The sequence below is a fragment of the Enterococcus sp. DIV1316a genome, assembly GCF_050536915.1.
GTDB lineage: Bacteria > Bacillota > Bacilli > Lactobacillales > Enterococcaceae > Enterococcus > Enterococcus faecalis.
Genome location: NZ_CP172913.1, coordinates 1,899,971 through 2,130,656, shown reverse-complemented (window position 1 = coordinate 2,130,656; position 230,686 = coordinate 1,899,971). Strand labels below are relative to the sequence as shown.

At 37.2% G+C, this 230,686-nt stretch carries 217 protein-coding genes, 1 tRNA gene, 2 pseudogenes, 2 riboswitches and 2 other annotated features (2 of these 224 cut by a window edge); of the genes and pseudogenes, 186 read left to right on the top strand and 34 right to left on the bottom strand.

Annotated features, from left to right (window positions below; translation table 11 throughout):
- The 4 genes in view from IGL56_RS10135 to IGL56_RS10120 are tightly spaced (at most 18 nt apart) and all read left to right on the top strand, a layout consistent with a single transcriptional unit that may run on beyond the window.
- Positions 1 to 713 carry the 3' portion of an ABC transporter ATP-binding protein gene (locus IGL56_RS10135; protein WP_002356508.1) on the top strand. The gene continues 373 nt to the left of window position 1, outside the view, so only the last 713 of its 1,086 coding nucleotides appear in the window; its start codon lies off the left edge, out of view; the stop codon is at positions 711 to 713.
- A gap of 18 nt (positions 714 to 731) precedes the next feature.
- Positions 732 to 1,538 carry an ABC transporter permease gene (locus tag IGL56_RS10130; RefSeq protein ID WP_002356510.1) on the top strand — a complete coding sequence of 269 codons (807 nt, stop codon included), beginning with the start codon at positions 732 to 734 and terminating at the stop codon, positions 1,536 to 1,538.
- Complete coding sequence (locus IGL56_RS10125) at positions 1,538 to 2,374, top strand: ABC transporter permease (RefSeq protein WP_002356512.1); 837 nt, start codon at positions 1,538 to 1,540, stop codon at positions 2,372 to 2,374. The genes IGL56_RS10130 and IGL56_RS10125 overlap by 1 nt, the downstream gene beginning before the upstream one ends.
- A complete protein-coding gene (locus tag IGL56_RS10120) occupies positions 2,371 to 3,444 on the top strand; it encodes an ABC transporter substrate-binding protein (RefSeq protein WP_002356513.1) in 1,074 nt (357 codons plus the stop codon). Before IGL56_RS10125 ends, IGL56_RS10120 begins: the two co-directional genes overlap by 4 nt.
- 971 nt (positions 3,445 to 4,415) lie before the next feature.
- On the opposite strand, the gene IGL56_RS10115 is transcribed toward IGL56_RS10120, so the two are convergent.
- Positions 4,416 to 6,182: a cell division protein gene (locus tag IGL56_RS10115; protein WP_002385718.1), complete on the bottom strand. Its 1,767-nt coding sequence runs from the start codon at positions 6,180 to 6,182 to the stop codon at positions 4,416 to 4,418.
- 1,065 nt (positions 6,183 to 7,247) lie between these two features.
- Here IGL56_RS10115 and IGL56_RS10110 point away from each other — a divergent pair.
- The 5 genes from IGL56_RS10110 (at position 7,248) to IGL56_RS10090 (ending at position 12,744) form a co-directional block, all read left to right on the top strand.
- A complete protein-coding gene (locus IGL56_RS10110) occupies positions 7,248 to 8,540 on the top strand; it encodes a GntP family permease (RefSeq protein ID WP_002359581.1) in 1,293 nt (430 codons plus the stop codon).
- 21 nt (positions 8,541 to 8,561) lie between these two features.
- Complete coding sequence (locus tag IGL56_RS10105; RefSeq protein WP_002356517.1) at positions 8,562 to 9,710, top strand: glycerate kinase; 1,149 nt, start codon at positions 8,562 to 8,564, stop codon at positions 9,708 to 9,710.
- 141 nt (positions 9,711 to 9,851) lie between these two features.
- Entirely contained in the window at positions 9,852 to 10,865 is a 1,014-nt protein-coding gene (locus IGL56_RS10100) for a CdaR family transcriptional regulator (RefSeq protein WP_002356518.1), read from the top strand.
- Between the two features lie 122 nt (positions 10,866 to 10,987).
- Positions 10,988 to 11,890: a diacylglycerol/lipid kinase family protein gene (locus IGL56_RS10095; protein ID WP_002356519.1), complete on the top strand. Its 903-nt coding sequence runs from the start codon at positions 10,988 to 10,990 to the stop codon at positions 11,888 to 11,890.
- A gap of 119 nt (positions 11,891 to 12,009) precedes the next feature.
- On the top strand, positions 12,010 to 12,744 hold the full coding sequence (locus tag IGL56_RS10090; protein ID WP_002384134.1) for a YcjF family protein: 735 nt from the start codon (positions 12,010 to 12,012) through the stop codon (positions 12,742 to 12,744).
- A 283-nt stretch (positions 12,745 to 13,027) separates the two neighbouring features.
- On the opposite strand, the gene IGL56_RS10085 is transcribed toward IGL56_RS10090, so the two are convergent.
- The 4 genes from IGL56_RS10085 to IGL56_RS10070 all read right to left on the bottom strand — a co-directional run bounded on the left by IGL56_RS10085 (position 13,028) and on the right by IGL56_RS10070 (position 18,714).
- Positions 13,028 to 14,737, bottom strand: a complete 1,710-nt coding sequence (locus tag IGL56_RS10085) for an ABC transporter permease/substrate binding protein (protein ID WP_002356521.1) — start codon at positions 14,735 to 14,737, stop codon at positions 13,028 to 13,030.
- On the bottom strand, positions 14,730 to 15,920 hold the full coding sequence (locus IGL56_RS10080) for a quaternary amine ABC transporter ATP-binding protein (protein WP_002388977.1): 1,191 nt from the start codon (positions 15,918 to 15,920) through the stop codon (positions 14,730 to 14,732). The genes IGL56_RS10085 and IGL56_RS10080 overlap by 8 nt, the downstream gene beginning before the upstream one ends.
- A 200-nt stretch (positions 15,921 to 16,120) precedes the next feature.
- Positions 16,121 to 16,753, bottom strand: coding sequence for a GntR family transcriptional regulator (locus IGL56_RS10075; RefSeq protein WP_002356525.1), 633 nt, complete (start codon positions 16,751 to 16,753; stop codon positions 16,121 to 16,123).
- Between the two features lie 14 nt (positions 16,754 to 16,767).
- The gene (locus IGL56_RS10070) at positions 16,768 to 18,714 is read right to left on the bottom strand and encodes an ABC-F family ATP-binding cassette domain-containing protein (protein ID WP_002365037.1); all 1,947 of its coding nucleotides are present in this window, start codon (positions 18,712 to 18,714) and stop codon (positions 16,768 to 16,770) included.
- A gap of 213 nt (positions 18,715 to 18,927) precedes the next feature.
- Here IGL56_RS10070 and IGL56_RS10065 point away from each other — a divergent pair, with 213 nt between their 5' ends.
- Complete coding sequence (locus IGL56_RS10065) at positions 18,928 to 19,578, top strand: redox-sensing transcriptional repressor Rex (protein ID WP_002356528.1); 651 nt, start codon at positions 18,928 to 18,930, stop codon at positions 19,576 to 19,578.
- A gap of 42 nt (positions 19,579 to 19,620) precedes the next feature.
- Here IGL56_RS10065 and IGL56_RS10060 read toward each other — a convergent pair whose 3' ends face one another.
- Both IGL56_RS10060 and IGL56_RS10055 read right to left on the bottom strand, forming a co-directional pair.
- Positions 19,621 to 20,274 carry a CPBP family intramembrane glutamic endopeptidase gene (locus IGL56_RS10060; protein WP_002356529.1) on the bottom strand — a complete coding sequence of 218 codons (654 nt, stop codon included), beginning with the start codon at positions 20,272 to 20,274 and terminating at the stop codon, positions 19,621 to 19,623.
- An 18-nt stretch (positions 20,275 to 20,292) separates the two neighbouring features.
- Positions 20,293 to 20,469 carry a hypothetical protein gene (locus tag IGL56_RS10055; RefSeq protein ID WP_002356530.1) on the bottom strand — a complete coding sequence of 59 codons (177 nt, stop codon included), beginning with the start codon at positions 20,467 to 20,469 and terminating at the stop codon, positions 20,293 to 20,295.
- A 232-nt stretch (positions 20,470 to 20,701) separates the two neighbouring features.
- Here IGL56_RS10055 and groES point away from each other — a divergent pair, with 232 nt between their 5' ends.
- The 28 genes from groES to IGL56_RS09915 all read left to right on the top strand — a co-directional run bounded on the left by groES (position 20,702) and on the right by IGL56_RS09915 (position 46,428).
- Entirely contained in the window at positions 20,702 to 20,986 is a 285-nt protein-coding gene (gene groES, locus IGL56_RS10050) for a co-chaperone GroES (RefSeq protein ID WP_002356531.1), read from the top strand.
- Between the two features lie 57 nt (positions 20,987 to 21,043).
- Positions 21,044 to 22,669: a chaperonin GroEL gene (gene groL / locus IGL56_RS10045; protein ID WP_002362559.1), complete on the top strand. Its 1,626-nt coding sequence runs from the start codon at positions 21,044 to 21,046 to the stop codon at positions 22,667 to 22,669.
- A gap of 302 nt (positions 22,670 to 22,971) precedes the next feature.
- The gene (locus tag IGL56_RS10040; protein WP_002356534.1) at positions 22,972 to 23,691 is read left to right on the top strand and encodes a response regulator transcription factor; all 720 of its coding nucleotides are present in this window, start codon (positions 22,972 to 22,974) and stop codon (positions 23,689 to 23,691) included.
- A gap of 23 nt (positions 23,692 to 23,714) precedes the next feature.
- Positions 23,715 to 24,425 carry a hypothetical protein gene (locus IGL56_RS10035; RefSeq protein ID WP_002356535.1) on the top strand — a complete coding sequence of 237 codons (711 nt, stop codon included), beginning with the start codon at positions 23,715 to 23,717 and terminating at the stop codon, positions 24,423 to 24,425.
- Positions 24,426 to 24,441: 16 nt separating this feature from the next.
- Positions 24,442 to 25,989 carry a glucosaminidase domain-containing protein gene (locus tag IGL56_RS10030; RefSeq protein ID WP_002365033.1) on the top strand — a complete coding sequence of 516 codons (1,548 nt, stop codon included), beginning with the start codon at positions 24,442 to 24,444 and terminating at the stop codon, positions 25,987 to 25,989.
- Positions 25,990 to 26,206: 217 nt separating this feature from the next.
- On the top strand, positions 26,207 to 26,617 hold the full coding sequence (locus IGL56_RS10025; RefSeq protein WP_002356537.1) for a GtrA family protein: 411 nt from the start codon (positions 26,207 to 26,209) through the stop codon (positions 26,615 to 26,617).
- A 77-nt stretch (positions 26,618 to 26,694) separates the two neighbouring features.
- Positions 26,695 to 28,179, top strand: coding sequence for a nicotinate phosphoribosyltransferase (locus IGL56_RS10020; RefSeq protein ID WP_002356538.1), 1,485 nt, complete (start codon positions 26,695 to 26,697; stop codon positions 28,177 to 28,179).
- A gap of 2 nt (positions 28,180 to 28,181) precedes the next feature.
- Complete coding sequence (nadE, locus tag IGL56_RS10015; protein WP_002356540.1) at positions 28,182 to 29,009, top strand: ammonia-dependent NAD(+) synthetase; 828 nt, start codon at positions 28,182 to 28,184, stop codon at positions 29,007 to 29,009.
- A 168-nt stretch (positions 29,010 to 29,177) separates the two neighbouring features.
- Positions 29,178 to 31,007 carry a heavy metal translocating P-type ATPase gene (locus IGL56_RS10010; protein WP_002356542.1) on the top strand — a complete coding sequence of 610 codons (1,830 nt, stop codon included), beginning with the start codon at positions 29,178 to 29,180 and terminating at the stop codon, positions 31,005 to 31,007.
- A 91-nt stretch (positions 31,008 to 31,098) separates the two neighbouring features.
- Complete coding sequence (locus tag IGL56_RS10005; protein ID WP_065813685.1) at positions 31,099 to 31,383, top strand: (4Fe-4S)-binding protein; 285 nt, start codon at positions 31,099 to 31,101, stop codon at positions 31,381 to 31,383.
- A complete protein-coding gene (locus IGL56_RS10000; protein ID WP_002356545.1) occupies positions 31,373 to 31,648 on the top strand; it encodes a GNAT family N-acetyltransferase in 276 nt (91 codons plus the stop codon). The genes IGL56_RS10005 and IGL56_RS10000 overlap by 11 nt, the downstream gene beginning before the upstream one ends.
- 167 nt (positions 31,649 to 31,815) lie before the next feature.
- Positions 31,816 to 32,052 carry a preprotein translocase subunit SecG gene (gene secG, locus IGL56_RS09995; protein ID WP_002356546.1) on the top strand — a complete coding sequence of 79 codons (237 nt, stop codon included), beginning with the start codon at positions 31,816 to 31,818 and terminating at the stop codon, positions 32,050 to 32,052.
- 145 nt (positions 32,053 to 32,197) lie between these two features.
- A complete protein-coding gene (locus IGL56_RS09990; RefSeq protein WP_002384145.1) occupies positions 32,198 to 32,971 on the top strand; it encodes an alpha/beta hydrolase in 774 nt (257 codons plus the stop codon).
- Positions 32,971 to 35,340, top strand: coding sequence for a ribonuclease R (gene rnr / locus IGL56_RS09985; RefSeq protein ID WP_267592562.1), 2,370 nt, complete (start codon positions 32,971 to 32,973; stop codon positions 35,338 to 35,340). The genes IGL56_RS09990 and rnr overlap by 1 nt, the downstream gene beginning before the upstream one ends.
- A 12-nt stretch (positions 35,341 to 35,352) precedes the next feature.
- A complete protein-coding gene (smpB, locus tag IGL56_RS09980; RefSeq protein WP_002356550.1) occupies positions 35,353 to 35,817 on the top strand; it encodes an SsrA-binding protein SmpB in 465 nt (154 codons plus the stop codon).
- Between the two features lie 302 nt (positions 35,818 to 36,119).
- Positions 36,120 to 36,839, top strand: a complete 720-nt coding sequence (gene atpB / locus IGL56_RS09975) for a F0F1 ATP synthase subunit A (RefSeq protein ID WP_002356551.1) — start codon at positions 36,120 to 36,122, stop codon at positions 36,837 to 36,839.
- A 48-nt stretch (positions 36,840 to 36,887) separates the two neighbouring features.
- Positions 36,888 to 37,109: an ATP synthase F0 subunit C gene (atpE, locus tag IGL56_RS09970; protein ID WP_002356552.1), complete on the top strand. Its 222-nt coding sequence runs from the start codon at positions 36,888 to 36,890 to the stop codon at positions 37,107 to 37,109.
- A 137-nt stretch (positions 37,110 to 37,246) separates the two neighbouring features.
- On the top strand, positions 37,247 to 37,777 hold the full coding sequence (gene atpF / locus IGL56_RS09965; RefSeq protein ID WP_002365031.1) for a F0F1 ATP synthase subunit B: 531 nt from the start codon (positions 37,247 to 37,249) through the stop codon (positions 37,775 to 37,777).
- Positions 37,764 to 38,306 carry an ATP synthase F1 subunit delta gene (gene atpH / locus IGL56_RS09960; RefSeq protein WP_002356554.1) on the top strand — a complete coding sequence of 181 codons (543 nt, stop codon included), beginning with the start codon at positions 37,764 to 37,766 and terminating at the stop codon, positions 38,304 to 38,306. Before atpF ends, atpH begins: the two co-directional genes overlap by 14 nt.
- Positions 38,307 to 38,334: 28 nt before the next feature.
- On the top strand, positions 38,335 to 39,891 hold the full coding sequence (atpA, locus tag IGL56_RS09955) for a F0F1 ATP synthase subunit alpha (protein WP_002356555.1): 1,557 nt from the start codon (positions 38,335 to 38,337) through the stop codon (positions 39,889 to 39,891).
- Positions 39,892 to 39,906: 15 nt separating this feature from the next.
- Positions 39,907 to 40,815, top strand: coding sequence for a F0F1 ATP synthase subunit gamma (locus tag IGL56_RS09950; protein ID WP_002356556.1), 909 nt, complete (start codon positions 39,907 to 39,909; stop codon positions 40,813 to 40,815).
- Between the two features lie 81 nt (positions 40,816 to 40,896).
- A complete protein-coding gene (gene atpD, locus IGL56_RS09945) occupies positions 40,897 to 42,303 on the top strand; it encodes a F0F1 ATP synthase subunit beta (RefSeq protein WP_002356558.1) in 1,407 nt (468 codons plus the stop codon).
- Positions 42,304 to 42,319: 16 nt separating this feature from the next.
- The gene (locus IGL56_RS09940) at positions 42,320 to 42,739 is read left to right on the top strand and encodes a F0F1 ATP synthase subunit epsilon (RefSeq protein ID WP_002356559.1); all 420 of its coding nucleotides are present in this window, start codon (positions 42,320 to 42,322) and stop codon (positions 42,737 to 42,739) included.
- Positions 42,740 to 42,927: 188 nt separating this feature from the next.
- Positions 42,928 to 43,164, top strand: coding sequence for a DUF1146 family protein (locus IGL56_RS09935; protein WP_002356560.1), 237 nt, complete (start codon positions 42,928 to 42,930; stop codon positions 43,162 to 43,164).
- A gap of 102 nt (positions 43,165 to 43,266) precedes the next feature.
- Positions 43,267 to 44,568: a UDP-N-acetylglucosamine 1-carboxyvinyltransferase gene (gene murA, locus IGL56_RS09930; protein ID WP_002356562.1), complete on the top strand. Its 1,302-nt coding sequence runs from the start codon at positions 43,267 to 43,269 to the stop codon at positions 44,566 to 44,568.
- 13 nt (positions 44,569 to 44,581) lie between these two features.
- Positions 44,582 to 44,758 (top strand): DNA-directed RNA polymerase subunit beta, encoded by a 177-nt coding sequence (locus tag IGL56_RS09925; RefSeq protein ID WP_002356564.1) that lies wholly within the window; start codon positions 44,582 to 44,584, stop codon positions 44,756 to 44,758.
- Between the two features lie 127 nt (positions 44,759 to 44,885).
- Positions 44,886 to 45,254 (top strand): PTS glucitol/sorbitol transporter subunit IIA, encoded by a 369-nt coding sequence (locus tag IGL56_RS09920; RefSeq protein ID WP_002356567.1) that lies wholly within the window; start codon positions 44,886 to 44,888, stop codon positions 45,252 to 45,254.
- Between the two features lie 4 nt (positions 45,255 to 45,258).
- On the top strand, positions 45,259 to 46,428 hold the full coding sequence (locus IGL56_RS09915; protein ID WP_002381494.1) for an AI-2E family transporter: 1,170 nt from the start codon (positions 45,259 to 45,261) through the stop codon (positions 46,426 to 46,428).
- A gap of 61 nt (positions 46,429 to 46,489) precedes the next feature.
- Here the strand turns inward: IGL56_RS09915 and IGL56_RS09910 are convergent, their stop codons facing one another.
- Complete coding sequence (locus IGL56_RS09910) at positions 46,490 to 47,116, bottom strand: FMN-dependent NADH-azoreductase (RefSeq protein ID WP_002356569.1); 627 nt, start codon at positions 47,114 to 47,116, stop codon at positions 46,490 to 46,492.
- Between the two features lie 301 nt (positions 47,117 to 47,417).
- On the opposite strand from IGL56_RS09910, the gene licT reads away from it, so the two are divergent.
- The 10 genes from licT (at position 47,418) to manA (ending at position 60,180) form a co-directional block, all read left to right on the top strand.
- Complete coding sequence (gene licT / locus IGL56_RS09905) at positions 47,418 to 48,260, top strand: BglG family transcription antiterminator LicT (RefSeq protein ID WP_002356570.1); 843 nt, start codon at positions 47,418 to 47,420, stop codon at positions 48,258 to 48,260.
- A 162-nt stretch (positions 48,261 to 48,422) separates the two neighbouring features.
- Positions 48,423 to 50,303: a beta-glucoside-specific PTS transporter subunit IIABC gene (locus tag IGL56_RS09900; protein ID WP_002378604.1), complete on the top strand. Its 1,881-nt coding sequence runs from the start codon at positions 48,423 to 48,425 to the stop codon at positions 50,301 to 50,303.
- A 24-nt stretch (positions 50,304 to 50,327) separates the two neighbouring features.
- Entirely contained in the window at positions 50,328 to 51,773 is a 1,446-nt protein-coding gene (locus IGL56_RS09895) for a glycoside hydrolase family 1 protein (protein ID WP_002356572.1), read from the top strand.
- Between the two features lie 181 nt (positions 51,774 to 51,954).
- Positions 51,955 to 52,524, top strand: coding sequence for a guanylate kinase (locus tag IGL56_RS09890; RefSeq protein ID WP_002384153.1), 570 nt, complete (start codon positions 51,955 to 51,957; stop codon positions 52,522 to 52,524).
- Positions 52,525 to 52,671: 147 nt separating this feature from the next.
- The gene (locus IGL56_RS09885) at positions 52,672 to 53,349 is read left to right on the top strand and encodes a TetR/AcrR family transcriptional regulator (RefSeq protein ID WP_002356574.1); all 678 of its coding nucleotides are present in this window, start codon (positions 52,672 to 52,674) and stop codon (positions 53,347 to 53,349) included.
- Positions 53,350 to 53,369: 20 nt separating this feature from the next.
- Positions 53,370 to 55,097: an ABC transporter ATP-binding protein gene (locus IGL56_RS09880; RefSeq protein ID WP_002356575.1), complete on the top strand. Its 1,728-nt coding sequence runs from the start codon at positions 53,370 to 53,372 to the stop codon at positions 55,095 to 55,097.
- Positions 55,094 to 56,962, top strand: coding sequence for an ABC transporter ATP-binding protein (locus tag IGL56_RS09875; RefSeq protein ID WP_002356577.1), 1,869 nt, complete (start codon positions 55,094 to 55,096; stop codon positions 56,960 to 56,962). The genes IGL56_RS09880 and IGL56_RS09875 overlap by 4 nt, the downstream gene beginning before the upstream one ends.
- 162 nt (positions 56,963 to 57,124) lie before the next feature.
- The gene (locus tag IGL56_RS09870; RefSeq protein WP_002356578.1) at positions 57,125 to 57,994 is read left to right on the top strand and encodes a VOC family protein; all 870 of its coding nucleotides are present in this window, start codon (positions 57,125 to 57,127) and stop codon (positions 57,992 to 57,994) included.
- A 129-nt stretch (positions 57,995 to 58,123) separates the two neighbouring features.
- The gene (locus IGL56_RS09865) at positions 58,124 to 59,167 is read left to right on the top strand and encodes a serine hydrolase domain-containing protein (protein WP_002385732.1); all 1,044 of its coding nucleotides are present in this window, start codon (positions 58,124 to 58,126) and stop codon (positions 59,165 to 59,167) included.
- A 41-nt stretch (positions 59,168 to 59,208) separates the two neighbouring features.
- A complete protein-coding gene (gene manA / locus IGL56_RS09860) occupies positions 59,209 to 60,180 on the top strand; it encodes a mannose-6-phosphate isomerase, class I (protein WP_002356580.1) in 972 nt (323 codons plus the stop codon).
- A gap of 55 nt (positions 60,181 to 60,235) precedes the next feature.
- Here manA and IGL56_RS09855 read toward each other — a convergent pair whose 3' ends face one another.
- The 5 genes from IGL56_RS09855 to IGL56_RS09835 all read right to left on the bottom strand — a co-directional run bounded on the left by IGL56_RS09855 (position 60,236) and on the right by IGL56_RS09835 (position 64,873).
- A complete protein-coding gene (locus IGL56_RS09855; RefSeq protein WP_002356581.1) occupies positions 60,236 to 60,781 on the bottom strand; it encodes an ECF transporter S component in 546 nt (181 codons plus the stop codon).
- A 2-nt stretch (positions 60,782 to 60,783) separates the two neighbouring features.
- Entirely contained in the window at positions 60,784 to 61,758 is a 975-nt protein-coding gene (locus IGL56_RS09850; protein ID WP_065813686.1) for a nucleoside hydrolase, read from the bottom strand.
- A gap of 77 nt (positions 61,759 to 61,835) precedes the next feature.
- Positions 61,836 to 61,880: riboswitch (PreQ1 riboswitch) on the bottom strand.
- A gap of 114 nt (positions 61,881 to 61,994) precedes the next feature.
- Positions 61,995 to 62,687: a type 1 glutamine amidotransferase gene (locus tag IGL56_RS09845; RefSeq protein ID WP_002356583.1), complete on the bottom strand. Its 693-nt coding sequence runs from the start codon at positions 62,685 to 62,687 to the stop codon at positions 61,995 to 61,997.
- The gene (locus IGL56_RS09840; RefSeq protein ID WP_002356584.1) at positions 62,677 to 64,029 is read right to left on the bottom strand and encodes a Mur ligase family protein; all 1,353 of its coding nucleotides are present in this window, start codon (positions 64,027 to 64,029) and stop codon (positions 62,677 to 62,679) included. The genes IGL56_RS09845 and IGL56_RS09840 overlap by 11 nt, the downstream gene beginning before the upstream one ends.
- A gap of 205 nt (positions 64,030 to 64,234) precedes the next feature.
- The gene (locus IGL56_RS09835) at positions 64,235 to 64,873 is read right to left on the bottom strand and encodes a helix-turn-helix transcriptional regulator (protein ID WP_002381503.1); all 639 of its coding nucleotides are present in this window, start codon (positions 64,871 to 64,873) and stop codon (positions 64,235 to 64,237) included.
- Positions 64,874 to 65,276: 403 nt separating this feature from the next.
- On the opposite strand from IGL56_RS09835, the gene ssnA reads away from it, so the two are divergent.
- The 23 genes from ssnA to nifJ all read left to right on the top strand — a co-directional run bounded on the left by ssnA (position 65,277) and on the right by nifJ (position 93,732).
- Positions 65,277 to 66,611: a putative aminohydrolase SsnA gene (gene ssnA / locus IGL56_RS09830; protein ID WP_002365024.1), complete on the top strand. Its 1,335-nt coding sequence runs from the start codon at positions 65,277 to 65,279 to the stop codon at positions 66,609 to 66,611.
- Positions 66,612 to 66,641: 30 nt separating this feature from the next.
- Positions 66,642 to 69,647, top strand: coding sequence for a putative selenate reductase subunit YgfK (gene ygfK, locus IGL56_RS09825; protein WP_002356587.1), 3,006 nt, complete (start codon positions 66,642 to 66,644; stop codon positions 69,645 to 69,647).
- A gap of 29 nt (positions 69,648 to 69,676) precedes the next feature.
- Positions 69,677 to 71,050, top strand: a complete 1,374-nt coding sequence (hydA, locus tag IGL56_RS09820) for a dihydropyrimidinase (protein WP_002356588.1) — start codon at positions 69,677 to 69,679, stop codon at positions 71,048 to 71,050.
- Between the two features lie 23 nt (positions 71,051 to 71,073).
- Positions 71,074 to 72,267 (top strand): diaminopropionate ammonia-lyase, encoded by a 1,194-nt coding sequence (gene dpaL / locus IGL56_RS09815; RefSeq protein WP_002356589.1) that lies wholly within the window; start codon positions 71,074 to 71,076, stop codon positions 72,265 to 72,267.
- Positions 72,258 to 73,583 carry a YgeY family selenium metabolism-linked hydrolase gene (locus tag IGL56_RS09810; protein WP_025189117.1) on the top strand — a complete coding sequence of 442 codons (1,326 nt, stop codon included), beginning with the start codon at positions 72,258 to 72,260 and terminating at the stop codon, positions 73,581 to 73,583. Before dpaL ends, IGL56_RS09810 begins: the two co-directional genes overlap by 10 nt.
- A gap of 38 nt (positions 73,584 to 73,621) precedes the next feature.
- The gene (gene ygeW / locus IGL56_RS09805) at positions 73,622 to 74,815 is read left to right on the top strand and encodes a knotted carbamoyltransferase YgeW (protein ID WP_002359643.1); all 1,194 of its coding nucleotides are present in this window, start codon (positions 73,622 to 73,624) and stop codon (positions 74,813 to 74,815) included.
- A gap of 240 nt (positions 74,816 to 75,055) precedes the next feature.
- Entirely contained in the window at positions 75,056 to 76,000 is a 945-nt protein-coding gene (gene arcC, locus IGL56_RS09800; RefSeq protein WP_002356592.1) for a carbamate kinase, read from the top strand.
- Between the two features lie 14 nt (positions 76,001 to 76,014).
- Complete coding sequence (locus IGL56_RS09795; RefSeq protein WP_002356593.1) at positions 76,015 to 76,395, top strand: RidA family protein; 381 nt, start codon at positions 76,015 to 76,017, stop codon at positions 76,393 to 76,395.
- Between the two features lie 93 nt (positions 76,396 to 76,488).
- Entirely contained in the window at positions 76,489 to 77,808 is a 1,320-nt protein-coding gene (locus IGL56_RS09790; protein ID WP_002356594.1) for a nucleobase:cation symporter-2 family protein, read from the top strand.
- Between the two features lie 93 nt (positions 77,809 to 77,901).
- Positions 77,902 to 78,261 carry a winged helix-turn-helix domain-containing protein gene (locus IGL56_RS09785; RefSeq protein ID WP_002356595.1) on the top strand — a complete coding sequence of 120 codons (360 nt, stop codon included), beginning with the start codon at positions 77,902 to 77,904 and terminating at the stop codon, positions 78,259 to 78,261.
- Complete coding sequence (locus tag IGL56_RS09780) at positions 78,258 to 79,265, top strand: XdhC family protein (RefSeq protein ID WP_002356596.1); 1,008 nt, start codon at positions 78,258 to 78,260, stop codon at positions 79,263 to 79,265. Before IGL56_RS09785 ends, IGL56_RS09780 begins: the two co-directional genes overlap by 4 nt.
- Before the next feature lie 120 nt (positions 79,266 to 79,385).
- Positions 79,386 to 81,959 carry a selenium-dependent xanthine dehydrogenase gene (gene xdh / locus IGL56_RS09775; protein ID WP_002356597.1) on the top strand — a complete coding sequence of 858 codons (2,574 nt, stop codon included), beginning with the start codon at positions 79,386 to 79,388 and terminating at the stop codon, positions 81,957 to 81,959.
- A gap of 13 nt (positions 81,960 to 81,972) precedes the next feature.
- Positions 81,973 to 82,554 carry a molybdenum cofactor cytidylyltransferase gene (gene mocA, locus IGL56_RS09770; protein ID WP_002356598.1) on the top strand — a complete coding sequence of 194 codons (582 nt, stop codon included), beginning with the start codon at positions 81,973 to 81,975 and terminating at the stop codon, positions 82,552 to 82,554.
- Between the two features lie 13 nt (positions 82,555 to 82,567).
- Complete coding sequence (gene sclA, locus IGL56_RS09765) at positions 82,568 to 83,716, top strand: selenocysteine lyase SclA (RefSeq protein ID WP_002356599.1); 1,149 nt, start codon at positions 82,568 to 82,570, stop codon at positions 83,714 to 83,716.
- A gap of 15 nt (positions 83,717 to 83,731) precedes the next feature.
- Positions 83,732 to 84,754, top strand: coding sequence for a selenide, water dikinase SelD (selD, locus tag IGL56_RS09760; protein WP_002356601.1), 1,023 nt, complete (start codon positions 83,732 to 83,734; stop codon positions 84,752 to 84,754).
- A 15-nt stretch (positions 84,755 to 84,769) separates the two neighbouring features.
- Positions 84,770 to 85,357, top strand: a complete 588-nt coding sequence (yedF, locus tag IGL56_RS09755; protein ID WP_002356602.1) for a sulfurtransferase-like selenium metabolism protein YedF — start codon at positions 84,770 to 84,772, stop codon at positions 85,355 to 85,357.
- Positions 85,358 to 85,377: 20 nt separating this feature from the next.
- Positions 85,378 to 85,635, top strand: coding sequence for a DUF3343 domain-containing protein (locus IGL56_RS09750; RefSeq protein WP_002356603.1), 258 nt, complete (start codon positions 85,378 to 85,380; stop codon positions 85,633 to 85,635).
- Positions 85,623 to 86,378 (top strand): selenium cofactor biosynthesis protein YqeC, encoded by a 756-nt coding sequence (yqeC, locus tag IGL56_RS09745; protein ID WP_002356605.1) that lies wholly within the window; start codon positions 85,623 to 85,625, stop codon positions 86,376 to 86,378. Before IGL56_RS09750 ends, yqeC begins: the two co-directional genes overlap by 13 nt.
- The gene (gene yqeB, locus IGL56_RS09740) at positions 86,342 to 87,172 is read left to right on the top strand and encodes a selenium-dependent molybdenum cofactor biosynthesis protein YqeB (protein ID WP_002356611.1); all 831 of its coding nucleotides are present in this window, start codon (positions 86,342 to 86,344) and stop codon (positions 87,170 to 87,172) included. The genes yqeC and yqeB overlap by 37 nt, the downstream gene beginning before the upstream one ends.
- A 235-nt stretch (positions 87,173 to 87,407) precedes the next feature.
- Positions 87,408 to 87,872, top strand: a complete 465-nt coding sequence (locus IGL56_RS09735) for a flavodoxin (protein ID WP_002382673.1) — start codon at positions 87,408 to 87,410, stop codon at positions 87,870 to 87,872.
- A 37-nt stretch (positions 87,873 to 87,909) separates the two neighbouring features.
- Positions 87,910 to 88,767, top strand: coding sequence for a sulfide/dihydroorotate dehydrogenase-like FAD/NAD-binding protein (locus IGL56_RS09730; protein WP_002365019.1), 858 nt, complete (start codon positions 87,910 to 87,912; stop codon positions 88,765 to 88,767).
- On the top strand, positions 88,760 to 90,178 hold the full coding sequence (gene gltA / locus IGL56_RS09725; RefSeq protein ID WP_002365018.1) for an NADPH-dependent glutamate synthase: 1,419 nt from the start codon (positions 88,760 to 88,762) through the stop codon (positions 90,176 to 90,178). The genes IGL56_RS09730 and gltA overlap by 8 nt, the downstream gene beginning before the upstream one ends.
- A 20-nt stretch (positions 90,179 to 90,198) precedes the next feature.
- The gene (nifJ, locus tag IGL56_RS09720) at positions 90,199 to 93,732 is read left to right on the top strand and encodes a pyruvate:ferredoxin (flavodoxin) oxidoreductase (RefSeq protein WP_002389106.1); all 3,534 of its coding nucleotides are present in this window, start codon (positions 90,199 to 90,201) and stop codon (positions 93,730 to 93,732) included.
- A 36-nt stretch (positions 93,733 to 93,768) separates the two neighbouring features.
- Here nifJ and IGL56_RS09715 read toward each other — a convergent pair whose 3' ends face one another.
- Complete coding sequence (locus IGL56_RS09715) at positions 93,769 to 95,184, bottom strand: Ktr system potassium uptake protein D (protein ID WP_002385738.1); 1,416 nt, start codon at positions 95,182 to 95,184, stop codon at positions 93,769 to 93,771.
- Between the two features lie 369 nt (positions 95,185 to 95,553).
- Between IGL56_RS09715 and IGL56_RS09710 the strand changes: the two genes are divergently transcribed.
- The 8 genes from IGL56_RS09710 (at position 95,554) to IGL56_RS09675 (ending at position 103,311) form a co-directional block, all read left to right on the top strand.
- Positions 95,554 to 97,071 carry a flavocytochrome c gene (locus tag IGL56_RS09710; RefSeq protein WP_002356617.1) on the top strand — a complete coding sequence of 506 codons (1,518 nt, stop codon included), beginning with the start codon at positions 95,554 to 95,556 and terminating at the stop codon, positions 97,069 to 97,071.
- Positions 97,072 to 97,296: 225 nt separating this feature from the next.
- Entirely contained in the window at positions 97,297 to 97,881 is a 585-nt protein-coding gene (locus IGL56_RS09705; protein ID WP_002356618.1) for a thymidine kinase, read from the top strand.
- Between the two features lie 11 nt (positions 97,882 to 97,892).
- Positions 97,893 to 98,966 (top strand): peptide chain release factor 1, encoded by a 1,074-nt coding sequence (prfA, locus tag IGL56_RS09700; RefSeq protein ID WP_002356619.1) that lies wholly within the window; start codon positions 97,893 to 97,895, stop codon positions 98,964 to 98,966.
- Positions 98,959 to 99,792, top strand: a complete 834-nt coding sequence (gene prmC, locus IGL56_RS09695; protein ID WP_429861316.1) for a peptide chain release factor N(5)-glutamine methyltransferase — start codon at positions 98,959 to 98,961, stop codon at positions 99,790 to 99,792. Before prfA ends, prmC begins: the two co-directional genes overlap by 8 nt.
- A 43-nt stretch (positions 99,793 to 99,835) precedes the next feature.
- Positions 99,836 to 100,858 carry an L-threonylcarbamoyladenylate synthase gene (locus tag IGL56_RS09690; protein WP_002356622.1) on the top strand — a complete coding sequence of 341 codons (1,023 nt, stop codon included), beginning with the start codon at positions 99,836 to 99,838 and terminating at the stop codon, positions 100,856 to 100,858.
- A gap of 75 nt (positions 100,859 to 100,933) precedes the next feature.
- A complete protein-coding gene (glyA, locus tag IGL56_RS09685) occupies positions 100,934 to 102,172 on the top strand; it encodes a serine hydroxymethyltransferase (protein WP_002356623.1) in 1,239 nt (412 codons plus the stop codon).
- 131 nt (positions 102,173 to 102,303) lie between these two features.
- On the top strand, positions 102,304 to 102,933 hold the full coding sequence (upp, locus tag IGL56_RS09680) for a uracil phosphoribosyltransferase (protein WP_002356624.1): 630 nt from the start codon (positions 102,304 to 102,306) through the stop codon (positions 102,931 to 102,933).
- 105 nt (positions 102,934 to 103,038) lie between these two features.
- On the top strand, positions 103,039 to 103,311 hold the full coding sequence (locus IGL56_RS09675) for a membrane protein (protein WP_002356625.1): 273 nt from the start codon (positions 103,039 to 103,041) through the stop codon (positions 103,309 to 103,311).
- A gap of 73 nt (positions 103,312 to 103,384) precedes the next feature.
- Here IGL56_RS09675 and IGL56_RS09670 read toward each other — a convergent pair whose 3' ends face one another.
- Positions 103,385 to 103,621 carry a hypothetical protein gene (locus IGL56_RS09670; protein ID WP_002381528.1) on the bottom strand — a complete coding sequence of 79 codons (237 nt, stop codon included), beginning with the start codon at positions 103,619 to 103,621 and terminating at the stop codon, positions 103,385 to 103,387.
- Between the two features lie 158 nt (positions 103,622 to 103,779).
- On the opposite strand from IGL56_RS09670, the gene IGL56_RS09665 reads away from it, so the two are divergent.
- A tRNA-Thr gene (locus tag IGL56_RS09665) sits at positions 103,780 to 103,852 on the top strand.
- Between the two features lie 49 nt (positions 103,853 to 103,901).
- Here IGL56_RS09665 and IGL56_RS09660 read toward each other — a convergent pair.
- Both IGL56_RS09660 and IGL56_RS09655 read right to left on the bottom strand, forming a co-directional pair.
- Entirely contained in the window at positions 103,902 to 104,228 is a 327-nt protein-coding gene (locus IGL56_RS09660) for an AzlD domain-containing protein (RefSeq protein ID WP_002356627.1), read from the bottom strand.
- Positions 104,215 to 104,922 (bottom strand): AzlC family ABC transporter permease, encoded by a 708-nt coding sequence (locus IGL56_RS09655; protein ID WP_002356628.1) that lies wholly within the window; start codon positions 104,920 to 104,922, stop codon positions 104,215 to 104,217. Before IGL56_RS09655 ends, IGL56_RS09660 begins: the two co-directional genes overlap by 14 nt.
- Positions 104,923 to 105,135: 213 nt before the next feature.
- Here IGL56_RS09655 and IGL56_RS09650 point away from each other — a divergent pair, with 213 nt between their 5' ends.
- The 16 genes from IGL56_RS09650 to IGL56_RS09575 all read left to right on the top strand — a co-directional run bounded on the left by IGL56_RS09650 (position 105,136) and on the right by IGL56_RS09575 (position 123,566).
- The gene (locus tag IGL56_RS09650) at positions 105,136 to 105,687 is read left to right on the top strand and encodes a helix-turn-helix domain-containing protein (protein ID WP_002362234.1); all 552 of its coding nucleotides are present in this window, start codon (positions 105,136 to 105,138) and stop codon (positions 105,685 to 105,687) included.
- A 112-nt stretch (positions 105,688 to 105,799) separates the two neighbouring features.
- The gene (locus IGL56_RS09645) at positions 105,800 to 107,131 is read left to right on the top strand and encodes a hypothetical protein (protein ID WP_002356631.1); all 1,332 of its coding nucleotides are present in this window, start codon (positions 105,800 to 105,802) and stop codon (positions 107,129 to 107,131) included.
- A 175-nt stretch (positions 107,132 to 107,306) separates the two neighbouring features.
- Positions 107,307 to 111,614 carry a bacterial Ig-like domain-containing protein gene (locus IGL56_RS09640; RefSeq protein ID WP_010816030.1) on the top strand — a complete coding sequence of 1,436 codons (4,308 nt, stop codon included), beginning with the start codon at positions 107,307 to 107,309 and terminating at the stop codon, positions 111,612 to 111,614.
- Positions 111,615 to 111,812: 198 nt separating this feature from the next.
- Complete coding sequence (locus IGL56_RS09635) at positions 111,813 to 112,514, top strand: bacterial Ig-like domain-containing protein (RefSeq protein WP_002356634.1); 702 nt, start codon at positions 111,813 to 111,815, stop codon at positions 112,512 to 112,514.
- Positions 112,515 to 113,951 carry a helix-turn-helix domain-containing protein gene (locus IGL56_RS09630; protein ID WP_002356635.1) on the top strand — a complete coding sequence of 479 codons (1,437 nt, stop codon included), beginning with the start codon at positions 112,515 to 112,517 and terminating at the stop codon, positions 113,949 to 113,951.
- Between the two features lie 243 nt (positions 113,952 to 114,194).
- Positions 114,195 to 115,382 (top strand): FtsW/RodA/SpoVE family cell cycle protein, encoded by a 1,188-nt coding sequence (locus IGL56_RS09625; RefSeq protein ID WP_002356636.1) that lies wholly within the window; start codon positions 114,195 to 114,197, stop codon positions 115,380 to 115,382.
- A 28-nt stretch (positions 115,383 to 115,410) separates the two neighbouring features.
- Positions 115,411 to 115,770 (top strand): arsenate reductase family protein, encoded by a 360-nt coding sequence (locus IGL56_RS09620; protein ID WP_002356637.1) that lies wholly within the window; start codon positions 115,411 to 115,413, stop codon positions 115,768 to 115,770.
- 5 nt (positions 115,771 to 115,775) lie between these two features.
- Positions 115,776 to 116,090 (top strand): glycine cleavage system protein H, encoded by a 315-nt coding sequence (locus tag IGL56_RS09615; RefSeq protein ID WP_075551716.1) that lies wholly within the window; start codon positions 115,776 to 115,778, stop codon positions 116,088 to 116,090.
- A 53-nt stretch (positions 116,091 to 116,143) separates the two neighbouring features.
- Positions 116,144 to 116,391, top strand: a binding site (T-box leader).
- 113 nt (positions 116,392 to 116,504) lie between these two features.
- The gene (locus IGL56_RS09610; RefSeq protein ID WP_002356639.1) at positions 116,505 to 117,542 is read left to right on the top strand and encodes a methionine ABC transporter ATP-binding protein; all 1,038 of its coding nucleotides are present in this window, start codon (positions 116,505 to 116,507) and stop codon (positions 117,540 to 117,542) included.
- On the top strand, positions 117,535 to 118,221 hold the full coding sequence (locus IGL56_RS09605) for a methionine ABC transporter permease (protein WP_002356640.1): 687 nt from the start codon (positions 117,535 to 117,537) through the stop codon (positions 118,219 to 118,221). The genes IGL56_RS09610 and IGL56_RS09605 overlap by 8 nt, the downstream gene beginning before the upstream one ends.
- A 14-nt stretch (positions 118,222 to 118,235) precedes the next feature.
- Positions 118,236 to 119,054, top strand: coding sequence for a MetQ/NlpA family ABC transporter substrate-binding protein (locus IGL56_RS09600; protein WP_002356641.1), 819 nt, complete (start codon positions 118,236 to 118,238; stop codon positions 119,052 to 119,054).
- A gap of 346 nt (positions 119,055 to 119,400) precedes the next feature.
- On the top strand, positions 119,401 to 120,216 hold the full coding sequence (locus IGL56_RS09595) for an isoprenyl transferase (RefSeq protein WP_002356646.1): 816 nt from the start codon (positions 119,401 to 119,403) through the stop codon (positions 120,214 to 120,216).
- A complete protein-coding gene (locus tag IGL56_RS09590; protein WP_002359680.1) occupies positions 120,213 to 121,013 on the top strand; it encodes a phosphatidate cytidylyltransferase in 801 nt (266 codons plus the stop codon). The genes IGL56_RS09595 and IGL56_RS09590 overlap by 4 nt, the downstream gene beginning before the upstream one ends.
- Positions 121,014 to 121,758: 745 nt before the next feature.
- The gene (locus tag IGL56_RS09585; protein ID WP_002356648.1) at positions 121,759 to 122,409 is read left to right on the top strand and encodes a diphthine--ammonia ligase; all 651 of its coding nucleotides are present in this window, start codon (positions 121,759 to 121,761) and stop codon (positions 122,407 to 122,409) included.
- A gap of 87 nt (positions 122,410 to 122,496) precedes the next feature.
- Entirely contained in the window at positions 122,497 to 122,727 is a 231-nt protein-coding gene (locus IGL56_RS09580) for a hypothetical protein (RefSeq protein WP_010816027.1), read from the top strand.
- A gap of 107 nt (positions 122,728 to 122,834) precedes the next feature.
- Positions 122,835 to 123,566: an HAD family hydrolase gene (locus IGL56_RS09575; protein WP_002385742.1), complete on the top strand. Its 732-nt coding sequence runs from the start codon at positions 122,835 to 122,837 to the stop codon at positions 123,564 to 123,566.
- Between the two features lie 23 nt (positions 123,567 to 123,589).
- On the opposite strand, the gene IGL56_RS09570 is transcribed toward IGL56_RS09575, so the two are convergent.
- The 4 genes from IGL56_RS09570 to IGL56_RS09555 form a co-directional block, all read right to left on the bottom strand.
- The gene (locus tag IGL56_RS09570; RefSeq protein ID WP_002385743.1) at positions 123,590 to 123,817 is read right to left on the bottom strand and encodes an SHOCT domain-containing protein; all 228 of its coding nucleotides are present in this window, start codon (positions 123,815 to 123,817) and stop codon (positions 123,590 to 123,592) included.
- Positions 123,795 to 124,604, bottom strand: coding sequence for a TPM domain-containing protein (locus IGL56_RS09565; RefSeq protein ID WP_002356653.1), 810 nt, complete (start codon positions 124,602 to 124,604; stop codon positions 123,795 to 123,797). Before IGL56_RS09565 ends, IGL56_RS09570 begins: the two co-directional genes overlap by 23 nt.
- Complete coding sequence (locus IGL56_RS09560; RefSeq protein ID WP_002356655.1) at positions 124,601 to 125,746, bottom strand: hypothetical protein; 1,146 nt, start codon at positions 125,744 to 125,746, stop codon at positions 124,601 to 124,603. Before IGL56_RS09560 ends, IGL56_RS09565 begins: the two co-directional genes overlap by 4 nt.
- 103 nt (positions 125,747 to 125,849) lie before the next feature.
- Entirely contained in the window at positions 125,850 to 127,082 is a 1,233-nt protein-coding gene (locus IGL56_RS09555; protein ID WP_002356656.1) for an SPFH domain-containing protein, read from the bottom strand.
- 208 nt (positions 127,083 to 127,290) lie between these two features.
- On the opposite strand from IGL56_RS09555, the gene IGL56_RS09550 reads away from it, so the two are divergent.
- From IGL56_RS09550 to IGL56_RS09520, 7 genes are all read left to right on the top strand, one after another.
- Positions 127,291 to 129,333, top strand: coding sequence for a penicillin-binding transpeptidase domain-containing protein (locus tag IGL56_RS09550; RefSeq protein ID WP_002356658.1), 2,043 nt, complete (start codon positions 127,291 to 127,293; stop codon positions 129,331 to 129,333).
- Between the two features lie 115 nt (positions 129,334 to 129,448).
- A complete protein-coding gene (gene tsaB, locus IGL56_RS09545) occupies positions 129,449 to 130,168 on the top strand; it encodes a tRNA (adenosine(37)-N6)-threonylcarbamoyltransferase complex dimerization subunit type 1 TsaB (RefSeq protein ID WP_002356660.1) in 720 nt (239 codons plus the stop codon).
- On the top strand, positions 130,140 to 130,694 hold the full coding sequence (rimI, locus tag IGL56_RS09540; RefSeq protein WP_002385747.1) for a ribosomal protein S18-alanine N-acetyltransferase: 555 nt from the start codon (positions 130,140 to 130,142) through the stop codon (positions 130,692 to 130,694). Before tsaB ends, rimI (IGL56_RS09540) begins: the two co-directional genes overlap by 29 nt.
- 7 nt (positions 130,695 to 130,701) lie before the next feature.
- Entirely contained in the window at positions 130,702 to 131,166 is a 465-nt protein-coding gene (gene rimI / locus IGL56_RS09535) for a ribosomal protein S18-alanine N-acetyltransferase (protein WP_002356662.1), read from the top strand.
- Entirely contained in the window at positions 131,163 to 132,209 is a 1,047-nt protein-coding gene (gene tsaD, locus IGL56_RS09530) for a tRNA (adenosine(37)-N6)-threonylcarbamoyltransferase complex transferase subunit TsaD (RefSeq protein WP_002356664.1), read from the top strand. The genes rimI (IGL56_RS09535) and tsaD overlap by 4 nt, the downstream gene beginning before the upstream one ends.
- Before the next feature lie 42 nt (positions 132,210 to 132,251).
- Positions 132,252 to 132,455, top strand: a binding site (T-box leader).
- Between the two features lie 71 nt (positions 132,456 to 132,526).
- Positions 132,527 to 134,218, top strand: a complete 1,692-nt coding sequence (argS, locus tag IGL56_RS09525) for an arginine--tRNA ligase (protein WP_002356665.1) — start codon at positions 132,527 to 132,529, stop codon at positions 134,216 to 134,218.
- 155 nt (positions 134,219 to 134,373) lie between these two features.
- Complete coding sequence (locus tag IGL56_RS09520) at positions 134,374 to 134,874, top strand: HD domain-containing protein (RefSeq protein ID WP_002356666.1); 501 nt, start codon at positions 134,374 to 134,376, stop codon at positions 134,872 to 134,874.
- Between the two features lie 81 nt (positions 134,875 to 134,955).
- On the opposite strand, the gene IGL56_RS09515 is transcribed toward IGL56_RS09520, so the two are convergent.
- Complete coding sequence (locus IGL56_RS09515) at positions 134,956 to 135,288, bottom strand: helix-turn-helix domain-containing protein (RefSeq protein WP_002356667.1); 333 nt, start codon at positions 135,286 to 135,288, stop codon at positions 134,956 to 134,958.
- A gap of 97 nt (positions 135,289 to 135,385) precedes the next feature.
- Between IGL56_RS09515 and IGL56_RS09510 the strand changes: the two genes are divergently transcribed.
- The 22 genes and pseudogenes from IGL56_RS09510 to holA all read left to right on the top strand — a co-directional run bounded on the left by IGL56_RS09510 (position 135,386) and on the right by holA (position 162,184).
- A complete protein-coding gene (locus IGL56_RS09510) occupies positions 135,386 to 135,739 on the top strand; it encodes a hypothetical protein (RefSeq protein ID WP_025189115.1) in 354 nt (117 codons plus the stop codon).
- The gene (locus IGL56_RS09505; RefSeq protein ID WP_002356670.1) at positions 135,723 to 139,979 is read left to right on the top strand and encodes an MSCRAMM family protein; all 4,257 of its coding nucleotides are present in this window, start codon (positions 135,723 to 135,725) and stop codon (positions 139,977 to 139,979) included. The genes IGL56_RS09510 and IGL56_RS09505 overlap by 17 nt, the downstream gene beginning before the upstream one ends.
- A 28-nt stretch (positions 139,980 to 140,007) precedes the next feature.
- Positions 140,008 to 140,151, top strand: a complete 144-nt coding sequence (locus IGL56_RS09500) for a hypothetical protein (protein WP_002356674.1) — start codon at positions 140,008 to 140,010, stop codon at positions 140,149 to 140,151.
- Positions 140,148 to 141,398, top strand: a complete 1,251-nt coding sequence (locus tag IGL56_RS09495; protein ID WP_002356675.1) for a glycosyltransferase family 2 protein — start codon at positions 140,148 to 140,150, stop codon at positions 141,396 to 141,398. Before IGL56_RS09500 ends, IGL56_RS09495 begins: the two co-directional genes overlap by 4 nt.
- A gap of 50 nt (positions 141,399 to 141,448) precedes the next feature.
- Positions 141,449 to 141,518, top strand: a riboswitch (Fluoride riboswitch).
- 76 nt (positions 141,519 to 141,594) lie between these two features.
- Entirely contained in the window at positions 141,595 to 142,860 is a 1,266-nt protein-coding gene (locus IGL56_RS09490; RefSeq protein ID WP_002356676.1) for a voltage-gated chloride channel family protein, read from the top strand.
- Between the two features lie 49 nt (positions 142,861 to 142,909).
- Positions 142,910 to 143,188, top strand: coding sequence for a UPF0223 family protein (locus tag IGL56_RS09485; protein ID WP_002356679.1), 279 nt, complete (start codon positions 142,910 to 142,912; stop codon positions 143,186 to 143,188).
- Positions 143,189 to 143,971, top strand: coding sequence for an inositol monophosphatase family protein (locus IGL56_RS09480; protein WP_002356680.1), 783 nt, complete (start codon positions 143,189 to 143,191; stop codon positions 143,969 to 143,971).
- Between the two features lie 220 nt (positions 143,972 to 144,191).
- On the top strand, positions 144,192 to 146,027 hold the full coding sequence (gene typA, locus IGL56_RS09475; protein ID WP_002356682.1) for a translational GTPase TypA: 1,836 nt from the start codon (positions 144,192 to 144,194) through the stop codon (positions 146,025 to 146,027).
- A gap of 317 nt (positions 146,028 to 146,344) precedes the next feature.
- Positions 146,345 to 148,114 carry a DNA helicase RecQ gene (gene recQ / locus IGL56_RS09470; RefSeq protein ID WP_002356683.1) on the top strand — a complete coding sequence of 590 codons (1,770 nt, stop codon included), beginning with the start codon at positions 146,345 to 146,347 and terminating at the stop codon, positions 148,112 to 148,114.
- Positions 148,115 to 148,340: 226 nt separating this feature from the next.
- Entirely contained in the window at positions 148,341 to 148,646 is a 306-nt protein-coding gene (locus tag IGL56_RS09465) for a YlaN family protein (RefSeq protein ID WP_002356684.1), read from the top strand.
- 3 nt (positions 148,647 to 148,649) lie between these two features.
- Positions 148,650 to 149,858, top strand: a complete 1,209-nt coding sequence (locus IGL56_RS09460; protein WP_002356686.1) for an FtsW/RodA/SpoVE family cell cycle protein — start codon at positions 148,650 to 148,652, stop codon at positions 149,856 to 149,858.
- 32 nt (positions 149,859 to 149,890) lie between these two features.
- Positions 149,891 to 153,319: a pyruvate carboxylase gene (locus tag IGL56_RS09455; protein WP_002356687.1), complete on the top strand. Its 3,429-nt coding sequence runs from the start codon at positions 149,891 to 149,893 to the stop codon at positions 153,317 to 153,319.
- Positions 153,320 to 153,335: 16 nt separating this feature from the next.
- Positions 153,336 to 154,460: a CAP-associated domain-containing protein gene (locus IGL56_RS09450; protein WP_002356688.1), complete on the top strand. Its 1,125-nt coding sequence runs from the start codon at positions 153,336 to 153,338 to the stop codon at positions 154,458 to 154,460.
- Positions 154,457 to 154,891 carry a YlbF family regulator gene (locus tag IGL56_RS09445; RefSeq protein ID WP_002356689.1) on the top strand — a complete coding sequence of 145 codons (435 nt, stop codon included), beginning with the start codon at positions 154,457 to 154,459 and terminating at the stop codon, positions 154,889 to 154,891. Before IGL56_RS09450 ends, IGL56_RS09445 begins: the two co-directional genes overlap by 4 nt.
- On the top strand, positions 154,881 to 155,231 hold the full coding sequence (locus IGL56_RS09440) for a YlbG family protein (protein ID WP_002356691.1): 351 nt from the start codon (positions 154,881 to 154,883) through the stop codon (positions 155,229 to 155,231). Before IGL56_RS09445 ends, IGL56_RS09440 begins: the two co-directional genes overlap by 11 nt.
- Positions 155,232 to 155,290: 59 nt before the next feature.
- Positions 155,291 to 155,884, top strand: a complete 594-nt coding sequence (gene rsmD / locus IGL56_RS09435; protein WP_002414371.1) for a 16S rRNA (guanine(966)-N(2))-methyltransferase RsmD — start codon at positions 155,291 to 155,293, stop codon at positions 155,882 to 155,884.
- Between the two features lies 1 nt (position 155,885).
- Positions 155,886 to 156,377 carry a pantetheine-phosphate adenylyltransferase gene (gene coaD / locus IGL56_RS09430; RefSeq protein WP_002356693.1) on the top strand — a complete coding sequence of 164 codons (492 nt, stop codon included), beginning with the start codon at positions 155,886 to 155,888 and terminating at the stop codon, positions 156,375 to 156,377.
- A complete protein-coding gene (locus IGL56_RS09425) occupies positions 156,364 to 157,434 on the top strand; it encodes a SepM family pheromone-processing serine protease (protein WP_002382735.1) in 1,071 nt (356 codons plus the stop codon). Before coaD ends, IGL56_RS09425 begins: the two co-directional genes overlap by 14 nt.
- A 61-nt stretch (positions 157,435 to 157,495) precedes the next feature.
- Positions 157,496 to 158,173: pseudogene (locus tag IGL56_RS09420) on the top strand (helix-hairpin-helix domain-containing protein).
- Positions 158,174 to 158,295: 122 nt separating this feature from the next.
- Entirely contained in the window at positions 158,296 to 158,799 is a 504-nt protein-coding gene (locus IGL56_RS09415; protein ID WP_002356697.1) for a ComE operon protein 2, read from the top strand.
- Between the two features lie 34 nt (positions 158,800 to 158,833).
- A complete protein-coding gene (locus tag IGL56_RS09410) occupies positions 158,834 to 161,098 on the top strand; it encodes a DNA internalization-related competence protein ComEC/Rec2 (RefSeq protein WP_430599876.1) in 2,265 nt (754 codons plus the stop codon).
- Positions 161,099 to 161,155: 57 nt separating this feature from the next.
- Positions 161,156 to 162,184 (top strand): DNA polymerase III subunit delta, encoded by a 1,029-nt coding sequence (holA, locus tag IGL56_RS09405; RefSeq protein ID WP_002362655.1) that lies wholly within the window; start codon positions 161,156 to 161,158, stop codon positions 162,182 to 162,184.
- 51 nt (positions 162,185 to 162,235) lie between these two features.
- Here the strand turns inward: holA and IGL56_RS09400 are convergent, their stop codons facing one another.
- Positions 162,236 to 163,177 carry a 2-dehydropantoate 2-reductase gene (locus IGL56_RS09400; RefSeq protein ID WP_002385757.1) on the bottom strand — a complete coding sequence of 314 codons (942 nt, stop codon included), beginning with the start codon at positions 163,175 to 163,177 and terminating at the stop codon, positions 162,236 to 162,238.
- A gap of 168 nt (positions 163,178 to 163,345) precedes the next feature.
- Here IGL56_RS09400 and IGL56_RS09395 point away from each other — a divergent pair, with 168 nt between their 5' ends.
- A complete protein-coding gene (locus tag IGL56_RS09395; RefSeq protein WP_002385758.1) occupies positions 163,346 to 163,903 on the top strand; it encodes an acyl-CoA thioesterase in 558 nt (185 codons plus the stop codon).
- An 86-nt stretch (positions 163,904 to 163,989) separates the two neighbouring features.
- On the opposite strand, the gene rpsT is transcribed toward IGL56_RS09395, so the two are convergent.
- Positions 163,990 to 164,241 (bottom strand): 30S ribosomal protein S20, encoded by a 252-nt coding sequence (gene rpsT / locus IGL56_RS09390; protein ID WP_002356703.1) that lies wholly within the window; start codon positions 164,239 to 164,241, stop codon positions 163,990 to 163,992.
- 210 nt (positions 164,242 to 164,451) lie between these two features.
- On the opposite strand from rpsT, the gene IGL56_RS09385 reads away from it, so the two are divergent.
- The 3 genes from IGL56_RS09385 to IGL56_RS09375 are packed head-to-tail and all read left to right on the top strand — an operon-like array spanning position 164,452 to position 166,926.
- Entirely contained in the window at positions 164,452 to 165,486 is a 1,035-nt protein-coding gene (locus tag IGL56_RS09385; RefSeq protein ID WP_002356704.1) for an inorganic phosphate transporter, read from the top strand.
- 12 nt (positions 165,487 to 165,498) lie between these two features.
- Entirely contained in the window at positions 165,499 to 166,122 is a 624-nt protein-coding gene (locus tag IGL56_RS09380) for a DUF47 domain-containing protein (RefSeq protein ID WP_002356705.1), read from the top strand.
- 18 nt (positions 166,123 to 166,140) lie between these two features.
- The gene (locus IGL56_RS09375) at positions 166,141 to 166,926 is read left to right on the top strand and encodes a ChbG/HpnK family deacetylase (protein ID WP_002356707.1); all 786 of its coding nucleotides are present in this window, start codon (positions 166,141 to 166,143) and stop codon (positions 166,924 to 166,926) included.
- A 38-nt stretch (positions 166,927 to 166,964) separates the two neighbouring features.
- Here IGL56_RS09375 and IGL56_RS09370 read toward each other — a convergent pair whose 3' ends face one another.
- A complete protein-coding gene (locus tag IGL56_RS09370; protein WP_002356708.1) occupies positions 166,965 to 167,795 on the bottom strand; it encodes an undecaprenyl-diphosphate phosphatase in 831 nt (276 codons plus the stop codon).
- 115 nt (positions 167,796 to 167,910) lie between these two features.
- Between IGL56_RS09370 and IGL56_RS09365 the strand changes: the two genes are divergently transcribed.
- From IGL56_RS09365 to IGL56_RS09345, 5 genes are all read left to right on the top strand, one after another.
- Positions 167,911 to 168,471 (top strand): PTS sugar transporter subunit IIA, encoded by a 561-nt coding sequence (locus tag IGL56_RS09365; protein ID WP_002385759.1) that lies wholly within the window; start codon positions 167,911 to 167,913, stop codon positions 168,469 to 168,471.
- 297 nt (positions 168,472 to 168,768) lie between these two features.
- Positions 168,769 to 169,878: a DUF871 domain-containing protein gene (locus IGL56_RS09360; RefSeq protein WP_002385761.1), complete on the top strand. Its 1,110-nt coding sequence runs from the start codon at positions 168,769 to 168,771 to the stop codon at positions 169,876 to 169,878.
- Positions 169,853 to 170,743, top strand: a complete 891-nt coding sequence (gene murQ / locus IGL56_RS09355) for an N-acetylmuramic acid 6-phosphate etherase (protein WP_002356712.1) — start codon at positions 169,853 to 169,855, stop codon at positions 170,741 to 170,743. The genes IGL56_RS09360 and murQ overlap by 26 nt, the downstream gene beginning before the upstream one ends.
- 22 nt (positions 170,744 to 170,765) lie before the next feature.
- Entirely contained in the window at positions 170,766 to 172,220 is a 1,455-nt protein-coding gene (locus tag IGL56_RS09350) for a PTS transporter subunit EIIC (protein ID WP_065813693.1), read from the top strand.
- A gap of 86 nt (positions 172,221 to 172,306) precedes the next feature.
- Positions 172,307 to 173,155, top strand: coding sequence for a MurR/RpiR family transcriptional regulator (locus tag IGL56_RS09345; protein ID WP_002385762.1), 849 nt, complete (start codon positions 172,307 to 172,309; stop codon positions 173,153 to 173,155).
- Positions 173,156 to 173,210: 55 nt separating this feature from the next.
- Here the strand turns inward: IGL56_RS09345 and IGL56_RS09340 are convergent, their stop codons facing one another.
- Together IGL56_RS09340 and IGL56_RS09335 are read right to left on the bottom strand one after the other, a co-directional pair.
- Positions 173,211 to 173,915, bottom strand: a complete 705-nt coding sequence (locus IGL56_RS09340; protein ID WP_002356715.1) for a histidine phosphatase family protein — start codon at positions 173,913 to 173,915, stop codon at positions 173,211 to 173,213.
- Positions 173,916 to 173,955: 40 nt separating this feature from the next.
- Complete coding sequence (locus IGL56_RS09335; RefSeq protein ID WP_002356716.1) at positions 173,956 to 174,582, bottom strand: MBL fold metallo-hydrolase; 627 nt, start codon at positions 174,580 to 174,582, stop codon at positions 173,956 to 173,958.
- 219 nt (positions 174,583 to 174,801) lie between these two features.
- On the opposite strand from IGL56_RS09335, the gene guaD reads away from it, so the two are divergent.
- The 12 genes from guaD to thrB all read left to right on the top strand — a co-directional run bounded on the left by guaD (position 174,802) and on the right by thrB (position 188,167).
- On the top strand, positions 174,802 to 176,187 hold the full coding sequence (guaD, locus tag IGL56_RS09330) for a guanine deaminase (RefSeq protein WP_002385764.1): 1,386 nt from the start codon (positions 174,802 to 174,804) through the stop codon (positions 176,185 to 176,187).
- A gap of 3 nt (positions 176,188 to 176,190) precedes the next feature.
- Positions 176,191 to 177,522 carry a nucleobase:cation symporter-2 family protein gene (locus tag IGL56_RS09325; RefSeq protein ID WP_002356719.1) on the top strand — a complete coding sequence of 444 codons (1,332 nt, stop codon included), beginning with the start codon at positions 176,191 to 176,193 and terminating at the stop codon, positions 177,520 to 177,522.
- 141 nt (positions 177,523 to 177,663) lie between these two features.
- Positions 177,664 to 178,641 (top strand): GMP reductase, encoded by a 978-nt coding sequence (guaC, locus tag IGL56_RS09320; RefSeq protein WP_002356720.1) that lies wholly within the window; start codon positions 177,664 to 177,666, stop codon positions 178,639 to 178,641.
- 161 nt (positions 178,642 to 178,802) lie between these two features.
- On the top strand, positions 178,803 to 179,135 hold the full coding sequence (locus tag IGL56_RS09315; RefSeq protein WP_002356722.1) for a PadR family transcriptional regulator: 333 nt from the start codon (positions 178,803 to 178,805) through the stop codon (positions 179,133 to 179,135).
- Entirely contained in the window at positions 179,132 to 180,160 is a 1,029-nt protein-coding gene (locus tag IGL56_RS09310; protein WP_002356724.1) for a permease prefix domain 1-containing protein, read from the top strand. The genes IGL56_RS09315 and IGL56_RS09310 overlap by 4 nt, the downstream gene beginning before the upstream one ends.
- Before the next feature lie 134 nt (positions 180,161 to 180,294).
- Positions 180,295 to 181,746, top strand: a complete 1,452-nt coding sequence (locus tag IGL56_RS09305) for a PLP-dependent aminotransferase family protein (protein WP_002356726.1) — start codon at positions 180,295 to 180,297, stop codon at positions 181,744 to 181,746.
- A gap of 120 nt (positions 181,747 to 181,866) precedes the next feature.
- Positions 181,867 to 183,591 (top strand): phospho-sugar mutase, encoded by a 1,725-nt coding sequence (locus IGL56_RS09300; RefSeq protein ID WP_002356727.1) that lies wholly within the window; start codon positions 181,867 to 181,869, stop codon positions 183,589 to 183,591.
- Between the two features lie 106 nt (positions 183,592 to 183,697).
- On the top strand, positions 183,698 to 184,480 hold the full coding sequence (proC, locus tag IGL56_RS09295; RefSeq protein WP_002356728.1) for a pyrroline-5-carboxylate reductase: 783 nt from the start codon (positions 183,698 to 183,700) through the stop codon (positions 184,478 to 184,480).
- A gap of 116 nt (positions 184,481 to 184,596) precedes the next feature.
- Positions 184,597 to 184,905, top strand: coding sequence for an ArsR/SmtB family transcription factor (locus IGL56_RS09290; protein ID WP_002356730.1), 309 nt, complete (start codon positions 184,597 to 184,599; stop codon positions 184,903 to 184,905).
- 51 nt (positions 184,906 to 184,956) lie between these two features.
- The gene (locus IGL56_RS09285; protein ID WP_065813694.1) at positions 184,957 to 186,249 is read left to right on the top strand and encodes a homoserine dehydrogenase; all 1,293 of its coding nucleotides are present in this window, start codon (positions 184,957 to 184,959) and stop codon (positions 186,247 to 186,249) included.
- A 2-nt stretch (positions 186,250 to 186,251) separates the two neighbouring features.
- Positions 186,252 to 187,307 carry a threonine synthase gene (gene thrC / locus IGL56_RS09280; protein ID WP_002356733.1) on the top strand — a complete coding sequence of 352 codons (1,056 nt, stop codon included), beginning with the start codon at positions 186,252 to 186,254 and terminating at the stop codon, positions 187,305 to 187,307.
- On the top strand, positions 187,304 to 188,167 hold the full coding sequence (thrB, locus tag IGL56_RS09275; RefSeq protein WP_002356734.1) for a homoserine kinase: 864 nt from the start codon (positions 187,304 to 187,306) through the stop codon (positions 188,165 to 188,167). The genes thrC and thrB overlap by 4 nt, the downstream gene beginning before the upstream one ends.
- Before the next feature lie 42 nt (positions 188,168 to 188,209).
- On the opposite strand, the gene IGL56_RS09270 is transcribed toward thrB, so the two are convergent.
- Positions 188,210 to 189,067, bottom strand: coding sequence for a pyruvate, water dikinase regulatory protein (locus IGL56_RS09270; protein WP_002382760.1), 858 nt, complete (start codon positions 189,065 to 189,067; stop codon positions 188,210 to 188,212).
- A 98-nt stretch (positions 189,068 to 189,165) separates the two neighbouring features.
- Between IGL56_RS09270 and IGL56_RS09265 the strand changes: the two genes are divergently transcribed.
- The 12 genes from IGL56_RS09265 to IGL56_RS09210 all read left to right on the top strand — a co-directional run bounded on the left by IGL56_RS09265 (position 189,166) and on the right by IGL56_RS09210 (position 200,329).
- On the top strand, positions 189,166 to 189,606 hold the full coding sequence (locus IGL56_RS09265) for a Fur family transcriptional regulator (protein ID WP_002387080.1): 441 nt from the start codon (positions 189,166 to 189,168) through the stop codon (positions 189,604 to 189,606).
- Positions 189,607 to 189,771: 165 nt separating this feature from the next.
- The gene (gene rpsU, locus IGL56_RS09260) at positions 189,772 to 189,948 is read left to right on the top strand and encodes a 30S ribosomal protein S21 (protein ID WP_002356740.1); all 177 of its coding nucleotides are present in this window, start codon (positions 189,772 to 189,774) and stop codon (positions 189,946 to 189,948) included.
- Positions 189,949 to 189,973: 25 nt separating this feature from the next.
- The gene (locus tag IGL56_RS09255; protein WP_002356741.1) at positions 189,974 to 190,423 is read left to right on the top strand and encodes a GatB/YqeY domain-containing protein; all 450 of its coding nucleotides are present in this window, start codon (positions 189,974 to 189,976) and stop codon (positions 190,421 to 190,423) included.
- 242 nt (positions 190,424 to 190,665) lie between these two features.
- Positions 190,666 to 191,580: a PhoH family protein gene (locus IGL56_RS09250; protein WP_369810298.1), complete on the top strand. Its 915-nt coding sequence runs from the start codon at positions 190,666 to 190,668 to the stop codon at positions 191,578 to 191,580.
- Between the two features lie 28 nt (positions 191,581 to 191,608).
- Positions 191,609 to 193,807: an HD family phosphohydrolase gene (locus IGL56_RS09245; protein WP_002356744.1), complete on the top strand. Its 2,199-nt coding sequence runs from the start codon at positions 191,609 to 191,611 to the stop codon at positions 193,805 to 193,807.
- The gene (gene ybeY, locus IGL56_RS09240; RefSeq protein WP_002356745.1) at positions 193,807 to 194,286 is read left to right on the top strand and encodes an rRNA maturation RNase YbeY; all 480 of its coding nucleotides are present in this window, start codon (positions 193,807 to 193,809) and stop codon (positions 194,284 to 194,286) included. Before IGL56_RS09245 ends, ybeY begins: the two co-directional genes overlap by 1 nt.
- A complete protein-coding gene (locus IGL56_RS09235) occupies positions 194,270 to 194,671 on the top strand; it encodes a diacylglycerol kinase family protein (protein WP_002382764.1) in 402 nt (133 codons plus the stop codon). The genes ybeY and IGL56_RS09235 overlap by 17 nt, the downstream gene beginning before the upstream one ends.
- A 13-nt stretch (positions 194,672 to 194,684) precedes the next feature.
- Complete coding sequence (gene era, locus IGL56_RS09230; RefSeq protein ID WP_002359745.1) at positions 194,685 to 195,587, top strand: GTPase Era; 903 nt, start codon at positions 194,685 to 194,687, stop codon at positions 195,585 to 195,587.
- An 82-nt stretch (positions 195,588 to 195,669) separates the two neighbouring features.
- Positions 195,670 to 196,458, top strand: coding sequence for a DNA repair protein RecO (recO, locus tag IGL56_RS09225; protein ID WP_002356748.1), 789 nt, complete (start codon positions 195,670 to 195,672; stop codon positions 196,456 to 196,458).
- A gap of 645 nt (positions 196,459 to 197,103) precedes the next feature.
- Complete coding sequence (gene glyQ / locus IGL56_RS09220) at positions 197,104 to 198,012, top strand: glycine--tRNA ligase subunit alpha (protein WP_002379669.1); 909 nt, start codon at positions 197,104 to 197,106, stop codon at positions 198,010 to 198,012.
- 1 nt (position 198,013) lies between these two features.
- Complete coding sequence (gene glyS / locus IGL56_RS09215; RefSeq protein ID WP_002356751.1) at positions 198,014 to 200,098, top strand: glycine--tRNA ligase subunit beta; 2,085 nt, start codon at positions 198,014 to 198,016, stop codon at positions 200,096 to 200,098.
- Between the two features lie 39 nt (positions 200,099 to 200,137).
- Positions 200,138 to 200,329, top strand: a complete 192-nt coding sequence (locus tag IGL56_RS09210) for a hypothetical protein (protein ID WP_065813695.1) — start codon at positions 200,138 to 200,140, stop codon at positions 200,327 to 200,329.
- A 33-nt stretch (positions 200,330 to 200,362) separates the two neighbouring features.
- On the opposite strand, the gene yidC is transcribed toward IGL56_RS09210, so the two are convergent.
- Both yidC and IGL56_RS09200 read right to left on the bottom strand, forming a co-directional pair.
- Positions 200,363 to 201,295 carry a membrane protein insertase YidC gene (gene yidC / locus IGL56_RS09205; protein WP_002356755.1) on the bottom strand — a complete coding sequence of 311 codons (933 nt, stop codon included), beginning with the start codon at positions 201,293 to 201,295 and terminating at the stop codon, positions 200,363 to 200,365.
- Between the two features lie 166 nt (positions 201,296 to 201,461).
- A complete protein-coding gene (locus tag IGL56_RS09200; RefSeq protein WP_002356756.1) occupies positions 201,462 to 201,737 on the bottom strand; it encodes an acylphosphatase in 276 nt (91 codons plus the stop codon).
- A 106-nt stretch (positions 201,738 to 201,843) separates the two neighbouring features.
- Between IGL56_RS09200 and IGL56_RS09195 the strand changes: the two genes are divergently transcribed.
- The 11 genes from IGL56_RS09195 to sufB all read left to right on the top strand — a co-directional run bounded on the left by IGL56_RS09195 (position 201,844) and on the right by sufB (position 212,117).
- Positions 201,844 to 202,620: a TrmH family RNA methyltransferase gene (locus tag IGL56_RS09195; protein WP_002356757.1), complete on the top strand. Its 777-nt coding sequence runs from the start codon at positions 201,844 to 201,846 to the stop codon at positions 202,618 to 202,620.
- A gap of 19 nt (positions 202,621 to 202,639) precedes the next feature.
- Positions 202,640 to 203,077, top strand: coding sequence for a GNAT family N-acetyltransferase (locus tag IGL56_RS09190; protein WP_002356758.1), 438 nt, complete (start codon positions 202,640 to 202,642; stop codon positions 203,075 to 203,077).
- 183 nt (positions 203,078 to 203,260) lie between these two features.
- Positions 203,261 to 204,046, top strand: coding sequence for a 30S ribosomal protein S2 (rpsB, locus tag IGL56_RS09185; RefSeq protein ID WP_002356759.1), 786 nt, complete (start codon positions 203,261 to 203,263; stop codon positions 204,044 to 204,046).
- 105 nt (positions 204,047 to 204,151) lie between these two features.
- Positions 204,152 to 205,033, top strand: coding sequence for a translation elongation factor Ts (tsf, locus tag IGL56_RS09180; protein WP_002356760.1), 882 nt, complete (start codon positions 204,152 to 204,154; stop codon positions 205,031 to 205,033).
- A gap of 260 nt (positions 205,034 to 205,293) precedes the next feature.
- Complete coding sequence (gene pyrH, locus IGL56_RS09175; protein ID WP_002356761.1) at positions 205,294 to 206,016, top strand: UMP kinase; 723 nt, start codon at positions 205,294 to 205,296, stop codon at positions 206,014 to 206,016.
- Between the two features lie 3 nt (positions 206,017 to 206,019).
- The gene (frr, locus tag IGL56_RS09170; RefSeq protein WP_002356762.1) at positions 206,020 to 206,577 is read left to right on the top strand and encodes a ribosome recycling factor; all 558 of its coding nucleotides are present in this window, start codon (positions 206,020 to 206,022) and stop codon (positions 206,575 to 206,577) included.
- A 369-nt stretch (positions 206,578 to 206,946) separates the two neighbouring features.
- A complete protein-coding gene (gene sufC, locus IGL56_RS09165; protein WP_002356763.1) occupies positions 206,947 to 207,717 on the top strand; it encodes a Fe-S cluster assembly ATPase SufC in 771 nt (256 codons plus the stop codon).
- A 14-nt stretch (positions 207,718 to 207,731) separates the two neighbouring features.
- Complete coding sequence (gene sufD, locus IGL56_RS09160; RefSeq protein WP_002364433.1) at positions 207,732 to 209,018, top strand: Fe-S cluster assembly protein SufD; 1,287 nt, start codon at positions 207,732 to 207,734, stop codon at positions 209,016 to 209,018.
- The gene (locus tag IGL56_RS09155) at positions 209,015 to 210,250 is read left to right on the top strand and encodes a cysteine desulfurase (RefSeq protein WP_430599751.1); all 1,236 of its coding nucleotides are present in this window, start codon (positions 209,015 to 209,017) and stop codon (positions 210,248 to 210,250) included. The genes sufD and IGL56_RS09155 overlap by 4 nt, the downstream gene beginning before the upstream one ends.
- Positions 210,237 to 210,704: a Fe-S cluster assembly sulfur transfer protein SufU gene (gene sufU, locus IGL56_RS09150; protein WP_002356768.1), complete on the top strand. Its 468-nt coding sequence runs from the start codon at positions 210,237 to 210,239 to the stop codon at positions 210,702 to 210,704. Before IGL56_RS09155 ends, sufU begins: the two co-directional genes overlap by 14 nt.
- Before the next feature lie 18 nt (positions 210,705 to 210,722).
- Positions 210,723 to 212,117 (top strand): Fe-S cluster assembly protein SufB, encoded by a 1,395-nt coding sequence (gene sufB, locus IGL56_RS09145; RefSeq protein WP_002356769.1) that lies wholly within the window; start codon positions 210,723 to 210,725, stop codon positions 212,115 to 212,117.
- Positions 212,118 to 212,211: 94 nt separating this feature from the next.
- On the opposite strand, the gene IGL56_RS09140 is transcribed toward sufB, so the two are convergent.
- Positions 212,212 to 213,354: a tyrosine-type recombinase/integrase gene (locus tag IGL56_RS09140; RefSeq protein WP_429861317.1), complete on the bottom strand. Its 1,143-nt coding sequence runs from the start codon at positions 213,352 to 213,354 to the stop codon at positions 212,212 to 212,214.
- 129 nt (positions 213,355 to 213,483) lie between these two features.
- Positions 213,484 to 214,194: a helix-turn-helix transcriptional regulator gene (locus IGL56_RS09135; RefSeq protein ID WP_129235127.1), complete on the bottom strand. Its 711-nt coding sequence runs from the start codon at positions 214,192 to 214,194 to the stop codon at positions 213,484 to 213,486.
- Positions 214,195 to 214,517: 323 nt separating this feature from the next.
- Here IGL56_RS09135 and IGL56_RS09130 point away from each other — a divergent pair, with 323 nt between their 5' ends.
- Together IGL56_RS09130 and IGL56_RS09125 are read left to right on the top strand one after the other, a co-directional pair.
- Positions 214,518 to 214,730: a hypothetical protein gene (locus tag IGL56_RS09130; RefSeq protein WP_430599748.1), complete on the top strand. Its 213-nt coding sequence runs from the start codon at positions 214,518 to 214,520 to the stop codon at positions 214,728 to 214,730.
- 303 nt (positions 214,731 to 215,033) lie between these two features.
- Positions 215,034 to 215,840, top strand: coding sequence for a hypothetical protein (locus IGL56_RS09125; RefSeq protein ID WP_429861319.1), 807 nt, complete (start codon positions 215,034 to 215,036; stop codon positions 215,838 to 215,840).
- Positions 215,841 to 215,914: 74 nt separating this feature from the next.
- On the opposite strand, the gene IGL56_RS09120 is transcribed toward IGL56_RS09125, so the two are convergent.
- Positions 215,915 to 216,253, bottom strand: a complete 339-nt coding sequence (locus IGL56_RS09120; protein ID WP_129235122.1) for a helix-turn-helix domain-containing protein — start codon at positions 216,251 to 216,253, stop codon at positions 215,915 to 215,917.
- A gap of 134 nt (positions 216,254 to 216,387) precedes the next feature.
- Here IGL56_RS09120 and IGL56_RS09115 point away from each other — a divergent pair, with 134 nt between their 5' ends.
- From IGL56_RS09115 to IGL56_RS09080, 8 genes are all read left to right on the top strand, one after another.
- Complete coding sequence (locus tag IGL56_RS09115) at positions 216,388 to 216,621, top strand: helix-turn-helix transcriptional regulator (RefSeq protein WP_129235120.1); 234 nt, start codon at positions 216,388 to 216,390, stop codon at positions 216,619 to 216,621.
- Positions 216,611 to 216,973, top strand: a complete 363-nt coding sequence (locus IGL56_RS09110) for a zinc-ribbon domain-containing protein (RefSeq protein WP_087664859.1) — start codon at positions 216,611 to 216,613, stop codon at positions 216,971 to 216,973. The genes IGL56_RS09115 and IGL56_RS09110 overlap by 11 nt, the downstream gene beginning before the upstream one ends.
- Positions 216,974 to 216,985: 12 nt before the next feature.
- On the top strand, positions 216,986 to 217,486 hold the full coding sequence (locus IGL56_RS09105; protein WP_429861320.1) for a hypothetical protein: 501 nt from the start codon (positions 216,986 to 216,988) through the stop codon (positions 217,484 to 217,486).
- Between the two features lie 4 nt (positions 217,487 to 217,490).
- Positions 217,491 to 218,438 (top strand): DUF4767 domain-containing protein, encoded by a 948-nt coding sequence (locus tag IGL56_RS09100; protein WP_429861321.1) that lies wholly within the window; start codon positions 217,491 to 217,493, stop codon positions 218,436 to 218,438.
- A 524-nt stretch (positions 218,439 to 218,962) separates the two neighbouring features.
- Positions 218,963 to 220,627: a DNA/RNA helicase domain-containing protein gene (locus IGL56_RS09095; RefSeq protein WP_429861322.1), complete on the top strand. Its 1,665-nt coding sequence runs from the start codon at positions 218,963 to 218,965 to the stop codon at positions 220,625 to 220,627.
- Positions 220,628 to 220,639: 12 nt separating this feature from the next.
- The gene (locus IGL56_RS09090) at positions 220,640 to 220,969 is read left to right on the top strand and encodes a nucleotide pyrophosphohydrolase (RefSeq protein ID WP_429861323.1); all 330 of its coding nucleotides are present in this window, start codon (positions 220,640 to 220,642) and stop codon (positions 220,967 to 220,969) included.
- Between the two features lie 2 nt (positions 220,970 to 220,971).
- On the top strand, positions 220,972 to 221,652 hold the full coding sequence (locus tag IGL56_RS09085; protein WP_101698827.1) for a hypothetical protein: 681 nt from the start codon (positions 220,972 to 220,974) through the stop codon (positions 221,650 to 221,652).
- Between the two features lie 201 nt (positions 221,653 to 221,853).
- Positions 221,854 to 223,329, top strand: coding sequence for a hypothetical protein (locus IGL56_RS09080; RefSeq protein ID WP_101698828.1), 1,476 nt, complete (start codon positions 221,854 to 221,856; stop codon positions 223,327 to 223,329).
- An 847-nt stretch (positions 223,330 to 224,176) separates the two neighbouring features.
- On the opposite strand, the gene IGL56_RS09075 is transcribed toward IGL56_RS09080, so the two are convergent.
- On the bottom strand, positions 224,177 to 224,374 hold the full coding sequence (locus IGL56_RS09075; protein WP_225792602.1) for a transposase: 198 nt from the start codon (positions 224,372 to 224,374) through the stop codon (positions 224,177 to 224,179).
- Positions 224,375 to 224,477: 103 nt separating this feature from the next.
- Between IGL56_RS09075 and IGL56_RS09070 the strand changes: the two are divergent.
- The 7 genes and pseudogenes from IGL56_RS09070 to IGL56_RS09040 form a co-directional block, all read left to right on the top strand.
- Positions 224,478 to 224,703: pseudogene (locus IGL56_RS09070) on the top strand (helix-turn-helix domain-containing protein).
- Positions 224,704 to 225,247: 544 nt separating this feature from the next.
- A complete protein-coding gene (locus tag IGL56_RS09065; RefSeq protein WP_002356772.1) occupies positions 225,248 to 226,084 on the top strand; it encodes a hypothetical protein in 837 nt (278 codons plus the stop codon).
- A gap of 58 nt (positions 226,085 to 226,142) precedes the next feature.
- Positions 226,143 to 227,213, top strand: a complete 1,071-nt coding sequence (locus IGL56_RS09060) for a hypothetical protein (protein WP_002381584.1) — start codon at positions 226,143 to 226,145, stop codon at positions 227,211 to 227,213.
- A gap of 27 nt (positions 227,214 to 227,240) precedes the next feature.
- Complete coding sequence (locus IGL56_RS09055; protein WP_002356777.1) at positions 227,241 to 227,609, top strand: ASCH domain-containing protein; 369 nt, start codon at positions 227,241 to 227,243, stop codon at positions 227,607 to 227,609.
- A 12-nt stretch (positions 227,610 to 227,621) separates the two neighbouring features.
- On the top strand, positions 227,622 to 228,134 hold the full coding sequence (locus IGL56_RS09050; RefSeq protein ID WP_002356778.1) for an AAA family ATPase: 513 nt from the start codon (positions 227,622 to 227,624) through the stop codon (positions 228,132 to 228,134).
- A 719-nt stretch (positions 228,135 to 228,853) separates the two neighbouring features.
- Positions 228,854 to 230,122, top strand: a complete 1,269-nt coding sequence (gene rseP / locus IGL56_RS09045) for an RIP metalloprotease RseP (RefSeq protein WP_002356779.1) — start codon at positions 228,854 to 228,856, stop codon at positions 230,120 to 230,122.
- A gap of 71 nt (positions 230,123 to 230,193) precedes the next feature.
- Positions 230,194 to 230,686: the 5' portion of a proline--tRNA ligase gene (locus tag IGL56_RS09040; protein WP_002356780.1), read on the top strand. 1,226 nt of this gene lie beyond the right edge of the window; only the first 493 of its 1,719 coding nucleotides appear in the window; it begins with the start codon at positions 230,194 to 230,196; its stop codon lies beyond the right edge, outside the window.

The following is a 230,686-nucleotide window of genomic DNA, read 5'->3' as shown; positions in this document are numbered from 1 at the left end:
TACCCGGCTACGAAACACGTGAAATTAGTGAAATGTCTGGGGGCCAACGTCAGCGGGTCGCAATTGCACGAGCGATTGTCAATGAGCCAAAAGTATTGCTTTTAGATGAGCCGTTATCCGCTTTAGATTTGAAATTACGTACAGCGATGCAATATGAACTACGTGATTTACAACAACGTTTAGGAATTACTTTTATTTTTGTGACCCATGATCAAGAAGAAGCATTAGCGATGAGCGATGAAATTTTTGTCATGAATAAAGGTCATATCGTGCAAAGTGGCACACCAGTCGATATTTATGATGAACCGATTAATCACTTTGTTGCTGACTTTGTAGGGGAAAGTAATATTGTGGATGGCGTGATGCTGGAAGATAATTTAGTTTCATTTGTGGGCAAAAAGTTTGAATGTGTCGATGGTGGCATGCGGAAAAATGAACCTGTAGAAGTCGTTTTACGTCCAGAAGACTTAACGATTACCACGCTTGAAAAAGGCAAGCTAACCGTAACGGTGGATACACAGTTATTCCGCGGCGTTCATTATGAAATTATTTGTTTTGATGAACAAGGAAACGAATGGATGGTGCATTCCACTCGAAAAGCCAAAGAAGGCGCTCAAGTAGGGCTCTCTTTTGAGCCAGAAGATATTCACGTGATGCGCTTCAATGAATCAGAAGAAGACTTTGATGCCCGTTTAGAAAGTTACGACGAGTAAACGAAAGGGGAAAATAAAATGAAAACAATGCGTCGAATTTATTCGATTCCCTATGTAATGTGGTTACTTTTATTCGTCATTGCGCCAGTGCTAATGATTATTTATCAATCATTTTTCGATATGAATGGCCAGTTTACCTTGGCGAATTACCAAACGTATTTTACATCAGGAACGTATTTAAGTATGACCATTAATTCGGTTTGGTATGCTTTTCTGATTACCATTTTTACGTTATTGGTAAGTTATCCTACGGCTTATTTTTTGACAAAGCTCAAGCATAAACAGTTATGGTTAATGCTCGTTATTTTACCAACGTGGGTGAATTTATTATTAAAAGCTTATGCCTTTATTGGGATTTTCAGTATTCATGGGAGTATCAATCAGTTTATGAGTTTTATGGGTTTGGGTACGCACCAGATTCTGTTTACAGATTTCAGTTTTTTATTTGTCGCAACGTATATTGAAATTCCATTTATGATTATGCCGATTTTTAATGCCTTAGAAGAGATGAATCCTTCATTGATTAGTGCTAGTCGGGACTTAGGAGCTAGCAGTGCGGAAACATTCCGCCGTGTCATTTTTCCTCTCTCCCTAAACGGTGTGAAAAGTGGCGTTCAAGCTGTCTTTATTCCTTCGCTCTCGCTCTTTATGTTAACGCGTTTAATTGGCGGCAATCGGGTGATTACGTTGGGAACGGCGATTGAGGAACACTTCTTAGTAACGCAAAACTGGGGCATGGGTTCAACAATTGGTGTGATTTTAATTGTTGCCATGTTTATTGTGATGTTGCTGACGGGTGAGAAGAAGAAAGGGCGTGGCAAATAATGCAAAAGAAAAAGTTTAAATGGTCTTATGTGTATTTATTCGTTGTCTTTGCGCTACTGTACGCACCAATCTTTTATTTGATTTTTTATTCGTTTAACGACACGCAAACGATGAATCAGTTTACTGGTTTTACGTTAGATAATTATCGGAACGTTTTCGAAGACACACGCTTGTTAACCATTGTTCTGAATACGTTTTTGCTAGCTTTCTTATCGGCTTTAATAGCAACCATCATTGGAACATTTGGCGCGATGGGGATTTATTATACAAAACGTCGTAAAAACCGGAACACGTTGCTTAGCTTTAATAACATTTTACTCGTTTCACCAGATGTTATTATTGGAGCCAGTTTCTTAATTTTCTTCACGGCAGTAGGGTTTATCAGTTTAGGTTTTACAAGTGTGTTATTGTCGCATATTGCCTTTAGTATTCCAATTGTTGTTTTAATGGTTTTACCAAAACTACAAGAGATGAACGATTCTATGGTAGATGCGGCACGGGATTTAGGGGCCAATAATGTTCAAGTGATTAAAAATATTATTTTGCCTTTTTTAGCGCCAGGAATTATTGCTGGCTACTTTATGGCCTTTACTTATTCGTTGGACGATTTTGCCGTAACATTCTTTGTGACAGGCAATGGTTTTTCAACATTATCTGTTGAAATTTATTCACGAGCACGTCAGGGAATTAGTTTAGAAATCAATGCCTTAAGTGCGTTAGTATTCCTATTCTCAATGATTCTAGTTGTCGGTTATTACTTTATCAGTAAAGACAATACGCCAAAACGTTTAAAGAAAATGCGTCGGGAACAAAGTGAGGTGGCCAAGTTAAAATGAAAAAATTACAGTCACTTTTTATTGGAATTATCGCTATTATTGTCATCTTGTTTTTTTGCGTGCGCCAATTGGAGAAAGCAAGTGGCATGGCAGGAGCAGATACCTTGACCATTTACAATTGGGGGGACTATATAGATCCGGCCTTGATTAAGAAATTTGAAAGAGAAACAGGTTATAAAGTCAATTACGAAACCTTTGATTCTAATGAAGCTATGTATACAAAAATTCAGCAAGGTGGTACAGCCTATGATATTGCCATTCCTTCTGAATATATGATTCAAAAAATGATGAAAGCGAAGATGCTTTTACCACTTGATCACAGCAAATTAAAAGGCTTAGAAAACATTGATGCACGCTTTTTAGATCAATCCTTTGATCCCAAAAATAAGTTTTCCGTTCCGTACTTCTGGGGCACGTTGGGGATTATTTATAATGATAAATTTATTGACGGCCGTCAGATCCAACATTGGGATGATTTATGGCGCCCGGAATTAAAAAATAATGTCATGCTGATTGATGGCGCTCGCGAAGTGTTAGGATTATCTTTGAATAGTTTAGGCTATTCGTTAAACAGTAAAAACGACCAACAATTACGTCAGGCTACCGATAAGTTAAACCGATTAACGAACAATGTCAAAGCAATTGTTGCCGATGAAATCAAAATGTACATGGCTAATGAAGAAAGTGCAGTTGCTGTAACTTTCTCTGGTGAAGCTGCTGAAATGCTAGAAAACAATGAACATCTACATTATGTGATTCCCAGTGAAGGCTCTAATCTCTGGTTTGATAACATTGTGATGCCTAAGACAGCCAAAAATAAAGACGGCGCCTATGCATTTATGAACTTTATGTTACGACCAGAAAATGCAGCACAAAATGCAGAATATATTGGTTATTCCACACCAAATAAAGAAGCTAAAAAACTATTACCAAAAGAAGTTGCCGAAGATAAACAATTTTATCCAGATGATGAAACCATCAAACATTTAGAAGTTTACCAAGATTTAGGTCAAGAATACTTAGGAATTTATAACGATCTGTTCTTGGAGTTTAAGATGTATCGGAAATAGGGAGTAAATTCAGTAAGAATGACTTTAAATTGACACAAATGCAGGGGAATAAACTATTATTTTTATTGCTATTTTCCAAAATTTTACCTAAAGCGACGAACATGTCGCTTTTTTGATGTTTTCTATTAGATAATTCTAACTGAAAAGTTTGATATATGTAAGTTGACACCTAAAAGTTAAATCTGAAAGTCTAACTTTTGGGTGTCATTACAATGTAAGATTAAGCATAGATACTTTTTAAGAAAATATCATCATTTGACTTTTGTTTATATCCTGATTATTTAGAAGAATTGAGGCAAACAAAATTAAAAAAATTTTTTAAAGAAAAATACCGATAAAAAAATCTCCAATCAAAAAGTTGTATACTAGTCCCAACAATTGAAACAATTACTGACAACTAAAGAACACTTAGCTAAACTGCTAGTTGAAGCAGCCGAACAAATAGAATAATTCGAAAGTATTCTAGAAATTAATGAACTCTCTGCAGGACTCATTATTGGTGTATTAGGAGACATTTGCGTTTTTCTTCTCACAAATAACTAAACGCTTCTGGCGGTGTCAACACCAGAAGATATCACTATGGAAAACATACCGTCAATGAACACATGGATAAACATGGGAATCCGAAGATATGAAAGAATTTTGTATTTTATTATTATGAACATGATTCGGTAACAAGCAGCGAGCCCCAATCATCTAGTGGGTTATTACTACAAATTAAAAACGCAACCTTCGCCCAAAAAGCATAAGGTTGCGCTCATCACTTGTATCAACAAGCTCTTGAAATGTCTCCACTCGATGGTACGGCATTCAAGTACGTATGATTACTCATACACGGACTCTAACGGCCAATAAGGAATGTATCCTTACCTAATAAGTTATAACATACTTAAATTTCTAATTTATGAGGCTTATTTTGTATACTTTTTCTTGATAAAATAAATGAAAAAAGTACTTGCCTCAGTTTCTCTTTAGTTACCTTTAATATGTTTTTTTAAAAAGTAATAAATAAAAGTAGTTCCTAAACAGATATAAGCTATGATTTGGATATATGATGCAATAACAAAGGCTAGGCTGGGTTTGTAACCAATGGTTAAGGAATTTTTACCAGCTTGGGCAGGCACAATTAAGCTACCAATTTCAGATGTTTTATATTGTTGTTTTGTTAATTTTTGACCGTTGAGCCATACTTCACTATTAGAATAAGCAGTAAGTGGTAATAACATTTGACTTGTTTTATTGCTAGCGTTTATCCAATTAAATTGTAGCTGCCCTTCAGGGGTGACTTGTTTTTTACCTTTAATTTCATTATTTGCTACTTCTTTCCAATAAATATTATAAGGTTTATTTCTGACAATGATGTCAATGTCTTCTTTGTTATGAGTAGGCAAATAATCAGAAAGCGGTTTGATTACTAGCTCGAGTCCATCACCTAAGGCATGTTTGCCATTAAAAGCTTGTTTAAGTTTATTCATATCTTTAATTTTTGTGAGTGTAGAGGTAGTGTCATTAGATAAAGGAGTAGCTGATTGCCATGCCTCTGATTGTGTTAAAAGAGCTTGATTTATTAGCAAACAAGAAAGAACGGCAACAGTGACATAAGTTACACTTATACTGGTATATTTATTTTCTTCTTTTAAAGTTATTCTTTGCAAATAAAGTGTAAAACTTAAAAATAAGAGAACATAAGAAATACTAGCAAAACGTAATGGAAATTGTATTCCTTGAAGCATCTTAAATGTTGTAGGTAAGTCATCCCAAGGTAGCAAACTTGATGAAAGAAGTAGAAAAAAAAGACCGACAAGATTGATCACTTTTTCAGTCAATACTAAGGTTTTCCAATTAAAAATAGTAAAAACAAACATGAAAGTAGCGATCAAAGAAAAAATTAGCCCTAACGATCCCCAATCTTGAACACCAAGTGTAAAACTTGTAGTATAAGGCATCATTCTTTCAATAGGATAAGGCTTTAACAAATGATTGCTTGAGAAAACTTCTAACATACCAATCAAAAGACGAGAGGTTAATAGCATCGTTATTAAAACAGCCAAGATTGCATTAATAAGCATTCTGACTTTCTTTGGTGTTAGTATGAAACCAACAATAAAGAATGGTAGCAAAGCTAGCACTGTAAGTAAAGAAGTAAAAACGTGTAAGTGCATAGTTAGTGCAACCGGAATGGCTAAAATTAAAGGTTGAATCGGTTGAGCTTTATCTTTAATCATTTTTATAGCGGGAATAAAAACCAATGGCAAAATAGCACTAGCCCAGCTGGAAGAAGTTTGTATTAAGCTAAAGGAAGCAATAACATTAGTAGACATGTAGAAAAGTGATAAGCCTACTGCCAGCTTATAAGTTATCTTATTGTAACGAGCTAAGGTAAACATTGATAATCCTGCGAGAGCAAAGCAAAGAAAGCTGGAAATAATTTGAAATCTAAACCAAGTCTTTGAAAAAGCTAATAATAAGCCCATGATGAAAGTGAAGTCAGGTGCATAGACCGTATTAATAATTCGACCAGATTGTTGAAATCCGTAAAGACTTTGGAAATAGTTATAGGTATGATTTTTTTGTTGCATGTAGCTTTCATAAACTTTATTCATAAAAAAGTTGCTGTCGGTCCCTAAAATTATAGAATGACGAAATAACTGAGCTGAGACAATAATGGCAGCTGCCAACAAAATACCAATGATTGAAAATAAAGCAGACCTATTAATTGAAAATTTTTTTAAAAACACATTGATAACTCCTTAATTATATTTTATTTCATTTTATCATAGGATGGAATAAAATAAAATGTTGATTTAATAACTATAATGAGTGAACATGGAAAAAATTTTATTTATTAATAAAATTCAAAAAGTAGACAAAAATACTAATAAAGTAGGATACTCATATTAAAAATTATATTTAATAAAAGTGTTTTGGGTGTTTGTGGCCAGACCGGTAGCTTGGGAGAAAGCGTCATTCTTTGTATGAAAATAAAGGCATATGTGAGTAAAGAAATGTTGGTTAATTTATCAAAAACAATTATATCTATGAATACACAAGTAAATAGATTCTCTAAATTGCTATTATTACTTCTATAGACAGTCAACTATATTTTAATAAGGATAAAAAAACGTAACATAAAGAGTATTTATGAAGCGACGACATTAGAAAATTATAAAAAAAGCTTGTGAGAGCAATGGCTCAGTAAGGGATATAAAACAAATTCAAGTAGTTTTTGGTACACTTGAATAGGAGTAAAATATGAGTTTCTAGGTGAGCAATTGAATATAGAAGATCCCAGAAAAAAAGCCAATCAGCTCATTTGGGATGCAAAATGAATCTTTAGGAAAGCAATGGTATTTGAACAATTTTTTTCAAAAAAGTGTCTGAGCTCAGTTAAAAATATCGATAAAATTAGTTGTGTCATTTTTAAAACTCACGTCATTAATACAAAGCTTCTAGCAATGTATTGACAAGTTTTAAAAAATACGAATAGTCATGTAATGTAGCTTAGTTATCTATAAAACAACAATAGTGGATACTCATTGACATAAGGAATAAACAACAGTTATGTTACATAAATCATAAAAAGATGCGAACAAATAAACAAAAAACGTTAAACCACGATGTTATAAATACTTTGACTTTCTAATTCAAGGATCGCCTCACCATGTACTAATTTTTATTTGTGAGGAAAAGTTTAAACTAGTTTTTTTGTGCATTTGAACAATAAATCCTGTTAAATTTACAATTTTAAAAAGAAAGGACTTTGATAGAATGAAAGCGTAAACAATTTAAGGAGCTGATTTTGAATGCCAGATATTACAATATCTTGGGTTGCTGCAATTTTAGGATTAGTTGTAGCGATAGTATTAATTTTGAAAAAATTTAATCCTGTGTATTCCTTGTTTTTTGGTGCAATTGTTGGTTGTCTTATTGGAGGCGCTTCCCTGTCAGATACAGTCGCTGTTCTATTAAACGGAACACAAAGTATTATGGGAACCGCAATCCGTGTCTTAGCAGCCGGCATGTTGGCGGGTGTGATGATGGAATCTGGTGCGGCAGAATCAATTGCCAACGCCATTGTACAAAAGCTTGGCGAGAAAAAAGCTATTTTATCTTTGGCATTATCCACAATGGTAATTACAGCAGTGGGCGTATTCATTCCTGTTGCAGTGTTGATTGTTGCCCCGATTGCTCTATCTGTTGGGAAAAGTACGGGTATCAGTAAGTTATCATTATTGATTGCCTTATCAGGTGGCGGCAAAGCGGGCAATATTATTTCGCCTAATCCAAATACTATTGCAGCGGCGAACGGCTTTGATTTACCTCTAAGTGACGTTATGATTGCTGGCTTTATTCCAGCCGTATTTGGCTTAATTACAGCTGTTGTTCTTGCAAATATCATGAGAAGCAAAGGATCAATGGTCAAAGAAACGGATCTTGTAGAGGAACAAACAAAAGAATTATTACCTTTGAAAAAGGCGTTGATCGCGCCAGTGTTAGCGATTGTCTTATTATTACTTAATCCGATTGGCGCCGTTTTAAATATTTCTTTCATCAAAAGTTTGAATATTGATGCTCTGTATATTTTGCCGTTCGCCTCAGTTGTTGGGACAATTGCGATTGGGCAAACAAAACAACTGGCCTTTTATGCATCTTCTGGCTTGAAGAGAGTAACCGATACCGTTTTAATTTTAATTGGTGCAGGTGCAATTGCTGGATTAATTTCTGTTTCTGATTTATCAACACAAATTGTCCACTTAATTTCTGTTATGGGAATTTCTGGAACCTTCTTGGCACCGATTTCTGGTATTTTAATGGGCTTAGCAGTTGGTTCAACATCCACAGCGGTTATTTTAGCGACAGGTTCTTTTGGACCAGCGATTTTAGATATGGGCACATCTTCACTTTCAGCAGCAGTCATGGTGCATACTGGTGCAACTGTGATTGATAGTGTTCCTCAAGGCAATTATTTCCATATTACGGCACAAAGTATGAATATGACGATTAAAGAAAGAATTCGAGTGATTCCTTATGAAATGTGTGTCGGTGGGGTAATGACGATTGTTGCAACCATTTTATATGGCTTTATTTTAAACTAGTTGGAAAGTAGGCGCGAAAAGATGACGAAAAAATTTGTTTTGGCTCCAGACTCATTTAAAGAAAGTATGAGTGCAAAAGAAGCCTGTCTGGCAATGGAAAAAGGGATTTTAGCTGTATTTAAAGATGCAGACATTCAACACGTCCCGATGGCAGACGGCGGGGAAGGAACGGTGGATTCCTTAGTGGATGCAACAGGAGGCACAAGAGTACCAGTGCGTGTGGCAGGACCGCTTCCTGATCAAATCGTTGAAACCTATTACGGCTTATTAGGTGACCAAGAAACGGTGGTCATTGAAATGGCGAAAGCCAACGGAATTGAATTGGTTAAAGCAGCAGAACGTAATCCCTTGATCACTTCTACTTATGGTACAGGAGAGATGATTCAACATGCGCTCAATCATGGGGCAAAAAAAATCATTATCGGCATTGGTGGTAGCGTGACAAATGATGGGGGTGCCGGTATGATTCAGGCACTTGGTGCGCGTTTGTTAGACAAGGAAGGGCAAGAATTGACACGTGGCGGTGGTGCATTAGATAAACTGGCGCAGATCGATTTAACACAGTTTGATCAACGTATTTTTGCTACCGAAGTTCTAGTAGCTAGTGATGTGAATAACCCACTAACAGGGCCAACAGGGGCGTCTCATGTCTTTGGTCCGCAAAAAGGTGCGACAGAAGAAATGGTGGCTCAATTAGATAAAAACTTAGCCCATTATGCAGCAATCATCAAAAAAGAGGTCGGCATTGATGTTGAGATGATGCCAGGCGCAGGAGCTGCTGGTGGTTTGGGTGCAGGGTTACTAGCATTCACAAAAGCTCAGTTACGCCCAGGGATTGATATTGTCGTAGAAGTGAATCAATTAGAAGAAAAAATAAAAGCTGCTGATTATGTCTTTACTGGTGAAGGCGGGATGGATTTTCAAACAAAATTCGGCAAAGCCCCTTATGGCGTCTCACGTTTGGCCAAGAAGTATCAAAAACCGGTTTTCGCTTGTGCTGGCTATATCGGCAAAGATGTGGATGTCCTCTATGAAGAAGGGATGACGGCTATTTTTGGAATTTTGGCCAAAGCCGAACCATTGGAAGCAGCATTGAAAAATGGGCCAGTTAACTTAGAAAGAACCGTTGAAAATATTGCTCGTACATTACAGCTGGTGCCTTGTGACTAAGAACTAACCATGGTATCATCAGTAATGAAAGCTGAAATAAAAATGTTCAGTCGTTGATCTGAAGAATTAAGCGTTTGGGACATAAGTCATTGCGGCTTATGTCCCAAACGCTACTCGCTTTTTAGAAAGTTGGCGATAGCAATGTTAAAATTAGACAAAATCCAAGCAAATAAAATTGTTGAAAAGTTGATGGCAGATATTCCTTATAACATCAATATTATGGATGAACGAGGAAAAATTATTGCGAGTGGAGATTCTGCTCGAATTGGGGAGCGCCATCGTGGTGCAGAAAGAGCCATCAATGAACGAAAAAATATTGAAATTTATAAAGATACTTCTTTAGAGAAAAAAGGCACCAATGAACCGATTATTTTGAATGATCACATTTTAGGTGTCGTAGGCATTTCAGGAGAACCAGACGAGGTGCGCAAATTTACCAAGCTTGTGCGCTCGATTGTTCTTTTACTGACAGAAGAATTAAATACACAACAAGAACGCGAAAAAAAGAAGAAACAAAAAAATCAGTTTATCCAGCACTTAATGCATGTTGATTCTGCTTACTCAGAAGCCTTAAAACTTGAAGCGTTGGAACTATATAACCTTCAATTAGATGACCAGAATCATTGTGTACTGACCAAGGACAAGCGCTTATTATCCAGTTATTATCCTGGCCATGAAATATTTGAATGGGAAAATTGTTATCTGGTGATTACTTCTGAACCACCTCAGATAACAAAGCCAGTAACAGAATACCTTGTGATAAGTTCGGAAAAAGCCACGATTCAACAAATGGTCCAAGAGGCACAAAACACGTATTTACTTCTATCGTTTCTTCAATTAGAAAAGGCTAAGTTTTACCAAGCAGAAGATTTTTTCATTCAAGGAATTTTTAATTTTCCTTTTCATATTGAATTGGATTTTTTTGAAACCATCCAGACGATTTATGATGAATACTATGAAACCGTTATTTTTTTCGCCAATCATAACTTAAACATCAATGAAACCTCACAAGTATTACATATCCATCGAAATACATTGAATTACCGTTTGAAACGAATTCATGAATTGACGGGGATGGATCCAAAAGTTTGGCAAGATTTTTGGAAATTGTTCTATTATTTTGCCTATTGCTTTAAAGAACGTTTTGAAAAGTAGTGAGGAGCAGGAATGCTTGTTTGTTAAGCAAGTGTCAGCATATTTTTCGCCAGAATTAAAAATATCTTTTATAATAATTGTAAGGAATCAAACGATTTAGATATCAATGAGGAGTGGTGCCAGTGAAAAAAGCAGTTTTAATTGTTAACCCCAGTTCTGGTGGTGAAAAAGCCAAAGAATTTGAAACGTTAGCAGAAGAAAAATTAAAGCAGTTATTTGATGAAGTTGTAGTGAAACAAACAGAAAAAGGCGGCGATGCAGAACAATTTGCCCGTGAAGCTGCGGAAAGTCACTTCGACAGTGTTTTCGTAATGGGGGGAGATGGAACCGTTAATGAAGGAATTAGCGGGTTGGCAGAACAAGCTTACCGCCCAAAATTTGGCTTTTTTCCTTTAGGAACGGTGAACGATTTAGCGCGAGCCTTGAATTTACCGATGGACCCTGAAGAAGCGATTCAACAATTAGATTTAGAAAAAACCAGTGCTTTAGATGTGGGGAAAATCAATGACGACTACTTTATGAATGTCGTTGCGATTGGGACGATTCCAGAGTCAATTAACGACGTGGACGTTGAACAAAAAACGAAGTTAGGAAAACTCGCTTATTTTATTTCAGGTGCCAAACATTTAGCGAATGCTCAAACGTATCCTTTTCATTTAAGCTTGGATCAAAAAGAACAAACCATTGAAAGTAGTACCGTTTTAGTTGGCTTAACGAATTCAATCGGTGGGTTTGAAACATTATTACCAGAGGCCCAAGTGGATGATGGCAAACTTCATTTAGTTTATTTAAAAGATCAATCATTGTGGGATGCAGTAAAAGCAGTCCCAGATTTGTTAAAAGGAGTCGACCAGTCCACTGATAATTTAGTTTACCTAACCTTTAAAGAAGGAACAATCTCCTTAGAAAACCAAGAAGAATTAACCACTAATGTGGATGGTGATGAAGGAGCTGCTTTGCCAATTACGCTGGAAATTTTACCTAAACACTTGACGGCGTATTGCGGTGAAGAACAAACAAAATAGCTGATTTTTTGAGAAAAGCTAGAACATTTCTATTTGTTTAAAAAACAGATAAGTTCTGGCTTTTCAAATCATCTAAAAGAGAATCAATCAGGGGCTATGCTATACTTTGTTTCTACATATTGATAGATAAGGGAGTTAATGAGATGAGAAGAAAAAAACATAAAAACAAAAAGAAACAAGAACTTTTTGAAGAGATTGAAAAACAAGAATTAGCAGAACAAGAAACTAAGCAATTGAATGAAGAAATCGAAGACCCAGAATTTCGTTCTTTTTTTCAAGATGTCTTGAAAAAATTTCCACAAAAAACATCTACGGCCATAATGAATGCTTTCGCAACTTCTAAAGGTAAAGCAGAACAATTAGTGACGAACAGTCAAACACAACTCGACAAAGTATTTGATGAATTTTTGGCTGGTGTTTCACCTGACGTGAAAAAGAAAAGTCATCAAACGATTCATTTTGCTGCATTGTCAGCAGCAATTATTGGGTTTTCACCAATTCCATTTTCGGATGCTTTTTTACTGGTACCTGTTCAATTAACTATGATGTCACGGCTGCATAAAATTTTTGGTCAGTCTTGGTCTGAAAGCTTAGGGAAAAGTTTAACCAAAGAATTAGTAGTGGTTAGTTTAGGTAAGAGCGCAGTCGGAAATATTCTAAAAGTGATTCCTGTTGTCGGAACTGTGACTGGTGGCATGGTCAATGCTTCAGTTGCAGTAGCAATTACGGAAGCGCTTGGCTGGGTGACCGTCAAAATGTTAAACGATGGTGTTGATATCTTTGATGATGTGATGTCTTTCAAAGGACAATTTTCAACATTATTTAAAGCCATCCAAAATGCTAAAAAGAAATAATCGCTGTATTGATTAACTAGGGTGAGACACATTTAAACTTTTTTAAGTAATTCGTAGCAAATTTCCAAGGTTTTCGTCACAAATTATTCACAGGTTCTCGTTAATATATAAGCATACCAACAAAACACCCAACATAAACACTTTTCATTTTTACTCCTCAAGTAAAAATAACTCCTTTCCACTCAGTCTACCCAACTGAGTGGTTTTTTTTGCGAAAAAAGAGGGCGTTGAACAATTTGTTCAACGTCCTCTTTTAATAGATGGGGAAGTCATTTGTTAAGAATTATTTTTTCCATTCTGCTACTTGGTCTTTATGTGAATCAACCCAATCACGTGCAGCTTCTTGTGGGTCTTTGCCTTCGTTAATTTCTAACATGACAGATTCCATATCCTTAGTTGTCCAATGGAAATTATCTAACACTTTGTAAGCTTCTGGTTGATCTTCTTTTAGGCCTTGGCGAGCCATTGTGTGAATCGCTTCTTCGCCGCCCATAGTGCCTTTTGGATCAGCTAAATATTTTAAATCATATTTTGCAAACATCCAGTGAGGAGACCAGCCAGTAATAACGATGTCTTCGTTGTTTTTAATTGCTTGTCCTAAGGCGACAGTCATGGCACCTGATGAAGAAGTTTCAACAGACCAATCTTTCAAATTAGGATAAGCTTCTTTAGTTTTCTCTGCTGCTGCAACAACACCAGCACCAGGTTCAATTCCAGTAATCTTTTTCCCAGCTTGATCAGATAAATCTTCGATAGAATCAACATCCATATAAGAAGGGACGACAATTCCTAGCTTTGCACCTTTAAGGTTTTCACCAAGGTCGTCTAATTTATCTTTATATTGTTTATATTGCTCTGCGTGAGTTCCTGGCAGCCACGCACCAACCATGGCATCTGTTTCACCTTTAGCTACAGATTCCCACATAATTGCGTTATCTAAAGGGGTCGTTTTAACATCATACCCCATATCTTTTAAGACTTCGGCAACCACATGTGTGGAGGCTACTTCGGTATCCCATTCCACATAAGAAAGGGAAATTTGCTTATCATTTGTTGTTGTAAAAATTGAAGCACCAACTAAGCCAGCGACAATTACAACAACCGCTGCAATAATCCCATATTTTTTCTTTTTAGAGGTGGCACCAGCTGCTTTAGGGGCTGCTTTTTTATTATTTAAATGTTGAGTAAAACGGTCAATGATAATCGCTAAAATAACTAAAGCCACACCATTTACGAAACCGTTCCCGACTTGTGCACGTTGTAAAGCGGAAAGGACGCCACGTCCTAATCCAGGCGCACCAATCATTGAAGCAATAACTACCATTGATAGAGCTAGCATGGTTGTTTGGTTAACACCAGCCATAATCGTGTTTTTGGCTAAAGGTAATTCTAATTTGAATAATTTTTGCCATCCAGTACTACCGTAAGAATCAGCTGCTTCAACAAGTTCATTTGGCACTTGTCGAATTCCTAAGTTCGTAAAGCGAACGGTTGGTGGTAAAGCGAAGATAACAGAGGCGAAGACCCCAGGAACCATACCAATTCCGAAGAATGCAACGGCTGGAATCAAGTAAACGAAACCAGGCATTGTTTGCATGAAGTCCAAAATCGGTGTAATAATACTCTTGGCTTTTTCACTTTTCGCCATTAAAATCCCTAGTGGCACACCAATGATAATGGAAATAACACTAGAAAGTAAAACTAACGTAACGGTACTCATTAAATCGTTCCATAAGTTTTGGTTATAGATAAACATTAAGCCGATAAATGTGAATAAACTTAAGCCAATTTTTTTATTAGAAATAAAGAAAGCAGCAATCGTTAATAGCACAATCAGCACAAGTGGTGGTACGGCTGTTAGTAAGGCAGTAATGTTGTCCATTACACTTTGACCAATTGTTTGTAAAAAGCTGAATAATCCAGCAAATGTTGAAGTTAACCAATCAGTAAAACTTTCAACCCAAGACGCGACAGGTAATTGATACTTATTCATGTTCGTTCACCTCTGTTTCTGCAAGTGCTTCAAGTACGCTACCACGGATGACCACGCCTAATAGTTTGCCGTTATCAGTCACAGCAAGAGGCGTTTGTGCATCATAAATCAGTGGGAAAATATCATTCACTAACATATCTTTGTCGATTGTTTGAATTTCTGGATCCACACATTCTACAAGAGAAGTCCCGTTTTTACGCGCTTCTAAAGCTTTTTCTGCGCGTACCACGCCTTTTAGTTGGCGTTTTTTATCCACGGCAAGTAACATACTCACTTCTTCTTGACGCATCCGTTTTAAAGCAACAGTTGGGCCATCAATTTCAATGTTAGTAGTTAAAGCAGGTACCATAATATTTTGGGCAGTTAAGACTTTTGAACGATCCACATCTTCCACGAAGGTTCGCACATATTCGTTGGCTGGGTTGGTTAAAATTTCTTCTCCAGTCCCAATTTGCATAATTTGACCATCTTTCATCAAAGCAATCCGGTCGCCGATTCGTAAAGCTTCATTCAAATCATGTGTGATAAAGATAATGGTTTTTTTGACATTTTCTTGTAAATCTAATAGTTCGTCTTGCATTTCACGACGAATTAACGGATCAAGAGCAGAGAACGCTTCGTCCATTAATAAAATTTCTGGATCGTTAGCCAAGGCACGAGCAAGGCCGACACGTTGTTGCATCCCACCAGATAATTGACTTGGTAATTGGTCTTTAAAAGCAATTAAGCTAGAATTTTCTAAGGCTTTTTCAGCTTTTGCTTGGCGTTCTTCTTTAGGAACACCACGAATTTCTAAACCATATTCCGTATTTTCTAAGATAGTTCGATGGGGGAAAAGACCAAAGTTTTGGAAAACCATGCTCATTTTATTTCGACGTACTTCACGTAATCCTTCTTTATCTAAAGAAGAAATATCTTGTCCATCAATATAAATATTTCCTGAAGTTGGTTCAATCAAACGATTTAATAAACGAATTAATGTTGATTTCCCACTTCCTGATAACCCCATAATAACGAAAATTTCGCCTTCTTCAACTTCGAAATTTACATCATAAACACCGACTGTGGCACCCGTTTTTTCTAAAATTTCTGTTTTGCTTTTGTTGGCACGAATCATTTCAAGTGCCGGTTTGGTTTTCTTACCAAAGATCTTGGTAAGGTGATTTACTTTTACTTTTGGCAAATCATTGTTCCTCCTCATTAAAAAAAGTGACTACATCAGACTACTATAAAGTTGTCACTTTGTCAAATTAGATGAAAATCTTTCTGAAAATGAAGAAAAACAGTATTTTAACTAGGTTTTATAGTGGTTTTTTATGAAAAATAGAAATAATAAATAAAAAAAGTGACTATTTACCGCAAGATAAGTAGTCACTTTTTTGTTTAAGGATAAAAGAAATTTTGGACACGTTGTAAGGTTGATTCGTCATGTCCAACAAAATAAAGTGTGTCGTTCAACGAAATCTTTGCATATGGACCAGGTGAGACCAAAAGCTCTTCTTTGTGTTTGATAGCGATAATCGTTGCCGAAGTGTTTTGCCAAAAATTCATTTCGCTAATCGTCGCCTCAAGATAAGCAGCTTCTTCTGTTAAAACTAATGAATAAGGATTCATTGGATTGAAAGAATCAAAACGCTTTGTTTGTTCAACAAGAGTATCTAGAATGCTAGAAAAATGAGTAAGTTCTTCTTTTTGTTTCGCTACGCTATCTAGCAATTCTTCTTTAATTTCAGCAATCGTTTGAACGTCTTGATATTGTGTCACAAAGTCCTGCGCTTTTTCTTTTGATGCCACATAGAAGCCGCTGCCGTGTTTGGCTTTAACGATTTCTAAATCAACTAAAACGATAATGGCTTTGCGAGCTGTTTCTGGCGACACTTGGTATTGGTTAGCTAGGGTGGAACGGGCATGGATTTTATCTCCAACATGTAATTTGCCTTCTGCAATTTTTTCCGCAACATCAACGGCGATTTGTTGATATTTGGGCTTCGTTAAACTGATTTTTTTGGAAGCCATAGTGAATCCCTCCGTTAATTGTTATTTTCCATTTCTTCTAATTCTAAACTGAAATTTTCCCATTGCTCAAGTAGTTCATCTTGTTGCTGACGAGCGTCATCTAATTGTTGGTTTAAAGCCAGCAATTCAACATGATTTTCTAGAATGTCTGGTTGACTCATTTGTGCTTCTAATTGTGCAATTGTCGTATCTAACTGAGCAAGATTTTCTTCGACTTGTGTTATTTTTCTTTGCAAAGTACGGAGTAATTTTTGTTGCTCCTTGTTTTGATAAAAGGTATTTTTGGCTGTAACTGGTTCGGGTTTTTTCGCCGCTTCTTCATTAGCTAAGAGGGCAGCGATTTCTTCTTCCTCTTGTTTCTTTTCTAAATAATAATCATAGTCGCCTAAATAAAGTTTGCTGCCTTTTTCAGAAAGCTCAACAACTTTTGTTGCAATTCGATTGATAAAGTAACGGTCATGGGAAACGAAGAGGATGGTTCCTTCATAATCAATCAGCGCATTTTCTAAAACTTCTTTATTATCGATATCCAAGTGGTTGGTTGGCTCATCGAGAATCAAGAAATTGTCACGATCCATCGCTAATTTTGCTAATGCCACACGGGCTTTTTCGCCACCACTTAATAAAGGAATCGTTTTTTCAACATCATCTCCACTGAAGAGAAAGCCGCCTAAAATACTTCGAATCTCTTTTTCAGGTGTGGTTGGGTGTTCATCCCATAATTCCGCTAGGACCGTTTTATTGCCATGTAAATTGGCTTGCTCTTGGTCATAGTAACCTACAGAAACATTGGTGCCAAAAGTTTTACTTCCTTTAATGAAAGGAATGCGGTCAATAATTGATTTCAAGAGAGTGGATTTACCAATTCCGTTCGGTCCGACTAAGGCAATGGCTTCTTTGCGACGAATATCCAAGTGAATAGGTTCGGATAAAATATGTTCTTGGTCGTAACCAATGGCGGCATCTTCGACTTGTAAAACAACATTTCCCGAGACTTTTTCACTATCGAAAAGAAAATGCGCCGATTTTTCATCTCCTTGAGGTCGGTCTAAACGGTCCATTTTTTCTAATACTTTTCGGCGACTTTGTGCACGTTTCGTTGTAGATGCACGAACCAGATTTTTGGCAACGAAATCTTCTAACTTATTGATTTCTTCTTGTTGCTTTTCATACGCTTTCCATTCACTGGCTAATTGTTCTGCTTTTAACTCTAAGTATTTGGAATAGTTTCCTTTGTAGTGAGTCATTTTTTTGCGGCTCAGTTCATAAACTTCATTAACTACCTTATCTAAAAAATAACGATCGTGGGAAACAATCAATAGGGCGCCGGCATAGCTTGGCAAATAAGATTCCAGCCAAGAAAGCGTCTCGATATCTAAGTGGTTTGTAGGCTCGTCCAGAATTAAAATGTCTGGTTTTTGTAAAAGCATTCTTGCTAATGCAAGCCGGGTTTTTTGACCACCAGATAAGGTTTGAATATCTTTCGTGTAAAAGGATTCATCAAAGCCAAAGCCGTGAAGGACTGAGCGAATTTCATTTTCATAGCCGTAGCCATTTTTTTCAGAAAACGTATGTTGCAATTGATCGTACTCTTTTAAAATTCCTTCATAAACGGAAGTGGTTGGCTCCATTTCACTAATTTTGGTTTCTAATTCTCGCATACGCTGTTCCATTTCTAGGATGTCAGCAAAGGCTTTTGTCATTTCTTCCCAAACGGTTTTATCTGATTCTAAACCGGTATTTTGAGCTAAATAACCTAACGTAGCAGTTTTATTTTTGGCAATGGTTCCGCTATCGGGAGCATCAATGCCTGCAATGATTTTTAAAAAAGTCGATTTTCCAGCACCATTACGACCAACTAAGGCAATCCGACTTTTTGTTGCAATTTCTAAATGTATGTTTTCAAACAATGTTTCCGAGCCAAAATGCCGGGCAACTTGATTTGCTTGTAATAAAATCATCAGTAGTCCTCATTTCTAAATTCATTGCCCTTAGTGTAGCATAAAATCTGCTAAAATAGCACGTATCAAAAAATGCTTTGTGAAGGTTTATACCTTTTATCACAAACTTTTGAAGAAAAATGCTATTTTTGAGCCATAGAATTGCTTTTTATTGTGAAAAACTGCTATTATGTTAATGGATAAGATTTAAGTGAAAGTATTGGAGGTCCAATTGTGAAAGATCAAGTTATTCCAAAAGCAACGGCGCGACGCCTTCCTTTATATTATCGCTACTTAAGAATGTTACATGATACAGGAAAAAATAAAGTCTCATCAACTGAATTAAGTGAAGCGGTACAAGTAGACAGTGCGACTATTCGTCGTGACTTTTCATATTTTGGTGAATTAGGTAAACGTGGGTACGGCTATGATGTTGAAAACTTAATGAACTTTTTTGCAAAAACATTGAATGAAGATGAGTTAACCAATGTCGCATTAATCGGGGTTGGTAATTTAGGAAGTGCTTTATTAAAGTACAAATTCCATCAAAGCAACAGTATTCGTGTAAGTTGCGCATTTGATGTGAATGAAGATATTGTGGGACGCATTGTTGACGGTATTCCGGTTTATCCAATGGAAGATATGATGGAACAAATCCGTGTTCAACAAATCGAAGTAGCTATTTTAACTATTCCAGCTCGCAAAGCGCAAGAAGTTGTGAACAAACTTGCCGAAGCAGGGGTTAAAGGAATTCTAAACTTTACGGCTGCGCGTTTAGTAGCGCCACCTGAAGTATTAATTCAAAATGTTGACTTAACCAACGAATTACAAACATTAATTTATTTCTTACATCATGACAACGAATTGATTGACGAAGAAGAATAAGCAAAAGAAAAGGGCCTAGTCGTTTAGACGAAGGCCCTTTTCTTATTGAATTGCACCATTATGCAAAAGTAGTTGAACAATAATCACAATCGTATTCATGCCGCAATGGGCAATAATTGAGGTCCAAATTTTTCCAGTTTGCTTGTACAAAAGAGCAAAGAAAAATCCCATAAAGAAATAAACAAAAAAGTGACCATCGGCATGTGCGAGTGAAAAAATCGCCGAACTAACAGTAGCCGCAATCCAGAAATTTGTAAAAGGCTGGATTAAATGGATAAATGCATAACGAAAGACGAATTCTTCCATAATCGGACCACCGATAGTAGTTGCCAAAATAAATAAAGGATTTGCCAAAATCACCGCCACAATAGCTTGCGTATTTTGAGAAGTAGCTTGTTCTCCTGTGATGGCTACTTCAATGGCAAAAGTAACCCCTTGAATCAGCATGGCAATGAAAATCCCACTAACACCTAGTAAAAAAATAAAAATAGGTGATTTCAAGGTTGCTGTTTCCTCTAAAGGAGAAGGTTCTGTTGTTTTTAAAAAGATGCCAATCATTACAAGGGCGCCAATAATGTAGAGAGCAGTTGTCACATTAATCGCTGCATTGGGGGAAATACCCGAAAAAAGTAACGGCCCGAAGAAAGCGATAATGTATGTGACTAAAATAAATAAACTTGATTTTCTTAAGGTCATGGTTAATCCTTTCTATAATTATTTTTTACGATTATTGCGATATCCTAATAAAAGAAAAACGAATAAGAAAAAGAAAAGAGATTCCCAAAGTGTCGAAACAATTCCTTCTGTGACACTGAAAACAAGATTTCCTAAATTCGCTATCACAAAATAAACGAAGGTTGCTATTAGTGCTGTAAGTAAACGTTGTTTCATTTTATTCGCCTCCAATCGTAGTCAATTTATTTTACCATGAATTAAAGGATTGGAAAAACATTCCATGAAAAAAGAATACGCAATAAAAAATGCGTATCTTATAATTGACAAGAAAAAGAGAGAAAAGACTTGCATTTTTAGAGTGAAATGAGTATTATAAATAGTGTGAGTTAGCACTCTTGTGTATCGAGTGCTAAAATAAGCGAAAACTTTTTATTTGGAGGGATTTATTGTGTTAAAACCATTAGGCGATCGCGTCGTAATTAGAGTCGCGAAAGAAGAAGAAAAAACTGTTGGAGGAATTGTTCTTGCATCCGTTGCAAAAGAAAAACCACAAACAGGTGAAGTTATCGCAGTAGGTGAAGGTCGTGTGCTTGAAAATGGCACAAAAGTTCCGATGGAAGTAAAAATTGGTGACACAGTAATGTTTGAAAAATATTCAGGAACAGAAGTGAAATACGAAGGCGTAGAATACTTAATTGTATCAGCCAAAGACATTATTGCCACTGTTGAATAATAAACAACTTTTACAGAATAATATAATAGAAGAAAAAAATTATGAGGTGAAGAAATCATGGCAAAAGAGATTAAATTTGCAGAAGATGCACGTGCAGCAATGCTACGCGGAGTAGATGTATTAGCAGATACAGTGAAAGTGACATTAGGCCCTAAAGGTCGTAACGTTGTTTTAGAAAAATCATTTGGTTCACCATTGATTACTAACGATGGAGTAACAATTGCTAAGGAAATTGAATTAGAAGATCATTTTGAAAACATGGGCGCAAAATTAGTTTCAGAAGTTGCTTCTAAAACGAATGATATTGCTGGTGACGGAACAACAACAGCGACTGTTTTGACACAAGCCATTGTTCGTGAAGGCTTAAAAAACGTAACTGCTGGAGCTAACCCATTAGGTATTCGCCGTGGGATTGAATTAGCAACAAAAACAGCAGTAGAAGAATTACACAATATTTCATCTGTAGTTGATTCAAAAGAAGCGATTGCACAAGTCGCTGCTGTTTCATCAGGTTCTGAAAAAGTCGGCCAATTAATTGCTGATGCAATGGAAAAAGTTGGTAACGACGGCGTAATTACCATTGAAGAATCAAAAGGGATTGAAACAGAATTAGATGTGGTTGAAGGAATGCAATTCGACCGCGGTTATTTATCTCAATACATGGTTACTGACAACGATAAAATGGAAGCTGTTTTAGAAAATCCATATATCTTAATTACCGACAAAAAAATCTCAAATATTCAAGATATCTTACCTTTATTAGAACAAATTCTACAACAAAGCCGTCCACTATTGATCATTGCGGATGATGTTGATGGGGAAGCTCTACCAACATTAGTATTGAACAAAATCCGTGGTACATTTAATGTTGTCGCAGTAAAAGCGCCAGGATTTGGTGACCGCCGCAAAGCGATGCTTGAAGATATTGCTATTTTAACAGGTGGTACAGTAATCACTGACGACTTAGGGTTAGAGTTAAAAGACACAACTATTGAAAACTTAGGAAATGCTAGCAAAGTAGTTGTCGACAAAGATAACACAACAATTGTTGAAGGTGCTGGTTCAAAAGAAGCCATTGATGCCCGCGTTCATTTAATTAAAAACCAAATCGGCGAAACAACGTCTGATTTTGATCGTGAAAAATTACAAGAACGTTTAGCTAAATTAGCTGGCGGGGTTGCTGTCGTTAAAGTCGGTGCTGCAACTGAAACAGAATTAAAAGAATTAAAATTACGAATTGAAGATGCATTAAACGCAACACGTGCCGCTGTAGAAGAAGGCATGGTTTCTGGTGGTGGTACCGCACTTGTCAATGTAATTGGTAAAGTCGCTGCGCTGGAAGCTGAAGGCGACGTGGCAACAGGGATCAAGATTGTCGTTCGTGCATTAGAAGAACCAATCCGTCAAATCGCTGAAAATGCTGGTTATGAAGGATCAGTGATTGTTGACAAACTAAAAAATGTTGACTTAGGTATCGGATTCAATGCAGCTAACGGTGAATGGGTAAACATGGTTGAAGCCGGTATTGTTGACCCAACAAAAGTAACTCGTTCTGCCTTACAAAATGCAGCTTCTGTGTCAGCTTTATTATTAACAACTGAAGCAGTTGTTGCAGACAAACCAGAACCAGCTGCACCAGCTCCTATGATGGATCCATCAATGGGCATGGGCGGTATGATGTAAAAATAAAAAAATATTCTAAAAGCTTACGATTGAAAAATCGTAAGCTTTTTTTTACATAAAGAATAAATAATCTAAATAATATCTTTGCTTATGGTATTTTCTCAAATATTTACTCATTTAACAAAAAAGATGATAATTTAAAGGCTTCGTTTTAGCTAGACAGCCTTGTTTTTATTCGATAAAATTTAGTAATAACAATCATTTTTTGAAAACTAGTAGTTGGTAATTTTTATTTATTAATAGAATATAAATAAAAATTATTATATTTTGAAGGGGAATATTAGGAAGATTGAGGTGGAAAAATGGAAAAATATACAATTGGTGTCGTTCCTTTGACAATTGAAACAAAAGAATACTGTCAAAATTGGTTTGTTAGTAATCAAGTAGAATGTCAGATCATCCAAGGAACAAATATACTTCTTCATTTGCACCATATTGATGGATTAGTGATTGAAGTTACTGACCACCAGCAAGTAAATACTTGTTGTGAGTTATTAATGACGATTCGCAAGCAGTCAGATTTACCGATTTGGTTATTTTCTCGGACAGAAGTAATTAGTAAAGTCAATCGAATTATTTATTTACAATTAGGTGCAGATGGCGTTTTTGATCATTCTTATGATCGTCAAGAATGCATGTTAAGCATGAGTAATTTATTGCAACGTGTAAAAAGACGTTTTTATCCTAAATTAGCTATTGCAAACGAGGAACAAACAGTTACTAAGAATCTTTCTGAGAGATTGTATTTAATTGCGCCAAATTTGAGTGTTTGCTTGGGAAGTGGAGAAGAAATTCTTTTAACAAAATTGGAATTTTTCACAATAGAGTATTTATACAAACACGCAGGACAAACAATTACATATGAAGAACTCTACAAAAATGTCTGGAAAGATACTGCGAATGAACGAAAATATCGTGTCGCTAATGTGATTTTCCATTTGCGTAAAAAAATTGAACAAGATGTGAACAAACCACAATATATCAAAACAATTCGTTCAAAAGGCTATATGTTAACGGTGTAAAAGGTAAGAAGGGGGAGAAAAAGATGTGGCAATTTTTGACTAAAAACAATGAAGATGAGGAGTATGAGAAGATGCCGGATTTTGAAAATGAACAATCGATGAAAGCACAACCAAAGGTAACAGAGGAAGCAAGCTTTGATGACGAGGTCGTTTATGCAAAAGAGCAAGCTGCAAAAGTAAAGCAGGTCCAGCAACAAGTGCCGACTGAACTGTCAGAAGAGTCATTTTCTTTTGTTGAAAAACTAGAAGAAGAAAATCAATTATATCAGCAATCCATTAAAAAGCTAACGGAGCAATTATTAATGCGAACCAATGAAGTGGAAGCATTACAAAAACAAGTAGTCGAAAAAGATGTGCAACTTAAACAGCTTAAAGAAACGTTAAGTGATAAAGAAGCAACTATCACTTCTTTACAGAAACAATTGTCTGAAGAAAAGATGCAACAGAGACAGACCAGTGAAGAGAATTTAGACACAGCCGTTACGCTTTCTCAAAAAGAAATTGGCGAAGTCTTATTAGAAGCCAAACGTCAAGCAAAAGAAACAATTGCCCAAGCTAACCAACAAGTTGCAACAGTTCATGAAGAGATGGAACAACGTTTAGCAACTTTAACACGCATGAAGCAAGTGGCAAGAGAGTATCAAGCTTATTGTGAACAAATGCTGACAATCAAGAATGAATCAACAGGAACGTACCAACAGATAGAGCAGTTATTAGCAGAAATAAAGAGGTAAATGAAGGAGAAATGCGATGAAAAAAAGAAAGGCAAGATATTTGAAGTTGGTATGTATTGGAATTTTAGGGATTTATGCGGGCGCCAGTTACTACAATTCGGAACCATTAATCGCTCAAGAAGAGACCGAAACGAGGGACGAAAGTCGACAGCTATCGCTGGAAGAAAAAAGAGCGGACCAAGCCAATCAAGACCAAGGAACCCTTACTTCTTCAACGCTGAACGAAACAATAATAAGTTCGTCTGAACAACAAGAAAGTTCAACACAAAATTACAGCAGTGACCATCCAGAAAATAATGTGGAACCATTAGAATCTGAAAATAGTTTACCGCCACAAGAAAAGCCAATTGCTAGTACTAAACCAACCGAATCGTTACAAAGTGAGCAACCAGCGTCTGAAGAGCGTAAAGCACTCACTGAAAAGCCGCCTCATAATCAGGAACCACAAAATTCTACATTAACTGAAAAGACCAAAGAGCCGTTGGTACATTCAGAGATAGACAATAGTCAAGAAAAGGAAAAGCAAGCAGGAATTCAACAACAAGCCGAGGCAAATTTTGTTGTCCAAGAGAATGCTTCTACTTCTGAGTTTATTAGAAAAATCGGTGAAGAAGCACGAGTTATTGGTCAGCAACATGATCTATACGCTTCTGTCATGATAGCTCAAGCTATTTTAGAAAGTGGCTCGGGCAATAGTGCGTTAGCAGCGCCGCCTAATTATAATTTGTTTGGCATTAAAGGCGCTTATCAAGGTCAAAGTGTCAGCTTTCCCACACAAGAAGATGATGGTAAAGGGAAGATGACCACCATTCATGCCGATTTTCGTCAGTATCCATCCTATAAAGAGTCATTAACAGACTATAGTAAATTAATCATCAATGGGCTGGCTGGTAATCCAACGTTTTATCACGGCGTTTTGAAAGCAAACACGACGAATTATCAGCAGGCAACAAAATTTTTAACAGGTCGTTATGCAACGGATACATATTACGATAAAAAATTAAACGCGTTGATTGAAACCTATCAATTAACTGAATACGATCAAGAAAAGAAGAAACCAGTAGTGACTAATTTGGCAGAAGAAAAGAAACCTTCGTTTGATAAGGAAGCAGTCAAAGAACAGCTAAAAAAAGAAGCAGTCATCTATGAAGTAAGCAAAGGAGATTCTCTCGCCACCATTAGCCAGACGTTTGGTGTGTCAGCAACAGCCATTTTAAAACAAAATTCAAAGACTCAAGAAATGTTTTATATTGGCCAAAAAATCACGATTCCTCAGCATACAGCGGCGACTTCTCTAGAACCGAAAGAACAAGCGTTACTTCAATCACTAATAATCAGTAAATCGGTGACTAATGCTTTGAAGACAGCAGAGCAATCAAATGGTAAAGCGAATGACTCAAAAACAGAGTCTACTGAGTATTATGAAGTAAAAAGAGGAGAGACACTCGCAAAAATTGCTAAAAAAACGGGCTATTCCTTAACCGCCCTCAAGCAGACAAATGACTTAACGTATTCTGTATTAACCGAAGGACAAACGATAGCACTTCCTAAGCTAAAGGACTAATGCTGATTTAACTTATTGGTTGATGGAGTCATATATTATTAGACGAAGAGAAGAGGAGAAGTTCATCCATGGATGAACTTCTCCTCTTCTCTTACTATGTTTTTCATAAATACTTAATAAATAGTAAAATTAGCAAGAGAATTGTGTCTTTACACAAAATAGATAGGTTTTCTTGCCGAAGTTTGATAAAATGATTAGTTGAAAGGATGCGTGAAAATTGAAAGAATTATTTCGTAAATACCGAGAAGTACTGGCTTATTTATTTTTTGGTGGTGCAACGACTGTCGTCAACTTAGTTGTATTTTTTGTTTGTCAAAATGTGTTAGGGCTGGATTACAAGATAAGTAACACAATTAGTTGGTTTTTATCTGTTCTATTTGCCTTTTTCACGAATAAATATTGGGTATTCGCAAGTAAGCATGAAAGCATAGCTGGTTTTTTTAAAGAAATGGGCTTATTTTATTGGTACCGAATTTTATCTTTTGTGGCTGATATGGGTTTAATGATTCTCCTAATTGATGGCATTCATTTTTCATCGTTTTGGGCGAAAATGATTACACAAGTTGTAGTAGTGATTTTAAATTATTTCTTCAGTAAATTTTTCATTTTTAAAGAAAAAGAGGTCTAAGCAGATTTTAGGCTAAAAAAAATTTTTTTGTTATAATATAAACAAGTTTTTAATACAAAGAATAGAGGTAGAAAACGATGGACTATACATATGCAGATGATAGTTTGACATTGCATACAGATATGTATCAAATCAATATGATGCAAACGTACTGGGAATTAGGGAGAGCAGATTTACATGCTGTTTTTGAATGTTACTTTAGAGAGATGCCCTTTAATCATGGCTACGCAATTTTTGCAGGCTTAGAACGTTTGGTCAATTATCTCGAAAATTTAACGTTCACAGAATCTGATATTGCATATCTCCGAGAAGTTGAAGAATATCCAGAAGATTTCTTGACGTATTTAGCAAATTTTGAATTTAAATGTACTGTACGCTCTGCTTTAGAAGGGGATTTGGTTTTTAATAACGAACCGTTAATTCAAATTGAAGGTCCTTTGGCACAATGTCAATTGGTAGAAACTGCCTTGCTAAATATGGTGAATTTCCAAACATTAATTGCGACAAAAGCGGCTCGAATTAAATCCGTGATAGGCGATGATCCTTTATTGGAATTTGGAACACGCCGGGCACAAGAATTAGATGCTGCCATTTGGGGCACAAGAGCCGCCTATATTGGTGGGGCGGACGCGACAAGTAATGTTCGTGCTGGTAAAATTTTTGGTATTCCGGTTAGTGGGACTCATGCCCATTCATTGGTTCAGTCGTATGGAAATGATTATGAAGCATTCATGGCGTATGCCAAAACACATCGGGATTGCGTTTTCCTTGTTGATACGTATGATACTTTGAAAGCGGGAGTGCCAAGCGCAATTCGAGTAGCTCGAGAAATGGGGGATAAAATTAATTTCCTAGGCGTGCGGATTGATAGTGGCGATATGGCTTATATTTCTAAACGAGTTCGTGAACAACTGGACGAAGCAGGCTTTACTGAAGCAAAAATTTATGCATCGAACGATTTAGATGAAAATACGATTTTGAATCTAAAAATGCAAAAATCAAAAATTGATGTATGGGGCGTGGGTACCAAGCTGATTACCGCCTATGATCAACCGGCTTTAGGAGCGGTGTTTAAATTAGTTTCAATTGAAGGTGAAGATGGTCAAATGAAAGATACCATTAAACTATCTAGCAATGCTGAAAAAGTGACAACACCAGGAAAAAAACAAGTCTGGCGCATTACACGTAAATCTGATAAAAAGTCAGAAGGGGACTATGTGACACTTTGGAACGAAGATCCTCGCCAAGAAGAAGAAATTTATATGTTCCATCCCGTTCATACCTTTATTAATAAGTATGTCCGTGATTTTGAAGCACGGCCAGTACTCCAAGATATTTTCGTTGAAGGAAAACGTGTGTATGAATTACCAACTTTAGATGAAATTAAACAATATGCAAAAGAAAATTTAGATTCACTTTGGGAAGAATACAAGCGGGACTTGAATCCGCAGAAATATCCAGTGGACCTTTCAACAGATTGTTGGAACCACAAAATGAATTTATTGGAAAAAGTGCGTAAAGACGTTAAACATTTAACGGAAACGGTGAATAAGGAGGCTTAGAAATGACAACACTTCAAGAAAAAATCATTCAAGAGTTAGGTGTTTTACCGACAATTGATCCAAAAGAAGAAGTTCGTAAAAGTATTGATTTTCTGAAAGCTTATTTAACTAAACATCCTTTTTTAAAAACCTTTGTCTTGGGAATTAGTGGCGGACAAGATTCAACATTAGCTGGGCGCTTAGCACAATTAGCGATGACTGAAATGCGCGAAGAAACAGGAGATATGTCGTATCAATTTATTGCGATTCGCCTTCCCTATGGTGAGCAAGCAGATGAAGCTGATGCACAAGCCGCGCTAGCCTTTATCCAGCCAGATGTTTCTTTACGAGTGGATATTAAACCAGCAGTGGATGCAATGGTTGGTTCGCTAGAAAACGCTGGCGTTCAAATTAGCGATTTTAATAAAGGGAACATGAAAGCACGTCAACGTATGATTACACAATATGCAGTAGCTGGCGAAAATGCTGGCGCAGTAATTGGCACAGACCACGCAGCCGAAAATGTGACAGCTTTCTTCACCAAATATGGCGATGGCGGAGCGGATATTTTACCGTTATTTCGTTTAAATAAGCGCCAAGGAAAAGCTTTGCTGAAAGAACTTGGGGCACCAGAAGCCTTGTATCTAAAAATACCAACAGCTGATCTAGAAGATGACAAACCGTTAGTTGCAGATGAAGTTGCCTTAGGTGTCACGTATGATGCCATTGATGACTATTTGGAAGGCAAAAAAGTCTCGGAAACAGATCAACAAACAATTGAAAACTGGTATAAAAAAGGACAACACAAACGGCATTTACCCATTACAATTTTTGATGATTTTTGGAAATAAAAACACAGACCATCGGCGAATGAACGATGGTCTGTGTTTTTTTTACATAACTACTTTTCAGAAAGTAAACGTTGCTACAGCAACTATCCTATGATAATGAAAGTCGTTTTCATTTAGGCGTTTTCACTTTCTTTTTCAAAACAGAAAAGGTACGCTCAATAATGTAAAGTGAATGATGGGAGAGAAAAAGAGATGAAGCATGTAACAAAATTGGGGATTACAATTATAACAGGAGTTTTGGCATTATTATTTGAATTTATTTTACATCAGCCGAATTGGGCGTATGGTATTATTTTAATAACAGGTTCTGTAATGGCGTTAATGATGTTCTGGGAAATGATTCAAACCTTACGTGAAGGAAAATATGGTGTCGATATTTTAGCGATTACCGCTATCGTTGCAACCTTAGCTGTGGGAGAATACTGGGCCAGTTTGATGATTTTAATTATGTTGACTGGTGGTGATTCATTAGAAGACTATGCTGCTGGAAAAGCTAACCAAGAGCTGAAGTCATTATTGGATAACTCGCCACAAAAAGCTCATCGCTTGAATGGCGAAAATTTAGAAGATGTTTCTGTTGAGGAAATCAATGTTGGCGATGAATTAGTAGTAAAACCAGGGGAACTAGTTCCAGTTGATGGCTTGGTAAAAACCGGGACATCAACAGTCGATGAATCTTCATTAACAGGAGAATCAAAACCAATTGAAAAAAATCCTGGGGATGAATTAATGTCGGGTTCCGTGAATGGTGATGGCTCTTTGAAAATGGTTGCTGAAAAAACTGTAGCAGACAGTCAATATCAAACAATTGTGAACTTAGTGAAAGAATCTGCGGCACGTCCAGCTCATTTTGTACGTTTAGCAGACCGCTATGCGGTACCTTTTACACTAGTTGCCTACTTAATTGCAGGTGTTGCTTGGTTTGTTTCAAAAAGTCCGACACGTTTTGCGGAAGTCTTAGTGGTTGCTTCGCCGTGTCCTTTAATTCTATCTGCCCCAATTGCTTTAGTGGCAGGGATGGGTCGTTCAAGTCGTCATGGGGTCGTTATTAAATCGGGAACGATGGTCGAAAAATTAGCTTCTGCAAAAACGATTGCGTTTGATAAAACAGGCACGATTACGCAAGGACAACTTTCTGTTGATCAAGTCCAACCAATCAATGCTGAAATAACTGCTGCTGAATTAGTGGGATTGGCAGCAAGCGTGGAACAAGAATCAAGTCATATTTTAGCTAGATCAATTGTTGCTTATGCCAGAAAGCAAGATGTCCCATTAAAAAATATTACAGATCTAGCGGAAGTTTCTGGTGCTGGCGTGAAGGCATTTGTGGATGGTGCTGAGATACGGGTAGGTAAAAAGAATTTTGTGACACAAGAGTCTCAAGCAACTGAAAAAATTGATAAAACGACTATTCATATTTCACGTAATGGCACATATTTAGGCCGAATTACTTTTACAGACACAGTACGACCAGAAGCAAAAGAGACTATGGAAAAATTACACCAATTACATCTTCAACGAATTTTAATGCTGACGGGGGATCAAGAATCCGTCGCAGAAACGATTGCTGCAGAAGTAGGAATTACCGAAGTACATGGGGAATGTTTACCACAAGATAAGTTAACTATTCTAAAAGAATTGCCCAAAGAAAACCATCCAGTCATCATGGTAGGGGATGGTGTAAATGATGCACCTTCGCTTGCTGCTGCAGACGTAGGTATTGCTATGGGCGCTCATGGAGCTACTGCGGCTAGTGAAACTGCTGACGTTGTTATTTTAAAAGATGACTTAAGTAAAGTCAGCCAAGCGGTCGAAATTGCCCAAGATACCATGAAAATTGCCAAACAATCTGTATTAATCGGAATTTTTATCTGCGTTTTACTAATGCTAATTGCTAGTACCGGGATCATTCCGGCGCTAATCGGGGCTATGCTACAAGAAGTCGTGGACACTGTGTCAATCTTATCTGCTTTGCGTGCTCGTCGAATTGGCAAGTAAGGTGGAACAATTAATTGCCTGAATGTCCAGCTTAGTGGTAAAATAAAGGTACGTTTTTAATATTAATAAGTTACAGGGGAGAGATTGTGCAATGAAAGGAAACCAAATAGATGGGCAACCAGTCACGGAAGAACAACTATTAAAAGAAGGCTACCGTAAATATACGGGGGAAGGAATTGATATCTTTTATAATAAAGATATTTGTAAACATATTGGTAATTGTGTTCGCGGAAATCCAGAAGTCTTTGAAGTTGGTCGGAAACCATGGATTATTCCAGATAACGGAAGTGTTGAAAATGACATGATTGTGGTAGATTCATGTCCAAGTGGTGCTCTAAAATATATTCGGAAAGCAGGGAACGAATATGCAAATTAAAGAAGAAAACAATCGTTTTGCTCTATATAACGATGAAAACCAAGAAATTGGTGAAATGACTTGGTCAGATGCTGGCGAAAGCATGATGATTATTGATCATACGTTTGTTGATCCAACTTATCGTGGACAAAAATTAGCTGAAAAACTTGTTTTAGCAGGTGTTGAAAAAGCGAGAAAAGAGCATAAAAAAATTATTCCGCTATGTCCATTTGCCAAAAAAGAATTTGATACTAAACCTGAATACGGAGACGTATTGAGAAAATAAAGAAGAAACTAGCAACAGCCGCAAGTAGAAATCTGATTCCTACTTGCGGCTGTTGTTATTAGAGACAAATAAGGAAAGACATTAAATTTCACTGGTGTTTACAGATAAAATATGCTACATTAAAGTAGATGAATTTCGCATATTTGTATAAAAAGGAGAATTAACGCATGTATAATCTAATCTTAACGTTGGTCATCATTTTATCTGTTTTAATCGTCATTACTGTTATGATGCAACCAAGCAAACAAAACAGTGCAGCAAGTGCCTTCACTGGCGGTGCAGATAAATTATTTGGGAAGCAAAAAGCGCGCGGTTTTGAAGCTGTTATGCAACGCTCAACAGCAGTTCTTGGCGCAATTTGGATGATTTTATTATTTGTTTTGGCGTTCTTATCTTCAAAATAAGTACGTAATCTTTTAAAATGACAAGTTTAGAACAGAGAGATGAGTGCGGACACTTATTTTTCTGTTCTTTTTCTTTCTGAAAAAGTCTTTGAAACTTATCATTTCGGAAGGTTTTCTTTTGAGAATATGATAGAATGAAGCTGAGGTGAGCGAAGTGGCAAAAAAAATCAATTTACCGAAGCCGTTATTTTCAGAAAAAGGAAAACGGGCGGTCCTTTTATTACATGCTTATTCTGGCAGCAGTAATGATGTACGGATGTTAAGCAGACGTTTAGAAAAAGAAAATTATACTGTCTATTCGCCTAATTTTTCAGGACATGGCACGCTAGTTCCTGAAGATATTTTAGATCAAACAACGGAACAATGGTGGCAAGATACACAAGAAGCAGTCGCTTTTTTGAGAGAAAGAGGCTACCAAGAAATTGCCATTTTTGGTTTATCAATGGGCGGGATTTTCAGTATGCATGCATTAACGGAACAATTAACAGGATTAATTGGTGGTGGATTTTTCTGTTCACCGATCTACCCTGTCGAAAATAAAGTCCCAGAAAATTTCGTATTATACGCAGAAAACGTGATGAAAATCGCAGAAGTTCCTGCAGAGGAACAACAAAGCCGGTTGCAATCGATTGAGCAACGAGTCAAACAACAATTAGGAGCGATTGAAACAATTGCTAGTCAGACGGCAGACAAACTAAACAAAATCCACGCACCTCTTTTCTTAGCGCAAGCTGGCAAAGATGAAATGATTGAGCCAATGGGCGTCTATCAAACGGCCCAAGCGCTAACACAAGCACGTGTGACCTTACAATGGTACCCAAATAGCGGACATGTCATTACGGTGAGTGGAGAACACAAACAATTAGAGCAAGATGTGGTGCAATTTTTAGCAACACTACCTTGGAATGAGGAGAAATAATGACAAAACAAACAATTAAAGAGCAAATTTTACATTTCATGGAAAGCCAAAAAAAGAAAAGCTTTTCAATGGAAGAAATTGCACAAGGCTTGAATTTAGAAAAAAGTTCAGATTTTAAAATTTTAGTGCAAACCATTGCACAAATGGAACGAGAAAAGTCAGTTAGTTTCAACAAAAAAGGCAAAGTCCTGTTACCAATGAAAGACTTATTAATAGAAGGAACGTTTCGTGCAAATGAACGAGGCTTTGGTTTCGTGACCATCGATCCTGAAGAACCAGATGTTTACATTCCTAAAGAGGCAACGAACTTTGCAATGGATGGAGATACGGTTTTAATCGACGTGATCCAACATGCGGATCCTTTTTCAGATCGCGGCGCAGAAGGTAAAGTCAAAGAAATTAAAGAGCGAACAGTGAGCCAAGTTGTCGGAGAATTTGTGGCATATAGTGAAGAAGAAATGGCAGAAATGGGACTGTATGGCTACATGATTCCCAAAGATAAGAAATTGAATCAGTATACTGTATCAATTGCACCTGAAGGGATTAAGCCAGTAGATGGTAGCATTGTCATTGCTGAAATTACCTATTATCCAGATCAAGAATATCCAACGAGTATGGAAGGACTAGTCAAACAAGTGATTGGTCATAAAAATGATCCAGGAATGGATATTTTATCAATCGTGGTGGCTCATGGAATTCCCACAGCATTTCCTGATGAAGTTTTGGCTGAAGCGGACCAAGTACCAGAAACTATTGCAGAAAGCGATTTAGTCGGTCGTCGGGATTTACGTGATCAGTTGATTGTGACGATTGATGGAGAAGATGCGAAAGATTTAGATGATGCAGTAACGGTACAAAAGTTAGCAAATGGCAATTTCTTTTTAGGGGTGCATATTGCAGATGTTTCTTATTATGTAACTGAAGGAAGCCAATTGGATATGGAAGCGTATGAACGCGGCACAAGTGTCTATTTGACAGACCGTGTTGTGCCAATGATTCCGCAGCGATTATCAAATGGTATTTGTTCGCTAAACCCACATGTTCCACGTTTAACCATGAGTTGTGAGATGGAAATTACACCAGAAGGAGAAGTTATTTCGCATGAAATTTTCCAAAGTGTAATCCAAACAACGGAGCGAATGACCTATACAGCAGTCAATGAAATTTTAGAAGAGCAAAAACCTGAAACGTTAGAACGCTACAAAGAGCTAGTTCCCATGTTTAAAGAGATGGGCGAGCTGCACCATATATTAGAAGAGATGCGTATGCGCCGTGGTGCGATTTCTTTTGAAGATCGTGAAGCCAAAGTCCTAGTTGATGAAAATGGTCATCCCCAAGATATTCTTTTACGCACGCGTGGCGTGGGTGAACGATTAATTGAATCCTTTATGTTGGCAGCGAATGAAACTGTGGCGCGTCATTATCATGACTTAAAACTGCCATTTATTTATCGGATTCATGAACAACCAAAAGAAGAAAAAATGCAACGTTTCTTTGATTTCGCTGCAGTACTTGGCATTCTTGTTAAAGGAACAAAAGAAAACATTTCACCGAAAGATTTACAAAAAGTTTTAGAGCAAGTTGAAAATAAGCCGGAAGAAGTGGTTATCAATACGATGTTGCTAAGAAGTATGCAACAAGCGAAATACTCAGAAGACAACTACGGACACTATGGGTTGGCTGCTGAATATTATACGCATTTCACTTCACCAATACGTCGTTATCCAGATTTAATTGTGCATCGTTTGATTCGCAGCTATAGCCAAGATCAATCTGAAAAAAATCAAGAAAAATGGAACGAAGCATTACCAGAAATTGCCAACCATAGTTCAAGTATGGAACGTCGCGCAGTTGATGCAGAGCGTGAAGTGGACGCCATGAAGAAAGCCGAATTTATGGTAGATAAAGTGGGAGAAACGTATGACGGGATTATCAGCTCAGTCACAAAATTTGGTATCTTTGTGGAACTGCCTAATACAATAGAAGGCTTAATTCACGTGAACAACTTAAAACAAGATTATTTCCACTTTATTGAAAATCATATGGCGTTAGTTGGTGAACGGACGGGAATGACTTTGAAAATTGGTCAGAAAGTTCAAATCCGTGTTGAAAAAGCTGATCCAGAAACAAGAGAAGTTGATTTTGAATTGATTTCAGCTGAGGAAGTCGCGCCAGTCGAAGGACCAAAAGGACGTAAAAAAGGTAAAGCCAATTCTTCAACTCGTTCAAATAATCAACGAAGAAATAAAAAAGATGAATCATTTGATGGTAAGAAAAAGAAAAATAAGAAAAAAGGCAAAGGCAAAAAACAACCTTTTTATAAAGAAGCAATGAAACAAAAAAATAAAAAAGGGAAAAAGAAGAAGTAGAGGAGGTCGCTTATGCCAAAAGGGGAAGGAAAATTAATCGCACAAAACCGCAAAGCTAGACATGATTATTCAATTATCGATACGGTTGAAGCTGGGCTTGTTTTACAAGGAACAGAAATCAAATCTATTCGAAATGGTCGTATCAATTTAAAAGATGGTTTTGCACGAATTCGAAACGGAGAAGCCTTTTTGTATAATGTTCATATTAGTCCATATGAACAGGGCAATATTTTTAATCATGACCCATTACGTACCAGAAAATTATTATTACACAAAAAACAAATTAATAAGTTAATCGGCGAAACCAAAAATACAGGTATCACATTAGTACCTTTGAAGGTCTATATTAAAGACGGCTATGCCAAAGTTTTGATTGGTTTAGCTAAAGGGAAAAAGCAGTACGACAAGCGTGAAGACTTGAAACGTAAGGAAGTTGACCGACAAATCAGCCGAACATTAAAAAATAACCGACGTTAAAAATGTAAATTTATTCTTTTTCGCATATTTGCTTGCCTTTCTTCGGATTAGGTGTAAAATCTGGTAAGTGTTGAGTAAATGAATGTAAATGATTCATTTTTTAATCGCTTCGGAAAGCAGTACCACCCTGCATTAGATTGGTTTATGGAAAAGGTTTTCCAACCAATTTTCAACACATGAAATTTTAAAAGTAAACTATTTGTAAATTATCAACAAGTGGTGGTACGATAGCTTTGCCAGGGATTATCACTCAGGAGTAGGATGAAACTTCTGAAAGATTGTTGGAAAAGAGGTGAATTGATTTGGAAGAGAAGAAATTACTCTTCAATATCGGACCAATTTGGTTTGATGGAACCATTGTTTTGATGGTGCTGTTGACGTGTATCATTGTTTTCGCCTTTGTCTATGCTTGTACGAGAAATATGAAGCTACGACCTAAAGGCAAACAAACGGTCATCGAATGGTTAGTGGATTTTATTCGTGGAATCATTACAGACAATTTACCTCGTAAAGAAGTGAGCAATTTTCATTTAATGGCGTTTACCCTCTTCATGTTTGTACTTGTTTCAAACATCTTGGGTCTCGTTACAAAAATCGTTGTGGGCGACGATCTCAGCGTTTGGAAAAGTCCAACCGCCGATCCAATCGTAACCTTAACGTTAGCGATGATGATGATTGTCTTAACACACTTCTTTGGTATGAAACGCTTTGGTTTTAAAGGCTATCTAGTTAATAGTTATTTAAGACCCGTTGGTTTCTTACTACCGGTAAAATTAATGGAAGAATTCACGAATCTATTAACATTAGGCTTGCGTTTGTACGGAAACATTTTTGCCGGCGAAGTTCTATTGGGCTTGATTGCTGGAACCGTAGCAAGCGTTGGATTATGGGTTATCCCACTAGCAATTCCGCTAGAAATGATTTGGGTAGCATTCTCAATCTTTATTGGATGTATCCAAGCGTTTATCTTTGTGACACTTTCAATGGTTTATATGTCACACAAAATTGAAACAGAAGAATAATCAAGAAATACGAAGGACAAAAATTATCTTTTAGGAGGATTTTACACAATGGAAGGATTAAATTTTATCGCAGCAGCAATTGCAATTTTCGGTTCAGCTATCGGAGCCGCTATCGGTAACGGACAAGTTATTTCAAAAACAATCGAGTCAATGACTCGTCAACCAGAAATGTCTGGTCAATTAAGAACAACAATGTTTATCGGGGTCGCTTTAATCGAAGCTGTGCCAATTTTAGGTGTCGTTGTTTCTTTATTACTTTTATTCAGATAAGCAATAAAATGGAGGCAGGACGCTGATTATTATCGGGACCGTCACTGCTTTCTTCTATCTTTAGCCTTTTCAATAGCTGGTGATAAAGCAGTTGAAGAAGCTAAATCGATTTTTGCAGGAAAGGAAGTTGAGACTTCATGCTACTTACTACATTGGTAGTCGGTGAAACGGCTCCTAGTACCACACTAGGCACGATGATTGTTGTCAGTGGTGCATTTTTAATCTTGATGCTCTTATTAAAGAAATATGCATGGGGAGCAATCGTAGATATTTTGACACAACGTGAAGAAAAAATTGCCAACGATTTAGACTCTGCAGAACAATCTCGCGTAGCAGCAGCGAAAATGGAAAAAGAACGTCAACAACAATTACTTTCTTCCAGATCAGAAGCAGCTGAAATTATTAAAAACGCGAAAGAAAGTGGAGAACAGACTCGCCAAAAAACATTAAAAGAAACAACTGCGGAAGTTACTCGCTTACGCGAAAAAGCTCGGACAGATATTTCTCAAGAACGTGAAGAAGCATTGTCTTCAGTAAAAAATGAAGTGGCAGATCTTTCTCTTCAAATTGCAGCCAAAATTTTAAATAAAGAATTAACACCAGATGCACATGAAGCATTGATTGATTCTTATATTGAAAGTTTAGGTAAAGCAAATGAAACTAGATAAATATACAGTTGGTAAACGCTACGGCAAGGCTTTGTTTGAGTTGGCAGTTGAAAAGAACCAAGCTGAAGCAATTTATCAAGAATTATTGACGCTTCGCGAAGTCTATCACCAAGTACCTGGTATTGGCGATATTTTAAGTGATGATCGCTTAGAGCCTTATGAAAAAGACAGCATCATGGAAAAACTAGTAACAGGTTTTAGTGAAATGATGCAAAACTTTTTGCGAGTGGTTTACGAATATCGTCGCATGTACGATCTGCTCTTGATGATTGATGAATATGAACGACGTTATGATGAGCACCAAGGACTAATTTTGGGTTCAGTGACAACAGCCATTCCTTTATCAAAAGAACAACATCAAGCAATGGAAGAAAAAGCTGCCCAATTATTAGGGTATGAACAAGCGCATTTAGTCAATTTAATTGACCCGTCAATTGTCGGCGGAGTGGTTATTGAAGCAAACCATCAAGTAATCGATGGCAGCATCCGCAAACAATTAGAACATATGCAGCAGAAGTTATTAAAATAATCTTTAGGACTACAAAGAGGTGAATTGAATGGCTATCAAAGCAGAAGAAATCAGTGCCTTGATTAAAGAACAAATCGAAAACTATCAACAACAGCTTGCTGTTGAAGAAGTTGGAACAGTCACTTACGTCGGTGACGGAATTGCCCGCGCCCACGGTTTAGAAAATGCCATGAGTGGAGAACTTGTTGAGTTTTCAAACGGTTCATACGGAATGGCACAAAACTTAGAAACAAATGATGTAGGGATTATTATCCTTGGCGATTTTGAAACCATTCGTGAAGGAGATAAAGTACAACGCACAGGCAAAATCATGGAAGTACCCGTTGGGGAAGCTTTGATTGGCCGTGTTGTTAATCCATTAGGTCAACCGTTAGATGGTTTAGGCGAAATTAAAACAGACAAAACACGTCCTGTGGAAGCAACAGCTCCCGGTGTTATGCAACGTCAATCTGTTGCTGAACCAATGCAAACTGGCTTAAAAGCCATTGATGCTCTAGTACCAATTGGTCGTGGACAACGGGAATTAGTTATTGGAGACCGTAAAACAGGGAAAACATCGATTGCAATTGATACAATTATTAACCAAAAAGGACAAGATGTAATTTGTATTTATGTAGCGATTGGTCAAAAAGAATCTACTGTTCGTAACCAAGTAGAAACACTTCGTAAATTTGGTGCCTTAGATTATACAATCGTTGTGACTGCAGGGGCTTCACAACCAGCACCATTACTTTACATTGCACCATATGCAGGAACTGCAATGGGTGAAGAATTCATGTATAACGGCAAACATGTCTTAATTATTTTTGATGACTTATCAAAACAAGCCGTGGCTTATCGTGAACTTTCTCTACTATTACGCCGTCCACCAGGTCGTGAAGCTTATCCAGGGGATGTCTTCTATTTACACTCACGTTTATTAGAACGTGCAGCTAAATTAAGTGATGAATTAGGTGGCGGTTCAATGACAGCCTTACCATTCGTTGAAACACAAGCAGGCGATATTTCTGCTTATATTCCAACAAACGTTATTTCAATCACTGATGGACAAATTTTCTTAGAAAGCGACTTGTTCTATGCAGGCACTCGTCCAGCCGTTGATGCTGGGTTATCTGTTTCTCGTGTCGGAGGATCAGCGCAAATCAAAGCAATGAAAAAAGTTGCCGGAACGCTTCGTTTAGACTTAGCTAGTTACCGTGAGTTAGAAGCCTTTACACAATTTGGCTCTGATTTAGATGCGGCAACACAAGCTAAATTAAACCGTGGTCGTCGTACGGTAGAAATTTTAAAACAAAAACTACATGCGCCACTGCCTGTAGAAAAACAAGTCTTAATTTTATATGCGTTAACACACGGCTTTTTAGATAGCGTGAGCGTAGATAAAATTTTACACTTTGAACAAGATTTATTCGATTATTTTGATGGCAAACATGCAGACTTATTGGAAACCATTCGTACTACGAAAGACTTACCAGATACTGATGCATTAGATGCAGCGATTACAGAGTTTTCTGAAATGTTTGCAGCGGCAAACAATAGCGGAGATTCAGCCAAAGAAGCTTTAGAAAAAATCGATAACGCATAAGAGAGGTGAGCGACATTGGGTGCTTCATTAAACGAAATCAAACAACGCATTGCATCAACAAAAAAGACAAGCCAAATTACCAAAGCGATGCAAATGGTTTCTGCAGCCAAATTGACCAAGTCAGAAGGCGCCTCTAAAAGCTTTCAAGAATATTCTTCAAAAATTCGTAGTGTCGTTACGCATTTAGTAGCTGCTCAGTTAAGTGAATTACGTGAAACAGAACAATCTTCTCTTAGTGAAGGGAGCTATCATGTGATGTTAGCACAACGACCTGTCAAAAAAACAGGCTATATCGTTATCACTTCTGATAAAGGGTTAGTTGGTGGCTACAATAGCTCAATCTTAAAACAAACCATGAGTATGATTCAAGAAGACCATGATTCTAATAAAGAATATGCCTTAATCGCCATTGGTGGTACAGGGGCGGATTTCTTTAAAGCACGCGGAATCGATGTTTCCTATGAGCTAAGAGGCTTAACGGATCAACCAACGTTTGAAGAAGTCCGTAAGATTGTGACAACGGCAACGACTATGTACCAAAACGAAGTGTTTGATGAATTGTATGTTTGTTATAATCACCACGTTAACTCACTAACGAGTCAGTTTCGTGTGGAAAAAATGTTGCCAATTACTGATTTAGATCCATCAGAGGCGACCTCTTACGAACAAGAATATCTTTTAGAGCCTTCACCTGAAGCAATCTTGGATCAATTATTACCACAATATGCAGAAAGCTTAATTTATGGGGCGATCATTGATGCGAAAACAGCAGAACATGCTGCTGGGATGACCGCCATGAAAACAGCCACTGACAATGCGCAAAATATTATTAGCGATTTAACAATTTCTTATAACCGTGCTCGTCAAGGGGCGATTACCCAAGAAATTACAGAAATTGTTGCTGGTGCAGCTGCACTAGAATAATCTAGTCTTACGTTTGAACGTTTATAAAATTATAAAAACGTTCAAAGCGTGTGACTTTATGAAGACTGGAGGAAAGAAATTATGAGTTCAGGAAAGATTGTTCAAGTAATCGGTCCCGTTGTTGACGTGGAATTTTCATTAGATCAATCCTTACCCGATATTAACAACGCTTTAGTCGTTTATAAAAATGGCGAAGCAAAACAAAAAGTAGTACTTGAAGTCGCTTTAGAACTAGGTGATGGAGTGATTCGTTCTATCGCCATGGAATCGACAGATGGTTTACAACGTGGAATGGAAGTTATCGATACAGGAAAATCAATTTCAGTTCCTGTTGGTAAAGATACATTGGGTCGTGTGTTTAACGTTTTAGGAGACACAATTGACTTAGAAGCGCCATTCCCTGCAGATGCTGAACGTAGTGGGATTCATAAAAAAGCGCCAGCATTTGATGAATTAAGTACCAGTAATGAAATTTTAGAAACAGGGATTAAAGTTATTGACTTATTAGCACCTTATCTAAAAGGTGGTAAAGTCGGACTTTTCGGTGGTGCCGGTGTTGGTAAAACCGTCTTAATTCAAGAATTAATTCATAATATTGCCCAAGAACATGGAGGGATTTCCGTCTTTACTGGTGTTGGTGAACGGACACGTGAAGGGAACGACCTGTACTATGAAATGAAAGATTCAGGCGTTATTGAAAAAACAGCCATGGTTTTTGGTCAAATGAACGAACCACCAGGTGCACGGATGCGTGTGGCCTTAACTGGGTTAACGATTGCTGAATATTTCCGTGATGTGGAAGGACAAGACGTGCTATTATTTATTGATAACATTTTCCGTTTCACACAAGCCGGTTCAGAAGTTTCTGCCCTTTTAGGTCGGATGCCGTCAGCCGTTGGTTACCAACCAACCTTAGCGACTGAAATGGGACAATTACAAGAACGGATTACTTCAACGAAAAAAGGATCAATTACCTCTATTCAAGCAATCTATGTTCCAGCCGATGACTATACCGATCCAGCGCCAGCAACAGCGTTTGCCCATTTGGATGCAACAACTAACTTGGAACGTAAATTAACCGAACAAGGGATTTATCCAGCGGTAGATCCGTTAGCTTCATCTTCTAGTGCCTTGGCTCCTGAAATTGTTGGAGAAGAACACTACGAAGTGGCTACCGAAGTGCAACATATTTTACAACGTTACCGTGAATTACAAGATATCATCGCTATTTTAGGGATGGACGAATTATCAGATGACGAAAAAGTACTTGTTGGTCGCGCACGCCGTGTTCAATTCTTCTTATCTCAAAACTTTAACGTTGCTGAACAATTTACAGGTCAACCTGGTTCTTATGTACCAGTTGCGGAAACAGTTCGTGGCTTTAAAGAAATTCTTGAAGGTAAACATGATAATCTGCCAGAAGAAGCCTTCCGTAGTGTCGGTAAAATTGAAGATGCCATCGAAAAAGCGAAACAATTAAACTACTAGAAAGGCGGCAAACACAATGGATAGTCTTACTGTGAATGTAGTAACGCCAAATGGTCTAGTTTATGACCACCATGCAAAAATCGTTGTGGCGAAAACAACAGATGGTGAAATTGGTATTTTACCAAAACATGCGCCAATCATCGTTCCGCTAGCGATTGATGAAGTCCGCATCAAACGGACCGATTCAGATACACATGTTGACTGGGTAGCTGTAAATGGTGGTATCATGGAAGTCCGTGATAATGTCGTTTCTATTATTGCCGATAGTGCCGAACGTGAACGAGATATCGATGTGCCTCGTGCTGAACGAGCAAAACAACGAGCAGAACGTTTAATTGAAGAAGCCAAAGCAAAAGACGACCGCGATCAACTACGTCGTGCGACTGTTGCTTTGCATCGAGCAATCAACCGGATCAACGTATCGAAACATGGGTAAAAAAGGCTGAAGGATTCAGTCACTTTTGTAGAGTTTAAGGCGCTTGCTATTGAGTCAGTTGCCTTAAACTCTATTTCTTCGTATTTTTTAATAAATAGTGTCAAATTTTGGCATTTCAAGTGGATTAATTATCGGTTTTTATTATTTTGTGATAAAATGTTCCTACGTTAGAAAAAAGGAGGCTCCTTATGCAATACTATGGAGTAGATGCTATTGTTCGAATCGTTAGTCATCTTATGTTCATTTACATAAGTTTTTGGGCGTTGCAATCATTGCGTATTGAGCAATTTTTCAAAACCCAATTTACACCGCAAATCAGAATGTTGATGGTATTTTTCGCCATCGCTATCGGATACACAGTTAGCTCGTTTGCTTTAGAATTGATTGCGCTTTGTCGAAATCTTTTCATTGTGTATTTTCCTTAAAAATTGAAAAATAAAAAAAGGTACAATTTTTAGTTGAATAATGGTATAATAGTAAAGATTTTGAATAGGAATACCTATTCTCATTTTTTTGGGGGGAACAAAATGGAACAAATTATTGTTCATGGTGGTAATACAAAATTAGAAGGAACTGTAAAAATTGAAGGCGCCAAAAACGCTGTTTTACCAATTTTAGCAGCTACTCTTTTAGCTGAAGAAGGCGTTACTACTTTAAAAAATGTACCAATTTTATCTGATGTATTTACAATGAATCAAGTAATTAAGCATTTGAATGTAGCCATTGATTTTGATGAAGACGCGAATGAAGTAACAATAGACGCAACACAACCTTTAGGGATCGAAGCAAACTATGAGTACGTTAGTAAAATGCGTGCTTCTATCGTTGTAATGGGACCTTTATTGGCTCGTAATGGTCATGCCAAAGTGGCAATGCCAGGTGGCTGTGCCATTGGGAAACGACCAATTGATTTACACTTAAAAGGCTTCCAAGCATTAGGTGCAAAAATCATCCAAAAAAATGGTTATATTGAAGCAATTGCGGATGAACTAATCGGTAACACTATTTACTTAGACTTCCCAAGTGTCGGCGCTACGCAAAACATTATGATGGCTGCTGTTCGTGCGAAAGGAACAACCATCATTGAAAACGTTGCTCGTGAACCTGAAATCGTTGACTTAGCAAACATTTTAAACAAAATGGGTGCCAATGTTATCGGTGCTGGAACAGAAACGATGCGTATCGAAGGCGTCGATAAATTACATGCCGTAGAGCATTCAATCGTTCAAGATCGAATTGAAGCAGGTACGTTCATGGTAGCTGCAGCAATGACTGAGGGCAATGTTTTAATTGAAGAAGCAATTTCTGAACATAATCGTCCGCTAATTTCTAAATTAACTGAAATGGGTGCAATCATTGAAGAAGAAGAAAATGGCATCCGTGTAATTGGACCAAAACATCTAAAACCAACAGATGTTAAGACAATGCCGCATCCTGGTTTCCCAACAGACATGCAAGCACAAATGACAGCGATCCAAATGTTTGCTGAAGGAACAAGCATCGTGACAGAAACAGTCTTTGAAAATCGTTACCAACACTTAGAGGAAATGCGTCGAATGAACGCTGACTTAAAAATTGACGGCAACATTGCCGTTATTAATGGTGGCAACGAGTTACAAGGAGCAGCAGTGGAAGCCACTGATTTACGGGCAGCTGCCGCATTGATTTTAGTAGGGTTACGTGCAAATGGCATTACACGTGTCTCTAATTTGAAATATTTAGATCGTGGCTATTATGAGTTCCATAAAAAACTTCAAAAATTAGGCGCGAACGTTGAACGTGTCAATGATGAAAAAATTGAAGAAAAACAAGCAACGACAGTAATCTAAAGGAGTCAAACGTATGAGTTCATTTCGTTATATTTTAGTAACATTATTGAAAATTCTAGTGGTCATTTCGTTAGTCATTATCTTATTTGTTGTGGGAACAATGATTGGTTATGGTTTGATTGGAAATGGGAATCCAATGGATGTCTTTGATGAAAAAATTTGGACTCATATTATGAACTTCTTTAAATAAAAACTTATTTTAAGGCGGTGAACAAAAGTCAATTGACGATTGTTCACCGCCTTTTCTTTTTCCTGAATATCTATTTTATTCTATGCTATAATAATAGAAGTAAGATAATGAAGGAGTGGGATGGAAGATGCAAGCAACCGTAACAGAAATAGGCAAACATGCAATCGATGATTCAGAAAAAATGATTATTCTTTTTGGAGAAACTGCTACCGATACCTTGAAGCAACATGCAGTTATTCAATCATTCCCAGAAAAAGACCAAGTTACCTTGGCAGAAGGAGATCATCTGAAAATTGGCGATACAAACTATACAATCACAAAAGTGGGTTCTTTTGCCAATAGTAACTTGCAAAGTATCGCTCACAGCACTTTAATCTTTGCTGATGCACCAACCGATGAGGATGATGTTATCCGAAATGGTGTTTATTTAACGCCCCATCAGTTACCAAAGATAACCATTGGAACAACAATTGATTATTTAGTAAATGGAGCGTGAATCAATGGATAAAAAACAAACGACTGATAAACGCCTGTCTTGGTTTTGGCGTTGGTTTTTAAATAATCAAGTAGTAACAGCCTTACTGATTGTCTTATTGGTGCTGTTAATTATTCTAACTTTTACGAAAGTTTCTTATTTATTTAAGCCCGTCTGGCAGTTTTTCGGCGTTGTCGGCTTACCAGTAATTATGGCGGGGATTTTATATTATTTATTAAATCCAATTGTCGATTATTTAGAGAAAAAACAAATCTCACGTGTCTGGAGTATTATCGGCCTATTTATTTTAATTGTGGCACTACTCATTTGGGGTGGTATTGTAATCGTTCCTAAAATTCGTGAGCAATCTGTCAGCTTTGTGAATCATTTTCCTCAATATATTGATACAATTGATCAAAAATCGCAGGAAATATTAAGTGATCCACTTTTCGCGCAATTTAGAGAACAACTTGAAGCGGCAGGCGATAAAGTTGTCAGTTCGTTAGGTACCATCATTAAAAACGTCTCAACGTTCACAGTACAAGGAATTGGTAATTTCTTTGGGGCGGTGGCTACGATCTTTGTCGCCATCATTACGATGCCGTTTATTCTATTTTATTTACTGAAAGATGGCAAAAACTTAGCGCCATATTTAATGAAGTTTTTACCAGTGAAGATGCGTAAACCAACCTTAAAAGTTCTTGCAGAAGTCAATGATCAAGTCTCTTCTTATATTAGAGGACAGTTAACTGTCGCTTTCGCAGTGGCAATTATGTTTATGATTGGTTTTTCTGTCATTGGCTTAGATTATGCAGTCACTTTAGGTATTGCAGCAGGCTTTTTAAATTTAATCCCTTATTTAGGGTCATTTTTAGCCATGATTCCAGCAGTCTTTTTAGGAATTGTCAGTGGGCCAGCCTTGTTAATTAAAGTCTTGATTGTTTTTGCCATTGAGCAAACGGTCGAAGGTCGGTTTATTTCACCACTTGTCCTAGGCAGTCAGTTATCCATTCATCCAGTCACCATTTTGGTTGTTTTATTAACGTCTGGTAAACTATTTGGGATTGTCGGGGTGATTTTAGGAATTCCTGTTTATGCCGCAGCTAAGGTGATAATTACACACATTTTTGAGTGGTACCAAATCGTTTCCGGTTTGTATGATGAAGATAAGCCAGATCAACAAGAATCTACGTAACAAAAGAGACAAGCAGTGAATGAACTGCTTGTCTCTTTTTGATGTAAATCACTCGGAAAATTTAGAATGTTTTACCGTATTCAGTTGCTTTGGTCATGGCAGTATTTAAAAGTTCTTCCGCGCGATCAGGGAAATGATCGATTCCTTCGATGAATAATCCGTCGACTTGCTCAACACCAATAAAGTTTAGAATCGCTTTAATGTATTGAGAAGCAAAATCTTTTCCTTCGTAGAAGCCGCCATTTGATTGGATGTGTAAGGCTTTTTTACCACTTGTTAGAGGTTTTGGTCCTTCTGCAGTATATTGGAATGTTTTTCCAGCAACGTTGATTGTATCTACCCAAGCTTTTAAGCGTGTCGGTACGTTTAAGTTCCACATTGGATTAGCAATTACTACTTTGTCTGCAGATAAAAATTGATCAGTTAATTCATTAAAACGAGCCACTTTTTGTTGTTGGTTTTCGCTTAATGTTTCAAATGCTGCGCCAGCGCGAAGTGCACCCCAAGCAGATAATAATTCTTCATCGATTTCCGGCATGTTTGTTTCTGGTGCATAAACATCTAAAATTTCGATTTCGTCTGATGGATTTGTTTCACGGTATGAAGCTAAAAATGTTTCTAACGCACGAACTGAGCGTGATTCTTCTTTTGTTAATGGATGTGCTTTAACAACTAATAATTTTGACATTGTGTAATCTCCTTAAAATAAATAGTTTAAAAATTCAACATCTCTATTTTACTAATAAAAAGTAAGAGAAAGCAAGTCTTTTTTTTACTTTTAGTAAACTTTTTTTTAAAATGGATCAACAGAGTAAAAAATAAATAAAAATATTTTTTTGGAAAGGCTTGCATATTAAAAAAAAGCATGCTATTATTACTTTGTAAATAAGGATTGTTACTGCTTTGCAGGCAAAACCAGAGTCTTCCATTAACACAATCAGTGGAGGGATTCTGGGCTTTTTTTATAAAAAAGTGAGGTTGCATTCATCATGAGGATTGAAAAAGTTTTAAATAATAATGTCGTGCTTTCAAGAAATGAGCAAGGCGAAGAAATTGTTTATATGGGACGCGGCTTAGCCTTTCAAAAGAAGATTGGAGACACGATCAATCCAGATTATGTTGAAAAGGAATTCGTGTTAAAGGACTCCGCTATGGCAGGGCAATTCCAGCAGCTGTTTGAAGACGTCCCCACCAAAGAAGTAGAAGTCGTCAAACAAATCGTTGATTTAGCAGAAACAACGCTAGCGATTGAGCTTTCATCAAATATTTATTTAACTTTAACGGATCATATTCACTATGCGTTACTTCGAGCCAAAGAAGGAATTGATATTCCGAATCCTCTTGTATTCGAAACACGCAAATTTTATCCTAAAGAATTTGAAATCGCAAAGCAAGCATTAGCGATTATTGCTGAAAAGCTAGGGGTTCAATTTTCAGAAAATGAAGCGGGCTTCATTGCTTTTCATATTGTGAATGCTGAACAAGGAAATGGCAATATGGAAGTTACCATGGAAGCAACCAAGATGGTTCGTGATATTTTAACGATTATTAGTCGCTACTTTGGACAGGTGTTTGATGAAGATTCATTGAACTATCAGCGAATTGTTACACATCTTCAATATTTTGCGCAACGTTATTTAAAACAAGAAGCGCATGATGATGAGGACGAATTTCTTTTTGCATTGGTCCAAGGAAAGTATCCTAAGGCGTTTCAAGCGGTCCAACGTATTAATGAGTATTTATTAAAAAGCTATGATCGACCAATTGATCAAGCGGAAATGATTTATTTAACCATTCATATCCAAAGAGTGGTCAATGATAAAAAAGCATAACAACCAATAATCGCGGATTGTTACTGATAATGCAGGCAAAACCTAGATTGAAAAAACCGATAACGATTTTCGCAGACTGCGCAACTGTGAAGAGAAGGATCTGGCTCTTTTTCAATGTAGGTTTTTTTGATATTAAAAATTAATGGAAATGAGGATCTAGAGATGAGTAAAAATCAAGAAATTGCAGCACGTGTGTTAAAAGCTGTTGGGGGCGAAGGCAACGTTAATAGTGTTGTTCACTGTGCTACACGCTTACGTTTTAAATTAAAAGATGAGAATAAAGCAGATACAGCTGCATTGAATGCTGACCCAGATGTTATTCAGGTAGTTCAAAGTGCAGGACAATATCAAGTGGTTATTGGCAGTCACGTTAGTGATGTCTATAAGGATTTGATGGCTAACAGTGGACTAGGTAATGATTCTGATAATAGAGAAAAAGAAAGTGGCGGAAATATCTTTAACCGTTTAATTGATATTATTTCTTCTATTTTTACACCGTTTTTAGGTGCAATGGCCGGCGCTGGGGTTCTAAAAGGCTTCTTAACATTGGCTGTAACTATGGGCTGGTTAGCTGACACTTCAGGCGTATATCTTGTTCTCTTTTCGATTGCAGATGGTTTATTTACTTTCTTACCAATTATGTTAGCGTTTACGGCTGCTAAAAAATTCAATACTAATCCCTTTTTAGCGGTTGCTTTGGCGATGGCCTTAGTTCATCCCAGCATTACTGCTTTAGCAGGCAAAACAATTAGCTTTGCTGGTCTTCCAGTGATTATTGGGCCAAGTGGCTATACTTCTTCGGTTTTACCAATTATTTTGGCTGTTTTTGCACAAAGTTATGTGGAACGTTTCTTCAAAAAAGTAATTCCGAGTTTTCTACAAATTATCTGCGTTCCGTTAGCTGTTTTCCTTATTATGGCACCTGTTACCTTCTTAGCTATTGGTCCTATCGGGACGGTCATCGGCGATTGGTTGGGACAAGGATACAACGCAATTTACGCTTTTAGTCCAATTATCGCAGGGTTATTAATGGGTTCGTTGTGGCAAGTCTTGGTAATGTTTGGTATGCATTGGGGCTTTGTACCAATTATGATGTTAAACTTAACACAAGGTGGCGATACGATGGTACCGATGTTATTACCAGCCGTTATTGCACAAGGCGGGGCTGCTTTAGCTGTCTTTTTCCTAACAAAAAATGTGAAACTAAAAGGTTTGGCTTTGTCTTCAAGCATTACAACTATTTTTGGAATTACTGAACCAACTGTATATGGCGTGACTTTACCATTGAAAAAACCATTTATTGCAGCTTGTATTGGTGGCGGTATCGGTGGTGCATTTGTGGCTATGAATCACGTGAAAAACTTTACGTTTGGCTTGGTTAGTATGTTGAGCTTACCTGGGTTTATTCCTGCAGAGACAAAAGATACTGCACCGATGATTACTGGTGCAATTGGTGCTGGAATTGCCTTTATCATTGCGTTTGTCTTAACGTTTGTCTTACGTTTTGAAGATCAACCTAATCCAGAAACAGCAACTGAAAAAACAGAAACTGATAAGATGGTGGCACCTGTAAAAACGAATCAAGAAGACAAAATTATTTTAGCAAGTCCACTTCAAGGTGAAATTTTACCGCTAGAAAAAGTACAAGACCCTGTTTTTGCTTCAGGTGCTTTAGGAAAAGGTGTTGCAATTGAGCCGACTGAAGGCAAACTGTATGCACCCGCAGATGGTGAAATCACCACATTATTTCCGACAGGACATGCTGTTGGCTTGACGACAACAGAGGGCGTTGAATTATTAATGCATATTGGCATGGATACAGTCGAATTAGATGGTAAAGGATTTGAATTATCAGTGAAACAAGGTGATTCTGTTAAAAAAGGAGATTTGCTGGTTACTTTTGATATTGCTGCCATTAAAGAAGCTGGTTATCCAGTAGTTACACCGATTGTGGTAACGAATACGAGTGATTATTTAGATGTTTTGGATATGAACCAAACAGACGTGTTACATGGTGAAGACTTTTTAGCCATTATTAAATAAAAGACAATTGGAGGAGGAACAAGCATGACAACAACGACAAAATTTCCAAAAGGATTTTTATGGGGCGGTGCGACCGCAGCCAATCAATTAGAAGGGGCTTACTTAGCCGATGGTAAAGGGTTATCTGTGGCAGATGCGATGCCGGGAGGAAAACAACGTTTCGCTATTTTAGGAGATGAAGCGTTTGATTGGACGATTGACGAAACGAAATATCGCTACCCTAATCATACAGGAATTGATCACTATGATCGCTTTAAAGAGGACATTGCGTTGTTTGCTAAAATGGGCTTCAAATGTTATCGGTTTTCAATTGCGTGGTCGCGTATTTTTCCACAAGGAGATGAAACACAACCGAATGAAGCCGGCTTGAAATTTTATGATGCGGTTATCGATGAATGCTTAAACTATAACATTGAACCAGTAATTACGATTTCTCATTATGAAATGCCACTGCATTTAGCGAAAGAATACGGCGGGTGGAAAAATCGCCAATTAGTTGACTTTTATGAACGTTTTGCGGAAACTGTTTTAACACGTTACCACCAAAAAGTTAACTATTGGATGACATTCAATGAAATTAATTCAGCGTTCCATTTCCCAGCACTTAGTCAAGGATTGGTGAAAAGCAATGGAGCCAATGATTATCAAAACATTTTCCAAGCATGGCATAATCAATTTGTTGCAAGTAGTAAAGCTGTAAAAATTGGCCATGAATTAAATCCAGAATTACAAATTGGATGTATGATTATTTATGCAACAACGTATGGCATTGATTCGAATCCAGTCAATCAAGTTGCTACAATGATTGAAAACCAAGAGTTTAATTATTATTGTACAGATGTTCAAGTTCGTGGTGAATATCCAGCATACGCAGAACGCATGTATCAAAAATATGCTGTGAAAGACTTAGTTATTGAAGAAGGCGATTTAGAATTATTAAAAGAATACCCAGTGGATTACATTGGCTTTAGTTATTATATGTCGACTGCTGTCGATGTTACTGGTACTACCAACGATACAGCAAATGGGAATCTTTTAGGCGGCGTTAAAAATCCCTTCTTAGAAGCAAGTGAATGGGGTTGGCAAATTGATCCCGAAGGCTTACGAATTGCCCTAAATGAATTATATAATCGTTATCAAAAACCTTTATTTATTGTGGAAAACGGCTTAGGTGCAATTGATAAAGTAGACGAAAATTTCTATGTGGCAGACGACTATCGGATTGATTATTTACGTCGTCATATTGAAGCAATGGCAGAAGCAGTTGCAGACGGCGTCGATTTAATGGGCTATACGCCGTGGGGCTGTATTGATTTAGTCAGTGCTTCCACAGGTGAAATGAGTAAACGGTATGGGTTTATTTACGTTGATTTAGACGATGAAGGAAATGGTACTAAAAACCGTTATGAAAAAAAATCGTTTAATTGGTACAAACAAGTTATTGAAACTAATGGACAAAACTTAGACTAGTTATTGTAATTAAACAAAACAAGATAAGCGTAGTAGGTTGTTGCTTCTGTTCCCGCCGTTTATTAATTTTTAAGCTTGGACCAAAAATCTAAAGTGATTTTTGGCCCAAGCTCTTTTTTGTCAATTTTTCAAAATAGTGCACAATACGTTATAATAGAAACAACTGAGAGGAGCGTTTCTAATGATTAAGCAATTACAACATCCATTTTTTGTTATTATGGGTCCGAGTGGTTCTGGCAAGACCGCAATTACAAGTAAGGTTTTTCCGAAAAACTATAAAGTTATCTCGCATACTACGAGGAAAAAACGATTGGATGAAGTGGATGGTGTGGATTACTATTTTGAAACAAAAGCAAGTTTTCAAACCTTGATTGAAACCAATCAGTTAGTGGAGTATGATTTTTACCATGGAAACTATTACGGTGTCGGTGTAGATGCCATCGTTGAAACAACGAAAGAGCATCCAGCCTATAATGCGTTAACTTTTCCAGGCTTTCAAGCGGTCTTTGAGCGTTTCGGCGAGTCCGTCATTCCAGTTTTTTTTGACGTTTCAAAAGAAAATATTTATCAACGTTTAAAACAACGAGAATCTGATCCTAAAATTATTGAAGAACGTTTAAACCTTTATGATCAAGAAATTCTTATCAAAAACCAATTGGAACAATATCCTAATTATCAACGAATAGATGCCAATGGACCTATAAAAGAGGTCGCTGGCTTGTTACAAGAATGCATCAAACACTATTATTAATCAAGCAACTGGTGAGACAGAATCTAACATCAATTTTGTCTTGCTAGGTGCTTGATTTTTTTTGTAAAAAACTTGCATTCTGAATAGAGAGTGCTATAATGACATGGTGTCATATGACAATGTGTCATAAAAGGGAGGAACACAAATATGCCTACGAATACGTTTTTTCATTTGCCAGAAGAAAAGCAACAACGCTTATTAGATGCTGCGCAAATTGAATTTTCGCGCCATTCTTTACAAGAAGCGTCAATTGCAAATATTGTTAAATTAGCGGGAATTCCGCGCGGTAGCTTTTATCAATATTTTGAGAACAAAGAAGATTTGTATTTTTATTACTTTGCGACATTAAGAAAAAATAGTGAACGAGATTTAGAGAAACAAATTATTGCGGAAGATGGCGATTTAATCGAAGCCATGGATGTCTATTTCTCCAAAATGATTGTCGAAGTGCTAACTGGAGAGAATGCTTCTTTCTATCGGAATTTATTTGTCAACATGGACTATCGTGCTTCACGTCGGGTGACAGATAATTTAGCGACTGGTGAAGAGGAAAAAAATAGGAAACAGCACTGTCATAAGCATAGAGGAAGAAAAGGCCATGCTGCCTATGCAGAACATCTTTATCAAATAATCGATCGTTCGAAATTAACCATTGAAACGCCAAAAGAATTCACATGGTTCATGCAGACGGCGATGCATGCCGTTTTCTCAACAATTGTTGACGGGTATCGTCAACAAAGAGAAAATCCCGCCTATGATTCAACTGAAGCAGTCAAACAATTAAAAATGAAATTAAATTGGTTGAAAAATGGCGCTTATAAGTAGCAAAAAGGAGGAGAAGTTAGTTGATTAAACTAGTCAAACGGATGTCGTTATGGTCGGTCTTTGCAGCGGTTTTATTTATGATCGTGCAAATTATCGCAGATTTATATCTGCCCACATTAACATCTAATATCATTAATGACGGTGTCGCTAAAGGAGATATTAACTATATTTGGAGTACAGGAGTTGTCATGTTAGGCTTTTCTTTGATTAGCATTGTCGCTTCTATTGGAAATACCTTTTTTGCCACCAAAGAATCACAAAGTTTAGGTAAAAAATTACGGACTGATATTTATCGAAAAGTTGAAAATTTTTCTAATAATGAATTTGACAAATTTGGGACAGCTTCGCTAATTACACGAACAACCAATGATGTCAATCAGATTCAAATGGTTATGCAAATGTTTTTACGTTTAATGATTAACGCACCTTTAACGTTAATTGGTGCAAGTTTTATGGCGTATAACAAGGACCCACAATTAACGAAAATTTTTCTATATGTTTTACCAATTATGGCTGTTTTAGTGGGAGGTATCATGTTTTTAGCGGTTCCGTTATTTAAGAGCATGCAAAAGAAAACCGACCGTTTAAATTTAGTTTTTCGTGAAGGACTGACAGGAGTTCGTGTGATTCGGGCCTTTGGCAAAGCAAACTATGAAGAACAACGTTTTGATGAAGCCAATAAGGATTATACACAAACGGCGATTAAAGTGAATACGATTGTCGCTTTGATGATTCCTTTAATGACACTCATTATGAGTGGTACCAATATTGCAATCACTTGGTTTGGCGGTCATTATATTGCGGAAATGCAACTAGAAGTAGGGAACTTAATCGCCTTTATGACTTATGCCATGCAAATTCTGATGAGTTTCATGATGCTATCCATGATTTTTGTCATGGTACCGCGGGCGCAAGCTTCTGCTGATCGGATTAATGAGGTGCTAAATACTGATTCAGAAATCAAAGATGTACCCAATCCAGAACTACTCTCTCTAAAAGGCGACAAAGCAACATTGGCGTTTGAACATGTTAATTATCGTTACCAGCATGCTGAAAACTTAGCACTGGAAGATATAGATTTTTCAGCAAAATCTGGGGAGACGGTCGCAATTATTGGTGGGACAGGTTCTGGGAAAACAACGCTGGTTAATCTTTTACCACGTTTTTATGATGTTGAATCTGGCAAGATTTTGCTAAATGGTAAAAACATTAAAGATACGTCACAGCATAATTTACGAGAAATGATTGGCTTTGTACCGCAAAAGGCTGTTTTATTTACAGGAACGATTCGTGAAAATATGCAATACGGCGCCCCAAATGCGACCGATGAAGAAATTTGGCAAGCCTTAGAAATCGCGCAGGCGAAGGCGTTTGTTTCAGAATTGGCAGAAGGTTTGGATAGTCATGTCGAACAAGGCGGCGGTAATTTTTCTGGCGGACAACGCCAGCGGTTGGCTATTGCTCGTGCTTTAGTAAAACCAGCAGATGTCTATGTTTTTGATGATTCCTTTTCTGCATTGGATTTCAAAACAGATGCTAATTTAAGAAAAGCCTTAAAAGAGCAGATGACGGATGCAATTGTCGTTTTAGTGGCCCAACGTGTAAGTACGGTTATGGAAGCATCGACAATTTTAGTATTAGACGAAGGAAAATTAGTTGGTAAAGGAACGCATGAAGAGTTATTAGCGAATAACCAAACGTATCAAGAAATTGTACATTCTCAATTGAGAGAGGAGGACCTTGCATGAGTAGTCGACCAAAAGGCGGACCAATGGGCGGTGGACCAGGACGCAACATTGGCGCAAAAGGGCCAAAACCAAAAAATTTCTGGAAAACAGTGAAACGTTTATTTCGATACATGTCTAAACGAATGCTGTCAATTATTGCTGTCTTAGTGTTAGCAATCGCAGCCGTCGTTTTCCAAATTCAAACACCAAAAGTATTAGGACAGGCAACAACTGAAATTTTTAAAGGCGTCATGAAAGGCGCTGCTGAAATGAAACAAGGCTTAAAAATAACATCTTTTCCAATTGATTTTGACAAAATCGGTCAAATTTTATTAATTGTTATTGCCATGTACCTTATTTCTGCTGTCTTTAATTTCTTGCAGCAAGTAATTATGACACGTGTTTCACAGCGAACAGTTTATGAATTACGTCAAGAATTAGAAGCGAAAATGAACAAAGTTCCAATTTCCTATTATGATACTCATAGTAATGGGGACATCATGTCGCGGGCAATTAACGACATGGATAATATTGCGAGTACTTTACAACAAAACTTAACCCAATTAATTACCAGTATCGTGACATTTGTGGGTGTACTTTGGATGATGCTGACCATTAGCTGGCAGTTAACACTAATTGCCTTAGCAACAGTGCCATTAAGTTTAATTGTTGTGATGGTTGTGGCGCCTCGCTCGCAAAAACATTTTGCGGCTCAACAAAAAAGCTTAGGATTATTGAATAACCAAGTCGAAGAAACCTACGGTGGTCACGTAGTAGTAAAAAGTTTCAACCACGAAGAAAGTGATCAAGAAGTATTTGAAAAAGAAAATGAAAAATTATATCATGCTGGTCGCAAAGCACAATTTATTTCAGCGATCATTATGCCTTTAATGAACTTTATCAAAAATCTAGGCTATGTGTTTGTTGCAGTCCTTGGTGGCGTAAAAGTAGCGAATGGTATGATGGATTTAGGGGATGTCCAAGCATTTCTTCAATATACCAATCAATTTTCACAACCGATTACTCAAATCGCTAATTTAATGAATACAATCCAAGCTACGGTGGCTTCGGCAGAACGTGTCTTTGAAGTATTAGATGAAGAAGAAATGGTGGATGAACCTTCTGGCGTACCAGTGGAAACAGATAGTCCTTATCGTGTTTCTTTTGAACATGTTGCTTTTGGCTATTCACCAGAGAAATTATTAATGAAAGATTTCAATTTAAATGTTAAACCTGGGGAAATGGTCGCAATCGTGGGCCCAACAGGTGCTGGGAAAACAACCCTAATTAACTTATTGGAACGCTTCTATGATATTAGTAGCGGCAGCATCAAATATGATGGCGTAGATACGCGCGATTTATCTCGCGAAGAGTTGCGAGCACACTTTTCAATGGTTCTTCAAGATACTTGGTTGTTCACTGGAAGTATCTATGACAATATTCATTATGGTAATGACCAAGCGAGCGAAGAAGAAGTGATCCGTGCGGCGAAAGCAGCCCATGTGGATGATTTTGTCAGAAAATTACCAGAAGGCTATCAAACGATTCTAAATGAAGAAGCCAGCAATATTTCTCAAGGTCAACGACAATTAATTACAATTGCTCGAGCATTCTTAGCAAATCCAGACGTTTTAATTTTGGATGAAGCCACCTCAAGTGTGGACACTCGAACAGAAATACTGATTCAAGCAGCAATGAATCGTTTATTGGAAAATCGGACCAGCTTTGTAGTCGCTCATCGCTTGTCGACTATCCGTGATGCCGATACGATTATCGTTATGGCAGAAGGTTCAATTGTAGAAACAGGAACCCACGATGAATTAATGGCGAAAAACGGTTTTTATGCTGACTTATATAACAGTCAGTTTTCAGAAGAAGTAGCCTAAAAGGCGAAGCAAAAAAATAGTAATTCATGATGAGGCTTCAGGAACCATAGTCGTAAAGACTGGTTCCTGAAGCCTTATTTTTTTAACAAAAAGTTAGCGAAATTGAAAAATTTCTATTTTCTTTTGAGAAAAACAGGATATTACTTGATGAAATAGCAAGAGATGTATAAAATGGGAGAGAAGAAAATGGAGGTAACAGAAAAAATGACTGAATTTCAATTAGAAAAAGCTGCGACATTAAAAACAATTGCCATTCGTGCGAAAAAAGTTGGCGAAATGGTCGACTTTTATAAAAAAGTAATGGGTTTTGTTTTAAAGTCAGAAGAAAATAACCTGTCTATCTGGGGTACACGTGAAGCAGGAACGCAATTATTAATTTTAGAAGAAACTAGAAAAGCCGAAGATTTTCATAATGAAGAAAAACAAATGGCTTATTTTTCAATTAAAGTTCCTACGGAAAAAGAATTTTTACAAATTGCTCAACGAGTGCTTGAACAAGACTACCCAATTGATGAAAGTTTCCAAATTGGCACACGTCAAAGCATGTTCATTACTGATCTTGAAGGCAATCAATTTGAGATTTTTCACGATGAAGCAACAGCAAATTCGACTTCTGAAAAGCAACCAATTGTGCTTAAAGATCTTATCAGTGAGGACTTAGAGCCACATCAAGGGTTAGCCGCTGGCTCATATTTAGCGCATGTGCAATTAAAAACAAACAATCAAAAAGAAATAAAAGCATACTATGAGGAAGTTCTGGGTTTAAAACGCAATGAAAAAGATCAATTTGTTTTAGAAGATGGCAAAGCAACTATTGGATTCCAAAAACCTGAAACAAGTGAAGTGGATCAATTACCTGATCCACACTTAGGTTTAGATTTCTTTACCATTAAGCTCTCTGATCAAGACCATATTTTAGCAATAGAGCAACAATTAACGGCAAAAAATCAAGAGTTCTTTATTGACCAGAAAAAAGCAATTGTCACTGTGTTTGATCCAATTGGCTTGGAATGGTGGTTTGTCTTAAAATAAACGCTTAGACAGACAAAATAAGCTTGTTTTAGCAAGTCTGGAATAAAGTCGGAATAAAAGTTTAACGCTACTTTTGTTCGGAACTTATTCTAGACTTTTCCTTTAATATTAAAAATAGAAGGTGAAAAAATGTACGAAAAAACAAAGTGGAAAATTCAAAAAATGATGAAAAAAGGTGTTTTTTCGGGGGCTAGTTTTTGTTTCATTGAAGGTGAAAAAGAGGAGAGCAATTGTTGGGGACTGGCACAAGTAAAACCCACCAAAGAACAATTAACCTCGGCCATGCTGTTTGATGTGGCTTCTTTAACCAAAGTAGTCGGCACCACCACCGTTATTTTGCAATTAGTGGAAGAAGGAAAAATTATTCTAGATCAATCATTACAAACTTATTATCCCTCTTTTCAAGATTCTAATATTACAATCCGGCATTTGTTGACACATACGGCAGATTTACAAGGCTATATTCCTAATCGTGATCAGCTGAATGCCCAAGAATTAAAAGACGCCTACAATCATTCATTTCACGCAGGCAAAGCAATAGGTAAAAAAGTCGTCTATACAGATGCAGGGACTATTTTATTAGGCTTTATGTTAGAAGAAATGTTCCAACAATCAATGATAGAAATTTTATCTGAGCGAGTATTGCTTCCTTTAGGGATGAACGAAAGTACGTTTCTACCAAAGAATCCTTTAAACTGTGTGCCAACAGAATTACATGAACAAAGAGGGTTGATTCGAGGTGCAACCCATGATCCTAAGGCATTGGTTTTACGGGAACATGCAGGGAATGCTGGCTTGTTTAGCAATGTCTATGATTTAACAAAATTTGTTCGAATGTATTTAAATCGAGGCAGTTATCACAATCACCAATTCTTGAAAAAAGAGACAATTGATTTGTTACTAGTTAACCAAGTGCCAGCTGCAGATAAACCACGTTCTCTAGGCTGGGATTTTAAATATGATGTAGCTACGCAACGGCCATTATTATTCCATACAGGCTATACAGGCACTTTTTTGCTAATTGATGTGCAACAACAATCAGCGTTTATCTTTTTATCTAATCGAGTCCATCCAGAGGACCACCGGAACACTTATATCGAAGAAAGAGATCAGTTGTTGGCAACCTATTTAAAAGAGAAATCATCAGTTTCAGATGAAATGACTAGTTTTTAGTGATATAATGAGAGCGAATTCAATTTGGGAGGTCACAGTCAATGCAAGAACCATTATTTTTACAACCTGTTTTTCAAGAAAAAATTTGGGGCGGCAATCGTCTACACACGCTATTTGGTTTCGATTTACCGAGCGATAAAATTGGTGAAGATTGGGCAATCAGTGCACATCCACATGGCGTTAGTACTGTTTTAAATGGCGAATTTAAAGGAAAAAAATTAGATGAATTGTGGGCAGACCATCAAGAGTTATTCGGCCATGCAGGTGGCGCTGTCTTTCCATTATTAACGAAAATTTTAGATGCTGAAGATGATTTATCCGTGCAAGTTCATCCTGATGATGCATATGGTCAAAAACATGAAGGCGAGCTAGGCAAAACTGAATGTTGGTACATTATTGATGCAGAACCTGGCGCTGAAATCATTTATGGACATCACGCAAAAACAAAAGAAGAACTAGCTGAAATGATTGAAGAAGGTCGTTGGGACGATCTTTTAAGAAAAGTACCAGTGAAAAAAGGCGATTTTTATTATGTACCAAGCGGCACTATTCATGCCATCGGCTCGGGTATTTTAATTTTAGAAACGCAACAAAGCAGTGATACTACGTATCGGGTTTATGATTATGATCGAACAGATGATCAAGGAAAGACACGGGAATTGCATATTCAACAATCCATTGATGTGACAACCGTTCCGGCGAAGGATCCTGACCTCTCTATTCAACAAGAAAATCAAGGACAATCAAGCATTGTTACTTATGTAAAAACAGATTTCTTTAATGTCTATGAGTGGCGTGTCAGTGGGATTCTAAAAGTTAAAAAACAAGCACCTTATACATTAGCAACAGTTATTGAAGGTGTGGGTCGATTGATTACAGAAGATGCTGCAAAAGCAGATGTGGCTACTTTTGATTTGAAAAAAGGCGATAGCTTTATCTTTCCGACAGATATTCCGAGCTGGCGTTTTGAAGGTGATCTAACGATTATAGCTTCAGAACCTGGCAGTCGCTAAAAAAATGAGGAGATCATCAACAGATGATTTCCTCTTTTTTTGGCATTAAAACAGTTTATTTTGTTATAAAGGAACGTTTAGGTAAGGCAGCGATAACAGCTGTGACGATGATGACTGATAGCAGACGATCCCCGTAATCTGTTATCAATTGAACCAACAGGACGCTTGCTAGCTGATTTAAGCCTAAACCATATAAAAATTGGACAATTATGCTGGAGCCAGCAGAAGTAATTCCACCAAATAAACAAACTGTAATCAAGGAAGAAATCACTGTTCCTGGTATCGTTAACCACAACGTTTTAAATGGTAATTTGGTTACTTTTAACTGCTGATGAAGGAGCAAACCTGCTAAAATTCCTGTGCAGAGTTGGACAGGTGAATAATACAGAGAAAAGATATCCGTTGTCAATCCAGTTAGTAGACTTGTTAAAATACCTGTCAGTGCACCAAAGAGTGGGCCTAATAACGCACCTGTAAAAATAGTTCCCACGCTATCAAGATAGATTGGTAAGCGAAGGAGCAATGCAATGGTACTGCCAAGGTAATTTAAAGCAACACTAAAAGCGATAATTGTAATGATTCGTGGTGTTATTTTTTTCATGGTTATCCCATCCTTAAATTTTTGAAATCTCTTTCGATCTCATCTATTTGTACATTTAAAAGAATGGATAGAAACTTCACGAAAAACTGTTGACTATCAACCGTAGTCAAGACATGACAATTAGCTGGTTGCTGCTGGAAATGATACTGATCGATCATTGATTGCCCCATAGCAATGCCGTCAGGAACAATTTGTCCGTAACTGGAAAAGCCTTGGCAGAGCGTAGGATCAATAAAATAAGCAACCGCTAAGGGATCGTTGATAACACACCCTAAAATACGTTCATATTTCCAATGAAAATCAAAATAAAATTGAGTAATCTCAGCGAGGTAATTCCCCATTTTGGGGTTGAGTCGTTGACAATAATTGAGAATTGTTGGTGTAAAAACAATTTCTCGTGTGACATCTAAGCCGACCATTTCGATTTTTGCACCTAATTTCTCAAAAAACCAAGCTGCTGCATCAGGATCACACCAATAATTAAATTCTGCAACAGGAGAGCAATTGCCGTGGCTTTTAAAGGTACCACCCATTGAGACAAAACGTTGAAGATTTCGCCCCAGAAGAGGTTCTTTTTTTAAAGCCAAAGCAATATTTGTTAAAGGACCAAGGGCAATGATTGAGCAATCGGTAGCTTGTTGAAAGGTTTGTGCTAAATAGTCAGCAGCGGAAAGCGCTTGTGCTTGGATTTTGCTAGTTCTGGGGAAATATGTTTCACCTAAACCATCCATGCCATGTGTATCTTGTGCACTAACAAATGGCCGTTTTAAAGGGCTAGCAGCCCCTTGGTAGACAGGAATATCTAAGCGATTAACTTTTTCCAAACATTTAAAAACATTTTCCACGCCAATCTCCACAGGGACATTTCCACAAACAACGGTAATCGCTTGGACATCTAGCTCTGGTGAAGCAAGTGCATACAAGAGAGCAAGCGTGTCATCAATTCCAGGATCACAATCAATAATTACTTTTTGCATTTTTTCCAATCCTCCTTTTTCATTAACTGCAAATGATAACTCTTGTTAAAAAAGCTATGACTTGAGTTAGTATTGAGAGATACTTAGTTTTTTATTCTGGGAAGTTTCCGAACCAGTCCGAGAAATTCTCGATTTTAAATGCACCTCTTTATCTTACTATATTTTGTAAAGATGTAAATAGTTGTCGGATAAATGAAAAAGAATCTAGCCCTATATGTAGGAACTAGATTCTTCTTTTATTTATAAAGCGTTTCAGGAATAGCGATCGGTTCACCATATTTTTTCTCTAAAGCGGTCCGAATTAACCGAATCCCTAGATTTTTGTTGCGTGCTAAGATTGGACCGTGGAAGTAGGAGCCAAACACATTTTTATAGACAACGCCTTCGCCATTATCTTGACCGTTATTGCCTTTGCCTTGTTTGACTGTTCCTAAAGGTCGTTCCCCTTCGCCTAAAAAAGTCATGCCGTTATGATTCTCAAAACCATAATACGTTTCATCAAATTCTTCATTATAAATTTCAATATCACCAATGAAACGATTGTTGTCTTGGCTCAAAGTGTAATGATCTAATGCACCGATTCCTTTAATTTTTTCGCCTTGTGCGCCGACATAGTAATGTCCTAGAAGTTGATAACCACCACAGATAGCTAACAAGACGCCGTCATTTTCAATATAAGAAGTCAAAGCTTCTTTTTTATTCTGAATGTCTTCTGAGATGATCAGTTGCTCGAAGTCTTGACCGCCACCAACAAAGACTAAATCATATTTTTCGGGATCAAACGGTTCGTAGATACTAATAATTTCTGATCGGAAGGTAACGCCCATTTTTTCGGTTAAATATTTAAGCATCAATAAATTTCCGTTATCTCCGTAAGTATTTAATAAGTTGCCATATAAATGACAAACGACTAATTCTTTAGACACCATTCATTCCCCCTTGAATATACCCTTGGGCTGTTAATGATTTTCTTAATTGCAAAACAGCAGTATAGGTTGCCAAAATATAGACATGATCTGTCGGCAACGTTTTAATTTCTGAAATTACTTGCTCTAAATCAGCAATTTCTAGTAATTTTTCTTCAGGAATACCCGCAACTTTTAAACGCAAGGCCATATCTTCATGGCGATCACCGCCAGCAATTACTTTTGGAATGTCCATATCAGCAAAGGCTTCATGATTACCATCCCAAATCCAACTGACATCAATTCCATCTGCATAATTAGCATTTAATAATGAAACCAGCGAGAAAGAGTAAGGGGCTAAGCCCATCATATCAATGACCTGATTTAAACCAACGGGATTTTTTACTAAAACTAACGTACATTCTTTATCGCCAACTTTAATGGTTTCTTGACGCCCAAAAACTTTTTCATCATAAGCTAAGCCTGCTCGGATTTTATCTGGTGCCACCTGATAATATTCTGCTACCGCTGTGGCCGCTAGCGCATTATAAACATTATACATCCCACCAACAGCAATGCCGTATTCTTCGCCATCAATCACAAAATCAGCAGATGTATTATCCATCCGGACCATTTCCGTTAACTGCACATCCAATTCAGGGCGTTTGAAGCCACAATTTGGGCAATAGTAATCACCTAAATTAGCATACGTAATCATTTTATAATGAAGAATATGATTACATTTTGGACATAAAACCCCATCTGTATTGTAATGAGCCAATTGCTCTTTCGGTGGTAAATGATTAAATCCATAGTATTTGCGAGGATTTACAGTTTCTTTTGAATTAAAAATTGGCGAATCACCATTGCACAAAATAGTTGCTTCAGGAGCAGCAGCGGCGCCTTCCATAATTAAGCGATACGTCGTATAAATTTCACCATAGCGATCCATTTGGTCGCGGAAAATATTCGTAAAAACAAATAATTTTGGTTGAATATATTTAGTGACACGGCTTAAACTTGCTTCATCAATTTCTAACACCGCAAATTTCTTTTGTCCTTTTTTCGCCTTGGCATTTAAAAAAGTAGAGACAATTCCTTGCTCCATGTTAGCACCCGTTGGATTTGTTAATACCTCATCAAATTCTTGGCGTAAAATGTTAACAGTTAAAGCAGTTGTCAATGTTTTGCCGTTCGTTCCAGTGACTACGACAATTTCATAGTCTTTTGCCAATGTATCTAAAATTTTAGGATCGATTTTTAGGGCTAATTTCCCTGGGTAGCTACTGCCGCCTTTAAAAAATGTTTGTAAAACCCATTGCGAAGTTTTTCCTGCAGCAATTGCTAAATGACTTCGAATCCCCATTTGTTGTCCCCCAATTTCTATATCTTTAATTTTTCGTTATTTTAAATTAAACTCAATCTATCATACCATAACTAAAATAAAAAATTAATTCCTTTTACTTTTTCTTACTATTATTTAAAAAGTCTTTTAGAAAAAGTAGAATAGTGAAGGAAAAAAGAGAATAGACGACTTGTCTTAACAACAAATCGTCCATCGATTTCCATTTTTATTTCGCATCAATATAACTGTATAGCGTATATTTAGAAATATTGAAGAAGTTAGAAACTTTGTCCCCAGATTTAGTGACTAAGAAGGCGCCTTTATTGTTTAAAAATTGAATACACTTGATTTTATCGTCCTTCGTCATTAATGGGACCGGCTTGCCAACTAATTTGACTGATTCATGAATTAAATCGTCTAACAACTCATTAACATCCTGAGGAATGTAATCAGGGTCTTTATCTTCTTCAGGTTCTGCAGTGGAAATCAAAGATTTTAAGTTCGACTCTGCAGCAATCAATGTAGTGATGTCGTAGTTAATAGCAAAAATACCATCGAGTTGACCATTCTCATCTTTAAAATACATTGTACTAGATTTTAAAATACGACCATCATGGGTGCGGGTCAGATAGTTAATATGATCATTCAACTCACTAGGGTCTTTTTTTAAGGCTTCTAAGACTACTTGAGAAGGTCCATCGCCCAGATGACGAGAAGAGACATGACCATTTTCGATGGAAACAATAGAATTGTTAATATTGTCTTCATTGATTTGGTGGATAACGACTTCGCAGTTTTCCCCAAATTGACCAGCTAAACCTTTAGCAATTTGTGTTAAAAAAGTAAGTTTTTCGTCGGATAACATAAATAAGCTCCTTTCTAATGTGCCTGGCACAAACAGTTTTTATAAGATTGTGTCAAATTTAACATAATATTTTTAAATGGAATAGGCAGGGCTAAATCCTTTAATGTCGCATACTACCTGTTCTGAAAAATAATGATAGCATGATAAAAATAATAATACAAGATAACGGCTGTCAAAATTCTAAAAAATATTTTTTAGGTAGCATTGTTTTTTTTAAGTCAAGGTGATATACTTTAATCAAGTTAATGAGTTCGTTAGTAAAAAAGTGCAAGCGCTTCAAATACTTTTCGTAGGGAATATAGATTAGAAAAGCTAGACAAGCTATATTCGTGAATGATTGAGCGATTGATTTGTAAGCGTTTGCTACATGTGGGGAATAGGTTGGAAAATAGGAGGAGAATACATGTTATTAATTGGAAATGGGCGTTTAATCACTCGGGATGCGCAGAATCATTTTTTTGAAAATGGGTGTGTGGCGATTGATGGTCAAGTTGTGAAACAAGTCGGAACAACAGAAGAATTAAAACAAGCTTATCCAGAAGCGACATTTATTGATGCTAAAGGTGGAGTGATTATGCCAGGCTTTATTAACATGCACAATCATATTTATAGTACCTTTGCACGTGGGTTAAGTTTAACGAATTATCACCCTAAAAATTTCATGGATATTTTGGTAGATCAATGGTGGCGAATTGATCGTGCCTTGACATTAGAAGACACTTATCAAAGTGGTAAGGTTGCTTATTTAGATAGTATTCGCAACGGCGTTACAACTGTCTTTGATCATCATGCTAGTTACGGAGAAATTACAGGGAGTTTAACCCAATTATCTAATGCAGCGGACGAGTTAGGGATTCGGACCTGCCTTTGTTATGAAGTTTCTGATCGCGATGGTGAGCAGAAAATGCGGGAAGCAGTTCAAGAAAATGCCGCCTTTATTAAAGCCAGTTCCTTAAGAAATGATGATATGCAAAAAGCGATGATGGGGATGCATGCAGCATTTACTTTATCAGATGCTTCTTTAGAATTATGTGCAGCCAATACGCCAGATGGGATTGGTTATCATATTCATATTGCAGAGGATTTAGCCGATGTTCATGATTCTTTGAAAAAATATGGGAAGCCGATTGTGAACCGATTATTTGATTTAGGGATTTTAGGAAAACAGACAATGGCAGGCCATTGCATCCATATTGGACCTCATGAGATGGAATTACTAAGAGATACAGGCACAATGGTGGTCACGAATCCAGAGTCGAATATGGGGAATGCGGTCGGTTGCCCACCTGCGATGCGCATGTTTAATGAGTATGGTATTTTGATGGGTCTTGGCACAGATGGTTATACGAATGATGTGACGGAATCCTATAAGGTAGGAAATGTTATCCACAAACATCATTTAGCTGATCCAAATGCGGCTTGGGCAGAAATTCCCACAATGCTGTTTGATAATAATCCGCAAATGGCTAATCGCTATTTTAAAACAAAGCTAGGCGTTTTAGAACCTAATGCAGCAGCAGACGTCATTATTGTTGATTATCATGGCCCGACACCAATGACAAAAGAGAATTATAACATGCACATTTTATTCGGCATGAATGGTGGGATGGTCACTGACACGGTGATTAATGGAGAAATTCGGATGCGTAATCGTGAAGTTCAAGGAATTGATGAAGAGAAAGTTTGGCATGATGCGCAAACGCAAGCACAATCTTTCTGGAAACGAGTAAATCAATAGCTTTCATTATAAATAAAAGGAGTGACGTTAATGAGTGATATTATGCATCCCATCTCAATTGAGGCTTTATTAAATTGGATTTTTAGTGAGTATCAACAAGATGGCACAATTTTTGGCATTCGTAAATTTTATCATGCGGATCCTACAAAAACGATTTCGTTATTTGGAGAAAAAATGGAAACCCCTTGTGGTCCGGCAGCAGGTCCTCATACACAATTAGCACAAAATATTATTGCGGCCTATTTAACAGGTTCTCGTTTTTTTGAAGTTAAGACAGTCCAGATACTGGATGGAGAAGATTTACCAGTGAGTAAACCATGTATCGCAGCAGCAGATGAATGTTACAACGTTGAGTGGTCCACAGAATTGCGCGTTCCCCAAGCTTATGATGAATACGTCAAAGCATGGTTCGTTTTGAAGTTACTGAGTAAAGAGTTCGAGCTAGGTGACCCGAATGGTTTCATTTTTAACATGAGTGTTGGCTATGATTTGGCAGGGATTCAATCACCAAAAATTGATCGTTATATTAACGAAATGCAAAACGCAGAAGGAACGCCGATTTGGGCGGAATGCCAAGCAGCTGCCAAAAAATATCTATCTTATTTTAAAAAAGTAGATGACTTATATATCGAAGCAATTAGTCCTAAAGTCTGTCATTCTATTACGCTGTCGACTTTACACGGTTGTCCATCAGACGAAATTGAACGAATTGCGGCCTATTTATTAAGTGAAAAAGGGCTCCATTCTTTTATTAAATGTAATCCAACCATGTTAGGTTATGAATATGCGCGTCAAACGATGGATGAGCTAGGGTTTGATTATATGGTTTTTGACGATCACCATTTTAAAGAAGATTTACAATTTGAAGAAGCAGTACCGATGTTACAACGTCTGCAATTATTAGCTAATAGTAAAAATCTAAGCTTCGGAGTTAAAATTACGAACACTTTCCCAGTAACGATTGCAGCAAATGAATTACCTGGTGATGAAATGTACATGTCAGGACGTTCGCTATTTCCTCTTAGTATTTCATTGGCACAAAAATTATCAGAAGCATTTGATGGGAAACTACAAATTTCTTATTCTGGCGGTGCAGATATTTTCAATAGTAAAGAAATATTTGATGCTGGGATTTGGCCAATCACTATGGCAACGACTCTGTTGAAACCTGGTGGCTATCAACGAATGAATCAAGTTGCTAATGTATTAAGCGCAGCAGAATATCCTCAGATGGTTCATGTCAACTTGGATAAATTAGCTCAAGTTGTTGAGAAAGCTAAAACACAAGCGCGTTACCAAAAATCAATTAAATTACCAGAAAGTACCAAACTAAGAAAAACAGTTCCGTTAACAGATTGTTATATTGCTCCTTGTCGAAGTGACGGTGGTTGTCCAATCAATCAGGATATTCCTGCTTACCTTCGTTATGTAAGTGAAGGTAATTATTTAAAGGCCTTGCAAGTAATTGTCGATAAAAATCCGTTGCCTTTTATTACTGGAACCATTTGTGCACATCCTTGTATGACTAAATGTACACGTCAATTTTATGAAGAATCTATTCATATTCGGGAAGTGAAGTTAGAAGCAGCTGAACATGCTTATGATGAATTATTGACGACACTAGAAAAGCCACAGCCAAAAGAAAATGCACCTAAAACAGCTGTTGTGGGTGGAGGCCCTGCAGGGATCTCTGCTGGGTATTTATTAGCACGTGAAGGCATGCCTGTTACTGTGTTTGAAAAATCCGAGACAATTGGGGGCGTTTGTAGCCAGATTGTACCAGAATTTCGAATTTCTATGGAATCTGTTCAAAAAGACGTTCAGTTAGCGGAATTTATGGGAGCCGAATTCCGTACAGGACAAGAGGCGCCATCATTGGCGGAATTGAAAAACCAAGGCTATACGAATGTTATTTATGCCATTGGTGCATGGAAACATGGGGTCCTTCGTTTAGAATCTGGTCGGGCATTGAACTCGTTAGAATTTTTAAAAGCAAACCGAGAAAATCCAACAATTAATCCTTATGGAGAACAGATTGTCGTCGTTGGTGGCGGAAATACAGCCATGGACTGTGCTCGTGCAGCCACAACATTACCTGGTGTTAAAAAAGTCTCAGTGGTTTATCGTCGGAATAAACGCAATATGCCAGCAGATGAAGAAGAACTTTATTTAGCTTTAGAAGATGGTGTTGATTTTTTAGAATTACTTTCGCCAATTAAACATGAAAATCAACAATTAACTTGTGAAAAAATGGTCCTAGGTGAACGAGATGCCTCTGGACGCCGTCGACCAATTGGTACAGGAGAAATGATTGATATTCCTGCTGATACAGTGATTGCCGCTGTTGGTGAAAAAGTAGATACAGAGTTTTACCAAGCATTAGGCATTCACACGGACAACTATGGGAAAGTCGTTTCAAATCAAGAAACATTGGAAACAAATATACCAGGTGTCTATGTCATTGGTGACGCTAATTTAGGACCAGCCACAATTGTTGAAGCAATCGCTGATGCAACAAAAGCGGCCAATAATATTTGCCTTGTCCACAATCATCACTATGAAAAAGATAATTTAAATAGTGATGTCGCATTTGTTAGAAACAAACGGGGTATCCTTGTGACAGACGAGATGTCTTGTAGTCAAGCTAGTCGTTGCTTAGAATGCTCCACAATTTGTGAATCTTGTATGGATGTCTGTCCAAACCGAGCAAATATTGTTGTGTATGTCGAAGGAAAACCACAAATTGTCCATGTTGATCGGATGTGTAACGAATGTGGCAACTGTGAAACATTTTGCCCTTATGCAAGTGCCCCTTACAAAGACAAATTTACCTTATTTAACAGTGAATCTGATTTTTATGACAGTACTAATTCAGGTTTCTATGTTCAAAATCCTGTGGATAAAATTTGTTTACTGCGTTTATGGGGAACGGTGTCAACAATTCAATTAACGGATCAAGGATTAGATGTACCAGAAGATTTAATCGCATTAATGGTAACTATGATTGAAGAATATGCTTATTGTATGCAAGCATAAAAGGAAATTTACGACTGGGGGATAAATAAATGTCTATTCTGCTCAAAGGTGGAACCGTCGTATCTGCATATAATCGTCGTCAATTGGATATTCGAATTGACGGCGAGCAAATTGTAGAGATGGGGGCAAATTTACCAGTAGAAAATTCTCAGATTGAGGATGTTACGGGGTGTTATGTATTACCAGGCTTTATTGATGCGCATACGCATCTGGAATTAAATAATGGCAAAGGTTCGTTAAGTACGGCGGATAACTTTACCACTGGAAGCCAAGCGGCGGTGGCCAAAGGTACGACTACGGTTATTGATATGGCTACACCTAATAAAGGCGGCTCATTGAAAGACTGTTTAGCTACTTGGAATCAATTGGCTGAAGGCAAGAGTTCATGTGATTATACTTACCATATGTCCATGATTGAATGGAAACCAACGATAGCTGCTGAAATTCAGGAAATGATTGCTGCAGGTATTACTTCCTTCAAAATGTATATGGCTTATGATAATTTGTGGACCACAGATGCGGAAATTTTTGAAGCGATGAAGGAAATAAAAAAAGTTAATGGAATGTTAGGCGTTCATTGTGAAAATGGTGATTTAGTAGATGAATTAATCCAATCATATGTTTCTCAAGGAAAGCTAACCCCGCACTATCATCCGTTATCAAGACCGGCGGCTGTTGAAGCAGAAGCGGTAGCAAGATATTTGATGATAGCGGAAATGGCTGATTTGTCGGTTAACATTGTGCATTTAAGCACAAAACGATCATTAGAAGCGGTGGAACGGGCTCGTCAAAGAGGACAATCAGTTTATGTAGAAACTTGCCCTCAATATCTTTTACTAGATGATCACTTGTACGATGCGCCTAATTTTGAAGCAGCAAAATATGTCTGCTCACCGCCACTACGCAAACGAGAGGATCAACAGGCTTTGTGGCAAGGGATTAAAGAGGGGGCAATCAATACAATATCGACAGATCACTGCAGCTTTAATTTTCACGGACAAAAAACAGTTGGCAAAGATGATTTTAGTAAAATTCCCAATGGGATGCCAGGTGTTGAAACGAGACCAGAATTAATTTACACGGAAGGTGTGGCGAAGGGCCGAATCACCTTGGAAAAAATGGTTGCTTTGCTTTCTGAAAATATTGCTAAACAATTCTCGATGTATCCACAAAAAGGTGTGGTGCAAGAAGGCAGTGATGCCGATTTAGTTGTTTGGGATCCTAGAACAACCGGCGTGATTGCTGCGAGAACGCAGTTACAAAATGTCGACTATACGCCGTATGAAGGATTTGAAACACAAGGACAGGCTCGAATGGTTTATTTAAGAGGTCAAAAAGTTGCTGAAGCTGGGCAAGTCATCTTGGCAAATCAAGGAAAATTTGTTTTTCGTAAAGCAACTTAAAAATAGAAGGAGGAGAAGTATTTTTGGAAAAAATTAAATGGACAGCAAATGAAATGCCGAAGACGGAGGATAAGTACTTACCTCTGATGTCTAAAGAAAAAATTGAGAAAGCTTTGGCTTTTCACAAAAGTTTTCCACAGTATTCAGAAACACCATTAGCAGAATTGAATCATATGGCCGCTTATCTGGGGTTAAATGATTTCTTTGTTAAAGATGAATCTTATCGCTTTGGTTTAAATGCTTTTAAAGTCTTAGGTGGTTCTTTTGCCATGGCTAACTATATTGCCGAAAAATTAAAGAAAGATGTTTCGGAACTAACATATGATGAATTAACTTCTGATCAATTACGATCAGCTTTTGGACAAGCTACGTTTTTTACAGCAACTGATGGTAACCATGGACGAGGAGTCGCTTGGGCTGCAAATAAATTAGGCCAAAAATCAGTTGTACTCATGCCGAAGGGTTCAACACAGACGAGAAAAGAAAATATTGAAAAAGAAGGCGCAACCGTCACAATTGAAGAAGTTAATTACGATGAATGTGTACGAATGGCTAATAAAATGGCCGAAGAAACTGAAAACGGTGTCATGGTTCAAGACACCGCTTGGGACGGATATGAAAAAATTCCGACTTGGATTATGCAAGGATACGGAACGATGGCGTTAGAAGCCTCTCAACAATTAAGAAAATTTGGCTCTGAACGACCTAGTCATGTTTTTGTTCAAGCTGGTGTCGGCAGTTTAGCTGGGGCGGTGATTGGTTATTTTGCTAATGCTTTTCCAGAAAACCCACCGATTATGGTCGTAGTTGAGGCACAGGCGGCTGACTGTTTATATCAATCAGCAATTAAAAAAGACGGAGAAATTCGCTTTGTCGATGGTGATTTACAGACAATTATGGCTGGCCTAGCATGTGGAGAACCTAATACGATTTCTTTTGATATTCTAAAAAATCATACATCCTTCTTTGTTTCAGCACCAGATTGGGTTTCTGAAAAAGGAATGCGTATGTTGGGCGCGCCATTAAAAGGGGATCCGCAAGTTGTATCAGGCGAATCTGGGGCAGTAGCAATGGGCTTAGTAGCTACAGTGATGCAAGATCCCGACTATCAAGAATTACGTGAGGCATTGCAACTGGATGAGACGTCAAACGTTTTAATGTTTTCTACCGAAGGGGACACTGATCCAGACAATTATAAAAAAATTTTATGGAGGTAAAAGGAATGGATTTTAATGCAGTAAATGCAGCAGCAGAAGGTTACAGAGAAGATATGGTCAAATTTTTAAGAGACCTTGTCAAAATTCCAGGAGAAAGTGCAGAAGAAGGCAACAAAATTGCGCGAGCAAAAGCCGAAATGGAAAAATTAGGTTTCGATAAAATTGACATTGATCCTCAAGGAAATTTACTTGGTTATATGGGGTCTGGTGAAAAATTAATTGCTTTTGATGGGCACATGGATACTGTCGGAATTGGTGAAATGAGTAACTGGAAATTTGATCCTTACGATGGTTATGAAACAGAAACTGAGATCGGTGGTCGCGGTACATCTGACCAAGAAGGCGGGATTGTTTCGGCTATTTATGGCGCTAAAATCATGAAAGATTTAGGTCTATTATCAGAAAAATACACTGCTTTGGTAACAGTTACTGTCCAAGAAGAAGACTGTGACGGTTTATGCTGGCAGTACATTATCAAAGAAGATGGTATCCGTCCAGAATTTGTTGTTTCAACAGAGCCAACAGATGGTGGGATTTATCGTGGTCAAAGAGGCCGAATGGAAATTAAAGTTGATGTCAAAGGCGTTTCGTGTCATGGCTCAGCACCAGAACGTGGAGATAATGCCATTTACAAAATGGCGGATATCTTACAAGATGTTCGTGCCTTAAACAACAATGGAGATACAGAAAGCACAGCGATTCGTGGTTTAGTTCGTATGTTAGATCCTAAGTACAATCCAGAGTGGCAAGAAGCCCGTTTCTTAGGTCGTGGTACGGTGACTGTTTCGCAAATTTTCCATTCTTCACCAAGTCGGTGTGCTGTTGCGGATGGCTGTATCGTTTCACTAGACCGTCGAATGACTGCTGGAGAAACTTGGGAAAGTTGTTTGGAAGAAATTCGCAATTTACCAGCTGTTAAAAAATATGGAGATGATGTGACGGTTTCAATGTACAACTATGATCGTCCTTCTTATACTGATTTAACTTATGAAATTGAATGTTATTTCCCAACGTGGGTCATTCCAGAAAATCATGATGTAACAAAAGCCTTGATGGAAACGCATAAAAATCTCTATGGAGAAACACGGAAAGGCTCTGTAGAAACATTGGAAATGCGTGAAGAACGCCCATTGTTAGATAAGTGGACCTTCTCAACAAATGGCGTTTCAATTATGGGACGTAATGGCATTCCTTGTATTGGTTTCGGGCCAGGGGCCGAAGCACAAGCACATGCACCAAATGAAAAAACTTGGAAAGATGATTTGGTTCGTTGTGCAGCCGTTTATGCGGCATTACCAACGGTCTATTGTGGTTAAGTAAAGGATTATTAGACAAGAAAAAAGGAGCAGATGGAATGGAAACGTTTAAAGAATATATTGAGAAATTAGATAAATTAGAATTTGAAAAAATGTACGAAAATGACTTTTTCCTAACTTGGGAAAAAACAAGAGATGAATTAGAAGCTGTTTTCACAGTTGCCGATACATTACGCTATTTAAGAGAAAATAATATTTCAACTAAAATCTTTGATAGTGGCTTGGGGATTTCTTTATTCCGAGACAACTCTACAAGAACACGTTTTAGTTTCGCTTCAGCGTGTAATCTTTTGGGCTTAGAAGTTCAAGATTTAGACGAAGGAAAAAGTCAAATTTCTCACGGAGAAACTGTTCGTGAGACAGCAAACATGATTTCTTTTATGGCTGATATCATTGGTATTCGTGATGACATGTACATTGGTAAAGGCAATGCTTACATGCACGAAGTATCAGAATCTGTCCAAGAAGGATATAAAGATGGGGTATTGGAACAGCGCCCAACGTTAGTGAATTTACAATGTGATATTGACCATCCGACGCAAGCAATGGCGGATGCGTTGCATTTAATTCATGAATTTGGTGGCATTGAAAACCTGAAAGGGAAAAAAGTTGCCATGACTTGGGCGTATTCACCATCTTATGGAAAACCATTATCTGTTCCTCAAGGAATTGTTGGTCTAATGACCCGTTTAGGAATGGATGTCGTCTTAGCACATCCAGAAGGTTATGAAATTATGCCAGAAGTAGAAGAAGTTGCGAAGAAAAATGCGGCAGAATTTGGTGGAAACTTTACTAAAACGAATAGTATGGCAGAAGCATTCAAAGATGCGGATGTTGTTTATCCGAAAAGCTGGGCACCTTTTGCGGCAATGGAAAAGCGAACTGAATTATATGGCAATGGTGACCAAGCAGGAATTGATCAATTAGAACAAGAATTACTTTCTCAAAATAAAAAGCACAAAGATTGGGAATGTACAGAAGAATTGATGAAAACAACGAAAGACGGCAAAGCTTTGTATATGCATTGTCTACCAGCTGATATTACTGGTGTAAGTTGTGAAGAAGGTGAAGTGGAAGCTTCTGTTTTCGATCGTTATCGGGTCGAACTTTACAAAGAAGCTAGCTACAAACCGTATGTTATTGCGGCTATGATTTTCTTAAGTAAAGTAAAAAATCCGCAAAAAACCTTAACAGACTTAGCGGATAAAGCGACACCAAGAGAAGTAAAATAATGAATTTGGCATGAAGACAGATGCTTTTTCTTTACACAATGAATCATTAGAAGTTGCCTCTTCAACATGAACAAATAAGACCTTCCCAAGTCTATTCATGAATGTGTGATTGTCTCGAGTCAAGAACGCTTAGTCATGTGCGTTGACTTCATGCAACGACAACAGACAGTTAATACGAAAACTCGTTGTGAAAAAGAAAAAGCATCGTCCTTTTTATAAAACAGAAAATGAGGTGAAGCAATGGGCAAACGCGTCGTAGTAGCTTTAGGTGGCAATGCTTTAGGAAATAATTTGACGGAGCAGATGACTGCCGTAAAACAGACCTCCAAAGCGATTGCAGATTTGATTGAAGCAGGATATGAAGTTATTTTATCTCATGGCAATGGTCCTCAAGTGGGGATGATTCAATTAGCTATGGAAGAATTTTCCTTTAATAATCCACAATATCCAGTTGTTCCGTTATCCGTGTGCGTAGCCATGAGTCAAAGTTACATTGGCTATGATTTAGAGAATGCGCTACAAGAAGAGTTGCGTCAACGAAATATAAGTAAAGCCGTCACCACCATAGTCACTCAAGTGGTCGTGGATGAAAATGATCCGGCGTTCAAAAAACCAACGAAACCAATTGGCCGCTTCATGACAAAAGAAGAAGCAGAACAATTAGTCAAAGAAAAAAATATACAAGTGATGGAAGATGCTGGCCGTGGTTATCGCCAAGTCGTCGCTTCTCCTAAACCAAAAAATATTGTCGAACTTCTCACGATTCAAACATTGGTTGATGCTGGCCAAACAGTCATTGCTGGCGGCGGTGGTGGCATCCCAGTCATTCAAGAAGGGAACCGACTAAAAGGTGTCAATGCAGTCATCGACAAAGATTTTTGTAGTGAACGACTGGCTGAACAAGTGGATGCTGATCTGCTCGTGATTTTAACAGCAGTTGAAAAAGTTTGTATTAATTTTGGTAAAGAAAATCAAGAAGCCTTAGGGAATGTTTCAACAGAAAAAATGAAACAATATGCGCAAGAAGGTCAGTTTGCTCCAGGTTCAATGTTACCAAAAGTTGAAGCAGCGATTAAGTTTGCTGAATCTAAGCCAGGTCGAAAAACATTGATTACGTTATTAGAAAAAGCCAAAGAAGGATTATCTGGAAAAACAGGGACTTTAATTGAAAATAAAGAATCATAGAATGGAGGAAAACGATGACAAACAAAATGATTAATTCTGCACAGGCACCAGCTGCTGTAGGGCCTTATTCACATTCTGTCTTAGCGGGAAATACGTTGTACATTTCTGGACAACTAGGATTAGATCCGCAATCGGGCGAAATGAAGGCTACAGTGGAAGAACAAGCAAAACAAGCTTTTATCAATTTAGGTTCGATTTTAAAAGAGGTCGAGATGACCTATGATAATGTTGTGAAAACAACGGTGTTTTTACAACATATGTCTGATTTTAGCAAAATTAACGAAATCTATGGGAATTACTTTTCAGAAGTTTTGCCTGCACGTTCTTGTGTAGAAGTAGCCAAGTTGCCAAAAGATGGTTTATTTGAAATTGAAGCAGTTGCTGTCAAAGGATAATTTTTAAGATGTTTCTGAAGGAAAAAGGATTGCATTCTTTACTGATTAAGGGGAACAATCCTTTTAGAATAAAAAGAAGAAGGAAACGATCCTATGAATGAAAAAAAAGAGCAAGCATTATTTGAATATGATGCGAAACTATCAATTTCTGAAGCAATTCCGATGGGATTGCAACACGTTGTCGCAGCAGTAGTAGGGATTGTCACACCGGGAATTATGATTGCCAAAGTTTGCCAATTAAGTCCTAGTGATACGACTATTTTGATTCAAACATCATTGATTTTTTCAGCAGTTGCAACGTTAATTCAACTTTTCCCTATTTTTGGAAAAGTGGGTTCACGGTTACCAGTTATGATGGGGGCAAGTTTTGCGTATGTACCGATTTTGATGGCCATCGGAGCTGATTTTGGGATTGCAGCAATTTTTGGTTCCCAATTAGTTGGCAGTATTCTTGTTATTATTGTTGGTTTGTTCATTAAAAAAATCCGTGTGTTGTTTCCGCCTTTAGTAACAGGAACGGTTATTTTAAGCATTGGACTATCCTTGTTTCCAGTTGCGATTAAGTATATGGCAGGAGGAGCTGGTAGTGCTGATTTTGGTTCAGCCCGGAATTGGTTAGTTGCATTATTAACCTTTGCGATTGTCTTTTACTTCAATTATTTTGCAAAAGGATTTTTGAAGTTATCAGCAATTTTAAACGGAATGGTTATTGGTTATTTGATTTCTTTAGCTTTAGGGATGGTTAGTTTTGAGCCAGTTCAAAATGCTAAAATCGTTCAGGTAATTACCCCGTTTCATTTTGGACTGGATTTTCAACTGGTACCTATCTTTACGCTTGTGGTGATGTTTATTGTTGATGCTGTTCAAGCCATCGGTCAATTTACAGCAACAACGGTTGGGGCAATGGATCGGGATGCAACGGATGAAGAATTATCTGGCGGAATTATGGGGAGTGGTTTCACTAACTTTATTGGCAGTTTATTTGGATCAATCCCAGTGGCAACTTTTGGACAAAATGTTGGTCTGGTTACGGTAACAAAAGTGATTAATAAATATGTTCTGGTTTTCGCTTCAGTTATATTATTAATTGCTGGTTTTGTTCCGAAAGTAGCTGCGTTATTAACTACGATTCCTTACGCGGTAATTGGTGGTGCAACGATTTCAGTTTTTGCTTCTATTTCTATGACAGGTATTCGGATGATTGCTTCGCAGGAAATGACTCCTCGAAATACTGGGGTTGTCGGAACAGCTCTAGCATTTGGAATTGGTGTCACATTGTCTACTGGAAGCTTAGCTGGTTTTCCAACTTGGGTAACAACGATTTTCGGTAATTCGGAAGTTATCTTAACCACTTTGGTAGCAGTCCTTTTAAATGTCATTTTAAAACCAAAAAAGCGCGTAGCACTTGAGTGAAGATTGCTTTTTTTGATACGAAAGTGAGTAAGCTTTCGTATCCTTTTTCCCTTACGTTATCTATAAAAAAATGAACGAATAAAGGAGGAGAAGATGTTTACGTATTCCCTAAACTTAAAATTAAAAACAGATCGGAACTTTTTTGGTCCTGGCGTTGTCGAAGTTTTACAAAAAATTCAGCAAACTGGGTCACTAAACTTAGCGGCAAAAGAGATGAAAATGTCTTATAATAAGGCATGGCGGATTGTGCGGGTAGCTGAAGAAGAGCTATCTTTTCCATTAATTATCAAAAGCGTTGGTGGTTGTAATGGTGGCGGGTCAATTGTTACGGACCAAGGAAAAGAGTTGATTGATCAATATCTTTTATTTGAGAAAAAAGTGTATCAACAGGTAGAGGCATGTTTTGAAGAAATCTTTAAAGAACAGGATGTAGTATCGGAGGAACTGAAATGAGAGAAGTATTTCAGCGTTTGAAACAGGCAATATTGGAAAAGCAAGACACGATGTTATTAACGATTGGTACAAGTTCAGGATCCACACCACGAAGTCAAGGGGCTAGAATGCTGGTTTCCGCCGAAGGTAGAATAGCCGGAACTGTTGGTGGTGGGGCGGTTGAATTTCAGGCTGAACAAGTGGCAAAAAAGCTACTTCTTGAGAAAGAAAATGCACAACGTCAATTTATTTTAGCCCCGAATAATATTGCTGATTTAGGTATGGTCTGTGGCGGGAATGTCACGATTTTTTTCCATTATCTTTCATGGGAAACGCCATTTTTAAAAGAGTTGTGTGAGTCCATAGAAACGCATTTTCAAAATAATCAACAAGGTTGGTTAATGACTGAACTAGATCAAAACAATTTAGGAAAAGTATCCTTTTATAGTGAAACAGGCGAATTGATTGGTTCCACTTCTTGGGAGGGGGAATTAAGTTTGCTACCTAAAGGTATCCATTGTGTGCAAAAAGAGGAAACAACTTTTTTAACAGAAGCGATCCTCCAAGTAGGGAAAGTGTATATTTTTGGAAGTGGTCATGTCGCACGCGCATTGGTACCTATTTTAAACTATTTATCGTTTTATTGCGTTGTAGTGGACGATCGTCCAGAATTTTTGACGGCACAAGCTTTTCCACAAGCTGAAGAACTACGGGTGATTCCTTTAGAAAATTTAGCTGCGTTTATTGAAATAACGGCGGACGATTATGGTATAGTGATTACCAGAGGACACAATTTTGATTTCATCGTTGCCAAACAGTTATTGGAAACACCAGCCAAATATATTGGTGTGATGGGGAGCAAACACAAAATTGCTTCACAAGTTCGACGGTTAAAAGAGGTCGGTTATACAATGACTGAAATTGAAAGAATTTTCATGCCAATTGGCTTAGACATTGCAGCCGAAACACCAGAAGAGTTAGCGATTAGCATCGCGGGAGAATTAATTCAACAGCGCTATCAATAATGCGAACCTTTAAATTAAATAAAAAACTTTTTTTGCTAAAAAATAATTTTTAGAACGGAGATTTGTGGTATAATCTAGGTGATTGAACACTAAACTATATCAGAAATCGAGGTGCAAGAAATGTATTCAATTATTGTAAATGGTCAAAGTGAAACCTGTGAAACAAACAAAAAATTAATGGACTTTTTGCGGGAGGATCTGGGCCTAACTGGAACAAAAGATGGCTGTAACCAAGGCTCTTGCGGTGCATGTACGGTGTTAGTAAATGGAAAGGCTTCCAAAGCATGTTTGTTTACTCTAGAAAAATTAGCTGGTAAAGAAGTCACGACAATCGAAGGTTTAAGCCAACGGCAAAAAGATGTCTATGCCTATGCGTTTGCAAAAACGGGTGCAGTTCAGTGCGGGTATTGCATCCCTGGGATGGTTATTTCGGCACAAGGATTATTGAACAAGAAACCCGAACCCACAAAAGAAGACATTCAGAAAGCTATACGAGGAAACATTTGTCGTTGTACAGGATATGTGAAAATAATAGAAGCCATTCAGTTAGCTGCTAAAATGTTTTGTGAAGAAGCGAGCATTCCAGAAGAACATTCAAATGGTAAATTAGGGGAAGACTTCCAACGGGTCGATGCAGTGGAGAAAACCTTAGGAACAGGGATTTATGTAGATGACATTGACATAGAAGGAATGCTTCATGCATCTGCTTTGCGGAGTGCCTATCCTCGCGCAAAAGTTCTATCAATCGATAGTACCCAAGCATTGGCGCATCCTGACTGTGTGGCTGTGTTCACAGCTAAAGACGTTCCAGGAAATAATAAAATTGGTCATTTAGAATTTATTTCCGATTGGGATGTAATGATTCCAGAAGGAGAAATAACACGGTATGTTGGGGATGCAGTAGCACTCGTTGTTTCAAAAAGAAAAGAAACCTTACCAGAGATAAAAAATTTAGTGGAAGTTGATTACGAAGAAATGATACCGCTTACTTCTTGTGAAGCTGCTTTAGCAGAAGGTGCACCAGCTATTCATGAAAAGGGCAATATCTTGTCTCATGAACACTTGGTACGTGGCAATGCAGAGGAAGTGTTAGAAAATTCTGCGTTTGTAGTGACAGAACATTATTCCGTACCAATTAATGAACATGCCTTTATGGAGCCCGAATGTGCGATTGCACAACCTGAAGGTGAGGGCATTTTACTCTTTAGTGCGGGTCAAAGTATCTATGATGAACAACGGGAAGTGGCTCGGATGCTAGGGCTAGACAAGGAAAAAATTCATGTTCAATCAAAACTTGTTGGTGGTGGTTTTGGTGGAAAAGAAGACATGAGTGTTCAGCATCATGCATCCTTAGCCGCTTGGTTATTGAAGAAACCAGTAAAAGTACTGCTAAGCCGTGAAGAAAGTTTGATGGTTCATCCCAAACGCCATGGCATGGAAATGGACTTTACGACCGGCTGTGATGAAGAAGGCAATTTAACTGCAATGAAAGCAGTGATTTATGCGGATACTGGGGCCTATGCTTCTTTAGGAGGACCGGTATTGCAACGGGCTTGTACACATGCGGCAGGTCCCTACAAGTATCAAACGATTGATGTGGAAGGGTTTGCTGTATATACTAATAATCCGCCAGCAGGTGCATTTCGCGGATTTGGTGTTTGCCAAACGGCTTTTGCAATTGAAAGTAATTTAAACTTGTTAGCAGAAAAAGTCGGACTATCACCATGGGAAATACGCTTTAAAAATGCCGTCGCCCCAGGAGATACTTTACCGAATGGACAATTGGTCTCGAAAAATGCAGCGTTAAAAGAAGCCTTGTTAGCGGTTAAAGACGTCTATGAACAAGCGGAAGTTGCTGGAATTTCTAGTTTCTTTAAAAATAGTGGCGTGGGTGTGGGGCTACCTGATACAGGGCGTTGTATTATTTCTGTTGAAGAAGGAAAAATACATGTCCGCACAAGTGCTGCTTGTATCGGTCAAGGGATGGCAACCGTTACGACGCAAATTGCCTGTGAAACATTAAATTTACCACCAGAAATGATTGTTGCGGAAGCCCCTGATACAAGAAGAACACCGAATTCAGGAACGACAACGGCTTCGAGGCAGTCACTCTTCACAGGAGAAGCAACTAGAAGAGCGGCAATGCAATTACGGTATGAGCTTGATATGGGACGTGCTTTAAGCGATTTGGAAGGCGAAGAATTTTATGGGGAATATTCAGCGAAAACGGATCCATTAATTAATGATAAAAAAAGTCCAGTTAGTCATGCTGGTTATGGTTATGCTGCTGAAGTAGCTATTCTAGATGACAAAGGAAAAGTAGCTAAATTTGTGGCTGCGTATGATATGGGGCAAGTGGTGAATCCACGAGCTGCTGAAGGTCAAATTGAAGGTGGGATTGCAATGGGCATGGGGTATGCTTTAACTGAAAAATTTGCCTTAGAAGAAGGCTATGTTAAAGCAAAATATGCAACGCTAGGATTAGTGAATGCCACTCAAGTACCACCAATCGAAACAATTTTGGTTCATGCTGACAATCTTCACGAAGGTTTAGCCTATGGAATTAAAGGCGTAGGTGAGTTAGCAACGATCCCTACCGCACCAGCTTTAGCAGGCGCATATTTTGCCTTGGATGGTCAGCTCCGACCAAGTCTGCCTTTAGAAAATACCCCTTATCAAAAGAAAAAAAGATAAAAGGAGACAACTCATGTCACTCGTTAGTGTCATTATTCTAGCATCGGGCAATTCACAACGGATGGGCCAAAATAAATTGTTCTTAAAATATCAAGGAAAAACATTTTTGGAGCACACGTTAACCTTAGTGAATCAATTAGACGTATTAGAACGGATTTTAGTTGTTTCGCCTGAGAATCAGCCAGCGTTTCCTTTACCTAAGAACATTCAGTTGATTCTCAATCATCAATGGCAAGAAGGGCAAAGTAGCAGTATTCGTTTAGGAACTGAACAAGCTCGGGGAGCTGGCTATTTATACTTACCTAGTGATCAACCATTGTTAACACCTAAAATGCTACAACCCGTGTTAGATAAATGTCAGAGAAATAAAATTGTAGTGCCATTACAAAAAGATGGTTGTCCTAGTAGTCCAGTATTATTCGGTAATCAATTTCGACAAGAACTATTAACATTGACTGGTGAAAAAGGCGGACGCATGATTTATGAACGCTTTCCAGAAGCAGTTCAGATGTTGAGAATAGCGACTCCTGGCCGTTTAAAAGATATCGATACGCCAGAAGAGTACAGAAAATTAATTCAAGAAACCAATAGTTAGAGAGGAAAAACGTATGAAGGACTTGGTTTATTTAAATTATGCAGCGACTTCCTATAAAAAATTTCCAGCAACCATTGAGGCTTTGACTGCCTATTTAGCAGAAAATCAGTTCATGAATTACGGAAGAAATGCCCCTTTGCTTAGAGAGGGGCTTCCTCTTTTAGAGACACGTCAATTGTTAGCAGACTTTTTTCAGGCACCCAGTGCGGCTCAGATTACGTTTACGAATAACGCAACAACTTCCTTAAATCTTGCATTAGCGGGGATTTTACAACCTGGCGACCATGTGATTACGACTATGTTAGAACATCATGCAGTAGCTAGACCTCTTCACTTACTTGAGAAAGAACGAGGCATTTCAGTGACATATGTTGCTTGTCAAAAAACTGGCCTGTTAGAAGTAGAAGATATTCAGCGAGCTTGGCGAACGAATACAAAAGCCTTGGTGATGACACACGCATCCAATGTCTTAGGCACCATTTTACCCATTGAAGAATGTTTTCAATGGGCTCAACAGAAAGGATTACTAACTATTTTGGATGCGGCTCAAACGGCGGGATTTTTACCAATAAAAATGACCCAGATGGCCATTGATGTGTTAGCCTTTACTGGACATAAAAGCTTATATGGATTAGCAGGTATTGGTGGGTTAGCTTTTAGTGAGCGAGGGGCTGAAGCGGTCAAACCACTGATGGCGGGCGGCACTGGTAGCCATTCTAATTCCTTTGATCAACCCTCTTTTTTACCAGATAAATTTGAAGCTGGTACGTTAAACAGTTTAGGTATTCTAAGCTTAAATAGTTCTATTAAAGAGTTGAATAAAATTGGTTTAGCAGCGATTCAAAAGCATGAACGAACCTTAATGCAGAATTTTTTAAATGGTTTATCAGGGTTACCTGTCACAATTTTAGGAACCAAGGACGTGGCACAAACTGTCCCTGTTGTTTCTATCACACTGTGGAATCAGGAAGAAACAATAGTGGCACAGCAACTAGCAGAACAATATGGCATTATGACGCGCGCAGGTTTGCATTGTGCACCATTAGCCCATCAAACAGCTGGGACTTTAGCAACTGGCACCTTACGTTTTAGCTTTGGTTGGCAGACAACGCCTGAAGAAATTACTTGGACAATTCACGCTTTACAAGAACTACTAATTTGAGAAGGAGCGGACAGCATGGATTTTTTATCACAATGTACATCAGGTGGCTGTGGGGCAAAAATTGAATCCCGTGTACTGAACCAATTGTTGCAACACTTACCCGAAACACCGGCAAATGAGCGGCTACTCGTCGGGTTTGAACATGCCGACGACGCCGCTGTTTACCAAATAACGCCTGAAAAAGCTTTGATTTCAACGGTAGATTTTTTTTCACCAATGGTCAATGATCCGTTATCATTTGGAAAAATTGCGGTCGCTAATGCTTTAAGTGATGTTTATGCCATGGGCGGAACAGTCCTTTATGCGCTAAATCTTGTTTGTTTTCCACAAAAGATGTCAAAAGAATGGTTGGAACAAATGCTCTTGGGTGGCAGTTTAAAATTAAAGGAAGCGGGCGCTTTACTGGCGGGAGGTCATTCGATTTATGACCATGAACCCAAGTATGGCTTAGCGGTAACTGGAGAAGTTCATCCAGAAAATTTGTGGCATAATAATACGCCACAGGTGGGGGATGTCTTGATTTTAACTAAAGCATTAGGTGTAGGAATTATTCAAGCGGCTGTTCGGGGGCAATTGGCGAAGCAGACGGAACAAAAAATCGCACAAGATTCGATGGAACGTTTAAATAAATATGCCGCTGCGAATGCTCGATCTTACGCAGTACATGCTTGTACTGATGTGACTGGGTTTGGTCTATTAATTCATGCAAAAGAAATGGCTGATAATCAGGTAACATTACTGATTGATACAGAAGCGTTACCAACCATTACAGGAGCGTTGGCCTACGCCGGAGAATGTTTAGTCACTGCAGCTGGGCAAAGAAACCGCCAAACAATCGGAACGACAATCGATTATTCAAAAATTTCTATGGAAATGCAAGAACTTTTGTTTGATCCACAAACATCTGGCGGACTGTTAATTAGTGTCGCTGCTGATGAAGCGGCAGCCTGTTTAGCAGCTATTCAAAAAGAGGACCCTGTTGCCAAAATTATTGGCGAGGTTCTGCCAAAAGAACAACAAGCAGTAGTACTTTTATAGAGAGAAGGGCCAAATATGAAATTAGTAGATGCATTGGGGAAACCTTGCCCAATACCTGTGATTGAAACAAAAAAAGCTTTGGCGGAGTTAGGTTTAGCTGGAGGCACTATCGAGGTATTAGTCGATAACGAAGTAGCCATTGAAAATTTAAAAAAATTAGCTACTAAAAAACAGGCCACTTTGACTGCGAAGCAGATAGAAGCCACGGTTTTCTCTGTCAAAATTACGGTACCTGAAGAAGCGACGCAACAAACAAGTCAGTCAGCAACAGATTTAGTAATTACGATTGGCTCCGATCAATTAGGTACTGGAGACGAGCAGCTAGGACGACTATTAATGAAAAGTTATCTTCAATCATTATCAGAAGCAGAAACTGTTCCTACACAGCTATTATTCTTTAATCGAGGGGCGTTTTTAACGAATCAAGCAGCGAATACCTTAGCTGATTTGCAACAATTAGCGGAGAAGGGAACCACGATTCAAACGTGTGGGGCCTGTTTAGATTTTTATCATTTAACAGACACCTTAGCTATCGGCTCTATTACTAATATGTACGAAATTGTTGAAACAATGAATCAAGCGGCTAAAGTAATTACGCTTTAACAAAAAAAGAAGGTGAAAAGATGGAGTATTTGCTAACCTTTCCGAATACACATTATGCTGTTCTGGCAGAACAAGTACTGTTGGCAAGAAAGGTGGCTGTTCGCGTCTTTACTTTGCCACCATCATTGACGGATGGCTGTGGGATCGGTTTACTCATTAATGAAGCGGAAATAACTCACAGTGTATGTTTTTTAGAAGAAGCAAAAGTACGCGTAGCCTCTATTTTTTCTGTGAAAAATGACCTTGGGGAAAGGAGGTACCAACTGTGGAGTCCTTAAAAAAGTGTTTTGATTTACAAGGAAAGGAGATTGTGTCAATTGTTGGTAGTGGTGGGAAAACAAGCTTAATGTGGGCGCTAGCAAAAACATATCGAAAGGAAGCTGTTCTGGTTAGTACAACCACAAAAATTGGGTTTCCCCAACGTCAATTGTATGATTATTTTTATACAAACCATTTTGAAAAAATAACGCCGAATATCTGCGGAATCACTTTAGCAGGAACCGCTATCAACAACCAAACAAAACTAACGATGCCTGCAATGACCTCGTTTCAAACATTGTTTCAGCACTTCACGAAAGTTTTTTTAGAAGCGGATGGGTCCAAACAACGACCTTTGAAAGGCTGGTCCTCTTATGAACCCGTGATATTAAAAGAAACAACCACCACAATTGGTGTGCTTCCGATTTCTGTGATTGGTCAAAAGATAGATGTAACGACCATTCATCGGTTGCCGCTTTTTTTGGAATTAACCGATGCGCAACTACAAGAACCAATCACAGAAACATTGTTAGCTCAACTGATTGCTCATCCAAAAGGATTGTTTAAAGAGAGCCAAGGCCAACGAATTTTATGTTTAAATCAAACCCATACGCGAAGAGAGTTCGTTCAAGCGATGAATGTCTGTCTTCAATTACCCAAAAGCTGTTTTGAAAAATTAGACAAGATTATTGCTTGCAATATGGAATTAGAGAAAGGACTTATTTTATGGGAGAAATCAGTCAAAACATCCAAGAAAAATTAGTGATTGTTCGCGGAGGAGGCGATCTAGCGACAGGTGTTATCCAAAAATTATGGCACGTTGGCTTTAAAATACTAGTATTAGAAACAGAATGTCCTTTGGCCATTCGGCGGACTGTTTCAGTTTGTGATGCTATTTTCCAGAAAGAACAAAGAGTGGAAGATTTGGTTGCTGTTCGAATTACTTCATTAAAGGATTGCGCGAAATGTTGGCAGCAAAATAAGCTGCCTGTTTTTGTCGATCAAACAGCAAGTGCTATTCAACAATTGAAACCACTGATTGTTATCGATGCGATTTTGGCTAAGAAAAATTTAGGTACGCATCGAGGAATGGCACCGATTACGATTGCTTTAGGACCAGGCTTTTCAGCACCGCAAGATGTCGATGTTGTGATTGAGACAATGCGTGGACATAGGTTGGGACGTTTATACTTTGAAGGAACAGCTTTACCTAATACAGGTATTCCAGGTGAAATTGGCGGAAAAAGTGCGGAACGAGTTGTCCATGCCCCTGCTTCAGGACAAGTTACCCACCTTAAAAACATAGGGGATCTCGTGTTGAAAGGGGAAGCATTATTTTTAATCGATCAGGTTCCAGTTTATTCGCCTCTGACAGGGACTTTGAGAGGATTGATTTCAGAAAAGGTAACCTGTTATCAAGGGTTGAAGTGTGCAGATGTAGATCCTCGACCAGTTGAGAAAGTCGATTGCTTGACGATCTCCGACAAAGCTCGTGCATTAGGGGGAGCGGTTTTAGAAGCAATTTTTATGATTGGAAGAAGGAAAAACGTTTTATAAAAAAGAACCTAAATAATATTTTTTTTACCTTAAAAATATTGTTAAAAAGGTTTGGAATGTGGTATAGTAAAGACGTAGTAAAAAATACTCTATCTCGAAAGGGGAAGAGTACATACTTAGTTAGATTAGTTTGTGAATAAAATCATTTGTAAAAGTTATTTTTTTAAGGATTAATGTAAGGGGTTACAATTGCATTTGAATGCATTGAAATATTTAGGAAAAAGAAAGGAAATGAATGAAGATGGCACTAGTAAAAATTGTTTATGCAAGTATGACTGGAAACACAGAAGAAATTTCCGAGATTTTGGAAGAACAGTTTCAAGAAGCTGGAGTTGAAGTAGAACGTGAAGAATGTTCAGAAGTTGATGTAGACTTCTTTGATGATGCAGATGCTTGTATTATCGCAACGTATACTTATGGTGATGGGGAACTGCCTTTTGAATTTGAAGATTTCTTTGATGAATTAACTGAGAAGGATTTAGCAGGTAAGCCATTTGGTGTTGTTGGCTCCGGTGATCGTGAATATGGTGAATTTTTCTGTAAATCAGCGCATGATTTTGTAGGAGCTTTTGAAAAAGCTGGTGCTAAAAAAGTAGCTGAAACAGTTGAAATTGAAAACAATGCAGAAGAAGAAGACATCGAAATGCTAAAAACATTTGTTAAAAGTGTCGCCACAACTTTATCTGATAGCGTTGCCTAAGGGTTTAAGAAAGTAGGAGTCAGAATGAAAAGGAACGATGAAGGTAGGTATTTCAATGTTTAATATTCTTCAATCGACTCAATTATCTAGTAATACATTTGATTTTTGGCTGGAAGCGCCAAGAATAGCGACACATGCTCAGGCTGGACAGTTTGTTATTTTAAGAATTGACGAAAAGGGAGAACGGATCCCCTTAACGATTGCGGAGACAAATCCACAAGCAGGCAGTATTCGAATTATTTTCCAAGTAATCGGTAAGACAACAGCTGCACTTTCCCAACTTAAAACTTCAGACTCTTTGTTGGATATCACTGGACCTTTAGGTATGCCCACAGAAGTGAAGCAATATGGAACGGTGATGGTTGTCGGTGGCGGGGTTGGTATCGCGGCTATTTATCCAATTATCAAGGCTTTAAAAGAAGCAGGCAACCGAGTGATTACGATTTTGGGAGCACGAACAGCTGAGTTAGTTCTGTTACAAGAAGAATGCCGTCGTTATTCAGATGAGCTAATCATTACAACGGATGATGGTTCATTAGGTAAAAAGGGCTTAGTAACAGAAGCGATGGAAGAAGTTATTGCACGTGAATCTGTAGCGTGCAGTTGGGCGATTGGGCCCAGCATCATGATGAAATTTTGTACCTTGACAGCTGAAAAACATCAATTACCAATTTATGTTTCCTTGAATCCTATTATGATTGACGGAACAGGCATGTGTGGCGGTTGTCGGGTCACTGTTGATGGCACCATGAAATTTGCCTGTGTTGATGGACCTGAGTTTAAAGGCAATGAAGTAAATTGGGATGAATTCATTAATCGAATGAAGCAATATCAGGAAGAAGAAGCAGTTTGCTTTACAGATCGTTTGAAAGAGCAGGTGGAGAAAAATGGCTAGAAAAAGTCGTATAAAAACACCGATTGCGGAACAAGCACCTACTATCAGAAAGAATAATTTTGAAGAGGTTTGCTTAGGCTATACATTAGCAGAAGGGCAAGAAGAAGCGATTCGCTGTTTACAATGTAAAAATGCACCTTGTATTGCTAAATGCCCCGTGATGATTGATATTCCTGGATTTATTTTAGCTATTCGTGAAGGAAACATGGAACAAGCAGCCGATATTTTAAGTAAATATACGAATTTACCTGCTATTTGTGGACGCGTTTGTCCGCAAGAGAAACAATGTGAACAAGTTTGTAAATTAGGGAAAGCCAAAAACTTTGAACCAGTGGCAATTGGCAAATTAGAACGTTTAGTTGCCGATTGGGCATTAGAAAATCACAAGTTTCCTAAGAAAACAGCGGAACCAACAAAAGGGAAAATCGCAGTGGTCGGTTCTGGTCCTTCTGGGTTAACAGTTGCGGGGGATTTGGCAAAGCTAGGCTACGAAGTAATTATTTTTGAAGCGCTTCATGAAGCTGGTGGCGTATTAACCTATGGCATACCTGAATTTCGATTACCGAAAAAAATTGTTAAACAAGAAATTGCGAGTATTGAAGCCTTAGGTGTAACAATAGAAACCAATGTGGTAGTAGGTAAAACGATTACGATGGAAGAAATAATGTCAGAGTTTGATGCCTGTTATCTATCGGTTGGTGCAGGGGCACCAAATTTTATGGGAATCCCAGGAACTAGTTTAAATGGGGTTTATTCTTCTAGTGAATTTTTAACACGAATCAATTTAATGCATAGTTATGAGTTTCCAGAATATGATACACCGATTAAACGTGCTAAAAATGTTGTTGTGATTGGCGGCGGGAATGTTGCAATGGATGCCGCTCGTTCAGCCAAACGATTAGGCGCTGAAAATGTGAACATTGTGTATCGTCGTTCGTTAGAAGAATTACCAGCAAGAATTGAAGAATACCACCATTCCCTTGAAGAAGGAATTAACTATTATTGGTTAACGAATCCAATTGCTTATTTAGATGACCAACAAGGAAATCTAGCCGGTGTTGAATGTGTCAAAATGGTTTTAGGTGAACCAGATGTGTCTGGAAGACGACGGCCAGAACCGGTTCCAGACAGCACGTTTACCATTCCTGCTGATGCAGTAATCGAGGCAATTGGCCAAGGGGCAAATCGCGTCTTGTTATCAACATATCCAGAAATAGAACTAAACCAATGGGGTTACATTCAAGCTGATCCTAAAACAGGAGCAACCTCAATACCTGGCGTTTTTGCTGGGGGCGATATAGTCACAGGTGCTGCCACCGTTATTTTAGCGATGGGCGCTGGGAAAATCGCAGCTAATGCAATTGATCAGTATGTCAAAACACAAAAAACAACAGTCACAAGCAATGTTTAGGAAAGATAAAAGGTGAAAAAATGAAAAAAACAATGGATGGAAACACCGCAGCGGCTTATATTTCATATGCGTTTACAGAAGTTGCCGCTATTTATCCTATCACACCAAGTTCAACAATGGCTGAGTTGGTAGATGAATGGGCGGAAAGTGGTTTAAAAAATATTTATGGTCAAAAAGTTCAAGTTATTGAAATGCAATCAGAAGCTGGGGCAGCGGGAGTAGTTCATGGTTCGTTAAAAACAGGTGCGTTAACCACTACTTATACTGCTTCACAAGGTTTACTGTTGATGATTCCCAATATGTATAAAATCGCAGGAGAATTGCTGCCTTCTGTGTTTCATGTGGCGGCTCGGGCAGTAACGACAAGTGCGTTGAGTATTTTTGGTGATCATGGCGATGTGATGGCTACCCGCCAAACAGGTTTTTGTATGTTAGCAGAATCGAGTGTTCAAGAAGTGATGGATTTGTCGGCAGTTGCTCATTTAGCTAGCTTAGAAGGTAGTTTACCTTTTGTAAACTTTTTTGATGGTTTTAGAACGAGCCATGAACTACAAAAAATCGAAGTGATTGATTATGATGACCTGAAAGAAATGGTGAATCAGGAAGCTGTAACTCGTTTTAGAATGGGAGGCATGAATCCTAATCATCCCACTGTTTCAGGGACCGCTCAAAATCCTGACATTCATTTTCAACAAAGAGAAACAGTCAATAAAAATTACGAAGAAATGCCAAAAATTGTTCAAAAATACATGAAAAAAATTAACAATCTTCGTGGAACAACGTATGATTTAACCGATTATTATGGGGTTGAAGATGCAACAGAAGTCATTATTTCAATGGGGTCGGCTTCACCAGTAATCAAACAAACAGTCGACTATCTCAATCAACAAGGACGCAAAGTTGGTTTTATCAATATTCATTTATATCGTCCATTTCCTACCGAAAACCTTCTTGAAAAATTACCAGCTACAGTAGAAAAGGTTGCGGTTTTAGATCGAACAAAAGAATCAGGAGCCGAAGGGGAACCGTTATTGCTAGATGTTCAAAGCGCTCTCTATCAACATGAAAATCGTCCAATTGTGATTGGTGGACGTTATGGGTTAGGTTCTAAAGACGTAGCGCCTAATCAAATTAAAGCGATCTATGACCATTTGTTATTGCCATTTAAAGAATTAAAACAACGCTTTACGGTGGGGATCGTTGATGATGTAACCTATCAATCATTGCCAGAAGAACCTACTTTAGATTTAACGCCAGATACTACCTTCCAAGCAAAATTTTGGGGCTTTGGTTCTGACGGAACTGTGGGAGCAAACAAGCAAGCGATTAAAATTATCGGAGATCATACCGACCTTTATGCACAAGCTTACTTTAGTTATGATTCTAAAAAATCAGGCGGTTTAACCGTTTCGCATCTGCGTTTTGGTAAAGAGCCAATTACTTCCACGTATTTAATTGAACAAGCAGATTTCATCGCTTGTCATAATGCTTCCTATTTGCATAAATACGACCTGTTAAAAGGTTTAAAAGATGGCGGAACGTTTTTACTGAATACTATTTGGGATCAAGAAAAAGTTCACCGTTTATTACCGGCTAAGTTAAAAAAATATATTGGGGAGCACCAAATCAAATTTTATATTATCAATGCGGTTGAGTTAGCTCGCAAAGTAGGCTTAGGCCGTCGGATCAATACAGTGATGTCTACTGCCTTTTTTGAAGTAACAAATATTTTAACGAAAGAGCAATATTTACCGTTACTTAAAGAAGAAGTGAAAAAGACTTATGGAAAAAAATCAATGGAAATTGTTGAAAAAAATTACCAAGCGATTGATGCTACCTTTGAATCGCTGCAAGAAATCGTAGTTCCAGAAGATTGGGCAACCATTGTTTTAGAACCAGAAAATCAAGAGTCGGAAGCTCCAGCTTTTGTGACAAATATTTTAGAACCAATCAATCGTCAAGAAGGGGATCAGCTGACCGTTTCAGATTTGATTGAAAACGGAATGAAGGGCGGTGCCATTCCAATGGGCACTGCGGCTTATGAAAAACGTGGCATTGCGTTAGAAGTACCTGAGTGGCAAATGGATAAGTGTACGATGTGTAATGAATGTGCCTTTGTTTGTCCACATGCGGCTATTCGACCGTTTTTAGCGGATGAAGAAGAACTGAAAGAAGCACCTGCAGGTTTTGCCATGCGCGAAATGCGTGGCACAGATGGGTTGATGTATCGTATCCAAGTTTCTTTAGAAGACTGTACAGGTTGTGGTCTTTGTGTTCAGGCATGTCCCGTGAAAGACAAGGCGATTTTAATGAAACCTTATGAAACTCAGAAAGAGCAAGCGATGAATTGGGCCTTTGCGATGACTCTTAAACAAAAAGCCAACCCAGTCAAAAAACTTTCTGTTAAAGGTTCCCAATTTAACCAGCCATTGATGGAATTTTCAGGTGCTTGTGAAGGCTGTGGCGAAACACCTTATATTAAGTTGTTGACGCAACTATTTGGTGATCGAATGATGATTGCTAACGCAACAGGCTGTTCATCAATTTGGGGTGGTTCGTCACCGGTGACGCCTTATACAACGAACGAATGTGGCCAAGGACCAGCTTGGAGTAATTCGCTGTTTGAAGATAATGCGGAATATGGTTATGGTATGTATATTGCCAATCGAACGAAACGTCAACATTTAGCTAGTCTGGTTGAAGAAAGTCTTGCTAAAAACGTCGGATCAGATTCACTTCAAGCCTTGTTAAATGATTGGTTGGAACACATGGCTGAAGGGGAAGGAACACAACAGCGAGCAACCAAACTAGCGGCAGCATTAAGTGAAGAAGCCGATGAAGATCCACTTTTAACAAAAATTTATGAACAAAAAGATTTACTAGTGAAAACGAGTCAATGGATTGTCGGCGGCGATGGTTGGGCCTATGATATCGGGTTTAGCGGCATTGATCATGTTCTTGCTAGTGGGGAAGATGTTAATATTTTTGTTATGGATAACGAAGTATATGCCAACACAGGCGGGCAAACATCCAAAGCTACTCCAGCTTCAGCCATTGCCAAATTCTCAGCGGGTGGGAAACATACCTCTAAAAAAGATTTAGGGATGATGGCAATCACTTATGGGAATGTCTACGTTGCACAAGTAGCTTTAGGCGCAAACTCAATGCAAACGATTAAAGCAATTGACGAAGCGGAGCGGTACCCAGGCCCGTCAATTATCATCGGTTATACCCCATGTATTAATCACGGGGTCAAAGGCGGAATGGTTCGGACGTTAGATCAAGCCAAAGAAGCCGTTGAATCTGGCTATTGGCCACTTTATCGCTATAATCCAGAGTTAGTTAAGAAAGGCAAAGATCCGATGGTCATTGACTACAAGAAAACAGATTTTGATAAAATGCGTGATTTTCTTGAAAAACAAACACGTTACTCTGCGTTGCATACAATTAAAGAAAATCAAGAAGTAGTCGAACATTTACTTGATAAAACTAAAGAAGATGCAATTGAACGCTCTGAAAGTTATAACAAACTAGCCACACATATGAAAAAATAAAAAAACAAAGCCTCTTACTTGAGAGGCTTTGTTTTTTTATCCAATAATAATTTTTTCTGAAGGGTATTCGTAGCCTAAGTCACGTGTTTCTTTTGGTACAAAAATCATTAAGGTATAAAGCATACCAATACGTCCAATAAACATTAATAAGGCAATCATTAATTTACCTACTGTTGTTAAATCGTCTGTAATGCCCAAAGAAAGACCGGTTGTTCCAAAGGCAGAAGCGACTTCCACAATGATTGAAATCAAGGGAAGATTTTCAGTCGCTGACAAAAAGACGACAGCGAAAAAGCACATAATCAAAGATAACATGAAGACGACAATCGATTTTTTGACATCATCGTCATCTATTTTACGGCTAAAGACGCTAATATCATCTTCACTTTTTAAAAAGGCTAACAAATACAAGCCAATAATCGCAACAGTCGTTGTTCGAACACCACCACCAACAGAGCTAGGACTACAACCAATAAACATTAACACAGAAAAAATAATCAACGTTGTAATTTGGAAGTCTCCTAAATCATTAATTTGGAGGCCAGCGTTTCGTGTAGTCATCGAATAAAACATCGAACTTACCCAACGGCCACTTTCATTCATTGTCAAAAATAGGTGATCTTTTTCTAATAAGTAAATCAAAATAGTCCCGCCAATAAACAGAACAATAAACGCTAGCAAAGCAATTTTACTAAACAATGAGAAGCGGAAAGGCAAGCCTCGTTTCTTCTTGCGAAAGTTCTTTTTCTTAAAATGTAACCACTCATGAATTTCCAGTAAAACGGGAAATCCAATCCCGCCGATAAAAATCAAGAACATAATTGCCAGTAAAAAGAGATAATCATGAGCAAAAGGAATAATTGAATCACCTGAAATATCAAAGCCTGAATTAGTCACTGCAGAAATAGCTTGATAAAATCCATAAAATATCGCATCTCGCCAGTTCGTATAATAACCACTTATATAAAAATAAAGCGAAAAGAGCGAGCCGAAGATTACTTGGAACCAAATTAAAATCAAAAAAGTGGTGCGGATCAGTCGAACAATTCCGCTCAGTCGCGGCTGATTCATGTCAGTCATAATTAACTGACGTTGCTTTAATGTGATTCGCCGTTTTGATAAAATAAAAAAGACCGTTGAAATCATCATAATCCCTAAGCCACCAACTTGGAAAAGAACCTCCAATAAGACGATCCCACGATCATTAAAAACCGAATTAATATCGACTGTGGTGAGTCCAGTAACACTGACTGTACTGATTGCTAAGAAAAATAAATCAATAAAAGGAACATGCGAGTCAGGTTCTCTGAAAATAGGGAGGCAAAACAATAAATAAGAAATAACCGTCATTAATATGTAATAAGCGACGATGATTTGAATAGATGAAAAATTTTTGCGAATAAATCGATCGCTTTTTCGCTGTGCCAGCCACAGCAAACGTGTATGGTTCACTAGATAACCTCCCAATTCTAATTAAACTAAGTATACCAAAACTTTTCGCCTCAAACGAATAATTATGCCAGAAAATCCTTGAAATGACAAATAAAAATAAGAAATTCGTTAGAAATAATTGGAAAACATCCACAAACAAGCGAGAACATGATATTTTATGAAAGAATAGAAAAATAGGTTGTTCCCCAAACAACTTATTAATAATTGGTCAGTTTGTCTAACGATACAACTTTAAAAAGTAGTGGTAGCTTTTTTATTTCGGTTGATATGTGAATGTGTTCACTTTATGTAACAAACTGTTATTTTTATTCAAATGAAAAATAAGAAATTGTGTTGGTAGAAATCAATAGTTTATAAGGTGGGAAAACAATGAAAAAAGTGTTAATGGGAGTTCTTTCCCTAGGGTTATTATTAGGTGCAGCAACAGGTTGTACAAGCGATCAAGAAAAAGCTGCTGGTAAAACAAAAGCATCTTCTGAAAAAACAGAAGCAACATCTGGTGCCTCTGCTAATGGTTATACAGATCCAAGTGAACTAAAAGACAGTTATGATGTTGTTATTGTTGGTTCAGGTGGTGCGGGGATGACCGCTGCATTACAAGCCAAAGAAGCTGGCATGAATCCAGTTATTTTAGAAAAAATGCCTGTTGCAGGTGGGAATACAATTAAATCGTCTTCAGGAATGAATGCTTCACAAACAAAATTCCAAGAAAAAGAAGGCATTAAAGATAGCAACGATAAATTCTTTGAAGAAACACTAAAAGGCGGTAAAGGAACCAACGATCAAGAATTACTACGTTATTTTGTTGATCATTCAGCTGAAGCAATTGATTGGTTAGATACAAAAGGAATTACATTGAGCAATTTAACAATTACAGGTGGAATGAGCGAAAAACGCACACACCGTCCTGCTGACGGATCAGCAATTGGGGGCTATCTAGTTGACGGTTTAGTACGTAACGTTCGCGAAGAAAAAATTCCATTGTTTGTTGATGCTGACGTGACAGACTTAGTTGAAGAAAACGGTCAAATTGATGGCGTAAAAGTGAAAATGAAAGATGATAAAGAAAAAACAGTTAAAGCAAAAGCAGTCGTTGTCACAACAGGTGGTTTCGGTGCCAACGAAAAATTAATTACACAATACAAACCAGAATTGAAAAACTATGTTACAACGAACCAAGAAGGCACAACAGGTGACGGTATCCAAATGATTCAAAAAGTTGGCGGTGCGTTAGTGGATATGAAAGAAATTCAAATTCACCCAACTGTTCAACAAAGCGATGCTTTCTTAATTGGTGAAGCAGTTCGTGGAGAAGGCGCAATCTTGGCTTCTCAAAAAGGAGAACGTTTTGTTAATGAGTTAGATACACGTGACAAAGTTTCTGCAGCAATCAATGCCTTACCAGAAAAATCAGCTTATTTAGTCTTTGACCAAGGCGTTCGCGACCGTGCAAAAGCCATTGATTTCTATGATCAAAAAGGTTTCGTGGAAAAAGGTGAAACGATTGAAGAATTAGCTGAAAAAATTGGCATGCCTGCCGATACATTGAAAGCAACGATTGATACTTGGAACCAAGATGTTAATGCCAAAGATGACAAACAATTTGGCCGGACAACTGGAATGGAAGCTGACTTAAGCACAGCGCCTTACTACGCAATTAAAATTGCACCAGGGATTCACCACACAATGGGTGGCGTGAAAATCAACACGAAAACAGAAGTTTTACGTGAAGATGGCACACCAATTAAAGGTCTATATGCTGCTGGTGAATTAACAGGTGGCTTACATGGTCAAAACCGTATCGGAGGCAATGCCATCGCCGATATTATCATTTATGGTCGTCAAGCAGGTACGCAATCAGCAGAATTTGCCTCTGCTCAAAAATAACTAGCATTAAAAAGTCTGAAATTGTAGTCAAATAACTACAATTTCGGGCTTTTTTATTGCATACTAGCAGGATCATTAGTTGTAGTATAAACAGCTCTGCTAAAATGACTTTGGCGTAGATTCTGTTTTTTCAGAAAAATGCACGACCATTTTAGCTAAAAATACTGCTTTTTTGCTGAAAATATAGTAAAATACGTAAGGAACTAACGGAAAGGTGTAGTGAACATGGCTCAATTATTTTTCAAGTATGGCGCAATGAACAGTGGTAAAACCATTGAAATCTTAAAAGTAGCACACAATTACGAAGAACAAGACAAACCAGTTGTTTTGATGACCAGTGGACTAGATACACGTGATGGTGTTGGGAAAGTATCCAGTCGCATCGGATTACGCAGAGATGCTATTCCAATTTTTGAAGAAACCAATGTTTTTGACTTGATTAATGATTTGTCTTACAAACCTTTTTGCGTATTAGTCGATGAATGTCAATTTTTAAACAAGCATCATGTCATTGAATTTGCACGAATTGTTGACGAATTAGATATTCCAGTAATGGCATTTGGGCTAAAGAATGATTTTAGAAATGAATTATTTGAAGGCTCAAAGTATTTACTTTTATATGCAGACAAATTAGAAGAATTAAAAACGATTTGCTGGTTCTGTCATAAAAAAGCAACTATGAACTTGCACTATATTGATGGCAAACCCGTTTATGAAGGGGATCAAGTCCAAATTGGTGGGAATGAAGCCTACTATCCTGTTTGTCGCAAACATTATTTTCATCCAAAAACAGTGAATGAAGAACAGTAAGGAGAGACACTATGTACGATCAATTACAATCTATTGAAGATCGCTATGAGGAATTGGGCGAATTATTAAGTGACCCAGCAGTCATTAGCGATACAAAACGTTTCATGGAATTATCGAAGGAAGAAGCTAATACACGTGAGACGGTTGAGGTTTATCGCCGATATAAACAAGTTGTTGAAGGGATTAGCGATGCCGAAGAACTTTTAAGTGAAAACTTAGATGCGGAAATGGCCGAAATGGCGAAAGAAGAACTTTCTGATTTGAAAAAAGAAAAAGAAGTGTTAGAAGACCGCATTAAAATTTTATTATTACCAAAAGACCCAAATGATGATAAAAATATCATCATGGAAATCCGTGGTGCAGCCGGTGGCGATGAAGCCGCACTTTTTGCTGGCGACTTATTTAATATGTACCAAAAATATGCAGAAGCACAAGGGTGGAAAGCGGAAGTTTTAGAAGCGAACGTCACTGGAATCGGCGGATATAAAGAAGTAATTATGATGATTTCAGGAGATAACGTCTTTTCAAAATTAAAATACGAAAGTGGCGCTCACCGCGTGCAACGAGTTCCTTCAACAGAATCACAAGGACGGATTCATACATCGACAGCAACCGTTGTAGTTATGCCGGAAGCGGAAGAAGTCGAAATCGAATTAGCTGATAAAGATATCCGTGTCGATATTTATCATGCAAGTGGCGCTGGTGGACAGCACGTCAATAAAACCGCTTCGGCTGTTCGATTAACCCATTTACCAACAGGAATCGTAGTCGCAATGCAAGATGAACGTTCACAGCTAAAAAACCGTGAAAAAGCAATGAAAGTTTTGCGTGCTCGTGTGTATGACCAAATTCAACAAGAAGCACAAAGTGAATATGATGCTAACCGTAAATCGGCGGTGGGGACCGGAGATCGTTCAGAACGAATCAGAACGTATAACTTCCCACAAAATCGAGTAACGGATCATCGTATTGGTTTAACCATCCAAAAACTAGACCAGATTCTTGCTGGCAAATTAGATGAAATCATTGATGCATTAGTCTTATATGATCAAACATCGAAATTAGAAGAGATGCAAAATGGCTAAACGTTACTTTGAAGTCCTTAACTGGGCTTCTTCTTTTTTAGAGGCGCAAGGCAAAGAAGGCTATGCTATTCGCTATGTTTTTTTAGAACGTAAAGGTTGGGATAAAACGCAGTGGCTCCTGCATATGCAAGAAGAAATGCCCAAAGAAGAAGAGGAACAATTAAAAACGGATTTAGCCCAATTATTGACAGATTACCCAGCACAATATTTACTAGGACAAGCTGAATTTTATGGACATTCCTTTATTGTTAATGAACATACTTTGATTCCTAGGCCAGAAACAGAAGAATTAGTCGAGCGTTGCTTAAAAGCCAATCCAGATACTCCTTTGACGGTCGTGGATGTCGGAACAGGGACAGGTGCCATTGCGATTAGCTTGAAACTGGCACGGCCCAACTGGCGAGTTATTGCCATTGATCTTTCAGAGAAAGCGTTGACTGTCGCTAAACAAAACGCGCAAGCATTAGGTGCTGGCATCGAATTTTATCATGGGAATGGCTTACAGCCAGTTGCTTCTGAAAAAATTGATCTGCTTATTTCTAATCCGCCCTATATTAGTGAACAAGAATGGTATTTAATGGATGCAAGTGTCCGAACGTATGAACCTAAAACCGCTTTATTCGCTGAAAATAACGGTTTGGCTTTATACCAACAATTAATTCATGAAAGTCAAACGATGCTTAAAGCAGACGGTAAAATTTATTTTGAAATAGGGGTTCAACAAGGCGCGGCCCTCCAAAAATTATTGAGCGCCGCCTATCCACAAAAAACAATTAAAATTGAAAAAGATTTATCTGGCAACGATCGCCTCGCGATAGCCGAGTAACTAAGGTTCTTCGTCGCCACTTTTCTAGAAGGAGCGATTTGCAATGGAAACAAAAAAATTAACCAAACAAGAAATAGCCCAAGCAGCAGCAGCCATTCAAGCAGGCGAGCTAGTGGCTTTTCCAACAGAAACTGTTTATGGCTTAGGTGCTGATGCCTTAAATGAAGCGGCAGTAAAAAAAGTTTACCAAGTAAAAGGCCGCCCCAGTGATAATCCATTGATTGTTCATGTGAACAACGTTGAGATGGTCAAAAAATACGTGGCGACCTTACCAGAAGTCGCTACAAAATTGGTGTCTGCCTTTTGGCCGGGACCATTAACTTTAATTTTTAATGTGCCTAGCGATACATTTTCTAAAACAGTAACAGGTGGTTTAGAGACAGTCGCTTTTCGTATGCCAGATAACCAAGCGACCTTAGCTTTGATTGAACAAGCCAATGTTCCGTTGGTCGGACCAAGTGCGAACACTTCTGGCAAGCCTAGTCCAACATCTGCAGAGCATGTTTATCATGATTTGCAGGGGAAAATTGCTGCCATATTAGATGATGGCCCAACGCAGATTGGGGTGGAATCAACGGTCTTGGATTTAACGGCGGAAGATGGTGTGCCAGTTATTTTACGACCAGGAGCAATTACCAAAGAGCAGTTGGAAAGCATTATTCCCCAAGTGAAAATCGATACACATTTGATTAGTGAAACTGCAGCACCCAAAGCGCCAGGGATGAAATACAAACACTATTCTCCTGATGCGGAAGTTTGGATTATAAGCGGTCAAACAGCAGAATGGCAAGCGGCGATTCAGCAAGCAAAAGAACAACAGGAAAAAATCGGCTTATTTTTAAGTGATGAACAGGCAGCACAACTAGATACAGAAAATGCGTTTGTTTATTCTTATGGTGCAGAAACGGTTGAAAATGCCACAAAAGAACTATTTGCAGGGTTAAGAGCGTTAGATGAGCAAGGAGCTACCACGATTTTTGCGCAAGGATTTGCAGAAACTGGTTTAGGCACTGCTTACATGAATCGCTTGAAAAAATCAGCCAATCAAAAATTTTTTGAAAAATAAGAGGTATTTGTAACGAAGCTGACACAGAAGTATGATACAATCAGACAAAAGAAAACAAAATGGAGTGTTGTTTGAATGGATTACAAAACGTATGACCCAGATTTATGGAATGCAATTGCAAGAGAAGAAGAGCGCCAAGAAAATAACTTGGAACTAATCGCATCTGAGAATGTCGTGTCAAAAGCAGTTATGGCTGCCCAAGGAAGTATTTTAACGAATAAATATGCAGAAGGTTACCCTGGTAAACGGTACTATGGTGGTTGTGAATTTATCGATATCGTAGAAAATTTAGCTATCGATCGTGCCAAAGAATTATTTGGTGCAAAATTCGCGAATGTACAAGCCCATTCAGGTTCTCAAGCCAATACAGCGGCATACCTTTCATTGGTTGAACCAGGTGATACCATTTTGGGGATGGATTTATCAGCTGGTGGTCACTTAACACATGGTTCGCCCGTTAACTTTAGTGGCAAAACCTATAATTTTGTCAGTTATGGAGTGGATCCTTCAACAGAAGTAATCGATTACGATGTCGTGCGAATTTTAGCAAGAGAACATCGTCCAAAATTAATTGTTGCTGGCGCAAGTGCGTATTCACGAACGATTGATTTCAAACGTTTCCGTGAAATCGCTGATGAAGTAGATGCCAAGTTAATGGTTGATATGGCGCATATTGCAGGCTTGGTAGCTTCAGGGTTGCACCCAAATCCAGTTCCGTATGCTGATATCGTAACAAGTACGACCCATAAAACATTGCGTGGTCCTCGTGGCGGTTTAATTTTGACAAATAGCGAAGAATTGGCGAAAAAAGTAAATAGTAGTATTTTCCCAGGCATTCAAGGTGGCCCGTTGGAACATGTGATTGCCGGAAAAGCCGCAGCTTTTAAAGAAGCATTGGATCCAAGTTTTGCTGAATATAGTCAGCAAGTGATTGCAAATGCGCAAGCGATGACGAAAGTTTTCAATCAAGCGCCAGAAGCTCGTTTAATTAGTGGGGCAACAGACAACCACTTATTACTGATTGAAGTGACAGGTTTTGGTTTAAATGGAAAAGAAGCAGAAGCTATTTTAGATAGTGTAAATATTACTGTCAATAAAAATTCAATTCCGTTTGAACAATTAAGTCCATTTAAAACAAGTGGTATCCGTATTGGAACGCCTGCGATTACTTCACGTGGTTTTAAAGAAGAAGATGCGGTAGAAGTTGCTAAATTAATCGTTCAAGTTTTAAAAGATCCAGAAAATACAGCAGTTCATGATGAAGTCAAAGCAGCTGTAGCAGCGCTAACTAAAAAATATCCATTATATAACTAACATCAGGGATAGCTGAAGCGCGATTCTCTGTACAAATAAGAGTCGGAGCTTAGGATTTAAGGAATTCAACTTGTGTCCTAGGCTCTTTTGTTTTACAATAAGAAAGAATAAAATAATGAAGGAGAATAGATATGGGAAAATTTCAAGTAATTGATCATCCGCTAATTCAACACAAACTAACAATGATTCGCGAAAAGAACTGTGGGACAAAGGTTTTCCGCGAAGTTGTCAACGAAATTGCTATGTTAATGGCTTATGAAGTATCACGGGATATGCCTTTAGAGGATGTTGTCATCGAAACACCGATGGGTAAATCAACACAAAAAACACTTTCAGGGAAAAAAGTAGCAATCATTCCTATTTTACGTGCCGGTATTGGCATGGTTGATGGGATTTTAGAATTAATTCCAGCAGCGAAAGTTGGACACGTTGGACTTTACCGTGATGAAGAAACATTGCAACCACATGAATACTTCGTGAAATTACCTGAAGACATTGCAAGTCGTCAATTATTTGTTGTTGACCCAATGCTAGCAACAGGTGGTTCCGCAATTATGGCCATCGATTCATTAAAAGAACGTGGTGCTAGCAACATTAAATTTGTATGTCTAGTGGCCGTTCCAGAAGGTGTGAAAGCTTTACAAGAAGCGCATCCAGATGTAGATATTTATACAGCAGCTTTAGATGAGCGCTTAAACGAAGACGGCTATATCGTTCCTGGTTTAGGGGATGCTGGTGACCGTTTATTTGGAACAAAATAATAACAAAAAACCGTTAGATAACCGATTATGGTTACTAACGGTTTTCTTTTGCTTAAAGAACTTTTCTAGGTGTATAATAAAAAATAAAAAAACAAAGGAGGAGCTATGAAAAAGAATAAAAAAGTCTTACACGCTATCGCTGTGATTGCTAGTGTGATGTCAGTTTTGATGTATGTTTCATATATTCCACAAATTTATGGAAATTTACATGGGGAAAAAGGCAATCCGACGCAACCATTAGTGGCAATGATTAATTGTATTTTTTGGACGATTCATGGGTTATATGGAGACGATGGAGAAACACGAGATAAGTCCATTATTTTTGCTAATGTTCCTGGAATTATTTTTGGTTTTTTTGCGTTTATTACAGCATTATAGTTTCCGACGAATTGGAAAGTATTCCAATTCTGTACATAAAAAAGAGCGGGGGAAATTTCCCACGCTTGAAGAATTAAATCTTTTTCAATTGTTTGTAATTAATAACAATCACACCATTGCTGTGCACCATTAAGTGATTGTTTTTTTGCGTTTCGTCAATTTCGACGACAGCGGCATTTTTTAATTGTTTCGTAACAACGCCTGTTTGTGGCTGTCCGTGAACAAGAAAAGTAACATGGGTGTCAACGGCGAAATCCTTACCAGCATCCGATGGAACAACAGGAGTAACCATACCATTAAAATTTGACATACAAAAAACCATCCTTTCTTGATATCTCTATTATACCACATTTTCAGAAAAAAGTTTGTAAAGTCGCTATTTGGCTTATTTTAAAGAGATTTTGCATAAATAAATAACAAACAGACTTTACAAATAAAGTAGAAAGTCCTATAATAGATTTGTTTCAGGCCAGCTTAGCTCAGTTGGTAGAGCAACGCACTCGTAACGCGTAGGTCACAGGTTCGATCCCTGCAGCTGGCATCTAAAAAAACAAACAGGCACTACCAGATGGTAGTGCCTGTCTGTTTTTTTAGATAAAATTTTGGATTAGTGCAAATGAAGCAATGCCTACCAGTACAATAAGTAATAAGTTTTTAGAGAGTATTGCGGCTAAAATGGTAGGAAATGAAGCGAATAAATAAGGAAGATTGAGGCTTGGTAAATGCCCTATTCTTTGTTCAAATAAGCTACTAAACCATAAGGCTGACATAATCACAATGGGAACAAAACTTAGATATTCTAATAATTTCTGTGGCAGACTGATTTTTTTTAAAAGTAAAAATGGCAGTATTCTTGAAAGCCAGGTTGCAACGGTACAGCCTAAAATTGTTAAAAAGAGATACTCAGAAGAAGGCATGTTTTATCATCACTCCTATTCCACAACCGATTAACGTGACAACTAAGACAATTAAATTACTGGGAATAAAAATTAGACCAATAGACATCAACCCAAAAGTAATCAGGACCATGATGAGTTGTAAAGCGATTTTCATGGAACGATCACTAATTATCTGCAGATAGAGTAAACCAATGAACATAGCCACGACCGCAAACTCAAGACCTAATGCTTGAGGGTTTGCAATAAAGCGCCCTAGATAGGCACCGATGATCGTCGAAAAAACCCAAGTCGCATAGGAAATCAAATTGGCAGCATTAAACCACTCAAAACTTAAACGTCCTTTGGTATGGTTTAATTTATTCATTCCTAGTGCAAAACTTTCATCCGTCAGTAAGGTTCCCAACCAGAGATTTTTACCGAGAGATTCGGCTTTAAAGTAAGGCGCAATGGTCATTCCCATAAGAATCATACGCGCATTTACTAAGAAAGTCGCTAACACAATAGATAAGATAGGGCTGCCGCCAGTCAACATACTAACTGTTACAAACTGAGCAGATCCTGCAAAAATAAAAAACGACATCGCACTAACAATCAGAGGGGAAAAACCTGCTGCTTGTCCTACGATACCAAAAGCAATGCCAATACCAATATAGCCAAAAACCGTTGGCAAGGCTTCACGAATGCCAGTGCGTGCATCTAATTGGTGGTTCATTCTCTTTTTTTCCTTCTTTCTGTATAAAATTTAAACACGTGTGTCTGAAAATCTAGACCTTCGATAATAAGACACAACGAGCGAATGAGCGTTTTCATTATTAACCACTCCTTTTGAACAACTAAGATATATATTGTATAATACAATAAAGAATACTTTTGTTCAATATATTAAACTTTTGGATGATAAAAAGAAACAGAAGGAGCAACTATTTTGGAGATTAATACAATTATTGGCAATAATTTAAAAAAAATTAGACAAGAAAAAAAACTTACGTTAGATGAACTAGCTGGGATAACCGGAGTGAGTAAAGGGATGCTTTCGCAGATTGAAAAAGGAACCACCAATCCTACCATAAATACAATTTGGAAAATAAGTAATGGACTCAATGTTCCATATACGTATTTATTAGAAGATGACTATGTTAAAGAAAATCCCGTGGTTAAAAAAACTGAGACGGTAACACAACATTCTGAAGATCACTCCTATCGAGTCTTTAATTACTACTCGGACAACCAGGAAAGAAACTTTGAACTCTTTCAGTTTGAATTAGATCCAGGGAAAAAGTATCAAGCTGTTGGGCATTCAAAACGTTCGACAGAATATGTCATGGTTATTCAAGGAGCATTAGCTCTTGAAGTGGGCGGTCAGAGATACCTTCTTCCAAAAGACGCCGCTATGTATTTTGATGCTAATCAAGTACACACGTATATAAATGACGGAACAGAGAAAGTCCAAGCAGTCGTCATTAACTATTATACGTAACAGTGGAAAATAAACATTAGAAAATTGCTGCATCTGTTATTTTATGGACAAAAAAAGTAAACAATGCTACCCTAAAAATAATAGAAAATGAAAGATAAAAGAAGAGGTCAAAATGAATAAAAAAATTGAAAGTCTTGGTAATACAGCATTAAGTTTACTAAGTAATACGATTATTGTTGTGCCTTATTTACTTTACATTCAATTGAGTGATGGACACAACCTTCTAACAATTTTACCATTTGTCTTATTTTATACATTGCGTATGACAGGCATTTTTCTAGTTCGAGGAATTAATTTGTCTTTGACTAGTCTAGGTCTACTAAAGATTTCTCTATTGTTAGGCTTGGCAGGATCCTTAATTGGGATCGCCGGCGCTTTTTCTTTCCCGCTTTATAGTATTTCAGGAATGTTGTTAGGACTTAGTGGGGCGTTGTTGCCACCAAGTAATCAATCAATTCGCTTTTTCTTGAAAGAAGAAGGTCAAAAAATCAGTCACAGCAATCTTTTAACGACAGTCTTATTGACCGCTGTTTTATTTGGCGCTTTATTTTTTAAAGCGACTGAGATTGGACTGGCGTTATTGGTGTACGCGCTCTATTTTCTGGTTGCTTTAGTAGCAATCAAGAGCTATCCTGTTTCATTAAACGAGCTAGAAGAAGAATCAGCAGAAGTTTCACGAAAAGAATTAATTCTGTTTGTTATCTTTTTTGTGTTATTACTTTTATTAAGAAGTGGTCGCTTATTAACGAATGCGGTGGAATTTGATTATGCGATTGTTGGCGCCTGCTGTTTCTTTGTGGTGGCTGTCCTTTTCGTTAGTCATTATGGCAAACGCGGCGCATATAAAGTATCATTAGAAATGAATCTTGCGACCTTGATTAACGGGATTGTCGGGAACTATTTATTTTTATTTGGCTCCATTTATGTTGCAGGGGTTTATGGCAGAGCTCATATGGGCATCTATCTCTATTTACCTTATGTTTTAGGGATGATTTTTGCAATGATTGTAGCTAGTAAAACGAAACAATGGTCAAACAACATACCAATGGTTGGTCTGGCGGGAAGTTTGGGAATATTACTTCTTACCTCGTGGACTATTTTAGGCCTGTTTCTCTTGAGTTTTTTCAAAAGCACATTGAATAGCTTTTTAGCTAGGCGATATTATCAAGAGACAGATTTGCCAAAAGATAGCCGCATCTTTATCAAATACACAACACAAACAAAAGGGAGTTTATTCCATCAATTTATTTTGATGGCGCTTATGTTAGTCACTGTAGTAGGCAAAGGTGGCACGACACAATTTTTATTAGAATTGACTGGCGGCAAAGGCATTTCAATGCAAACAAGTCAATTTTTAACTTTAATTAAAAATAGTAACTCGCTCTTAGTGTTATTGTTTATTGCAGTTTATTTCGTGGTCGTTTTTCGTCAAAAGAAACGATAATTTACAAATATTAATAAAAAAATACTTGGAAAAACAGTGATTGTGGCTGATTTTCCAAGTATTTTTTTATGAAAAGATGTTTTTTTTTTTTGAAGATTCAAAAAAAATTAATCAATTGTTTCATTTTTAACAAGCTATTATTAGGTTATATGAATTTTATTGAAAGGGGATTAGTATGAAGAAAAAAACTTTTTCTTTTGTGATGTTGAGTATACTTCTCGCACAAAATTTCGGGTTTGCCGTAAATGCCTATGCTGTAACAACGACAGAAGCACAAACAGAGACCACTGATACAGCAAAAAAAGAGGCAGAGTTATCGAACTCAACACCATCTTTACCTTTAGCAACAACGACTACTTCAGAAATGAATCAACCAACTGCAACAACTGAATCGCAAACCACAGAGGCGAGCACAACAGCTTCCAGTGATGCTGCTACACCATCTGAACAACAAACAACGGAGGACAAGGACACCTCACTTAATGAAAAAGCCCTACCAGATGTTCAAGCGCCAATTACAGATGAACTACTTGACAGTATGAGTCTTGCGCCGATTGGTGGAACAGAATACAGCCAAACAGAGGTTCACCGCGAATTAAATACAACACCGGTAACCGCTACGTTCCAATTTGCTGTTGGAAACACAGGTTATGCACCTGGATCAGTTTATACAGTTCAATTACCAGAACATTTAGGTTATTCAACTGTTAGCGGAGATGTGACGGGCATTGGCGCAACTTGGGCAGTCGATGCGGCAACCAAAACATTAAGTATTACGTTTAATCAACGAGTTTCAGATACTTCCTTTAAAGTAGAATTAAAAAGTTATCTAACAACAGAGGCGGAACCATTAATCAAAATTGAAACTCCAGGAAAAAATAAAAAAACCTACTCGTTTGATTTATATGAACAAGTGGAACCAATTCAATATAACGAACGAACCAGAACGACGGGGTTAGATGGCGAAATTTTTTATAATTTAGACCGGACGTTAACTGGCAATCAAACATTAGAATTATTGACAACAGAGACACCAGGCGCTGTCTTTGGAAAACAAGATAACTTGGAACCTCAAGTTTTCAGTTACGATGTCGACATTAATGGTCAAATTTTACCAGAAACGCAAACCCTGTTAACACCTGGCAAAGATTATACATTAAGCGATAATTCACTCGGGCGGATTGCTGTAACTGTTCCAAACATGAATCAACAAAAAGCCTATTCTTTATCGATTAATCGGACAATTTATTTAGAGAGTGTTTCGGACTACAGTTATTCATTTTATCAGCAATATCCAACAACCAAGTTAGGTTCTCTTTCGTTAAAAAGTACGACAGGAACGAATAAAACAACCGATTTTACTGCTAAGACGAGTCAAACAAGTAAAGTAATTGCTGATCGTGAAATGCGTAGTATGTCCTATATCAGTTTTCAAAGCAAAGGGAAATATTATGTAACAATTTATGGCACGTTAACAGAAACAAAAGTGGGTCAACAAATCGTATTAGAGAGTACAAACGGTCAAGAAATTAAGAATCCTAAATTTACGGCGTATGGTCCTTTATATGAAAATGTAAAATTGGAAGACTATTTTGATATTAAAACTGAAGGTGGCAAGCTTACCTTAACGGCCACAAAAGATAGCTATTTAAGAATAAATATTTCTGATTTAACAATGGATTTTGACAAGAAGGACATTAATCTATCATTAAGTACACCTGTAATTGGTCCCGATAAAGCCATTCAGTTACTATCCGATCAATACGTGGAGCCAATCGCTATGTTAAATCCTACGAATGCGGAAGCGACATGGGGAAATTATGATCGAAACGGTGCTTATATGAGTGATACCGAAATTGCTGTAGCAGGTAGTAAGGCCAACCCCATTGAAAATTTAGAGATTAAAATAAAACATCCGCAATATCTATCTGTTAGAGCCACAAAAGATATTTATTTTTCATATTATGTTTTAGGGAAAGATTATACAGTCACACCAACCTCAGATGGTTCGATCATTAAGTTCACTACGCCAATTACAAATGAGCTTGAAATTCCAATTGGCTTTAATTACGTGCCAGATAGTTTACCAAAAGATAAAAGTATTCCTTTTGATAAAATTCCTGTGACAATGAGTGCTGATGGCATTTCCCCTATCGAAACAGAAGTAAATACCAATCGACACATTGGTTCAGAACGAACACTTCAAAGTAGTAAAAATCAATTCCTTGTCAATGCACGAAATGATTCTTTTGACTCACTAAGCGTCCGTACAAAAATTCCAGCTGGCGCCGATGTTCTTTTTGACATTTATGATGTTTCAAACGATCAGGTAGATTCAATTTATCCACAATACTGGGACCGCGGTCAATACTTTGATAAACCAATGACGCCAAACAGCCCTGGATATCCAACGATTACTTTTGACGAAAATACCAATAGTTACACGTTTGATTTTGGAAAAACCAACAAACGTTACATTATTGAGTATAAAAACGCCAATGGCTGGATCGACGTGCCAACTCTTTCTATAACAGGGACAGCTAAAGAACCACAATCGAATAATAATGAAGGGTCTGCTTCGGTTTCTGTTCAAAATGAAGCGTTAGACATTTTGAGTGCAACACAAGCGGCGAATCCAACATTAAAAAATGTAACAAAAACAACAGTAACAACAAAAAATATTGATAATAAAACACATCGTGTGAAAAATCCAACGATTGAATTAACACCAAAAGGCACAACCAATGCTCAAATCGATTTGAATTCTATTACCGTGAAAGGCGTGCCAGAAGATGCTTATTCATTAGAGAAGACTACAAACGGTGCGAAAGTCATTTTTAAAGACTATACATTGACAGAAAACATTACGATTGAATACAATACGGTCTCTGCAAACGCTGGACAAATCTATACAGAAACAACAATCGACTCTGAAACATTGGACCAGATGTCTGCTAACAAGAAAAAAGTCACCACTGCACCAATCACATTGAAATTCTCAGAAGGCGATGCGGAAGGTATTGTTTATTTAGCAACTGCCACATTCTATACGCATAACATAGAGGATGAAAACCAAGCAATTGCGAAGGTTTCTTTTGAACTAATTGATAATGTCACGCATACAGCAACCGAATTTACAACAGATGAAAAAGGTCAATACTCCTTTGATGCCATCATGACAGGTGATTATACTTTGCGAGTAACGAATGTACCGCAGGAATATTCCGTGGATGAAGAGTATTTGACAGGCAAAGCCATTAAGCTGGTCAAAGGAGACAACCAACTAAAAATTCCATTAACTAAAACAATTGATCACAGTCGCTTACAAGTCAAAGATACAACGATTTATGTGGGAGATTCATGGGAAGCAGAAGAGAACTTTGTTTCAGCGACAGATAAAACAGGTCAAGACGTTCCCTTCGAAAAAATCACTGTTTCAGGTCAAGTTGATAACACCAAAGCGGGCATTTACCCAATCATTTACAGTTACGAAGGTAAAGAAGAAACAGCCCATGTGACCGTCAAAGCCGACCAGTCTAAGTTAGAGGTCAAAGATACAACAATTTATGTGGGTGATAAATGGGAAGCAGAAGATAACTTCGTTTCCGCGACAGACAAAACAGGTCAAGACGTTCCGTTTGAAAAAATTGATGTTCAGGGAACAGTGAATGTTGATAAAATAGGCGATTATGAAATTGTCTATAAAAATGGCACAAAAGAAGCGAAAGCAATCGTTCATGTCCGTGATGATAGTCGTTTACAAGTCAAGGATACAACGATTTATGTCGGCGATTCATGGAAACCAGAAGAGAACTTTGTTTCAGCAACAGATAAAACAAGTCAAGATGTCCCATTCGAAAAAATCACTGTTTCAGGTCAAGTTGATACTAGCAAAGCAGGCGTTTATCCAATCGTATACAGTTACGAAGGTAAAGAAGAAACAGCCCATGTGACCGTCAAACCCGACCAATCTAAGTTAGAGGTTAAAGATACAACGATTTATGTTGGTGATTCGTGGAAACCAGAAGATAATTTCGTTTCAGCGACAGATCGTGACGGTCATGCTATATCCTTTGATAAGGTTCAAGTAAAAGGGGAAGTTGATACAAAGAAAACAGGAGAGTACCAGATTTCCTATACCACTGAGCCAGTTAATGAAACCAAACCAGCTGTGCAGTCACGACTTTTCTCAATGTTTTCAAACGAAACACCTCGTCAATTGATGACAGTAGCAACTGTTCATGTGATTGATCGTAATCCTACACCACTACCAGATAAAAATGAGAACAACCAGACTAGTTCCTCAACGAATCAAACCACGATAAAACGTAGTCAGTATGTCACACATATTGTGAAACCTGACAAGCAAGGACGTTATCCAAAAACGGGAGAACAAACTAATGGTCTATATCGTGTGCTAGGACTTGTTGTGTTACTTATTGTGATTATTAGTGGTATAGTCATCAAGAAGAAACGAAAATAATTAAATGAGCGTGGGGCAAAAGTTTAAAGTAACTTTTGTTCCACGCTTAAAAGATGAATAAGTGCATGAATGAGGGTAGCTGTTTCCTTGGAAAATAGGAAGTTTTACAAGTGACTTTTATTTTAAGAACACCTATTAGCAGGTTTTTCTGTTAAGATAGTTATTTTTATGAAATAGTTTGGAGGAATAATAAACGAGATGAACCAGCGAACTATTTATTATGGTAGTATCGGCACAGCCTTATTTCTTTCTTCAGGAATGTTGATTGCTTCAGTGAATAGCTATGCAAACGAAGCGACAACACCAGGCAAATACACCGTGACTTATGAAGTGGATGGCAAAATTGAAACAGCAACCATTACGGTCAAAGAAAATCAAACGGAACTTAAATTAAAAGACACGTTTTTAGGAGTTAATCAAGCATGGTCACCCTTAGACAATGTCGTTTTTCTAAAAGATAAAGAGGGTCGCCCTTTAAATTTAGAAAATGTAATTATAGAAAATAATGTAAATACTCAAAAAGTAGGCCTTTATTTTGTAACCTTCCGTTACGAGTCATACCTTTCTATTGCGAAGGTGTATGTCAACCCTACTAATTTTGCTGCAGAGGGGAATATGCTTGCAGAGCTTCCTTATAGTCAAGCAATGATTGGCCCAGAAAGACCAATTATTGCCTCGAGACAGGACAAGGAGCAACAAACAAAACAGGAGAAAAAGAAAAATAAAATTGAACAGGAACGAGTAAATAAAAAGGTGCTGTTAAATGATGAGTTGTTGAAAAAAATAGATACGATAGCCCCAGTGGAAATTACTGGAGGAGCGGCAAGTGGGTCCTCTCAATTTGGCACCACTTTAAGCTTCCTGTCAGGCTCACTTTTGTATGGAACAAGGAGAGTTTAAATGGAATTCTTGTTATTAGATGATCGGGAAAATTTAAAATTAGCGATTATTAGAAAGTTAGAGCAACAATATTCATTTTCTGAACGAAAAGATCGTTTATGTAAGCAATTAGCTATTTCTCCTTATTTGCTAGAACGGAACATAACAGAAATCAATGCAGATTTGCAACGCTTTGGTCTGATTAATGAGATGGAAATCAGTGAAAAAAATAATGAAATTTTGTTATCTCAAAGCCTTCGTATTTCTTCAAGTATTATTGAAGAATATTATTTAAAAGACTCGTTAGAATTTAATCTATTAAAAACGATTTTCTTTCATCAGTTTACCTCAATCAAAAAATACGGTGAAAAGCACGGGATGAGTCGAACGGTTGTATACAAAATTGTTGACCATATCCGGAAAGAATTAGGTCAATACGGTATTAAGTTATCCAAAAATTTACAACTTAGCGGCAATGAAATGGCGATTAGACAATATTTTACTATGCTCTATTACCGAATTTACAAAGATTCTGAAGAATTATATAATCAAACAGATCTTCGCGCAGTGAACCAATTATTGGCTCAATTGAAAGGCTCTTATGAAAATATCACTAATTTTCATTTATTTAAACATTATGTATTGGTGGCGTTAGAACGAACGCAAAGAAAAGCTAATTATTTTTTATCCCAAGAAGAAAATCCATTCGCTTTTGATGAAGAAAGTTCGATTTATCAAGAAATTCAAAGTTGGATCAACGAAGTGATGAAGGCGACTCATGCAGAGAAAAACGCAGAAATTCAAGGGATTATCGGCAATTTATCGGTCTATCAAAGTGAACTTATTTCGGAACATTTGCTGAGTTCTCACAATGAGGCAATTACGGCTACGAAAACATTATTCTTTTCTTATATGCCGTTTACAATTTCGGACGAAGAATTTTATCAAGAAATTGTTCCGATTATTTATCAACATCGTTTTATTACACCGTTTATCGATATCACCTTACGAATTATGGATTTAGAATTTTTTCAGGAACGCTACCCAATTGTTTTTAATAGCTGTCGTCAGTTTTTATTTGCGTTGGATTGCTCGGCGTTTGAGTTTAGTAAGCTTTCTTTATTTTTTGATTTGCTATTAGTGTTATCCCGTCTTTATGACCAAAGGAATGAAAAAAGCACGATCAATCTTTATGTGAATTTTACGCAAGGAGAAAAATATACTCAGTTTATCAAAGAACAAATCAAAATATTCGAATCTTTCAGCATTCACTTTCATTCAGCGATTCGACCAGATACTGATTTAGTAGTTTCGGATTATTTACCAAAAACGTTATTTTCAGTAAAATGTTTAATTTGGCTAGCGCCCCCGCGAGCCAGTGACTGGCAAAATTTTGGCAACGAAATTGTCCGAATTAATAAAGAGCTACAACAAACGAAACAAAGAAAAAGCGAATAAAAACAGTCGCAACGTGTTTTAGTTGCGACTGTTTTTTGTTACTGAATGTTTATAGTAAACTTTCTCATTATCACTGATGTGAAAAATTTTAAATAAAAGCCAAATAGGATTGAAGAAAAAGAAAAAATTGCTAGTGAAGGACCAATTCTCTAAAGTTTTTCTCAAATATAGTAGAATTCCTTTCTTTTCTTCTGTGAGAAAGATATAATAAAAAACGTATGAACAAAGGAAAAGGGATGACGAATGAATAGAAAAGAGAAAACAAATTTAGATAGTCGAATTGATTACGGCGTGATATTACCAGTTTTTCTTTTATCACTAATTGGTATGCTATCGCTTTACGTAGCGCTTTACAATGATCCAAGCAAACCTAAAATTGGTAGCTTGTTAATGAAACAAGGACTGTGGTATTTAGTCGGAGGATTAAGTATTGTCATTATTATGCATTTTAGCTCAAAATTACTCTGGCGGTTAACGCCCGTTTTTTATGCACTTGGATTAGTATTAATGGGATTACTACTGAAATTCTATGACCCCGTGCTAGCAGAGCAAACAGGTTCTAAAAACTGGATTCGCTTTGGTGGCACCACATTCCAACCATCGGAATTGATGAAGATTGCGTTTATTTTGATGTTGGCCTATATAGTGACCATGCATAATGTTAAATATGTGGACCGAACACTCAAAAGCGACTTTTGGCTAATCGCTAAAATGCTATTAGTCGCGATTCCGGTAATTGTTTTAGTACTTTTACAAAAAGACTTCGGGACGATGTTAGTTTTCTTAGCCATTTTTGGGGGAGTTTTCTTAATGTCTGGCATTACTTGGAAAATTATTGTGCCAGTTTTTATTTTAGCTGCTCTAGTGGGGGCAGGAACTATTTACTTGATTACAACAGAAACAGGTAGAGATTTATTGTCTAAGTTAGGGGTCGAAGCCTATAAATTTGATCGGATTGATTTATGGCTAAATCCTTTCCATACAGATCCAGATCGCTCATTCCAACCAGCGCTAGCATTAACAGCAATTGGTTCTGGAGGCCTTTTCGGAAAAGGCTTTAACGTGAGTGATGTGTATGTCCCTGTTCGTGAGTCAGATATGATTTTTACAGTTGTTGGTGAAAACTTTGGCTTTATTGGTGGCTGTTTCATTATTTTGTTGTATTTTATTTTAATCTACCGCATGATCCGCGTTTGTTTTGATACAAATAATGAATTCTATGCCTACATTGCCACAGGAATTATCATGATGATTTTGTTCCATGTTTTTGAAAACATTGGAGCGAATATTGGTTTACTACCATTAACTGGGATTCCATTACCGTTTATTAGTCAAGGTGGTTCTTCCATTTTAGGTAACATGATTGGGGTGGGCTTAATTATGTCCATGCGTTACCAACAAGAAACGGTTCGTACCAGAAGTGGTCGTTAAAGAAAGAAGAAAGAAAGAAGGGGTAGAAATGTACACACTTTATGAATATCCTAAATGCTCAACTTGTAAAAAAGCGAAAGCGTGGTTAGATCAACAAGACGTTAAATACCAAGCAATTGATATTAAAGCGACACCGCCTAGTAGTGAACAACTAGCAAAATGGATGAAAGAAACCGGCTTGCCTGTTCGTCGTTTTTTTAACACAAGTGGGGTTTTATATAGAGAACAAGGCTTAAAAGATCTTGTTGACAGTTTTTCTATTGAAGAAGCAAGTCAGCGTTTAGCTGCGGATGGCATGTTGATTAAGCGTCCAATTCTCTTAAAAGACAATACATTTCTAACGAATGGTTTTAAAGAAGCAGATTACGAAGGAGTGCTTGGAAAATGAGTGAAATGAAACAAATCGATCAATTATGGATCTTACCAACAGAAGCAGGTTATAAAATTGGTTTAACCGCCGAAACCCAAGAGGATTTAGGGAAGATTACTTTTGCGACATTTCCCAAAGTCGGACAAACATTAGCTAAAGGTGATTCTTTAATTGAATTAGAAGCAGAAAAAGCAGTCAGTGAATTCAGTAGTCCATTATCTGGTAAGGTAGTTGCGATTAATGAAGCGGCTGATCAAGAGCCGAGTGCGTTAGATGAAGAAAATGCCTGGATTGCTGTTTTAGCAGATGTTGAACCAACAGAATTTGAAAATCTTTAGTCTTACGTTGACAAGGCCAATGTTTATTGCTATAATTTTCTCAATCTAATCAAAAGAAAGCTTTGAAAAGAAGAGTACATGTTAAGGACGTTTGAAGAGAGCCCTGTTTGCTGAGAATGGGTAACAGATTTAAGATGGAAGATGGTCTTTGAGCAGAGTAAGTGAGCGAAGCAGTGAACTTACTACGGGGCGCCCGTTACAGCCAACGGTATGCGAAGAATCAAGTACCGTATGAGGTTATTATTGAGAAATAATAGCGAATTAAGGTGGTATCACGAAATGACAAACTTTCGTCCTTTTTGCTGTAATAGCAAAAGGATGGAAGTTTTTTTGTTTTTATTAAGCAAATTCGTTTCATAAAAAGTGCGAAACCTTCAAAATAAGAAAGTAGAACAGAAAGAAGAGGAGAACAAAATGGCATTAATTGAATTACGTCATGTAAAAAAAGAGTTTTCCGGTAAAGCGGGTAAAGTCACGGCTTTAAAAGATATTGATTTAACGGTTGAATCTGGTGATATTTATGGCATTATTGGCTATTCGGGTGCAGGAAAAAGTACGTTGGTTCGCTTATTGAATGGACTTGAAACACCTACAGAAGGTGAAGTAGAAATTCAAGGACAAGATATTGCATTGTTGCCAAATAAAGAACTACGAAACTTCCGTAAAAAAATTGGGATGATCTTTCAACATTTTAATTTATTATGGTCACGGACGGTCCTAGAAAATATCATGCTCCCATTGGAAATTGCTGGCGTTCCAAAACAAAATCGGAAAAGCCGCGCAGAAGAGTTAATCAAGTTGGTTGGTTTAGAAGGACGGGAAACCGCCTACCCAAGTCAACTCTCTGGTGGGCAAAAGCAACGAGTGGGGATTGCCCGTGCCTTAGCTAACAATCCTGACATTTTGCTTTGTGATGAAGCAACGAGTGCTTTGGATCCGCAGACAACTGATGAGGTGCTAGAATTACTACTAAAAATCAACCAAGAATTAAATTTAACGGTTGTATTAATTACCCACGAAATGCACGTGATTCGTAAAATTTGTAATCGCGTAGCTGTGATGGAATATGGTGAAATTGTTGAAGAAGGTAAAGTGATCGATATTTTCAAAAAGCCTCAAACAGAAATTGCGAAACGCTTTATCCAACAAGAAGCGGATAAAAACATTGAAGAAACGGAACTGGTTGTTGAAGAAATGTTGGAACAATATCCGAATGGAAAAATTGTTCGCCTACTTTTCCACGGCGAACAAGCGAAATTGCCAATTATCTCGCATATTGTCCAAGAATATCAAGTAGAAGTCAGTATTATTCAAGGGAACATTCAGCAAACAAAGCAGGGTGCAGTGGGTTCTCTTTATATTCAATTATTAGGCGAAGAGCAAAATATTCTAGCAGCCATTGAAGGATTACGTAAACTTCGTGTAGAAACAGAGGTGATTGGAAATGAATAATCGTGGCTTAGCAAGTTTCTTTGATTTTTCCCAAATTGATATAAGTAAACTACAAGAAAAAACGATTGAAACACTTTATATGACAGGGATTTCAATCATAGTGGTCGCCATTTTAGGGCTGATTTTAGGACTACTACTTTTTGAAACGTCAGGCAGAAAAGGGATTTTGAGCCGATTACTGTATTGGCTAGTGGCCATTTTTGTAAATATTTTCCGTTCGATTCCGTTTATTATCTTAATCGTTCTGTTAATTCCTTTTACAAAAATTATTTTAGGGAGTATGTCTGGTGTCAAAGGCTCCTTACCAGCATTGATTATTTCCGCAGCACCTTTTTATGCTCGCATGGTCGAAATTGCTTTTCGTGAAGTCGATAAAGGCGTGATTGAAGCAGCCAAAGCAATGGGGGCCAATCGTTTCCAAATAATTTGGAAAGTTCTATTACCAGAAAGTCTGCCAGCGCTTGTTTCTGGCTTAACCGTTACAACCATTTCTTTAGTGGGCTACACTGCAATGGCAGCTGCTATTGGAGCGGGCGGTTTAGGAAGTTTGGCGTATCAAGATGGCTTCCAACGTGGTCAAAATACAGTTACCTTAGTAGCAACGATTTGTATCTTAATTATTGTCTTTGCGATTCAATGGCTTGGGGATACAGTCGCTAAAAAAATAGATAAACGATAAATGGAGGGAATAAGATGAAAAAACGTACATTATGGTCAGTAATTACTGTAGCAATAGCTGTCTTAGTTTTAGGGGCTTGCGGCAATAAAAAGAGTGATGACTCGGTCTTGAAAGTTGGGGCTTCACCGGTTCCACATGCAGAGATTTTAGAACATGTAAAACCTTTATTAGAAAAAGAAGGCGTAAAACTAGAAGTGACGACTTATACAGATTACGTGCTACCTAACAAGGCGTTGGAAAGTGGCGATATCGATGCCAACTATTTCCAACATGTGCCGTTCTTTAATGAAGCGGTTAAAGAAAATGATTATGACTTTGTGAATGCAGGTGCGATTCATTTAGAACCAGTTGGGCTTTACTCGAAAAAATACAAATCGTTACAAGAAATTCCTGATGGTTCAACGATTTACGTTAGCTCTTCTGTTTCAGATTGGCCACGTGTTTTAACGATTTTAGAAGATGCTGGTTTAATCACGCTGAAAGAAGGGGTAGACCGGACAACTGCTACTTTCGATGATATTGATAAAAATACTAAAAAGTTGAAATTCAATCATGAAAGTGATCCAGCAATCATGACCACTCTTTATGACAATGAAGAAGGGGCTGCGGTTTTAATTAACTCAAACTTTGCCGTGGATCAAGGATTAAATCCGAAAAAAGATGCGATTGCCTTAGAAAAAGAAAGTTCACCTTATGCTAATATTATTGCGGTTCGTAAAGAAGACGAAAACAATGAAAATGTAAAAAAATTAGTCAAAGTGTTACGTAGCAAAGAAGTTCAAGATTGGATTACAAAAAAATGGAACGGTGCCATTGTTCCAGTCAATGAATAAAAAGAAAATGACAATAGAATAAAAACTTGAGGTCGGGACAGGCGTGTTAAGCTTCAAGAAATAAGAAGAAAGTTCTGAAAGATGCTTTTTGTCTCTCAAGGACGTTCAGCTTATTTCCGAAGAAGCTGCTCCTGTCCCGTTGTTTATTTAAAATTTTAGAGCTAGGCAGATACATCATGTTGATTTACCTGCCAAGTCTAAGTTTTTTTCTTTTAAAAAAGACCATAAATGATAAAGTTACAAGGAATTTCTTAATTATCAGGAAAATTCAGGGACTATGCATAGGCATTTGCATTAGTTATTGTTATAATAATTAAGATAGATTTTTTGGAATGGAGGGAAAAAGATGTTACGTTTTTTTCCGCAAAAAAATAAATATGTAGAAGAAGCAAGCCAGTACGCCTTTGATAAAGAAGGCCAAATTCCGCAGCACATTGCCATTATTATGGACGGAAATGGCCGGTGGGCACAGAATCGAAGACTGCCGAGAATTGCTGGACATAAAGAAGGCATGGATACGGTTAAAAAAATAACGAAGCATGCTAGTCATTTAGGCGTTAAAGTTTTAACACTTTATGCATTTTCAACGGAAAATTGGAAGAGACCAACAGATGAAGTCAATTTCTTAATGCAATTGCCTGTTGATTTTTTTGATACATTCGTGCCTGAATTAATTAAGGAAAATGTTAAAGTCAATGTAATGGGCTACCAAGAGTTTCTACCAAGCCATACGCAAGATGCTGTTAAGCGCGCCATTGAGCAAACCAAGGACAATACGGGCATGGTTTTGAACTTTGCTTTAAATTATGGGGCGCGTGCGGAGCTACTAACTGCCATGAAACAGATTGCTGCAGAGGTTTCAGAAAAAACATATACGGCAGATGAGATTACAGAAGAAACAATCGCAGATCACTTAATGACTGGCTTTTTACCCACGGAACTTCGTGATCCAGAATTGTTGATTCGAACAAGTGGGGAAGAGAGAATTAGTAATTTCTTGCTATGGCAAATTGCTTATAGCGAGTTGTTTTTTACAAAAGCATTATGGCCTGATTTTTCAGGAGACACTTTAGAAACCGCGATTGCTTCTTTCCAAAATCGTAATCGTCGTTTTGGTGGTCTAAAAGAAACTACAGAAACAGAAGGGAGCGATCCGCAGTGAGACAACGTGTCATCACAGCTATCGTCGCATTAATCATCTTTATTCCAATTATCTGGTATGGTGGTTTTGCAATTGAGATTGCCGCTGTTGCTTTGGCAGTAGTCGGCGTGTACGAGTTATTCCGTATGAAAGGATTAACGTTATTAAGTTTTGAAGGTGTTTTATCAGCATTAGGGGCCGTTTTTTTAGTTATCCCGACAATTAAGTGGTTAAACTTTTTGCCGGAAATGCAAACAAATTTCATTTTATTTTATGTCACTGTAATGTTGTTGTTAGGTGCTTCGGTGATTTCTAAAAATACATATACGATTGAAGAAGCTGGCTTTCCAGTTATTGTCAGTTTATATGTAGGGATGGGGTTCCAGAACTTTATTAGTGCCCGTTCCGCAGGTTTTGAAGTCTTGTTATTTGCTTTATTCATTGTCTGGGCAACGGATATTGGTGCATATCTATTTGGACGCCGATTTGGTCGTCATAAATTGATGCCAGATGTTTCACCCAACAAGACAATAGAAGGTGCACTTGGCGGTATTTTATCAGCCGTCGTTGTAGCAGCGTTGTTTTTAGTTTTCACAGCTAATAAAGGGCTATTTCCTTATCCGATGCCGGTGATGCTCGTATTGACGGTTCTATTTTCTATAGTAGGGCAATTCGGTGATTTGGTTGAATCTTCTATCAAACGTCATTATGGCGTGAAAGACTCTGGTAACATCTTGCCAGGACATGGCGGTATTTTAGATCGTTTTGATAGTTTATTATTTGTTTTCCCAATTATGCACTTATGTGGATTATTTTAAATTGATTAACAAAAAATAAGCAAAAATCCAGAAGAGTCTCTCTTCTGGATTTTTACTGTTTATTGAGATAATGCGTGAAACACTGACAGGGTATGTTTGAGATAAGTTTAATTTTAAACATTCGGTGGTTTTACTCTTTAATTGACAATAGCCTTCTCTTTAAAGAGAAGGCTATCTAACGAATCAATATTATTATTTTAAAGTTGGATCAGACTATTTCTAGTATTCAAGTATTTTTCATTTAAGCGATGTATTCCCTACCTCTAATACATCCTTGTATCTCTCTAGACACGCCAGTTTTGAATAAAATCATCAAAACAATTGAATGGTTCGTTTAAAAATATTTTTCGTGTTCTAATTATTATAACATAAAACTCGTCAACTGACCACTAGCTGACGAGTTCATAATTTTTCCAGATAAATAGACAGCCGTTTTCCGCCGACTGTCTAAGATTAAGATAGATTTGTAAAGAAGTGAATAAATGCTTCCTACTATCTCTTTATAACATGAGGAAAAGAAAACTGCAAAAGATAGCTGTGTTTTTTGAAAAAAAGATCAGCTGGTTTCCGCCAGCTGATCATCCGTTGAAAAGAGATATAAAGAAGTGAATAAAGCTTGCTTTACCTCTATTTTATACCATGTTTTGATTCAAATAACTATTCAGTATTAGTTATACTTAAATAATAAATATGTATACGGATGTATTGTTTTGAGGTATAGTCATAGAGAAAAGAGGGAACGTTTATGAAAAAATTTTGTTTAAGTTATAGCTCTGGTAAAGATTGTTTATTGGCGATGGATCGATTGGTACAAGCAGGAAATCAGCCAGTTGCGTTAGTGACAACATTAAGTGATGAAATTAATCGTTCTTGGTTTCACGGCATACCAATCTCCGTCTTAGAAGCAGCGGCCGAAGCGTTAGATTTACCACTTGTTATATCACATAACAATGAAACAAATTACACAGAAAAAGTGGTTGAGGCACTGCATGAAACTAAAAAATTGGGTGCAGAAACGGTTTGTTTTGGCGATATAGATATTGAACAAAATGGTGCTTGGGATCGCCAAGTTGCATTAAGTGCTGGGCTTGAGCCACAATTACCTCTTTGGCAGGAGAATCGCGAAGCACTTGTCAAAGAATTCTTGGCAAAAGGATACACAGCAATTATCAAAACGGTCAGCAAAGAGGCAGGTATTCCAATAAAATTTTTAGGAAAACCGTTAGATGAAACATTTATCACGTACCTTAAAGAGCATCAATTAGATATTTGCGGAGAAAACGGGGAGTACCATACGTTGGTAATTGACGGCCCGCTATTTAAAAAGAGGCTCAATTATTATACTTCAGGAATTTATGAAAGTCCTTATGCTTATTCTTTGATTATTGATGCTTAAATGAAAGTAAAAGGACACAAGCTGCCACTTTTTCTAGGGATATGCTATAATTGACTTAAGAAAAGTAGAGAAAGTGAGTGGCTAATTATGGAAGAAACTGTCTTTTTTAATTTAGGAAATGCCCTTGCTTCAAAAAGAGATCAAAAAGAATTAATTAAAGAAGCCCAAATTGCGAAAGATACTCGAAAGATTCCAGGAAAACTGATTATCGTTGAAGATGAAGAAAATGGTACCCATATTTTATTTGAATTAGCTGATCAAACAGAACCGTCTACTGAAACAAAAGAATTCAAAGTGAAAAAAGTGATTGCTTTTTGATATTTTTTTACACAAATGATACAAAAAGAATATCAAAATCAAATAAATGATTAGTATACTTGAAGAAACAAATAGGAAGCAAAGCAAACGTTTTGAGGTGTTCTTTCATGGAAAATCGAGGAATTTTATTTGATAAAGATGGTACGTGTATTCGTTTTGACACTCTTTGGCAAGCAGGTTTGCAAGCTTGTTTTGAAACACTAAGTATGTTAGCCCCTCATCATTCAGCAGAAATAAAAAAGATATTAGCTATTCAGGAGCAACGTTTTTTGCAAAAACATTTACTTGATGAAGTCCTTTATCAGGAACTTTATCAGGAATTGGCGCAATTTGAGGAATTAGTCGAACAGGGAATCAGCAGTCGATGGCTGGAGCAATTTTTTTATGATTATTTACGAAAAAATCTGAAAAAGATTGAACCAATTGGTGATTTAAAACAGTTATTTCTTGAGCTAAAACGGAAGAACTATAAAATTGGATTAGCAACTTCAGATACTTTGCCAGCGACTATGTTGATTATGGAATATCTTGGTTTAACAGAAATGTTTGATTTTATTGCGACAGGAGATCGTTACTTACCGAAACCAGATGCGGACATGCTCCAAGCCTTTTGTCAGTCATGTCAATTGAAGTTGACAGAAGTAATTATGGTGGGGGATTCGCTCGTGGATGTTTTCATGGGAACTTGTCATGGCAAAGCAGGAATTGGTGTTTTAACCGGCAACTGCCAGTCAACTGATTTTGAAAATTTTGAAGTAGCTTATTTTCGTGATATCCATGAAATACCTTATCAAGAATTATGGGGAAATACCAAGAAGAAAAAAATCCTGAAAAGATGACGAGTCTTTTCAGGATTTTTTTATTAATCTAATTGAAGCAATTGCCGTTTCTTTTGTTGAAATTCTTCTTCTGTTAGAACTCCTTCATCAACTAACATTTTTAAATTTCTTAACTCAGCCATTACGTCTTCAATAGTGCTAGATGAGTTTTTTTGTGAATCAGATAGTTTTGGTTCAATCGGTTGGTTTTTATCACTCTTTATAGGAGTTGGTATTTCTGCGAAAAATCTAAAAACTTCGACCGCCGCCACCGAATGTGCCGCCGCCAGTTGAGTGGGTGGTGCTACCACCACCGCCCATTCCGCCACTGCCGCCATTGTTTTTAGGAATACGACGCGTAGTGATGAAAGAGTTGGTTAACTGATCTGTGCGGGAGGTTAAGTTTAAAGTTGTTTTTTCCCTAAAGGGATATTGATAACTTGAAAATTTTAATTGATATTTAGAAATATTAATGCCTAAGAAGACCAAACTGAGTATCAGAGCAGCAGCAAAAGCAATTACCATTTCCAGCGGGGTAATGACTTTATAACGAGTGATTTTACCTGTTGCGCTGTCCACACGATAGTGCCCCCCAGGAACCCCTTTATTAACAAATGCTTGAGTTTCCTGAACAAAGGTTTGAGCAGCCGCGAAATAATTTCCTTGACTCATCCCATCCATTACTTTATCTAAGGTGTCATTAATTCGTGCATCCGTCATATAATCAATCATGTTTCCAGAAGTAGAGATGTAGACTTTCCGTAAGTCCATATCAATGAGAAAAAGAATCGCATTTTGGTCCTTACCAACTTTATTTAAAAGATAATGATCTGCAAATTCTTGTTCATCGCCATAGGTATTATTATTTGTGGTCACAATAAAGACAGAGGCTTTTGTTTTTTCTTCTAAAGGTTGTATCTCTTGCTTTAGTTGGTTGATTTGATCAGGTGTCAGTAATTGTGCGTCATCATCAATTGAATTTTCAGCCGCCGAAACGGGTAGGGCAAGGCCAAAAGCAAGAAGTATTAGGAAAAAAATAGGTAAAAGTCGTTTTTTCATAGGAAATAACCTCCTAATAAAAAGAGTGCTAAGAGTCCAGCGAAAATGCCTAACGTTGCTAGCCCTAAACGAGTGTAACTAATTGGAAGCACACCGCTTACTTTACCTGTTTGTCCATTCATGGCATAATAATAAACTTTTTTTGATTGTTCCTGACTGCGATAGGTGACTAACCAAATTGGCAAAAGCATATAGTGATTATTTTCTTGGTTTAGAGAAATATCCGTGCGAACATTTGTCAACGTAGTATAACCAGAAGCAGAGTCCCGTAACAATGATTCCGAATAATCTTGTAATTCTTGTTGGACGTGTTTTTTGATTGCTTCATATTCAATATCGCGTTTTTCTGCTTGAAAACCTGCTAGGTATTGGCTTTTGAAAGGCACTGCTTGATCAATTAAAAATGGTTGAACGCCTTCCACCATTTTTTGTTGGACGTTTTTTGACAAGGCATTTTTAACTAATTCTTTAAACGATAATTTTCCTGAACGTCCCACATTGAAACGTTTTGTTTCGGTGTATTCGATATCACCTACGCGCCAAATGCGAATACTTGTGCCAGTAGCTTGCAGTTGTCCGTCGACTTCTGCATCAACGACCCAATAGGGGAAGTAAACCCCAGTTAATTTATCGATTTGATTTTTGCTGAAAAAATCTCGAGGAATGAACCATTTTTTCTTGGTCCAAGCGAGAAATTTTTCAATCGCTTCGTCTTTTTCAATTGTAAAGGGTAAGACATTTTCTGGTAAAAATTCGCCACTTAATCGACCAGCCAAGACAACTGGATTATGGCAATAATAACAGTATGTGGCAGCCGTTGTTGCATCGGTGACAATTTGAGCGCCACAGCTTGGACAATTAAAAATTTCCATTGTGCCTGCATCTGCAGCTGCTTCATTCTCAGTGGTCTCTGTTTGTTGCGTAGCGGAGGATTCTTCTTCCGCCGTGAAAGTCAAATTTTCCTCGGCAGTCGTTGTTGAGGGATTCTCTAAATGCGCCTCATGTTGCTGTTGCTCATAACGAGTCACTTCTTCTTCCGTGTAAATATTTAAACAATATTCACAATGAAATTTTTGATCTTTGGGATTAAATAAGAGCGGGCCGCCACAGTTGGGGCATTTATGGGTAAATGTTGTTTCCATTGCAACCGTCCTTTCTAATAGAGTGAGTAAATAACAGGAATCTGATTCAAAGAAAAAGGGTAGACTTGTGCCTGACCCTTTTCTTTAATTGTTCACTACTTGCTTATAAAGGAACCCCTTGGAATGGTTTACCACAATGTGGACAGAACTTAGGAATACCATTACTTAAGTCAACAATTTCGCTACATTCACTACATTTCATTTCTAATTTTGGTTTCTCGTTTGTTGGTTTTGGTGTACCACAGTTTGAACAAAACTTCCCAGTGTTTTCAGTCCCACATTGTGGGCAAGTCCAAGTGTCTGTAGCCCCTTGTGCGTTTTGCTGGTTTTGTTTTTCTTGCATTTGTTGTTGGTTTGTTTGAGATGCTTGCGCAAAGTAGTTGCCATTCGCATTCATGCCCATACCAACGCCCATAAAGCCGCTCATTGCGCCACCTTCATTTTTACCAGCAGCCTCCATACCACGAGCCAAGGAACCTTGAACATAGCCTTCGCGAACACCTGGATCGCTGAGCATAGCACCTTCATTTCGCATGTTGATTAATTTTGTTGAATCATCTGTATAAGAAATGCTTGCAACTGCTACAGAAACAATTTCCATGCCGCGATTGGTGCGCCAATCCTCGTCAAGCGCAGTTTGCATATATTTGCTTAATTCAACACTTTTTGAGGGAACATAAGAAATACGCTGCCCATCAGCAGACATTTGATTGATTGCTGCTTGCAATGCTGTAATGAACTCTGCCAAATATTGTTCATTAATATCATTAATATCTACTTGCGTTTGGTTTTTAGGAATCGCATTAGTGTAAAATAGCAAAGGATCTGTAATTTTAATTGAGTAATTTCCGTGTGCACGTAAGAAAAGTTCGGCATTATAAAAATTATCAAAATAGTTTAATGGCGCAGGTGTTCCAAATTTAATGCCTTTAATTTCTTGCAAGTTAATATAAAAAACTTGTTGTTTTTGTGGAGTTACGCCACCAAATTTGAAACGACTGAAGGTCTCTGCAATCGCATCTTTTAAAGAACCGTTAAACATTGAAGGCGCAGAATCATTTTTGACTGTATAATAGCCCTCTTCAGCAGTGTAATCGATGATTTTGCCACCATCGACAAGAAGCATCATCATGTTGGGATAGACATGTACAACAGAACCATCTGTTAAAACATCGTCCGTTCCTTTACGATTAGAACCACGTTTATCATCTTTACGTACAAAAACACCTTTTGTCATGACGGTTGTGTCCCCCATATTATCAGGTTCAATAACCTCTAGCCATTGATCGGCCAAGCCACCGCCAACTGAACTTGTTGCTGCTTTAATAAGTCCCATGTTCATTCCTCCTAATAAAAAAACTAATTGTTAAAGCTAGTATACCACACAATGAATGCAGAGAAATCCAACGAAAGCCTGATGAAATGGAAAAAATTGATCAAACTTTATTAAGAAATTAAAAAAAGTATAGGTGAAACACAAGCATTTTAAAAAAAGTTACGTATAATAGAAGAAAAGACATATTATATAGTTAGGGGATTATTGAATGGAACGAAGCAATCGTAATAAAAAATCTTCAAAAAAACCACTTATTCTTGGTGTTTCTGCCTTGGTTCTAATCGCTGCTGCCGGTGGCGGGTATTATGCTTATAGTCAATGGCAAGCCAAACAAGAATTAGCCGAAGCGAAGAAAACAGCTACTACATTTTTAAACGTATTGTCAAAACAGGAATTTGATAAGTTACCGTCCGTTGTTCAAGAAGCTAGCTTAAAGAAAAATGGCTATGATACTAAATCTGTTGTTGAAAAATACCAAGCAATTTATTCAGGGATTCAAGCAGAAGGAGTCAAAGCTAGTGATGTTCAAGTAAAAAAGGCGAAAGACAATCAATACACATTTACCTATAAATTATCGATGAGTACCCCTTTAGGCGAAATGAAAGATTTGTCTTATCAATCAAGTATCGCCAAAAAAGGCGATACCTACCAAATCGCTTGGAAGCCGTCTTTAATTTTTCCAGATATGTCAGGAAATGATAAAATTTCGATTCAAGTAGATAATGCCAAACGTGGAGAAATTGTCGATCGTAATGGTAGTGGGCTAGCAATTAACAAAGTGTTTGATGAAGTGGGCGTAGTGCCTGGCAAACTCGGTTCTGGCGCAGAAAAAACAGCCAATATCAAAGCTTTTAGTGATAAATTCGGCGTTTCTGTTGATGAAATCAATCAAAAGTTAAGCCAAGGATGGGTCCAAGCAGACTCCTTTGTACCAATCACAGTCGCTTCTGAACCAGTGACAGAATTACCAACAGGGGCTGCGACAAAAGATACAGAGTCACGTTATTATCCGCTGGGGGAAGCAGCTGCGCAATTAATCGGGTATACGGGCACCATTACTGCAGAAGATATTGAAAAAAATCCAGAGTTAAGTAGTACGGGCGTAATTGGTAAAACTGGTTTAGAACGAGCGTTTGATAAAGAATTAAGAGGGCAAGATGGTGGCTCACTAGTTATTTTAGATGACAAAGAGAATGTCAAAAAAGCTTTACAAACCAAAGAGAAAAAAGATGGTCAAACGATTAAATTAACGATTGACAGTGGCGTACAACAACAAGCCTTCGCTATATTTGACAAACGTCCTGGTAGTGCGGTCATTACCGATCCTCAAAAAGGCGATTTATTAGCAACGGTTAGTTCACCTTCGTATGATCCTAATAAAATGGCCAATGGTATTTCTCAAAAAGAATATGATGCTTACAATAACAACAAAGATTTACCATTCACAGCACGTTTTGCGACAGGCTATGCACCAGGCTCTACCTTTAAAACAATTACCGGTGCCATTGGTTTAGATGCAGGGACATTGAAGCCAGATGAAGAGCTAGAAATTAATGGTTTGAAATGGCAAAAAGATAAATCTTGGGGCGGCTATTTTGCGACACGTGTAAAAGAAGCAAGTCCAGTCAATCTGCGTACCGCTTTAGTTAATTCAGATAATATTTATTTTGCCCAACAAACATTACGGATGGGAGAAGACAAATTTAGAGCGGGTCTTAATAAATTCATTTTCGGTGAGGAACTAGATTTACCAATTGCCATGACGCCTGCTCAAATTTCAAATGAAGATAAATTTAATTCTGAAATTCTTTTAGCAGATACGGGCTACGGTCAAGGTCAATTGTTAATTTCGCCAATCCAGCAAGCTACCATGTATAGTGTTTTCCAAAATAATGGAACATTAGTCTATCCAAAACTAGTTTTAGACAAAGAAACGAAGAAAAAAGACAATGTAATCAGCGCCAACGCAGCGAATACAATTGCCACAGATCTTTTAGGTAGTGTGGAAGATCCTTCAGGTTATGTTTATAATATGTACAATCCGAACTTCTCATTGGCTGCTAAAACAGGAACAGCTGAAATAAAAGATAAACAAGATACAGATGGCAAAGAAAACAGTTTCCTTCTAACGTTAGATCGTAGTAACAATAAATTCTTAACAATGATTATGGTTGAAAATTCAGGAGAAAATGGTTCTGCAACAGATATCAGTAAACCATTAATTGATTACTTAGAAGCAACCATTAAATAAAAAGAGAAAATGAACGAAACGAGGTTTCTGTAAAAAGAAACCTCGTTTTCCCTTTTTAGAAAAAGGAAAGTGTGCTACAATGAAGCGACTAAATTGTAGAAGGAAAGGGATTCGTGTGCGAATTTTAGCAATAGATACATCTAACCAAACATTGAGTATTGCTGTGTGTGAAAATCAAAAAATTCTGGGAAGTTATACAGCAACGGTTAAAAGAAATCATAGCTTAACATTAATGCCGGCAATTGACTATTTGATGAGTCAATTGAACTTGGCGCCAACGGCAATTGATCGTTTTGTCGTAGCAGAAGGACCTGGATCATACACTGGCTTACGTTTAGGCGTGACGACTGCCAAAACATTGGCCTATACTTTAAAGAAAGAGCTAGTAGGCATTTCCAGTCTACAAACGTTAGCTGCCAATTGTGTTGGACAAACCGGTTTAATTGTGCCTCTTTTTGATGCGCGTCGTAAAAACGTCTATGCTGGTGCTTATCGGTTTGTCAATGGCGTGTGGCAAAATGAGTTACCGGACCAACATATTTCCCTGCGGGAGTTATTAGAACAACTAAAAAATGAACCAAATCTTTTTTTTGTTGGTGAAGATGTTGAAAAATTCACTGAAGAAATAGCTCAAATCATTCCTCATGGAGAAATTTGTGATGTCCCGCAATGGCAAATTCCTAATGCTGCAGTTTTGGCTGCGTTAGGTAGTGTGGCTGAACCTGTTGAAAATGTTCATGGGTTCTTACCTGCGTATTTGAAAAAAGTAGAAGCGGAAGAAAATTGGTTGAAGACACACACGCCTAATGGAGAAAGCTATGTGGAAAAACTTTAATTTTGTGACAAAATACTTTACAAAAAGACGGCAACGGTATATAACTAAAACCATTGCAATGAACCAGCAAGAATTTCAATTGCGTGAAATCACCTACCAAGATATTAAGGATTTACTAGCAATTGAACGTGAAGTTTATGCTGGGGAACTTCCTTGGACGATGTCTGCTTTCATGGCAGAACTTGGCTCAAAAGCGCCGCATCTCTATTTGTTAGCGGCAATTAACGGAAAAGCAGTTGGCTTTATTGGTTGTCGGATTCAAGGAACGGATGCACACATTACGAATGTCGCTGTCCATACAGCATACCAAGGCTTAGGTTTAGGTCGTTCTTTAATAGAAGAAACGCGAATTTTTGCCAAGAAAAATCGTTGTGAAACCTTATCGCTAGAAGTACGAATGAGTAATGTTAAAGCCCAACGTTTATATCGAAAAATTGGCTTTGTCTCACAAACGGTGAAAAAAGGCTATTATGACGAAAATAATGAAGACGCACTAGAAATGATAATTGATTTAAAAGAAGAGTGAAGAAAAAATGTTAGTAACAAAAAAAGAAATATCTGTAGCAAATATTGGTGAAGAATTATGGCGTTTTAGTAATTCTTCTTATACAACTGGCTCCCCTTGGACAGAAACACAATTCGCGGAAGATTTTGCTCAGGAAAATAGCGAATATCTTTTTTTAGTTGAAAATGGCCAGTGGTTAGGTTATATTGCCTATCATTTTATTTTAGATGAAGCAGAAATTAGTCACGTTGTTGTGAATGGTCAGAAACAACACCAAGGAATTGGTTGTCAATTAATGAAAGCTTTTAAAGAATATGTTAAAAGTCGTAACATTACACAAATTTTCTTAGAGGTCAGAGAATCGAATACATTAGCTCAAAAACTTTATGAGAAAACAGGTTTTCGGAAAGTAGCTGTTCGAAAAAATTATTATAAAGAACCGCAAGAAAATGCCTTTGTAATGTGTGCGAAATTAAGGAAGGAAGCCCAATGACAATTTTTACAAAAGAACGTAAATTATTATTAGCTGTGGAAAGTAGCTGTGATGAAACAAGTGTGGCTGTCATTGAAGATGGCGACAAAATTCTTTCCAATATCGTAGCTTCGCAAATTAAGAGCCATCAACGTTTTGGCGGAGTCGTTCCAGAAGTTGCGAGTCGTCATCATGTCGAACAAGTGACGATCTGTATTGAAGAAGCATTAACAGAAGCAAAAGTCACACCAGAAGAGCTTAGTGGCGTCGCTGTGACCTATGGGCCTGGGTTAGTCGGTGCTTTATTAATAGGACTTTCTGCAGCAAAAGCATTTGCTTGGGCGCACCAATTACCACTTATTCCAGTCAATCATATGGCTGGACACATTTATGCTGCCCGTTTTGTAGCACCGCTCGAATTTCCATTGATGGCCTTACTCGTTAGTGGAGGACATACGGAATTGGTCTACATGAAAGAAGATGGCTCTTTCGAAATTGTTGGTGAAACACGTGATGATGCAGCTGGTGAAGCGTACGATAAAGTCGGACGGGTGTTAGGGTTGCCTTATCCTAGTGGCAAAGAGATTGATGCTTTGGCCCATGAAGGCACAGATACCTACCAATTTCCACGGGCGATGCTAAAAGAGGATAACTATGACTTTAGCTTTAGTGGTTTGAAAAGTGCGTTTATTAACACGGTTCATAATGCAGAGCAACGTGGTGAAGTACTGTCTACAAAGGATTTAGCCGCAAGTTTTCAGGCGAGTGTGGTGGAAGTATTGGTGACTAAAACCATTCGTGCTTGTCAAGAATATCCTGTTAAGCAATTGCTAATTGCTGGGGGAGTTGCTGCGAATCAAGGATTACGAGAAGCAATGAGACATGCAATCAGTGAACAATTACCAGCAGTAACATTACTTATTCCGCCATTAAAACTTTGTGGGGATAACGCGGCGATGATTGGCGCTGCTGCTTTTATCGAAGCTGAAAAGAATCACTTCGCTTCGTATAACTTAAATGCAGAACCTGGCGTTAGTTTTATGACAATTAGTGAAGAAGGCTAGCCAGCTAGACAAAAATTTGCTATAATGAAGCCAGTTTAACAATGACATTCGATGATAAAGAGAGTACTTATTTCAACGTCAGCTTAGCGATCTTGGGAAGGTGGGAGCCAAGAGTGATCGGAATGAGGAAGCGCACTTTTAGAATTCTGCTGAAAGCAGACGGCAATCACCGTTATCGATGAAGCAGGTCTATCCAAGTAGTATAGACAATTAGAGTGGTACCGCGGGTAAATTCTCGTCTCTGACAAAACAAATCATTTTGTTTTGTCAGAGACGTTTTTGTTTTTTATACTTACAAATTAATCAGGAGGGTTCTTATGAACAACAAAGAAATCGTAGCAAAAGCGTTACATGATGTTTTAAATGAAGAATTAACGATGGATCAAATCGAACAATTATTGGAAAATCCTAAATCTGTCGATCATGGAGATGTGGCTTTTCCAGCCTTTTCATTAGCTAAAATTTATCGTAAAGCACCACAACAAATTGCAGCAGAATTAGCAGAAAAATTTGATGGCACAAATTTTGAAAAAATTGAAGTGGTGGGACCTTATTTAAACTTCTTCATGAATAAAGAAGCAGTCAGTCAAGCTGTCATTGGCGCAGTAGTCAAAGAAAAAAACAACTACGGAAACAGTACCTTTGGTAATAATGGCAATGTTCCTATTGATATGTCTTCACCAAACATTGCTAAACCAATTTCTATGGGGCACTTACGTTCTACGGTAATCGGGAATTCAATTGCCTTTATTTTAGAAAAAATTGGGTATCAGCCAATTCGGATTAACCACTTAGGTGACTGGGGTACACAGTTTGGTAAGTTAATTGTAGCTTATAAAAAATGGGGTTCTGAAGAAGCAGTCCGCCAACAACCAATTAATGAATTATTGCGCTTATATGTGCAATTTCATGAAGAAGCAGAAGAAAAACCAGAATTAGAAGACGAAGCACGTGCATGGTTTAAAAAATTAGAAGAAGGAGACCAAGAAGCTAATGAATTATGGAAATGGTTCCGTAGCGAGTCTCTAAAAGAATTTGATAAAATCTATTCCATGTTAGAAGTTGAATTTGATTCTTATAATGGCGAAGCCTTTTATAATGATAAAATGGATGAAATTGTTACTTTATTAGAAGAAAAACATTTATTAACAGAAAATCAAGGTGCAGAAATTGTTGATTTGACAGAATATAATTTAAATCCAGCACTTATTCGTAAATCAGATGGTGCGACGTTATATATCACACGGGATTTAGCTGCTGCGCTTTACCGTAAACGGACGTATGATTTTGCCAAATCACTTTATGTAGTCGGCAACGAACAAAGCAATCACTTCAAACAATTAAAAGCAGTCTTGAAAGAACTAGGATTTGAATGGTCAGATGATATGGAACACATTCCGTTTGGTTTAATTACTCAAGGCGGTAAAAAATTATCCACACGTAAAGGGAAAATTGTTTTATTAGAAGAAGTATTGAATGAAGCTGTTACTTTAGCAGGAAATCAAATTAACGAGAAAAATCCAGACTTAGCAAATCGTGAAGAAGTGGCGAAACAAGTAGGTGTAGGTGCAGTTATTTTCCATGACCTTAAAAATGATCGTCTAAATAATTTCGATTTTGTATTAGATGAAGTTGTTCGTTTTGAAGGAGAAACTGGGCCATATGTTCAATATACACATGCTCGTGCGATGAGTATTTTACGTAAAGCAAACTTTACACCAGACGCCACACAACGTTATGCACTAAATGACAAGGATAGCTGGGAAGTCGTGAAGTTGTTACAAAAATTCCCTGAAACTGTGATGCAAGCTGCTGAAAAATATGAACCATCTGTTATTGCGAAACATAGCATTCATTTAGCACAAGCGTTCAATAAATATTATGCCCATGTTCGGATTTTGGATGAAGATGCTCAAAAAGAGGCACGCTTAGCGTTAGTTTATGCAGTAGCTACTGTTCTAAAAGAAGATTTACGTTTACTAGGGTTACATGCACCAGAAGAAATGTAGAAGTTTTTGTGAAAATTTTACTGCGTTGAACGCTAAACTTATTAAGCAAATATTAAAGTTAAGTTACAGATTGAGAAATTCATAGTAATTAAATAGCTGGGGTGCTATACTCGAGTCAAGTTATAAAAGGATTAGAAAAGGTGGCACCCAATTATATGACAGAAAAATGGCGTGAAGACGAAGAATATCTTTCTTATGTAGAAGATTTATTAGCAACCGAAGAAGTCCAAAAATTAGCAGAATACACACAACATATGCATTCAACTCGTTTAGAACATTCAATTAGTGTTTCCTATCATAGCTATAAATTAGCAAAGCGTTGGAACGGCAATGCTCGTGCAACAGCTCGTGCTGGTTTATTGCATGATTTGTTTTACTATGATTGGCGCACAACAAAGTTTGACGAAGGCTCTCATGCCTATGTTCATCCACGAATTGCAGCCAAAAATGCTGAAAAAATTACAGAGTTGTCTGATTTAGAACGAGACATTATTATTAAACATATGTGGGGCGCAACTATTGCACCACCAAAATACAAAGAAAGTTACATTGTAACCTTTGTTGACAAATATTGTGCTGTAAAAGAAGCAGCGTTGCCGATGACGACAGCCATGAAAACCAAATGGCGTCAGTATTTTGGCCAACAGTCAATCTAATAAAAAGCTTATCCTTACGGATAAGCTTTTTTTGTTTGACGTTGACTAAAAAGTCTAGCATTCATCTATTTAAAATAAATATTAAAAGTAATTTTGTTCTGTTAATTTCTTTTGAGCGTATCGAAAGACTGCTTCTTGATTTTCAGTTGTTAACTGTTTGTAAATGTTCATAATATTGGTTGGGACAACAAATGGCGTTTCTTCCGTTTCAGGAATACCTAAGATTTCAAGAGGTGATACATCTAAAATTTTAGATAAGGCGACAATTTTATCCCTCCCCATATTTTCAATCATTCCAGTTTCCCATTTCCTGACGGTACTTTTTCCAACACCAACAAAATTTCCAACTTGTTCTAATGTAAGATTTTTCTCCATCCTTTTTTGCTTCAAAAAATTTTCTTTCAAAAAAACCACCTCCGTAAAAACATTCTAGCACAAAAAGTGTCGCAAAAGAAACATGTTTTTTTCAAAATGAAAGTAACGAATATAATAGAAAAATCAGCATTTTTTAATGATATTGACGTTTTTTTCACAAAATGATATAATTTTCAGTGTCTTATTAGACACTGAAAAGAGGGAGAGTAAAATGGAATCAAATTTAATTCACTCAAAATTGAAAATGAAAGGAAAAAATGTTGAGTGGTTGGCAAATGAAATGACTGCATACGGGCAACCAATATCCGCTTCAACGATTTACAAAAAATTAAAAGGAGAAGTTGTTTTCAAAGCATCGGATATTAAATTGATTTCACAATTGTTGGATTTTAATAATGAAGAAATTATGACTATTTTTTTTAGTGAGCTAGTGTCTAAAAAGACACATATTAGTGTTGAAAGGATTGTGATGAATGAAAAAAAGTATTAATAAGTTATTTTCGATTTGTTTAATTATCTTTACTATTATAGGATCTAATACAAGTATTATTTCTTATGCAATGGATAATGAAAGTGGCACACAAATCCGGTCTATAGCTGTTGAATATCCGGGGGAAAAAACGGAAATTGTTGCTACAAAAGATTGGGCGACAGTTTCTTTGTCATTAGGAATCTCTGAATTAGCAAGCGGAGAGACGATGACATTAAGGATGGCTAGCGAAAAATATTCCTATTCAATGACACCTTTTGAAATTGGAGACGCACTTCAAGTGATTCCAAACGATGATGGTACTTGGACGATTAAAGCCTTACAAACGCTTACAGATTACTCAGCAGATTTGCAACTGAAGCTACGATATAATCAAAATTTATCAGAAGATTTTGAAGATCAAGTCGTTTTTACTTTTGAGGATTCACAAAAAATTGTCAAAATTAATATCGGGCAATACGTGGAGAAAGTTCCGCCAACTGAACTGGTTCGAAAAGTCCCGTTAGGATTTACCTCAGAGGGAAGAATTGCTTGGGTCATTTATTTTAACTATAATCAAGCAGGTCTTTCAGGTTCAGAAAAAACAACCTTTAAATTTTTAGATAATGTAGGTCCAAACCAAACATTAGCTATTGACAGTATTGCTGCATATCTCACCAAGCAGCCTATTTTAGAAACAAATGGTGAAATGATTCGGAATTTGGAACATGACGAATATAGCTATGATGCCAGTCAATTTTTCCAAAAAAATGCCTCTGAATCTGGATTTAATTATGAAGCAGAGAAATTTGAAGGAATACCAACAGCCACGGGCAGTTATCTTTCCAATAAAAATGCCTATTATATTTATTTAGAAACGATTCCAAATGAAAATATTCCAAGTGATGCCGTGCTATCAAATTACACGTATATGCGTATTTCTAGTGAGGGATTCGATGCTTGGGAAGATGATGATATTGCCTACATCACAGCAGACGAGAGTAGTGATGGAACAGGTCGAGGGGGTGTCGTTTTAGAAAAAATTGATGCAGTAACTGCTAAAGTTTTAGAAGGTGCTGTTTTCAAAGTCGTGAACACAAAAACACAACAAGTTGTTCAAGAAACATTAACCACCAATCAAGCAGGTCAAATTCGTTTAGCTGGTTTGGAAGCTGGTCAGTATGCATTCATTGAAACAAAAGCACCAACTGGTTACAAGTTAGATGCAACACCAGTTCCATTTGAAATTAAGTTAGAACAAACACAGACGATTCGCTTGAAAAAAGAAAATACGCGTTTAGAAAACCAGTTAAAAGTAGAAAAAGTAGATGAAAATAATGAGGTGAAACGTTTAGCAGGTGCTGAATTTTCGTTGTATGACCAAAAAAATAATCTAATAGAAAAAGGTGTCACGAATGAAAATGGCGAGCTGTTATTTTCAAATTTATCACCTGATGGAGAATATTATTTAGTTGAAACGAAGGCGCCTAATGGCTATGAATTAGACGAAACTAAACATCCTATTTCATTTGCTGGAAAAGCCGACTACACTTTAACATATCGGGTGAAGAATAAGCAGCAAGTACAAATTGGCTCCATCAAAATTGTCAAACAAGATAAAGAAAGCAAAAAACGTTTAACAGGCGCAGAATTTCAGTGGAAAGATACGGTGACAGGAAAAACAGGAATAGTGACAGTTGGAACCGATGGAATGGTCACAATTCCCAATTTAGCAGTTAATCGTACGTATGAACTCACGGAAACAAAAGCCCCTGCAGGCTATGTACTAGACAAAACCGTGCATAAAGTCACTTTAACAAGTGCACAAGCCAATAAAGTAGTGACAGTAACCATTGATAATGTAGCGCAAAAAGGCGCCATCAAAATTGTTAAACAAGATAAAGACAGTAAAAAACGTTTAACAGGCGCAGAATTTCAGTGGAAGGATATAGTGACAGGAAAGACAGGAATAGTGACAGTTGGAATCGATGGAACCATCACAATTCCCAACTTATCCGTCAATCGTACGTATGAAATCACAGAAACGAAGGCACCTACAGGTTATGTACTAGACAAAACCGTGCATAAAGTCACTTTAACAACTGCACAAGCCAATAAAACAGTGACAGTAACTGTTGACAATGTAGCGCAAAAAGGCTCCATCAAAATTGTCAAACAAGACAAAGACAGTAAAAAACGTTTAACAGGCGCAGAATTTCAGTGGAAAGATACAGTGACAGGAAAGACAGGAACAGTGACAGTTGGAACCGATGGAACCATCACAATTCCCAACTTAACCGTCAATCGTACGTATGAAATCACAGAAACGAAAGCACCCACAGGTTATGTACTAGACAAAACCGTGCATAAAGTCACTTTAACAAGTGCACAAGCCAATAAAGTAGTGACAGTAACTGTTGACAATGTAGCGCAATTTGGCTCTATTCAAATTATTAAGACAGATAGGCAAACAGGCAAACGTTTAGCTGGTGCTGTCTTTGAATGGAAAGATACAACCAATGGCTATACTAGTCGCATAGTCACAGATAAAAATGGAATTGCAAAAGTATCGGGCTTGTCTGTCAATCGTACGTATGAATTAAAAGAAGTGATAGCTCCAAGCGGTTATCATTTAGATTCAACAATTAAGAAAGTTGAATTGACAACTGCCTATGCGAATAAAACATTATCTGTAAACATGTATGACCTTGCTAAACGTGGTAATTTAAAATTAGTTAAACAAGATAAAGATTCAAGAAAACGCCTTGCAGGTGCGCAATTTAGGTGGCGCGATACAGTGAACGGCAATACAGGTGTTGTAACCACTAATTCCAATGGTGAAGCGATTCTGTACAATTTTTCCGTTAACCGGGTTTATGAAATTACAGAAATTAAAGCACCAAATGGTTATGTACTTGACAGAACCGTGCATAAAGTTCTTTTACCTGCGAATTATGCTGGCAAAACCTATACTTTTGTTAAAAATAATAATGCTCATCGCGCACACATTAAATTAGTTAAACAAGATAGTTATTCAAGACAACGTTTAGCAGGTGCACAATTTAGATGGCGCGATACAGTGAACGGCAATACAGGTGTTGTGACCACTAATTCCAATGGTGAAGCGATTCTGTACAATTTTTCCGTTAACCGGATTTATGAAATTACAGAAATAAAAGCACCAAATGGTTATATACTTGACAGAACGGTGCATAAAATTCTTTTACCTGCGAATTATGCTGGCAAAACCTACACGTTCACCAAAAATAATCAAGCTCAAAAAGGCGCCATCAAAATTGTTAAGCAAGATGGATATACGAAACAACGTTTAGCAGGCGCACAATTTAAATTCCGAGATACAACCAATAATTATACTGCAACGTTTACAGCGAATAGGAACGGTGAAGTACTGATTACTGGATTAGCCGGTGATCGTATCTATGAGGTCACAGAAATCAAAGCACCGAATGGCTATATCATAGATAGACGTGTTCATAAAGTTGATTTACGTGGACAAGGTGGTAAAACCTATACATTAGTCTTAAATAATCAAGCACAAAAAGGCGCCATCAAAATTATTAAGCAAGATACGGATACAAGAAAACGTTTAGCAGGAGCGAAATTCAGATTTCGCGATACTACCAATAACTATACGGCAACATTTACAGCAAATGGAAATGGTGAAGTACTGATTCCAGGATTATCGTCGGATCGTATTTATGAAATCACCGAGATACAAGCGCCAACTGGGTATGCGTTGGATAGTAGGGTCCATCGGATTGATTTACGAGGTCAAGGCACAAAAACGTATACGTTAGTGTTAAACAATAAAGCAAACTATGGTGCTATCAGAATTATTAAACAAGATGTTGAATCAAAAGAACCTTTAGCAGGCGCTGTTTTTGAATGGAAAGATACAACTAATGACTATACACAAAGAGTAACAACAGGTTGGGATGGTACAGTCACTATTAGTGGGCTATCTGTCAACCGGGTATATGAAATTAGAGAAGTTCAAGCGCCGGCTGGTTATTCACGAAATACTACGCCAACACGCGTCAGTCTGACGCAAAATCATGCGGGTCAAACAATTGCAATTGTTCGAGAAAACCGAAAAATACCGGTTTATAATCCGCCACCACCAACATATTGGCCAGGATATATTCCGCCAGTTACGTACTATAATCCACCTGTGTACTATAATCCTCCAAAGTATTATTATAGGGGGTGTGTGATGGTCATCGTGGTGGTGTGTTGGTAAAAAACAAATAGAGAGAAAGGGGTATTTAATGAGCCAATCAGCTTTACCGAAACTTGGGGTAATTTCAACAGGCGCCTTTTTTGTGGTTGATTTAATTGGCGTTATTCTAGTTTCGATTGTCACTGCCTACATTCTATACCGTTATTTTTTTAAAAGAGGTCAAATTACATGATTTATTTGTATCAGTTATACAAAGTAATTATGTTCATCTTCTTAACCTATTTATTTACAAGTTTATTTCTCAGTTTTCGAACAAGAAAAAAAACAAGAAGAGAAGTCGAAGTAGCAGAAGAATTTTTCTGCTACTTTCTTGTACCGTGTGTAAACGAGGAGAAAGTCATCGGAGAAACATTAAAAAAACTGGTTGCTTTACCAATTAAGAAAAAAATAATTGCGATTGATGATGGATCAACGGACCAAACCAAAGCAATGATGGACAGTATTGCTGGTCCAATCCAAGTTCTGTCTCGTCAATTTCCCAATGCGCAACAAGGCAAAGGAGCCGCTTTGAACCACGCTTTCCAAATTGTATTAACAGATGCAGAAAAAGGACACTATTCTTGGGATCAAGTTTTAGTGGGTGTGGTAGATGCAGATGGTTTTTTTAGTGAAAATATTGTCAATGAGCTAACTGCTGTTTTCACAGATAAAACAGTCTGTGCTGCGCAAACAAGAATCAAAATGAAAGATGTCACAAATTTTATGTTTATTGCACAAGATGTTGAGTTTTTTACGATTAATAATTTTATTCAAAAGGCGCGTCGAGCAACAAAAACCATCGGACTTGGTGGCAATGGTCAGTTTTTTCGGTTATCAATGATTACCGAACACTTAGGCTATCAGCCTTGGGGAAATGCTTTGTTGGATGACTATGAGTTAACTATTAAATTAATGCTGAAAGAGTTATCGATTGCTTATATTGACGAGGCCTTTATGGCTCAAGAAGCACTGAGAGATGTGAAACGTTTTATTCGTCAACGAAGTCGTTGGGTTCAAGGAAATTTAGATTGTCTAGCGTATTTACCCAGGGTGATTAAATCAAAGTCATTAACGCTAAGGCAGAAGTGTGGAATCTATTATTTTTTAGCGCAACCCTTTATTAATCTCGTAGCGGGGATGCTCGTTTTTGTCTTAACTGGGCTCCAACTGCAACACTTGTATAGGTTAGGCTTTTCGTTATCGCTTGTCATTAGTTTTGTTTTGGCCGTCAGTATTTCGTTAGTTTTCGGCATTTTTTTTACAATCAACTATTATCGCGAGTTGAAAAATTTTCAACTAAAAGTACCTGCAAAACTGGGGCTGATTATTTTGCCTTTTACTATTTCCTACATGTACTTAATTTTATTCGTTAGTGTGGTGATGGCTTATTATCGGTTTATCAAAGGTAATAGCACGTGGATAAAAACGGAACGCAATTGATTTTTTATTGCACTTTCCAGAGTTGCGTGGTATTATTTTTAATAGTTTAATAGCAACATGGTGATGGTGTTCACCACGAACTATTTATTGGACGAATAAATTAATGACGCCTACCAAACGGGAGAAGTGTACCCTTTGGTAGGCTTTTTCTGTACGCTAGGATTGGCGATAAGAAAATTGTAAAGGAGCATGTAAAGTGAAAAAAGAAACAAAGCAACTACTATCAATCGGCGGTTATATGGCAAAATGGTTGCTCATTACCGCAATTATTGGTTTATTTATGGGGGCGTTATCCGCCTTTTTCTTAAAGAGTCTCACCTATGTAACAGATGTTCGTTTAGCAAATCCTTGGTTACTCTTTATCCTCCCCATTAGCGGTGTCGTTTTTACGTATTTCTATACGCGTTTTGGGAAAAATGCTAGCCGAGGAAATAACTTAGTGATTGAACAAGGCAATGGCGGGGAAGAAGATATTCCCTTGCGCTTAATTCCTTTAACATTGTTTGGCACGATTACTACGCACTTATTTGGTGGTTCTGTTGGTCGTGAAGGGACGGCGGTGCAAATGGGGGGCGCAATCGCAAATGCTGTAGGAAAAGTCTTTAAACTGTCCGCTTTGGAACGACAAGTAATTATTATTAGCGGAATTAGTGCAGGTTTTAGTTCTGTTTTTGGCACACCATTAGCGGGAACGGTTTTCGGATTAGAAGTTTTGGCGATTGGAAAAGTTCGTGCAGAGGCACTTTTCCCAAGTTTTTTTGCAGGCTTATTTGCTAATTTTGTAACTGAAAGTTTTGGTGTAACACATACGCATTATCCGATGGGCAAAATTCCGACTTGGTCGGTTGAACTATTTGTAAAATTATTTTTGGCATCGATTTGTTTTGGTTTGGCAGGTTGGGTTTTTAGTCGTTCCATTGTCTTTTTAAAAAAGACCTATGCAAATTGGTTTGCTAATGTCTACCTTCGTGCGTTTCTTGGGGCGTCCATTGTCGTTCTGTTTGTGCTCGTCTTAAACAACCAGCGTTATTTAGGCTTGAGTTTACCTTTATTAGAAGATGCTTTTGCAGGCAATGCGCAGCCTTTTGATTTTGTTGGGAAATTATTCTTTACGGTGTTATCCTTGGGTGCCGGATTCCAAGGAGGAGAAGTGACGCCATTGTTTGAAATTGGGGCTACGTTAGGGAGTTCTTTGGCCCCTTTGTTACATCTATCAATTCCTTTTTTAGCGGGTTTAGGATTTATTGGTGTTTTTTCTGGCGCCACGAATACGCCGATTGCTTGCTTCATTATGGGCATTGAACTATTTGGTAGTGAAGCGGCGGTCTATTTTTTCATGGTCTGCTTAATCAGTTTTATGTGTTCAGGAAACAGCGGTATTTATGCTTCACAACAAAGTTTGTATCGTAAAGGAACAGCAGAATATCCTCTCTTTAACGCATTAAAAAATCGACGTAAATAAGATGTTTTTTTATGAAAATATGCTAAACTAGAGAAGATGAGGTGAAGACATGAAAGACTATCAATATCCATTAGATTTAGATTGGACGACGGAGGAAATGGTGATTGTCACAAATATGTGGACAGCAGTTGAGCAAGCCAACGAAACAGGCTTACCTGTTGACAAATTTTTAACAACTTATCAACAATTTAAAACGGTCGTTAAAAGTATCGGCGAAGAAAAACGCTTAGGTCGTGAATTTGAAAATGCTTCAGGATATTCGTTATATCGTACGCTTCAACAAGCTAAAAAACAGGGAAGCGGTAAATTAAAGCTGGGGGATGATTAGATGACTGAAACGCAAAAATTTATTCAAACAATTCAAAGTTGGCTTTTTGAAGCAGCCGATGTGATTCGAATGAACTTGGAATCAGAGTTAACCGTTCAACAGAAAAATGGCCGCACTGATTTAGTGACAAATATGGATGAACAAACCCAAGAATTTTTAATGAATAAAATTCAAACAAATTTTCCCGAAGATCAAATTTTAGGGGAAGAAAAAGGCTACAATACTTTAAAAAGTTTTGCTGGTCGCGTGTGGATCATCGATCCGATTGATGGCACAATGAATTTCGTGATGGAAAGAGAAAATTTTTGTATTATGTTAGCTGTTTATGAAGACGGCATTGGTAAATTAGGTTTTATCTATGATGTGATGCGAGAAGAACTTTATTGGGGCGGCAAAGGGCTTGGCGTTTATCGGAATAATCAATTATTAAAAGCGCCTACTATGAAAGCCTTGGCAGATGGATTATGGGGCATGAATGCTTACATGCATGGAAAAAATATTCATCACGCAACGGAAATCGGACAAGCAAGTATGGGCGTGCGTATTAGCGGTTGTGCAGGTTTGGAAATTATTGCCATGTTAAAAGGCAACCATCATGGCTATTTATCTAATCTAAGTCCTTGGGATTATGCAGCAGGCTTAGTACTTTTGGAAGAATTTGGGTTTAAATACTCTGGTATTACAGGAAAACCATTAACTTTTGCGGGTCGTGAATACTTTATTGCAGCAACTCCTGAAACCTATGATGAAGTATTTACCCGGTATTTAAATGAATCGGAATAATCAAAGAAGAGCGTTGCTGAAAGGTAAGGCTCTTCCTCTTTTAAAAGAGAAAGATTTGTAAAAAAATGTCCTTGTTTTCAGAAAAAGCCGAATAATTTCTAAAACTTTCATTATTTTTGCAGGCGAAAGCCTTTTTTTAATGAAAAAAGTTTGCTATAATAAGCAGTCGGCTTTTATGGACTTAAGTAACATAAGCGTATATAGATAAGGAGCAATTAAATTGAAATACAGAGATGATATTCGTAACGTGGCAATTATCGCCCACGTTGACCATGGTAAAACAACCTTAGTAGATGAACTTTTAAAACAATCTGACACTTTAGATGGACACACACAATTACAAGAACGTGCAATGGATTCCAATGCACTTGAAAGTGAACGTGGAATTACTATCTTAGCAAAAAATACAGCCGTAGATTATAACGGTACACGTATCAACATTCTAGATACACCAGGACACGCGGACTTCGGTGGTGAAGTAGAACGTATCATGAAAATGGTAGATGGTGTTGTTTTAGTTGTCGATGCGTATGAAGGAACAATGCCTCAAACACGTTTCGTATTGAAAAAAGCATTAGAACAAAAAGTAACACCAATCGTGGTTGTTAACAAAATTGACAAACCTTCTGCTCGTCCTGAACACGTAGTAGATGAAGTTTTAGAGTTATTCATCGAATTAGGCGCAGACGACGATCAATTAGATTTCCCAGTTGTTTATGCTTCTGCTTTAAACGGAACTTCAAGTGAATCAGATGATCCAGCAGATCAAGAGCCAACAATGGCCCCAATTTTTGATAAAATTATTGAACATGTGCCAGCTCCAGTTGACAATTCAGACGAACCACTTCAATTCCAAGTCTCATTACTAGACTACAACGATTACGTTGGACGTATTGGGATTGGCCGTGTGTTCCGTGGCACAATGAAAGTCGGCGACCAAGTTGCGTTGATGAAATTAGATGGCAGCGTGAAAAATTTCCGTGTAACGAAAATTTTAGGTTTCTTTGGCTTACAACGTGTGGAAATTGATGAAGCAAAAGCGGGCGATTTAATTGCCGTTTCTGGAATGGAAGACATTTTCGTTGGGGAAACAGTTGTAGATGTTCACAATCAAGAAGCATTACCAATTCTACACATTGATGAGCCAACCTTACAAATGACTTTCTTAGTTAACAATTCTCCATTTGCGGGACGTGAAGGAAAATACATCACCGCTCGTAAAATCGAAGAACGTTTAATGGCTGAATTACAAACAGACGTATCTTTACGTGTTGATCCAATTGGCCCAGATTCTTGGACTGTATCAGGCCGTGGCGAATTGCATTTATCAATTTTAATTGAAAACATGCGTCGTGAAGGCTATGAATTACAAGTTTCTCGTCCAGAAGTTATTGAGCGTGAAATTGACGGGGTTAAATGTGAACCATTTGAACGTGTTCAAATTGACACACCTGAAGAATACATGGGTAGCGTGATTGAATCACTAAGTTTACGTAAAGGCGAAATGCAAGATATGATTAATGCCGGTAACGGACAAATGCGTTTAATCTTCTTAGCACCAGCTCGTGGCTTAATTGGTTATTCAACAGAATTCTTATCAATGACTCGTGGTTATGGTATTATGAACCACACCTTCGATCAATACTTACCAATGATTCAAGGAACGATTGGTGGCCGTCATCAAGGTGCATTAGTTTCAATCGATACTGGTAAAGCAACGACTTACTCAATTATGAGTATTGAAGAACGTGGTACAGTTTTCGTTGAACCAACGACAGAAGTTTACGAAGGAATGATTGTTGGGGAAAACAACCGCGACAACGATTTAACTGTGAACATCACAAAAGCTAAACAAATGACTAACGTTCGTTCGGCAACGAAAGACCAAACATCAGTCATCAAAAAACCGAAAAAATTAACGTTAGAAGAATCATTAGAATTCTTGAATGAAGATGAATACTGTGAAGTAACACCAGAAAGCATCCGTTTAAGAAAACAAATTCTTAACAAAAACGAACGCGAAAAAGCAAGCAAGAAAAAGAAAAAAGCTGAATAATTTTTCGACAAATAAACATTTAAACCAACTATGCTCGTTTTACTACGAAAATAGTTGGTTTTTTTGATGGCAAAAACGAATTAATGCGTATTTTAAGATAAGGTTATTTTTTTATGTGTGGATAACTACTCGTTATCCACAACAAGCAAATGCCGCTATTTTTGAAAGCTTTTGATAGCAAGCTTTCACAATTTTTCATTCTTTTTGATGTTTCACGTTAACTGGTGTTTCACGATTGTGTCTTGTTTTAACACACCTTGTTCCTGTTAGATTAGCGTGTTAAAATGACTTGTAGAACAAAGATTGGAGCGCAATAAATGAGTGCATTACAAGAATTATTAAAAGATACATTTGGCTATGATGATTTTCGGCCAGGACAAGAAACGATTATTCGTCATGTATTGCGACAAGAAAATGTCTTAGGCATTATGCCAACAGGTGGAGGCAAATCGATTTGTTATCAGTTGCCAGCCTTACTTCTGGATAATTTAACATTGGTGATTTCACCATTAATTTCTTTAATGAAAGATCAAGTAGATGCCCTGAATTTAATGGGGATTCCAGCTACATATATCAATAGTACCATTTCCTATCAAGAAATGAATCATCGTATTCAATTAGCGGTTAACAAAGAAGTCAAGCTATTGTATGTTGCGCCAGAGCGATTAGAATCTTATGATTTTCAACAGATGCTGACACATGTACCGATTGATTTATTGGCAGTAGATGAGGCACACTGTATTTCACAATGGGGGCATGATTTTCGTCCAAGCTATTTGCGTTTAGCAGAGATTATCGATCAATTTCAACAGCAACCAACTGTGATTGCACTAACAGCAACAGCAACGCCACAAGTAGCGGAGGATATTGTCAAGCAATTAAGAATTCCATCAGAAAATGAAATCAAAACAGGATTCGCTCGAGAAAATTTATCTTTTCAAGTCGTGAAAGATCAAAATAGAGACGTTTTTCTTTTGGAATATTTAAAGATGAATACTGGACAATCAGGTATTATTTATGCAAGCACGCGGAAGGAAGTTGAACGAATTTATCATTTATTAGAAAGTAAAAAAATTGCAGCTGGGATGTATCATGGGGGCATGAGTGAACAGTTACGTAGTGAAAATCAAGAAGCATTCTTGTATGATCAAGTGCAAGTGATGGTAGCAACAAATGCCTTTGGTATGGGGATTAATAAGAGTAATGTTCGTTTTGTCATTCACGCACAAGTACCAGGGAATATTGAATCTTATTACCAAGAAGCCGGCCGAGCTGGTCGTGACGGTCTGCCTAGTGATGCTGTGTTAATGTTTGCTCCACAAGACTTGCAAATTCAACAATACTTTATTGAACAATCTGAAATGACCATTGATTATAAGCAGAAAGAGTACTTGAAATTACGGGAAATGTCACAATATGCGAATGCACAAATGTGTTTACAAAAATATATTTTACGCTATTTTGGTGAAGAAGGGACGGACTGCGGTCGCTGCTCGAATTGTCTGGATAATCGAGAATTAGTCGATATTACGGTCGATGCCCAAAAAGTTTTGTCTTGTGTAAAACGTATGGGAGAACGTTTCGGTAAGGGCTTAGTTGGTAAAGTCTTGACTGGCTCAAAAGATCAAAAAATTGATCAATGGCATTTTGATCGTTTGCCAACATACGGACTAATGAAAGGTCGCACGCAAAAAGAAGTCACACAGCTGATTGATTATTTGACAGCAGAACGTTATTTAATTCCTTCTGATGGGCAATTTCCGTTGTTATCAGTCTCGACAGAAGGTGTTCAGGTGCTTTTAGGGGAACGGAAAGTCTTCCGAAAAGAAGACCAAAAAGTTCGAAAAGTAGCAGTGGATGATGCCTTGTTTGAACGATTACGCGAATTACGTATGGACATGGCTCAAGAGGCAGGCGTGCCGCCATATGTAGTCTTTTCCGATAGTACACTTAAAGAAATGTGTGAAAAATTACCGCAAACAACGATTCAATTATTGCAAATAAAAGGGGTCGGCCAAAATAAATTAGATAAATATGGCACCGCCTTTTTAGAAGTAATTAAAGAATATCAAGAGACAAAAAAATGATATAGTTTGTTATTTTATTTAAAATTAAAAGCAGAAAATAAGGAAAAAGTCTTTTAATGTATTTGTTGTTGTATTGATAAAATAAGCTTGTTATATAAAGAGATTTCTTACTTAATATATCGCTTGATTTTAGAAAATTTCTTAAAGGAAATTTTCTGAAATCATCATGTATCTAACTGAGAATTATGTTATAATTATTTAATTAAGATAGGGAGGTTCTGTACAAATGGACGAAGGAATTTCAAAGAAATTTGCCATTCAATTATTAGAAGACGATGCAGAACGCATTAAAATGCTTATTCGTAATCAAAAAAACAGTTTGTGCATTTCTCAATGTAAAGCATTTGAAGAAGTGGTGGATACACAAATGTATGGTTTTTCAAGACAAGTGACCTATGCGACCCGTTTGGGGATTTTAACTAATGATGAAGGACATCGCTTACTAAGTGATTTAGAACGCGAATTGAATCAATTATATACAGATGTTTATGAAGAAACACAAGAAAAAAACGAGATTGGCAAGGAGGGTTAAGCTTTGCCAAACAAAGTAAAGAAACGGCATTTGCTAGACTATAGTATTTTTATTCCATATTTAATTTTAAGTATCGTGGGATTGATTATGGTATATAGTTCCACATCCGCATTACAAGTAATGAAAGGTTTTTCACCTACCTCATTCGTTATTAACCAGGTTGCCTTTTGGGTAGTAGGGTTAGTTGCAATGTTTTTTATTTATAAGATGAAAACATCCGTTTTCCAGAATCGAAGTTTTATTATGTTTGCCATTGCAGTAATTACGGTTATGGTTTTAGCCGTTCGGATTCCTGGTATCGGGAAAGAAATTAACGGCGCACGTGGTTGGATTGAGATTGGTGGGTTTTCGATGCAACCAGCTGAGTATTTAAAAATCATGGTTGTCTGGTATCTGTCTTATATTTTAGCACGGCGACAAAAGACAATTAATGGAGGCATGGATCAATTTAAACAAGCTGCCGGGCGCCCGTTGATGCTCGTTTTTGTATTAATTGCTCTAGTTGCAATCCAGCCTGACTTCGGGAATGCGGCCATTCTAACATTAATTACCATCGTGATGGTTTTAGCAAGTGGGATTAATTATATGTATACCTACTTGGTCGGTGGCTTGGGCATTTTAGGTAGTATCACGGCTATTCAGTTATTAATTATGTCTAAAGGAAAAATTTTCCCAGCGCGTTATCAATATATTTATAATCGTTTTGCTGTTTTTAAAAATCCATTTTTAGATGAACGGAACTTAGGCCATCAGTTAGCTAATTCTTATTATGCAATCAGTAATGGCGGCTGGTTTGGCAAAGGTCTAGGGAATAGTGTTCAGAAAAAAGGCTTTTTACCAGAAGCACATACGGACTTTATCTTTGCGATTACTTTAGAAGAGTTAGGCATTATCGGCGGTCTAGCGATTTTAGGATTGTTGATGTTTATGATTGCGCGAATTATTTTAGTCGGTGTACGCTCGAAGAAACCTTTTAATTCACTAATGTGTATTGGAATTGGTACAATGTTATTAATTCAAGTCTTTATTAATGTTGGTGGGATTACTGGGATTATTCCATTAACAGGAATTACTTTCCCGTTCTTGAGTCAAGGTGGGAATAGTTTGCTGATTATTTCGATTGCTGTGGCCTTTGTCCTGAATATCAGTGCAGATGAAACACGTCAGAAATTAGAAAATGAGTACTATTTATCTTTAGAACAGAACCAATAAATTTGAAGGAAATTGATGGTAGGAGTGACGTTATGAAAAAGGTATTAGTTGCCAATCGTGGCGAAATTGCGATTCGAATTTTTAGAGCTTGTACAGAATTAGATATCCAGACAGTAGCGATTTATGCTGCAGAAGATGAGTATTCTGTTCATCGTTTCAAAGCAGATGAAGCGTATTTAGTTGGTAAAGGGAAAAAACCAATTGAAGCCTATTTAGACATTGAAAATATTATCCAAATTGCCAAAAAATCGGGAGCAGATGCCATTCATCCTGGTTATGGCTTTTTATCAGAGAACTTACGCTTCGCCGAACGTTGTGAAGAAGAAGGAATCATTTTTGTTGGACCTAAAACACACCATTTAGATATTTTTGGCGATAAAATTAAAGCGAAAGAAGCAGCTGTAGCTGCGGGGATTGCTTCGATTCCAGGCTCAGATGGGCCAGTAGCAACGGTGGAAGAGGTCGTAGCTTTTGGTGAAACGCATGGCTTTCCTATCATGATTAAAGCTGCTTTAGGTGGCGGCGGTCGCGGGATGCGCGTTGCCCACGATGCCAAGGAAGCACGAGAAGGTTACGAAAGAGCAAAAAGTGAAGCGAAAGCAGCCTTTGGTTCTGACGAGGTTTATGTTGAAAAGTATATTTCTAATCCTAAACATATCGAAGTACAAATTTTAGGCGATCATCATGGGAACGTCTTGCATTTATTTGAACGTGATTGTTCCGTTCAACGGCGCCACCAAAAAGTGGTAGAAGTCGCACCATGTGTATCAATGAATGAAGAACAACGAGCAGCCATTTGTTCAGCTGCTGTACAGTTAATGGCGCATGTCGGCTACGTGAATGCGGGAACGGTTGAGTTTTTAGTAGAAGGGGATCAGTTTTATTTTATTGAAGTGAATCCTCGTGTTCAGGTAGAACATACTATCACAGAAATGATTACAGATATTGATATTGTGATCTCTCAATTACAAATTGCACAAGGGCTTGATTTGCATAAAGATATGCATTTGCCAAAACAAAACGAATTGACATTAAAAGGCGCGGCTATTCAATGTCGGATTACGACTGAAGATCCCCTGAACCAATTTATGCCAGATACAGGGAAAATTGATACGTATCGTTCACCAGGTGGGTTTGGTGTACGTTTAGATGTAGGAAATGCTTATTCTGGCTACGCTGTGACTCCCTACTTTGATTCTTTATTGGTTAAAGTCTGTACCCATGGTTTCTCTTTTGAACAGGCAATCAGTAAAATGCAACGCTGCTTAAAAGAATTTCGGATTCGTGGCGTGAAAACAAATATTCCGTTTTTACAAAATGTTGTGAGCTATCCAGCGTTTCAATCTGGCGAAGCCAAAACAACCTTTATTGATAATACACCTGAATTATTTGAATTTCCTCGTATGCGCGATCGTGGCAATAAAACGATGAAATACATTGGAGAAGTAACGGTCAATGGGTTCCCTGGCATTGAACGAACGGAGAAAAAATATTTTGAAGCCCCGCGCGTGCCGACAGATATTGAAGTTCCAGAAAAAGTGATCACAGCTAAAAATATTCTAGACGCTCAAGGAGCAACCGCCGTCATCGATTGGGTTAAGAATCAAGAAAGTGTGTTAATGACAGATACCACGTTCCGTGATGCGCACCAAAGTTTATTAGCTACTCGTGTGAGAACACAAGATTTTAAAGCAATTGCTGGTCTAACTGATGCAGCCCTGCCTGAGCTGTTTTCTAGTGAAATGTGGGGTGGCGCTACGTTCGATGTTGCCTATCGCTTCTTAACCGAAGACCCATGGCAACGTTTAAGAAAAATTCGTCAGTTGATGCCAAACACACTTTTACAAATGCTGTTCAGAGGATCTAATGCGGTAGGCTATCAAAATTATCCTGATAATGTTATTGAAGAATTTATTAAAGAATCCGCTCGCCAAGGAGTCGATGTTTTCCGAATTTTTGATAGCTTAAACTGGATTCCTCAAATGGAAAAAAGTATTCAAGTCGTTCGGGATACCGGAAAAATTGCGGAAGCAGCAATTTGTTATACTGGGGACATCAATGATCCAGCCCGAGCAAAATATAATGTTCAATATTACCTTGATATGGCTAAAGAATTGGAAAATTTAGGTGCACAAATCATTGCGATTAAAGATATGGCTGGCTTATTGAAACCACAAGCTGCTTATCGTTTAATTAGTGAATTAAAGGCAGCCACGGATTTACCGATTCATCTCCACACTCACGACACTAGTGGCAATGGGATCATCACATATTCAGCAGCTACTAAAGCGGGCGTTGATATTGTTGACGTCGCAATGAGTGCGATGAGTGGCGCAACTAGCCAGCCAAGTATGAACAGTCTATATTATGCTTTAGTCAATGGTGAACGGACGCCAACTATTAACATTGATAATGCACAGAAAATCAATCATTATTGGGAAGATGTGCGCATGTATTATCAACCATTTGAAAATGGCTTAAATGCCCCGCAAACAGAAGTCTATATGCATGAAATGCCTGGTGGTCAATACTCTAATCTGCAGCAGCAAGCAAAAGCGGTAGGCTTAGGGCACCGTTGGGATGAAATCAAAAAAATGTATCACACAGTGAATTTGATGTTTGGTGATATTGTAAAAGTGACGCCATCTTCAAAAGTCGTGGGGGACATGGCACTCTTCATGGTTCAAAATCATCTGACAGAACAAGATGTTTATGCGCGTGGTGAAGAACTAAGTTTTCCTGAATCCGTTGTGACTTTTTTCCAAGGTGATTTAGGTCAACCAGTTGGTGGGTTCCCGAAAGAGCTGCAACGAATTATTCTAAAAGGTCGACCAGCCTTCACAGAGCGGCCAGGTGACTTAGCAGCACCTGTTGATTTTGCGAAAGTACAAGAAGAATTAGCCGAAAAAATTGGGTATCAACCTAAATTGGAAGAAGTTTTAAGTTATTTAATGTATCCACAAGTATTTTTAGAGTATCGTCAAAAATACGAAACCTTTGGAGATATAACCTTATTAGATACGCCAACATTCTTTAATGGTATTCGTCAAGGAGAGACATTGGAAGTTCAAATTGAACGAGGAAAAACGTTAATTATTCGTTTAGATGAAATTGGCGAACCTGATATTGACGGAAACCGTGTCTTGTTCTTCAATTTGAATGGGCAACGTCGTGAGGTTTTAGTTAAAGATGCCTCCATTAAGTCTGCTGTTCAAGTAAAACAAAAGGCGGAACCAACTAATAAAGAACAAATCGGCGCAACGATGTCTGGTTCTGTTCTACAAGTATTGGTCAAACGTGGCGATAAAGTAGAAAAAGGTCAGCCGTTGCTGATTACAGAAGCCATGAAAATGGAAACGACTATCGAAGCACGTTTTGCGGGCACGGTAGATCACATTTATGTTGAAGAAGGCGAAGCAATCAGCTCAGGTGATTTGTTATTAGAAGTGAAAGAAAAATAAGATGAGAGGGGAAAAAATGAAGCGATTTTGGGCCTTTACTGCTGTTTTTTTAACAGTTCTACTCATCGGATATTTAGAGCCAGTTTTTTTCCCTGCTGAAAAACCAACCGAAACAGCTCAAAGTGGGCGCTTATCCAGCGCTCACACCGCTGTTCCTCATGAAGAATTGCCAGCTTCTGGCTACGCAGCATACATAGGGAAAGATGTGGAAACCTTTATCCGCCAGTTTGGCAATCCTAAAGAAAAAATTAAAACAGGTCGTACGTATGAATTATGGACGTTCGGTTTGACGATGAATGATTACTTAGAAGTCAACGTTCGAGAAAATAAAGTCATCGCAATTAAGGCCTTTAACAATGACAAAATGATAGAACCGTTTAAAATAGATATGAAGCTTGCTGACTTGTCTGATTTAATGACGATTTATTCGAATTTTGCATTTAATTTTCATCATGAAGCTTACGATGTCGAGCTGATGGAAGAAGATATGAACTATCGACCACTGGTTGCTTTTGATAATGGCAGTTTTGCGGTGTTATTTTTTAATCAGCGGACGGGCGGTTTAATGGCAGTTAATTATGTCAATAAAGAAACGTTGCTCACGGAAATGCCGTATCAATTAAATGAAGGTTCTCCTTTGCCAGTTGATATAACGCAGTCAATGACCTTCGATCCTGTTCAAAGTAACCAAGCGATTTATGTCATGAATCTGGTTAAACAGCAAGAAAATCAAGCTGCTTTTTCAGTTTCTACACAAAGCCAAAAAGATGCCCAAACATTGTATCAAACGCTGGCTAATCATACACCAACAATTTTGTCGGCAAATCGACAAGCAGAATTGTTACAAACGAGAGAGGAACATACAGCCATCCATCCCTTTCAGTTGACTAAGGACGAATTTTCTTTATTAGTTAAAACGAGCAAACTTTCGTTGAGAGAACCAGCAGGTATTTTCCAAGAACCTGTTTATGATAGTACCTTTACTATTTTGTCATGGTTTTCGGACCCGCAATATGATAGCTATTTTGCTGAGTCAGAAACGACAGAATTGGGCGTTGCCTTTTCCAATGAAGGTGTGTTAGTCTTATTAGAGAAACGACCAGAAAATAGGCAAATCACGGAGAGTAGTGAAAAGTTATGATTGTAACAGAACATTTATTTGCAATTGAAGATCAAACAGAATGCTTAATTTCAGCACTTTTAGAAAGTGATGCTGTTCAAAACTATAAAGAAACAAAAAAAGCTATGTATGCTTCGGCGGAAGTTGCTCAGTTACAAAAAGCATTTTTAGAAGCTAAGTCAGCCTTTGAACGAGTAGAGGCTTATGGAATTCATGCACCCGATTTTCGGGAGAAACAACGAGCTCTACGTAAAGCAAAGCGGGCGCTTGATTTAAACGAAATCGTTGCAAATTATCGTTTTGCTGAGACAAACGTTCAAACGTTGCTAGATACAATTGGTTTAAAGATTGCGCAACTAATTTCTGAAGATATTAAAGTAGATGCTGGAAATCCTTTCTTTGAACGAGGAAAGAAACATTCAGGTTGTGGAGGAAGCTGCCATGCAAGCTAAAGAAGGAAAAGAATTTACGCTTCAAGAGCGTCGTTGCCTAATTGTTTGGGTATACACATTAAAACCGTTAAAACAGTTACGCCGATATGGACTGATTCACTATGTTTCACGAAAAATGAAATATGTGGTGATTTACATGAATGAAGAAAATATTGAAAGTAACATGGAAAAAATTAATCAGTTACATTTTGTTCGTAGTGTCGATAAATCGTATCGACCAGATGTCGAAATGAATTTTGCTGAAAAAATTGGTACTAAAGCGGCTTATCAAGAACAAGAAGACGATGGCTATGTAGTAGAGGAATTATCTACAGAGATTCGCTTAGCAGAGAATGTCTAATGCAAAAGAGTGAGAAATGTTATGAGAAATTTCAAACATTTTTCACTCTTTTTGTTATAATGAATTATAAAAGAATGATTGATAAAGGAGTCGAAACAATGCGTGTTATTTCTGGAGAATATGGTGGCCGGCGCCTGAAAGCGTTAGATGGCGACAATACTAGGCCTACAACAGATAAAGTAAAAGAATCTATTTTTAATATGATTGGTCCATATTTCGATGGTGGAATGGCGCTGGATTTATATTCAGGAAGTGGCGGGTTAGCGATTGAAGCCGTTTCTCGTGGAATGGACAAAAGTATTTGTATTGAAAAGAATTTTGCTGCACTAAAAGTAATTAAAGAAAATATTGCGATTACAAAAGAACCAGAAAAATTTGAAGTTAGAAAAATGGATGCTAATCGTGCCTTAGAACAGTTTTATGAAGAGAAGCTACAATTTGATTTGGTCTTATTGGATCCGCCCTATGCCAAACAAGAAATTGTTTCACAATTAGAAAAGATGTTAGAACGGCAGTTATTAACAAACGAAGCCGTTATCGTTTGTGAAACAGATAAAACTGTCAAGTTACCAGAAACGATTGGTACACTAGAAAAAACAAGAGAAACCGTTTACGGAATCACTCAAGTAACGATTTATCGTCAGGAGGCGTAAGATGCGTAAAATTGCTCTATTTCCCGGAAGTTTTGATCCGATGACAAATGGTCATTTAAATTTGATTGAACGCAGTGCGAAGTTATTTGACGAAGTCATTATTGGCGTTTTTATAAATACAAGTAAGCAAACATTATTTACGCCAGAAGAGAAAAAATATTTAATTGAAGAAGCAACTAAAGAAATGCCAAATGTGCGTGTTATTATGCAAGAAACCCAGTTAACTGTGGAAAGTGCAAAATCATTAGGGGCTAATTTTTTGATTCGTGGCATTAGAAACGTCAAAGACTACGAGTACGAGAAAGACATTGCTAAAATGAATCAACATCTGGCGCCAGAAATTGAAACGGTTTTTCTATTAGCAGAAGAACCATATGCACATGTAAGCTCCAGTTTACTAAAAGAAGTTTTACGTTTTGGGGGCGATGTGTCTGACTATCTTCCTCCCAATATTTATCATGCGTTAAAACAAAAGAAGAATGACTGGAGCTAAAATAATGAATAAAAAAACAGAAAAATTTTCGTTTAAATCACTCATTCCAATGGTATTGGCATTGCTGCTAATTGGTTTGTTTATCGTCCCAATTCCTTATTATATTGAAGGACCAGGAACGACAGAAAATTTAAAAGAGTTTGTAACTGTTGATGGAAAAAAAGATACGCAGTCTGGTGCTTTTTATTTAACAACGGTGGGCATTCGTTCGGCCACTATTTTTTCTGCCATAAAAGCAAACTTTTCGGATTTTCAAGAAGTTATGTCTAAAAAAGAATTAATGGGAGATAGTAGTAATAGCGAATATAATCGAATTCAACAATACTATATGGATTCCTCAAAAAACGCCGCAATTGAGCAAGCCTTAAAATTAGCGAAGGTTCCATATGAGATGAAATTTAAAGGCGTCTATGTGTTAGCGATGGAAGACAACTCAAGTTTTAAAGGAAAAATTGAAGTTGGCGATACCGTGACAGGCGTGGATGGCAAATCTTTTAAAAGCAGTGAAGAATTAATGAATTACATTAAAGCACAAAAAGTGAATCAAAAAGTCACTGTTCAATTTATTCAAGATGGCAAAGCAAAAGAAGCGACCGGCAAATTAATTGAATTGCCAACAGATAAAAAAGCGGGGATTGGTATTGGTTTGACCGATCATACAGAAATTGATTCTTCTATCCCAGTATCTATTGAAGCGGGTGATATTGGTGGGCCATCGGCTGGGTTAATGTTTACTTTGCAGACCTATGAACAATTAAGTCATAAAGATTTACGTAAAGGTCATGAAATTGCTGGAACAGGTACGATGAACAGTCAAGGAATCGTTGGTAGAATCGGTGGTATTGACAAAAAAGTTGTAACAGCCAGTGAGAACGGTGCAGAAATTTTCTTTGCACCCGATGATGAAATAACTTCAGAAATGAAAAAAGTTGAACCGAAAATCAAATCGAATTATCAAGAAGCACAAGAAGCTGCGAAAAAAATTGGGACAAAAATGAAAATTGTCCCAGTAAAAACGGTTCAAGATGCCTTGAACTATCTAGAAAAATTAAAATAAAAGTGTGCCTGGGCCAAAAATTACTAGTGATTTTTGGTCCAGGCGCATTTTTTGTTAAAAAATGCGTAATTATATTTTGAAGGGAGGACAAACGATGGATTGGTTGAAACAGTTACCCAAAAAGTGGCTATTGCTAGGTAGTGGCGCGTCTATAGTTATTTTGATAACTCTATTAGTGGGCATTTATTTGATGGTTAATAAGGAGGCACAAGTAGACACCACAATGTGAGAGGAGACAAGTCTGACCACTATGGCAGAGGTCGCCACAGATGCCACAAAAGAAAGGGCAGAAACAATGATCTATGTTGATATTAAAGGCGCAGTGAAAGTACCAGGAATCTATCAACTAAAAAATCAGCAGCGGATTTGGGATGCTTTAGCTTTAGCTGGAGGTGTGAGCGAGGAAGCTGATACTACCCAGGTCAATTACGCTCAAAAAGTAAAAGATCAAATGATTATTTACGTGCCCAAAAAAGGAGAATCAGTGCCACAGTCATTAGAAACGCTGCAGGAATCAGCACCTGCTCAGCAAAATCAGGAGGAAAAAATCAACCTTAATACGGCAACAGAAGCAGAGCTACAAACGATTTCAGGAATCGGTGCGAAAAAAGCACAAGAGATTATTCGCTTTCGTGACGAACAAGGACCGTTTAAAACCGTCGAGGAACTGAAAAATGTTCCAGGTATTGGAGAGAAAACAGTAGAACGTTTAAAAGACATGTTGACAGTGACTGGCTAACTTTTAACAGAAAATTTCTGAGAATTCTTGACTATGGGATGCGGATAACATACTATTTGTAATAAGATTAAATGATTTGGCAAATCGAACACAGGAGTCATTAAAAATAAAGGAGGTTTATTATGGAACGAATTCCATGGGACCAATATTTTATGGGACAAAGCGTCTTATTATCATTAAGAAGTACTTGCACACGGTTAACTGTCGGAGCAACCATTGTTCGCGACAAACGAATTATTGCAGGAGGTTACAATGGTTCAGTCAGTGGCGGAACGCATTGTATTGATGAAGGATGTTATGTTGTTGATAATCATTGCGTTCGAACAATCCACGCAGAAATGAATGCAATTTTACAATGTGCGAAGTTTGGCGTCCCTACAGAAGGGGCAGAAATTTATGTGACACATTTCCCTTGCCTGCAATGTACAAAGATGATTTTACAAGCAGGGATTAAAAAGATTTATTATTTAAAGGATTACCGTAATGATGCGTACGCCCTAAATTTAATTGAACAAGTAGGAGCCACGGTTGAAAAAGTGACTTTAGTACCAAAATATTTTGCCGAATTACAATGGGGAGAAGAATTTGCCACACTTGAGGACAATCCTTCCTCAGCTGAGGAATAATTGGTTCTTCATAGCTCTGCTGACTAGTTGTGGGCTGTGGTGTTTTTTCGCACCTAGTCTATTAGGAGCTCTTCTTTTTTCTATCACTGTTATCCGTATTGTCTGTACAAAAAGTTTTCCTGTTATATTGGAAGGTTTTTTGTGCAGTTTTTTAATAGTAGGGGGCATATTGATTTTCCAGTGGTTAAAGCCAGTCTCTTTGTTGCCTAAAGATGTCCGCTTGTCAGGACAGCTAACGATATTACCAGATGAAATACAAGTCGATGGCGATCAAGTGAAATTTCCTGCCAATTGGATCGTAAAAGGCAAAAGGCAGAAAGTGATGGCATTTTATCAATTAAAAAGTGTGAAAGAAAAACAGCAATGGCAACAACTAACCACAACCATTCAGGCAACTGCCGTAGGTATTTTAGACTCGCCCCAAGGTCAAACCAACAAAAATGGCTTCAATTATCAACTATTTTTAAAGAATCAAGGAATCGAAGCTATTTTATTCATTGAGGAGATAGGACAACCGCGTTCCTTTTTTTCTTGGCGGTTTAAAGAAATCATTAGCGGCTGGCGGAAGTGGGCGATGGTACATATTCAGAAAAATTTTGCTGAGACTAGTGCAATGTATATGAATGCGTTGCTATTAGGTTTTCGTAATGAAGAATTTGCTGAAATAAGCGATAAATTTTCAGCATTAGGCATTTTGCATCTTTTTAGTTTGTCAGGGATGCATGTTTCTTTTTTCCTTCGTTTATTTCGCTTGCTGATGCTAAGAATCGCTCGCCGAACGCAAGAAAGTTATTTTTTGTGGCAATGCGGTTTTTCTCTGATATATGCTGGTTTAACAGGATTCTCAGTCAGTGTCATGCGGGCGCTTTTACAAACAAACCTCAATACGTTCAATCGACGGTTTAATTGGCAGGTTCCGGCCCTCGATTGTTGGAGTTTAACTCTCTTAGTGCACTTGATTGTTCAGCCAACCCTCTTTTTTTCAGTCGGCGGTCAATTTAGTTACTTACTTTCCTTTGTTCTGCTGTTTTTAGAGAAAACATTGGTTGGTTATTCTTCGCCTTTTATTAAAAATTGTGTAGGCTCTTTCCTATTGGCTGTGGCTTCCTTACCTATTTTAGTCCAATCATTTTATGAATGGCCCTTGTTAGGAAGTTTCTTAACATTTCTCTTGTTACCAATTTTTGAACGGTTCTTGTTACCGCTTTTGACGTTGAGCATTTTTCTAGTGATTATTATGCCAGCACGCTATTTAGCAGCCTTGCTCGAACCACTATTTTTAACAATGAATGGCTTATTTGAGTGGGTGCTAGTTCACTTAAATCCGAAGCTGACCATTGGCTATTTAAATTCTTGGATACAAATTAGTTTGTTATTACTAATCGGATTTTCAATGATTTATTTAGCAGACAAGTCTAAAAAAATTTTTTTCTCAATCGGACTACTAATTGTTTTGATAAATAGTAAATACCTTTCGCCAATTGGCATTGTTGCAATGATCGATGTAGGCCAAGGGGATAGTTTGTTTATCCAAGCGCCTTTTCACAGAAAAAATACACTAATCGATACAGGTGGTCGGTTGTCTTTTGACAAAGAAGCTTGGCGGCAACGGAAAAATAGTCGATCAGGAGCGGAATATTCAGTGATTCCTTTTCTCAAAAGTCAAGGGGTCAAACGTTTAGATGAAGTGATCATCACACACGCACATGAAGACCATTTTGGCGATTTATTAGCCATTGCGCAGAAGGTTCCAACTTCTGTTCTTTATTTTCCTAAAGGAGCAGCTGAAGCCAATTTTTCGTTTCGCCAAGTCTTGAAACAACTCCAAAAAAGCGGGACAGACTGTCGGCCAATTTTAGCGCCCAAGCGAATTAATGGGCCCGTTTCTTTTCAAATTTTATCACCAAATAAGAGCAGTATTGGGGGCAATAATGACTCGATAGTGTTTTCCACACAATTAGGCGGACGGCATTTTTTATTTACTGGTGACTTGGAAGCCGAAGGAGAAGAACAAGTGTTGGCTCGCTATCCCCAGTTGAAAATCGACATCTTGAAAGTCGGTCATCATGGTAGTAAAACGTCGTCTACTAAAAGATTTATCAAACAGCTTAATCCGCGAGAAGCATTGATTTCAGCTGGACTGAATAATCGTTTTAAACATCCTCATCAGGAGACATTAGCGACGCTGGAGGAGCAAAAAATAAATTATTATCGGACCGATCTTCAAGGAATGATTTATTATCAATGGTTACCCTGGCAAGGGCTTTCTAAAGCCAAATTTGTTAAAGAACAAGACTAGTATTTCCAGAAGTAACATGATAGGATAAACAAGAGAAACGAGAAAAGGAGCGAGCCAATGGAGTTACAAAAAGCTTTGAAAGAAGTGCGAGAGCAAAAAATCGCTCCAGTGTATTTATTAATAGGAACAGAACTTTATTTAACTGAATTATTTAAAACAACATTGATGAAAGAATTGTTGACGGAAGAGGATGATCAATTTAACTTTTTCTCATTTGATATGGAGGAAACACCTTTAAGTGCAGCGATTGCTGAAGCGGAAACAATTCCGTTTTTTGGTGATTATCGCCTTGTCTTTGTGGAAAATCCTTACTTTTTAACTGCCGAAAGAAAAACAAACGGTGTGGAACATGATGTCAATCTTTTATTGAATTATTTGGAAAGTCCATCACCAACAACTGTTCTTGTTTTTATGGCCTCATATGAAAAATTAGATGAACGCAAAAAAATTACCAAAGCATTGAAAAAAAATGCCACAGTGGTTGACGTCAATCCAATGGATGAAAAGGCTATTCGTCAGTACATTTCTCAAACGATTGAGAGCGAAGGGTACACTATTCGCTCCGATGCTTTTGATTTATTACTTCAATTGACAGACTTGAACTTATCAAAAATTATGGGAGAATTACAGAAGCTGTATTTATATGCCCTTGAGACGAAGACAATTACACGAGGTGCGGTTCAAGAATTAGTCCCTAAGTCTTTGGAACATAATGTTTTTGACTTAACCAACGAAGTACTTTCTGGAAACAGTGAAAAAGCTGTTCAATTGTATGAAGATTTACTTTTACAAGGAGAAGAAACCATTAAGTTAAATGCAATCTTATTGAATCAGATTCGCCTTTTTCTACAAACAAAAATTTTGGCTAAGATGGGCTATCAGCAAGCGAATATCGCTGATACATTAAAGGTTCATCCTTATCGAGTCAAGTTAGCGTTACAACAAGTCCGACGATTTGAATTGTCTCGATTAGAAAGACTTTATGATGAATTAGTTGAAAATGATTACCGCATGAAAACGGGCCAAATGGATAAAGAATTACTATTCCAATTATTTATTTTAAAATTGACTGCACAAGCAAAATAAGAAAATGCCAGAGGCAATCGTCATACAACGATTGTCTCTGGCACTTTCTTATTATTTAGCTCCTAATAGTTCTTCTTTTCCGTGAACAAGCTGTGTCAACATGGCACAGAAAGGTGTTGCTACGTTGTATTTTTGTCCTTTGCGCCAAACAGCACCATTAATGTAATCAATTTCTGTGAGACGATGATTTTTAATTAAATCTTGATACATAGACGGATAGTGCAAGCCAATACCGTTTGGATCATAAGTTTGAGCAATATGTGTATAGACTTCTGCTTGATCTAAATGAATGGCTTCTTTTTCTGCGACTGCTGCAAATTCACTGATTAATGTTTTAACAAGGGATTCACTAACAGGTAGTGCACCAAATTCGGCAATATTACAATCAAGGATTGTACACAAACCGTTTAGCGTGCCATTGACACAGGCTTTCCGCCAAATAGAGTAGCGAACATTGCTACTATAGCTTGGATTTAAACCAGCTTGTTGGAAGACATCAACGACTTCTAAAGCAAATTCTTTACCAGAAGGATCAATATTTTCTAATTCAATTTCGCCATCACCTAAAAGTTTAACACGTCCCGGTCCTTCTAAACCAGCTGTCCACATGGTAATGCCAACCAAGATGTTTTCTTTTGGTACATATTTTTCTAGTACATCTTCATGACCTAAGCCATTTAATAAACATAGTACATATGTTTTTTCGGTAATCATTGGTTGAATCGCTTTAAACATTGCATCTAATTGTTGTGCTTTGGTTAAAGCGATAATTAAATCTACTTGTTCATTTTGATGGTCAATTTCTTCTGGTGAGAAGATTGGTAGGTTCGCGACAACTTCTTCTCCGTTAAAATCAGCGATTAAACCATTTTTACGAATAGCTTCAATGTGCGCGGGCCATTGATCGATTAAAGTTACATCATTTCCGCCTTGATGCAACATAATTCCTAAACGGCTGCCCATAGCGCCGGCACCAGCAATTGCAATTTTCATGTGTATCCATCTCCTTAAAAGTTCTTTAACCGTTATTATTATACAGCAACTTTCCTAAAAATGAATAAATGGGACTTGCAAATTTGTTATTTTTTAAATGTTTCCTAAAAAGTAAGGATTGCATCAAATGGTAAAGTAAGCTAAAGTAAAGCGTGGAAAAGTTTATAAATGAAAGTAGAGGAATCGTTAATGACGAAAGAAAAATTTTGTCGAGAATCACGAGTGATTCAAACACATCGTGTATTTCCCTTTGATTTAAATCCCTTTGGTGCACTATTTGGTGGGAAATTAATGTCTTTAATTGATGACGCCGCATCCATTTCCGTTTCACGGCATTGTCGGAGAGGGGCAGTCACAGCATCTTTAGATAACTTGAATTTTTTAAAACCTTTAAAAGAAAATCACTCAGTGTGTGTTGAAACGTTTGTTTCTGGCGTGCATCATAAATCGATGGAAGTATTTGTTAAAGTTGTAGGAGAAGATTTAACAACTGGAAAGCGTTATTTAGCGGCGACTTGTTTTACAACTTTTGTAGCCATTCCGTCTCATATGAATCCCGAAAGTGACTTCCAATTAGCGGCAGTCGTCCCAGAAACTGCAGAAGAAAAGTTGATTTGTTCCAATTATGAAACGAGACGACAACAACGTTTAGCTTTGCGAGAAGAGACTAAATTATTTAGTCAACATCTCACAACGGATTTACCGTGGATTGATTCACCTTTATAAAAAAATGTCCGAGTCTTTGTGAAAACAGACTTGGACATTTTTTGATGAAAAAAGAAGCTAACATGAATGCTAACTTCTATCTCACATTATTTAGCTAATTTGCTTAAACGAATTTTATCGCGGTTAGCTTTGTTTTTATGGATTAAACCTTTAGTTGCAGCCATATCAACAGCTTTAACAGCTTCGTTGTATAAAGCATCGACGTTATCAGCTCCAGCAGCTACAGCTTCTTCAAATTTCTTGATTGCTGTACGCATTGCGTTTGTTTGAGATGAATTTTTCGCATTCGCGTTAGCACTTGTACGTACGCGTTTGATTGCAGATTCGATATTTGGCATTTGTTTCACCTCCGATGATTTAGGTTTTACACTGGTCAGCCAATGTAATTCAACAGTAATCATTATACCTAATCCATTGTTCCATTGCAATAAAAGACGACAAGTTTTTTTCCTTAACAGACAATTTCAAGAAAAAAATAAGAAAATTTGCCAGAGCCTTAAGAAAAAAGCATACATTTTTTTTAAAACATGCTATGATAAAATAGATAAATGAAAAATGGTGGTGTCTTTGTGAGTATTGCATTATTGGTAACGATTACTTTGGTAATGGGTGTAATTTTTGTTAACGGTTGGACGGATGCGCCGAACGCAATTGCAACCGCTGTCTCGACTCGGGTGTTAAAACCGAATGTCGCAATTTGGATGGCTGTTGTGATGAACTTTTTAGGTGCATTAGTCATGACCTTTTTTAATGCCCAAGTAGCTGAAACGATTAGTAACATTGTTAGTTTTGACGCAAATGGAAACGCTTCACAGGTGGCTTTGGCTGCTTCGCTTTTTTCAATTGTGGTTTGGGCAGTTGCTGCGTGGTATTTTGGTATTCCCACAAGTGAAAGCCATGCGTTAATTGCCGGCTTGACTGGTTCGGCAATGGCATTAGGTGGTTTGGGTGCAGTCAATGGCTCGGAATGGATCAAAGTGCTTGTTGGTCTAGTTGTTTCTACCGTTATGGGCTTTGGTGGCGGTTATTTAATTGCCAAACTTGTTGTGAAAGCTTTCTCGGCTGTGCCTAGAAGAAAAGCCAACAAATTTTTTACAGTTGGACAAGCCTTTGGTGCAGGAGCTAATGCTTTTTTACATGGTGCGCAAGATGGGCAAAAATTTATGGGCGTGTTCATGTTAGTGCTTTTTTATAATAATTTAGTCGAAAAAACAGGTGGCGGTTTTGTGATTCCGTTATGGGTTATGGTTCTGTGTTCCATTACAATGGGCATTGGAACTTCTGTGGGCGGCATGAGAATCATTAAATCAGTCGGGATGGATATGGTAAAACTCGAACGCTATCAAGGCTTCACTGCAGATTTAAGCACGGCTATTTGTTTATTTTTAGCATCGGCTTTTGGGATTCCAGTTTCAACTACTCATACAAAAACAACAGCGATTATGGGAGTAGGTGCTTCTAAGCGAATCTCAAGTGTTGACTGGCGTATCGTGAAAGAAATGCTGATAGCATGGATTTTAACTTTCCCAGGATGTGGGCTGATCGCTTATGTGATGTCAAAATTATTTATTGCAATTTTTTAAGGAGAGAAAAACATGGCACGTAAAAAACAATTTGATTATTTTGGAGAATTAAACCAGTTAGCAACAAATGCTTATGAAGCGGCAAAGGTTTTGCAAGAAATTGTAGACAATTATTCATTAGAAAACTTAGTAAAAAAATCAGAAGCGATTCATCAATTGGAAAAAGAGAATGATGAAATTGTTCGCAAAATTTTAAATGAACTCTATATTTCCTTTATTACGCCGATTGATCGAGAAGATATTGTCGATATTACGGATCACTTAGATAACATTATTGATAGCATTAATAGTTTGTCTTATTTACTTGATCATTTAGTTGTCGAAGAAATGATTGCGCCCGCGCTAGAATTAACTGCTTATATTGTTAAAGCGACAGAAGGCGTTAAATCAGCAACGAAGGAATTTGCAAAATTTAAGAATTCTAAAACGTTAGTTTCATTGATTGATGAAGTGAATACGATTGAATCTCAAGGCGATAAATTATACAGTAGCGCCATGAAAGATTTGATGACTAACGAAAAAGATTTATTGAAAGTTATCAAGTGGAAAGATGTTTATGATCAGCTTGAGCGCACGATTAATGATTGTGAATCAGCTGTTAATATTATTGTCGGAATTGTCATCAAAAATACGTAAAGAAAAGAGGGGGAGCTGTTGGTTAAAGTAATTGTTGATGCTGATGATTTTGGGATGTCAGAAGCGATTAATCATGGCATTATCAAAAGTTATGTCGATGGTTTAACGACGTCGACACTTTTGATGCCCAATTTACCAACAGCAGAACACGCCGTTGCGTTAGCAAAAAATTATCCAGGATTATTTGTAGGTCAGCATACGAATTTTTTATTAGGGAAACCTTGTGCGGACCCATGTATGATTCCTTCACTGGTAGATGAACAAGGCAATTTTCATCGCTCTTCTTATTATCGTCAACAAAAACAAGTAACCTTCGTATATGAAGAAGTACGACTTGAAACGATTGCGCAATTGACGCGCTTTAAGGAACTAACTGGACATTATCCTGAACATTTTGATTGCCATTCGATTGGTGATGAAGTGGTTGATCAAGTATTTTTAGAATTAGCAGAAGAGTACGGACTTCATACAACCCTGAAATATAGTGGGGAAAAAGAATATCCACCGCAACAAGGTTATTTCCAGGTGACACATTTGTTAGAGTCTGGGGCGTTATCTTATATTCACGAAGGCGTATCAGTGGAGAATTTTTTAGAAGATGACTTTGGTTTATTACGGATGCCGGAATCGGCAATTGCTGAGATGCATTTTGATGTTGGATATTTGGATCAATTTGTGTTAGACAATTCTTCTTATACCACTTTACGCTGTAAAGAATTAGCAACGATTTGTGATCCTCGTGTTCGTCAGTGGTTTGAAGAACAGGGGATTGAGCGAATAACGTTTGGCGATTTAAAAAAATAAAACCGTTGCTTTCACTGTTGAAAGCAACGGTTTTATTTTTATGAGAATAACCAGTAGCCAATTAAAATCGCACCTAAAATTACACGATACCAACCGAAAACTGTAAAATCGTTTTTCTTCAAGTAATTCAATAAGAATTTAATCGCAATGATGGAAACAACGAAGGCAACAATAGAGCCAGTTAATAAAATAATGATTTCTTCTGACCCAAACGTATTTCCTTTGGCCAAGAATTTAAAGATTTTTAAAAAACTTGCTCCAAACATTACTGGAATTCCTAAGAAAAATGAAAACTCTGTTGCAACAAAACGTGAGGCCCCAATTAAGATTGCCCCTAAAATGGTCGCTCCTGAACGTGAAGTTCCTGGAATTAATGCCAGTACTTGGAAAGCACCAACGATTAAAGCGGCTTTATAAGTGAAGTCTTTTAGATTAGTACACTTCGGTGCAACATTTTTATTTCGTTTTTCAATGATAATAAAAGCAATCCCATAAACAATTAACATAATCGATACTGTTAAAAAGTTATAAAAATGTGCATCTAAATAATCATCAAATTTTAGACCAATAACTGCCGCTGGTAAACAAGCGACTAAGACTTTAGACCAAAGAATCCAAGTATCTTTTTTCTCTTCGCCATTTTTCTTTGGTGAGAAAGGATTCAATTTGTGGAAGTATAAAATAACAACCGCCATAATCGCTCCCAATTGGATAACGACGTTGAACATTTCCATAAAATCTTTACTTAGATCGAGTTTAATAAACTCATCCACTAAAATTAAATGTCCGGTACTACTAATTGGAAGCCACTCGGTAATTCCTTCGATAATACCAAGAATAATTGCTTTCCATAGGTTAGCAAAAAGCATGTCACCATTCCTTTCTGAAATAAATGCAAAATACATCAAGTATAAGTATACCCGCTGACAAAGTAAATGCCAATGCAAATTCTTATTTTAAAATAAATTTTAGAATTATACAAAGGTGCCACTTGTAATTCATGAAACTTTTTTCTATACTAGTGATACTTTAAAAAATGGGGGAAGAGAAATGTTTGGATTTTTGAAGAAAAAGAATGAAGTTGTCGAAAATAATACAATGTATGCCGTTGCCAATGGAACCATTATCCCAATCAGTGAAGTGAATGATCCTGTTTTTTCACAAAAAATGATGGGAGATGGCTATGCAGTAGTTCCAGAAAATGGTGAAATTTATGCACCTATTGAAGGAGAAGTTTTAAGCGTTTTCCAAACAAAACATGCCATTGGTTTAAAAATGACAAACGGTCTTGAAATTTTATTACACATGGGTATCGATACGGTGGAGTTAAACGGGGCACCGTTCACTATTAAAGTGAAAGAAGGCGACCAAGTGACTGCAGATACGGTGGTCGCAATTGCTGATTTAGAAGCAATTAAAGCAGCTGGTAAAGGAACTGAAATGGTTGTCATTATTACCAACATGGATAAAGTAGCACAATTTTCGTTAGAGAAAACTGGCGTGGTTACAGCTGGTACACCAGTTGGCTCTGCCACAGCCAATTAATGCATTAGACGAGGTCGGGACAGAACCGTTTAGCTCCGAGAAATAAGAAGAAATTTCCGAAAATTGATCTTTGATTTTTGGAGAATTTCGGCTTATTTCCGAAGGAGTTGGTTCTGTTCCCGCCGTTTATCAGTTTTTGAGCGTGGAGCAAAAATCCAAGGTGATTTTTGTTCCACGCTCGTTTTTTTTTGAACAGAAATAAAATTTTATTTTGGAATTAAAAAATATTTAGAAAAATAGTTGAAATTTTATTTCAAACAAGTTATAATGAAAGCGTATTAGAGAGGAGCTAAAAAGATGTATGGTATTTCAGTTTTTCTTGGTGAAGAGATTACAAACGATACAATTATTTATATCAAAAAGATGAAAGCGCTTGGATTTGATGGTATTTTCACTTCTTTACACATTCCAGAAGATGATACTTCCCTTTACCGCCAACGCTTGACTGATTTAGGGGCAATTGCTAAGGCAGAAAAAATGAAAATTATGGTAGATATTTCAGGTGAAGCGTTAAAAAGAGCGGGTTTTTCTTTCGATGAATTAGAGCCTTTAATTGAGTTGGGCGTAACTGGCCTCCGGATGGACTATGGCATTACGATAGAACAAATGGCTCATGCTTCACATAAGATTGATATAGGATTGAATGCTAGTACCATTACACTGGAAGAAGTGGCTGAGTTAAAGGCTCACCAAGCGGACTTTTCTCGCTTAGAAGCTTGGCATAATTATTATCCAAGACCTGAAACCGGCATTGGAACAACATTTTTTAATGAAAAGAACCGCTGGCTTAAAGAATTAGGCTTACAAGTTTTTACTTTTGTGCCAGGAGATGGGCAAACAAGAGGCCCAATTTTTGCTGGTTTACCAACATTAGAAAAACATCGTGGGCAAAATCCTTTCGCCGCTGCCGTTGGTTTGATGGCTGATCCTTATGTCGATGCTGTTTATATTGGTGATCCCACAATTAGTGAGCGAACCATGGCTCAATTTGGTTATTATCACCAAACCAATCAATTTCTGTTAGAAGTAGCACCTAGCAAGAGCCGCTATTTGAAGCGAATACTTGGGAGTCATACCAATCGTTTAGATGCTGCAAGAGATGTTTTGCGAAGTGAATTATCAAGAACGAGTGAAATGTTCAGAAAAGATGAAATTGCAACGATTGAGTTAGAGCAGACTGAAGCCCGTCCAGTGGGAACCGTAACGATTGATAATGAAAAATATGGTCGCTATATGGGAGAAATTCAAGTCACACTTGTGGACTTGCCGAAAGATGAAAAAGTCAATACGATTACACGAATTATTGAAAAAGATCAAACGATATTGCCGTTAATCAAGGCAGGCAATCAATTTACGCTAGTTACGGAAGGAACGATAGAAAATGAATTTAGAAAACTTAACAACTGAACGTAGAAATGAAAATACAATGGGCTTAGATGAGATGAGTGTCAAAGAAGCTTTACAAAAAATGAATCAAGAAGACCAAAAAGTTGCAATGGCAGTGGGTCAAGAATTAGCAGCCATTGAACCAGTGGTAGAAGCCATCATCAAAAGCTTCAATCAAGGCGGCCGCTTGATCTACATGGGCGCTGGTACGAGTGGTCGGTTAGGTGTCTTAGATGCAGCCGAATGCGTACCAACTTTTGGCGTCGAGCCAGAGATGGTTCAAGGCCTCATCGCTGGTGGTCAAAAAGCAATGACTGTCGCAGTAGAAGGTGCCGAAGATTCAAAAGAACTAGGTCGTCAAGATTTAGTTGATCTAAAATTATCAGCAAATGACATTGTTGTTGGGATTGCAGCCAGTGGTCGGACGCCTTATGTAATTGGCGGTTTAGAATATGCTACAACGGTGGGAGCAGCTACCGCAACTGTGGCATGTAATAAAAATGCCGAAATTAGTAAATATGCGCAAATGCCGATTGAAGTAGATGCAGGACCTGAATTTTTAACAGGTTCGACTCGCTTGAAATCTGGGACAGCTCAAAAATTGATTTTAAATATGTTATCAACTATTTCCATGATTGGTATTGGGAAAGTCTACAATAACTTAATGGTTGATGTAAAACCAACCAATGAAAAATTAGTGGAGCGTTCCAAACGGATTATTATGGAAGCAACGGGTTGTAGTTATGAAGTTGCCGAACTAAAATTTGTAGAGGCAGAAGAAAATGTGAAGTTAGCAATTGTAATGATTTTAACTGATAGTACTAAAGAAGAAGCAACACAAAAATTAATTGACGGGAATCAATTTATCAAGAATACATTAAATTAAGGAATTAGGAGGGTGTTTTAACATGGCAGAAGAAAGAATTAAACGCATTGCTGATGGGATTTATAAAGAAGTTGGTGGTCAAGAAAACGTGGACAAAGTCATTCATTGTATGACTCGTGTTCGTATGGATATCCGCGATTATGACAAAGTGGATATTGAAGGATTGAAAAAAATTGATGGCGTTATGGGCGTCGTAGAAGATGATACGTTGCAAGTAGTTGTTGGTCCAGGGACTGTTAACAAGGTTGCACAAGAAATGGTAGATCAAGCAGGTGTCAAATTGGGAGAACCATTTAATCATGACACCGCAACTAATGCTTCAGCAGGCAAATCTGGAAAAGATTTAGTAGAAGAAAAAGCCGCTCAAATGAAAGCACAACAAAAAGCGAAACAAAATAACACTTCACCATTTAAAAAAGTGTTAAAAGCCATTTCTAGTATCTTTGTTCCGATGATTCCTGCCTTTGTTGGGGCTGGTATTATTGGCGGGATTGCAGCTGTTATGTCTAACTTAGTTGTTGCTGGTGATATTTCAGCTTCATGGCAACAATATATTGATGTCTTAAATATCATTAAAAATGGGATTTTTGCTTATTTAGCTCTTTACACTGGTATTAACAGTGCCAGCGTTTTTGGTGCAACGCCAGCGTTGGGTGGTGTTATTGGGGCAGTCACAATGTTGACAGGAATGAATCCGGATGCACCAATCAGTAATATTTTCACTGGGGGAACATTATCTGCAGGACAAGGCGGAATTATCGGTGTTATTTTTGCCGTATGGTTATTATCATTGTTAGAAAAACAATTGCATAAAATTGTCCCAGAATCAATTGATATTATTGTAACGCCAACCATTTCACTTTTAGTGATTGGCTTAGCAACTATTTTCTTAATCATGCCTGTAGCCGGAGCTATTTCTAATGGCTTAGTTGGTATTATCAATGTTGTCTTAGAAAAAGGTGGCATGGTTGCTGGCTTTACTCTTGGTTTAACCTTCTTGCCAATGGTAATGTTTGGTTTACATCAAATTTTGACGCCAATCCACATTGAAATGATTAATCAAACAGGGATGACTTTGTTATTACCAATTCTGGCCATGGCTGGTGCGGGACAAGTCGGTGCAGCTTTAGCATTATGGATTCGTTGTAAATCTGATAAAAAATTAGTTGAAATGATTAAAGGTGCCTTGCCAGTTGGGATTTTAGGTATTGGTGAACCATTAATCTACGGAGTTACTTTACCATTAGGACGTCCATTCATTACTGCTTGTATCGGCGGTGGTATTGGTGGTGCGGTGATTGGGGCCTTCGGTAATGTTGGTGCAATTGCTATTGGACCAAGTGGGGTGGCTTTAATTCCATTAATTGCCAACAACCAATGGCTTGCATATGTATTAGGTTTATTGGCTGCTTACGCAGGTGGTTTTGTAGCAACGTTATTCTTTGGGATTCCTAAAGATATGCAAACAACTAAATAATAAATAGAAAAAGGAGAACTTGGCTTCTCCCTTTTTCTTTGTTAAAATTTAATTGCGTAGGAAATGGTGTATCAGGAGGGGTGTTTATGCAACAAAATATTGTCTTATCTATCCAAGATCGTCTACAACAATTACCAAAATCAGAACGAAAAATCGCAGAATATATTTTAAAAAATACAGAAACAGTTATTTCAATGAATGCGCAAGAGCTAGCGAAACAAGCAGGATCAAGTCCAGCGGCAATTATTCGCTTTTGTCATTCTATGGATGTGAATGGCTTCACAGAGTTGAAACTTTTATTATCTGCAAATCTTGGCCAAATGAAGCAGCAAATGTACACTGAAGTTACTAAAGGGGAATCAACAGCTGATATTAAACAAAAGTTACAAGCGCGCTTTGTTCATGTGGTTGAGCGAAGCGGTCAGACATTAGAGGATGTCGCAGTGAATGAAGCCGTTGATTTGTTGGAAAAAACAGAAGTAATTTTTGTCTATGGGTTGGGCGCCTCTTCGTTGGTTGCTCAAGATATTTATCAAAAGTTTACGCGATTAGGCCGAACGGTATTTACAACATTGGATCATCATTTATTTGCTTCCATGTTAGGCTCAACAGAAAAGCCTAGTGTTTTTATTGTTATTTCTAATTCTGGCACGAATAAAGAAGCAAGTACTTTAGCTGATTTAGCGAAGCAGCAAGGGATTCCTATTGTTAGTATCACACAAGATGAAAAATCAGTGATTGGTGAAAAAAGTGATATCGTCCTTCAAACCTCTAGTGGGGAAGACGTGCCATTGAGAAGTGCGGCTACTGTTTCCTTGGTGGCACAATTGTATGTAGTCGATGTTTTATTTTTTGCTTATGCAGCAAAAAACTATAAGGAAACCTTAGAAAAAATTCAAATCTCAAGAAAAAATGTAGAACGTTTAAAAGAATAAATAAAAAGAGAAGGTTATCTGTCAAAATGACAGATAACCTTCTCTTTTTTTACTATCAATGGCGCTTTTCAGCGATCTTTTTTCCCTTTTCAATATAAGAAATATCATTAATTCCTTGAATGGTAAATGTTCCTTTTTCGTAAGTTAAGGTCGTCACGCTACCATTCTCCAGTGCCATCTGCATAGGCAAACTTGCATCAATTAAGGAAAGTAAAAAGGAAATTGTTAGTCCATGGGAAACCACCATGACTTTGCCGCCACCATTTTTTTCTCGATGATGAGCGATATCTTCGAAACCAGACCAAACACGATCACGAATAACTTCATAAGGCTCCGCCCAGTCAGCCGTATCGGCTTCAATAATAGCATTTGCTAGCTCACGATAGGTAATCTTCGTGGTCATCATGTCCTCATAACTTTTAAAAGCTAAAATGCGTGGCACCACACCCCAAAGTTCACCATCATAGCCACCATCTAAAGAACCAAAACACCACTCACGAATCCGTTTATCGGTTAGGTAAGGAATATTTTGGTGGTTTTGATGTTCTTGTAAAATAATCTGAGCGGTTTGCATGGCACGACCACTATCACTACTATAAGCTTCCCTAAAGTCTATGTCTCTAAGACCTAAGCCTAAATGATAAATGCCTTCTTCTCCTTGTTTGGTTAAGGGGGTATCTGACCAGCCTTGGGTTCGGCCAATCGTATTAAACATCGTTTTTCCGTGACGAATAATATAAAGTGTCGTTGCTTCAGTCATTGCTACTCCTCCTAAGTTTCTTTAAATAGTGAATAAATCTCTAATTAAAAAATGGGTTTGTGGCTTTTTCATGTTGAATGGTCGTGGCATCACCATGGCCTGGATAAACAGGAAATTCTTCTGGTAAAGTGAATAGATAGGTCGTAATGCTGTGTAATAATTGTTGCATATCACCAGTGTGTAAATCGGTACGACCAATACTACCTTTAAACAATGCATCCCCAACAACAACAAAATCATCAAAGACAAAGCTGACGCTACCAATTGAATGACCAGGTGTTGGGACTACGGAAAATTTCATGCCGCCAATTTCATAATCGGTTAGTTTAAATTCATGTTCGGCGGGCTGAACAATAATATTTGCTATATCATCATGTCTGCCTAATCCTGAAAGATTCAAAATAGGATTGGAAAGCCACGCTTGTTCTAATGGACTAACATAAACAGGGATTTGATAATGATGGCGCAATTCTTCTACCGCACCAATATGATCATAGTGAGTATGTGTTAATAAAATAGCGGCTGGTTTCTTCCCTAAACGGGTAATTTCTTGAATTAGTTTTGCTCCTTCTGCACCTGGATCAATAATTAATAATGCTTCTTCATTATAAACAAGATAACAGTTTTCTTGAATAACACCTGTTCTAATTTGTTCGATCTGTATCATCTCAGGACCTCCTAAAGTTCTAACGATTCTCTTCAAGTATACCGAAGAATCTTAAGAATAGAAAGTTTTCTTGTTTATCCAAAGAAAAAATAAATCATTCTTAGAATGTTCGGTTTTTGCTTGTTTTAACACGTATTTTTTTTAAAAAAATCACATTTTTATAGTTATTAAGCGAAAGTTTATGTATAATCTTCATGTGATAGTAAGGAGGAATATTAAATGTTTCATTTTGTAATAAAAGGAACAGGTTTTTCTAGTAAAAATTTGCAAGAGATTAAAGTTTATGAAGAGACACTTTTTTGTATAGATGAGGCCGGAGTAATTCAGGAAATAATTGAACCAGATGCTGAAGCGTATGAAACTGTGCTAGCAGAACAAAAAGAGGCACAACGTTTTCAAGAATTGCCCCAAGATTCTTATCTTTTACCTGGCTTTGTTGATTTACATGTCCATGCACCTCAGTGGGCACAATCTGGGACCGCCTTGGATATTCCATTGTATGAATGGCTGAATACGTACACGTTTCCTTTAGAGTCCAAATTTGCAGATTTAACATTTGCCCAACAAGTCTATGATGAATTGGTAACCCAATTGTTGGCTAATGGGACAACAACAGCCCTTTATTTTGCAACCATTCATTATGAAGCCAGCCGTCGTTTGGCAGAGATTTGTGCGGAAAAAGGGCAGCGTGGCTTAATTGGTAAAGTTGTAATGGATGATCTTAATGAGAATCCTGAATACTATCGTGATCAAACAACGCAACAAGCATTAGAAGAAACGGAACGGTTTATTCAAGAAATTCAAACATTAGCGCAGCAAACAAAACAAGGCGTGTATCCCGTTGTAACTCCGCGTTTCATTCCTAGTTGTACAGAGGAAGCACTTAAAGGATTAGGAGAATTAGCAGCGAAATATCAAGTCCATGTTCAAAGTCATTGTAGTGAGAGTGATTGGGAACATCAATTTGTTCAAGAACGTTTTGGAAAAAATGATGCTCAAGCATTGAATGATTTTGGTTTATTAACAGAAAAAGCAGTGATGGCACATGCAGGCTTTTTAGAAGAAGCAGATATGAATTTATTCCATGAAACAGGGACGGCTGTGGCGCACTGCCCAATCTCTAATGCTTATTTTGGCAATGCGGTAACACCGATTGCAAAATTAGTACATCAACATCAAGTAGAAGTTGGTTTAGGTAGTGATCTTTCAGGTGGTTTTTCACCAAGTCTTTTTGACAATTTAAAGCAAGCGGTTATTTCTTCTAGAATGTTAGAAGATGGCGTCGATGCTACAAAAAAACCAGAAGTACGAGGTGTCAAAACAGCAAGGATTACCGTAAATGAAGCGTTTTATTTAGCTACTGCTGGTGGTGGTCAAGCGCTAAGTTTGCCAATTGGGAAATTAGAAAAAGGGTATGCTTGGGATGTTCAAATTATTAATACAAGCTTGTCACAAGCACGAATCCCTAAAAATCAAGGGGAATCATTGCTTGATATTTTCCAAAAAATCTTATATTTAGCACGACCAGAAAATATTCGAGAAGTCTGGGTACAAGGTGAAAAAGTACATGATAAAAATTTAATGTCAGCAACTAAAGGAGTATAAAAAATGAGTGAAAAGAAACAAAATAATCTTCATTTAACAGTGGGGCCAGAAGATTCAGTATCTTTTGGGCAGGCCACTATGTTAGGGATTCAGCATGTCTTAGCAATGGACGTGTACGTCGTACCTGTGATCATTGCTTCAATTATTGGGATTAGCACAGCACAAACGTCTTCTTTAATCCAAGCAACATTCATAGCAGCAGGACTTGCCACGATTATTCAATCTCATTTTTGTATGAGATTACCAGTTGCGCAAGGCCCTTCATTTATTCCAATCGGGGCAATTGCAGGAATTTATTTTGCCAATAACCAACAAGGAAATGGCTGGGGCGCAGTTTTAGGTGCTAGTTTAGTGGGGGCAATTGTTGTTATTATATTAGGATTTACTGGTATCTTTAATCGTTTAATCACTAAATTTGTTCCACCAATTGTGGGAGGAACAATTATTTTTGTGGTGGGTCTTTCGTTAATGCCAGTCGCTTTATCGGATAATATTTACCACGCAAAAGGGGAATTAGGACAAAATATTTTATTAGCATTTATAGCAGCGGGTACGTTGATCTTCTTTGCGCTCTTAGGTTCTGCTTTGAAAAAAGGGCGGATTTTCCGCGTTTCTTCTGTCATTTTGGCATTATTATTTGGGAGCATCGCGGCACAATTATTAGGGGTACTTGATTTATCAGCCGTTAGTAAAGCGGCTTGGTTTAGTTTGCCTCAGTTACCATTAGTTAACTTTTCTTTCCAATTTGATTGGTCAGCTATTGCCACGATGTTAGTTATTTATCTGGTTTTAATGGCGGAAACAACAGGCACTTGGTTTGCTGTGAGTCATGTTGTCGCTGAACCTTTGACCGAAGAAAAAATTAATCGCGGCGTAATTGGTGAAGGCTTAGGTTGCTTAGTTTCTTCATTCATTGGCGGCACGCCAGTAACTAGTTACTCTACAAATGCTGGGATTATTTCAATCACTGGAGTTGCTAGTCGCAAGGTTTTTGTGGCTGCAGGTGCGTGGTTTGTCTTATTTGGCTTATCTGGAAAACTTTCCACCTTGATTTCGGCCATTCCGGCACCAGTTATCGGCGGTGTTTTTGTGGTTGTTTGTGGCATCATTTCTGTAAGTGGAATGAAAGTCATGAGCGATGTAACAATTCATGAAAAAGAGATGTATGTAATTGCCGTTCCGATTATTATGACATTAGCGTTGACATTGTTACCAAAAGAGTTTTTGGAAACTCTACCACAATTTTTACAATATTTATTTAGTTCACCCGTGGCAACTGCCTCAATTGTTGCTATTTTATTGCAGGCCATTTTACCAAACGTTCAAGAAGGTTAAAAAGATTAATTTTCGTTAAAACGCCTTTGACAAGTGGCGGTAAATAGTGTAAATTAACAATGGTGTTTGTAAACACGAACGTTAAATGACCGAATGTTCGGTTTTTACGTTATTTTTGTAAATAACTAGGAGGCAGTAAGTATGAAAGTTTTTGATTATGAAGATGTCCAATTAATTCCCAATAAATGTATCGTGAATAGTCGTTCTGAATGTGATACTACAGTAACTTTAGGAAAACATTCGTTTAAAATGCCTGTCGTTCCAGCGAACATGCAAACAATTATTGATGAAACGATTGCGGAAACCCTTGCTGAAAATGGTTATTTTTATATCATGCATCGGTTTGATGAAGAGGCGCGAGTGCCATTTATTAAAAAAATGCAACAAAAGGGCTTAATCACGTCAATTAGTGTGGGTGTGAAAGAAGGGGAATACGCTTTTGTTGAAACGTTAGCCCGAGAAGGTTTAGTTCCTGACTACGTGACAATTGATATCGCCCATGGTCATTCAAATGCGGTGATTAATATGATTCAACACTTGAAAAAATCTTTACCAGAAACGTTCGTTATTGCGGGCAATGTTGGAACGCCAGAAGCCGTTCGCGAATTAGAAAACGCTGGAGCCGATGCCACCAAAGTGGGGATTGGACCAGGAAAAGTATGTATTACTAAAATTAAGACTGGCTTTGGGACAGGTGGCTGGCAGTTAGCGGCTTTACGTTGGTGTGCCAAAGCTGCTCGGAAACCAATTATTGCAGATGGTGGAATTCGGACCCATGGAGACATTGCAAAATCTGTGCGTTTTGGGGCAACTATGGTCATGATTGGTTCATTATTTGCTGGACATGAAGAATCACCAGGTGAAACAAAAGTGGAAGATGGCGTTGTTTACAAAGAATACTTTGGTAGCGCCTCTGAATTCCAAAAAGGCGAAAAGAAAAACGTTGAAGGCAAAAAAATCTGGTTACGCCATAAAGGGAAGTTGGCAGATACTTTAGTCGAAATGCAACAAGATTTACAATCTTCCATTTCATACGCGGGAGGTCGCGATTTAGAAGCGATTCGTAAAGTTGATTATGTGATTGTAAAAAATTCTATTTTTAATGGTGATACCATTTAACATTCAACTATAGACTGAAAAGAAGACAGCACGTAGTGCAGAAATTAAAATGATTTCTGCATTACGTGCTTTTTTTACTTTACCTATCGTAGTAATCGTGTTAAGATAATTACAACGACAGACGTAGTACGATAGTTGAAGTACTTGAGGGAGGAATTTATGTGATTGGTAGTGATGCAATTCGAGGATACAACGATACCTTTATTCTCTCAATCTTACAATCCGGCGCTTCATATGGTTATGCGATTTCTAAACGCATTCGTGAAATTTCTAAAGAACAATATTCGATTAAAGAAACGACACTTTATTCTGCTTTTACACGTTTAGAGAAAAATGGCTACATTGAATCATTTCCAGGAGAAGTAACGCATGGCAAAAAGCGGACCTATTATCAAATAACCCATGCAGGAGAGCGTTATTTAGAGGAAAAGTTACTAGAATGGGAAGTAACAAAAGACGTCGTCGAAGCATTTGTAAAGGAGATGGGAAAATGAAAATTATAGAAGAATTTATTGATAGCTTATTTTCAGGCGTTGTTGAAACATCTGAAACAAAACAATTAAAGGCGGACTTATTAGCAAATGCTGAGGATCGTTATGAAGACTTGCTCAGCCAAGGAAAATCGGAAAATGAAGCAATTGGTACAATTATTTCTGAATTTGGTACTATTGATGAATTAATGGAAGAATTGAATTTAGAAAATAAACAAGTGGATGAAACAAACGATTCAATGAACGGTTTGCCAGAAATTTCAGTGGAGGAAGGACTTGACTATTTAGCTGTCCAACGTAAAGGTGCTATTCAAATTGGTCTTGGTGTTGTTGCAATCATGGTGGGTGTTGGCTTGCTGGTTGGTATGCGTGGTGTTCTTTCTAACGGTCTTGGTTTAGTTTGTCTTTTCATAGGTGTGGCAATCGGCGTTCCATTATTTATTGTTGCTGGTAATCGGTTTGTTGCAATGGACAAACAACTGGGGCAACGATTGATTCCGATTAAGTTAAAAAAAGAAGTTGCACAAAGAGAACAAAGTTTTCAACGATCATTTATTTTTTGTATGGCAGCGGGCGTCGTTTTTTGTATTTTGGGTTTAATCCCAGTTGTTGTCTTTAGTAGTGGCCTTCATCTGATGATGCGCCGTTCCATGCATCAAATGATGGGCGGACAATATTATAATGGAACGATGGGGATTAGTTGGCTCTTCTTTTTAGTATCGGTTGGCGTCTTCTTGTTTATATTTGGTGGAGTAATTAAAGGAAGTTTTAATAAATTGCTAAATGAAACTTATTTTTATTCAGAACATGTTGGTCATCCTGATTTTGCCCCTCAACAAACAAAAACAGAGGAAGGACCTGTGGGAAATCCTGTCGGTGCAATTATTGCATCCGTTTATTGGCCCTTAGTTGTTGCACTCTATCTATTTATTAGTTTTGTTTTAGGGGATTGGCGGTTTAGTTGGTTAATCTTTATGTTCGCAGGAATCTTTTATAACACCATCCAAGCATTTTTACACAAACATTGAGACAAACCTGTTAATAGTAAAACAGAAAAGTGGGACATTCGTCAAAACGGCTGTCCCACTTTTCTTGTATTTTTGATTGACAAAAGCATTGAACTGGATTACTTTTAACTCATCCAATTGTTGAGGTGATTGCTATGTGGCAACTTAAAAAAGAACAAAATGTTCCCATTTATCGCAGTATTATGGAAGTGATTGTTCAAAAGATTCAAACAGGCGAATTATTACCAGGCGAAAAAATCCCTTCAGAACGTAAACTGGCAGAGTACTTGTCTGTCAATCGTTCAACCGTTGTTCATGCATTAGACGAACTGGTGGACTTAGGCTGGATTGTGCGAAAAAGAGGGAGCGGAACGATTGTCAACGAAGGAAAATGGGGGGTAATGATGACGCCACGAACGGATTGGCATCGTTATTTAGAACAAAATGTGTTCAAACAAGTTCATCCCTTGGTGGCAGAGATTGAGTTACGTGCTAAACAAAATTTGCCGACTGACTTAGATATGTATACAGGTGAGTTGCCGTTAGACTTAATTCCCAGTTTCGATTTTCCAGCATTAAATTGGAAACAATTTTTAAAAGAGGAAGCACAAGATGAATTAGGTTATTTGCCGTTAAGAAAAGAAATCCAAGCCATTACAGCAACGGAATATCAGCTTCATTTACCAAGTGAAAGTTTATTGCTTACTTCAGGTGCGCAACAAGCACTTTTTTTAGTTTTACAAGTTTTATTGAGACAAGGAGATAGTGTTGCCGTAGAAGATCCATCTTTCTTCTATGCCTTACCAATTTTCCAAGCTGCTGGTGTGCGCTTATTTGGTGTGCCCATGACAGAGGAAGGGATTGATCTTGAAGCGCTAGAACAAACAATCCGACAACATCGCATCAAAATGGTTATGGTTAATCCTTCCTTTCAAAATCCGACTGGGACAGTGATGCCTTTAAGAAAAAGAGAACAGCTCGTGAAAGTTTGTCAAACGTATCAAGTTCCTATTTTAGAAGATGATGTTTTTGGGCAGCTAAGTTTTATCCCGAAAACAGAAATTCCTCCTTTAAAAAAATTAGATCCAGATAATGTCTTGTATATCGGTTCGTTGTCAAAAATTTTAGGTTCGACCACGAAAATTGGTTGGTTAAGTGCGCCCGCCTCCGTGACGAAACAAATTGCAGAAGCCAGAAAAATGATGGATGTTTCGTTGAGTATTTTTCCGCAGATGCTCGCTAAAATGGCGATTGAAGATCCTTCTTTTTCTGAAAAAATTACGTTATTAAATAAACAAGTGGAACAACGAGCAACAGCTGTATATCAAGTATTTAAATCGTTGCCAGAATGGGAAGTTTCGCCAGTAAAGGGCGGCTTTTATTTATGGGCACATTGGCGTCAAGGGGCACTTAAGCCAGAAGATTGGCAAGTGTTTTTACGAGAAGGTGTTTTGGTAGCACCAAGTGTCGCTTTTAGTGAAAAACGTGGAAGTATTCGCTTGAACTGTTCCCGAATTTCACCAGAAGAAATGCCTCTTTTTTGTGAGCGAATGGTACGGATTACACGACAGCTTTCTGAAAATAGACAAACAAAAATAGAACAGTAAGTAAGATTTTTCTTATAAAAATCATTTGCTGAGAGAAAACGCTACAACTTCCCTTTTCTAAACGAATATCCAATGCTATACTTAAAAAGTAAAAACAAAAAAACAAATGAGGTGTTTTCCATGTCTTGGGAACAAGTTTACCAACAATGGTTAAATGAAGAAAATATTCCAGAAAATTTAAAAAATGAATTAAAGGACTTAAATACAGACCCTGAAAAATGTGAAGATGCATTTTACGCACCATTAGAATTTGGGACTGCCGGGATGCGCGGGATTTTAGGCGCCGGTATTAATCGGATGAATATCTTTACGGTTCGTCAAGCAACAGAAGGACTTGCACGTTTTATGGATACGCAAGATCCTGAAACAAAACGTCGCGGTGTAGCTATTGCCTATGATTCACGTCATATGTCTCCAGAATTTGCAATGGAAGCAGCTAAAACATTAGCTAAACATGATATTCCTTCTTTTGTGTTTGAAAGCTTACGACCAACACCAGAATTATCTTTTGCGGTCCGCTACTTTAAAGCTTTTGCGGGAATCATGATTACGGCTTCTCACAATCCAGCTGCCTATAATGGCTACAAAGTCTATGGTGAAGACGGTGGTCAAATGCCGCCAGCTGATGCAGATGCATTAACTAAATATGTTCGTAGTATCGAAAATCCTTTGAAAATTGATGTCTTATCAGATGAAGAAGTTGCCCACAGCGGTTTAATTAACATTGTTGGTGAAGAAGTCGATAACGCGTATTTGAAAGAAATTAAAACAGTTACGATTAATCAAGAATTAATTAACGAAATGGGTAAAGAATTAAAATTAGTTTACACTCCCTTACATGGAACTGGGAAAATGTTAGGAGAAAAGGCATTAAAACAAGCCGGTTTTGAAAAATTTGTTTTAGTACCTGAGCAAGCCGTTGCTGATCCTGACTTTACTACAGTTAAGTCACCAAACCCTGAAGAACATTCAGCTTTTGAATACGCGATTCGTTTAGGGGAAAAAGAAGGCGCTGATTTATTGATTGCAACAGATCCAGATGCTGATCGTTTAGGTGCTGCTGTGCGGATGCCAAACGGAGACTACCAAGTATTAACAGGAAATCAATTAGGTTCAATTATGATTCATTATATTTTAGAAGCCCATCAACAAGCAGGCACGTTGCCTCAAAATGCTGCGGTTCTAAAATCAATCGTTTCTAGTGAACTTGCTACAGCGATTGCTGAGAAATATAATACGAAGATGTTTAATGTTTTAACAGGTTTCAAATTTATTGCTGAAAAAATTCAACAATACGAAGAAGACCACAGTCAAACGTTTATGTTTGGTTTTGAAGAAAGTTATGGTTACTTAGTGAAACCTTTTGTTCGTGATAAAGATGCAATTCAAGCGTTAGTTTTATTAGCAGAAGTAGCGGCTTTCTATAAAAAACAAGGAAAAACATTATACGATGGCTTACAAGATATCTTTGAAGAATTTGGTTACTTTGAAGAAAAAACTATTTCCGTAACAATGAGCGGAATTGAAGGAAGCGGTAAAATCAAAGCTTTAATGGCAAAATGTCGTGAACAAGCGCCAACTGAGTTTGCCGGGATTCAAGTTGCTCAAACGGAAGATTTTAAAGAATTAACACGCACTTTTGCAGATGGTCAAACAGAACAATTACAAACGCCTCCTTCTGATGTGTTGAAATATCATTTAGAAGATGGCAGTTGGATTGCTATCCGACCATCAGGAACAGAACCAAAAATTAAATTCTATCTAGCAACAAAAGCAACAAGTAGTTCAGAAGCTTCTGAAAAAATTGCTGCGTTTGAAGCAGTCGTTAATGAATTAACAAAATAAAATAAACGAAACAGGCTGTACGGAAAAAAGTACGAATGTTAGTGTTTGTGTCAAAAGCTAATTGACTTTTGACACAAACACTTTATTTAACTAAGGAGGGAATGCTATGAAAATTGGCTTTATCGGTGCTGGTAGTATGGGCGGTGCCATGATTAAAGGGTTACTGAAAGCTGAGACAGTCAAGAAGGAACATTTATATGTGAAAGGCGGCTCAAGTGGAACAGCAGAAGCACTTCAAAAAGAGTGGGGCTTTCAACTTGTCACAGATTATGCACTTTTCCAAGAATGTAAGGTTATTTTTATTGCGACAGGAGCAAAGGTCGTGTTACCTGTCCTTCAGGAATTAGCCCCTCATTTTTCCAACGAAAGTCTATTGATTTCTGTTGCAACAGGTCATACCATACAAGAAGCACAAATGGCCCTTGGCAATAAAGAAGCCAAAGTTGTTCATGCCATTCCTAATACACCAGTTAGCGTGAACCAAGGCGTGATTGGCGTAGCTTTGGCACCAACAATTGAAGGCCAAACGAAGGAACTGGTAATGGAACTTCTTGCTACTTTAGGGTTAGTCAAAGAAATTCGTGAAGCACAACTGGAAACTTTTGGCACTGTGGCTGGTTGCAGTCCAGCTTTTGTTGATATCTTTATGGAAGCATTGGGAGATGCAGCAGTCTTAGAAGGGTTACCAAGGGACTTATCTTATGAAATTGTCGCTCAAATGATAAAAGGAACGGCGACCTTAGCCTTAGACACGAAAAAACACCCAGGAGCATTGAAAGATGAAGTGACTTCTCCAGGAGGAAGTACGATTCGCGGTGTCGTAGCTTTAGAAAAAAATGGCTTCCGTTATGCCGTGATGGATGCAGTTCAGCAAGCCAACCACGAATAGATGAAGAAAGTTGGAAAATCGACAAGTTTGTCATTTTTCCAACTTTCTTTGTGCCATATTTTTCGTAGGAAAGAACAATCGCAGTTCTTATTTTAAAAAACTCTGTGTTATAATGAGTGCAAAGTGAGGCGACTATAATGAAACAAATGGAAGAAATCAAACAAGTAAGTCAATTATATAAAGTATTAAGTGATCCAACACGTTTAAGAATTTTGCTACTTTTAAAAGAAGGCGAACATAACGTAACGGCGATTAGTGAACAATTGGGAATGGAACAGTCCGCCGTTTCTCATCAACTAAAATTATTAAGAGATAGCCGGGTTGTCAAGGCACGTCGCGAAGGAAAAACGATTTTTTATACATTGGATGATCATCATGTAATAGATATTTTAAATCAGACCTTTGAGCATATTGAACATCGATAAAAAGTAGGAAAAAATAGCGTAACTAGAATAGCGCTGTTGATGGAGGTAAAAATGAAGGATACCTTAAAGATCGGGTTACTAGGATTAGGGACTGTAGGCACTGGCGTTTTAACTCTCTTGAAAGAACATCAAGAGAAAATTTCACAAGTGACAGGAATGAATGTAGTCATTGAAAAAGCATTTGTCCGAAATCTTGAAACGAAACAAGCGCAAGCGGAAGAATACGGTCTTTCTTTAACAACTTCAATTGATGATATTTTAGAAGATAAAGAGATTCAAATCGTTGTGGAATTAATGGGAACCATTGAACCAGCCAAAACGTATATCATGAAAGCTTTAGAAAAGGGTAAACATATTGTGACTGCTAATAAAGATTTACTGGCGCAACATGGGAGTGAATTAGTAGCGTTAGCCCAAAAACATCATTGTGATTTATATTATGAAGCAAGTGTTGCTGGCGGGATTCCAATTTTAAGAACAATTGCTAATAGCTTAGCGGCAGACAATATTCAACAAGTTTTAGGGATTGTGAATGGTACGACGAATTATATGCTTACGCAAATGGTTTCTGCTGATAAAAGTTATGAAGAAGCTTTAGCAGAAGCGCAAGCGTTGGGATTTGCTGAAGCGAATCCGACAAATGATGTCGATGGAATTGACGCAGCCTATAAAATGGTTATTTTAAGTCAATTTGCTTTTGGGATGAATGTTTCATTACCACAAGTTGATATTCGTGGAATTCGCGGATTGTCTTTAGATGATGTCGCTATGGCTAAACAACTGGGGTATGAAATCAAATTGATTGGCTCTGCTGAACAAAATGAGAATAGTATCTCGGTAGAAGTGGCGCCTATGCTAGTCAATCAAAAGCACCCTATTGCATCTGTTCGGAATGAGTACAATGCAGTATTTATTAAAAGTGCAGGCGTGGGCGAATCAATGTATTACGGTCCAGGAGCTGGCGCTAAACCGACAGCAACCAGTGTTGTCAGTGATTTAATTACGATTGCTAAAAACATTCGCTTGGCAACGACTGGCCATATGTTCAATTCGTATCAACATAAAACCCAATTGACGAGTTCCGAAAATGTATTTGGGCAGTACTATTTTTCATTAGATGTTCCAGATACACCAGGACAATTTTTGCAGTTGACGCAATTAATGACTAAAGCAGAAGTCAGCTTTGATCAATTAGTTCAACAGAAATCAGATGGACAGCGAGCAAGAATTGTTGCCATTACACATCAGATATCAAAAGCACAAATGCAACAAGTTGTGACAGCTATTCAAAATACGGAAGCCTTTCAGTTATTGAATGTAATGAAGGTTATAGGAGATGAGTAAACATGTATGAAGGTTTGTTAAAACAGTATCAAGCGTATTTGCCCGTAACAGAAAAAACACCAATGATTTCTTTAGCCGAAGGAAATACGCCACTGATTCCTTTACCTAATTTATCCAAAGAATTAGGTATTCAATTATATGGAAAATACGAAGGCTTAAATCCCACTGGCTCATTCAAAGATCGCGGGATGGTGATGGCTGTAGCAAAAGCGGTAGAAGAAGGTGCCAAAGCGATTGTTTGTGCTTCTACAGGAAATACTAGTGCCGCCGCTGCTGCGTATGCCACAAGAGCAGGCATTAAAGCGTATGTAGTGATTCCAGAAGGGAAAATCGCACTGGGAAAATTGGCGCAAGCTATTATGTATGGGGCAGACATTATTTCGATTCCAGGTAACTTTGATGAAGCATTAAAAGCGGTGCGAGAGATTGCGAAAACTGAGGCAGTTGCGCTAGTTAATTCAGTGAATCCTTATCGCTTAGAAGGGCAAAAAACAGCAGCTTTTGAAGTTTGTGAACAATTAGGTCAAGCGCCCGATGTCTTAGCGATTCCAGTTGGAAATGCCGGCAATATTTCCGCTTACTGGAAAGGCTTTAAAGAATGGCATGAAAAACAAGGAACAACTTTACCAAGAATGCATGGTTTTGAAGCAGAAGGTGCCGCAGCGATCGTGAAAGGCCAAGTGATTGAGCAACCTGAAACCGTGGCAACAGCGATCCGGATTGGGAATCCTGCTAGTTGGCAATTAGCAGAACAGGCACGGGATGAATCCGGTGGTTTCATTGATGCCGTGACAGATCAAGAAATTTTAACGGCTTACCGAAAAATTGCTGCTCAAGATGGGGTTTTCATTGAACCTGGTTCGGCTGCTTCATTAGCTGGAGTTATTCAACATGTTAAAAGCGGTAAAATCAAAGCAGGTGAAACCGTCGTGGCAGTCTTTACTGGTAACGGACTGAAAGATCCTGATACAGCAATGGAGACAGAAGTAGCTATTTCAAAAATGAGTGACGTGGAAGAAATGCGTCTGCACTTACGAAAAGGAGTCGCAACACTATGAAAATAAGAGTACCTGCCACTAGTGCCAACTTAGGACCTGGCTTTGATTCATGTGGCATTGCATTATCCGCTTATTTAACAATCAACGTTTTAGGTGAAAGTGAATTTTGGGAAATTCAACATACTCTGGGAGAAGAGATTCCTACTAATGAAGAGAATTTATTAATTCAAACGGCATTGAAAATTGCACCAGAATTAACACCAAAAGTTATTCGGATGGTTTCTGACATTCCCCTTGCAAGAGGACTAGGCAGTAGCTCAAGTGTGATTGTAGCAGGCATTGAATTAGCTAACCGACTAGCACATTTAAATTTGTCCCCTAAAGAAAAAGTCCGTTTGGCCACAGAGATGGAAGGACATCCGGATAATGTGGCCCCAGCTATTTTAGGAGATTTCGTGGTGGCTAGCCATGTAGAAAACCAAGTCTACCATGTCAAACATCACTTTCCAATGTGTGATGTCATTGCATTTATTCCAGAGGAACCATTATTTACCGAAAAAAGTCGCGCTGTTTTGCCCGAAAAATTGGCTTATAAAGAAGCGGTCGCGGCCAGCTCAATTGCCAATGTTATGATTGCCGCAATTTTAAACGGGGATTTACCTTTAGCAGGCAAAATGATGGAACAAGATAAATGGCATGAAACGTATCGTCGTTCATTGGTTCCTCACTTAAAAGAAATTCGTCGTTTAACTCAGCAAAAAGGTGCTTATGGCTCTTTCTTAAGCGGTGCTGGTCCAACTGTGCTAATCTTGTCGCCAGAAGAACGAACCAACGAAATTGTTCAAAGCTTGGAGAAATTATCTACCAAAGCGAGCATCCAAATTTTCAATATTGATCAAGAAGGTGTTCAAGTCTTTTAAAAAAAACGAGAAAAAATCACTAGTGATTTTTTCTCGTTTTTTTTAATCCTCGGATGTTTCCGTGGAATAATAACTATGATCTTCTAAGTTCAAAGCATTAAGAATCATTGAGGCAGTTTCTTCAATTGAAAGAGAAGCGACATCAATAACGATACAACCTAATTTTTGATAAAGATCATTAGCAAAAGCCAGTTCTCGCCGAATTTTTTCAATATCTGAATAAGAAGTATTTTCAGGCAATCCATATGCGCGCATTCGTTCTTTACGAATCCCGTTTAAAACATTGGGATCATTGGTTAAGCCAACAATTTTTTTAGGGTCCATTTCGAATAATTGTTTCGGTAAATGTGCTTCAGGAATTAGTGGCAAATTAGCAACTTTTAAGTTCTTGTTGGCTAAAAAGAGACTTAGCGGTGTTTTAGAAGTTCGGGAAACGCCAAGAAGTAACACATCCGCTTCTAAAAAGCCTCGTGGGTCCTTGCCATCGTCATATTTGACAGCAAATTCCATTGCTTCAATTCGTTTAAAATAATTTTCATTCAGATGATGTAAGGCACCTGGTTCCCGCATGGGTGCGACACCTGTTAATCGTTCGATTTCCGCAACTGGTGGTGTCAAAATGTCAAAATGGAACAATTGATGCTCATTGAAAAATTGATTAGCAATCGCCACGAGATGATCATTAATGATAGTATGCAGTACCATGGCCTCTGCTTTTTTGGCATCTTCTAACGCTTGCACCAGTTTATCTTCGTCTTTAACGAATGTTCGTCTAATCAAAGTAAAATCAACAGTGGGGTACTGGGCCATTGAAGCAGCCGCCAATTTTGAAGCGGTCTCGCCAGCAGAATCTGAGATGACAAAAATCGTCACACATTTTTTTTCTTCAGAAATAGTCATAGAGGGTAAGTCCTTTCTTGCATTTTTAATAATTTTATTATACCATAAGTCCAGAATCTATTTCGTAATGATTCTGATTTAGGTTGGTGAGGGAGGAAATGGCGATGGCACCAGTAAAAACCAATATTGAACAAGCCTTAGAAACCATGAAAGCCAGTGGATTAAAATATACTAAAAAACGAGAATTACTGATGAGCTATTTGATTAAGCGAAATCGGTATGTTTCTGCACGTGAAGTGTATGAATTTATGAATGAAACCTTTAAAGGAGTCAGTTATGATACGGTTTATCGTAACTTGCATGACTTTGAGCGCTTAGAATTGCTAGAAAAAACAGAATTAAATGGCGAGCAAAAGTTTCGCTTCCGTTGTTGCCAAGAGGTGGAACATCATCATCACTTTATTTGTACGGTTTGTGGCAAAACGGAAGAAATTCACATGTGTCCGATGAATTTTTTTGAAGAACAGTTAAAAGGTTGTTCAATTGAAGGACATCGCTTTGAAATACTTGGTCGTTGTGCCGATTGTTGCGAAAAATAGCGAATAAGACGAAAAATCAAACAAAAATTTCGTATTTTATCAGTAGAGTGGTTGACGGTTATTTATGCTTTAGCTATAATATAACAAGGACAGTATTTTAATTTGTGGGTTTTTCCCACAAATAAGAAAAACGGTTACTTTTTAAGCTCGGAGGGAGGGAATAACATGTCAAAAACAGTCGTTCGTAAAAACGAATCTCTTGATGATGCTCTTCGTCGCTTCAAACGTTCCGTTTCAAAAGCGGGTACTTTACAAGAATCACGTAAACGTGAATTCTACGAAAAACCAAGTGTAAAGCGTAAGAAAAAATCTGAAGCAGCTAGAAAACGTAAAAAATTCTAGTTTTGAATGAATTGGAGTTGGTGGTATGTCATTGCTAACCACATTGAATGACGACATTAAAACAGCGATGAAAGCTAAAGACAAAGAAACTTTAGCCGTACTTCGTATGTTAAAGACTGCCATTCAAAATGATCAGATTAAAGCGGGCCGTGAATTGAACGGAGAAGAAGAACTCACTGTATTGTCTCGTGAGATGAAACAGAGAAAAGATTCTTTATCAGAGTTTGAAAAGGCGGGACGCGACGATCTTGTTGAAAAAGTAAAAGTTGAAATAGCAATTGTTGAAAAATATATGCCTCAACAACTAACGGAGGAAGAAATTCGTCAACTAGTTCAAGAGGTAATGACGCAAACTGGCGCCACTTCACCAAAAGATTTTGGTAAAGTGATGGGCGCTATGATGCCGAAAGTCAAAGGCAAAGCCGATGGCAACCAAGTTAACGCAATTGTGAAAGAATTATTACAAGAAAACTAAGAGCGTTATCGAAACTAGGACAGTATCCTGTCCTAGTTTTTTTATGCAAAGAGAAAACCGGTAGCTTTTTACGGTTTTCTCTTTTTTGACTTTCAAAGTCAAATCAGGTACGACTTCTTTTTAAACAGATAAGAATGTGGTATCATTGTAAAGGACTATATAATAAAGGAGATGGACGTTTTTTGACAGATAATCAGTCAAAATCTTTGGAATTAATACTTACTGATTCTGATGATGCACACATGCTTTTAGGAACACATGATAAACATATCAAATTTTTAGAAGAGAATACCCACGTAACGATTAATAGTCGTGGCGAAGTTATTCAGTTAATTGGCGAATCATCAGAGGTAGAGTTAGTCGCTTCCGTGTTAAGAGCGCTACAAACATTAATTCAACGAGGCATCAAAGTGCATACGCCAGATGTCGTTTCTGCTTTAAAAATGGCCAAAGCTGGAAATTTAGAGGCGTTTATTGCCATGTATGAAGAAGAAATTATGAAGGACCATCATGGTCGGGCCATCCGAATTAAGAATGTTGGTCAAAAAAAATATATCGATGCAGTTAAAACTCATGACGTCATTTTCGGGGTGGGACCTGCGGGGACAGGAAAAACCTTTTTAGCCGTGGTGATGGCAGTAGCAGCTTTAAAAAAAGGCGAAGTACAAAAAATTATTTTAACTCGTCCAGCGGTGGAAGCTGGCGAAAGCTTGGGCTTTTTACCAGGTGACTTAAAAGAAAAAGTCGATCCTTATTTACGTCCAGTTTACGATGCCTTGTATCAAATTTTTGGTATGGATCATACAAATCGTTTAATGGAACGCGGCGTTATTGAAATTGCCCCGCTTGCTTATATGCGTGGTCGTACATTGGATGATGCTTTTGTCATTCTAGATGAAGCACAAAATACCACGGTTGCCCAAATGAAAATGTTTTTAACTCGTTTAGGGTTTAGTTCAAAAATGATTGTTAATGGAGATACTAGTCAGATTGACTTGCCACGTGGTGTAACAAGTGGTTTAGTTAACGCCGAGCGTACGTTAAAAGACATTGAAAAAATTGCCTTTGTAAATTTTGAAGCCAGTGACGTTGTGCGTCATCCGGTTGTAGCACAAATTATTCAAGCCTATGAAAAAGAACAACAAAAGCATTCCTAAGCAGTTAGGGAAGGAGTGAAAGTACCTTTTGAAAAAAGTACTTACAAAGTTAGGGGATCGTTTAGGTAAAGCCTATTTGCCTATTTTATTAGCCGTTTTTTCTCTTCTTTTATTTATGATTATGTTTGGCAGCGTCCATCAGAAAAGAGTAGAAATTAAAGAAGGTCAACTGGCCGAGAAAACCATTCGTGCAAATAAAAATATCGAGAATACCTACGAAACAGAACAAAGAAAAAAATTGGCAGCAGAAGCTGTCACACCCGAATATATTTATCAAGAAGATACGGCATCTGTCCAACATAATCGTATTGATAAATTATTTAAATTGATTGATTCTGCGAATGAAAAAGTAGACAAAGAGTACAGCAACAAGCAAGCGAAGGCCAAAAAGGAAGAAACGATTCCTGCGCCGACCGTGGAAGAACGAGTAGCTAGCTTAAAATCATTGTTTGAATCTTTACCGCAAGATGAAGTTACGTTTTATCAAAGTTTTCCTAATGTTTTTTATCAAACAATCTTTACATTAACCTCTGAGCAATTGGATAAGGTTCGTTCAGAAAGTTTGATGTTGGTGGACGACGCAATGCAAAATCACGTTCGAGAATCTGATTTAGATAAAATTCGCCAAGAAGCTAACGGTAAAATTCAATACTTAGATATTACGAGTACCATGCAACAAGTTATTCGTTACATTGTTAACCAAGGGATTGTGGTAAACGATATTGCCAATGAAAAACGAACAGAAGAGCTACGCCAAAAAGCGATGAATGCTGTTCAACCCGCAATGATTTATCAAGGCGAAATTATTGTTCGTGAAGGTACTCAAATTGATGCAAAAGCGGTCGAAAAACTTGAGCTACTAGGAATGACTAGTCAAAATACCTCTATTTTTCCGATGGTGGCATTAGCATTAGCTATTTTACTTCAAGTTGAAGTGTTGATTTTCTTTACAAAACAAGTGACTGAGCCTTCGCGACAACGCTCGTTTATTATCTTTTACACGGGTGCTATGCTAATCAGTGTTATTTTAATGAAATTCTTCCAGATTTTCCAAACAGAGCAGTTGATGTATATTCCCTTGTTCTATCCAGCAGCCTTTGCACCGCTGATTCTAAATCATTTTGTGAATCGTCGTTCAGGGATAATCGCTGCCATTTTCCAAGTCGTTTTTGCGTTATTTATCTTTTATAATTCTATTGGCACAAACTCGTTGACGGTTATTCTGATTATGTACTTATTCTCAGGATTTCTAGCAACAGTTGTTAAACGGAAACGGATGAGTGAGCAAGTTTTCCCAGCTTTAATGTGGGTAGTGGTCTTTCCTGTTTTCATGGCGGTTGTCTTAATGATTTATCAAGGGATGAGTTTAACAGATGGTAAAACGTGGACAGCTTTAATTTGTGCAAGTGCAGGAACGGTACTTTCATTTTTAGCAACAATGGGCTTGCATCCATATATCGAATTATTAGTGACCGATGATAGTATGATTGTCTTGAATGAATTAAGTAATCCGAACCATCCGTTGTTAAAACAACTGTTAGAAGAAGCGCCAGGTACCTATCATCATAGCATGATGGTGGCTAGTTTGAGCGCTAACGCTGTTGCTGAGATTGGCGGGCGGTCGCTATTAACACGAGTTGCTTGTTATTACCATGACATTGGCAAAATTAAACACGCCAATTTCTTTGTGGAAAACTTACCTGCTGGAGCAGAAAATCCACATAACTTTTTATTACCAGAAGATAGTAAACAAATTATTTTTGGCCACGTAATTGATGGCGCCAAAATTTTAGAAGAGTACAATATGCCGCAAATGGTGATTGACATTTGTCGTCAACATCATGGCACAACATTGATGAAATTTTTCTATGTGAAAGCAAAAGAACGCAATCCTGAAATTAAAGAATCCGACTTCCGTTATCCTGGACCACGTCCACAAACACGAGAAGCAGGGATTGTGAGTATTGCTGATACTTGTGAGGCTGCTGTGCGGGCGATGGATCATCCCACCAACGAAAAAATTCAAGCCTTTGTGCATAATGTGATTCAAGACAGAATTTCAGATGGCCAATTAGATGAATGTGGGTTAACGATGAAAGAGATTCGCATCATTGAAAAATCATTAATTAATGGATTATGCAGTACCTTCCATTCACGGATTAAGTATCCAAAAATGAAAGCTGAAGCAGAAGAAATGAAAGATGAACAAGAAAAGAGAGATGACTAATGGATATTACTTTCATTGATGAAACCGAGAAAGTACCAACAGAAGAAATCAAAGAAATCGAAAACTTGCTGCAATTTGCAGCGGGTTTTCTAGAAATTGCCGAAGATACGGAGATGTCGGTGACTTTTACAGATAACGCAGGTATCCAAGTGATTAATCGTGACTATCGGGGCAAAGATATGCCTACAGATGTCATCAGTTTTGCTTTAGAGGATGAAGGGGAAGACGAATTGCCAATTATTTTTGATGATGAAGAGTTGGCAGAGCTACCACGTAATCTAGGTGATTTAATTATTTCAACAGAGCGAGCAGCAGAACAAGCAGTTGAATATGGGCACACATTGGAGCGAGAAATGGGCTTTTTGGCAGTACATGGCTTTTTACATTTGAATGGGTACGATCATATGGAACCTGAAGATGAAAAAGAAATGTTTGGTTTACAGAAAGAGATTTTAGATGCGTATGGCCTTAAAAGATGAGCAAACAGGAAAAAATAAACATTTTATTAATTCATTAGAATTTGCCTGGCAAGGAATCAAAACAGTTTTTCGAGAAGAACGTAATATGCGCAAACATGTGGCGTTTGGTGTCACGGCCATTGTGTTTGGTTTCTTGTTTTCCTTAACACTTGCTGAATGGCTGTGGTTGCTATTGGCTGTTTTTCTTGTCTGGTTGGCAGAAATTATCAACACAATTTTTGAAAATGTCGTAGATATGTTTACGGATTTTCACTTTCATCCAATCGGAAAAAAAGTTAAAGACATGGCCGCAGGAGCTGTTTTATTAACAGCCGGTTTCGCAGTGCTAGTAGGACTAATTCTATTTGTACCAAAAATTTTACAAATCATTCAAATGTGGAAATAAGAGGAGAAATACAATGACAACTGAACATAAATCTGGTTTCGTAGCCATTGTCGGCAGACCAAATGTTGGAAAATCAACATTGTTAAATCGAATTGTCGGCCAAAAAATTGCAATTATGAGTGACAAAGCACAAACAACTCGTAATAAGATTCAAGGAATTTATACAATTCCTGAAGCACAAATTGTTTTTATCGATACTCCAGGGATTCACAAACCTAAACACCGCTTAGGCGATTTCATGGTGGAAAGTGCCTATAATGCGATGCGTGAAGTAGATGCTACTTTATTTATGGTAAGTGCTGATCAAAAACGCGGGAAAGGTGACGACTTTATTATTGAACGATTGAAAAATAATAATAGTCCAGTCTACTTGATTATTAATAAAATTGACAAAGTCCATCCAGATGATTTATTGAGTATCATTGAAGACTATTCGAAACAAATGGACTTTAAAGAAATTATTCCCATTTCTGCCACTGAAGGAAATAATTTTGAGCATTTGATGGATGTTCTCGTTGAGCAAATGCCAGAAGGACCACAGTATTTCCCTGATGACCAAATTACGGATCATCCAGAATATTTTATCGTTTCCGAATTAATTCGTGAAAAAGTGTTACTTTTAACAAGAGATGAGATTCCTCATTCTGTCGCTGTCGTTGTGGACTCAATGAAACGGGATGAAAACGATAAAGTCCATGTCCAAGCAACCATTATTGTGGAACGGGACAGTCAAAAAGGTATCATTATTGGCAAAGGCGGAAAAATGCTGAAACAAATTGGTACCAAGGCGCGTCAAGATATTGAATATTTATTAGATGACAAAGTGTATTTGGAGCTGTGGGTAAAAGTCCAAAAAGACTGGCGTGACAAAAAAATCTATTTACAAGATTTTGGTTATCGCAAAGAAGAATATTAAGAAAGTAGTGTTTGGGAAGCGAGTGTATAAACGAACTTTCCAAACACTACACTAATTTACATAAGAAATGGAAGTGAATTGAATGGCATTAGGGGAGACCAAAGGCATTATTTTATTTACGAAGGATTTTAAAGAAAAGGATAAACTCGTCAAAATTTTTACAGAATCCTATGGAAAATTGATGTTTTTTGTGAAAGGCGCGCATCGAAAAAATAATCCTCTTTTGCCAGCGATTCTGCCATTTACAGAAGCCGTCTACATCGGGAACTTTAGAGAAGAAGGCTTATCTTTTCTCAATAGCAGCAAAGAAGTTCAACCTTTTCGAAACATTCAACAAGACATATTTATTAACGCATATGGAACATATATTTTAAACTTAGTCGATGCAGCAATTGAAGATCAGCACTATGATCCGAACTTATTTCAATTTACCCACATGGCATTATCCGCTTTAAATGAGCAAAAAGATCCGGAAATCATTACAAATATTTTTGAAATTCAATTGTTAGAACGGTTTGGTGTACGACCAGAATGGCATCATTGTGTGGCTTGTGGCGAAACACAAGGGAAATTTGACTACTCTTCAAAGTATAGCGGTGTGCTTTGTGAAAAACATTGGCATTTAGATGAACAGCGCTACCATGCAGATCCTAGAGCGATTCATTTTATTCGCTTATTTGCGCAAGTCTCCTATGAAAAAGTCCAAAACATTCAAGTAAAAGAAGAAACTAAGAAAAGTATTCGAGAAACGATTGATATGTTATACGATGAATATGTTGGTTTGCACTTAAAAAGTAAAAAATTTATTGATCAAATGAAAACGTGGGAAAATACGTTAAAAATTCCGCCACGAAAGAAGGAAGAAAAATAAACGTAAACAAGCAGACGTTTTTCTAAAAAAATTTGACAACTTCCCTCAGACACCGTATTATGATAGAGAAGTTAAATACGTACGAAGAAAAAGAGAAGTAAAAAGAACCCTCTGTTAAGCGAATCTGGGAGAGTGGGAGCCAGAAACACGGAACTTTTGAAAGGCACTTTGGAGTACGACAAACGAAGCTGCCGATGAACACATCGGAAGTAGGGTGGAACCGCGATAATTATTCGTCCCTATGTCTATTAATAGGCATGGGGACTTTTTGCTGTGAATCACTACGATTGGCGCAAATGCGACAGAGTAGATGATGAACAGTACAAGGTGACCAAAGGGAACGTTGTCTCCTCTATGTTAAAACAAACTGCTTAGCCAAAAACATGGAGTAGATGATGAACAGCACAAGGTGACCAAAGGGAACGTTGTAACCGAATAAAAAAAGCAAACAGTTAACACCAAAAGAAAAAATAGTAACGTTTATTCAAAAAAGCTCAATTGGCGCAAAGGCGACAGAGTAGATGATGAACAGCATAAAAATTATCCCATTCTACAAAATTGTTTCTCTGTAGCCCTTTTTAAATTTACATTCCCGAAGCAAAGCCAATCCCTATGTCTATAAAAAATATTCCAAGGAGGAAAACAATGAAAAACAAGTTAACCGTACAAGAAATGATTTTAACCTTGCAAAAATTTTGGTCATCTAATGGCTGTATGTTAATGCAAGCCTATGATACAGAAAAGGGAGCCGGCACCATGAGTCCTTACACGTTTTTACGTGCCATTGGACCTGAACCATGGAATGCTGCCTACGTAGAACCTTCTCGTCGTCCAGCTGATGGACGCTATGGTGAAAATCCAAACCGTCTATACCAACATCATCAATTCCAAGTTGTAATGAAGCCTTCTCCTGAAAATATCCAAGAACTTTATCTAGAAAGTTTGAAATTATTAGGAATTGATCCATTAGAACATGACATTCGTTTTGTAGAAGATAACTGGGAAAATCCTTCAATGGGCTGTGCTGGTTTAGGTTGGGAAGTTTGGTTAGATGGCATGGAAATTACCCAATTTACGTATTTCCAACAAGTCGGGGGCTTACAATGTCATCCTGTCACTTCTGAAATTACTTACGGGTTAGAACGCTTAGCATCATATATCCAAGAAGTCGAAAGTGTCTATGATTTAGAATGGACACAAGGCGTTAAATATGGTGAAATTTTTGTGCAACCTGAATATGAACATTCAAAATATTCCTTTGAAATTAGTAACCAAGAAATGCTTTTAGAAAACTTTGACAAATTTGAAAAAGAAGCTAAACGCTGTATTGAAGAAAGCTTAGTTCACCCAGCCTATGATTATATTTTAAAATGTAGCCATACATTCAATTTATTAGATGCTCGCGGCGCTGTCTCTGTAACGGAACGTGCAGGATATTTAGCCCGCATTCGGAATATGGCTCGTTCCGTAGCGAAAATTTTTGTGGCTGAACGTGAAAAATTAGGGTTCCCATTATTAAATAAAGATCAAAGTGTATCCAAGGAGGCAGAATAACATGGCAAAAGATTTATTATTAGAAATTGGCTTAGAAGAAATGCCCGCACATGTTGTCACACCAAGCCGTATCCAACTTGAAGAAAAAGTAATCAAATTTTTAGATGAACATCATTTAGACTATGAAACAGTGCAATCCTTTGCCACACCTCGTCGTTTAGCCGTGAAAGTAACTGCGATTCCTGAAAAACAAGCGGATGTTGAAGAAGAAGTAAAAGGTCCAGCGAAAAAAATTGCTTTAGATGCTGAAGGAAATTGGTCAAAAGCTGCACAAGGTTTTGTACGCGGCCAAGGAGTTACAACTGAGGACATTGTTTTCAAAGAATTAAATGGTGTCGAATATGTCTATGTGACGAAGTTTACCAAAGGCCAAAGTGCCAAAGAGGTATTAACAAAATTAAATGACGTGATTACAAGTCTAACTTTCCCGGTAACAATGCACTGGGCAAACTATGATTTCGAATATATTCGTCCAATTCATTGGATTGTGGCACTACTTGATGATGAAGTAATTCCTTTCAACGTGTTAGACGTGACGACAGGGCAAACTTCTCGTGGCCACCGTTTCTTGGGAGACGATGTGACGTTCCAACACGCTAATGAATATGAAACAAAATTAAAAGAACAATTTGTAGTGGTTCAACCGAATGAACGGAAACAAATGATTGTTGATCAAGCGAACGCTCTCGCTGCAGAAAAAAATTGGCAGTTAGCTTTAGATGAAGAGTTATTGGAAGAAGTTACGAATTTAGTGGAATATCCAACTGCATTTGTAGGCAGTTTTGATGAAAAATATTTATCTGTTCCAGATGAAGTATTAGTGACTTCTATGAAAGAACACCAACGTTACTTTGAAGTTCGTAACGACCAAGGCTTATTAATGCCGCATTTTATCGCTGTTCGCAATGGGGATAATGTTCACCTTGAAAACGTGATTAAAGGAAATGAAAAAGTGTTAATTGCTCGTTTAGAAGATGCAGAATTCTTTTACAATGAAGATAAAAAATTAACGATTGAAGCATGTGTTGAAAAACTAAAAAATGTGACTTTCCATGAAAAGATTGGCTCAATTTATGAAAAAATGCAACGGGTTGCTTTAATTGCACAAATCATTGGTCGAAAAGTTGGCTTATCTGAGGATGAATTGGAAGATTTAAAACGTGCCTCTGAAATTTATAAATTTGACTTAGTAACAAATATGGTTGGTGAATTCCCAGAATTACAAGGAATTATGGGAGAAAAATATGCCTTATTACAAGGCGAAAAACCAGCCGTAGCAACGGCGATTCGAGAACATTATCTACCAACTTCCAGTGAAGGTGAATTGCCAGAAACAGCAATCGGGGCTGTTTTAGCCTTAGCCGATAAGCTTGACAGCGTCTTTTCATTCTTCTCAGTTGGTATGATTCCAACAGGTTCTAACGATCCTTATGCACTTCGTCGTCAAACCTATGGCGTTATCCGAATTATTGAAGATAAAGGCTGGACCTTCCCATTAGTTCAATTACAAACAGAAGTTGATGAAGCAGTGAATCAAGATGTTGAGAAATATGGCGTTTTACTAAACGAAGGACAAGCAGAAGTCGTTGAATTTGTGAAAGCTCGCTTACGTCAATTATTAATGACAAAAAATGTTCGCCATGACATTATCGATGCAGTGGTGTCTGCTGAGCAAGCCGATTTATCGAAATTATTTGCTTCAGCGAATATTTTAAAAAGCCGTTTTGAAGATCAAGATTTTAAACCATCAATGGAAGCCTTAACGCGTGTTATTAATTTAGCGAAAAAAGGTCAAGAACTTTTAGGTGATACTGAAGAAGGGATTGATCCAAGTCTGTTTGAAAATAAGGCAGAAAAAGAACTGTATCAAGCGGTTAACGATTTATCTGAAGCTTTTGCGACACGCACGATTGCAGAAAACTATGAAGCACTAGTAAATCTACGTCCGTTAATTGATGCGTACTTCAATGAAACGATGGTTATGGTTGAGGATGAAAAAGTCAAACAAAACCGATTAAAACAATTAATGCAAATTGCTAAAATGGCGTTATCAATTGCTAGCTTAGATTTATTAATTGTAAAATAAAAAGCGCTGTTTTTCGACCGCTAAGGAGGAACCGACAGCATGCTAGAAACAACGTTTGAACAAATTTTAACACAATTATCAAAGCCAGCTGTTCGTGTGCTAACGAATGAAAAAATCGACAGTGTGGATGAACTCTACGCACGAGGCCGAAAAGCGTTACTTTCGTTGCATGGCTTTGGTCCAAAGTCTATTCGAACTATTGAAGAGATGACTGGGAAAGAATTGAAGTAAAAAAAGGATCGCCGTTTAGAGGCGATCCTTTTTTTATTTACGTTTTTGTTTTCCAGCATTGCGACCTTTATTGCCGTTTGCTTTTGGTTGGTTCGTTTTTTGTGTTACTTTGTTTGTTTCTTTTGGTGTCACATCCTTAATAGGAGTAACCACTTGTTTTGGTGGGTTATTTTTCAATTCTTCTTGTACTTGTTTTTTAATTCTTGGACGTAAGAGGATATTTGTGATGGCAGATTGAATACATGTGAAAATACCACCAACTACCCAGTAAAGCGCTACGCCTGCAGGTGAGCTAAAGGACATGAAAACAATCATTAATGGTGAAACAATCAGCATTGATTTCATTGTTTTCTTTTGTTCTTCAGGAATACCAATCATTGAAATATAACCTTGAGCTAAATAGGCTAAACCAGCTAATGCCACTAAAATCATATTTGGTTGCCCTAAATTCATTCCTAAGAAGCTTGCCGTGGCAATACCTTTTGTATAACGAGCAGCAAAGAACAGAGAAGAGAAAATAGGCATTTGAATTAATAAAGGCAAACAACCAATTCCGCCAACCATACTCACATTGTTTTCTTTATAAATCTTTTGTAGTTCTGCTTGTGCGGCCATTTGTTCTTCACGCGTACTTGCTTGTTTCATTTTTGCTTGTGCAACATCCACTTGGGGTTTGATTGCTTGCATTTTTTCCGTTTGGATAAAGCTTTTTTTCGATTGATGTAAGCCTAACGGTAAAATAATGATCCGTACAATAATGGTGATAAAAATAATCGCCCAACCATAGTTCCAATTAAAGTTATCGACAAGATAAGTAATTGCATTACTCATCGGTAAAACAAGGAAGTTATAGACAAAACCTTCACCAGTTGGTTGTCCATCTGCTCCTGTTTTCACACAGCCTGATAAAAACATTACTAAAAATAGTAAGCCAGAGCCGTAAAGCCATCGGTTTAATTTACGCATGTAATTCGGTCCTTTTCTAAAAAATTTTTACATGGTTAACTATACTTGAAACAGCGCTCTTTTTCAATCAAAATCGAAAAGAAGCTCTTACAAAAATCAATAAAAAGCAGGAACTACTTGCTGTTCAAGGCTTCTTCCCAAAGAAATCAATCGTTAGAAAGTAAGTTTATTGAATCACTTTAAATTGTTCCGTTTCTTCTAACAAAGGGTCTTCTTGAATATCAACATACGTTACACGTCCCGCTGGACTGGGGGAATCTTTGATTTTTTTGATAAATGTTTCCATTATGTCTTCAGGTGCAATTGCTGTGATTGAAACGGACCCGTCGTCTTCGTTCTTCACCGAACCAGTGACACCTAATTGATCTGCCACCATTTTTGTCATGTAGCGGAAGCCAACACCTTGGACACGCCCTTGTACATTCATTCTTAGTTTTTCCATGAGAGACACTTCCTTTGCTTTTTTCTTTATGATAGCGATTTTTCTTGGTTCTAGCAAGTATCCAAGCAAGCTAGAAGCATGCTATAATACAAAGGCGAGGTGACTTATGAAAGAAATTACATCAACGAAAAATAACCAATTAAAAGAATGGAAAAAATTACACAAAAAGAAGTACCGAGAAGAACTGAACCAATATATAATAGAAGGATTTCATTTAGTTGAAGAAGCTGTGAAGGCCAATGCCGATGTCCAGTGGATTTTGTTTAACCAAAGAGGTCAACAAGAATGGGGAACTTGGTTAGCTGAACAAGAAACAGAAAAATTAATTTTTGTTAGTGATGAGGTTTTAAATAGCTTGTCGGAGCTGCCAACTTCACAAGGAATTTTGGCAATTGTCACCTTGGAAACGCAACAAGAGCAGTCGCTTTCTTTTAAAGGTGGTTGGTTACTTTTAGATAATATCCAAGACCCTGGTAATGTTGGTACGATGATTCGCACAGCTGATGCAGCGGGTTTAGCAGGCGTGATTTTAGGTAAGGGCACAGCAGATATTTACAATACAAAAGTGTTGCGCTCAATGCAGGGAAGCCACTATCATTTACCAGTTCTCCAACGAGAGTTGACTGAAGTGGTTCAGGCATTCAAGAAGCAAGGTCTACCAGTTTTCGGTACAGAACTAAATGAAGCTGCGATTGCTTATTATGAACAAGAGGCAGTGGAAAATTATGCGTTGATTTTAGGCAATGAAGGTAGCGGGGTTTCGCCAGAATTGTTAGCAGAAACCACGAAAAATCTTTATATTCCAATGAAAGGTCAAGCAGAATCATTGAATGTCGCTATCGCAGCGGGCGTGTTAATGTTTTATTTTGAAAATAATCAATAACAGAAATGAGTGTCAAAAAATGCTGACTATCAAAAAGACAACCCAGTTAACAGAAAAAGAATTAGAAACCATTATGGCTATTTGGCTGCAAACGAATCTAGAAGCTCATCCATTTGTCGCGCCAACTTATTGGCAAGAAAATAAAGCATTTGTCCGCACTGCGTTACCAAAAGCAACACTGATCTTAGCAGAAGAAGAGGATCAGATAATTGGGTTTTTAGGATTAATGGATAACTATATCGCAGGAATTTTTATAAAAAAAGCGTTTCAAGGGAAGGGCATCGGTCAGAAATTACTGCAAGTAGCAAAAGAAGAACAGGACCTCTTATCTTTGGCTGTTTACAGGAAAAATCAAGCAGCTTATGCCTTTTATCAAAAACAAGGCTTTGTCCAACAAAAGCGAACCATCGATGAAACGGGAAACGAAGAATGTCATCTTGTTTGGCAAGCGCATTAGGAGCGACATTTCTAGTTTTAAGGCTTGCTATTTTTCTGAAAATATCTTATACTGTTAAAGGTGTGATTTTCACACACGAAATCCACATTCTTTTCCATCTGCGAAGTGGTGCTACTACGGTAGTTCTTCAAGGAGTTGACGAAAAGAAGAGGAAAATAAAAACCAAACTGGAGGAAACACAACATGGCAGTAATTTCTATGAAACAATTACTAGAAGCCGGCGTACACTTTGGTCACCAAACTCGTCGCTGGAACCCAAAAATGAAGAAATATATCTTCACAGAAAGAAACGGTATCTACATCATTGACTTACAAAAAACAGTGAAATTAGTAGATGCAGCTTACGATTACATGAAAAACGTTGCAGAAGAAGGCGGCGTTGCTTTATTCGTAGGAACTAAAAAACAAGCACAAGAAGCAATCAAAGATGAAGCAATCCGCGCTGGTCAATACTATGTAAACCATCGTTGGTTAGGTGGTACGTTAACTAACTGGGATACAATCCAAAAACGTATTGCTCGCTTGAAAAAAATCAATGCAATGGAAGAAGACGGCACTTTCGAAGTTTTACCTAAGAAAGAAGTTGCTGGCTTAAACAAAGAACGTGAACGTTTAGAAAAATTCTTAGGTGGTATCGCTGATATGCCAAGAATTCCAGATGTAATGTACATCGTTGACCCACGTAAAGAACGCATTGCTGTTCAAGAAGCACACAAATTAAACATTCCAATCGTTGCAATGGTTGATACAAACTGTGATCCTGATGAGATCGATGTTGTAATCCCTTCAAATGATGATGCAATCCGCGCTGTGAAATTAATCACTGCTAAAATGGCTGACGCTTTCATCGAAGGTAACCAAGGGGAAGACCAAGCAACTGAAGAGTTATTCGTTGAAGAAACACCAGAAGCAACTTCAATCGAAGAAATCGTTGATGTTGTTGAAGGAAATAACGAATCAGCTGAATAATAATGATTACGGAGCTGTCTCAAAGGCTAGGCGACAAAAAGCCTGATTCTCCTTTGAGATAGCTTTTTTAAAAAGAATTGATAATATCCGAGGAGGACACAAATAATGGCAGACGTTACAGCTAAAATGGTAAAAGAATTACGCGATATGACTGGCGTTGGAATGATGGACGCTAAAAAAGCATTAGTAAAAGTAGAAGGCGACATGGAAAAAGCCGTAGACTTTTTACGTGAAAATGGTATGGCTAAAGCAGCGAAGAAAAATGACCGCATTGCGGCTGAAGGTTTAGCAAACGTAGCAACTGTAGGTAACGTTGCAGCAATCGTTGAAGTAAACTCAGAAACTGACTTCGTTTCTAAAAACGAAATGTTCCAAGATTTAGTTAAAGATATTGCGACTAAAGTTGCTGAAAACAAACCAGCTACGATGGAAGAAGCAATGGCTATTAAAACTGAAAAAGGCACAATCGAATCTGATTTAATCGAAGCAACAACTGTTATCGGTGAAAAAATCAGCTTCCGTCGTTTTGAAGTTGTCGAAAAAGCTGACAATGCTGCATTTGGCGCTTACTTACACATGGGTGGCCGTATTGCTGTATTAACAGTTATCGATGGCACAACTGACGAAGAAGTAGCGAAAGATGTTGCTATGCACATCGCGGCAATCAACCCTCGCTATGTCAATGAATCTCAAATTCCTCAAGAAGAATTAGAACACGAAAAAGCTGTGTTAACTGAACAAGCATTAAACGAAGGTAAACCAGCAAATATCGTTGAAAAAATGGTTGTTGGTCGTCTACAAAAATTCAAAGCAGAAATCGCTTTGGTTGACCAACCATTTGTTAAAGATCCAGATATGACTGTCGAAAAATTTGTTGCTTCTAAAGGCGGCGAAGTGAAATCATTCGTACGTTTTGAAGTTGGCGAAGGTATCGAAAAACGTGAAGATAACTTTGCGGATGAAGTAATGAGCCAAATGAAAAACTAAGAGCATCAAACGCTCGGTTGAAAAGCCGTGAATCATAAGTATCTAAACAGACAGCGATCCCCAAAGGAAGCTGCATAAATTGATTACTGCTTGATTCAAGGCAGTCTTTCAGCCATTTGGGAACGCATAACTTTGATATGCGCTCCCTTTTTTTAGGCAAAACCAGTGGATCGCACTGCTTGGTCTAAAAAATCATTTTGGTGAAAAGTCATCTAAATGAGGAATTGAATGATTTTTAGAGAATCTTGGAGGGAATTATGATGGTTAAACCTAAGTATCAACGTGTCGTATTAAAGTTAAGTGGAGAAGCGCTAGCCGGAGAAGACGGTTTTGGCATTAAACCACCAGTCATTAAAGAAATCGTCCAAGAAATTAAAGAGGTCCATGAATTAGGTATCGAAATGGCCATCGTGGTTGGCGGCGGAAACATCTGGCGTGGACAAATTGGTGCTCAAATGGGCATGGAACGTGCACAAGCAGATTATATGGGCATGTTAGCTACTGTGATGAATGCCTTAGCATTGCAAGATACATTAGAAAATCTTGGTGTGCCTACACGTGTTCAAACATCAATTGAAATGCGTCAAATTGCAGAACCATACATTCGTCGTCGTGCAGAACGTCATTTAGAAAAAGGCCGCGTTGTTATTTTTGCCGGAGGAACAGGAAATCCTTACTTCTCGACAGATACAACGGCTGCGTTACGAGCTGCAGAAGTAGATGCGGACGTCATCTTAATGGCGAAGAACAATGTTGATGGTGTTTATTCTGCAGATCCACGTGTGGATGAAACAGCGACAAAATTTGAAGAACTAACACATTTAGATGTTATTTCTAAAGGGCTGCAAGTAATGGATTCAACAGCAAGCTCATTAAGTATGGATAACGATATTCCTTTAGTTGTCTTTAACCTAAATGAAGCAGGAAATATCCGTCGTGCCATCCTTGGTGAAAATATCGGAACAACTGTAAGGGGGAAATAAAGAATGTCTAAAGAAGTTTTAGCAACAGCCAAAGAAAAAATGACAAAAGCGGAAGAAAGCTTACGCCGTGAATTAGGTCAAATTCGTGCTGGTCGTGCGAACGCAAGTCTATTAGACCGTATTCAAGTAGAATATTATGGTGCACCAACACCAGTTAACCAATTAGCAAGTATCAATATCCCAGAAGCACGTGTATTAATGATTACACCGTTTGACAAAAATTCTATCGCTGACATTGAAAAAGCTATTCAAATGAGTGATATCGGCATTAGCCCAACCAATGATGGAAATGTCATCCGTTTAGTGATTCCACAATTAACGGAAGAACGTCGGAAAGAATTAGCCAAAGACGTGAAAAAAGAAGCGGAAAACTCAAAAGTTGCTGTCCGTAACGTTCGTCGTGATGCAATGGATGAGTTGAAAAAAGCTCAAAAAAATGGCGACATCACTGAAGATGAATTACGTTCATTTGAAAAAGATGTTCAAAAATTAACAGATGATAGCATCAAAAATATCGATGCGATTACTGCTGAAAAAGAACAAGAACTTTTAGAAGTATAAAACCAATCACTAATAAAAATTATTGAATCCAGAGAAGCAAATGCTCTGGATTTTTTTGTATAGATGATGAAGGCGTATCTCAACGCTCTCTTTGCGAAAGTCATTCTAAAGTAATTATCCAAGAAAACGCTTTCTTGAATAAATTTTTTTATTCTACCAGAATTTTTTTCTTTGTGTAGGGAGGATCACTTAAAAATATAGAGAAACTTTGAAATATCAGCCTTTTAAAATTTTCCTTCACAAATTGAATCCTAAAATTTGATGATAAGAGTTGTTATTTTTAGCAATTGTAATTTGCGATTCATTCTCAATTAGGCTAAAATGAGTGAGAACGGAAAAACGATTAAAACAAGTTGGAGGGAATTGTACATGTCTGTGTTAGAAATCAAAAATTTACACGTATCAATTGAAGATAAAAAGATTCTAAAAGGAGTCGATTTAACAATTAATACTGGAGAAATCCATGCAATTATGGGACCTAATGGAACTGGTAAATCTACTTTATCAGCAGCAATTATGGGAAATCCTAACTACGAAGTCACAGAAGGAGAAATTCTGTTTGACGGCGTCAACGTTTTAGATTTAGAAGTAGACGAACGCGCTCGCTTAGGCTTATTCTTAGCAATGCAATACCCAAGTGAAATTCCAGGGATTACCAACGCTGAATTCATGCGTGCAGCAATCAATGCAAAACGTGACGAAGACAACAAAATGTCAGTCATGCAGTTCTTAAAAAAATTAGATAGCAAAATGGAATTATTAAATATGCCTGAAGAAATGGCTGAGCGTTACTTAAACGAAGGTTTTTCTGGCGGCGAGAAAAAACGAAATGAAATTTTACAATTATTGATGTTAGAGCCAACGTTTGCCATTTTAGATGAAATTGATTCAGGCTTAGATATCGATGCGTTAAAAGTAGTTTCTAAAGGGGTTAATGAAATGCGCGGCGAGAACTTTGGTGCGTTAATTATTACCCATTACCAACGCTTATTGAACTATATCACGCCGGATGTTGTTCATATCATGATGGAAGGCCGCGTTGTGAAAACCGGTGGGGCTGATTTGGCAAAACGTTTAGAAACAGAAGGCTATGCTGGTATCAGCCAAGAATTAGGTATTGATTACAAAGAAGAAGCGTAAGGAGGACAAGATAAATGAAAAAAGTAAATCTAATGGATTATCTTGACGAAGTCACCGCTTTTTCACTAGAACATGAAGAACCAGCTTGGATGACTGAATTGCGAACAACGGCTTTAAGAAACGCTGACGAAAGTGAGTTACCACATATTGATCGTGTGAAATTTCATCGTTGGCCTTTATTAAATGTTCACATGGAAAGTTATGTGCCTTCTGAAGGAAATGTCGCAAGTTTTGATCAAATGAAAGACAATCCTTTAATTGTTCAACAAGGATCTTTTCATGCTTTTGAGCAATTGCCAGCCTCATTAGCGGAACAAGGGGTAATTTTTACAGACATTTTTACTGCTTTACAAGAGCACCCAGAATTAGTTAAAGAATACTATATGACTAAAGCCGTATTACCAGAAGAAGATAAGCTGACAGCAGCTCATGCAGCTTTCATGAATAGTGGCGTTTTCTTATACGTTCCTAAAAACGTAGTGATTGAAGAGCCAATTGAATCTTTGTTTATTCAGGATTCAGATAGCAACCAACCTTTCTTTAAACATGTTTTAATCGTTGCAGATAATCATAGTGAATTCAGTTATTTAGAACGTTTTCAATCAACTGGTCATCACGCAGAGAAAGCTTCTGGAAATATCGTTGTGGAAGTGATTGCGAAAGATGGCGCAAAAGTTAAATACTCAGCCGTGGATCAATTAGGGCAAACTGTAACGACTTATATGAATCGTCGTGGCTATATTATGCGGGATGCCTCTGTTGATTGGGCTCTAGGCGTCATGAATGATGGCGATGTTGTGGCTGATTTTGATTCTGATTTAGTTGGCGAAGGCGCTCATTCAGAAGTTAAAGTTGTTGCAATTAGTGCAGGTAAACAAACACAAGGCATCGACACACGAGTGACAAACAAAGCGCCACATTCGATTGGTCATATTTTACAACATGGAGTCATTCGTGAACGTGGTACTTTAACGTTTAACGGAATTGGCCACATTTTAAAAGGCGCAAAAGGAGCCGACGCACAGCAAGAAAGTCGTGTTTTAATGCTGTCTGATAAAGCTCGTGGTGATGCCAATCCAATTCTTTTAATTGATGAAAATGAAGTGACTGCCGGACACGCAGCCAGCGTTGGTCGAGTAGATCCAGAAGAAATGTATTATTTAATGAGCCGCGGCTTGCGTAAAGAAGAAGCGGAACGTTTGGTGATTCGTGGCTTCCTAGGTTCTGTCATTACAGCAATTCCAGTTAAAGAAGTACAAAATGAATTTGTAGAAGTAATTGAAGGGAAGTTAAACGCATGATGGATGCAGCAACCATTCGTCAATCGTTTCCTATTTTATTTCAAGAAGTTAATGATGAACCGCTAGTTTATTTAGACAATGCTGCAACAACCCAAAAACCAACGGCAGTGTTAGATGTTTTACGACATTATTATGAAACCGATAATGCCAATGTTCATCGTGGGGTGCACACGTTAGCCGAACGAGCAACGAAGGACTATGAAGCCTCCCGCGAAAAGGTTCGCCAATTTATCCATGCCAAAGAAACAGCGGAAGTTTTATTTACACGAGGAACAACAACCAGTTTGAATTGGATTGCCAAAAGTTATGGTGACTTGGCAGTTACAGCCGGGGATGAAATCGTCATATCTTACATGGAACATCATTCAAACATTATTCCCTGGCAACAATTAGCCCAACGTACAGGAGCCATTTTGAAGTATATAGACGTCACTGAAGACGGCTTTTTAGACATGGCAAGTGCACGTCAACAAATTACAGAAAAAACGAAAATTGTTTCGATTGCTCATGTTTCAAATGTGTTAGGGGTCATTAATCCAATCGAAGAATTAACACAATTAGCTCATCAAAATGGCGCTGTGATGGTGGTAGACGGCGCGCAAACAGTTCCTCATATGCCTGTGGACGTTCAAGCCATCGATGCTGATTTTTATGCATTTAGTGGTCACAAAATGTGTGGACCAACTGGAATTGGTGTCCTTTATGGCAAACGTCATTTATTGGAACAAATGGAACCTGTGGAATTTGGTGGCGAAATGATTGACTTTGTTCATCTTCAAGAAAGTACTTGGAAAGAGCTTCCATGGAAATTTGAAGCTGGCACACCTAATATTGCTGGGGCAATTGCCTTAGGTGCCGCCATTGATTATTTAACAGAAATTGGTTTAGAGGCCATTCATCAACATGAAGCAGCCCTTGTTCACTATGTTTTGCCGAAGTTGCAAGCTATCGAGGGCTTGACGATTTATGGTCCACAGAATCCAAAAGACCACACAGGTGTGATTGCTTTTAATATTGACGGTTTACATCCACATGATGTGGCTACGGCGTTAGATATGGAAGGGGTCGCTGTCAGAGCGGGTCACCATTGCGCGCAACCGCTATTAAACTATTTGAGCGTGCCAGCAACCGCACGGGCAAGTTTTTATTTATACAATACCAAAGAAGACGCAGATCGCTTAGTTGAAGCGATTAAAGCGACAAAGGAGTTTTTCCAGCATGGCACTTTCTAAATTAGATAACTTATATCGCCAAGTCATTTTGGACCATTCTAGCCACCCACATCACCACGGAACGCTAGATGCGTCTAGCCAAACAATTGAACTGAATAATCCTACTTGTGGAGATGTGATTGAACTGGATGTGGCCATTGAAGACGGTGTGATTAAAGATATCGCCTTTCAAGGAAGTGGCTGTTCTATCAGTACAGCAAGTGCTAGTATGATGACTGATGCGGTATTAGGAAAAACAATCGCCGAAGCAACGGCCTTAGCAGAGGATTTTTCTCAACTTGTTCAAGGAAATGAAGTGGCCGAAGATGAAAAATTAGGCGATGCAGCAATGTTAAGCGGCGTAGCTAAATTTCCAGCTCGGATCAAATGTGCAACCTTGGCTTGGAAAGCCTTAGAGCAGGCTGTTGCTAATAACGGCCAAGGCGAAGCCGGTCATTTACATTGTGAAAAATAAAGAAAGGGTGACGACGAATTGAGTACAGTACCTGAATTAGAAGAATATAAATTTGGCTTTCACGACGATGTGGAACCAGTCTTTAGTACCGGAGACGGCCTAACAGAAGACGTCGTTCGCGAAATTTCTCGCGTGAAAGGCGAACCAGAATGGATGCTTGACTTCCGTTTAAAATCGTTAGAACAATTCAATAAAATGCCCATGCAAGAATGGGGTCCAGACCTGTCAGATATTGACTTTAGTAAAATTAAATATTACCAAAAACCGAGTGACAAACCCGCACGCGATTGGGATGATGTACCTGATAAAATCAAAGAAACCTTTGAAAAAATTGGGATTCCTGAAGCTGAGCGTGCTTATCTAGCTGGGGCTTCTGCTCAATATGAATCAGAAGTTGTTTACCACAACATGAAAGAAGAATTTGAAAAATTAGGCATCATTTTTACAGATACTGACTCTGCTTTAAAAGAATATCCTGATTTATTCAAAGAGTATTTTTCAAAACTTGTGCCGCCAACAGATAATAAACTGGCCGCTTTAAACTCAGCTGTTTGGTCAGGTGGAACCTTTATTTATGTACCAAAAGGCGTTCGAGTCGATGTACCATTACAAACATATTTCCGAATCAACGCTGAAAATACCGGCCAATTTGAACGGACCTTGATTATTGTCGATGAAGGGGCCAGCGTTCACTATGTCGAAGGCTGTACGGCACCCACGTATTCAAGTAACAGCTTGCATGCGGCCATCGTAGAAATTTTCACTAGAAAAGATGCTTATTGTCGTTATACCACTATTCAAAACTGGTCAGATAACGTCTACAACTTAGTAACCAAACGTGCTAAAGCTTACGAAGGTGCCACTGTCGAATGGATTGATGGGAACCTAGGAGCTAAAACAACCATGAAATACCCAAGCGTTTACTTAGATGGCAAAGGTGCCCGTGGCACGATGTTATCGATTGCCTTTGCTGGTGCTAACCAAATCCAAGATACTGGGGCCAAAATGATTCACAATGCGCCGAATACCTCTAGCTCAATTGTTTCAAAATCAATTGCTAAAGACGGCGGCGAAGTTAACTACCGTGGCCAAGTGACTTTTGGCAAAGACAGCGCAGGCTCGATTTCCCACATCGAATGTGACACGATTATCATGGACGAAAAATCAAAATCAGATACAATTCCATTTAACGAAATCCATAACAGCCAAGTGTCCTTAGAACACGAAGCCAAAGTTTCAAAAATTTCTGAAGAACAATTATATTATCTAATGAGTCGCGGCTTGTCTGAAGCCGAAGCGACAGAAATGATTGTTATGGGCTTTGTTGAACCATTTACGAAAGAATTACCGATGGAATATGCGGTTGAGTTGAATCGGTTGATTAGTTATGAGATGGAAGGCAGTGTAGGTTAAACCTGTTATAGGAGCTAGAACCCTTGATGTATAAGGATTCTAGCTTTTTTATTTTGCCTTGATATTAGAAATGACCAGGTTTTGACTAGCTTTTTTACTGATGAGCCATCATATCAGCAAACTCTTGTCCCGTTTTCTTAGGTGCGTTGTTTGTAATGTGTGCATAGATGTCTAATGTCACTTTACTATTTTCATGCCCTAATCGTTGTTGAACTACCTTAACAGATTCTCCAGCTTCTAATAGCAAACTAGCATGGGTATGTCTGAACCCATGAGGCGTAATACGAGGTAAGTTATACTTTTTCAAAATATATCTTAACCAATCATTCACAGTGTTTGGAATGTATAGCGTGTTTTTAAGTGTTGTAAAAACATATTGCTCTTCTGAGCTCGTATTATAGCCTAGTTTAAGATATTCAGTTTTTTGTTGCATCTTCCAGTCATTTAAGATTGCTAAAGTCCCTTTATCAAGAGAAATCGTTCTCCTTGAGGCTTTGGTTTTAGGTGTTTGGATTATGATATTCTTATGTTCATCAATCGCAACTGTTTTGTTAACATGCAGTTCCTTATTAAACATATCAATATCTTTCCACTGTAATGCAAGAACTTCGCTTTTTCTCATCCCAGTATATGCTAGTAATCTGAAGAAAGCATATTGCTTAGTGTTTCCAAAGTCCTTGAATGCATTTAGCAAGGTATTCAATTCATCCTTAGTATAGAACTTTCGTTTTTCCTCATACTCTTTATGCTTAGGACGCATTGTTTTTCTCATAGGGTTACTATCAATATATTCCATAGAAACGCCATAGGCTAAAATTTGTCCAGTCTGTTTTCGAATAGAATCCCACATCTTATATTTTGCATGCCATTTGCTTAAGACTTTCTGGCAGTATGGGACAGAAATATCCGTTAACTTCAACTTACCAAACTCAGGCAGTATTTGATTTTTAGCAAACCTAACAGATATAGCTACTGTCGAAGGTTTAACACTTGATCGTTGATGGGTTATCCATTCTTCATACAAGTCCTCGAAAGTCATATCAGAAGCTTTCTTCTTGACCCCGTACTTTATCTCGTATGCTAGTTCATCAAGTGATTTTTTTGCATCTTGCCTAGTTTTAAAGCCTCTACGTGTGGTATTTACTTTTTCTCCAGTTCGTGGATCAGTGGCTACATGTCCTTTGAACATCCATGCTACTTGACCGTTATTCTTTTTGTACTTTGATATTTTTGCCATTTTCTTTCCTCCTAGGTATCGGTCAATAGATATAGTCTATTGGGAGCAATAGTAGGAGTAAATCTAAGTATTAATTTCTGTTTATTTTAAGATGTTACGCTTAGTATCGCTCCATCTTATACACCTCCGTTATTTTAGATTGCTGTACTGGTTGTTAATGATATTTAGTTCATGTCTAAAATGAGTAATGGCATTAGATATTGCAATTAGCCCATCGTCAGAAAACTTATTTGATTCAGAAGAATTATCCCTAACTTGATCTGGTAGCCATTCAGTTTCAATTAAGTTTAAATTTTCTAAAATTGAAAAGGTAAGATAAGAAATATCTCCTTCTGTGTAGTTTGTGACAACATCAGTAAAAATATCGCTAATCTTTTTAGTATCATAGTGTGTTAGTTTTTTTTTACGGCAAATTTCCAGTGTCTTATAAAAGATATCTTTTTTCTTTTCTATATCTAAATTTTTAAATAGACTAGCTGTTACAGGTCTATTTGAAAATTTTAGGTAATCATAGAGTGATAAATCTGTAGAACTAAATTCATTTTGAATTAATGTATCACCATTTAGAATCAATCCTGAAAGGTAGCTGTCAAATGATCCAAACAAGAGTTCCTCAATACTAATATTCCCTATTTTGGCTATTTTTTTTAAACTTTCATCATTAGGACAAAATTTACCTATTTCCCAATCGTAAACAGTTTTTCTGTCCATACTCTTATTTTTAGAGACAAGTATACCAAAGTCTACTTGAGTCAATTTTAATTCTTTACGAATTTTTTTAATTCTCTGACCTCGGTGTTTGTCTCTGTCATTGGAAGTTAGAGGAAGTGAGTTAGTCATATTATCATCTCCTTGTAAATAGTATACAATATAACAGGGTGTTTGTAAATGCCCTGTTTTTCGTTTTTGAAAAATAGCATAATGGATACTAGTATTTCAAAATGATTTAATTTAAATAGAAATCAATTAAAAAAGGGTGTTTACAAACACCCTTTTTTATGTTATAGTAATCATGTAATATATAAAGAAGCTTACAGCACAGACTTTCAATGCTTCTTGTCTAATTAAAGTTTTTTTACTTTATTTTGATGAGAGGGGGAGTCTGTGCTTTTTTTGTGATTTTAAAAAGAGAGATACAGAAAACTAATGAAAGGATGGAATTTATGTTAACAGAAGACATAACAATTGATAGTGTCATTACTAAGACAGTTCAACAAGTGTTGGAAGGAGAGATTGAAAAGTTAAAAGAGGATATTTCTTTAAACACATTGAAAAGATATATTTCTGAGTATGATCTAGCTGTTACTAAAATTGATGGTGTTCAAAGAATTTCTAAATCTGACCTAGATGCTTTTATGTTAAGTCATAGAAGTTAGCTTGAAGGTACTTTTTAAAAAAGAACACAAGGGTAGCTATTCAAGGGGCACGCCCCTTAAAAAACCTGTAAAAAGCTGAGAAAACCACTCAGCTTTCAATTCTAACTTCTATTTCAGTACCAATTTAAAGAAACTCAAAAATAATCAAATATACAAAGAATTTTGATTTAGATTAAAAGATTAGTAGTTAAGTATACTGAGAAATTTTCAGAAGAGATTAAGATGAAAGAGGATTCCGAAGAGTGTTTTATAACTATATAATGCCCAATAAAAATACAAACTTGGACAATTAAGGAGAAGATTATGAATAAAATTGAAAATAATGAGAAATTACTAGATAGAAAAGTATCACCAATGGAAAAACATGTAAGAGATTTACAAATTGTATGGGTTCACTTTTTTAAGTTAATTAAGCCATATATTCAAACTTATGTTTATGAAGCGCATTATTCTACGTCTGTACCTCTTAACATGCCTAAATATAAAGATACATACGATATGTATGTAGCCTCTTTATGGACGGAATATTGTAGAAGAGCGAAGCTACTGGAAAAAGACAATAAAGATATTTGGGAATTTCATCTATTATTACAGGGAGAATCTGAAGAGTCAATGAAGTTGAAATATAATATGTTGAAAAATTCAGAGAGAAATTTAAAAAGAGAACTAATGCTTGGGAATGGATATAGAAGAAAGTCTAGTGAACAGTTAGCCAAAGAAAAAAAGGAGAAGCTTGACTATTATAGAGTGATGAGTCCAACTCACAATGGAATGGGTGTAGACATTTTTTCTCATGAAGATATATTTACCAATGAATATGAACTTAAATTGAAATTAAGTTCAAGAGATATATTGAGCGTAGAAAATAGCTATAATAATGTAACTGATTATATGAAAGAGATAGAAACCGTTGAATTACTAGAAGAGTTGATAGAATCAGAAATTCTGAAAACAAGGGAAAAACAGCTTATATTGGATTTGGTATTACTTGACGAAGACAGTATATGCGAGAAACATAAAATTTCTAAGGAAACCTTCAAAAAAAGAGTATATAGGTTGGAAATCAAAGTAAAAGACATTCTTCAACAAATGAAGGAGAAAAATATATAACTTATTAATTGATTTTTTGGAAAATAACATTGGAGATGAGTCAATCTAGTTTTAAAGTCTAAAGATCACCCTTTTTAACTAGCTGGGTGATCTTTAAACTCGTTTCGTTCCATTTCTTGCCTTTTTAATAACCTCATATAGTCTAAGGTTTTAACTTTATCCTCGGGTGATAAGGAGCGATACAAAGCGTTGAAATCGTCATCTGCTATTTCTGTTTGCCTATCAATAAAATGGCTTAAAGGGACTCCCAGAGCCTTTGAAAGTGCTTGTAAATTTTCAGTTCGAGGCTCAGTAACTTCATTTTCCCAACGAGCAATAGCTTGCTGAGAGGCATGGATTTTCTGAGCAAGTTGTTTTTGAGTCCAACCTAATTTTTTTCTGTTTTCTCGTATGGTTTTAGCATATTGTTTCATTTAATCTATCCCTCCGACACTTATACTATACAACAAACTGTTGTTTATTCTTGTTAAAAATGGTGTTTAATCACATATAATTGTTGAATTACTACAAATTGATGTATATAATGTTTGTGAGGAGGAAGAAGATTATGAAAGAGAAAAGAAGACTTAGTTTGTATAGAGAAGCAAAAGGGTATTCTCAAATTGAAATAGCTGAGAAGATGTCTGTCACTCAGCAGTCAATTAGCTCATGGGAAACTGGTAGGACAGTACCTAAACCTTACCAAATGAAGCTATTATCGCAAGTGTTAGAAGTTGATATGGATGAGCTCTTTTATGATATTTTTAGTATAAATAGGGAGGAAAAAACAAATGTATTGTAGAAATTGTGGAAGTCAAATGGAGGAATCAGCAAAGTTTTGCCCATCTTGTGGCGCATCTCAGGAAAATAAGGAGTTATACACAGAACAAATAAGCCCTAAGATAGAAAAATCGCTCAGTGAAGTTAAAATCCAGATTAGTAAGGGAAAGCAAAGTGGAAATCTGTATAAGATTGCTGGGTGGATTTCAGTTGCCATCTCACTCCTATTTATTCCTGTATTATTTGGTGCTATTGGAGTTATTATGGGATATTTGTATAGAGAGCATGATGAAAAGCATGGGACTATTTTAATGATTGCAGGAGTTGCAGGTGGTATTCTAGGAACACTTCTGGGCTTATCATCTGGATACTGAGGAGGTCAAAAGATGGCAAAAATATTAGGTGGAATAGGTCTTGTTTTTTTCGCAATTGCAATAAGAAAACTTCTCAAAACGCATCATCATCCAAAAGATAGAAGAATAATACTGATAGTGGGAGGCTTGCTATTATTAGGTTGTTTTTCAATGATTTTTAGCTCAGGGAGTATGACAGAAAAAGAATATATACAAGAAGTTTCGAACATATTTGCTGGTTGTGACGAGAAAATTAAACAGACAGATGTAGATTCAGATGATAGTCTAAAGGATACTGCGGACTATTTAAGCAAACAGATGAAAAAGCTTGATGGTATCAAACCTCCCAGTACTTTACCACAAGAAATTAAGGATTCCCATGAAACACTCTACAAGGGGATGGATAGAATTAGAACGGGTATATTGAAATATGATATAGAAACAATTCAAGAAGGACAAAGGCTTGTTTCTGTTGCATCTATGCCTTACACTGCTTATATAGAAAGAAATCCAGATAAATTTGATAGGGAGTAACAGAATGAAAAAAGTATTGGTGTTATTAGCTCTACTAACCACTATTTTGATGGCATCCTGTCAAAATAAAAAAGAACTACCTAGCTCATCTACCTTTAGTGAAACATCTGACAGTCTTAGTTCTGTAAAAGAGAGCTCTGTCAGTAATTCTTCAACAGAAGATAAGATAGTTGAGGAGATGTTATGGAAGGCTGATAAGGATAAAAAGCTTAATGACTTTATGAATACTTGGGGACAAACAATGAATCAGACGTATAAACAATATAGTCCACATAATAATGTTGATTTATACGGTTTGCAACTCCCTGACTCGGTTCTGAATAACAATAAGTGGCAGGCGGTTATTGGTAACACGCCAATAGTTTTAAACTGGTCAGAAAGTGGTGAAGAAGAATCAGGTTATTCTTTAGTAGCTGTTTATTCGGATGCGGAGGCACAAGATCATTTATCGAAGCATGTTTACTTCTTTACTATTAATTCGGGAGTACCCAAAGTGTTAGTAACTAGTCAGAATCAAGGCAATCCGAATAATTATTTATACTTTAAAGAAACGGAGAATAAAGAGCTTAGAGATGGTTTTAGTAATATTGTGAATAGTAGTGTAGCTTTTGATGATGTCAAATCAAATTTTACCCAAGATGAACAGCTCAGTTACTTTATCAGCAACTATGATCAATTGCCTTATAAAGGCTATCTAACGACTGAAAATGGTGGCAATGGTACAAGGATTAGTTATTATGTTGATGAGTCTATTCCAAATGATAAGCAATCTATATCAGAAGCAATTGAACATCTGAAAGCAATTAGCCTATCTGTTCAGCAGAAGGTGGGAGAGGGGATAACAGTAAGCTTAAAAGAGCCACTGGAAACGGAGTACACCCTTACCCTAATTGATGGACAACCAATTCAAGCTAATCATATCTTTGGTAGAATGATACAAGGAATTGAATGAATAGGATAGAGAACCCCCACCCCGTTGTTATTTGACCGTACTAAGGGTACCCTTTAAATGAGCTACAGTGCTCACTTAGGGTACTCTTTTTTTGACTTTTGCAAAAGGTTAATAAATTTTGATACATGAAACGAAATGAAACACGGCTTTATAAACATTGATATAATAGGGTTTCTGCGTTTCATATATAAATGAAACGGAAAATAGTTTTTGGCTGAAAATCCTTAAAAAGTACTACATAGTTGTGGCAGTTATTGCAGATGAAACAGATCTACAATTATTTCAGGTTGTAATACTCATATGAAATATTTGTATAATGTTTAATATCTATAAGTTTTTATTGTTAATTGATTGAGTAGATGCAGAATAAGCTACTCATGAATTAGGGCTTTAGGAGATATTTTAATATAGAGATAGGTCACTTCTATTTTTTATCTAATACACTTAAATAATTAATTATATATCTTATGCTTAGTATGATACAATTTATTATAGATAGGAAATTAACAATTGGAGTGAATAAAATGTCAAGTTACAGAGTCATGAATTTAATACTTAAAAATGGGGAAATATCGAATAAATTGGAAAAAATTCATGTTAATGTATTAGAGAATAATCCAGTCACCTATATTTACTATAATCTTAAAACTAAAAAAATTTATGTTGGAGAGACTAATGGCTTCAATAGAAGACACTATGAGCATCTGATTGAAAGCAATCCGAAAGTGGATTATAGAGATTATACAAATTGCTTAGTCATATACTCCAGTCTATTTGATAAATCGTCCATTCTGGATTTGGAATCATTAATATTGAACTATATGATTGCTGAATCTGATATGACAAAATTTGTATTAGCTAATGGAAATAATGGACAAACTGAGTTGGTATATAAAAATAAGGAAGAAATATTAACAGAAGTTTTTAATAAATTATGGAATAATGAATTGTATACACTGGGGTTAGTAGATAATCCTAATGTTGAAGAGTTAAGAGAAAGACTTCTGTTTAAGTACTCTCCTTTTAAACAGCTATCATTTAAGCAAAAAGAAATAGTTGATGAAATTGAAAAAAACATAACAAAAAAATACTTAATTGAAGCACCAGCAGGTTCTGGTAAGTCAGTTCTATTTACAAACTTAGCTTTTTCCTTAGCTGAAGTGTATCCTGATTTAAGAATAGGTTTGATAACAACAGGAAATTTAACTAAACAATTTAATTTGATATTTAAGTCGATCGGTCTGAACAATAGATTAATAGTAAAAACAGGTTCTCAACTAATAATGGATGCAAAGAAAAATGAGCAAAAATACGATATTATTATTGTAGATGAAGCTCATAAATTGAAAAAATACTATAGAAAAGGACATCCGAATGCAAGAAGACATCTTGATGAAGGTGATGATGAGATCACTCTTCTTGAAAAACTAACAGATGGATTAGTTCTGTTATATGATCCATATCAAGGTATTAAACCTCAGAATATTAGACCTGCAGAAATAAGAAGCCTTACGAGTGATTATAAAAAAGTTCGTTTAATGCAACAGTTTAGAATCGGAGGAGATAGAGATTTCTCAGGAGAAGATTTTTTAAAAGGCATATTATACGGTTTTCAATTAAGTAATGACAAAAGTTTTAATTCTAAAGTTTTTAAAGATGACTATTTTAAAATTGTAGCCACTTTTAAAGAAGTTATTGACTATGTTGATGATTATTCTCACGCTTATCCAGAAACGACCAATAGACTGATTGCTGGTTACTGCAGAGAGTGGGTATCAAATACTGGGAAAAAAGAAAATAAAGGTAAAAAATTTGAAGAATTGCCATACGATTGGAATATAGATGGTATACAAAAAAGATGGAACTCTACTTATGAAGATTGGGTAAAGAAACCAAACTCAGAAAAGGAAATAGGTTCAATACATGCAATTCAAGGATATGATCTAAACTATTCCGGAGTTATAGTAGGCAATGATATAACAGTAAAAGATGGAAAAATTGTGGCGGTTCCAGAAAACTACAAAGATATCGGCGGGACACCTTTAAAAGAGGGATTTAATTTATCTGAATTAACAGAGTATATATTAAATATTTATTATGTACTACTTTCAAGAGGTATTGATGGTTGTGCTGTTTACTTTGAAGATAAAAATGTAGAGAAACTAGTTAAAGAACGAGTGGGATTATAGGAGGGATAGATTATGGAGGACTTAATAAAAAAAATTAATCAGTTTAGAGATGACAGGGACTGGAGACAATTTCATAATGCTAAAGACCTAGCATTATCAGTTTCTCTTGAAGCTTCAGAATTACTGGAAAACTTTCAATGGAAGTCGAGTGAAGAAGCAATAGCCGATGATTTAGAAAATATTAAAGATGAGATTGCTGACGTGATGATTTATTGCTTGATGTTAGCTGATGATTTAGGTCTGAGTGTTGAAGAGATTATAAAGAATAAGATTAAGAAGAATGGTGAGAAGTATACTATAGAAAAGAGTAAAGGTACTAATAAAAAGAGGAGTGTTGAATAATTATGAATAGTGAATTTTCAGAAGAAGAAAAAATAAAGTATTTTGACGAGATATGCGAAAAGTACTATCGAAAAAATTTTGGTTTAACATCAAAATCTGAGATGGATTTACTAATGTTCAAATTTTTCTATCAAAATAAACTTAAAAGAAAAAAAAGTGGTGATTTCAATGCGGATTCAGATTATCTTTTAAGTAAAGAGTTGGGTATAACGCAAAGCAGAGTAAGAAATCTCAAAATAAAAAAAGAACTTGTGTATCCTGAACAGAATTATAATTGGAAAGAACAATTTTTAAATTTAATAAGTTTTGCTCAATATGATGAGCAAACTAAAAAAATAATAATGAATATACCAGACCCTAATTTACAAATTGAAATTGAAAATCATATTGAACAAAGAGGACTATTTATAGAGAGGCAACTCAATTCTAAATTACTACAAATTAGAGTGGAATACTTTATTGAATTGGTTATTTCATTAGATGAAAACATAAGTCAAGACAAATTAGTAGAAAATATGAAAGCTCAAATTAGTGAATTAAGCTCGGTAGATAAAAAAATAATGAAGAAAGGATTTGGAAAAGTGATAAAAGAAAAAGGGATTAGTGCTATAGAATTGCTAGCTGCTATAGTTACGATAGCTCCAGCGGTTCAGCCGATAATAGCAATGATTAATCAAAACTAATTAACGGTTATATAAAAAATAATGTTTTTATTTCATAAAACATTTATAGTTTTTTTATTTTGAAATCACAAGAATGAAGGCTTCATTTTAATATTGAGTAAGAAGTTGGGCTATCTAGATTAGTTTACGGATGTGTTTGATATATGAACATATGTTTTGCAATCAACCTAGATAGAGAATAATTAGAGAAGAGGTAGTTTTATGAAGATAAGTGAAATATATGGACTAGGGAGAACGCAAAATGAACTTGATTTTGTAGATATCGATACTGAAAATGATATGCCTTTATTTTTAGATCCGTACTTCCTTTCAATCAAAACTGACAGATGGTCTATATCAGCACATAGAACTCTTGAAAACTTTTTCCAATATATGTTGAATCTATTTAGAGATAAAAAAATAGAAGAAGCAAGGAGAAATTTTAGATTTTCAGAGCCAAATGAAACATGTTTAGGATTATCAAAATCTGGAACACTAGGAAAAAGTCTTGGAGACAATGATGCAACAAAACTGTTTGAATATATTGTTGAAAGTGGAGCAATGGATAACGGGCTTATCTCACATGTTAATGACATAAAAATATTTGTTGACAACATATCTCATGATAAAATTTCTGATTTAACCACCAATATTATTAGAAAGCATTTAATTCAGTACACTCAAGATCAATGCACTCTTCATGGAATAGAGCTCACCAAGTCAATAGCCACTAGGGAATACTGGGATATACAGAAAAGAGATTGGGTTAACAGTTACGAAGATATGCTTGTAATTAATGATAAACCTATTTTGTTAGTTCCAAAATCTGTGGTATGCAGAAAAAAAGGCTATGTATATGATTCTGCTCAATATGCAAGGCATTTTGTTTTGAATTTTTTAGTTAGTGAAGAACTTCGGATGAATACAAGTTTAGTAAATGAGAAGAAATTGAAAGATGGTAATATAAAAAGGACAATAAACAAAGAAGATGTAGCCTCTAAATATGGTGCTTACAGAAAAGAATTTTTAAGAAATTTTACCAGTGATCATCCAGAGTTTTATGATGACTTTAAGAATAATACAAAAATGAAAATAGCTTCATTAACAAATGAAGAAATTATAAATAATTATAGTGACGATTTTTACTTGCGGATAATCGATAATTTAATTGATGGTTTTAGTAAAATAGGAAAAGGAGCTAAAGATGCTAACAGATTTCATGAACATATAATTGCTACAATGACTTTTCTTTTTTATCCCAACCTCATAAATCCAGTAAAAGAGCTAGAAATTCATGATGGAAGAAAACGCATAGATTTAGTTTATGATAATGCTGCTGAAAATGGCTATTTCTTTAACCTTTCTACTGTGAAGGATATTCCTTCAGGATATATATTTGTAGAATGTAAAAATTATACGAAAGACATTGCTAATCCAGAGCTTGATCAATTAAATGGACGTTTCTCACCTAATCGTGGAAAAATGGGATTCATGGTATTTAGAGATTGTAATAATGAAAAGGCTTTATTTAAAAGATGTTCAGATTATTATGATGACAATAAAAATTTGATTGTTCCTTTGCAAGACAAAGATTTTATCAATGTTCTAAATTCTTTGAAAGAAGAATTTGATAGAGATACTAATTTACCTCAAGAAAAAATGTTAAATTTATTAACTAAGAATATAATTTTATCCTAGTGAATAAGTTGATTTAAGAATATTAAATAGTTTAATTACAGAAATGTTGATAAAAAGTTAAGAGTTGTCTTATGCCAAGGTTTTGTTTTTGAAGATGAAGATGAAGTTATTTTTAGTAGCCCACAAGAAATGTATGAAGACTACAAGAAAAAGAAAATAAAGGGCGTATTGGATTATCAGACAGATATATTAACAGAATACTTTGACTGTATTGGAAAATAATTTTACGCCAAAAATTTACATGGGAAAAGATTTTCAAGTTAATAAAAAAAGTCAATCTTAGCAGACTGACTTTACATTAAGTATTGCTCCCAATAACATATACAAAATTGACCAGATTTTGACCATCTTAATTTGACAATCAATTATAATTATTGACTCATTGAACTACTATGAATCATCTTAATTGTTTAATTTGACAATGCATGACACTGATTGAGAAGTCGATTCCAATATGGAAGGCAGTGTGGGGTAAAACGTTTTCTGTCAAACAATGCTGGTAAAGAGAGATTGTAGAATCATGTCGAATCCAGAGGAGAAAATCCTCTGGATTTTTTTATTTGGTTTGTATGGTTTGTCCTTTTTGAACATTCGAATAGGAATAATTTAATGCATGATGAATCTGTGTTTGGTATCAAAATACGTTGGATTTCGTTTATGAATGGCATACAAAAAGTCTTTATACAACAACGTCTTGTGTTAACTCAATGCTGTAGAAAAGTAATCTGTCCACAAGCGCTGTTTCGGTTAAATAAGTTTTAAACGAAGGGCGCCAACAGCAGTTTAAACTATCCAAATTTTCTTGATATTTTTGTAATAACTTCCAATATTTTTTGAGGTGTTTTCCTTATCGTTTTTCAGCTAAACTTGAACTTTTGGATAGGCGTTTTGTCCAAATGATTCGATGATTTCGAAAGGTCCGACCGATGTGATGAACGATATGGAAGCAATCAATGATGAGCTTCGCGTTAGGAAAGCATTTCTTCACTAGAGAAACACAAGGTACGTACGTATCTTGGTTGCCATTTAAAATGATAAAGCGCATGGCTCCAGAAATCTGACAAACGGTTGGCAAGGTTGTTTTAAAAGCATTCAACTATGTCATGTTCATACAGACAACATATTTTTATGATACTGGAGGGAGTTAGATGGTTAATGATAATAATGGAATAAAAGTTGAAGTCTTAATAAATAATTTACTAGTAGAAAGAAATATGTCTCTAAGAGAACTTGCACATTTATCAGGAATAGAGCCTTCAAATTTAAATAATTTTACTAATGGTAACAGAAAATTTACTTAGAGCATATTGAACGGACTGTAGATGCTTTGGAGATGATGATATCTCGAAGATTTTGAAGTTAAGTAAGAAATAATATTATTGATAAATCAAGGTAAGGTAGAGGTGTTGATTTTCCAGTAAAGAGAGAAACAAATTGATTGCTACGCAACGCTAGATTGGTGCAGCGATTCCTCCATAATGAGCTTGGATATGATATTGGAGGGCAGCATTAACTTACAGCCCGCTAGTTATCGTAACCAATGAGGCTCGCTGTCGATGACAATCGGTGATAGGGGATATATGTCAAAAAAAATCATTAGTTTGTATTGATTCTAATTAATATGAAAATAACATGGGATGAATAATTTATAAAGTATCTTTAAAATAGAAATTTTAGTATATCGGAAAATCTAATAAATATTATGATAAACAAGATTTTTTTTTTGAAATCTAGTATAATAAGTTGTGAAAGATTATAAAAATGTGAAATAGACATTAAAAATAATGTATTTAGAGTGTAAAAAAAACAGTTTTGAGAATGTTTAATCGTTTTGGTTATCGTAGTCATTTATAGATTTTTTTAGAGTTATATAAATACTGAATTTTCTGATATAAATTTAAAGAAAGTAGGTGGTTATATGTCCAATGATAATAAATCCTGGGAAGATTTGAATGTCAGGAATGCGACTTTAGTATGTGGAATTACTGACTCAGAATTGAAAGAAATTTTAAGTATTTTTGATATTCTGTATCCGCTTCAGCAAATTAGATCAGTATATGAAATAACTGAAGAAATAAATACAGAACTACTTGAATTTCTTACCTATGATAATTTAAAAGAATGTCTTGTCAATAATCAGAAATCAACTCATGAAGTGTTACGTACCGCCAATAAATTAATTTTAAATTATTGCACATCAATTAAGTTATTAGTGGAAAAAGTAGAGTATTTTTCTAAATGTAATGCTGTTCAGGCTCAAAAATTTAGGACTCTTTTTTCCAATATATATGATAAAGAATTAACTTATAGATTTTTAATGCGACTTAGAAATTATATCATTCATAATGAGATGCCGTTTTCTATCTGTAGAATTGGTTCGAACAAAACTAATATATATATCGATAGAAGAGAATTATTAAAGTGGAAGAAGTGGAATACTGTAAGGAAAGATATTGAAGAAATGGCTGATGAGATAAACTTGTATCCTTTTATATCTACAATGAGGAGCTTAATGTATACAATTTATATAAATATTTTAGCCTATTATGCTGACGGTCTTTTCGAGTCATATTTAAAGTATGGGGAACTCTTAAAAAAATATAAGTCTGAAGATTTATTGTTTTCAAAAAAAACGTTTGATGAGATTAGTAGTGAAGGAAACGAAGGAAATATAATAGCTTTGCCAATAGGGAAACTTACTGACTTTATAAAAGAATTAGAAAAAGTTCCTAATATAGAAATTTCCTACAAGTAATGTTTTTGTTATCAGTTTGCTAGTAAGTATCGTACTTTTTCTAAAAGGAGGGATTTTTTTGGATTTAATTAACTATGAAGTTCTATCCATAAAAAAAAGAAAGTTTAAAGATTGTAGAGTAGATGACGATTTCTTTGTTAGTTTAAAAAATGATTATAAAGGTTTTCAAGAGTGGTTCGTTAAAAAGGCCGATAAAGAAGTGTACACACACTCAGATATTGAAGGAAACATTCAAGGACTCTTATACTTAAAAGAAGAGACTGAGGAAGAAGACTATAGCGAAATGGAAACCCCGTTTGAGCCAAGAAGAAGATTGAAAATAGGAACCTTTAAAATTAGTGAAAATGGTTATTATATGGGAGAAAGATTCTTCAAAGTTATATTTGAAAATGCTATTAAGAATGATTTTAAGGAAATTTATGTTACTATTTTCCCTCATCATGAGTTACTAATTAGTTACTTTATAAAATTTGGTTTTAAACAGGAAACTAAAATTTCAGAAACAGGAGAATTAGTTTTTACAAGAAAGATTAATGTTTATGAGAAAAATGATTATGAAGGATACCCAATTCTTAATACCGTTGGGAAAAATTACTATTTGTTACCTATAAAACCAGAGTATCATACTAGGCTCTTACCAGATGCAATTCTTAACACTGAAGACAATTCCAATTATACTAATAATAATAAAGCAGGAAATGCATTAAAAAAAGTTTATTTTGGGAAAAATTTATGGGCACATCAACCAAGAAATGGAGATGTAATCTTTTTCTATAGAACTAGAGATCATTCTAATGCTAGTCCGGCGCATTATCAATCGGTGATTACTTCGATTGGCGTTGTTTCAGGTTATGGTGATACTAATCAATTGCGGAGTATTGAATTGGAAAAATTATTAAATCGATGTGTGCTTGATGAAAAGGAAATGGCACAAATCAGGAATCCGATGAACCGGTATAAATTTTTGGAATTTGTATATTTTGGCAAACTTGATTATCGTGCTGTTAATCTTGGGTATATGAGAGAAAATAATATTGAAGCTCCAAGAGGTATTGATTTAATTCCGCCTTCTTTTGCGTTTTCGATAATAGAAAAATCTAGATATTCAGAGGGAATTATTGTAAAATAGAATAGATTTAAAAAGGAGCGGATAAGAGTGTCTACTATTTTACTATCCATTCATCCCAAATTTGTTGATAAAATAATGACTGGAGAAAAAAAATTTGAGTTTAGAAGAGTAATAGCAAAAAGAAATCCTAATAAAATTATCATATATTCTACATCACCAGTTTGCAAAGTGATCGGTGAGGCTGAAGTCGAAGACATAATTATAGATAATCCAGAGAAGGTATGGAAGGAGACAAAAAAATTTTCTGGTGTTGAAAAAGAGTTTTATGTAGAGTATTTTGATAACAGGGATCTTGCAGTAGCATATAAACTTAAAAATGTAATTAAATATATTTCCCCTATTGATTTGAAAGATTTTGGAATAAAAGTAGCCCCACAATCTTTTGTGTATGTTTAGTGATGTGTGATTATGAGTTTAAATAGGATTTTTGTATGTGGTGTTCACGGAGTAGGGAAATCTACTTTTATTAAAAACTATGAACCCTTTCATAATTATGCAAAGTATACATGTAGTGATTTAATCAAAAAATATAGTGGGTTAGTATTTAAGGACAAGCAAATTGACAATATAGAAAACAATCAAGAGATGTTGCTTAAAGCTACAGATTACTTTGTTAATGAAGAACTAGTTCTATTTGATGGACATATTACTTTATTTAATAGGTCGAGAAATATGGAGTTTGTTGATTCAAACATTCTTAAAAGTATGAATATTAAACATTTTCTATTTTTAAAAGCCTCTCCTGAGATTATTTATGAGCGACTTGTAGAAAGAGACAAATATACATGGATTACACCAGAATTGATTGAAGAGGCTCAAGACAAAGAGGAGGCTAAAGCAATAGAGTACTCTAATAAACTTGCAGCAAAATATGAGATATTTTTATGGGACGAAAGCCGAGAAATATGGGAGTATAAATAGCTTCTAATGTGCAATGCAGTTAATTTAAATTTTGAGTTTGGCGTTTTCACTTTAATAATAAGGATAAGTGAACTTTGATGACTAGAGTTTCCTTTCCTATATGCCCCACACAAACATATTTTTGAATGCCATTTGGAAAACTTTTATTGAGATTTAGTGATTAGAATTATTAACGCACTCCTTCTGAGTTGTTGATATAACAGGCATTGATGTCTAGTAACACAACGATTCTCAAATGAAAGGTTCAGTCGACTAAAACCTCAAACCAACAACATACTTCAAGAAACCAGCGTCTAACGCTGGTTTCTTTCTTTAACAACTACCGTTCTGCCTTGCAAAAAACAAATAAGAAATTTCCTTGTCTATTCAAAGTTATTTCTATTAGAACCAATCAACTATAGCTTATATTTTTTCTATAACGAGCTAAACAAACCACATTCTTATTGAATTTTTAAAGCAACGTTCTCAAATTAACGGATTTTCTAAAAAAACACAAAATATCTAGGCGAAGTGGTCAAGTCCAATGGTTATTTATGAGTGAATATGCTAAAATAAAACTTGTCTTACATAAGGAAAGATTTGTTCACTAACAGTGGTGACTGTTCTCAGTAAACAGTTGCACTGGTTTATCGGGAAGGGAACAGAGCAAGTTTTACGAGACTTTCCCATGTAATAATAAAAAGCACTGAACGTCAGTGAATGAAGGAAGAAGGACATCTATGAAAACAATTATCACATTCATTATTGTCTTCGGTATTCTTGTCCTCGTACATGAATTTGGCCACTTTTATTTTGCAAAACGAGCGGGTATTTTAGTTCGTGAGTTTGCAATCGGAATGGGACCAAAGATTTTTGCGCATCGTGGAAAAGATGGCACCACTTATACGATTCGCTTATTGCCAATTGGTGGCTATGTGCGAATGGCTGGGATGGGCGAAGACATGACAGAAATCACACCAGGTATGCCTCTATCTGTTGAGTTAAATGCCGTGGGTAATGTGGTTAAAATTAATACAAGTAAAAAAGTACAATTACCTCATAGTATTCCGATGGAAGTCGTTGATTTTGATCTTGAAAAAGAATTATTCATCAAGGGCTATGTCAATGGAAACGAGGAAGAAGAAACCGTTTATAAAGTTGACCATGATGCAACGATTATTGAAAGTGATGGGACCGAGGTGCGGATTGCGCCACTTGACGTTCAATTTCAATCAGCGAAATTATCGCAACGCATTTTGACGAACTTTGCGGGACCCATGAATAACTTTATCTTAGGGTTTATTCTGTTTACGTTAGCGGTCTTTCTACAAGGAGGCGTCACTGATTTAAACACGAACCAAATTGGACAAGTGATTCCTAATGGCCCAGCCGCAGAAGCTGGGTTGAAAGAAAACGATAAAGTCTTATCGATCAATAATCAAAAAATCAAAAAATACGAAGATTTTACAACCATTGTGCAGAAGAACCCCGAAAAGCCGTTAACGTTCGTAGTTGAGCGTAACGGCAAAGAAGAGCAACTAACAGTGACACCAGAAAAACAAAAAGTGGAAAAACAAACGATTGGTAAAGTCGGCGTTTATCCTTATATGAAAACCGATTTACCGTCAAAATTGATGGGTGGTATTCAGGATACTTTGAATAGTACGACACAGATTTTTAAAGCACTCGGCTCACTATTCACAGGTTTTAGTTTAAACAAACTAGGTGGTCCAGTCATGATGTTTAAACTATCACAAGAAGCATCCAATGCTGGGGTAACGACAGTTGTATTCTTAATGGCCATGTTGTCAATGAACTTAGGGATTATTAATTTGTTGCCGATCCCAGCTTTAGATGGCGGGAAAATTGTCTTAAACATTATTGAAGGTGTACGTGGAAAACCAATTAGTCCTGAAAAAGAAGGCATCATTACGTTAATTGGCTTTGGGTTTGTCATGGTGTTAATGGTGTTAGTTACTTGGAACGATATTCAACGCTTTTTCTTTTAAGGAGAAAGCTTAAGTAAAAAAGTGTGTAAAGAAATCAAAAATAGTTGATTTTAAAATAGAGGAGAGTTTTAATGAAACAGTCAAAAATGTTAATTCCAACGTTAAGAGAAGTACCAAATGATGCAGAAGTCTTAAGTCATCAAATTCTGTTGCGCGCAGGCTATATTCGTCAAGTCGCTGCAGGGATCTATTCTTATTTACCTTTAGCCAATCGTGTTTTAGAAAAATTAAAAACGATTATGCGAGAAGAATTTGAGAAAATTGATGCAGTTGAAATGTTAATGCCTGCGTTATTACCAGCAGAACTTTGGAAAGAATCAGGCCGTTATGAAACTTATGGACCTAACTTGTATCGCTTAAAAGATCGCAATGACCGTGACTATATCTTAGGTCCAACGCATGAAGAAACCTTCACAGAATTAATTCGTGATGAAATCAATTCTTACAAACGATTACCTTTGAATTTATACCAAATTCAAACAAAATATCGTGATGAAAAACGCCCACGTTCTGGCTTATTAAGAGGCCGTGAATTTATCATGAAAGATGGCTATTCTTTCCATG

Excerpts from the sequence above, each read along its gene's own strand:
- IGL56_RS10130 (WP_002356510.1), top strand. The coding sequence starts at position 732 with ATGAAAACAATGCGTCGAATTTATTCGATTCCCTATGTAATGTGGTTA.
- IGL56_RS10125 (WP_002356512.1), top strand. The coding sequence starts at position 1,538 with ATGCAAAAGAAAAAGTTTAAATGGTCTTATGTGTATTTATTCGTTGTC.
- IGL56_RS10120 (WP_002356513.1), top strand. The coding sequence starts at position 2,371 with ATGAAAAAATTACAGTCACTTTTTATTGGAATTATCGCTATTATTGTC.
- IGL56_RS10110 (WP_002359581.1), top strand. The coding sequence starts at position 7,248 with ATGCCAGATATTACAATATCTTGGGTTGCTGCAATTTTAGGATTAGTT.
- IGL56_RS10105 (WP_002356517.1), top strand. The coding sequence starts at position 8,562 with ATGACGAAAAAATTTGTTTTGGCTCCAGACTCATTTAAAGAAAGTATG.
- IGL56_RS10100 (WP_002356518.1), top strand. The coding sequence starts at position 9,852 with ATGTTAAAATTAGACAAAATCCAAGCAAATAAAATTGTTGAAAAGTTG.
- IGL56_RS10085 (WP_002356521.1), bottom strand. The coding sequence starts at position 14,737 with ATGAATAAGTATCAATTACCTGTCGCGTCTTGGGTTGAAAGTTTTACT.
- IGL56_RS10075 (WP_002356525.1), bottom strand. The coding sequence starts at position 16,753 with ATGGCTTCCAAAAAAATCAGTTTAACGAAGCCCAAATATCAACAAATC.
- IGL56_RS10070 (WP_002365037.1), bottom strand. The coding sequence starts at position 18,714 with ATGATTTTATTACAAGCAAATCAAGTTGCCCGGCATTTTGGCTCGGAA.
- IGL56_RS10060 (WP_002356529.1), bottom strand. The coding sequence starts at position 20,274 with ATGACCTTAAGAAAATCAAGTTTATTTATTTTAGTCACATACATTATC.
- IGL56_RS10055 (WP_002356530.1), bottom strand. The coding sequence starts at position 20,469 with ATGAAACAACGTTTACTTACAGCACTAATAGCAACCTTCGTTTATTTT.
- groL (WP_002362559.1), top strand. The coding sequence starts at position 21,044 with ATGGCAAAAGAGATTAAATTTGCAGAAGATGCACGTGCAGCAATGCTA.
- IGL56_RS10040 (WP_002356534.1), top strand. The coding sequence starts at position 22,972 with ATGGAAAAATATACAATTGGTGTCGTTCCTTTGACAATTGAAACAAAA.
- IGL56_RS10035 (WP_002356535.1), top strand. The coding sequence starts at position 23,715 with ATGTGGCAATTTTTGACTAAAAACAATGAAGATGAGGAGTATGAGAAG.
- IGL56_RS10030 (WP_002365033.1), top strand. The coding sequence starts at position 24,442 with ATGAAAAAAAGAAAGGCAAGATATTTGAAGTTGGTATGTATTGGAATT.
- IGL56_RS10020 (WP_002356538.1), top strand. The coding sequence starts at position 26,695 with ATGGACTATACATATGCAGATGATAGTTTGACATTGCATACAGATATG.
- nadE (WP_002356540.1), top strand. The coding sequence starts at position 28,182 with ATGACAACACTTCAAGAAAAAATCATTCAAGAGTTAGGTGTTTTACCG.
- IGL56_RS10005 (WP_065813685.1), top strand. The coding sequence starts at position 31,099 with ATGAAAGGAAACCAAATAGATGGGCAACCAGTCACGGAAGAACAACTA.
- IGL56_RS10000 (WP_002356545.1), top strand. The coding sequence starts at position 31,373 with ATGCAAATTAAAGAAGAAAACAATCGTTTTGCTCTATATAACGATGAA.
- secG (WP_002356546.1), top strand. The coding sequence starts at position 31,816 with ATGTATAATCTAATCTTAACGTTGGTCATCATTTTATCTGTTTTAATC.
- rnr (WP_267592562.1), top strand. The coding sequence starts at position 32,971 with ATGACAAAACAAACAATTAAAGAGCAAATTTTACATTTCATGGAAAGC.
- smpB (WP_002356550.1), top strand. The coding sequence starts at position 35,353 with ATGCCAAAAGGGGAAGGAAAATTAATCGCACAAAACCGCAAAGCTAGA.
- atpE (WP_002356552.1), top strand. The coding sequence starts at position 36,888 with ATGGAAGGATTAAATTTTATCGCAGCAGCAATTGCAATTTTCGGTTCA.
- atpF (WP_002365031.1), top strand. The coding sequence starts at position 37,247 with ATGCTACTTACTACATTGGTAGTCGGTGAAACGGCTCCTAGTACCACA.
- atpH (WP_002356554.1), top strand. The coding sequence starts at position 37,764 with ATGAAACTAGATAAATATACAGTTGGTAAACGCTACGGCAAGGCTTTG.
- atpA (WP_002356555.1), top strand. The coding sequence starts at position 38,335 with ATGGCTATCAAAGCAGAAGAAATCAGTGCCTTGATTAAAGAACAAATC.
- atpD (WP_002356558.1), top strand. The coding sequence starts at position 40,897 with ATGAGTTCAGGAAAGATTGTTCAAGTAATCGGTCCCGTTGTTGACGTG.
- IGL56_RS09940 (WP_002356559.1), top strand. The coding sequence starts at position 42,320 with ATGGATAGTCTTACTGTGAATGTAGTAACGCCAAATGGTCTAGTTTAT.
- IGL56_RS09935 (WP_002356560.1), top strand. The coding sequence starts at position 42,928 with ATGCAATACTATGGAGTAGATGCTATTGTTCGAATCGTTAGTCATCTT.
- murA (WP_002356562.1), top strand. The coding sequence starts at position 43,267 with ATGGAACAAATTATTGTTCATGGTGGTAATACAAAATTAGAAGGAACT.
- IGL56_RS09925 (WP_002356564.1), top strand. The coding sequence starts at position 44,582 with ATGAGTTCATTTCGTTATATTTTAGTAACATTATTGAAAATTCTAGTG.
- IGL56_RS09920 (WP_002356567.1), top strand. The coding sequence starts at position 44,886 with ATGCAAGCAACCGTAACAGAAATAGGCAAACATGCAATCGATGATTCA.
- IGL56_RS09915 (WP_002381494.1), top strand. The coding sequence starts at position 45,259 with ATGGATAAAAAACAAACGACTGATAAACGCCTGTCTTGGTTTTGGCGT.
- IGL56_RS09910 (WP_002356569.1), bottom strand. The coding sequence starts at position 47,116 with ATGTCAAAATTATTAGTTGTTAAAGCACATCCATTAACAAAAGAAGAA.
- licT (WP_002356570.1), top strand. The coding sequence starts at position 47,418 with ATGAGGATTGAAAAAGTTTTAAATAATAATGTCGTGCTTTCAAGAAAT.
- IGL56_RS09900 (WP_002378604.1), top strand. The coding sequence starts at position 48,423 with ATGAGTAAAAATCAAGAAATTGCAGCACGTGTGTTAAAAGCTGTTGGG.
- IGL56_RS09895 (WP_002356572.1), top strand. The coding sequence starts at position 50,328 with ATGACAACAACGACAAAATTTCCAAAAGGATTTTTATGGGGCGGTGCG.
- IGL56_RS09890 (WP_002384153.1), top strand. The coding sequence starts at position 51,955 with ATGATTAAGCAATTACAACATCCATTTTTTGTTATTATGGGTCCGAGT.
- IGL56_RS09885 (WP_002356574.1), top strand. The coding sequence starts at position 52,672 with ATGCCTACGAATACGTTTTTTCATTTGCCAGAAGAAAAGCAACAACGC.
- IGL56_RS09875 (WP_002356577.1), top strand. The coding sequence starts at position 55,094 with ATGAGTAGTCGACCAAAAGGCGGACCAATGGGCGGTGGACCAGGACGC.
- IGL56_RS09870 (WP_002356578.1), top strand. The coding sequence starts at position 57,125 with ATGTATAAAATGGGAGAGAAGAAAATGGAGGTAACAGAAAAAATGACT.
- IGL56_RS09865 (WP_002385732.1), top strand. The coding sequence starts at position 58,124 with ATGTACGAAAAAACAAAGTGGAAAATTCAAAAAATGATGAAAAAAGGT.
- manA (WP_002356580.1), top strand. The coding sequence starts at position 59,209 with ATGCAAGAACCATTATTTTTACAACCTGTTTTTCAAGAAAAAATTTGG.
- IGL56_RS09855 (WP_002356581.1), bottom strand. The coding sequence starts at position 60,781 with ATGAAAAAAATAACACCACGAATCATTACAATTATCGCTTTTAGTGTT.
- IGL56_RS09850 (WP_065813686.1), bottom strand. The coding sequence starts at position 61,758 with ATGCAAAAAGTAATTATTGATTGTGATCCTGGAATTGATGACACGCTT.
- IGL56_RS09845 (WP_002356583.1), bottom strand. The coding sequence starts at position 62,687 with ATGGTGTCTAAAGAATTAGTCGTTTGTCATTTATATGGCAACTTATTA.
- IGL56_RS09840 (WP_002356584.1), bottom strand. The coding sequence starts at position 64,029 with ATGGGGATTCGAAGTCATTTAGCAATTGCTGCAGGAAAAACTTCGCAA.
- IGL56_RS09835 (WP_002381503.1), bottom strand. The coding sequence starts at position 64,873 with ATGTTATCCGACGAAAAACTTACTTTTTTAACACAAATTGCTAAAGGT.
- ssnA (WP_002365024.1), top strand. The coding sequence starts at position 65,277 with ATGTTATTAATTGGAAATGGGCGTTTAATCACTCGGGATGCGCAGAAT.
- ygfK (WP_002356587.1), top strand. The coding sequence starts at position 66,642 with ATGAGTGATATTATGCATCCCATCTCAATTGAGGCTTTATTAAATTGG.
- hydA (WP_002356588.1), top strand. The coding sequence starts at position 69,677 with ATGTCTATTCTGCTCAAAGGTGGAACCGTCGTATCTGCATATAATCGT.
- IGL56_RS09810 (WP_025189117.1), top strand. The coding sequence starts at position 72,258 with ATGGAGGTAAAAGGAATGGATTTTAATGCAGTAAATGCAGCAGCAGAA.
- ygeW (WP_002359643.1), top strand. The coding sequence starts at position 73,622 with ATGGAAACGTTTAAAGAATATATTGAGAAATTAGATAAATTAGAATTT.
- arcC (WP_002356592.1), top strand. The coding sequence starts at position 75,056 with ATGGGCAAACGCGTCGTAGTAGCTTTAGGTGGCAATGCTTTAGGAAAT.
- IGL56_RS09795 (WP_002356593.1), top strand. The coding sequence starts at position 76,015 with ATGACAAACAAAATGATTAATTCTGCACAGGCACCAGCTGCTGTAGGG.
- IGL56_RS09790 (WP_002356594.1), top strand. The coding sequence starts at position 76,489 with ATGAATGAAAAAAAAGAGCAAGCATTATTTGAATATGATGCGAAACTA.
- IGL56_RS09785 (WP_002356595.1), top strand. The coding sequence starts at position 77,902 with ATGTTTACGTATTCCCTAAACTTAAAATTAAAAACAGATCGGAACTTT.
- IGL56_RS09780 (WP_002356596.1), top strand. The coding sequence starts at position 78,258 with ATGAGAGAAGTATTTCAGCGTTTGAAACAGGCAATATTGGAAAAGCAA.
- xdh (WP_002356597.1), top strand. The coding sequence starts at position 79,386 with ATGTATTCAATTATTGTAAATGGTCAAAGTGAAACCTGTGAAACAAAC.
- mocA (WP_002356598.1), top strand. The coding sequence starts at position 81,973 with ATGTCACTCGTTAGTGTCATTATTCTAGCATCGGGCAATTCACAACGG.
- sclA (WP_002356599.1), top strand. The coding sequence starts at position 82,568 with ATGAAGGACTTGGTTTATTTAAATTATGCAGCGACTTCCTATAAAAAA.
- selD (WP_002356601.1), top strand. The coding sequence starts at position 83,732 with ATGGATTTTTTATCACAATGTACATCAGGTGGCTGTGGGGCAAAAATT.
- yedF (WP_002356602.1), top strand. The coding sequence starts at position 84,770 with ATGAAATTAGTAGATGCATTGGGGAAACCTTGCCCAATACCTGTGATT.
- IGL56_RS09750 (WP_002356603.1), top strand. The coding sequence starts at position 85,378 with ATGGAGTATTTGCTAACCTTTCCGAATACACATTATGCTGTTCTGGCA.
- yqeB (WP_002356611.1), top strand. The coding sequence starts at position 86,342 with ATGGGAGAAATCAGTCAAAACATCCAAGAAAAATTAGTGATTGTTCGC.
- IGL56_RS09735 (WP_002382673.1), top strand. The coding sequence starts at position 87,408 with ATGAAGATGGCACTAGTAAAAATTGTTTATGCAAGTATGACTGGAAAC.
- IGL56_RS09730 (WP_002365019.1), top strand. The coding sequence starts at position 87,910 with ATGAAGGTAGGTATTTCAATGTTTAATATTCTTCAATCGACTCAATTA.
- gltA (WP_002365018.1), top strand. The coding sequence starts at position 88,760 with ATGGCTAGAAAAAGTCGTATAAAAACACCGATTGCGGAACAAGCACCT.
- nifJ (WP_002389106.1), top strand. The coding sequence starts at position 90,199 with ATGAAAAAAACAATGGATGGAAACACCGCAGCGGCTTATATTTCATAT.
- IGL56_RS09710 (WP_002356617.1), top strand. The coding sequence starts at position 95,554 with ATGAAAAAAGTGTTAATGGGAGTTCTTTCCCTAGGGTTATTATTAGGT.
- IGL56_RS09705 (WP_002356618.1), top strand. The coding sequence starts at position 97,297 with ATGGCTCAATTATTTTTCAAGTATGGCGCAATGAACAGTGGTAAAACC.
- prfA (WP_002356619.1), top strand. The coding sequence starts at position 97,893 with ATGTACGATCAATTACAATCTATTGAAGATCGCTATGAGGAATTGGGC.
- prmC (WP_429861316.1), top strand. The coding sequence starts at position 98,959 with ATGGCTAAACGTTACTTTGAAGTCCTTAACTGGGCTTCTTCTTTTTTA.
- IGL56_RS09690 (WP_002356622.1), top strand. The coding sequence starts at position 99,836 with ATGGAAACAAAAAAATTAACCAAACAAGAAATAGCCCAAGCAGCAGCA.
- glyA (WP_002356623.1), top strand. The coding sequence starts at position 100,934 with ATGGATTACAAAACGTATGACCCAGATTTATGGAATGCAATTGCAAGA.
- upp (WP_002356624.1), top strand. The coding sequence starts at position 102,304 with ATGGGAAAATTTCAAGTAATTGATCATCCGCTAATTCAACACAAACTA.
- IGL56_RS09675 (WP_002356625.1), top strand. The coding sequence starts at position 103,039 with ATGAAAAAGAATAAAAAAGTCTTACACGCTATCGCTGTGATTGCTAGT.
- IGL56_RS09670 (WP_002381528.1), bottom strand. The coding sequence starts at position 103,621 with ATGTCAAATTTTAATGGTATGGTTACTCCTGTTGTTCCATCGGATGCT.
- IGL56_RS09660 (WP_002356627.1), bottom strand. The coding sequence starts at position 104,228 with ATGCCTTCTTCTGAGTATCTCTTTTTAACAATTTTAGGCTGTACCGTT.
- IGL56_RS09655 (WP_002356628.1), bottom strand. The coding sequence starts at position 104,922 with ATGAACCACCAATTAGATGCACGCACTGGCATTCGTGAAGCCTTGCCA.
- IGL56_RS09645 (WP_002356631.1), top strand. The coding sequence starts at position 105,800 with ATGAATAAAAAAATTGAAAGTCTTGGTAATACAGCATTAAGTTTACTA.
- IGL56_RS09640 (WP_010816030.1), top strand. The coding sequence starts at position 107,307 with ATGAAGAAAAAAACTTTTTCTTTTGTGATGTTGAGTATACTTCTCGCA.
- IGL56_RS09635 (WP_002356634.1), top strand. The coding sequence starts at position 111,813 with ATGAACCAGCGAACTATTTATTATGGTAGTATCGGCACAGCCTTATTT.
- IGL56_RS09630 (WP_002356635.1), top strand. The coding sequence starts at position 112,515 with ATGGAATTCTTGTTATTAGATGATCGGGAAAATTTAAAATTAGCGATT.
- IGL56_RS09625 (WP_002356636.1), top strand. The coding sequence starts at position 114,195 with ATGAATAGAAAAGAGAAAACAAATTTAGATAGTCGAATTGATTACGGC.
- IGL56_RS09620 (WP_002356637.1), top strand. The coding sequence starts at position 115,411 with ATGTACACACTTTATGAATATCCTAAATGCTCAACTTGTAAAAAAGCG.
- IGL56_RS09615 (WP_075551716.1), top strand. The coding sequence starts at position 115,776 with ATGAAACAAATCGATCAATTATGGATCTTACCAACAGAAGCAGGTTAT.
- IGL56_RS09610 (WP_002356639.1), top strand. The coding sequence starts at position 116,505 with ATGGCATTAATTGAATTACGTCATGTAAAAAAAGAGTTTTCCGGTAAA.
- IGL56_RS09605 (WP_002356640.1), top strand. The coding sequence starts at position 117,535 with ATGAATAATCGTGGCTTAGCAAGTTTCTTTGATTTTTCCCAAATTGAT.
- IGL56_RS09600 (WP_002356641.1), top strand. The coding sequence starts at position 118,236 with ATGAAAAAACGTACATTATGGTCAGTAATTACTGTAGCAATAGCTGTC.
- IGL56_RS09595 (WP_002356646.1), top strand. The coding sequence starts at position 119,401 with ATGTTACGTTTTTTTCCGCAAAAAAATAAATATGTAGAAGAAGCAAGC.
- IGL56_RS09585 (WP_002356648.1), top strand. The coding sequence starts at position 121,759 with ATGAAAAAATTTTGTTTAAGTTATAGCTCTGGTAAAGATTGTTTATTG.
- IGL56_RS09580 (WP_010816027.1), top strand. The coding sequence starts at position 122,497 with ATGGAAGAAACTGTCTTTTTTAATTTAGGAAATGCCCTTGCTTCAAAA.
- IGL56_RS09575 (WP_002385742.1), top strand. The coding sequence starts at position 122,835 with ATGGAAAATCGAGGAATTTTATTTGATAAAGATGGTACGTGTATTCGT.
- IGL56_RS09565 (WP_002356653.1), bottom strand. The coding sequence starts at position 124,604 with ATGAAAAAACGACTTTTACCTATTTTTTTCCTAATACTTCTTGCTTTT.
- IGL56_RS09560 (WP_002356655.1), bottom strand. The coding sequence starts at position 125,746 with ATGGAAACAACATTTACCCATAAATGCCCCAACTGTGGCGGCCCGCTC.
- IGL56_RS09555 (WP_002356656.1), bottom strand. The coding sequence starts at position 127,082 with ATGGGACTTATTAAAGCAGCAACAAGTTCAGTTGGCGGTGGCTTGGCC.
- IGL56_RS09550 (WP_002356658.1), top strand. The coding sequence starts at position 127,291 with ATGGAACGAAGCAATCGTAATAAAAAATCTTCAAAAAAACCACTTATT.
- rimI (WP_002385747.1), top strand. The coding sequence starts at position 130,140 with ATGGAGAAAGCTATGTGGAAAAACTTTAATTTTGTGACAAAATACTTT.
- rimI (WP_002356662.1), top strand. The coding sequence starts at position 130,702 with ATGTTAGTAACAAAAAAAGAAATATCTGTAGCAAATATTGGTGAAGAA.
- tsaD (WP_002356664.1), top strand. The coding sequence starts at position 131,163 with ATGACAATTTTTACAAAAGAACGTAAATTATTATTAGCTGTGGAAAGT.
- argS (WP_002356665.1), top strand. The coding sequence starts at position 132,527 with ATGAACAACAAAGAAATCGTAGCAAAAGCGTTACATGATGTTTTAAAT.
- IGL56_RS09520 (WP_002356666.1), top strand. The coding sequence starts at position 134,374 with ATGACAGAAAAATGGCGTGAAGACGAAGAATATCTTTCTTATGTAGAA.
- IGL56_RS09510 (WP_025189115.1), top strand. The coding sequence starts at position 135,386 with ATGATATTGACGTTTTTTTCACAAAATGATATAATTTTCAGTGTCTTA.
- IGL56_RS09505 (WP_002356670.1), top strand. The coding sequence starts at position 135,723 with ATGAAAAAAAGTATTAATAAGTTATTTTCGATTTGTTTAATTATCTTT.
- IGL56_RS09500 (WP_002356674.1), top strand. The coding sequence starts at position 140,008 with ATGAGCCAATCAGCTTTACCGAAACTTGGGGTAATTTCAACAGGCGCC.
- IGL56_RS09495 (WP_002356675.1), top strand. The coding sequence starts at position 140,148 with ATGATTTATTTGTATCAGTTATACAAAGTAATTATGTTCATCTTCTTA.
- IGL56_RS09485 (WP_002356679.1), top strand. The coding sequence starts at position 142,910 with ATGAAAGACTATCAATATCCATTAGATTTAGATTGGACGACGGAGGAA.
- IGL56_RS09480 (WP_002356680.1), top strand. The coding sequence starts at position 143,189 with ATGACTGAAACGCAAAAATTTATTCAAACAATTCAAAGTTGGCTTTTT.
- recQ (WP_002356683.1), top strand. The coding sequence starts at position 146,345 with ATGAGTGCATTACAAGAATTATTAAAAGATACATTTGGCTATGATGAT.
- IGL56_RS09465 (WP_002356684.1), top strand. The coding sequence starts at position 148,341 with ATGGACGAAGGAATTTCAAAGAAATTTGCCATTCAATTATTAGAAGAC.
- IGL56_RS09455 (WP_002356687.1), top strand. The coding sequence starts at position 149,891 with ATGAAAAAGGTATTAGTTGCCAATCGTGGCGAAATTGCGATTCGAATT.
- IGL56_RS09450 (WP_002356688.1), top strand. The coding sequence starts at position 153,336 with ATGAAGCGATTTTGGGCCTTTACTGCTGTTTTTTTAACAGTTCTACTC.
- IGL56_RS09445 (WP_002356689.1), top strand. The coding sequence starts at position 154,457 with ATGATTGTAACAGAACATTTATTTGCAATTGAAGATCAAACAGAATGC.
- IGL56_RS09440 (WP_002356691.1), top strand. The coding sequence starts at position 154,881 with ATGCAAGCTAAAGAAGGAAAAGAATTTACGCTTCAAGAGCGTCGTTGC.
- rsmD (WP_002414371.1), top strand. The coding sequence starts at position 155,291 with ATGAATTATAAAAGAATGATTGATAAAGGAGTCGAAACAATGCGTGTT.
- coaD (WP_002356693.1), top strand. The coding sequence starts at position 155,886 with ATGCGTAAAATTGCTCTATTTCCCGGAAGTTTTGATCCGATGACAAAT.
- IGL56_RS09425 (WP_002382735.1), top strand. The coding sequence starts at position 156,364 with ATGACTGGAGCTAAAATAATGAATAAAAAAACAGAAAAATTTTCGTTT.
- IGL56_RS09415 (WP_002356697.1), top strand. The coding sequence starts at position 158,296 with ATGGAACGAATTCCATGGGACCAATATTTTATGGGACAAAGCGTCTTA.
- holA (WP_002362655.1), top strand. The coding sequence starts at position 161,156 with ATGGAGTTACAAAAAGCTTTGAAAGAAGTGCGAGAGCAAAAAATCGCT.
- IGL56_RS09400 (WP_002385757.1), bottom strand. The coding sequence starts at position 163,177 with ATGAAAATTGCAATTGCTGGTGCCGGCGCTATGGGCAGCCGTTTAGGA.
- IGL56_RS09395 (WP_002385758.1), top strand. The coding sequence starts at position 163,346 with ATGAAAGTAGAGGAATCGTTAATGACGAAAGAAAAATTTTGTCGAGAA.
- rpsT (WP_002356703.1), bottom strand. The coding sequence starts at position 164,241 with ATGCCAAATATCGAATCTGCAATCAAACGCGTACGTACAAGTGCTAAC.
- IGL56_RS09385 (WP_002356704.1), top strand. The coding sequence starts at position 164,452 with ATGAAAAATGGTGGTGTCTTTGTGAGTATTGCATTATTGGTAACGATT.
- IGL56_RS09380 (WP_002356705.1), top strand. The coding sequence starts at position 165,499 with ATGGCACGTAAAAAACAATTTGATTATTTTGGAGAATTAAACCAGTTA.
- IGL56_RS09370 (WP_002356708.1), bottom strand. The coding sequence starts at position 167,795 with ATGCTTTTTGCTAACCTATGGAAAGCAATTATTCTTGGTATTATCGAA.
- IGL56_RS09360 (WP_002385761.1), top strand. The coding sequence starts at position 168,769 with ATGTATGGTATTTCAGTTTTTCTTGGTGAAGAGATTACAAACGATACA.
- murQ (WP_002356712.1), top strand. The coding sequence starts at position 169,853 with ATGAATTTAGAAAACTTAACAACTGAACGTAGAAATGAAAATACAATG.
- IGL56_RS09350 (WP_065813693.1), top strand. The coding sequence starts at position 170,766 with ATGGCAGAAGAAAGAATTAAACGCATTGCTGATGGGATTTATAAAGAA.
- IGL56_RS09345 (WP_002385762.1), top strand. The coding sequence starts at position 172,307 with ATGCAACAAAATATTGTCTTATCTATCCAAGATCGTCTACAACAATTA.
- IGL56_RS09340 (WP_002356715.1), bottom strand. The coding sequence starts at position 173,915 with ATGACTGAAGCAACGACACTTTATATTATTCGTCACGGAAAAACGATG.
- IGL56_RS09335 (WP_002356716.1), bottom strand. The coding sequence starts at position 174,582 with ATGATACAGATCGAACAAATTAGAACAGGTGTTATTCAAGAAAACTGT.
- guaD (WP_002385764.1), top strand. The coding sequence starts at position 174,802 with ATGTTTCATTTTGTAATAAAAGGAACAGGTTTTTCTAGTAAAAATTTG.
- IGL56_RS09325 (WP_002356719.1), top strand. The coding sequence starts at position 176,191 with ATGAGTGAAAAGAAACAAAATAATCTTCATTTAACAGTGGGGCCAGAA.
- guaC (WP_002356720.1), top strand. The coding sequence starts at position 177,664 with ATGAAAGTTTTTGATTATGAAGATGTCCAATTAATTCCCAATAAATGT.
- IGL56_RS09310 (WP_002356724.1), top strand. The coding sequence starts at position 179,132 with ATGAAAATTATAGAAGAATTTATTGATAGCTTATTTTCAGGCGTTGTT.
- IGL56_RS09305 (WP_002356726.1), top strand. The coding sequence starts at position 180,295 with ATGTGGCAACTTAAAAAAGAACAAAATGTTCCCATTTATCGCAGTATT.
- IGL56_RS09300 (WP_002356727.1), top strand. The coding sequence starts at position 181,867 with ATGTCTTGGGAACAAGTTTACCAACAATGGTTAAATGAAGAAAATATT.
- proC (WP_002356728.1), top strand. The coding sequence starts at position 183,698 with ATGAAAATTGGCTTTATCGGTGCTGGTAGTATGGGCGGTGCCATGATT.
- IGL56_RS09285 (WP_065813694.1), top strand. The coding sequence starts at position 184,957 with ATGAAGGATACCTTAAAGATCGGGTTACTAGGATTAGGGACTGTAGGC.
- thrC (WP_002356733.1), top strand. The coding sequence starts at position 186,252 with ATGTATGAAGGTTTGTTAAAACAGTATCAAGCGTATTTGCCCGTAACA.
- thrB (WP_002356734.1), top strand. The coding sequence starts at position 187,304 with ATGAAAATAAGAGTACCTGCCACTAGTGCCAACTTAGGACCTGGCTTT.
- IGL56_RS09270 (WP_002382760.1), bottom strand. The coding sequence starts at position 189,067 with ATGACTATTTCTGAAGAAAAAAAATGTGTGACGATTTTTGTCATCTCA.
- IGL56_RS09265 (WP_002387080.1), top strand. The coding sequence starts at position 189,166 with ATGGCGATGGCACCAGTAAAAACCAATATTGAACAAGCCTTAGAAACC.
- rpsU (WP_002356740.1), top strand. The coding sequence starts at position 189,772 with ATGTCAAAAACAGTCGTTCGTAAAAACGAATCTCTTGATGATGCTCTT.
- IGL56_RS09255 (WP_002356741.1), top strand. The coding sequence starts at position 189,974 with ATGTCATTGCTAACCACATTGAATGACGACATTAAAACAGCGATGAAA.
- IGL56_RS09250 (WP_369810298.1), top strand. The coding sequence starts at position 190,666 with ATGCTTTTAGGAACACATGATAAACATATCAAATTTTTAGAAGAGAAT.
- ybeY (WP_002356745.1), top strand. The coding sequence starts at position 193,807 with ATGGATATTACTTTCATTGATGAAACCGAGAAAGTACCAACAGAAGAA.
- IGL56_RS09235 (WP_002382764.1), top strand. The coding sequence starts at position 194,270 with ATGGCCTTAAAAGATGAGCAAACAGGAAAAAATAAACATTTTATTAAT.
- era (WP_002359745.1), top strand. The coding sequence starts at position 194,685 with ATGACAACTGAACATAAATCTGGTTTCGTAGCCATTGTCGGCAGACCA.
- recO (WP_002356748.1), top strand. The coding sequence starts at position 195,670 with ATGGCATTAGGGGAGACCAAAGGCATTATTTTATTTACGAAGGATTTT.
- glyQ (WP_002379669.1), top strand. The coding sequence starts at position 197,104 with ATGAAAAACAAGTTAACCGTACAAGAAATGATTTTAACCTTGCAAAAA.
- glyS (WP_002356751.1), top strand. The coding sequence starts at position 198,014 with ATGGCAAAAGATTTATTATTAGAAATTGGCTTAGAAGAAATGCCCGCA.
- IGL56_RS09210 (WP_065813695.1), top strand. The coding sequence starts at position 200,138 with ATGCTAGAAACAACGTTTGAACAAATTTTAACACAATTATCAAAGCCA.
- yidC (WP_002356755.1), bottom strand. The coding sequence starts at position 201,295 with ATGCGTAAATTAAACCGATGGCTTTACGGCTCTGGCTTACTATTTTTA.
- IGL56_RS09200 (WP_002356756.1), bottom strand. The coding sequence starts at position 201,737 with ATGGAAAAACTAAGAATGAATGTACAAGGGCGTGTCCAAGGTGTTGGC.
- IGL56_RS09195 (WP_002356757.1), top strand. The coding sequence starts at position 201,844 with ATGAAAGAAATTACATCAACGAAAAATAACCAATTAAAAGAATGGAAA.
- IGL56_RS09190 (WP_002356758.1), top strand. The coding sequence starts at position 202,640 with ATGCTGACTATCAAAAAGACAACCCAGTTAACAGAAAAAGAATTAGAA.
- rpsB (WP_002356759.1), top strand. The coding sequence starts at position 203,261 with ATGGCAGTAATTTCTATGAAACAATTACTAGAAGCCGGCGTACACTTT.
- tsf (WP_002356760.1), top strand. The coding sequence starts at position 204,152 with ATGGCAGACGTTACAGCTAAAATGGTAAAAGAATTACGCGATATGACT.
- pyrH (WP_002356761.1), top strand. The coding sequence starts at position 205,294 with ATGGTTAAACCTAAGTATCAACGTGTCGTATTAAAGTTAAGTGGAGAA.
- frr (WP_002356762.1), top strand. The coding sequence starts at position 206,020 with ATGTCTAAAGAAGTTTTAGCAACAGCCAAAGAAAAAATGACAAAAGCG.
- sufC (WP_002356763.1), top strand. The coding sequence starts at position 206,947 with ATGTCTGTGTTAGAAATCAAAAATTTACACGTATCAATTGAAGATAAA.
- sufD (WP_002364433.1), top strand. The coding sequence starts at position 207,732 with ATGAAAAAAGTAAATCTAATGGATTATCTTGACGAAGTCACCGCTTTT.
- IGL56_RS09155 (WP_430599751.1), top strand. The coding sequence starts at position 209,015 with ATGATGGATGCAGCAACCATTCGTCAATCGTTTCCTATTTTATTTCAA.
- sufU (WP_002356768.1), top strand. The coding sequence starts at position 210,237 with ATGGCACTTTCTAAATTAGATAACTTATATCGCCAAGTCATTTTGGAC.
- IGL56_RS09140 (WP_429861317.1), bottom strand. The coding sequence starts at position 213,354 with ATGGCAAAAATATCAAAGTACAAAAAGAATAACGGTCAAGTAGCATGG.
- IGL56_RS09135 (WP_129235127.1), bottom strand. The coding sequence starts at position 214,194 with ATGACTAACTCACTTCCTCTAACTTCCAATGACAGAGACAAACACCGA.
- IGL56_RS09130 (WP_430599748.1), top strand. The coding sequence starts at position 214,518 with ATGTTAACAGAAGACATAACAATTGATAGTGTCATTACTAAGACAGTT.
- IGL56_RS09125 (WP_429861319.1), top strand. The coding sequence starts at position 215,034 with ATGAATAAAATTGAAAATAATGAGAAATTACTAGATAGAAAAGTATCA.
- IGL56_RS09120 (WP_129235122.1), bottom strand. The coding sequence starts at position 216,253 with ATGAAACAATATGCTAAAACCATACGAGAAAACAGAAAAAAATTAGGT.
- IGL56_RS09115 (WP_129235120.1), top strand. The coding sequence starts at position 216,388 with ATGAAAGAGAAAAGAAGACTTAGTTTGTATAGAGAAGCAAAAGGGTAT.
- IGL56_RS09110 (WP_087664859.1), top strand. The coding sequence starts at position 216,611 with ATGTATTGTAGAAATTGTGGAAGTCAAATGGAGGAATCAGCAAAGTTT.
- IGL56_RS09105 (WP_429861320.1), top strand. The coding sequence starts at position 216,986 with ATGGCAAAAATATTAGGTGGAATAGGTCTTGTTTTTTTCGCAATTGCA.
- IGL56_RS09100 (WP_429861321.1), top strand. The coding sequence starts at position 217,491 with ATGAAAAAAGTATTGGTGTTATTAGCTCTACTAACCACTATTTTGATG.
- IGL56_RS09095 (WP_429861322.1), top strand. The coding sequence starts at position 218,963 with ATGTCAAGTTACAGAGTCATGAATTTAATACTTAAAAATGGGGAAATA.
- IGL56_RS09090 (WP_429861323.1), top strand. The coding sequence starts at position 220,640 with ATGGAGGACTTAATAAAAAAAATTAATCAGTTTAGAGATGACAGGGAC.
- IGL56_RS09085 (WP_101698827.1), top strand. The coding sequence starts at position 220,972 with ATGAATAGTGAATTTTCAGAAGAAGAAAAAATAAAGTATTTTGACGAG.
- IGL56_RS09080 (WP_101698828.1), top strand. The coding sequence starts at position 221,854 with ATGAAGATAAGTGAAATATATGGACTAGGGAGAACGCAAAATGAACTT.
- IGL56_RS09075 (WP_225792602.1), bottom strand. The coding sequence starts at position 224,374 with ATGCGCTTTATCATTTTAAATGGCAACCAAGATACGTACGTACCTTGT.
- IGL56_RS09065 (WP_002356772.1), top strand. The coding sequence starts at position 225,248 with ATGTCCAATGATAATAAATCCTGGGAAGATTTGAATGTCAGGAATGCG.
- IGL56_RS09050 (WP_002356778.1), top strand. The coding sequence starts at position 227,622 with ATGAGTTTAAATAGGATTTTTGTATGTGGTGTTCACGGAGTAGGGAAA.
- rseP (WP_002356779.1), top strand. The coding sequence starts at position 228,854 with ATGAAAACAATTATCACATTCATTATTGTCTTCGGTATTCTTGTCCTC.